This is a genomic window from Methylobacterium sp. 275MFSha3.1, from assembly GCF_900108435.1.
Lineage (GTDB): Bacteria > Pseudomonadota > Alphaproteobacteria > Rhizobiales > Beijerinckiaceae > Methylobacterium.
In genome coordinates, this window is the sequence record NZ_FNWP01000007.1 from 1 (window position 1) to 221,467 (window position 221,467).

General features: G+C 71.7%; 213 protein-coding genes, 1 tRNA gene and 1 other RNA gene (1 of these 215 cut by a window edge). 113 read left to right on the forward strand and 102 right to left on the reverse strand.

All coding sequences use genetic code 11. From position 1 onward, the window contains the following. On the reverse strand, positions 1-240 hold a 240-nt coding region (locus tag BLW78_RS09445), incomplete at its 3' end, for a transposase (RefSeq protein WP_139307691.1). 173 nt (positions 241-413) lie between these two features. Between BLW78_RS09445 and BLW78_RS09450 the strand changes: the two genes are divergently transcribed. After that, complete coding sequence (locus BLW78_RS09450; protein WP_091678910.1) at positions 414-1,622, forward strand: MFS transporter; 1,209 nt, start codon at positions 414-416, stop codon at positions 1,620-1,622. A 16-nt stretch (positions 1,623-1,638) separates the two neighbouring features. Next, on the forward strand, positions 1,639-2,415 hold the full coding sequence (locus tag BLW78_RS09455) for a class I SAM-dependent methyltransferase (protein WP_091678913.1): 777 nt from the start codon (positions 1,639-1,641) through the stop codon (positions 2,413-2,415). Between the two features lie 4 nt (positions 2,416-2,419). On the opposite strand, the gene BLW78_RS09460 is transcribed toward BLW78_RS09455, so the two are convergent. Further along, entirely contained in the window at positions 2,420-3,760 is a 1,341-nt protein-coding gene (locus tag BLW78_RS09460; RefSeq protein ID WP_091678915.1) for a glutamate--tRNA ligase, read from the reverse strand. Between the two features lie 147 nt (positions 3,761-3,907). Between BLW78_RS09460 and BLW78_RS09465 the strand changes: the two genes are divergently transcribed. Further along, positions 3,908-5,185, forward strand: a complete 1,278-nt coding sequence (locus tag BLW78_RS09465) for an NAD(P)/FAD-dependent oxidoreductase (protein WP_091678918.1) — start codon at positions 3,908-3,910, stop codon at positions 5,183-5,185. Positions 5,186-5,197: 12 nt separating this feature from the next. Here BLW78_RS09465 and BLW78_RS09470 read toward each other — a convergent pair whose 3' ends face one another. Next, positions 5,198-5,668 (reverse strand): hypothetical protein, encoded by a 471-nt coding sequence (locus tag BLW78_RS09470; RefSeq protein WP_091678920.1) that lies wholly within the window; start codon positions 5,666-5,668, stop codon positions 5,198-5,200. Continuing rightward, positions 5,665-6,075, reverse strand: coding sequence for a hypothetical protein (locus tag BLW78_RS09475; protein ID WP_020092918.1), 411 nt, complete (start codon positions 6,073-6,075; stop codon positions 5,665-5,667). Before BLW78_RS09475 ends, BLW78_RS09470 begins: the two co-directional genes overlap by 4 nt. Positions 6,076-6,312: 237 nt before the next feature. Between BLW78_RS09475 and BLW78_RS09480 the strand changes: the two genes are divergently transcribed. The 3 genes from BLW78_RS09480 to BLW78_RS09490 are packed head-to-tail and all read left to right on the forward strand — an operon-like array spanning position 6,313 to position 9,264. Beyond that, positions 6,313-6,924, forward strand: coding sequence for a TadE/TadG family type IV pilus assembly protein (locus BLW78_RS09480; protein ID WP_056531937.1), 612 nt, complete (start codon positions 6,313-6,315; stop codon positions 6,922-6,924). Beyond that, positions 6,903-7,568, forward strand: coding sequence for a TadE/TadG family type IV pilus assembly protein (locus tag BLW78_RS09485; RefSeq protein ID WP_020092920.1), 666 nt, complete (start codon positions 6,903-6,905; stop codon positions 7,566-7,568). Before BLW78_RS09480 ends, BLW78_RS09485 begins: the two co-directional genes overlap by 22 nt. Further along, complete coding sequence (locus tag BLW78_RS09490) at positions 7,540-9,264, forward strand: pilus assembly protein TadG-related protein (RefSeq protein ID WP_091678923.1); 1,725 nt, start codon at positions 7,540-7,542, stop codon at positions 9,262-9,264. Before BLW78_RS09485 ends, BLW78_RS09490 begins: the two co-directional genes overlap by 29 nt. A 47-nt stretch (positions 9,265-9,311) precedes the next feature. Here the strand turns inward: BLW78_RS09490 and dksA are convergent, their stop codons facing one another. The 4 genes from dksA to BLW78_RS09510 all read right to left on the reverse strand — a co-directional run bounded on the left by dksA (position 9,312) and on the right by BLW78_RS09510 (position 13,672). Then, positions 9,312-9,731, reverse strand: coding sequence for an RNA polymerase-binding protein DksA (dksA, locus tag BLW78_RS09495; protein WP_012322444.1), 420 nt, complete (start codon positions 9,729-9,731; stop codon positions 9,312-9,314). Positions 9,732-9,913: 182 nt separating this feature from the next. Continuing rightward, positions 9,914-10,921, reverse strand: coding sequence for a hypothetical protein (locus tag BLW78_RS09500; RefSeq protein WP_091678926.1), 1,008 nt, complete (start codon positions 10,919-10,921; stop codon positions 9,914-9,916). 2 nt (positions 10,922-10,923) lie between these two features. After that, the gene (locus BLW78_RS09505; RefSeq protein WP_091678929.1) at positions 10,924-12,297 is read right to left on the reverse strand and encodes an MBOAT family O-acyltransferase; all 1,374 of its coding nucleotides are present in this window, start codon (positions 12,295-12,297) and stop codon (positions 10,924-10,926) included. A 127-nt stretch (positions 12,298-12,424) separates the two neighbouring features. Then, a complete protein-coding gene (locus BLW78_RS09510) occupies positions 12,425-13,672 on the reverse strand; it encodes an Hsp70 family protein (RefSeq protein ID WP_091678931.1) in 1,248 nt (415 codons plus the stop codon). A 244-nt stretch (positions 13,673-13,916) separates the two neighbouring features. Here BLW78_RS09510 and BLW78_RS09515 point away from each other — a divergent pair, with 244 nt between their 5' ends. Then, complete coding sequence (locus BLW78_RS09515; RefSeq protein ID WP_091678934.1) at positions 13,917-15,413, forward strand: helicase HerA domain-containing protein; 1,497 nt, start codon at positions 13,917-13,919, stop codon at positions 15,411-15,413. Between the two features lie 75 nt (positions 15,414-15,488). Here the strand turns inward: BLW78_RS09515 and BLW78_RS09520 are convergent, their stop codons facing one another. Then, entirely contained in the window at positions 15,489-15,917 is a 429-nt protein-coding gene (locus BLW78_RS09520; RefSeq protein ID WP_020092926.1) for a flagellar assembly protein FliX, read from the reverse strand. A 240-nt stretch (positions 15,918-16,157) separates the two neighbouring features. On the opposite strand from BLW78_RS09520, the gene BLW78_RS09525 reads away from it, so the two are divergent. Genes BLW78_RS09525 through BLW78_RS09535 form a run of 3 tightly spaced genes read left to right on the forward strand, consistent with a single transcriptional unit; the run spans position 16,158 to position 18,139 of the window. Next, the gene (locus tag BLW78_RS09525) at positions 16,158-17,294 is read left to right on the forward strand and encodes a flagellar basal body P-ring protein FlgI (protein WP_091678937.1); all 1,137 of its coding nucleotides are present in this window, start codon (positions 16,158-16,160) and stop codon (positions 17,292-17,294) included. A 25-nt stretch (positions 17,295-17,319) separates the two neighbouring features. Continuing rightward, on the forward strand, positions 17,320-17,679 hold the full coding sequence (locus BLW78_RS09530) for a rod-binding protein (RefSeq protein WP_020092928.1): 360 nt from the start codon (positions 17,320-17,322) through the stop codon (positions 17,677-17,679). Continuing rightward, positions 17,666-18,139 carry a hypothetical protein gene (locus BLW78_RS09535; protein ID WP_020092929.1) on the forward strand — a complete coding sequence of 158 codons (474 nt, stop codon included), beginning with the start codon at positions 17,666-17,668 and terminating at the stop codon, positions 18,137-18,139. The genes BLW78_RS09530 and BLW78_RS09535 overlap by 14 nt, the downstream gene beginning before the upstream one ends. On the opposite strand, the gene BLW78_RS09540 is transcribed toward BLW78_RS09535, so the two are convergent. From BLW78_RS09540 to BLW78_RS09560, 5 genes are all read right to left on the reverse strand, one after another. Then, complete coding sequence (locus BLW78_RS09540) at positions 18,136-18,471, reverse strand: porin family protein (protein WP_091678940.1); 336 nt, start codon at positions 18,469-18,471, stop codon at positions 18,136-18,138. The two genes, BLW78_RS09535 and BLW78_RS09540, sit on opposite strands and share 4 nt — an antisense overlap. Before the next feature lies 1 nt (position 18,472). Further along, positions 18,473-18,733 carry a hypothetical protein gene (locus BLW78_RS09545; protein ID WP_091678943.1) on the reverse strand — a complete coding sequence of 87 codons (261 nt, stop codon included), beginning with the start codon at positions 18,731-18,733 and terminating at the stop codon, positions 18,473-18,475. A 147-nt stretch (positions 18,734-18,880) separates the two neighbouring features. Beyond that, positions 18,881-20,488: a flagellin gene (locus BLW78_RS09550; protein ID WP_091678945.1), complete on the reverse strand. Its 1,608-nt coding sequence runs from the start codon at positions 20,486-20,488 to the stop codon at positions 18,881-18,883. Positions 20,489-20,490: 2 nt separating this feature from the next. Next, positions 20,491-22,374, reverse strand: a complete 1,884-nt coding sequence (gene flgK / locus BLW78_RS09555) for a flagellar hook-associated protein FlgK (protein ID WP_091678948.1) — start codon at positions 22,372-22,374, stop codon at positions 20,491-20,493. A 34-nt stretch (positions 22,375-22,408) separates the two neighbouring features. Continuing rightward, positions 22,409-23,794 (reverse strand): flagellar hook protein FlgE, encoded by a 1,386-nt coding sequence (locus BLW78_RS09560; RefSeq protein WP_091678950.1) that lies wholly within the window; start codon positions 23,792-23,794, stop codon positions 22,409-22,411. A 310-nt stretch (positions 23,795-24,104) separates the two neighbouring features. On the opposite strand from BLW78_RS09560, the gene BLW78_RS09565 reads away from it, so the two are divergent. Both BLW78_RS09565 and BLW78_RS09570 read left to right on the forward strand, forming a co-directional pair. Next, positions 24,105-24,572 (forward strand): BLUF domain-containing protein, encoded by a 468-nt coding sequence (locus tag BLW78_RS09565; protein WP_020092935.1) that lies wholly within the window; start codon positions 24,105-24,107, stop codon positions 24,570-24,572. 7 nt (positions 24,573-24,579) lie between these two features. Beyond that, positions 24,580-25,038, forward strand: a complete 459-nt coding sequence (locus BLW78_RS09570; protein WP_020092936.1) for a response regulator — start codon at positions 24,580-24,582, stop codon at positions 25,036-25,038. Between the two features lie 51 nt (positions 25,039-25,089). Here the strand turns inward: BLW78_RS09570 and BLW78_RS09575 are convergent, their stop codons facing one another. Next, positions 25,090-26,703: a peptide chain release factor 3 gene (locus BLW78_RS09575; RefSeq protein ID WP_056531911.1), complete on the reverse strand. Its 1,614-nt coding sequence runs from the start codon at positions 26,701-26,703 to the stop codon at positions 25,090-25,092. Positions 26,704-26,888: 185 nt separating this feature from the next. On the opposite strand from BLW78_RS09575, the gene BLW78_RS09580 reads away from it, so the two are divergent. Together BLW78_RS09580 and BLW78_RS09585 are read left to right on the forward strand one after the other, a co-directional pair. Continuing rightward, positions 26,889-28,418: a DUF1800 domain-containing protein gene (locus BLW78_RS09580; RefSeq protein WP_091678953.1), complete on the forward strand. Its 1,530-nt coding sequence runs from the start codon at positions 26,889-26,891 to the stop codon at positions 28,416-28,418. After that, the gene (locus BLW78_RS09585) at positions 28,415-29,602 is read left to right on the forward strand and encodes a DUF1501 domain-containing protein (RefSeq protein WP_091678956.1); all 1,188 of its coding nucleotides are present in this window, start codon (positions 28,415-28,417) and stop codon (positions 29,600-29,602) included. The genes BLW78_RS09580 and BLW78_RS09585 overlap by 4 nt, the downstream gene beginning before the upstream one ends. Positions 29,603-29,861: 259 nt before the next feature. Here BLW78_RS09585 and BLW78_RS09590 read toward each other — a convergent pair whose 3' ends face one another. Next, on the reverse strand, positions 29,862-30,908 hold the full coding sequence (locus BLW78_RS09590; RefSeq protein WP_091678959.1) for a threonine aldolase family protein: 1,047 nt from the start codon (positions 30,906-30,908) through the stop codon (positions 29,862-29,864). A 222-nt stretch (positions 30,909-31,130) separates the two neighbouring features. On the opposite strand from BLW78_RS09590, the gene rpsU reads away from it, so the two are divergent. Beyond that, positions 31,131-31,466, forward strand: a complete 336-nt coding sequence (gene rpsU / locus BLW78_RS09595) for a 30S ribosomal protein S21 (RefSeq protein ID WP_012322424.1) — start codon at positions 31,131-31,133, stop codon at positions 31,464-31,466. 297 nt (positions 31,467-31,763) lie between these two features. On the opposite strand, the gene BLW78_RS09600 is transcribed toward rpsU, so the two are convergent. Beyond that, positions 31,764-32,156, reverse strand: coding sequence for a response regulator (locus BLW78_RS09600; RefSeq protein WP_026604893.1), 393 nt, complete (start codon positions 32,154-32,156; stop codon positions 31,764-31,766). 320 nt (positions 32,157-32,476) lie between these two features. On the opposite strand from BLW78_RS09600, the gene BLW78_RS09605 reads away from it, so the two are divergent. Continuing rightward, complete coding sequence (locus tag BLW78_RS09605) at positions 32,477-33,262, forward strand: class II glutamine amidotransferase (protein ID WP_020092942.1); 786 nt, start codon at positions 32,477-32,479, stop codon at positions 33,260-33,262. Between the two features lie 101 nt (positions 33,263-33,363). Then, positions 33,364-34,797 carry an NAD-dependent succinate-semialdehyde dehydrogenase gene (locus tag BLW78_RS09610; protein ID WP_091678962.1) on the forward strand — a complete coding sequence of 478 codons (1,434 nt, stop codon included), beginning with the start codon at positions 33,364-33,366 and terminating at the stop codon, positions 34,795-34,797. Positions 34,798-34,836: 39 nt separating this feature from the next. On the opposite strand, the gene BLW78_RS09615 is transcribed toward BLW78_RS09610, so the two are convergent. Next, positions 34,837-35,043 (reverse strand): SlyX family protein, encoded by a 207-nt coding sequence (locus BLW78_RS09615; RefSeq protein ID WP_020092944.1) that lies wholly within the window; start codon positions 35,041-35,043, stop codon positions 34,837-34,839. Between the two features lie 372 nt (positions 35,044-35,415). Here BLW78_RS09615 and BLW78_RS09620 point away from each other — a divergent pair, with 372 nt between their 5' ends. Beyond that, the gene (locus tag BLW78_RS09620) at positions 35,416-36,891 is read left to right on the forward strand and encodes a methyl-accepting chemotaxis protein (protein ID WP_091678965.1); all 1,476 of its coding nucleotides are present in this window, start codon (positions 35,416-35,418) and stop codon (positions 36,889-36,891) included. 17 nt (positions 36,892-36,908) lie between these two features. Here the strand turns inward: BLW78_RS09620 and BLW78_RS09625 are convergent, their stop codons facing one another. From BLW78_RS09625 to BLW78_RS09635, 3 genes are all read right to left on the reverse strand, one after another. Continuing rightward, positions 36,909-38,063, reverse strand: a complete 1,155-nt coding sequence (locus BLW78_RS09625) for a GGDEF domain-containing protein (protein ID WP_020092946.1) — start codon at positions 38,061-38,063, stop codon at positions 36,909-36,911. A gap of 300 nt (positions 38,064-38,363) precedes the next feature. Then, positions 38,364-42,434, reverse strand: coding sequence for a Pls/PosA family non-ribosomal peptide synthetase (locus tag BLW78_RS09630; protein ID WP_091678967.1), 4,071 nt, complete (start codon positions 42,432-42,434; stop codon positions 38,364-38,366). 111 nt (positions 42,435-42,545) lie between these two features. After that, positions 42,546-43,133, reverse strand: coding sequence for a histidine phosphatase family protein (locus BLW78_RS09635; RefSeq protein ID WP_020092948.1), 588 nt, complete (start codon positions 43,131-43,133; stop codon positions 42,546-42,548). 96 nt (positions 43,134-43,229) lie between these two features. Between BLW78_RS09635 and BLW78_RS09640 the strand changes: the two genes are divergently transcribed. Both BLW78_RS09640 and BLW78_RS09645 read left to right on the forward strand, forming a co-directional pair. Further along, complete coding sequence (locus BLW78_RS09640; protein WP_020092949.1) at positions 43,230-44,222, forward strand: polyphosphate kinase 2 family protein; 993 nt, start codon at positions 43,230-43,232, stop codon at positions 44,220-44,222. Positions 44,223-44,238: 16 nt separating this feature from the next. After that, a complete protein-coding gene (locus BLW78_RS09645) occupies positions 44,239-45,393 on the forward strand; it encodes an AAA family ATPase (RefSeq protein ID WP_020092950.1) in 1,155 nt (384 codons plus the stop codon). A gap of 55 nt (positions 45,394-45,448) precedes the next feature. Here the strand turns inward: BLW78_RS09645 and fabI are convergent, their stop codons facing one another. Continuing rightward, positions 45,449-46,273 (reverse strand): enoyl-ACP reductase FabI, encoded by an 825-nt coding sequence (fabI, locus tag BLW78_RS09650; RefSeq protein WP_091678970.1) that lies wholly within the window; start codon positions 46,271-46,273, stop codon positions 45,449-45,451. Positions 46,274-46,400: 127 nt separating this feature from the next. Continuing rightward, a complete protein-coding gene (locus BLW78_RS09655; RefSeq protein WP_056531888.1) occupies positions 46,401-47,321 on the reverse strand; it encodes a DnaJ C-terminal domain-containing protein in 921 nt (306 codons plus the stop codon). Between the two features lie 231 nt (positions 47,322-47,552). Between BLW78_RS09655 and BLW78_RS09660 the strand changes: the two genes are divergently transcribed. From BLW78_RS09660 to BLW78_RS09675, 4 genes are read left to right on the forward strand one after another with little or no spacing between them, the layout of a single operon-like run. Next, positions 47,553-47,936: a VOC family protein gene (locus BLW78_RS09660; RefSeq protein WP_091678973.1), complete on the forward strand. Its 384-nt coding sequence runs from the start codon at positions 47,553-47,555 to the stop codon at positions 47,934-47,936. Then, complete coding sequence (locus tag BLW78_RS09665) at positions 47,936-49,000, forward strand: iron ABC transporter substrate-binding protein (RefSeq protein ID WP_091678976.1); 1,065 nt, start codon at positions 47,936-47,938, stop codon at positions 48,998-49,000. The genes BLW78_RS09660 and BLW78_RS09665 overlap by 1 nt, the downstream gene beginning before the upstream one ends. After that, the gene (locus BLW78_RS09670) at positions 48,997-50,049 is read left to right on the forward strand and encodes a FecCD family ABC transporter permease (protein WP_091678978.1); all 1,053 of its coding nucleotides are present in this window, start codon (positions 48,997-48,999) and stop codon (positions 50,047-50,049) included. The genes BLW78_RS09665 and BLW78_RS09670 overlap by 4 nt, the downstream gene beginning before the upstream one ends. Continuing rightward, on the forward strand, positions 50,049-50,822 hold the full coding sequence (locus BLW78_RS09675) for an ABC transporter ATP-binding protein (protein WP_091678981.1): 774 nt from the start codon (positions 50,049-50,051) through the stop codon (positions 50,820-50,822). The genes BLW78_RS09670 and BLW78_RS09675 overlap by 1 nt, the downstream gene beginning before the upstream one ends. 28 nt (positions 50,823-50,850) lie before the next feature. Here BLW78_RS09675 and BLW78_RS09680 read toward each other — a convergent pair whose 3' ends face one another. After that, positions 50,851-51,624 (reverse strand): Crp/Fnr family transcriptional regulator, encoded by a 774-nt coding sequence (locus BLW78_RS09680; RefSeq protein WP_091678984.1) that lies wholly within the window; start codon positions 51,622-51,624, stop codon positions 50,851-50,853. 133 nt (positions 51,625-51,757) lie between these two features. Continuing rightward, a complete protein-coding gene (locus BLW78_RS09685; protein ID WP_020092958.1) occupies positions 51,758-52,642 on the reverse strand; it encodes a glycoside hydrolase family 25 protein in 885 nt (294 codons plus the stop codon). A gap of 202 nt (positions 52,643-52,844) precedes the next feature. On the opposite strand from BLW78_RS09685, the gene BLW78_RS09690 reads away from it, so the two are divergent. Further along, entirely contained in the window at positions 52,845-53,288 is a 444-nt protein-coding gene (locus BLW78_RS09690; RefSeq protein ID WP_020092959.1) for a DUF488 domain-containing protein, read from the forward strand. A gap of 6 nt (positions 53,289-53,294) precedes the next feature. Here the strand turns inward: BLW78_RS09690 and BLW78_RS09695 are convergent, their stop codons facing one another. The 4 genes from BLW78_RS09695 to BLW78_RS09710 all read right to left on the reverse strand — a co-directional run bounded on the left by BLW78_RS09695 (position 53,295) and on the right by BLW78_RS09710 (position 58,393). Further along, positions 53,295-53,681: a DUF6894 family protein gene (locus BLW78_RS09695; RefSeq protein ID WP_091678986.1), complete on the reverse strand. Its 387-nt coding sequence runs from the start codon at positions 53,679-53,681 to the stop codon at positions 53,295-53,297. 47 nt (positions 53,682-53,728) lie between these two features. Further along, entirely contained in the window at positions 53,729-53,965 is a 237-nt protein-coding gene (locus BLW78_RS09700) for a hypothetical protein (protein WP_020092961.1), read from the reverse strand. A 143-nt stretch (positions 53,966-54,108) separates the two neighbouring features. Then, positions 54,109-55,026, reverse strand: a complete 918-nt coding sequence (locus BLW78_RS09705; RefSeq protein ID WP_056531874.1) for a response regulator transcription factor — start codon at positions 55,024-55,026, stop codon at positions 54,109-54,111. Further along, positions 55,019-58,393 (reverse strand): hybrid sensor histidine kinase/response regulator, encoded by a 3,375-nt coding sequence (locus BLW78_RS09710; RefSeq protein WP_091678989.1) that lies wholly within the window; start codon positions 58,391-58,393, stop codon positions 55,019-55,021. Before BLW78_RS09710 ends, BLW78_RS09705 begins: the two co-directional genes overlap by 8 nt. Before the next feature lie 283 nt (positions 58,394-58,676). On the opposite strand from BLW78_RS09710, the gene urtA reads away from it, so the two are divergent. From urtA to BLW78_RS09760, 10 genes are all read left to right on the forward strand, one after another. Then, on the forward strand, positions 58,677-59,945 hold the full coding sequence (gene urtA, locus BLW78_RS09715) for an urea ABC transporter substrate-binding protein (RefSeq protein WP_042669481.1): 1,269 nt from the start codon (positions 58,677-58,679) through the stop codon (positions 59,943-59,945). 195 nt (positions 59,946-60,140) lie between these two features. After that, positions 60,141-61,067: an urea ABC transporter permease subunit UrtB gene (gene urtB, locus BLW78_RS09720; protein ID WP_012322399.1), complete on the forward strand. Its 927-nt coding sequence runs from the start codon at positions 60,141-60,143 to the stop codon at positions 61,065-61,067. A gap of 13 nt (positions 61,068-61,080) precedes the next feature. Continuing rightward, the gene (gene urtC, locus BLW78_RS09725) at positions 61,081-62,253 is read left to right on the forward strand and encodes an urea ABC transporter permease subunit UrtC (protein WP_020090546.1); all 1,173 of its coding nucleotides are present in this window, start codon (positions 61,081-61,083) and stop codon (positions 62,251-62,253) included. Between the two features lie 7 nt (positions 62,254-62,260). Then, positions 62,261-63,046: an urea ABC transporter ATP-binding protein UrtD gene (urtD, locus tag BLW78_RS09730; protein ID WP_020090547.1), complete on the forward strand. Its 786-nt coding sequence runs from the start codon at positions 62,261-62,263 to the stop codon at positions 63,044-63,046. Positions 63,047-63,048: 2 nt separating this feature from the next. After that, on the forward strand, positions 63,049-63,813 hold the full coding sequence (gene urtE, locus BLW78_RS09735; protein ID WP_244526884.1) for an urea ABC transporter ATP-binding subunit UrtE: 765 nt from the start codon (positions 63,049-63,051) through the stop codon (positions 63,811-63,813). 9 nt (positions 63,814-63,822) lie between these two features. After that, positions 63,823-64,842 (forward strand): alpha/beta fold hydrolase, encoded by a 1,020-nt coding sequence (locus tag BLW78_RS09740; protein ID WP_091678992.1) that lies wholly within the window; start codon positions 63,823-63,825, stop codon positions 64,840-64,842. 63 nt (positions 64,843-64,905) lie between these two features. Beyond that, on the forward strand, positions 64,906-66,135 hold the full coding sequence (gene fmdA / locus BLW78_RS09745; RefSeq protein WP_012322394.1) for a formamidase: 1,230 nt from the start codon (positions 64,906-64,908) through the stop codon (positions 66,133-66,135). A 118-nt stretch (positions 66,136-66,253) separates the two neighbouring features. Continuing rightward, complete coding sequence (locus BLW78_RS09750; protein ID WP_091678996.1) at positions 66,254-66,571, forward strand: FmdB family zinc ribbon protein; 318 nt, start codon at positions 66,254-66,256, stop codon at positions 66,569-66,571. Between the two features lie 47 nt (positions 66,572-66,618). Next, on the forward strand, positions 66,619-67,674 hold the full coding sequence (locus BLW78_RS09755; RefSeq protein WP_020090552.1) for an aliphatic amidase: 1,056 nt from the start codon (positions 66,619-66,621) through the stop codon (positions 67,672-67,674). Between the two features lie 31 nt (positions 67,675-67,705). After that, positions 67,706-68,275 (forward strand): ClpP family protease, encoded by a 570-nt coding sequence (locus BLW78_RS09760; RefSeq protein WP_020090553.1) that lies wholly within the window; start codon positions 67,706-67,708, stop codon positions 68,273-68,275. A gap of 189 nt (positions 68,276-68,464) precedes the next feature. Here BLW78_RS09760 and BLW78_RS09765 read toward each other — a convergent pair whose 3' ends face one another. Together BLW78_RS09765 and BLW78_RS09770 are read right to left on the reverse strand one after the other, a co-directional pair. Further along, the gene (locus BLW78_RS09765) at positions 68,465-70,426 is read right to left on the reverse strand and encodes a cytochrome C oxidase Cbb3 (RefSeq protein WP_091678999.1); all 1,962 of its coding nucleotides are present in this window, start codon (positions 70,424-70,426) and stop codon (positions 68,465-68,467) included. 133 nt (positions 70,427-70,559) lie between these two features. Next, on the reverse strand, positions 70,560-71,312 hold the full coding sequence (locus BLW78_RS09770) for an SDR family NAD(P)-dependent oxidoreductase (protein WP_091679002.1): 753 nt from the start codon (positions 71,310-71,312) through the stop codon (positions 70,560-70,562). 111 nt (positions 71,313-71,423) lie between these two features. Here BLW78_RS09770 and BLW78_RS09775 point away from each other — a divergent pair, with 111 nt between their 5' ends. Beyond that, a complete protein-coding gene (locus tag BLW78_RS09775; protein ID WP_091679005.1) occupies positions 71,424-72,317 on the forward strand; it encodes a LysR substrate-binding domain-containing protein in 894 nt (297 codons plus the stop codon). A gap of 10 nt (positions 72,318-72,327) precedes the next feature. Here BLW78_RS09775 and BLW78_RS09780 read toward each other — a convergent pair whose 3' ends face one another. Both BLW78_RS09780 and BLW78_RS09785 read right to left on the reverse strand, forming a co-directional pair. Next, positions 72,328-73,269, reverse strand: a complete 942-nt coding sequence (locus BLW78_RS09780) for a 2-hydroxyacid dehydrogenase (RefSeq protein ID WP_091679008.1) — start codon at positions 73,267-73,269, stop codon at positions 72,328-72,330. Positions 73,270-73,373: 104 nt separating this feature from the next. Beyond that, complete coding sequence (locus BLW78_RS09785; RefSeq protein ID WP_244526885.1) at positions 73,374-73,661, reverse strand: hypothetical protein; 288 nt, start codon at positions 73,659-73,661, stop codon at positions 73,374-73,376. Between the two features lie 160 nt (positions 73,662-73,821). On the opposite strand from BLW78_RS09785, the gene BLW78_RS09790 reads away from it, so the two are divergent. Then, entirely contained in the window at positions 73,822-75,294 is a 1,473-nt protein-coding gene (locus tag BLW78_RS09790) for an MFS transporter (protein ID WP_091679010.1), read from the forward strand. Between the two features lie 85 nt (positions 75,295-75,379). On the opposite strand, the gene BLW78_RS09795 is transcribed toward BLW78_RS09790, so the two are convergent. The 3 genes from BLW78_RS09795 to otsB all read right to left on the reverse strand — a co-directional run bounded on the left by BLW78_RS09795 (position 75,380) and on the right by otsB (position 77,675). Further along, positions 75,380-76,381: a glucokinase gene (locus BLW78_RS09795; protein WP_056531852.1), complete on the reverse strand. Its 1,002-nt coding sequence runs from the start codon at positions 76,379-76,381 to the stop codon at positions 75,380-75,382. A gap of 117 nt (positions 76,382-76,498) precedes the next feature. Beyond that, positions 76,499-76,903, reverse strand: a complete 405-nt coding sequence (locus BLW78_RS09800; RefSeq protein ID WP_091679013.1) for a DUF4260 domain-containing protein — start codon at positions 76,901-76,903, stop codon at positions 76,499-76,501. A gap of 28 nt (positions 76,904-76,931) precedes the next feature. Further along, on the reverse strand, positions 76,932-77,675 hold the full coding sequence (otsB, locus tag BLW78_RS09805) for a trehalose-phosphatase (RefSeq protein ID WP_091679015.1): 744 nt from the start codon (positions 77,673-77,675) through the stop codon (positions 76,932-76,934). 114 nt (positions 77,676-77,789) lie between these two features. Here otsB and BLW78_RS09810 point away from each other — a divergent pair, with 114 nt between their 5' ends. Then, complete coding sequence (locus BLW78_RS09810) at positions 77,790-78,299, forward strand: DUF427 domain-containing protein (protein WP_091679018.1); 510 nt, start codon at positions 77,790-77,792, stop codon at positions 78,297-78,299. A gap of 52 nt (positions 78,300-78,351) precedes the next feature. Further along, positions 78,352-79,575 carry a serine hydrolase domain-containing protein gene (locus tag BLW78_RS09815; protein WP_091679021.1) on the forward strand — a complete coding sequence of 408 codons (1,224 nt, stop codon included), beginning with the start codon at positions 78,352-78,354 and terminating at the stop codon, positions 79,573-79,575. Between the two features lie 28 nt (positions 79,576-79,603). Here the strand turns inward: BLW78_RS09815 and BLW78_RS09820 are convergent, their stop codons facing one another. The 5 genes from BLW78_RS09820 to BLW78_RS09840 all read right to left on the reverse strand — a co-directional run bounded on the left by BLW78_RS09820 (position 79,604) and on the right by BLW78_RS09840 (position 83,131). Further along, positions 79,604-80,215 carry a DUF2147 domain-containing protein gene (locus tag BLW78_RS09820; protein ID WP_020090565.1) on the reverse strand — a complete coding sequence of 204 codons (612 nt, stop codon included), beginning with the start codon at positions 80,213-80,215 and terminating at the stop codon, positions 79,604-79,606. Positions 80,216-80,452: 237 nt separating this feature from the next. Beyond that, a complete protein-coding gene (locus BLW78_RS09825) occupies positions 80,453-80,983 on the reverse strand; it encodes a GNAT family N-acetyltransferase (RefSeq protein WP_020090566.1) in 531 nt (176 codons plus the stop codon). Between the two features lie 141 nt (positions 80,984-81,124). Then, a complete protein-coding gene (locus BLW78_RS09830; RefSeq protein WP_020090567.1) occupies positions 81,125-81,334 on the reverse strand; it encodes a hypothetical protein in 210 nt (69 codons plus the stop codon). A gap of 394 nt (positions 81,335-81,728) precedes the next feature. Beyond that, positions 81,729-81,929 (reverse strand): hypothetical protein, encoded by a 201-nt coding sequence (locus BLW78_RS09835; RefSeq protein WP_012322375.1) that lies wholly within the window; start codon positions 81,927-81,929, stop codon positions 81,729-81,731. A gap of 98 nt (positions 81,930-82,027) precedes the next feature. After that, positions 82,028-83,131 carry a helix-turn-helix transcriptional regulator gene (locus BLW78_RS09840; RefSeq protein ID WP_091679024.1) on the reverse strand — a complete coding sequence of 368 codons (1,104 nt, stop codon included), beginning with the start codon at positions 83,129-83,131 and terminating at the stop codon, positions 82,028-82,030. Positions 83,132-83,589: 458 nt separating this feature from the next. Here BLW78_RS09840 and BLW78_RS09845 point away from each other — a divergent pair, with 458 nt between their 5' ends. The 5 genes from BLW78_RS09845 to BLW78_RS09865 are packed head-to-tail and all read left to right on the forward strand — an operon-like array spanning position 83,590 to position 89,444. Then, complete coding sequence (locus BLW78_RS09845; protein ID WP_091679028.1) at positions 83,590-84,744, forward strand: polysaccharide biosynthesis/export family protein; 1,155 nt, start codon at positions 83,590-83,592, stop codon at positions 84,742-84,744. After that, positions 84,741-86,273, forward strand: coding sequence for a GumC family protein (locus BLW78_RS09850; protein WP_091679030.1), 1,533 nt, complete (start codon positions 84,741-84,743; stop codon positions 86,271-86,273). The genes BLW78_RS09845 and BLW78_RS09850 overlap by 4 nt, the downstream gene beginning before the upstream one ends. Further along, the gene (locus tag BLW78_RS09855) at positions 86,270-86,911 is read left to right on the forward strand and encodes a CpsD/CapB family tyrosine-protein kinase (protein ID WP_091679033.1); all 642 of its coding nucleotides are present in this window, start codon (positions 86,270-86,272) and stop codon (positions 86,909-86,911) included. Before BLW78_RS09850 ends, BLW78_RS09855 begins: the two co-directional genes overlap by 4 nt. Next, the gene (locus BLW78_RS09860) at positions 86,908-88,506 is read left to right on the forward strand and encodes an O-antigen ligase family protein (protein ID WP_091679036.1); all 1,599 of its coding nucleotides are present in this window, start codon (positions 86,908-86,910) and stop codon (positions 88,504-88,506) included. The genes BLW78_RS09855 and BLW78_RS09860 overlap by 4 nt, the downstream gene beginning before the upstream one ends. Continuing rightward, positions 88,503-89,444, forward strand: coding sequence for a glycosyltransferase family 2 protein (locus BLW78_RS09865; protein WP_056531833.1), 942 nt, complete (start codon positions 88,503-88,505; stop codon positions 89,442-89,444). Before BLW78_RS09860 ends, BLW78_RS09865 begins: the two co-directional genes overlap by 4 nt. Positions 89,445-89,448: 4 nt before the next feature. On the opposite strand, the gene BLW78_RS09870 is transcribed toward BLW78_RS09865, so the two are convergent. Further along, entirely contained in the window at positions 89,449-90,186 is a 738-nt protein-coding gene (locus tag BLW78_RS09870; RefSeq protein WP_020090574.1) for a class I SAM-dependent methyltransferase, read from the reverse strand. Positions 90,187-90,225: 39 nt separating this feature from the next. Here BLW78_RS09870 and BLW78_RS09875 point away from each other — a divergent pair, with 39 nt between their 5' ends. Beyond that, a complete protein-coding gene (locus BLW78_RS09875; RefSeq protein WP_244526887.1) occupies positions 90,226-91,401 on the forward strand; it encodes a DUF1972 domain-containing protein in 1,176 nt (391 codons plus the stop codon). Positions 91,402-91,429: 28 nt separating this feature from the next. Here the strand turns inward: BLW78_RS09875 and BLW78_RS09880 are convergent, their stop codons facing one another. Continuing rightward, positions 91,430-92,020 (reverse strand): serine acetyltransferase, encoded by a 591-nt coding sequence (locus BLW78_RS09880; protein WP_091679039.1) that lies wholly within the window; start codon positions 92,018-92,020, stop codon positions 91,430-91,432. A gap of 8 nt (positions 92,021-92,028) precedes the next feature. Next, entirely contained in the window at positions 92,029-92,550 is a 522-nt protein-coding gene (locus BLW78_RS09885) for a serine acetyltransferase (protein ID WP_244526888.1), read from the reverse strand. A gap of 209 nt (positions 92,551-92,759) precedes the next feature. Here BLW78_RS09885 and BLW78_RS09890 point away from each other — a divergent pair, with 209 nt between their 5' ends. Genes BLW78_RS09890 through BLW78_RS09905 form a run of 4 tightly spaced genes read left to right on the forward strand, consistent with a single transcriptional unit; the run spans position 92,760 to position 97,681 of the window. After that, positions 92,760-94,238, forward strand: a complete 1,479-nt coding sequence (locus BLW78_RS09890) for a lipopolysaccharide biosynthesis protein (protein ID WP_091679043.1) — start codon at positions 92,760-92,762, stop codon at positions 94,236-94,238. Beyond that, on the forward strand, positions 94,235-95,176 hold the full coding sequence (locus tag BLW78_RS09895; protein ID WP_026604531.1) for a glycosyltransferase family 2 protein: 942 nt from the start codon (positions 94,235-94,237) through the stop codon (positions 95,174-95,176). The genes BLW78_RS09890 and BLW78_RS09895 overlap by 4 nt, the downstream gene beginning before the upstream one ends. Next, a complete protein-coding gene (locus BLW78_RS09900) occupies positions 95,173-96,552 on the forward strand; it encodes a right-handed parallel beta-helix repeat-containing protein (RefSeq protein WP_091679046.1) in 1,380 nt (459 codons plus the stop codon). Before BLW78_RS09895 ends, BLW78_RS09900 begins: the two co-directional genes overlap by 4 nt. Position 96,553: 1 nt before the next feature. Continuing rightward, positions 96,554-97,681 (forward strand): glycosyltransferase family 4 protein, encoded by a 1,128-nt coding sequence (locus BLW78_RS09905; RefSeq protein ID WP_020090581.1) that lies wholly within the window; start codon positions 96,554-96,556, stop codon positions 97,679-97,681. A gap of 63 nt (positions 97,682-97,744) precedes the next feature. On the opposite strand, the gene BLW78_RS09910 is transcribed toward BLW78_RS09905, so the two are convergent. Beyond that, on the reverse strand, positions 97,745-99,058 hold the full coding sequence (locus BLW78_RS09910; RefSeq protein ID WP_091679049.1) for an MFS transporter: 1,314 nt from the start codon (positions 99,056-99,058) through the stop codon (positions 97,745-97,747). A 179-nt stretch (positions 99,059-99,237) separates the two neighbouring features. Here BLW78_RS09910 and BLW78_RS09915 point away from each other — a divergent pair, with 179 nt between their 5' ends. After that, positions 99,238-100,389, forward strand: coding sequence for a dimethylmenaquinone methyltransferase (locus BLW78_RS09915; RefSeq protein WP_091679052.1), 1,152 nt, complete (start codon positions 99,238-99,240; stop codon positions 100,387-100,389). A 9-nt stretch (positions 100,390-100,398) separates the two neighbouring features. On the opposite strand, the gene lptB is transcribed toward BLW78_RS09915, so the two are convergent. The 9 genes from lptB to BLW78_RS09960 form a co-directional block, all read right to left on the reverse strand. Beyond that, entirely contained in the window at positions 100,399-101,196 is a 798-nt protein-coding gene (gene lptB / locus BLW78_RS09920; protein ID WP_234082960.1) for an LPS export ABC transporter ATP-binding protein, read from the reverse strand. Between the two features lie 62 nt (positions 101,197-101,258). Then, positions 101,259-101,930, reverse strand: coding sequence for an LptA/OstA family protein (locus BLW78_RS09925; protein WP_056531813.1), 672 nt, complete (start codon positions 101,928-101,930; stop codon positions 101,259-101,261). Then, on the reverse strand, positions 101,927-102,646 hold the full coding sequence (lptC, locus tag BLW78_RS09930) for an LPS export ABC transporter periplasmic protein LptC (protein ID WP_042671243.1): 720 nt from the start codon (positions 102,644-102,646) through the stop codon (positions 101,927-101,929). Before lptC ends, BLW78_RS09925 begins: the two co-directional genes overlap by 4 nt. A 229-nt stretch (positions 102,647-102,875) precedes the next feature. After that, positions 102,876-104,708, reverse strand: coding sequence for a molecular chaperone HtpG (htpG, locus tag BLW78_RS09935; protein ID WP_091679058.1), 1,833 nt, complete (start codon positions 104,706-104,708; stop codon positions 102,876-102,878). A gap of 131 nt (positions 104,709-104,839) precedes the next feature. Continuing rightward, complete coding sequence (locus BLW78_RS09940; RefSeq protein WP_244526911.1) at positions 104,840-106,723, reverse strand: potassium transporter Kup; 1,884 nt, start codon at positions 106,721-106,723, stop codon at positions 104,840-104,842. A gap of 279 nt (positions 106,724-107,002) precedes the next feature. Further along, positions 107,003-107,875 (reverse strand): carboxylating nicotinate-nucleotide diphosphorylase, encoded by an 873-nt coding sequence (gene nadC / locus BLW78_RS09945; RefSeq protein WP_091679065.1) that lies wholly within the window; start codon positions 107,873-107,875, stop codon positions 107,003-107,005. Then, positions 107,872-109,386: an L-aspartate oxidase gene (locus BLW78_RS09950; RefSeq protein WP_091679068.1), complete on the reverse strand. Its 1,515-nt coding sequence runs from the start codon at positions 109,384-109,386 to the stop codon at positions 107,872-107,874. The genes nadC and BLW78_RS09950 overlap by 4 nt, the downstream gene beginning before the upstream one ends. Next, entirely contained in the window at positions 109,383-110,399 is a 1,017-nt protein-coding gene (gene nadA / locus BLW78_RS09955; protein WP_091679341.1) for a quinolinate synthase NadA, read from the reverse strand. Before nadA ends, BLW78_RS09950 begins: the two co-directional genes overlap by 4 nt. A 138-nt stretch (positions 110,400-110,537) precedes the next feature. Further along, positions 110,538-111,362 (reverse strand): aldo/keto reductase, encoded by an 825-nt coding sequence (locus BLW78_RS09960; protein WP_091679071.1) that lies wholly within the window; start codon positions 111,360-111,362, stop codon positions 110,538-110,540. A 260-nt stretch (positions 111,363-111,622) separates the two neighbouring features. On the opposite strand from BLW78_RS09960, the gene paoA reads away from it, so the two are divergent. From paoA to BLW78_RS09980, 4 genes are all read left to right on the forward strand, one after another. Then, positions 111,623-112,279 (forward strand): aldehyde dehydrogenase iron-sulfur subunit PaoA, encoded by a 657-nt coding sequence (gene paoA, locus BLW78_RS09965; protein WP_091679074.1) that lies wholly within the window; start codon positions 111,623-111,625, stop codon positions 112,277-112,279. Between the two features lie 10 nt (positions 112,280-112,289). Further along, complete coding sequence (locus tag BLW78_RS09970) at positions 112,290-113,264, forward strand: FAD binding domain-containing protein (RefSeq protein ID WP_091679077.1); 975 nt, start codon at positions 112,290-112,292, stop codon at positions 113,262-113,264. A gap of 21 nt (positions 113,265-113,285) precedes the next feature. Next, a complete protein-coding gene (locus BLW78_RS09975; protein ID WP_091679080.1) occupies positions 113,286-115,508 on the forward strand; it encodes a xanthine dehydrogenase family protein molybdopterin-binding subunit in 2,223 nt (740 codons plus the stop codon). A 108-nt stretch (positions 115,509-115,616) separates the two neighbouring features. Continuing rightward, entirely contained in the window at positions 115,617-117,158 is a 1,542-nt protein-coding gene (locus tag BLW78_RS09980; protein WP_091679083.1) for an acetate--CoA ligase, read from the forward strand. Positions 117,159-117,173: 15 nt separating this feature from the next. Here the strand turns inward: BLW78_RS09980 and mgtE are convergent, their stop codons facing one another. Then, entirely contained in the window at positions 117,174-118,544 is a 1,371-nt protein-coding gene (mgtE, locus tag BLW78_RS09985) for a magnesium transporter (protein ID WP_091679085.1), read from the reverse strand. 435 nt (positions 118,545-118,979) lie between these two features. On the opposite strand from mgtE, the gene pqqA (BLW78_RS09990) reads away from it, so the two are divergent. The 3 genes from pqqA (BLW78_RS09990) to BLW78_RS10000 all read left to right on the forward strand — a co-directional run bounded on the left by pqqA (BLW78_RS09990) (position 118,980) and on the right by BLW78_RS10000 (position 120,352). After that, positions 118,980-119,069 carry a pyrroloquinoline quinone precursor peptide PqqA gene (gene pqqA, locus BLW78_RS09990; RefSeq protein ID WP_007559223.1) on the forward strand — a complete coding sequence of 30 codons (90 nt, stop codon included), beginning with the start codon at positions 118,980-118,982 and terminating at the stop codon, positions 119,067-119,069. Positions 119,070-119,149: 80 nt separating this feature from the next. Continuing rightward, complete coding sequence (gene pqqA, locus BLW78_RS09995) at positions 119,150-119,239, forward strand: pyrroloquinoline quinone precursor peptide PqqA (protein ID WP_020090597.1); 90 nt, start codon at positions 119,150-119,152, stop codon at positions 119,237-119,239. A 159-nt stretch (positions 119,240-119,398) separates the two neighbouring features. Then, complete coding sequence (locus BLW78_RS10000; RefSeq protein WP_020090598.1) at positions 119,399-120,352, forward strand: class I SAM-dependent methyltransferase; 954 nt, start codon at positions 119,399-119,401, stop codon at positions 120,350-120,352. Positions 120,353-120,356: 4 nt separating this feature from the next. On the opposite strand, the gene BLW78_RS10005 is transcribed toward BLW78_RS10000, so the two are convergent. Then, positions 120,357-121,604: a NupC/NupG family nucleoside CNT transporter gene (locus BLW78_RS10005; protein WP_091679088.1), complete on the reverse strand. Its 1,248-nt coding sequence runs from the start codon at positions 121,602-121,604 to the stop codon at positions 120,357-120,359. Positions 121,605-121,661: 57 nt separating this feature from the next. After that, positions 121,662-122,351 carry a TetR/AcrR family transcriptional regulator gene (locus BLW78_RS10010; protein WP_244526890.1) on the reverse strand — a complete coding sequence of 230 codons (690 nt, stop codon included), beginning with the start codon at positions 122,349-122,351 and terminating at the stop codon, positions 121,662-121,664. Positions 122,352-122,425: 74 nt separating this feature from the next. On the opposite strand from BLW78_RS10010, the gene BLW78_RS10015 reads away from it, so the two are divergent. From BLW78_RS10015 to BLW78_RS10025, 3 genes are read left to right on the forward strand one after another with little or no spacing between them, the layout of a single operon-like run. After that, on the forward strand, positions 122,426-123,271 hold the full coding sequence (locus BLW78_RS10015; RefSeq protein ID WP_091679090.1) for an SDR family NAD(P)-dependent oxidoreductase: 846 nt from the start codon (positions 122,426-122,428) through the stop codon (positions 123,269-123,271). Position 123,272: 1 nt separating this feature from the next. Continuing rightward, positions 123,273-124,175, forward strand: a complete 903-nt coding sequence (locus BLW78_RS10020; protein WP_091679093.1) for an alpha/beta hydrolase — start codon at positions 123,273-123,275, stop codon at positions 124,173-124,175. After that, entirely contained in the window at positions 124,172-125,638 is a 1,467-nt protein-coding gene (locus BLW78_RS10025; protein WP_091679096.1) for a flavin-containing monooxygenase, read from the forward strand. The genes BLW78_RS10020 and BLW78_RS10025 overlap by 4 nt, the downstream gene beginning before the upstream one ends. A 68-nt stretch (positions 125,639-125,706) precedes the next feature. Here the strand turns inward: BLW78_RS10025 and BLW78_RS10030 are convergent, their stop codons facing one another. Continuing rightward, on the reverse strand, positions 125,707-126,360 hold the full coding sequence (locus BLW78_RS10030; protein ID WP_056531789.1) for a protein-L-isoaspartate O-methyltransferase family protein: 654 nt from the start codon (positions 126,358-126,360) through the stop codon (positions 125,707-125,709). Positions 126,361-126,677: 317 nt separating this feature from the next. Here BLW78_RS10030 and BLW78_RS10035 point away from each other — a divergent pair, with 317 nt between their 5' ends. Beyond that, entirely contained in the window at positions 126,678-127,952 is a 1,275-nt protein-coding gene (locus tag BLW78_RS10035) for a PQQ-dependent sugar dehydrogenase (RefSeq protein WP_170855136.1), read from the forward strand. Beyond that, complete coding sequence (locus tag BLW78_RS10040) at positions 127,952-128,542, forward strand: c-type cytochrome (RefSeq protein WP_091679098.1); 591 nt, start codon at positions 127,952-127,954, stop codon at positions 128,540-128,542. The genes BLW78_RS10035 and BLW78_RS10040 overlap by 1 nt, the downstream gene beginning before the upstream one ends. A 145-nt stretch (positions 128,543-128,687) precedes the next feature. On the opposite strand, the gene BLW78_RS10045 is transcribed toward BLW78_RS10040, so the two are convergent. After that, complete coding sequence (locus BLW78_RS10045; RefSeq protein ID WP_042671271.1) at positions 128,688-129,458, reverse strand: MOSC domain-containing protein; 771 nt, start codon at positions 129,456-129,458, stop codon at positions 128,688-128,690. Positions 129,459-129,656: 198 nt separating this feature from the next. Between BLW78_RS10045 and clpB the strand changes: the two genes are divergently transcribed. The 4 genes from clpB to BLW78_RS10065 all read left to right on the forward strand — a co-directional run bounded on the left by clpB (position 129,657) and on the right by BLW78_RS10065 (position 135,915). Continuing rightward, positions 129,657-132,281, forward strand: a complete 2,625-nt coding sequence (gene clpB / locus BLW78_RS10050) for an ATP-dependent chaperone ClpB (protein ID WP_091679101.1) — start codon at positions 129,657-129,659, stop codon at positions 132,279-132,281. A 182-nt stretch (positions 132,282-132,463) separates the two neighbouring features. Beyond that, a complete protein-coding gene (locus BLW78_RS10055; RefSeq protein ID WP_091679103.1) occupies positions 132,464-132,910 on the forward strand; it encodes a hypothetical protein in 447 nt (148 codons plus the stop codon). A 334-nt stretch (positions 132,911-133,244) separates the two neighbouring features. Further along, on the forward strand, positions 133,245-133,706 hold the full coding sequence (locus BLW78_RS10060) for a hypothetical protein (protein ID WP_091679106.1): 462 nt from the start codon (positions 133,245-133,247) through the stop codon (positions 133,704-133,706). 259 nt (positions 133,707-133,965) lie between these two features. Next, complete coding sequence (locus BLW78_RS10065) at positions 133,966-135,915, forward strand: DUF4139 domain-containing protein (RefSeq protein WP_244526892.1); 1,950 nt, start codon at positions 133,966-133,968, stop codon at positions 135,913-135,915. Positions 135,916-136,009: 94 nt separating this feature from the next. Here the strand turns inward: BLW78_RS10065 and BLW78_RS10070 are convergent, their stop codons facing one another. From BLW78_RS10070 to BLW78_RS10085, 4 genes are all read right to left on the reverse strand, one after another. After that, complete coding sequence (locus tag BLW78_RS10070) at positions 136,010-136,906, reverse strand: inositol monophosphatase family protein (protein ID WP_091679111.1); 897 nt, start codon at positions 136,904-136,906, stop codon at positions 136,010-136,012. Beyond that, complete coding sequence (locus tag BLW78_RS10075; RefSeq protein ID WP_082558041.1) at positions 136,903-137,478, reverse strand: NUDIX domain-containing protein; 576 nt, start codon at positions 137,476-137,478, stop codon at positions 136,903-136,905. Before BLW78_RS10075 ends, BLW78_RS10070 begins: the two co-directional genes overlap by 4 nt. Positions 137,479-137,485: 7 nt before the next feature. Then, positions 137,486-138,193, reverse strand: coding sequence for a glutathione S-transferase N-terminal domain-containing protein (locus BLW78_RS10080; protein WP_091679113.1), 708 nt, complete (start codon positions 138,191-138,193; stop codon positions 137,486-137,488). 115 nt (positions 138,194-138,308) lie between these two features. Next, on the reverse strand, positions 138,309-139,247 hold the full coding sequence (locus BLW78_RS10085) for an SMP-30/gluconolactonase/LRE family protein (RefSeq protein ID WP_056531771.1): 939 nt from the start codon (positions 139,245-139,247) through the stop codon (positions 138,309-138,311). Between the two features lie 358 nt (positions 139,248-139,605). Here BLW78_RS10085 and BLW78_RS10090 point away from each other — a divergent pair. Then, positions 139,606-139,682 (forward strand) — tRNA-Pro (locus BLW78_RS10090). A gap of 25 nt (positions 139,683-139,707) precedes the next feature. Next, a complete protein-coding gene (locus BLW78_RS10095; RefSeq protein WP_020090615.1) occupies positions 139,708-140,019 on the forward strand; it encodes an ETC complex I subunit in 312 nt (103 codons plus the stop codon). A gap of 16 nt (positions 140,020-140,035) precedes the next feature. Here the strand turns inward: BLW78_RS10095 and BLW78_RS10100 are convergent, their stop codons facing one another. Together BLW78_RS10100 and BLW78_RS10105 are read right to left on the reverse strand one after the other, a co-directional pair. Further along, entirely contained in the window at positions 140,036-140,494 is a 459-nt protein-coding gene (locus tag BLW78_RS10100) for a nucleoside deaminase (protein ID WP_091679118.1), read from the reverse strand. 93 nt (positions 140,495-140,587) lie between these two features. Further along, entirely contained in the window at positions 140,588-141,655 is a 1,068-nt protein-coding gene (locus BLW78_RS10105) for a spore photoproduct lyase family protein (RefSeq protein WP_020090617.1), read from the reverse strand. Positions 141,656-141,961: 306 nt separating this feature from the next. Here BLW78_RS10105 and BLW78_RS10110 point away from each other — a divergent pair, with 306 nt between their 5' ends. After that, positions 141,962-143,875, forward strand: coding sequence for a putative bifunctional diguanylate cyclase/phosphodiesterase (locus BLW78_RS10110; RefSeq protein WP_175556273.1), 1,914 nt, complete (start codon positions 141,962-141,964; stop codon positions 143,873-143,875). A gap of 21 nt (positions 143,876-143,896) precedes the next feature. On the opposite strand, the gene BLW78_RS10115 is transcribed toward BLW78_RS10110, so the two are convergent. Beyond that, on the reverse strand, positions 143,897-144,121 hold the full coding sequence (locus BLW78_RS10115) for a hypothetical protein (protein WP_020090619.1): 225 nt from the start codon (positions 144,119-144,121) through the stop codon (positions 143,897-143,899). A 279-nt stretch (positions 144,122-144,400) separates the two neighbouring features. On the opposite strand from BLW78_RS10115, the gene BLW78_RS10120 reads away from it, so the two are divergent. From BLW78_RS10120 to BLW78_RS10135, 4 genes are all read left to right on the forward strand, one after another. Further along, entirely contained in the window at positions 144,401-145,159 is a 759-nt protein-coding gene (locus BLW78_RS10120; protein WP_244526893.1) for a collagen-like domain-containing protein, read from the forward strand. Positions 145,160-145,570: 411 nt separating this feature from the next. Beyond that, positions 145,571-147,184: a TolC family outer membrane protein gene (locus tag BLW78_RS10125; RefSeq protein WP_091679122.1), complete on the forward strand. Its 1,614-nt coding sequence runs from the start codon at positions 145,571-145,573 to the stop codon at positions 147,182-147,184. Between the two features lie 197 nt (positions 147,185-147,381). Next, positions 147,382-147,933, forward strand: coding sequence for a PopZ family protein (locus BLW78_RS10130; RefSeq protein WP_020090622.1), 552 nt, complete (start codon positions 147,382-147,384; stop codon positions 147,931-147,933). A 113-nt stretch (positions 147,934-148,046) separates the two neighbouring features. Beyond that, positions 148,047-150,764 (forward strand): valine--tRNA ligase, encoded by a 2,718-nt coding sequence (locus BLW78_RS10135; protein ID WP_091679124.1) that lies wholly within the window; start codon positions 148,047-148,049, stop codon positions 150,762-150,764. Positions 150,765-150,834: 70 nt separating this feature from the next. On the opposite strand, the gene BLW78_RS10140 is transcribed toward BLW78_RS10135, so the two are convergent. Continuing rightward, the gene (locus BLW78_RS10140; RefSeq protein WP_091679126.1) at positions 150,835-151,200 is read right to left on the reverse strand and encodes a hypothetical protein; all 366 of its coding nucleotides are present in this window, start codon (positions 151,198-151,200) and stop codon (positions 150,835-150,837) included. Between the two features lie 325 nt (positions 151,201-151,525). On the opposite strand from BLW78_RS10140, the gene BLW78_RS10145 reads away from it, so the two are divergent. Further along, positions 151,526-153,052, forward strand: a complete 1,527-nt coding sequence (locus BLW78_RS10145; RefSeq protein ID WP_056531752.1) for a Do family serine endopeptidase — start codon at positions 151,526-151,528, stop codon at positions 153,050-153,052. A 122-nt stretch (positions 153,053-153,174) separates the two neighbouring features. On the opposite strand, the gene BLW78_RS10150 is transcribed toward BLW78_RS10145, so the two are convergent. From BLW78_RS10150 to hpnA, 6 genes are all read right to left on the reverse strand, one after another. Beyond that, entirely contained in the window at positions 153,175-153,873 is a 699-nt protein-coding gene (locus BLW78_RS10150; protein ID WP_091679129.1) for a phosphorylase, read from the reverse strand. A gap of 233 nt (positions 153,874-154,106) precedes the next feature. Next, the gene (shc, locus tag BLW78_RS10155) at positions 154,107-156,104 is read right to left on the reverse strand and encodes a squalene--hopene cyclase (protein WP_091679131.1); all 1,998 of its coding nucleotides are present in this window, start codon (positions 156,102-156,104) and stop codon (positions 154,107-154,109) included. A gap of 42 nt (positions 156,105-156,146) precedes the next feature. Further along, complete coding sequence (hpnE, locus tag BLW78_RS10160; protein ID WP_091679133.1) at positions 156,147-157,448, reverse strand: hydroxysqualene dehydroxylase HpnE; 1,302 nt, start codon at positions 157,446-157,448, stop codon at positions 156,147-156,149. Further along, positions 157,448-158,299 carry a presqualene diphosphate synthase HpnD gene (gene hpnD, locus BLW78_RS10165; RefSeq protein WP_056531746.1) on the reverse strand — a complete coding sequence of 284 codons (852 nt, stop codon included), beginning with the start codon at positions 158,297-158,299 and terminating at the stop codon, positions 157,448-157,450. Before hpnD ends, hpnE begins: the two co-directional genes overlap by 1 nt. Continuing rightward, positions 158,296-159,192: a squalene synthase HpnC gene (gene hpnC / locus BLW78_RS10170; protein ID WP_056531744.1), complete on the reverse strand. Its 897-nt coding sequence runs from the start codon at positions 159,190-159,192 to the stop codon at positions 158,296-158,298. The genes hpnD and hpnC overlap by 4 nt, the downstream gene beginning before the upstream one ends. Beyond that, positions 159,189-160,217 (reverse strand): hopanoid-associated sugar epimerase, encoded by a 1,029-nt coding sequence (gene hpnA, locus BLW78_RS10175; RefSeq protein ID WP_026604540.1) that lies wholly within the window; start codon positions 160,215-160,217, stop codon positions 159,189-159,191. The genes hpnC and hpnA overlap by 4 nt, the downstream gene beginning before the upstream one ends. A gap of 518 nt (positions 160,218-160,735) precedes the next feature. Here hpnA and rpsF point away from each other — a divergent pair. From rpsF to BLW78_RS10225, 10 genes are all read left to right on the forward strand, one after another. After that, the gene (gene rpsF, locus BLW78_RS10180; protein WP_020090632.1) at positions 160,736-161,197 is read left to right on the forward strand and encodes a 30S ribosomal protein S6; all 462 of its coding nucleotides are present in this window, start codon (positions 160,736-160,738) and stop codon (positions 161,195-161,197) included. A 3-nt stretch (positions 161,198-161,200) separates the two neighbouring features. Then, entirely contained in the window at positions 161,201-161,452 is a 252-nt protein-coding gene (gene rpsR, locus BLW78_RS10185; protein ID WP_007561044.1) for a 30S ribosomal protein S18, read from the forward strand. A gap of 128 nt (positions 161,453-161,580) precedes the next feature. Continuing rightward, on the forward strand, positions 161,581-162,630 hold the full coding sequence (locus BLW78_RS10190; protein ID WP_020090633.1) for a DUF2232 domain-containing protein: 1,050 nt from the start codon (positions 161,581-161,583) through the stop codon (positions 162,628-162,630). A 41-nt stretch (positions 162,631-162,671) separates the two neighbouring features. Beyond that, entirely contained in the window at positions 162,672-163,244 is a 573-nt protein-coding gene (rplI, locus tag BLW78_RS10195; RefSeq protein WP_020090634.1) for a 50S ribosomal protein L9, read from the forward strand. 312 nt (positions 163,245-163,556) lie between these two features. Next, the gene (locus BLW78_RS10200; RefSeq protein ID WP_020090635.1) at positions 163,557-165,044 is read left to right on the forward strand and encodes a replicative DNA helicase; all 1,488 of its coding nucleotides are present in this window, start codon (positions 163,557-163,559) and stop codon (positions 165,042-165,044) included. Positions 165,045-165,270: 226 nt separating this feature from the next. Then, positions 165,271-165,720: a cupin domain-containing protein gene (locus BLW78_RS10205; RefSeq protein ID WP_020090636.1), complete on the forward strand. Its 450-nt coding sequence runs from the start codon at positions 165,271-165,273 to the stop codon at positions 165,718-165,720. A gap of 10 nt (positions 165,721-165,730) precedes the next feature. Continuing rightward, positions 165,731-166,633: an SMP-30/gluconolactonase/LRE family protein gene (locus tag BLW78_RS10210; protein WP_091679136.1), complete on the forward strand. Its 903-nt coding sequence runs from the start codon at positions 165,731-165,733 to the stop codon at positions 166,631-166,633. After that, the gene (locus tag BLW78_RS10215) at positions 166,630-167,544 is read left to right on the forward strand and encodes a VOC family protein (RefSeq protein WP_091679138.1); all 915 of its coding nucleotides are present in this window, start codon (positions 166,630-166,632) and stop codon (positions 167,542-167,544) included. The genes BLW78_RS10210 and BLW78_RS10215 overlap by 4 nt, the downstream gene beginning before the upstream one ends. A gap of 81 nt (positions 167,545-167,625) precedes the next feature. Next, positions 167,626-168,528 (forward strand): prolipoprotein diacylglyceryl transferase, encoded by a 903-nt coding sequence (gene lgt, locus BLW78_RS10220; protein ID WP_056531735.1) that lies wholly within the window; start codon positions 167,626-167,628, stop codon positions 168,526-168,528. Next, the gene (locus BLW78_RS10225) at positions 168,525-169,595 is read left to right on the forward strand and encodes a class I SAM-dependent methyltransferase (RefSeq protein ID WP_091679141.1); all 1,071 of its coding nucleotides are present in this window, start codon (positions 168,525-168,527) and stop codon (positions 169,593-169,595) included. The genes lgt and BLW78_RS10225 overlap by 4 nt, the downstream gene beginning before the upstream one ends. Before the next feature lie 41 nt (positions 169,596-169,636). Here BLW78_RS10225 and BLW78_RS10230 read toward each other — a convergent pair whose 3' ends face one another. Continuing rightward, complete coding sequence (locus tag BLW78_RS10230) at positions 169,637-169,828, reverse strand: hypothetical protein (RefSeq protein ID WP_012322302.1); 192 nt, start codon at positions 169,826-169,828, stop codon at positions 169,637-169,639. A 144-nt stretch (positions 169,829-169,972) separates the two neighbouring features. On the opposite strand from BLW78_RS10230, the gene pgeF reads away from it, so the two are divergent. The 3 genes from pgeF to BLW78_RS10245 all read left to right on the forward strand — a co-directional run bounded on the left by pgeF (position 169,973) and on the right by BLW78_RS10245 (position 172,805). Beyond that, a complete protein-coding gene (gene pgeF, locus BLW78_RS10235) occupies positions 169,973-170,740 on the forward strand; it encodes a peptidoglycan editing factor PgeF (protein WP_091679144.1) in 768 nt (255 codons plus the stop codon). A gap of 266 nt (positions 170,741-171,006) precedes the next feature. After that, positions 171,007-171,846, forward strand: coding sequence for an outer membrane protein (locus tag BLW78_RS10240; RefSeq protein WP_091679147.1), 840 nt, complete (start codon positions 171,007-171,009; stop codon positions 171,844-171,846). A 197-nt stretch (positions 171,847-172,043) separates the two neighbouring features. Further along, positions 172,044-172,805, forward strand: coding sequence for a DUF2076 domain-containing protein (locus BLW78_RS10245; protein WP_091679149.1), 762 nt, complete (start codon positions 172,044-172,046; stop codon positions 172,803-172,805). 100 nt (positions 172,806-172,905) lie between these two features. Here the strand turns inward: BLW78_RS10245 and BLW78_RS10250 are convergent, their stop codons facing one another. Next, positions 172,906-173,706: a L,D-transpeptidase gene (locus BLW78_RS10250; RefSeq protein ID WP_026604541.1), complete on the reverse strand. Its 801-nt coding sequence runs from the start codon at positions 173,704-173,706 to the stop codon at positions 172,906-172,908. Positions 173,707-173,978: 272 nt separating this feature from the next. Here BLW78_RS10250 and BLW78_RS10255 point away from each other — a divergent pair, with 272 nt between their 5' ends. The 5 genes from BLW78_RS10255 (at position 173,979) to BLW78_RS10275 (ending at position 178,262) form a co-directional block, all read left to right on the forward strand. Continuing rightward, positions 173,979-174,695, forward strand: coding sequence for a protein phosphatase CheZ (locus BLW78_RS10255; protein ID WP_020090645.1), 717 nt, complete (start codon positions 173,979-173,981; stop codon positions 174,693-174,695). A 74-nt stretch (positions 174,696-174,769) separates the two neighbouring features. After that, a complete protein-coding gene (gene uvrC / locus BLW78_RS10260; protein WP_091679151.1) occupies positions 174,770-176,836 on the forward strand; it encodes an excinuclease ABC subunit UvrC in 2,067 nt (688 codons plus the stop codon). A gap of 73 nt (positions 176,837-176,909) precedes the next feature. After that, the gene (pgsA, locus tag BLW78_RS10265; RefSeq protein ID WP_020090647.1) at positions 176,910-177,509 is read left to right on the forward strand and encodes a CDP-diacylglycerol--glycerol-3-phosphate 3-phosphatidyltransferase; all 600 of its coding nucleotides are present in this window, start codon (positions 176,910-176,912) and stop codon (positions 177,507-177,509) included. Positions 177,510-177,563: 54 nt separating this feature from the next. Beyond that, positions 177,564-177,815, forward strand: coding sequence for a molybdopterin converting factor subunit 1 (gene moaD, locus BLW78_RS10270; protein ID WP_091679154.1), 252 nt, complete (start codon positions 177,564-177,566; stop codon positions 177,813-177,815). A 216-nt stretch (positions 177,816-178,031) separates the two neighbouring features. Next, positions 178,032-178,262, forward strand: a complete 231-nt coding sequence (locus BLW78_RS10275; RefSeq protein ID WP_020090649.1) for a hypothetical protein — start codon at positions 178,032-178,034, stop codon at positions 178,260-178,262. An 87-nt stretch (positions 178,263-178,349) separates the two neighbouring features. On the opposite strand, the gene BLW78_RS10280 is transcribed toward BLW78_RS10275, so the two are convergent. Continuing rightward, the gene (locus tag BLW78_RS10280) at positions 178,350-179,126 is read right to left on the reverse strand and encodes a D-xylose 1-dehydrogenase (RefSeq protein ID WP_091679156.1); all 777 of its coding nucleotides are present in this window, start codon (positions 179,124-179,126) and stop codon (positions 178,350-178,352) included. A gap of 150 nt (positions 179,127-179,276) precedes the next feature. Between BLW78_RS10280 and BLW78_RS10285 the strand changes: the two genes are divergently transcribed. Then, on the forward strand, positions 179,277-179,690 hold the full coding sequence (locus BLW78_RS10285) for a flagellar biosynthesis repressor FlbT (protein ID WP_056531717.1): 414 nt from the start codon (positions 179,277-179,279) through the stop codon (positions 179,688-179,690). A 13-nt stretch (positions 179,691-179,703) separates the two neighbouring features. Here BLW78_RS10285 and flaF read toward each other — a convergent pair whose 3' ends face one another. Further along, positions 179,704-180,075: a flagellar biosynthesis regulator FlaF gene (flaF, locus tag BLW78_RS10290; protein WP_091679159.1), complete on the reverse strand. Its 372-nt coding sequence runs from the start codon at positions 180,073-180,075 to the stop codon at positions 179,704-179,706. Between the two features lie 168 nt (positions 180,076-180,243). Between flaF and BLW78_RS10295 the strand changes: the two genes are divergently transcribed. Then, entirely contained in the window at positions 180,244-180,486 is a 243-nt protein-coding gene (locus BLW78_RS10295) for a hypothetical protein (protein WP_020090653.1), read from the forward strand. Here BLW78_RS10295 and BLW78_RS31335 read toward each other — a convergent pair whose 3' ends face one another. From BLW78_RS31335 to BLW78_RS10305, 3 genes are all read right to left on the reverse strand, one after another. After that, complete coding sequence (locus tag BLW78_RS31335; RefSeq protein WP_020090654.1) at positions 180,487-180,624, reverse strand: hypothetical protein; 138 nt, start codon at positions 180,622-180,624, stop codon at positions 180,487-180,489. An 88-nt stretch (positions 180,625-180,712) separates the two neighbouring features. Further along, on the reverse strand, positions 180,713-181,036 hold the full coding sequence (locus tag BLW78_RS10300) for a hypothetical protein (RefSeq protein WP_012322287.1): 324 nt from the start codon (positions 181,034-181,036) through the stop codon (positions 180,713-180,715). A gap of 129 nt (positions 181,037-181,165) precedes the next feature. After that, on the reverse strand, positions 181,166-181,675 hold the full coding sequence (locus BLW78_RS10305) for a metallophosphoesterase (RefSeq protein WP_091679162.1): 510 nt from the start codon (positions 181,673-181,675) through the stop codon (positions 181,166-181,168). Between the two features lie 196 nt (positions 181,676-181,871). On the opposite strand from BLW78_RS10305, the gene BLW78_RS10310 reads away from it, so the two are divergent. The 6 genes from BLW78_RS10310 (at position 181,872) to BLW78_RS10335 (ending at position 189,570) form a co-directional block, all read left to right on the forward strand. Further along, positions 181,872-182,591, forward strand: a complete 720-nt coding sequence (locus BLW78_RS10310; protein ID WP_091679164.1) for a cytochrome c biogenesis CcdA family protein — start codon at positions 181,872-181,874, stop codon at positions 182,589-182,591. A gap of 73 nt (positions 182,592-182,664) precedes the next feature. Then, positions 182,665-183,711, forward strand: a complete 1,047-nt coding sequence (selD, locus tag BLW78_RS10315; RefSeq protein ID WP_020090658.1) for a selenide, water dikinase SelD — start codon at positions 182,665-182,667, stop codon at positions 183,709-183,711. 86 nt (positions 183,712-183,797) lie between these two features. After that, entirely contained in the window at positions 183,798-185,774 is a 1,977-nt protein-coding gene (locus BLW78_RS10320; protein ID WP_244526894.1) for a glycosyltransferase, read from the forward strand. Beyond that, on the forward strand, positions 185,771-186,958 hold the full coding sequence (locus BLW78_RS10325) for a glycosyltransferase (protein WP_244526896.1): 1,188 nt from the start codon (positions 185,771-185,773) through the stop codon (positions 186,956-186,958). Before BLW78_RS10320 ends, BLW78_RS10325 begins: the two co-directional genes overlap by 4 nt. A gap of 280 nt (positions 186,959-187,238) precedes the next feature. After that, complete coding sequence (locus BLW78_RS10330) at positions 187,239-188,714, forward strand: GumC family protein (protein WP_091679167.1); 1,476 nt, start codon at positions 187,239-187,241, stop codon at positions 188,712-188,714. Further along, entirely contained in the window at positions 188,707-189,570 is an 864-nt protein-coding gene (locus BLW78_RS10335) for a WecB/TagA/CpsF family glycosyltransferase (protein WP_091679169.1), read from the forward strand. The genes BLW78_RS10330 and BLW78_RS10335 overlap by 8 nt, the downstream gene beginning before the upstream one ends. A 2-nt stretch (positions 189,571-189,572) precedes the next feature. Here the strand turns inward: BLW78_RS10335 and BLW78_RS10340 are convergent, their stop codons facing one another. From BLW78_RS10340 to BLW78_RS10360, 5 genes are all read right to left on the reverse strand, one after another. Next, positions 189,573-190,148 (reverse strand): NUDIX domain-containing protein, encoded by a 576-nt coding sequence (locus tag BLW78_RS10340; RefSeq protein ID WP_026604542.1) that lies wholly within the window; start codon positions 190,146-190,148, stop codon positions 189,573-189,575. A gap of 37 nt (positions 190,149-190,185) precedes the next feature. Then, positions 190,186-190,455: a sulfurtransferase TusA family protein gene (locus BLW78_RS10345; protein ID WP_020090664.1), complete on the reverse strand. Its 270-nt coding sequence runs from the start codon at positions 190,453-190,455 to the stop codon at positions 190,186-190,188. A gap of 77 nt (positions 190,456-190,532) precedes the next feature. Continuing rightward, positions 190,533-190,874: a hypothetical protein gene (locus tag BLW78_RS10350; RefSeq protein WP_091679172.1), complete on the reverse strand. Its 342-nt coding sequence runs from the start codon at positions 190,872-190,874 to the stop codon at positions 190,533-190,535. Positions 190,875-190,972: 98 nt separating this feature from the next. Then, positions 190,973-192,340 (reverse strand): glutamate--cysteine ligase, encoded by a 1,368-nt coding sequence (locus BLW78_RS10355; protein ID WP_091679175.1) that lies wholly within the window; start codon positions 192,338-192,340, stop codon positions 190,973-190,975. A 293-nt stretch (positions 192,341-192,633) separates the two neighbouring features. After that, entirely contained in the window at positions 192,634-193,386 is a 753-nt protein-coding gene (locus BLW78_RS10360; protein ID WP_056531698.1) for a 16S rRNA (uracil(1498)-N(3))-methyltransferase, read from the reverse strand. A gap of 221 nt (positions 193,387-193,607) precedes the next feature. On the opposite strand from BLW78_RS10360, the gene BLW78_RS10365 reads away from it, so the two are divergent. Together BLW78_RS10365 and ubiA are read left to right on the forward strand one after the other, a co-directional pair. After that, positions 193,608-194,087, forward strand: coding sequence for a hypothetical protein (locus tag BLW78_RS10365; protein ID WP_020090668.1), 480 nt, complete (start codon positions 193,608-193,610; stop codon positions 194,085-194,087). Positions 194,088-194,175: 88 nt separating this feature from the next. Beyond that, positions 194,176-195,123: a 4-hydroxybenzoate octaprenyltransferase gene (ubiA, locus tag BLW78_RS10370; RefSeq protein ID WP_020090669.1), complete on the forward strand. Its 948-nt coding sequence runs from the start codon at positions 194,176-194,178 to the stop codon at positions 195,121-195,123. Between the two features lie 15 nt (positions 195,124-195,138). Here the strand turns inward: ubiA and BLW78_RS10375 are convergent, their stop codons facing one another. Beyond that, the gene (locus BLW78_RS10375; RefSeq protein WP_020090670.1) at positions 195,139-195,594 is read right to left on the reverse strand and encodes a DUF6101 family protein; all 456 of its coding nucleotides are present in this window, start codon (positions 195,592-195,594) and stop codon (positions 195,139-195,141) included. A 420-nt stretch (positions 195,595-196,014) separates the two neighbouring features. Between BLW78_RS10375 and BLW78_RS10380 the strand changes: the two genes are divergently transcribed. Continuing rightward, positions 196,015-196,830 (forward strand): inositol monophosphatase family protein, encoded by an 816-nt coding sequence (locus BLW78_RS10380; RefSeq protein ID WP_056531692.1) that lies wholly within the window; start codon positions 196,015-196,017, stop codon positions 196,828-196,830. Between the two features lie 33 nt (positions 196,831-196,863). Here BLW78_RS10380 and BLW78_RS10385 read toward each other — a convergent pair whose 3' ends face one another. Both BLW78_RS10385 and BLW78_RS10390 read right to left on the reverse strand, forming a co-directional pair. Further along, positions 196,864-197,100 carry an AsnC family transcriptional regulator gene (locus tag BLW78_RS10385; protein ID WP_091679178.1) on the reverse strand — a complete coding sequence of 79 codons (237 nt, stop codon included), beginning with the start codon at positions 197,098-197,100 and terminating at the stop codon, positions 196,864-196,866. Between the two features lie 216 nt (positions 197,101-197,316). Further along, positions 197,317-197,526: a cold-shock protein gene (locus BLW78_RS10390; RefSeq protein ID WP_012322269.1), complete on the reverse strand. Its 210-nt coding sequence runs from the start codon at positions 197,524-197,526 to the stop codon at positions 197,317-197,319. A 317-nt stretch (positions 197,527-197,843) separates the two neighbouring features. Here BLW78_RS10390 and BLW78_RS10395 point away from each other — a divergent pair, with 317 nt between their 5' ends. After that, a complete protein-coding gene (locus BLW78_RS10395) occupies positions 197,844-198,233 on the forward strand; it encodes a hypothetical protein (RefSeq protein WP_020090673.1) in 390 nt (129 codons plus the stop codon). Positions 198,234-198,263: 30 nt separating this feature from the next. On the opposite strand, the gene BLW78_RS10400 is transcribed toward BLW78_RS10395, so the two are convergent. Further along, positions 198,264-198,467 carry a hypothetical protein gene (locus BLW78_RS10400; RefSeq protein WP_012322267.1) on the reverse strand — a complete coding sequence of 68 codons (204 nt, stop codon included), beginning with the start codon at positions 198,465-198,467 and terminating at the stop codon, positions 198,264-198,266. Between the two features lie 167 nt (positions 198,468-198,634). Between BLW78_RS10400 and BLW78_RS10405 the strand changes: the two genes are divergently transcribed. Further along, entirely contained in the window at positions 198,635-199,213 is a 579-nt protein-coding gene (locus BLW78_RS10405; RefSeq protein WP_091679180.1) for a type 1 glutamine amidotransferase domain-containing protein, read from the forward strand. Positions 199,214-199,246: 33 nt separating this feature from the next. Here the strand turns inward: BLW78_RS10405 and BLW78_RS10410 are convergent, their stop codons facing one another. Both BLW78_RS10410 and BLW78_RS10415 read right to left on the reverse strand, forming a co-directional pair. Next, a complete protein-coding gene (locus BLW78_RS10410; protein ID WP_091679183.1) occupies positions 199,247-200,911 on the reverse strand; it encodes a calcineurin-like phosphoesterase C-terminal domain-containing protein in 1,665 nt (554 codons plus the stop codon). Between the two features lie 215 nt (positions 200,912-201,126). Next, entirely contained in the window at positions 201,127-202,425 is a 1,299-nt protein-coding gene (locus tag BLW78_RS10415; RefSeq protein WP_020090677.1) for a L,D-transpeptidase family protein, read from the reverse strand. A gap of 229 nt (positions 202,426-202,654) precedes the next feature. Here BLW78_RS10415 and BLW78_RS10420 point away from each other — a divergent pair, with 229 nt between their 5' ends. The 5 genes from BLW78_RS10420 (at position 202,655) to BLW78_RS10440 (ending at position 207,416) form a co-directional block, all read left to right on the forward strand. Then, complete coding sequence (locus tag BLW78_RS10420; protein WP_020090678.1) at positions 202,655-203,032, forward strand: hypothetical protein; 378 nt, start codon at positions 202,655-202,657, stop codon at positions 203,030-203,032. 42 nt (positions 203,033-203,074) lie between these two features. Then, positions 203,075-204,049, forward strand: a complete 975-nt coding sequence (locus BLW78_RS10425) for a copper chaperone PCu(A)C domain-containing protein (protein WP_091679186.1) — start codon at positions 203,075-203,077, stop codon at positions 204,047-204,049. A gap of 145 nt (positions 204,050-204,194) precedes the next feature. Beyond that, positions 204,195-204,527, forward strand: a complete 333-nt coding sequence (locus tag BLW78_RS10430) for a hypothetical protein (protein WP_244526898.1) — start codon at positions 204,195-204,197, stop codon at positions 204,525-204,527. A gap of 43 nt (positions 204,528-204,570) precedes the next feature. Continuing rightward, on the forward strand, positions 204,571-206,706 hold the full coding sequence (locus BLW78_RS10435) for a TonB-dependent receptor family protein (protein WP_091679189.1): 2,136 nt from the start codon (positions 204,571-204,573) through the stop codon (positions 206,704-206,706). Positions 206,707-206,885: 179 nt separating this feature from the next. Next, positions 206,886-207,416 (forward strand): protease adaptor protein RcdA, encoded by a 531-nt coding sequence (locus BLW78_RS10440; RefSeq protein ID WP_020090682.1) that lies wholly within the window; start codon positions 206,886-206,888, stop codon positions 207,414-207,416. Positions 207,417-207,479: 63 nt separating this feature from the next. Here the strand turns inward: BLW78_RS10440 and BLW78_RS10445 are convergent, their stop codons facing one another. Then, positions 207,480-208,262, reverse strand: coding sequence for a MetQ/NlpA family ABC transporter substrate-binding protein (locus BLW78_RS10445; protein ID WP_091679192.1), 783 nt, complete (start codon positions 208,260-208,262; stop codon positions 207,480-207,482). Positions 208,263-208,617: 355 nt separating this feature from the next. Beyond that, the gene (gene rpmE / locus BLW78_RS10450; protein ID WP_012322259.1) at positions 208,618-208,866 is read right to left on the reverse strand and encodes a 50S ribosomal protein L31; all 249 of its coding nucleotides are present in this window, start codon (positions 208,864-208,866) and stop codon (positions 208,618-208,620) included. 240 nt (positions 208,867-209,106) lie between these two features. Between rpmE and BLW78_RS10455 the strand changes: the two genes are divergently transcribed. Further along, entirely contained in the window at positions 209,107-210,951 is a 1,845-nt protein-coding gene (locus BLW78_RS10455) for an ABC transporter transmembrane domain-containing protein (RefSeq protein WP_020090684.1), read from the forward strand. Between the two features lie 72 nt (positions 210,952-211,023). On the opposite strand, the gene BLW78_RS32015 is transcribed toward BLW78_RS10455, so the two are convergent. From BLW78_RS32015 to BLW78_RS10490, 7 genes are all read right to left on the reverse strand, one after another. Continuing rightward, positions 211,024-211,470, reverse strand: a complete 447-nt coding sequence (locus tag BLW78_RS32015) for a methyl-accepting chemotaxis protein (RefSeq protein ID WP_091679194.1) — start codon at positions 211,468-211,470, stop codon at positions 211,024-211,026. 279 nt (positions 211,471-211,749) lie between these two features. Continuing rightward, the gene (locus tag BLW78_RS10465; RefSeq protein WP_020090686.1) at positions 211,750-212,763 is read right to left on the reverse strand and encodes a peptidoglycan -binding protein; all 1,014 of its coding nucleotides are present in this window, start codon (positions 212,761-212,763) and stop codon (positions 211,750-211,752) included. Then, entirely contained in the window at positions 212,763-213,752 is a 990-nt protein-coding gene (locus tag BLW78_RS10470) for a MotA/TolQ/ExbB proton channel family protein (RefSeq protein ID WP_091679197.1), read from the reverse strand. Before BLW78_RS10470 ends, BLW78_RS10465 begins: the two co-directional genes overlap by 1 nt. Positions 213,753-213,959: 207 nt before the next feature. Beyond that, positions 213,960-214,778, reverse strand: coding sequence for a TIGR00282 family metallophosphoesterase (locus BLW78_RS10475; RefSeq protein WP_012322254.1), 819 nt, complete (start codon positions 214,776-214,778; stop codon positions 213,960-213,962). A 3-nt stretch (positions 214,779-214,781) separates the two neighbouring features. After that, complete coding sequence (locus BLW78_RS10480) at positions 214,782-215,399, reverse strand: 5-formyltetrahydrofolate cyclo-ligase (RefSeq protein ID WP_091679200.1); 618 nt, start codon at positions 215,397-215,399, stop codon at positions 214,782-214,784. Next, a non-coding RNA gene (ssrS, locus tag BLW78_RS10485) (6S RNA) lies at positions 215,389-215,545 on the reverse strand. Before ssrS ends, BLW78_RS10480 begins: the two co-directional genes overlap by 11 nt. A gap of 69 nt (positions 215,546-215,614) precedes the next feature. Next, entirely contained in the window at positions 215,615-215,869 is a 255-nt protein-coding gene (locus BLW78_RS10490) for a hypothetical protein (protein ID WP_091679202.1), read from the reverse strand. Between the two features lie 434 nt (positions 215,870-216,303). Here BLW78_RS10490 and BLW78_RS10495 point away from each other — a divergent pair, with 434 nt between their 5' ends. After that, the gene (locus BLW78_RS10495; protein ID WP_091679205.1) at positions 216,304-218,409 is read left to right on the forward strand and encodes a GumC family protein; all 2,106 of its coding nucleotides are present in this window, start codon (positions 216,304-216,306) and stop codon (positions 218,407-218,409) included. Then, positions 218,406-219,704 carry a VpsF family polysaccharide biosynthesis protein gene (locus BLW78_RS10500; RefSeq protein WP_091679208.1) on the forward strand — a complete coding sequence of 433 codons (1,299 nt, stop codon included), beginning with the start codon at positions 218,406-218,408 and terminating at the stop codon, positions 219,702-219,704. Before BLW78_RS10495 ends, BLW78_RS10500 begins: the two co-directional genes overlap by 4 nt. A 35-nt stretch (positions 219,705-219,739) precedes the next feature. Here the strand turns inward: BLW78_RS10500 and BLW78_RS10505 are convergent, their stop codons facing one another. Together BLW78_RS10505 and BLW78_RS10510 are read right to left on the reverse strand one after the other, a co-directional pair. Further along, positions 219,740-220,984, reverse strand: coding sequence for a glycoside hydrolase family 5 protein (locus BLW78_RS10505; RefSeq protein ID WP_091679210.1), 1,245 nt, complete (start codon positions 220,982-220,984; stop codon positions 219,740-219,742). Continuing rightward, positions 220,978-221,467, reverse strand: partial view of a DUF1972 domain-containing protein gene (locus BLW78_RS10510; protein WP_091679213.1) — the 3' portion only. The gene runs 695 nt beyond the window's last position; the window shows 490 of its 1,185 coding nt (coding positions 696-1,185); its start codon lies off the right edge, out of view; its stop codon occupies positions 220,978-220,980. Before BLW78_RS10510 ends, BLW78_RS10505 begins: the two co-directional genes overlap by 7 nt.

The following is a 221,467-nucleotide window of genomic DNA, read 5'->3' on the forward strand; positions in this document are numbered from 1 at the left end:
CTTGGCGAACAGCCGCTGCCAGATCCCGCGCTGAGACCATCTGTTGTAGCGGTTGTAGACCGTCGTGTGCGGACCGTAAGCGGAGGGCGTGTCCTGCCAGCGGCAGCCGACCTTCAGCACATGCAGAATGCCGCTGATCACTCGCCTGTCGTCGACCCGGGGCTTGCCCGGTTGGCCGTGCGGCAGGTGCGGCTCGATCCGCCCCCAGGCTTCATCGGAGAGCCAGAACAACCGTGCCATCGCGAACCTCCTGCGCTGGAAACCCCAATCTCAGGACGAAAACACGAGCAACAGCAGTTGGTTGTATGAGTTCCCTACCTAGGGCGGCCGCCGCGCGGGCCTGTCCTGCGCGGCAGTTGACCGTGCGGCCACAGCGCCTCACCACCGGTTGAGGACAGCGGCGCGGGACGGTCATGAACAGCGAGGCGGAGGACGGGCTCATCCGGTCGGGCACACCGGTCTTCCGCCGCACGGCTCTGGCCCTGGCGGCGGCCGGCTTCTCGACCTTCGCGGTGCTCTACGCGGTCCAGCCGCTCCTGCCGATCTACGCGGAGGATTTCGGCGTGTCGCCGGCTGCGAGCAGCCTCGCCCTGTCGTTGCCCTGCGGGCTGCTGGCGGTGGCGCTGCTCGTCGTCAGCCCGCTCTCGGAGATCTGGGGGCGCAAGCCGGTGATGCTGGCCTCGCTGGTCGCCTCGGCGCTGCTCACGGTCGTGGCCGCCCTGGTCCCCGGCTGGTACGGCTTCCTGGCGCTGCGCGCGCTCACCGGGCTAACGGCCAGCGGACTCCCGGCCGTCGCCATGGCCTATCTCGCCGAGGAGATGGACGCCAAGGCTATCGGCCTGTCGATGGGCCTGCTCGTCGGCGGCAACGCGCTGGGCGGCATGTCGGGCCGCCTGATCAGCGGCGTGATGGCGGATTTCGTGAGCTGGCGCGCCGGGCTCGCGGTGATCGGCGGCCTCGCGCTCGCCGCCGCGCTGGCGTTCTGGCGCTGGCTGCCGCCCTCGCGCCGCTTCGTGCCGCGCCGGCTGGCCTGGGCGGAAGTCCCGGGCAGCTTCGCCCACCATTTCCGCGACGCCGGCCTGCCCTGGCTCTTCGCCGAGGCGTTCCTGCTGATGGGCGGCTTCGTCTGCATCTACAATTACATCGGCTTCCGCCTGCTGGACCCGCCCTACGCGCTGAGCCAGGCGGTGATCGGGATGATCTTCTCGGTCTACCTCGCCGGTATGGTCAGCAGCCCTGTCACCGGCGAGTTGGCGAGCCGCTTCGGCCGCCGCCGTGTCCTCTGGGTCGCCACCGCCGTCGGCCTGGCCGGCATCGTGATGACGCTCTCGGACCGCCTGCTGCTGATCCTGGCCGGCATCGTAGTGACGACGGTAGGCTTCTTCGGCGCCCACGCGGTCGCGAGCAGCTGGGTCGGGCGGCGGGCGCTGCGCGACAGGGCCCAGGCCTCGGCGATCTATCTCGGCCTCTACTATCTGGGCTCGTCGGTCCTCGGGACCGCGGGCGGCTGGTTCTTCGCCCATTCCGGGTGGAACGGCGTGGTGCTGTTCGTGGGCGGGCTGTACGGTCTGGCGCTGATGATCGCCCTGCGGCTGGCCCGCCTGAAGCCGCTCGCGACCTGATCCGGGAGATCCGCCGATGAACGCCCGCAGCCACGCCCGACACGTCGTCGACCAGTTCGGCGCGCAGGCCTCCGCCTACGTGACCAGCGCCGTGCACGCCGCCGGCGCCGATCTCGACCGGATCGGCGAGCGGGTCCGCGCGCGACCGGGCCTGCGGGTGCTCGACCTCGGCTGCGGCGGCGGCCACGTCGCCTTCGCGGCGGCCGCCGCTGGCGCCGCCGTCACGGCCTACGACCTGTCGGCCGACATGCTGGCGGCCGTATCAGCCGAGGCGGCCCGGCGGGGGCTCGACCGGATCGAGACCCGGCAGGGCGGCGCCGAGGCCCTGCCCTTCCCCGACGCGAGCTTCGACGCCGTCCTGACCCGCTACAGCGCCCACCACTGGCGCGACGTGCCGGCGGCCCTGGCGGAGGCGCGACGAGTGCTGCGGGCGGACGGGTTCCTCATCGTCAGCGACATCGTCGCGCCCGAGGATCCGCTGCTCGACACGCACCTGCAGGCGCTGGAGCTGCTGCGCGACCCCTCGCACGTGCGCGACTACCGGGTCTCGGAATGGCGGGCCCTGCTGGAGGCGGCCGGATTCGCGCCCGGCGACGCGACGCCGAGCCGGCCGCGCATGGAGTTCGCGAGCTGGATCGCCCGGATGCGGACGCCGGAGACCCACGTCGCGGCGATCCGGGCGCTGCAGGTCACCGCGCCGGCGGAGGTCGCGGCGCATTTCGCCATCGAGGCCGACGGCAGCTTCCTGCTCGACGCCGCGCTGATCGAGGCGCGCCCGAAGCCCGGCCGCTGATCGCTCAGGCGGCCGCGCCGGAGAGCCGGCGCGCCGCCCGCTCCCGCCCGATCAGCGGCAGCAGGCCGGCGAGGTCCGGCCCGTGCTCCAGACCGGTGAGGGCGAGTCGGAGCGGCATGAACAGGCCGCGGCCCTTGGCCCCGGTGCGGGTCCGGATCTCGGTCGTCCACGCCTTCCAGGTCTCCGGGCCGAACGGCTCGGGCGGTAGGGTCTCGCGGGCGGCCGCGATCACGGCGGGCTCGGTGAGCACCGGCTCGACGGGACCGGCCACGACCCGCCACCAGTCGGCCGCCTCCGCGACGCGCCCGAGATTGGCCCGCACCGCGACCCAGAACGCCTCTGCCCGATCCTCCGGGATCCCGAGAGCCGCGAGGCGCGCGGCCGCCTCCGCGTACGGCATGGCGTGGACCAAGCGGGCGTTGAGGCCGTCGAGCTCCGCCGGGTCGAACCGGGCCGGCGCCCGCGAGATCTCGCCGAGATCGACGAGGCCCGCGAGGGTGTCGAGGTCGGGCACCGCCCGCACCGATTCGGCCGAGCCGGTGAGCACCGCCAGCGAGCGCACCGCCGCGGGCTCGTAACCGGCCTCGCGCAGGCCGCGCAGCGACAGGTGGCCGAGGCGCTTCGACAGCCCCTCCCCGTCGGCCGTCGTCAGCAGGTTGTGGTGGCCGAAGACCGGGACGGGCGCGCCCAGGGCCTCGAAGATCTGCACCTGCACGCCGGTGTTGGTGACGTGGTCCTCGCCGCGGATGACGTGGGTGATCCCGAGATCGGCGTCGTCCACCACCGACGGCAGCGTGTAGAGGTAGCTGCCGTCGGCGCGGATCAGCACCGGGTCCGACAGGGACGCGCAGTCGACATGGGCCGGCCCGCGGACGAGGTCGTCCCAGCCGACGGTCCGCGCCTCGAGCAGGAACCGCCAGTGCGGCCGGCGGCCCTCGGCCTCCAGCGCCGCCCGCTCCTCGGCGGTCAGCTGCAGCGCCGCCCGGTCGTAGATCGGCGGCTGGCCGCGGCCGAGCTGACGCCTGCGGCGGCGCTCCAGCTCCTCCGGCGTCTCGTAGCAGGGGTAGAGCCTTCCCGCTGCGCGCAGGCGGTCGGCGGCGGCGTCGTGCTGCGCCGTGCGGTCGCTCTGCCGGGCGAACAGGTCGGGCACGATGCCGAGCCACGCGAGATCCTCGCCGATCGCCTGGGCGAAGGCCTCCGTGGAGCGCTCCGCGTCGGTGTCGTCGAGGCGCAGCAGGAAGCGGCCGCCGGTCCGGCGGGCGAACAGGGCGTTGAGCAGGGCCGGCCGGGCGTTGCCGATATGGAGATACCCGGTCGGCGAGGGTGCGAAGCGGACGAGAGTCATGGCCCGCTCTCTAGCCGATCTGCGCGGGAATGTGCGCGGGACTTCGCGATCACACCGGCCGGATGCGCCGCCCCGCGGCGCCCGCTACCCAGGACGCGGGAAACCCGGCAGAAGGGCGCGCGTGGTGCGGTGCAGGATGTGAGCGGCATGGCGACGGACGAGACGGCCGACATCGTGGTGGTCGGCGGCGGGATGGTCGGCCTCGCCAGCGCCATCGCGCTGAGGGACCGCGGGCTCGACGTGGTGCTGCTGGATCCCGGCGAGGCGCGGGCCCGGACCTCCTACGGCAATGCCGGCGTAGTCAGCCGCGGCTCGATCCTGCCGATGTCGAGCCCGGCCCTGTGGGGCAAGCTCCCGGCCTACCTGCGCAACGCCGATCGCGGCCTGCGACTGCACTACGGGCATCTCTCGCGGATCGTGCCCTACACGGCGCACTTCCTCGCCGCCGCGCGCGCCTCGCGCTGGCGCCGCGCCGCGGAGGCGCTGCTGCCGCTGACCAGCGCCGCCTATCCGGCCCACGAGCGGCTGGCGGCCCGGGCCGGGACCGGCGACCGGCTACAGCGGACGGGTTGGATCAAGGCCTACCGCACCGAAGCGGCCTTCGCGTCCGCCGCCCTCGAGCGCGAGATCCTGGCCGGGCACGGGGTCGCCTTCGACATCCTCGACACCGCGGCGCTGCGCGCGCTCGAGCCGGCGCTGGTGCGGCCCTACGCGCGGGCCATGCTGCTCACCGAGACGGGGTCGGTCCGCGAGCCCGGCCGGCTCATCGAGGCGTGCGAGGCCCTGTTCACCAGTCTCGGCGGCCGCCGCCTGCGGGGCAGCGTCGCCCGGCTGGAGCCCCAGGCGGACGGCTGGCGCGTCGATCACGACGGCGGCGCGGTGCGGGGCCGACAGGTGGTCCTCGCGGCCGGCGCCGCGTCCGGGGCGATCGCCCGGACCCTGGGCTACCGTTTCGCCGTTGCGGCCGAACGCGGCTACCACCGCCACTACGCCCTGCATCCGGACAGCCCGCCGCTGACCCGGCCGATCCTCGACACGGGCGCGGGCTCGATCCTGTCGCCGATGGGCGAGCACCGGGTCCGGGTCCTGTCCGGTGTCGAGCTCAACGCGCGCGCCGCCGCGCCCGACCACACCCAGATCGATGCGGCGTCCCGGGAGGCGGCCTCCACCCTTCGGCTCGGCGGCCCGCTGGACAACGCGCCGTGGCTCGGCTCCCGGCCGTCGACCCCCGACGGGATGCCGGTGATCGGCCGCGCCCCCCGGCACGACGGCCTGCTCTTCGCCTTCGGCCACGGCCATATCGGCCTGTCCACCGGCCCGATCACCGGCGAGATCGTCGCCGACCTCGCCACCGGCCGGGAACCGGCCGTGCCGGTCGCGGCCTTCGCGCCGGAGCGGCTCCTGCGCTGGCCGCGGCTGCTCTGAGAGCCGCCTCCCTCAGCGCCAGTCGTAGGGGTTGTAGGGCTCGAGCGCGGCCTCGACCTTCCGCAGGACGTCCGGCTGGCGCTGGAGATCGGTCTCCCGGGCGAGTGCCCGGAGGAAGGCCTGCGGGCCGTGCTCCAGGTCGCGCGTCAGCCCATTGTAGCGGTCGGCCGGCTCGACATGGGCGGGATTGACCGCGACGCGGTAAGCGAGGCCGCAGGTCGGCGGGTCGATCCCCAGGCGATAGCAGATCCGCACCCGGGCGAAGGGGACGTCCGGGCGGTAATCGACCCGGTAGCCGCCGAGACGGAAGGCGCCGCCGGTCGCGCGCTCGGCATAGGCCAGCGTCCGCGCCACCGTGGTGAAGCCGGCGGTGCGCCGGTCGCGCACGAGGTCGATCGCCGCCCGTTCCGTCGGCACGAAGGATTGCGCGCAGGCGGGGCCGGACACCAGCGCGACCAGGAGAGCGGGGACGGCGAGTCTCATGGCTTCTTCATGCAGACCGCGACGGGCTGGGCATCCTTGGCGGCCTTGGCGGTCATGTCGAGGCAGCCGACCGTGGACACGCCGTCCGTGACGGTCACCGACGGCACAACCGCCATGCCTCGGCAATAAGCGCCAATCAATTCCTCGTCACGGCGGCACGCCACGTCGAGGCGCACCTGGCTGTTCAGGGACGGTCCCGGCGGACCGGCCGGTCCGGCCGGGCCCGGGTCGCCCGCGGGGCCGCGGGCGCCGGTGGCGCCGTTCACCCCCGCCGGCCCGGCCGGCCCCGCCGGTCCCCGATCACCCTTCGCCCCTGGAGGTCCGGCCGGTCCGGGCTTCGGGGCATCGCAGGCGGCGAGCGCGAGCGCCACCGCGCCGACCACGAGCGCGATCAGGGGGGATCTCATGGGGTTCTCCGGCAGGCCTGCGCGCGGGGAACTGGCGCGCGCAGGCGGTGCGTCAACAGCGCGTCGGCGACACGCCGGCGCTATTACAACCAAAAGTAGCGGCCGTTTGATAACCCTGGTCTAGTCGATCGGATTAAGAGTTTCGCAAAAGCTTGGCGTCACATCGGATGAGATGGCTACTTCCGACTGATCTGCTCGCATATGAACAGCCGAGGACTTGTAGGAACGCAGGTCAGAGTGACGCCAGGTTGCCTCCTCGCGCGCCTCGGGCGCGACACCGGGGGCGCGGCCGCGGTGGAGTTCGCCCTGGTGGCCCTGCCCTTCCTGGCGCTGTGCGGCGCGATCATCCAGATCGTGTTCCAGATGTGGGCGACGCAGAATTTCGATCGCGCGCTCCAGAACGCGGTCCGGACGATCTTCACCGGCCAGTTCCAGCTCGACACCGCGGGCCAGACCAATCCGGCGACCGTGCTCGCGACCTTGAAGGCGCGGATGTGCGGATCGCCCGTCAGCCCCGTGCCCACCGTGTTCAACTGCCAGAACGTCAAGATCGACGTCGCGACCTCGAGCAGCTTCGCGAGCGCGACCGCGAACAAGCCGATCGACACCGCCACGGGCACGTGGAGCACGAGTTTCGGCTCCAACTACAAATGCGCTTCGCCCGGCACGATCGTGATCGTCACCGCGGCGGTGCCGTTCCCGACCTTCTTCAACCTGATGGGCCTCAACACGAAGCAGTTCACCAGCGGCTCCGCGGAGGGATCGAGCCTGCTGACCTCCACGGCGGTGTTCCGCACCGAGCCCTACCAGATCGTCGGAGCGAGCCCGTGCCCGTCCTCACCGTCCTGACCCGGCGGGCGGCACGGCTCCGGCACGACAGGCGCGGCGGCGCGGCCGTCGAGTTCGCCGTCATCCTGCCGATCCTGCTCGCGATCTGGGCGGGCATGACCGAGGTGACGCACGCCATCGACGAGTGGCGCAAGCTGACGCAGCTCGGCCGCACCGTGGCGGACCTGACGGCGCAGGGCGACACACAGAACCCGATCAGCACCACCGTGATGAACGACATCCTCGCCTCCGCCACGGCGGTGATGCGCCCGTTCGACACGTCGAAGGTCAAGATCGTGGTCAGCGCGATGGGCACCGACGCGAAGGACCCGAGCGGTCCCCCTGTGGTCTGCTCCAGCGTCGCCAACACCAACGGGACCGCGCGGAGCCCGGGCCCCGCGCCCAGCCTGACCGTGCCGGACGGCTATCGGATGCCGGGCATGCGCTACGTGCTGGCTGAGGTCAGCATCAGCTACACGCCGATGATCGGGAGCGCGCTGGTCAAGCTCGCCAAGGGCGTGAGCAACACGATCACGTTCACCAGCAGCGCGCCGTGGCCGACCCGCGGCGGCCAGGCCTACGGCACCAGCACCTACACGGAAGTCGTCCTGCCGGACGACAAACAATCGAACTGCGATGGCACGAAGATCGTTCGCAAAACCTGACGGCCGCCCCGAGCGGCGCCGCGACATCCTGCGCGACCGCGGCGGCAACGTCGCCCTGCTGTTCGCGTTCCTGAGCGTGCCGATGGTGATGGTCGGCGGCGCGGCGATCGATTACGGCTTCGCCACGCGGCTGGAGACGAAGCTCCAGGCCGCGGCCGACGCCACGGCGCTGCTGCTCTGCCAGACGCCGCTGACGACGTCCGAAACCGAACTCAACGCCCTGGCGCAGACGACGATGACCGGTGCCATGGGGGCGGCGAGCCTCGTGGTCGACCGGCTGGCCATCACCAGCAGCCCGCGCAAGATCACGCTGACCGCTCACAAGCAGTCGACGACCTTCTTCGGCGGCCTGACCGGGACCCAGCGCATCAACCCGGGCGCCGTCTCGCAATGCGCCACGCCGCTGCCGAAGACTTTCGAGATCGCGCTCGTGCTCGACAACACGGGCTCGATGGCCGCCTCGAGCGGGGGACAGTCGAAGCTCCAGGCCGTCCAGACGGCCGCGACCGACTTCGTCAACTACGTCTACACCAGCCCGGCCTTCTCCAGCGCCAGCAAGATCTCTATCGTGCCGTTCGCCGCGTCTGTGGCTGTCAATCCAGCCACCTATCGTTACGCGACCTGGATCGATCAAGCTGCGCAATCCAGCTATCACTGGCTCAACGTCAACGGCCTTCAGGGCACGGGCATCACCAATCGCTTCGACATCTTCTCGAAGTTGCAGGCGGCCAACTCCGGCTGGGCCTGGGCGGGATGCCTCGAAACACTGCCCTATCCCCTGAACGTTCAAGACGGCGCACCGACCGCGAGCAACAAGGATTCTTATTATCTCCCGCTCTTCGCCCCAGACGAGCCGGGTGACGGCTCGTCGGAATATAGCGAATACTCGACCAAAAACTCATCGAGTATCAGCTTCAACAGCTATATCGACGATTATACGAACAGTCCCGATTGCCCCAAGCCGACCCGGGACACGTCATTCTCGACGGCCGAGGGGCGTGCATGCAAGTATCTCAGCCCCCGCGATCCGTCGCCCACCTCGCGAAACCGCTACACGGGTATTCCCAACGGGCCGAATTTCGGCTGCACGACCCAGCCGCTTCAGCGACTGACCAGTGATACCACCACGCTCAAGAACCTGATTAACCTGATGGTAGCCTCAGGCTCGACCAATATTCATGAAGGTTTCATGTGGGGATGGCGCACGCTTTCCCCGAACAGCGTGTTCGCAGACGGCGCGCGCTACTCCTCGAACAGCGCCAATTCCGACCTCAGCACGATCAACAAGATCATGATCCTCATGACAGACGGGGAAAATACCTGGCCCGTAAATTCGAACCCGTCCTACAATAAATCCATGTACTTTCCCTTCGGCTATTTTACGAACGCCGATGGATCGAACCCGAATTCGCGGCTTCCGCCCAGCAATCAAAATATTTCGAATGCCCGCACAGCGCGGGATGCGCTCGACAAACTGACAGCCCTCGCGTGCAGCAACGCGAAGACAAATAATATATCGATCTACACGATCGGCTTCAGCGTCCCGGCGGATCCGATCGACTCGGCCGGCCAGACGCTGCTGCGGAACTGCGCCTCGTCACCGGACCAGTTCTACCTCGCCAACTCGTCCGATGACCTGATCAAGGCCTTCAAGTCGATCCAGGCCAGCATCGGCGCGCTGCGGCTGACTCAGTAGGCGCCGCGCCGGCGCTGCGCGGGATCCGGCGCGCGGCCCGGACCCGGTCAGTCGTCGCGGTAGACGCGCTCGCGGCGCTCGTGCCGCTCCTGCGCCTCGAGGGACAGGGTGGCGATCGGGCGCGCGTCGAGGCGGCGCAGGGAGATCGGCTCGCCGGTCTCCTCGCAGAACCCGTAGGATCCGTCCTCGATTCGGGCCAGCGCCGCGTCGATCTTGCCGGTGAGCTTGCGCTGGCGGTCCCGCGCCCGCAGCTCGATCGCCCGGTCCGTCTCGGAGGACGCGCGGTCGGCGAGGTCGGGGTGGTTCTCGTTCTCGCTCTGCAGAGCCACCAGCGTATCCTGCGCCTCGCGCAGGATGTCGTTCTTCCAGCTCAGCAGCTTGCGCCGAAAATATTCGCGCTGCCGGTCGTTCATGAAGGGCTCGTCGTCGGACGGGACGTAGCCGTCCTCCAGCTGCACCTTCGCCATGCGTCACCCTCGCTGGATGGTAAACCGCCCACCAGGGGATGGCCGGTGTGCGGCGATAACGTGAGGTGCCGTATAGTCGAGGTGCCTCATCGCCACAACGCACACGGATGCAGGGGCTGTAACTGGCTGTCACTGCATCGCCGCGTGCGGCAAACAGGCCACGGTACAGATGTTTTACGCTGTCATCTGGTCCGCAACCGTACGATCGCCTCGGCGATCTCGGTCTTCAGGCTCCGGGCGATCGGCAGCCTGTAATGGGTCTGGTCGAAGAACTGGTCGGGATCGGCCGCCGCGGGGCGGCCGTCGCGCCAGTCGACCACCGTGCTGAGCGCGTGGGTCGCCAGCACCGTGCGCACCTCGGCCCGGCAGGCCGCCTCGGCCCGCGCCCGAGGGCTGCCGGGCGGCGGCTCGCCGCGGGCGTAGACCGGCGGGAACACCACCACGACCGGCGTCTCCGCCGGGATCCGGGTCAGCTCGGCGCGCAGGCGCGCCGCGATCGGGAACGGCCCGCCGTGCCGCGGCTCCTGCTCGGGCCCGACCGGCTTCTCCAGCGCCGCCTTCTTGGCGGGATCGACGCCGAAGCCCTGGCTCAGGTAGTTGCGCTCGTAATCCCACCAGCCGTCGGCCGCGGCGGTCTTGCGGCGCGGGTTCAGGAGCCAGCCGATGCGGTTGACCGTCTCCTGCGCGGCCGAGAAGCGGATCAGCCCGCGCAGGTAGGCGGGCCAGTCGCCCACGAGCCAGTAGGGAAAGCCGTGCTCGCTCGGGAAGGACGGGTCGTCCGCGCACCAGAACGCGTCGGCCGAGAGCACGATCGCGGCGGGGCGGGCGTGGTGCTGCAGGTACCATCCCAGCAAGGCGAACTGCTCGGACGGGCCGGTGGCCGGCACCGAGAGCTGGAGGAACGGGATGCCGGTGAGCCGGGTCAGTGCCGCCGGCTCGATGAGTTGGATGTGCGAGTTGCCGATCACCACGCCCGCATAGGCCGGATCGCGGCCGCGGACGGCCGAGGCCGTGCGGGGCCCCTGCGGCCGCACGGCCCCCCGGGACAGCAGCGTCGAGCGGCCGGTATCGTAGGGGTCGACCAGCACCGCGAGGGCCAGGTAGCCCGCGAAGAGGCCGACCATCGACAAGGCCAGGGTGCGGGCGAAGCCGCGCCAGTCCCTGTCGGTCGTGGGGGGTGCGGGCGCCATCCTCAGAACTGGAAGTAGATGAACTCGTAGTTCGCATCGTCGCCGATCTTCAGCAGGACGAGCACGAACAGCAGCGCGAAGCCGAAGGCGAGGAGCCGGCGCGGCGGCAGCCGGTGCACCGCGTTCCAGGCGGTGGGCCCGACCGTCGCGACCAGGGCGGCGATGGCGATGGTGCGCCACTTGAAGCCGGAGCCCTTCGGCGCGAGCCCGAAGAGTCCTTTGAAGATCGCGAGGGCCGCTTCGAAGCTCGTCGCGCGGAACAGAACCCAGGTCAGCACGACGAACAGGCTGGTGAGCACCCAGCCCAGCGGCGCGGGGATCGCGATCCGGGCCCGGCGCGCCAGGACACCGGCCCCGAGGCCGATCCCGTGCAGCGCCCCCCAGGCGAGGAAGGTCAGGCCGGCCCCGTGCCAGAGGCCGCCGAGCGTCATCGTGGCGACGAGCGCCCCGACCTGCCGCGGCAGCCCGCGGCGGTTCCCGCCCATCGGGATGTAGAGGTAGTCGCGCAGGAAGCGCGACAGGGTCATGTGCCAGCGCCGCCAGAAGTCGCGGAGCGACGTGGCGCGGTACGGCGCGTCGAAGTTCTGCGGCAGGACGAGGCCGAACAGCAGCGCGATACCCAGCGCCATGTCGGTGTAGCCGGAGAAGTCGAAGTAGATCTGGAAGGTGAAGCCGAGCGTCGCCTGCCACGCCTCGACCACCGTGACGGCCTTGCCGGCAGCGGCGGCTTGGAACACCGGGTTCACGTATTCCGCGAGCGGATCGCCGAGGAACACCTTCTTGGCGAGGCCGACGGTCAGCAGCATCAGCCCGCGGGCGAAGCGCTCGGCGGCGTCGGGCCGCGCGTAGGGCGCCTCGTCGAACTGGTGCATGATCTCGCTCCAGCGCACGAGCGGGCCGGCGAGAACCTGCGGGAAGAACGCGATGTAGAGGGCGTATTTCACGAGCCCGAAGCCCGGCGCCCGGCCGGCCCGCAGGTCGGCGAGATACATGATGTGGTGGAAGGTGAAGAACGAGATGCCGAGCGGCAGGGCGAGGCCGAGCCGCCGCGCCTCCAGGCCGGGGATCAGGTTGGCGAGGTCGGCCGCGAAGTCGAGGTACTTCAACACGCCGAGCAGCGCGAGGTTGGCGGCGATCGCCGTCGGGATCAGCCAGCGGCCGGGCCACCGGCGGTAGGCGCGCGCCACGCACCAGTTCGCCAGGATCGAGCCGGCCAGCAGCGGCACGAACCGGACGTCCCACCAGCCATAGAACACGAAGGACAGGGCGACGAGGAGCGGCAGCCGCCACGCGGGGGCGGCGCGCGCCACCAGCCCGTGCAGGATCAGCGCGGCCGGCAGGAAGGCGAGGAGGAAGACGAAGGAGTTGAACAGCATCGGGCGAGGCGGCGCGGAGGAGCCCGGATGGGCCGCCGTTGTCTCCGAGCGGGAGGGATCGCCTTGTCGAGGATCAAGGCCAGCCCGTCAATCGTCGCAGAGGCTGCGCGCCCGGCCGGGCGCGGCCTCACGCTCCGCGGCTGGCCGCCTCGATGGTCAGGCCCAGCCCCACCGAGCCGAACGTGTCGCCCTCCACCACCCGGGCGGCCGGCAGCGCGGCCGTCAGCGCGGCGCGCAGGTGCGGCAGGCCGGTGGAGCCGCCGGTGAGGAACAGGGCGTCGACCCGGTCGGCCGTCAGTTCCGCCTGCGCGAGGCAGCGCGCGATCCGGGCCGCGACGGCGCGGGCGAGGTCCCCCGTCTGGGCGGACAGGGTCGCGCGATCCACCGAGACCGCGAGCCCGGGCTCCAGGAGGCCGAGGTCGAGGAGGGTCGCGTCCTGTGCGGACGCCGCGATCTTGGCGCTCTCCACCGCCCCGGCCAGGGCGTGACCGCGCTCGCCCTCCACCGCCTCGCGCAGCCGCGCGAGCAGGTCGGGCCGGGCGCCGTCGCGGATGACCTCATCGATCTCGCGCAGGGTCTTCTGATTGTAGAGGCGGTTGATCGCCGACCACGTGGCGAGGTCGTGGTAGTAGGCGTTCGGCACCGCGAGGTCGGCGCGGCGCATCGGGCTTCCGAGGCCCAGGAGCGGCATCACCGTGCCGAGGCTGAGCTGTCGGTCGAAATCGGTGCCGCCGATGCGCACGCCGTCGTTGGCCAGGATGTCGCCGGCCCGGTCCGGCCGCCCCCGCCGCTCCGGCGCGAGGCGCACGATGGAGAAGTCCGAGGTGCCGCCGCCGATGTCGGCGACGAGGGCGATCTCCTCCGCGCGGACCTGGCGCTCGTAGTCGAGCGCCGCGGCGATCGGCTCGTACTGGAACGAGACCTCCCGGAAGCCGACGTCGCGGGCGATGTCGCGCAGCGTGTCCTCCGCGCGGCGATCCGCCTCCGGGTCGCCGTCGACGAAGTGGACCGGGCGGCCGTGGACCACCGTGTCGAGGCTCTGGCCGCTGGCGGCCTCCGCCCGCGCCTTCACGGCGGTGAGGTAGTGGGCGATGACGTCGCGCAGGCGCAGCCGCTGGCGGCCGACCGGGGTCGCCTCATCCATGAGCGGCGTGCCGAGCACGGATTTCAGCCCGCGCATCAGCCGGCCGGACCGGCCCTCGACATAGGCCGCCGTGGCGGCCCGGCCGATGATCGGCTCCCGTCCGAGCTCGAAGAAGATCGCGCTCGGGATTGTCCGGTGCGCGCCCTCCAGGGGCAGCAGCGTCGGGCCGTCCGGGCCGATATGCCCGAGCGTGGTGTTCGACGTGCCGAAATCGAGGCCGCAGGCCGCCATCGTGTCGTGGATCCGAGACTGAAGAGAAGGGCCGTGGGCCTACAGGGCCGCCATGCCGGGGTCCAGGGCGGAAGAGCGGGGCCCGGGGCTCCCGGACGGGGGTTGACGGCCCGATCGCGCACCGGCGGCGGAGCCACGCCTCGGACCGACGCCCGCATCCGGCCCACACGCGGCCCATATGCGGGAAGCGTGGACAGTGCCGCGGCGGCACACCCGGACCCGCCGGGCCGTGCTATGAGGCCCCATGCGTTCCGACATCGATCTCGGCCTGACCGGCGAGCGCCCCGCGCTCCTCGACCTCACCGAACTGCTCGCCACGCGGCTCCTGGTTCAGGGCAATTCCGGGTCCGGCAAATCGCACCTGCTGCGGCGGCTGCTCGAGCAGAGCGCTGGCCTCGTGCAGCAGGCGATCATCGATCCGGAGGGCGACTTCGCCAGCCTCGCCGACCGCTACGGCCACGTCGTGGTGGAGGCCGACGGCGACGACGTCGCCCTGCAGCGGATCGCCGCCCGCGTGCGGACCCACCGGGTCTCGGTGGTGCTGTCGCTGGAGAATCTCGACGCCGACGGCCAGATGCGGGCCGCCGCCGCCTTCCTGGGCGGCCTGTTCGACGCCGACCGCGACCATTGGTACCCGATGCTGGTGGCCGTGGACGAGGCGCAGCTCTTCGCGCCCGCGGCCGCCGGCGAGGTCTCGGACGAGGCCAGGCGCCTGTCGCTCGGCGCGATGACCAACCTCATGTGCCGCGGTCGCAAGCGCGGGCTCGCCGGCATCATCGCCACGCAGCGCCTCGCCAAGCTCGCCAAGAACGTCGCGGCCGAGGCCTCGAACTTCCTGATGGGCCGGACCTTCCTCGACATCGACATGGCACGCGCCGCCGACCTCCTCGGGCTGGAGCGCCGGCAGGCCGAAACGTTCCGCGACCTGCCGCGCGGGCATTTCGTGGCCCTGGGACCGGCCCTGTCCCGGCGCCCGCTCACCATCGCGGTCGGGCCGACCCAGACTGTGAGCCGGAGTTCCTCGCCGGTCCTCGTGCCCCTGCCCGACGCCCTGGAGGATGCCCGCGCGCTGATCCTCACGGCGAGCCCCGCCGAGACCGTCGCGCCGCTGGCGCCGCGGCCGAAGCCGCGCGCCGCGCCGGCGCCAGACGTGCTCGTCCAGCTCGCCAATTACCGTCCGCCGGCTCCGGCGGAGGAGCCGGAGGAGGAACCCATGGACCCGGAGGCCCGCGAGGCGGCGCTCGCCGAGGTGCTGGCCTCCGTGCTGGCGGATGCCGACGCCGCCGCCTGCACTCCCGCCACGCTCTACCAGGACTTCACGGTCCGCTGCCGGATCCGGCGCCTGCGCGGCGACACGATGGGTCTGCCCGAGTTCAAGCGGCGCCTCGCCGTCGCGCGGGCCGAGGCCGGCGGCGCGGTCGCGGACAATTCCGGCTGGGAGCAGGCCCAGGCGATCGCGGCCGGCCTGCCGGACGACCTCGCCGGCCTGTTCCTCGTGGTCGCTCGGGCCGCCATCGAGGGCGCCCCCTGCCCCACCGACACCGTGCTGGCCGAGGCCTACGGCACCAGCTCGGGCGGCCGGGCGCGGCGGATGCTGGCCTATCTCGAGGAGCGCGGCGCCATCGTCACCCGCAAGGACCTGCGCGGCGCACCGATCATCGCGGTGCCGGATCTCGGCGTCGAGACCGGACCGGGCGAGCCGCAGATGTTGCCGACGGGTCCGAAGCGGCGGGCGGTGTAGCGGGCGGGGTAGCGGGATCGGGCGCTCGCCGGGCGCGGTACCGGGATGCGCCCGGGGTCAGGTGCGGAAGCCCGGTCAGACGCGCCGGGCCATCTCCAGCTTGGCGAGTTCCACCGCGGCGCGCAGTTCGATCTCGGCCATCAGGCCGTCGAGCCGGGGATCCCCCGAGAGGCCGGCACGCTCGTTCAGGCGGCCGGCGATGGCGCGCAGATCCTGCGGCGCGACGCGGCCGCCGAGCAGTGCCGCCTTCAGCCGGTCGAGGCCGTCGAGGAGGTCCTGGCCGCGCTGGGCGGAGCGCCGGCGCCGCTCCTGGGGCGTGTCGGCCTCGGCCTGGAGAAGCAGGACCGCGTCGAGCCCGGCGAGCGTCGCGGCGGCGGCCGGCGCGCCGGCAGACGTCGTCGACGACGGGGCCGCGCCGAGGCTGAAGGCTGCGCCGCCCTCGGGCTTCCGGGCGGACGCGACACCGCCGGCGCTCTGGATCGGCTGGCGAGTCTCGACACGCATGATCCGGTTCGCGTTGCTCCAAGCGCCCCCGCGCAGAACCGGAAATTCGGCCGCCAGGGTTAAGCGCGGGTAAACAAGCCGGCAGAAGCTGCCGGGTCGGCAGGTTCGGTGCCGGCACCGCCAGGCGCAGGGCCAGACCTGGCACGGGAAAAAATTGTTTTCTTCAATGGCTTGCATAGATCGGGCGGCTGGCACGACCCTGGCAGGATGGGGGCAGGTTTGTCACGGTCGAAACACGGCATGCGCCCGCGTCACGCGTTCAGTCCTCTCCAGTCTCTCTCGGTCGCCCTCGCGGGCGCCCTGCTTCTCGCCGCGCTGTCCGTGCCGGCGCTCGCCCTGTCGCGCGTCAAGGATCTCGCCTCCATCGAGGGCGTTCGCCAGAACCAGCTCGTCGGCTACGGCATCGTGGTCGGCCTCAACGGAACCGGCGACACGCTGAACAACATCCCATTCACCAAGCAGTCGCTCCAGGCCATGCTGGAGCGCCTCGGCGTCAACACCCGCGGCGCCACGATGCGCACGCAGAACCTCGCCGCCGTGATGGTGACCGCGAGCCTGCCGCCCTTCGCCGCGCAGGGCACCCGGATCGACGTGACGGTCTCGTCGCTGGGCGACGCCAAGTCCCTCCAGGGCGGCACCCTGCTGGTGACGCCGCTGCTCGGCGCCGACGGCGAGGTCTACGCCCTGGCGCAGGGCTCGGTGGCGATCGCCGGCTTCGCCGCCGAGGGCGATGCCGCGAAGATCACCCGGGGCGTGCCGACCAACGGCCGGATTTCCAACGGCGCCAATATCGAGCGCGAGATCGCCTTCAAGCTGAACGACGCCCGCTCGCTGCGTCTGTCGCTGCGCAACCCGGATTTCACCACCTCGAAGCGGATCGCCGCGGCGATCAACGACTTCATGGGCGCCGACACCGCCGAGCCCACCGACCCGGCCACCGTCACGATCCAGATCCCGTCCCGCTACAATGGCAACATGATCCGCCTCATCACCGAGGTGGAGCAGCTGAAGGTGGAGCCCGACCAGACTGCCCGGGTCGTGGTCGACGAGCGCTCCGGCATCATCGTCATGGGCCGGGACGTGCGCGTGTCGACGGTGGCCATCGCCCAGGGCAACCTCACCGTCACCATCACCGAGCAGCCGCAGGTCAGCCAGCCGGCGCCGTTCTCCGACGGACGCACCGTCGTGGTGCCGCGCACGGGGGTGAAGGTCGATACCGGGGACGGAAACAAGCTCGCCCTGGTGAAGGAGGGTGTCAGCCTGCGCGAGTTGGTCGACGGTCTCAACGCCCTGGGCGTCGGCCCGCGGGATCTCATCTCGATCCTCCAGGCGATCAAGGCCGCGGGCGCGCTCCAGGCCGATATCGAGCTGATGTGACCGAACGGACGCGAAGGGACGATCCATGCTGCAACTCGCCAGTCTCGCGGCCAGCGCCGCCGCCAGCGTCGGAACCTCGGTGGCCGGGAGCGCCGTCGACGGGATCATCAAGACCGCCAACAAGGCCAAGGCCTTGAAGACGGCGACCGAGTTCGAATCGATGTTCCTGGAGAACAGCCTCGACCGGCTGACCCAGTCGGAGGGCACCGACGGGCCGCTCGGCGAGAACGGGACCGGCGGCGGTGTCTACCGCTCGATGCTGACCAAGGAATACGCGAAGCAGATCGTGAAGAGCGGCGGAGTCGGCATCGCCGATTCGGTTTTCCGTGAGATCATGAAGATGCAGGGCGCGGCGAGCGAGGGAGCGATCCATGCAAAGGGCTGAACCGCTGCGCGTCGGGGACCGGATCACCGCCGAGGCCCTGGTGGCGGGCGTGCTCGGCAACATGGCCGCGCTGGAAGCCGTGCTCGCCGAAGAGGCGGCCTACGTCCGGGAAGGGCGACTGCAGGAGGGCGTCGCCGCGGCCGAGCCGAAGGCCGCGCTGGCCGCAGCCTACATGCAGGGTCTCGAGGTCGCGAAGGCGAACGCCGTCGCACTGAAGCGCTTCCATCCCGACGGGGTCGAGGCCCTGCGCACCGCCCATCGGCGGTTCACCGCGGCCGTGGAGGCGAACCAGACGGTGCTCGCCAGCGCCAAGACCGTCTCGGAAGGGCTGATCAAGACCCTGGCGGAGGAGATCGGCCGGGCACAGCTCCCCTCCGGCTACGGGCGGCAGACGCCAGCGCCGTCCCCGTACGGCCGCGGCGTGCGCAGCGGGCCGCTGGTCCTCTCGCGCAACCTCTAGGGCCCGCCCGGACGGCGGCCGGCGCCGATCCGGACGTAGGTCCGCACCTCGCCGAGATCGGTGTCGACGCGGTTGTCGACCGCGATGCGGCCGGCGACAACTGGCGCTGCCGCGACGCCGCTCCCCGCGGCCAGATCCGCCCCCGCGACGACGCGGCCCGAGACGCGAAGGCAGCTGCCGCTCCCCGGCAGCCGCGCGAAGCCCTGGCCCTTGGACGGGCACGGCACCGGCCCCGGGATCACGGGCAGATCCCGCAGGTCGAGGGCCTCGGCCGGGCCAGCGCCGGCCACGATCGCCGCGAGGGCAGCGCAGACCGGGATCCGGCCGCGCATCTCAGGCGGCCTGGCGGGCGAGATCTCGGTGGAGCAGGTCGATGTAGTGCTCGACCTCGCCGACGAACCCGTCGAGGTCGGGCTCGTGGATGCGCAGGCGGGCGAGGTCGCGCAGCAGGATGTCGAGGGCGATGGCGCGCTCTTCGGGATGCGCGTAGCCCGCGACGTAGGTGTCGACGGCCTGCTCGACCAGGACGATCGCGCCGCTACGCGGGACGGCTCCCAGGCGGAGGACGAGTTCGATGGGTCCGGACAGCGCCATGCCGACCTCTCCTCAATCGAATGACGGCGCGTGGGCGCGACCACACGCTGCGCTTCATTCCCGGAAAGCGGCAAGACTATGGTGAACCCGACACGTCGCGAGATTTTTCGAGCGTCAGGCGCGCGTTGACCGGTCTCGGCGATCAGCTCAGCTGATGTAGTTCACGAGGGAGAGCTTCGAGAGCGTCGCGGTCACCTGATAGCTGGCCTGGAGCCGGTTCTGCACGTCGAGCAGCTTGGTGATGACCTCCTCGGGGGAGATCTGCTCGATCCCGTCCAGGGTGTTCTGGACGGTGTTCTGGAGCGCCTTGTTGGTCGTGCCGGCATTCGAGAGCCGCGTCGACGCGACGGTGAGCTGCGTGACCGTGTCCTGGACGCTGGGGGTCTGGTTGGCGGACGAGAGCAGGCTGCCGGCCTTCGTCGCCACCGTCTGGTAGGTGTTGTAGGTGTTGGCGTCGTTCGTGGTGGGCAGGCCGAAGGCCATGGTCGCCAGGCCGGCGAGCACGTTCTGGACCGCGGGATCGTTGGCGCGGGCGCCCGTCCCGACGCTCCCGGTCGCGCTCACCTGGACCGACTGCGTGTCGATCGCCGAGGTCGGCTGTGGCACTGCCGGCGGCGCGGGCTGCGTGTAGGTGTTCTCGCCCTGGTACCACAGCACCGTGTCCTGGGGCGTGGCCGCCCTGTAGCCGACCGGGGTGGTGCCATCGTACAGGATGCGCTGCGGCATGACGCCCGACCCCGACGGGCCGCCTTCCGCCGCGCCGGAGAAGAAGTTCGACGCGGTCGCCGCGGTGGCGTTCACCGCCAGCGTGCTGTTGGCCGCACCGGTGAGCGCGTTGCTCAGCGTCGCCGACAAGTTGGCCATCGTCTGGGCGGGCGTCGAGCCGATGGCGAAGTTGGTGATCGATTTCGGGTCCGCGCTCGTCGCGGCCGTGAGCGTGATCGTCGTGGAGGTGCCGTCGGCCATCTTCAGCGCGAACGACACGGTATCGCCGGCGCTCGGCTGCGTCGTCATGCTGAGGCTGAAGCCGCCCGGGCTCGTAGCCGTGCCCGCCGTGTAGGTCGCGCCGATCGCCGAGCCGGTCGTGGTCGGCGCGCCCGCCAGGGTGAAGCCGAATTGCCCTCGGGTCAGGTTGTTCGACTCTTCGGTGACCTGCACGCTCGTGGCCGGGCTGGCCAGAGTCTGCGTCAGGCGGCCGTTGCCCCCCGCGCCGAGCTCGGCGGTGACCCGCTGAGAGATCAGGGTCGAGAGGCCGTCGAGCGTGTTGCCGCTCGCGTCGGTCGTGCCGTTGAGGATCTTGCTCGAATCGACCACCGGCTGGGTCGTGGTGTCGGTGCCGCCGAACAGGTAGTTGCCCGCCGCCGATTCGTTGAGCGTGTCGAGCGCCGTCTGCAAGTTGGCCAGCGCCGTCGACCGGCCGGAGACCGAGTTCGCCGCCACGCTCTGCAGGCCATTCTGGAGCATCGTCCCGGTGGAGGTGCCGAGGGTCGCAACCTGCGTCAGGCTTGTGACCGCGAGGTCGGTCCGGGTCTGCGCGGCGGTGATTCCGGCGGCGTAGCCGGAGAGCGCGCTCAGGGTGGCCTGCGCGGACAGAGCCGTCGACCGCCCGGAGCCGAGGCCGCCATAGGTCTGCGAGACCTGACCGCTCGAGAGCTGGTTGGTCAGGTCGTTGAGCTGGCTCTTCAGCGCCTGGAGCTGCGAGGCGTTGCGGTTGGTGATGTAGGAGCCGGCCGCGAAGGGCGTGATCGTCGTCATGATCAGATCTGCAGCAGCTGGTTGAGCATGTCGCGGGCCGCGGTGAGCACCCGGGCGTTGGCGCCGTACGCGGTCTGCAGGGCGATCAGGTTCGACATCTCCTGGTCGATGTTGACGCCCGCCCCGGCGGAGAACCGGCTCTGCGCGGTGGAGAGCGCCGTCTGTTGGGTGGCGTCGAGGGCCGCGGCGTTCGACGCGTTGGCCCCCTGCGTGGACACGATGTCCTGCGCGAAGCCGGTCACGGTGGCGCTGTAGGGGGCCGAGACGCCGCCGATGCCGCTCGACGACGAGAAGGTCTGCTGGTTCGCGGTGAGCGCCGTGAACAGCTTCTGGGCGCGCGCGCCGGACGCGCTCGGATCCGTGGCGCTCGTCGCCGTCAGCGCGGCGGTGTTGCCCGCCAGCGCGCCGTTGACCGTGATGCGCTGGGCGAAACCGGTGAGCTGCGAGCCGCCGTCGAACGTGCCGGTGTAGAGCTTGTTGCCCGTACCGTCGACGAACATCGCGATCGACGGGTTGCCGGTGTTCAGGTCCGACGCCGAGACGGCCGTGACGCTGGCGCTCGCCGCGCCGGCGACCTTGCCGGCCGCCCCCAGCGTCAGCGTCGCGCTGGTGGCGGTCGAGGAGACCGGACTCGCCGACAGTGTCGGCAGCTTGTAGGTGCTGCCGGAGGCGTTGAACGTGGCGAAGGCGGACTGGATCGCCGCCGCGTAGGTGCCGGGCCCGCCGCTGGCATTGAAGGTCAGCGTGAGGCCGCTGGCATCCGTGGTCTGCGCGGCGGGCACGACCGCGCCGCTGGAGGTCGCGGACGCCACCAGCGTCACGTTGCGCACGGCCCCGGTGTTGTCGGTGACCGGGAAGGTGATCGTGTTCCCGGGCTGCATCGTCGAGACGCTGATCTGCGTGTCGGTCCCGCTGTACGTCCCGGTGGTCGCGGTATTCGTGAGCGCCTTCGAGAGGCCGGCCGCGAGATCGTCGAGCTGCCGCTGCGCCTGCGGCAGGGTCTGGTCGCGCATCTCGATCTCGGCGGCGAGGCTGCCGGACCGCAGCACGCCGGGGGCGCCGAGGTCGATCTTGCCGCCGCCCGGCAGCGTCGCGGTGATGGTTCCGACCGTCCGCTGGGCGGGGTCGGTCGAGTAGCTCGCGGTGGGGCTGAGCACGCCGCGTCCGTCGAAGGTCAGGGTCGCGGCGTTCCCGCGGTCGACCAGCGTCACCCCCGACTGGGTCATGACCGAGACCGTGCCGTCGCGCTGCTGGACCGTCTGCACGTCCATGTAGCTCGACAGGCTGTTGATCGCCTGGTCGCGCTGGTCCTGAAGATCGGTCAGCGAGGTGCTGTCAGTGGTGTTCTGGATCTTGCCGTTGAGCGTCGCGATGTTGGACAGGATGGTGCTCGCCGCGCTCGTGTCGGTGCCGAGCTGCGACTCGAGGCCGGTGCGCAGATTCTGCACCGTTCCGGCGGCGCTGTTGATGAGGCTCGCGACGGCCGCGGCATTGCCCAGCACCGTCGTGCGAGCGGCCGCCGAGGTCGGGTTCGCGGCGAGTTCCTGGAGCGATTGGGTGAAGGTGTTCAGCGTCCCGTCGAGGGAGGTGGAGCTGCCGGGCACGCCGTAGAGGGCGTCGAGCTGGGCGGCGATGCCGGACTTGGTGCCCGTGTAGGCGGCGCCCGAGGTCTCCAGCCGGAGCTGGTTCAGCGCCGCGGCGTCGAAGCTGCGGGTGATCGTGCCGGCGGCCACGCCGGAATTGTTCGTCCCGGTGGCGACCGTCGAGAGCGTGCGCTTGACGTAGCCCGCCGTCCCGGCATTGGCGACGTTCTGCGAGACGATGTTGATCGCCGCCTGGGTGGCGGCGAGGCCTGCGCTCGAGGTGGAGATCGCATTCAGCGACATGTCACGGCCTCCGAGGCTCGAATCGCACCCTCACTCAGCGGATCACGTTGAGCAGATCAGACATCATCGTCTGGGCCGTCGACATGACGCGCGTGTTCGCAGAGTAAGCCTGCTGGGTTACGATCATCTTAGAGAATTCGGTCGCAATGTCGGTGTTCGATTGCTCGTTGCTCGCGCCCGAGATCGTGCTGCCGTTGAGGCCCGCGAGCGGAGGCCCCGAATCGACCGTCTGGAGATAGTTCCCGTTCGTATCGGCCTTCAGGCCGTCGGCATTGGCGAACTGGACGACGCCGACCGAGGCGAGAGCCACGACCGAACCGTTGGAGAAGGTGCCGTTGACCTTGCCGTCCGGACCGACGGCCACGCTTGTGAGCGTCCCGGAGCTGTTGCCGTTCTGCGTCAGCGCGTTGGTCGTCGCCGCACCGGTCGTGTCGGCATACTGCGTCAGGCCTGAGGCGCTGAGATTCATGTTGAGGCTGGGGAATATGTAGTCACCCATGGTGATCGGCCCCAGCGGGATCGGGTTCGTCGAGGGCGAGGTGAGCTTCCCGGTGGAATCGAAGGTGAAGGCCGTGCCCACGTTGTTCCAGTCGGACGTCGTGAGCGCGCTCGGGTTGGTGGAGTAGTACAGGTTCCACACGGCCGGCTGAGCCGGCGTGGTCGTCGCGTCCTGGACCTTGGCCCAGCGGGTCGTCAGCGTGAGCGGCGCGCCGGTCGACGTGTAGACCGGCAGCGACGGGCCGGCGATGCTGTTGCTCATGAAGGTCGAGACGGCACCGGTCTGGGTCGAATCGACCTTGACGCCGGTCTGCCCCGATCCGGAGGTCACGACGGCCGCGGTATTCTGATTGTAGAGATCGGATCCCGACGTCGCCGAGGCCGACGTGCTCGGCGTCGAGGGCAGGTTGGCGGCGTAGGTGATCGTCGTGGTGGCCTGCGCCGGCAGCGCCGAGTTGCCGATCTTGATCGGACCGATGCTGGTCGTCTGACCGGTGATCGGATCGAGGTTGGATCCAGTCAGGTATCCGCCGGCGCCGTTGACCAGATAGCCGTCCTTGTCCTGGGCGAAATCGCCCCGGCGCGTGTACAGGCTCGTGCCGCCGAACGATGTGGCGCCGTTCGCGTCTCCGGTCTTCTGCACGACGGTGAAGAAGCCCTGGCCGTTGATGGCCATGTTGGTGGGCACGCTCGACGAGACCACGTTGCCGGCCAGGGTGTTGGTGAGCTGCGATTGGGGCAGCACCGAACCCGCGACCTCGCGGCCCGGCGTCTTCTCGGACATCAGGTCGACGAAGCTGGTGTCGATGCGCTTGTAGCCAGTCGTCTGCGAGTTCGCGATGTTCCCGGAGATGTTGCTGATGGCGTAGGACTGCGCCTGGAGTCCGGAGACCGAGGTCTGCAGGGCGGTGAAAAGATCCATGGCGAACGATCCCGATGCGCGCCGCACTGGCCCGCAGGCCGGTCCGGCCGCAACCGGCGTGCCATGGCTAAGTCCTTGAGAATCCTGGACCGGATTGTCGACGACCCGGCAGTGTTGACCGGTCATGGCCGCGCGCCCGGCAGATCCTGCCGGGTCGGTCCCGCGGGCGCGGAGATCCGGACCGGAAGTCCCATCCGCCGCGTTTACGCGGTGTTATTCGACACGCGCGAAGATGCCGCCGGGCCGGGGCCACGCGCGGTGCGTCCTGTCTGGAAGCGCTGAACGGGTACGGATTGCGGATCTCGGGATCATGCGGGCGAAACGGACAAGCCTCGTCCACATCATCTACTTCTCGCGTCTCAACCTGTCGTCGGACGCGGCGAAGAGGTCCGAGCAGATCAGCGATATCGGTCGCATCGCTCAGAAGAAGAACGAGTTCGCGGTGATCACGAGCTTTCTGGTCATCGAGGGGAACTTCGCCTGCCAGGTCATCGAGGGCGAGCGCACATCCGTGCACGAGACCTTCGACCGGGTGAGTGCCGACAGCCGGCACCGCGAGGTCCAGATCAGCGAGTGGCGGGAGATCACCAAGCGCGAGTTCGTCCACTCGTTCAAGAGCGCGCAGCGCACGGCCGGGAACGACACGCTGTTCGCCAAGGCCAACCTGCTCCCGATGCTCCAGCGCGGAACGCCGAAGGCGTCCGCGATACACGGGCTGTGCCTGTCGCTGCAGTCCGACGCGATGTCCCGTCAGGGCATCGACCACCTCTTCATCTGAGCCGCCGATGTCCGAGAGCGATACGCCCCCGATTCTCATCGTCGACGATCAGGAGAAGCTCCTGCGGCTGATCGTGATGCTGATGACCCGCATCGGCTTCCCGGACGTCGAGGGCGTCACCAACGCGCCCGAGGCGCTGGAGCGGATGCGGCAGCGCCGCTACGCCCTGGTGATCTCCGATCTCGACATGGAGCCCATGGACGGGCTCACCCTGCTGCGCGAGATCCGCGCCGACGACGCGCTGATGAACACGCCCTTCATGCTCACCGAGTCGTCCTTCGACTTCGAGGACATCAACCTCGCCCACCAGGCGGGCGCGGACGCCTTCATCCTCAAGCCGTTCGACATGGCGGTGCTGAAGACCAAGCTGAAGCAGGTCCTCAACCGCAAGCCGCGCAAGCGCGAGGCGCCGATCGCGTCCGAATCGACCCTGAGCGTCGAATTCCCGATGCTCGGCAAGTTCTGACGCCGCGCACCCCTCGCGGGCCCGGCGACGCGGAGGCGCCGCCGAAGCGCGTCACGCCGCCCGCTTCTGGTAATCCTTCACGTCGGTGAAGCGCACGGCCGGGTAGCGCTCCTCCTCGTAGCGGAGCGAGAAGGCCGTGGTCGCCATGAAGACCGGGGCGCCGTCGAGGTCCTTGGCCATGGCCGAGCCGTGCGAGTCGATGAACTTGTCGAGCTCGGCCTCCGAATCGGACGACACCCAGCGGCAGACCGAGAATCGCGAGGTCTCGTAATCCACCGGCAGGCCGTACTCGGCCTGGAGCCGCTCCTTCAGCACGTCGAGCTGCAGCGCGCCGACCACGCCGACGATCGCCTGGCTGCCGTCCTGCGGCACGAACACCTGGACGACGCCCTCCTCGCCCATCTGCTGGAGCGCCTCGCGCAGCTTCTTGGCCTTCATGGCGTCGGTGAGCTTGATCCGGCGCAGGATCTCCGGCGCGAAGCTCGGGACACCCCGGAACACGATATCCTCGCCCTCGGTGAGCGTGTCGCCGATCCGCAGCGTGCCGTGGTTCGGGATGCCGACCACGTCGCCGGCATAGGCCTCGTCGGCGATGGCACGGTCCTGGGCGAAGAAGAATTGCGGCGCCGAGAGCGAGATCGGCTTGCCGGTGCGCACCAGCCGGGCCTTCATGCCTCGGTTGAGCTTGCCCGAGCAGACCCGCATGAACGCGATCCGGTCCCGGTGATTCGGGTCCATGTTCGCCTGGATCTTGAACACGAAGCCGGTCATCCGCGGCTCGGTCGGCTCGACGAGGCGCTTGTCGGCGTCCTGGCCCCGCGGCGGCGGCGCCACCTTGGCGAGACCGTCGATCAGGTCCCGCACGCCGAAATTGCGCAGCGCCGAGCCGAAGAAGACCGGCGTCAGGTGCCCCTCGCGGAACGCGTCGAGGTCGAACGGCTTCAGGCCGCCCTCGGCGAGTTCGACCTCCTCGCGCCACGCGTCGGCGGCGCCGTCCTCGGTGAGCAATTCGTCGAACAGCTTGTCGCCGGGACCCGAGACCGGGACCATCCCCGCATCCTCGGCGGCGTCGAGGCGGCGGACACGGTTGCCGCCGAGCTCGTAAGTACCGGAGAAGTTGCGGCCGGTGCCGATCGGCCACGTGACCGGGGCGACGTCGAGGGCCAGCGTCTTCTCGATCTCGTCCAGAAGCTCGAACGGGTCGCGCGCCTCGCGGTCGAGCTTGTTGACGAACGTGACGATCGGGATGTCGCGCAGGCGGCAGACCTCGAACAGCTTGCGCGTGCGCGCCTCGATGCCCTTCGCGGCGTCGATCACCATGACGGCCGAATCGACCGCCGTCAGCGTCCGGTAGGTGTCCTCCGAGAAGTCCTCGTGGCCTGGCGTGTCGAGGAGGTTGAAGACGCAGTCGCCGTACTCGAAGGTCATCACCGAGGTGACCACCGAGATGCCGCGCTCCTTCTCGATGCCCATCCAGTCGGAGCGGGTCGAGACCCGGTTGCGCTTGGCCTTCACCTCGCCGGCGAGCTGGATCGCGCCCCCGAACAGCAGCAGCTTCTCGGTGAGCGTGGTCTTGCCCGCGTCGGGGTGGGAGATGATCGCGAAGGTGCGCCGCCGCGACACCGGATCGGCCGGCCTCGCCTCGGTCTTGGTCTGCATCAGCATGGAGCGAACGCCCTGGGTCGGCGGAACGTGGTGGTGCGCGGCGCGGCACTCGCGCGGTCTCGGGATCGTGTAGCGGCAAGCCCCGATATTGGCAAAGACGGCGGCAGAATGGGGCCTCCTTTCAGGCACCGTACAGGGGCGCGACACCACGCTTCCCCGGTCGATCCACGCTTCGCGAGGCCCCGATGTCGCGCGCCGCAGCACGCTGCTGTCTGGTCACCGCTCTGCTGTTCGCCTCCGCGGGCCCCGGGCCCCGCGCGGCCGAGGCGCCGCAGCGCGCCGCAGCGGCCGACGCCGCCTTCCTCGATGCCCTGACCTGGGGCGCCACGCCCTCGGCCTTCGCGCAGCTCACCGCGGAGGGGCGGACGCGCTGGCTACACGATCAGCTTCACCCGCCCGCCGAAATGCGCCTGCCCCCCGACGCCCAGGCGCAGGTCGACGCGCTGACCCCGCCGGGCAGCCTGTTCGAGCGAGCCCAGGCCCTGGACGCGCAGGCCAAGGCGGCGAAGGACATCGCCGATCCCGAGGCCAGGAAGGTTGCTCAGCAGGCTTTCCAGGCGACGCTCAACACGGCCGCGCGGAACGCCGCCTCCGTCTGGGTGCTGCGGGCGCTCTACAGCCCCGACCAGCTGCGCGAGCGCCTGACGTGGTTCTGGTTCAACCGGCTCAACGTCCACCAGGGAAAGTCGACGCTGCGCGCCGCCGTGGGCGACTACGTCGAGACGGCGATCCGCCCGCACGTGCTCGGGCGCTTCCGCGACCTGCTGATGGCGAGCCTGCGCCACCCGGCGATGCTGCGCTACCTCGACAACGACGCCAACGCCGCCGGCCGCCCGAACGAGAACTACGCCCGGGAGATCATGGAGCTGCACACGATGGGTGTCGGCTCCGGCTACACGCAGGGCGACGTCGAGGCGCTGGCCAGGATCCTGAGCGGGGTCGGCATCGACCTGAAGCCCGAGAACCCGAAGCTCCGCCCCGAGCGCGCCGCCGACTTCCGCCGGGACGGCCTGTTCGCGTTCAACCCGAACCGGCACGATTACGGCGACAAGGTCTTCCTCGGCACGCGCATCCGGGGGCGCGGCTGGCCCGAGGTCGAGGAGGCGGTCGACCTGATCGCTCGCAACCCCGCCACAGCGACCAACGTCTCACGGGCGCTGGCGACCTACTTCCTCGGGCAGGCACCCGACGATGCCCTCGTCGCCCGGCTCGCCGCCGTCTTCACGCGGACCGACGGCGACATCGCCGCGGTGATGGAGGCGCTGGTGCGCGAGCCGGCCTTTACGGCCGAGCGCGGCGGCGCCTTCAAGGACCCGGTGCGCTACGTCTTCTCGGCCCTGCGCATGGCCTACGACACGCGCGTGATCCGCAACGCCGGCCCGGTGCTCGGCTGGCTGAACCGCCTCGGCGAGGGCCTGTTCAACCGCTCGACGCCGGACGGCTACCCCCTCGACGCGGCCGCCTGGAGCGGGCCCGGGCAGCTCGCGACGCGGTTCGAGATCGCCCGGCAGATCGGGTCAGGCTCGGCCGGCCTGTTCAAGCCGGCGCTGCCCGATCAGGCCGAGGAGCCGGCCTTTCCGGTGCTCGCCAACGGGCTCTATTTCTCGGCGCTGTCCGGCACCCTGTCGGCGGCGACGCGCGCGGCCCTCGCCCAGGCGGTCTCGCCGCAGGACTGGAACACCCTCTACCTCGCCTCGCCGGAGTTCATGCGATGAACCGTCGCGACCTGATCCGCGCCTCGGCGGCGCTCGGCCTGTCCACGGTGGCCGGCCGCGTCTGGGCCGCCCCGAAGGCCGACGCGCGCCTCCTCGTGGTGTTCCTGCGCGGCGCCTACGACGCCGCCAACGTGGTGATCCCGACCGGCAGCGATTTCTATTACCGGTCGCGGCCGAACCTCGCGATCCCGAAGCCCGACGCGTCGGACCCGAAGGCGGCGCTGGCGCTCGACGCCGACTGGAGCCTGCACCCGGCTTTGCGCGACACGCTCCTGCCGCTCTACGCCAAGGGTCAGGCCGCCTTCGTGCCGTTCGCCGGCACCGACGACCTGACCCGGAGCCATTTCGAGACCCAGGACACGATCGAGATGGGCCAGACGGTCGGCGCGGCCCGCGACTACAATTCCGGCTTCATGGCCCGGCTCGCCGCGGAGCTGACCCGGGTCCGGCCGATCGCCTTCACCGACCAGATGCCGCTCATCTTCCGGGGCGGCGAGACGGTGCCCAACATCGCCATCAACGGGGTCGGCAAGCCCGGCATCGACGACCGGCAGGCCCGCCTCATCGCGGCGATGTACAGCGACACCAAGCTGGCCGCCGCCGTGACCGAGGGGTTCCGGGTGCGCGACGCGGTCTACCACACGATCTCCGATCATGCCGGGCAGGCCGACCGCGGGGCGGTCTCGCCCAAGGGCTTCGAGCTGTCGGCCCGGCGGATCGGCCGCCTGATGCGCGAGAACTTCAACCTCGGCTTCGTCGATGTCGGCGGCTGGGACACGCACGTGAACCAGGGCGCGAGCACCGGCTACCTCGCCGACCGGCTCGGCGAGCTGGGGCGCGGACTCTCGGGCTTCGTCGAGGAGATCGGGCCGGGCTGGTCCGACACGGTGGTGGTAGTGCTGTCGGAGTTCGGGCGCACCTTCCGGGAGAACGGGAGCCGCGGCACCGATCACGGCCACGGCAGCGTCTACTGGATCCTCGGCGGCGGCGTCCGGGGCGGCCGGATCGCGGGACCGCAGGTGCGGGCCGACGAGGCGCACCTGTTCCAGAACCGGGACTATCCGGTGCTCACCGACTATCGCGGCCTGCTGGGCGGCCTGTTCCGGCGGCTCTACGGGCTCGACCAAGCGAGCCTGCGGCGGATCTTCCCCAGCGCGGACCCGGCGGATCTCGCGCTGCTGTAGGGAGCGGGCCGTCGCAGCGTCGCGCCGTCCCAGCACTCGCGAGCCCGGGCTCTCAGCCCCTCCGTCATCGCGAGCGCAGCGAAGCGACCCAGGGCCGTACGAGTTCGGCAGGCGTCGCGCGACGCCGGGTCGCTTCGCTGCGCTCGCAAGGACGACCAAGCGCATGTCGTGCCGACGTATCGATGCTCCTCAGCGGATCCCGACATCAGCGCGCGAAACACCTTCGACGGGTTGGCTCCGCGCCTCTCTGTCCGCGCGCTCAGGCCGCGGCGGCCGCGAGGGCGCGCAGGTCGCCGACCAGCTCGTCGACCCGCTCCGTCCGGGCATCCCAGGCGAACATGAAGCGCGCCCCGCCGCCGATGAAGGTGTAGAACCGCCAGCCCCGGGCGCGCAGGCCCTCCATCGTGGCCGCCGGCATCGTCAGGAAGACCGCGTTCGCCTCGACGGGAAACAGAGCCCGCACCCCCGGCAGCCCGCCGACCGCCTCGGCGAAGCGGCGAGCGCAGGCGTTGCCGTGGGCCGCGTTCCGCAGCCACGCGCCGCTCTCCAGCATGCCGACCCAGGGGGCCGCGAGAAAGCGCATCTTCGAGGCGAGCTGGCCGGCCTGCTTGCAGCGGTAGCCGAAATCCTCCGCGAGCTTGGCGTCGAAGAACACCACCGCCTCGCCGGCATGCATGCCGTTCTTGGTGCCGCCGAAGCACAGGACGTCGATGCCCGAGCGCCACGTCATGTCGGCGGGGCTGCACCCGAGGCTCGCGCAGGCATTGGCGAAGCGCGACCCGTCCATGTGCAGGGCGAGGCCCAGCTCGCGGCAGGTCGCCGACAGGGCCCGCAGCTCGGCGAGGCTGTAGACCTGCCCGGTCTCGGTGGGCTGCGTGATCGTCACCACGCGCGGCCGCGGGAAGTGGATGTCGCTGCGGTTCTGCGCCAGCCCGCGGATCGCCTCCGGCGTCAGCTTGCCGCCCTCGGTCCGGACGGTCAGCAGCTTCGAGCCGTTCGAGAAGAATTCCGGCGCGCCGCACTCGTCGGTCTCGACATGGGCCGAGTCGGCGCAGATCACGCTGTGGTAGGACTGGCACAGCGCGGCCAGCGCCAGCGCGTTGGCGGCCGTGCCGTTGAAGGCGAAGAACACCTCGCACGGGGTCTCGAACAGGTCCCGGAAGGCGTCGGCCGCCCGGGCGGTCCAGGCGTCCTCGCCGTAGGCCGGGGCGTGGCCGCGATTGGCCGCCTCCATCGCAGCCCAGGCCTCCGGGCAGATGCCGGAATAGTTGTCGCTGGCGAATTGCTGCGAGTCGTCGTGTCTCATCCGCGCAACCTAGCACGGCGCAGGCGCGGATGGATCGCGCGGACAGGTTGGAACTGGTGCGCGCTTGGTGTAATAGCCCCGTCAAGGCGTGAGCTCCACGCCGATTCGGAAACCGACGTTCCCGTCCCTCCCGGGTTCAAACCGGGCGAGGGACGTTGCCGGTTTCCAGATCGGCGGCGGGCCGCGTGAACCCAGAACTTCAGGTCCAGAGGATCAAGTCCGTTGCAGGTACTCGTTCGCGACAACAACGTCGATCAAGCGCTCCGCGTCCTCAAGAAGAAGATGCAGCGCGAGGGCATCTTCCGCGAGATGAAGCAGCGCAAGGCTTATGAGAAGCCGTCCGTGCGCAAGGCTCGCGAGAAGGCCGAGGCCGTCCGCCGCGCCCGCAAGCAGGCCCGCAAGACCGCGATCCGCGAGGGCCTGATCGCCGCGCCGAAGCCGAAGCCCCGCTTCCCCGCCGGCGGCCGTCGTCCCGGCTTCCCGTCGCCGTCCGCCGCGCAGGGCCAGGGCGGCAACGCCGCCGGTCAGACCCCGGTCAGCCCGGCTCCCGCCGCCTGAGCGACACTACGTCAGTCATGAGAGAGCCCGGCCTGCGCGCGCAGGCCGGGCTTTTTCTTTGCGTCGCGTCCGGATGAAGGCGCCCGGGCACGCGAGCCGCACGTGGCGCGGGTCCCCTTTCCACCCGAGTCGAGCTTGCCCCGAGTCGGGCTTCTCAGGACGGATCTCGGGCAGGCCCAAGATCCGTCGGGAGAGGAGGAAGGTCGCGCCTGTAGCGCCGAGCCGGGGCTCGGCGCTCGCGATGACGTGAAGAGCTTCGAGCGCCGGGCGCTCAGGCCGCCAGCTCAGGCCGCCAGCTCAGGCCGCCTTGGCGGCCATGGTGGCGTGCTCGGCCTGGACCAGCACGTCGAGGGCCCGCCAGGGCTTCTGCATGTAGACTGCCTGATCGGGGAGCCGCGCGTCCCGGCTCGCGCCCGAGGTGACGACCACGCGCACGTCCGGCCACCGCCGCTTGACCGCCTGCGCCAGCGACACGCCGTCCATGGCGCCCGGCAGGCGCACGTCCGCGAAGAGCAGCGCCACGGTCACGTCGGACCGCTCCAGCACCGAGAGGGCCGCCTCGGCGCTCTCGCAGGCGATCACGCCGAGATCGGTCTCCTCGAGCACCGCCGTCGCGAGATCGCGCACAGCCGCATCGTCCTCCACGACGAGCGCCACGGGGGCGGAACTATCGGGCGTTGCGCGATCCATCAAAGTCTCCTGCTGCCGGTGCCTTGCCCCGCGTCGGGTGGCCGCCTGTACGGCGAGCTTCTGATTCCCCGATTCGGCCATGCTGATCCTTCATGAGGCGGCTCACAAGAGTCGCGTCGCTCCGGAGGCGAATGCCTGCCCTGCGGACAGGCGGCGCCATTTTCATGCGGAACGCACGAAAATGGCGCAGTTTCCGGGCGGTTAAGAAACTGTTCACCGGAGTGGACCGACTGTTAACGTCCTGCGGCGGAACGTCTCCACCCGCGCGGGGCGTTTCGCCGGATCGAACGCGGCCCAGAGCTGAAGGATCATCGTCCGACATGTGCCGTTTCCTCGCCTACAGCGGTGAGCCGGTCTTCCTCTCCGACCTCGTCTGCGCGCCGACCCACTCGCTGGTGCACCAGTCGCTGCACGCCGACGAGGGGAAGACCGAGACCAACGGCGACGGTTTCGGCATCGGCTGGTACGCCGAGCGGCCCGAGCCGGGTGTCTACCGCGACATCTCCCCGGCGTGGTCGGACGAGAACCTCGTGAACCTCTGCGGGCAGGTGCGGGCGCGGACGTTCTTCGCGCACGTGCGCGCCTCGACCGGGACGGCCACCGCCCGGGCCAACTGCCACCCCTTCGTGTTCGGCCGCCACCTGTTCATGCACAACGGCCAGATCGGCGGCTACCACCGGATCAAGCGGCGCCTCGAGGCGCTGATCCCGGATTCCTACTACGACCATCGCCGCGGCAGCACCGACTCGGAGGCGATCTTCCTCCTGGCGCTCGCCAACGGCCTTGAGGCGGACCCCGTCGGCGCGATGGCGCGGACGCTGAAGACCGTCCGCGAGTTGATGGAGTCGGCGAATGTCTGCGAGCCGCTGCGCTTCACCGCGCTGCTCACGGACGGCGAGACGCTGACCGCCTATCGCTGGGCCTGCGACGGCCGGCCGCCGAGCCTGTACTACCGCGAGGGGCCGGGCGGCATCGTGGTGGTGTCGGAGCCGATCGACGGCTGCCGCGAGGGCTGGCGGGTGGTCCCGAAGGGCGCGACCCTGCGCGCCCGCCACGGGACCGCGACGCTCGTCGAGGCGCCGGAGCCCGCCCGCGCCGCCGCCTGAATACAGACGGCCCCAGCCATGCCGCCGCGGGGATTGCCGGGGCGCGCCACATCGCCACATTCCGCCTGCGGCCGACGGTGCGGCCGAGCGGGAATCGACCGATGTATCCGGATACCGAGCTTCACATCGCCGGGCGCTGGCGCGCGGGTGCCGACCGGGACACCCTGGGCGTCCTGAACCCCGCCACGGGCGAGACGATCGGCCAGTGCGCGGTCGCCACCACGGCGGATCTCGACGAGGCCCTGGCGGCCGCCGCCCGCGCCTTCCCGGCCTGGCGCAAAGTCGCGCCCTTCGAGCGCGCCAAGGTGATGCGCAAGGCGGCCGACCTGCTGCGCGCCCGGGTCGACGAGATCGCCCGGATCATGACGCTGGAGCAGGGCAAGCCGCTCGCCGAGTCGCGGGTCGAGACCCTGGCGGCGGCCGACATCATCGACTGGTTCGCCGAGGAGGGTAAGCGCGCCTACGGCCGCGTCATCCCGGGCCGCGCCGACGGCGTGCTGCAGGCTGTGGTCCGCGAGGCGGTCGGGCCGGTGGCCTGCTTCACGCCCTGGAACTTCCCGATCAATCAGGCGGTCCGCAAGATCTCGGCGGCGCTCTGCACCGGCTGCACGGTGATCCTGAAGGGCCCGGAGGACACGCCGGCGAGTTGCGCCGCCCTGGTCCGCGCCTTCCTGGATGCGGGCATCCCGGGCGACGCGCTCTCGCTGGTCTACGGCGATCCCGAAGCCATCTCGGCCTACCTGATCCCGCACCCGGTCATCCGGAAGATCTCGTTCACCGGCTCGACCGTGGTCGGCAAGAAGCTCGCGGCGCTCGCGGGCGAGCACATGAAGCGCGCCACGATGGAACTCGGCGGCCACGCCCCCGCGATCGTGTTCGGCGACGCCGACGTGGAGAAGGCGGTGGCCGTCCTGGCCCCGTCGAAGTTTCGCAATGCCGGCCAGGTCTGCGTCTCGCCGACCCGCTTCCTCGTGCACGATTCGGTCTTCGATCGCTTCGTCGAGGGCTTCACCACCTTCGCCAAGTCGGTGAAGGTCGGCGACGGGCTCGATCCTGAGACCAAGATGGGACCGCTGGTCCACGGGCGGCGCCTCGACGCCGTCACGGCGCTGGCAGCGGACGCCGAGTCGAGCGGCGCGACGCTGCGCGCCGGCGGCAAGCGCATCGGCAACCAGGGCAACTTCTTCGAGCCGACGGTCTTCACCGAGGTGCCGCTGACCGCGCGGATCATGAACGAGGAGCCCTTCGGCCCTCTGGCGATGATCAACCGGTTCTCTGACGACGAGGAGGCGCTCACCGAGGCCAACCGCCTGCCCTACGGGCTCGCGGCCTACGCCTACACCCGCTCCGCCGAGCGCGCGGCGCGGGTGTCGAATGCGGTCGAGAGCGGCATGATCTCGATCAACCACCATGGCCTCGCCCTGCCCGAGACGCCGTTCGGCGGCGTCAAGGATTCGGGCTACGGCAGCGAGGGCGGCCCGGAGGCCCTCGACGCCTACTTGGTCACCAAGTTCGTCACGCAGGCGAATTTCTGACGCACCGGCCGGCGCGCCGCGGCGCGCCGGCCCCTCCCCTCAGTAATGCGGCGGCGGCGGTTCCGGCCCGCGCGGCGCCGCGCGGGCGGCCGCCTCCTCCACCTGCTCCCGCAGCGCGTCGAGCTGCCGGACGAGCCGGTCGATCACCCGCCACTGCTCGGTCACGGTCCGGTTCAGATCCTCGATCGTCGCATCCTGCTCGGTCAGGCGCATCTCCAGGCGATCGATCCGTGTCGCCTCGTCCATGTCGGGTCTCCAGGCAGTGCCGTGTCGCGAGCTGTCCCCGCCCCGATCGTCTCGGACCGCCGGCGCTCGACGCTCCTCCTAACGCAGGCCGAGCGCCGAACAACCCGACGGACCGCCTCCAGCCATGACCAGTCGAGAACGTCCATCAGTCGATGTATAGCCTCGAAGACCGATAATTGCGCAAAATTTATTTATATCTCGCGTGTCTTTGCCGTCTGAATAAATGCATTTTGCGTTGATAGACTGCGCTCCTACAACTTTCTCGCGCTCTCATCGAGCCTGTTTCATGACGAGAGCACGCCATTGACGGTTTTTTAAGCGCGTCTCCTCATGATCGTCCGAACTTTACAGATCAGGCGGGCACGGGCTCCGATGGCGATGTTTGGTTCACGCGACGACGCCCTCCTCGCGTCGATCGACCGGACGATGGCGCGGGTGGAATTCGACCTCGACGGCACCGTCACCGACGCGAACGCCGTATTCCTCGACCTCGTCGGTTACACGCTCGACGAAGTCCGGGGCCAGCATCACAGAATGTTCGTGCCTGAGGCCGACAGGTCCGGTCCGAACTACAGCGCCTTCTGGGACCGGCTGCGCGCCGGTCAGCACGAGGCGCGTGCCTTTCCGCGGGTGACGAAAGCCGGCCAGACCGTGTGGATCCAGGGCTCCTACAACCCGATCCTCGACCGCCGCGGCAAGCCCACCAAGGTCGTCAAGCTCGCCACCGACATCACCGCGGAACGCGCCCGCAACGCGCTCCACGCCGGTCAGGTCGAAGCGCTCAACCGTTCGCAGGCGGTGATCTGCTTCGCCCTCGACGGGACGATCACGGACGCGAACAGCAACTTCCTGTCCACGATGGGCTACACGCTGGAGGAGATCCGCGGGCGGCATCACCGCATGTTCATGGCGCCGGCGGAGGCGGCCAGCCCGGACTACACGGCGTTCTGGGCCGCGCTCGGCAACGGCCAGTACCAGGCGGGCGAGTTCCGGCGGATCGGGAAGGACGGCCGCACCGTCTGGATCTTCGGCGCCTACAACCCGATCCTCGACGCCGACGGCAAACCCAGCGCGGTGGTGAAGTTCGCTACCGACGTGACCCGGCAGGTCGAAGACCGCCAGCGCCGGGCCGAGGGGCAGCGCGCGATCGACGCCGACATCGCGGCGATCCGCGATTCGATGAGCCGGGTGGTCCGGCAGGCGGACGAGACCGCGGAGGCCTCGAGCCGGACAAGCCGCAACGTCGATGCGGTCGCTGCGGGTTCGGAGGAGTTCGCCGCCTCGATCGAGGAACTCAGCCGTCACGCGATGCAGGCGAAATCCTCCGTCGATCTGGTCGTTTCCCGCGCCGAGGAGGCGGGGGCGATCGTCGTGGGGCTGACCGGCGCCGCGGACCGGATCGGGGCGGCGGTGAGCCTGATCCGGTCCATCGCCGACCAGACGAACCTACTGGCGCTGAACGCCACGATCGAGGCGGCCCGGGCCGGAGCGGCCGGCAAGGGCTTCGCGGTCGTCGCCGCCGAGGTGAAGGCGCTCGCCGAGCAGACCGCCAAGGCCACCGGCGAGATCGGAACCCAGATCGCCGCCGTGCAGGCCGAGACCTCCCGGGCCGTCTCGGCGATCGACGGGATCGGCGCCACGATCGAGCAACTCAGCGCGATCTCGCTCAGCGTCTCGTCGGCCGTGACCGAGCAGGCCGCGGTGACCCGCGACATGACCGAGAACATGCAGTCGGCGGCGCAGGGCGTCGCGGCGATCCACACCGCCATGGCGGAGATCGCCTCCTCGGCGAGCGTCGTCGACGCCTCGGTGCGCAAGGTCTCGGAGGCGGCACGCGCCCTCGCGTGAGCCGGCCCGGCAGGGCCTCAGGCCGCGCGGGTGGCGACCGGATCGGCCACGGAGATCCGGTCCCGTCCGCCATTCTTGGCGGCGTAGAGAGCGGCGTCGGCCCGCTGCATCAGCAGGTCGAACGCGATGCCGGGGCGCGCCTGCGCGATCCCGATACTGACGCTGACGCGCAGGGCCGGAAGCTCGGGAACCGCGAGTTGCGCGAAGGTCTGGCGCAGCTCCTCGGCTCGGGCCAGGGCCTCGGCGGGCGAGACGTCCGGCAGGAGGCACGCGAACTCCTCACCGCCGAGGCGGCCCAGCAGGGCCTCCCGCGGCAGCAGGGTCGACGCCATGGTGCAGAAGCCGATGAGCACCGCGTCGCCGACCCCGTGGCCGAAGCGGTCGTTGACGGCCTTGAACCGGTCGAGGTCGAACAGCAGCAGGGCGGCGTCGCCGTGCCGCGCCATCGCGTCCGCGGCGGCCCTGGCGAAGGCCCGGCGGTTGCGCACGCCCGTCAGCGCGTCGGTGGAGGCAGCGATGCGCTGCTCGCGCTCCGCCCGCTCCTTGACCAGCGCCATGAAGGTGAAGGCCGAGGCGATCGAGAACATCAGGGTGACGAAGCACAGGATCGCCACCCAGTGCGACGCGAGCGGGCTGAGACCCGGCTGCGGGGGCGCCACCAGCGTCGCGGGGATCCGCACGATGTAGAAGCTGCCGTGCAGTCCCAGGATGGTGGCGGCGGCGATCCGGGAGGCGAGCCGCTCGGCGCGACCGCGCCAGATCTCCGCGGCCGCGGCGCAGCAATAGAGCGCCGCGGTCCCCGAGGCGTAGATGATGCGGGCCTCGATCGACGCGTAGAAGGTCGGGATCAGGCACAGGACGCACCAGCCGAGGGCGCCGGCCATGGCGATGCCCACCCGCGGCTCCCGATGCTCGAAGGAGCGGACGCCGCTCCAGATGAGGCCGTAGGCGGCGAGCACCACGGCATTGGCCAAGCCCACCGAGATCAGGTCGGGGATCTGGTTGCGCAGCGCGAGGCCGGCCGATCCGGCCGCGCCCACGAGATGCGCCGCGCCCCAGTAGGCGAGCACCCGGGATTCGGGCGCCTGCCGCCACGAGGCCATGAAGAGCGTGCCGACCAGGAAGGTCGTCGCCGCGCTGACGACCAGCAGGGTGGCGGGATCGAGCTGCACGGACGCCTGTCTATCCTCGATCCGGACGTTAGCCGCCCCCGCCCCCGCGTCGCGCCGCACTATGGCCGAGCAACGATACGAGCCGGCAGAGTATATCGCTCTATCTTGCCGGAAGCCACTGTAAGCTAGATTAGAACGACCAACCGGGACGAGGGTGCTAGTACACCGGCATATTCGTCCCGGAGCCTGCCGGGTCTCTCGTGCTGAGTGCCGCAGAGTCGCCGACTCTGACCTCGGCGCGGGCCCGCCCCCGCACGGTCCCGGGACGCCGGGGCCGGAACGCGCGGTGCGACCCGCCCGTCAGGAGCGGTGGATCACCGGGACCGCGGGCGCGCCCTCCCACTCGGTGTTGGCGGGGATCGACTCGCCCTTCATGACGATGGTGAGCGGGCGCAGCCGGGCGAAATCGCCCACCTTGGTGTCGTAGAGCACGGTCGAGAACGCACCCACCGAGACGCCGCGCCCGACGACGACGCGGCCGATCTTCATGATCCGGTCCTCGTAGAGGTGCGTCTGCAGTGCCGAGACGCGGTTGATGGTGGCGTAGTCGCCGATGGTGACGCAGTCGAATTCGGTGATGTCGGTGGTGAGCATGCAGACGCCCTTGCCGACCTTCACGCCGAACAGCCGGAGCACCCAGGGCAGGAAGGGCGTGCCCTGGAGGTGCTCGAGCAGTACCTTGCCGGCGAGTCCCCAGTAGGCCACCGCGATCGCCTCGGTGCGCATCGCCCACCACGACCACATCGGCTGCATGCCGGGCTTGTAGACGCCCATCAGCAGCCACTTCATCGCGATGACCGCCGAGGACTGGATCAGCGCGATGGCGACGCTCGCACCGACGAAGCTGTAAGCCAGACCCCACCAGTCCTGCTCCAGGATGGCCGGGTAGAAGTACCAGTCGATCGCCGTGATCGCGAGGGTGATGTAGAGCATCGGCGAGAACGAGGTCGCGAAGGCCTCGAAGACGCCGCGCCGGATCTTCGGCCACGCGCCGGGCTCGTAGGTCTGGGCGGTCGAGCCAAGATCGACCTTCTGGCGGGCCGGCAGCCGGATCGGCGGCGAGCCGAACCACGTCTCGCCGGGGTTCATCGCGGCGTTCTCGGGCGGCTTCGACTTGATGCCGATGAGAACGTCGTCGGGGATGACGGCGCCGGGCGGCACAACGGCGTCGTTGCCGACGAAGACCCGGGCGCCGGTGCGCACCGGCTCCAGGTGCATCCAGCCGCGCCGGATCTCCTCCTCGCCGTACACCACCTCGTCGGCGATGAAGTTCTTCGCGCCGACCTCGGCGAGGTCGTAGCGGCCCGCGAGGTTGGTCGAGATCTCGGCGCCGTGGCCCATATTGGCGCCCATCAGCCGGTACCAGGCCCGCATGTAGACGGTCGCGAACAGCGACGAGAGCGTCTCCAGGGTGACCTCGACGGCGAGCGCCAGCGACCATTTCCGCAGGTAGAATAGCGAGTGGACCGAGTAGGTGCCGGAGCGGGTCCGCGGCAGCACCACCCAGCGGATGCCGGCGATCAGCAGCACCGTGCCGGCGGTCATCAGCATGGCGGTCGGCCAGGTGAGGATCGGCAGGTACCAGTGATAGTCGATGTCGGTGATGTCGGAGAGCGAGTCCGAGATCTGGTCGAAGATGAAGAAGGCCGGGAAGATCGGCAGCAGACCCACCGCGGGGATCGCGCCGAGCAGCACCACGTAGGCCGCCATGAACGCCGCGCGGCGCGCGAAGGAGGCCTCGGCGGGCGCGGGCAGTTCCGCGGGGTCGGCCATCCCGACCTTGCGGCCGGGCGAACCGTCCCACCGCTCGGCCGCGCCCACCCGCGAGCCCGTGGGGATCGTGGTGAGGTCGGCGATCTCCGCCTGCGGCCCGATCACCGCGTCGTGGCTGATCACGCAGGAGGTGCCGACCGCCGCGTCCGCGCCGATCTCGACCCTGCCGATGACCAGCTCGTTGCCGACGATCTCCGCGTTGGCGATGACGAGGCGGCCGCCCAGGGACGCGCCGTCCCCGATGGTCAGGAGGTCGGCCGCGCCGATCTCGATGTCGGAGATGAGCGTGTCGCGTCCGACCTTCGCACCCATCAGCCGGAGGTAGACGGCGATCGCGGGCGAGCCCTGGAGCCACTTCACGTGGACGAGGGGCGCCAGCCGCTGCGCGAGCCACCAGCGATAATAGTAGGTGCCCCAGAGCGGGTACCGGCCCGGCTTGGTCCGGCCGAGGATCAGCCACTTGCCGGCGACCGCCGCGACCGCGGTCACGCCGTTGATCGCCACGTAGACGAGGAGCAGCACGCCGAGTTCGGCGAAGAAGCTCAGGCCTCCGCCGGTGAGCAGCAGGTAGGTCACGAACATGCCGAGCCACTGCGCGGTGGCCAGCGCGATCACGAAGGGCAGCGCGACCAGCTGCCCGAGGCCGCACAGCGCCCGGCGCAGCAGCGGCGGCGGCGCGAAGCTCAGGTCGCGGGTCGCGGCCCCGGCGCCCATGCCGCCCGTGCGGGCGATGAGCGCGTCGGCCATCGCCCGCACGGTGCGCAGGGCGTAGACGTCCGGCAGCGTGATCCCGGCCAGCGGTGGATTCTCGCGCACCGCCGAGACGAAGCGCGCGGCGAGCAGCGAGTGGCCGCCGAGATCGGCGAAGAAGTCGCCCTCGAGGGCGATCGGCTGGTTGCCGAAGATCTGCTTGGCCGCGGCGACCAGGGCCGCCTCGGTCTCGTTGGCGGGCGGCTCCTGCTCGCCGTCGGCGGCGACCACCGTGAGCGGGGCGACCTTGAGCGCCTTGCGGTCGACCTTGCCGGACGTGAGCCGGGGCAAAGTCTCAGCCACCTCGAAATGGCCGGGCACCATGTAGGGCGGCATCTGCCCGGCGAGGGTCCGGCGGAGGGCGGCAGCGTCGATGGACCGGCCGCGCTCCGGGATCAGGAAGGCGACGAGGCGGTCGACGCCGTCGTCGTTCCGCAGCACGACGGCGGCCTGGTTGACGTCGGGCGCCGCCCGGATCCGGGACTCGATCTCGCCGAGTTCCACGCGGAAGCCGCGGATCTTCACCTGGTCGTCGATCCGGCCGTGGAACACGATCCGGCCGGCGGCGTCGAGGGAGACCGCGTCGCCCGAGCGGTAGAGCACCGGGTCGGTCCCGTCCGACGCGAACGGGTTGGCGATGAACTTCTCCGCCGTCAGCTCGGGACGGGCGAGGTAGCCCCGCGCCACGCCGGGACCGCCGATCAGCAGCTCGCCCTGCTGGTCTCGGCCGAGCAGGGTCAGATCCTCGCCGGCGACGTAGACGGAGTAGTTCGGGATCGGGCCGCCGATGGTCACCGGCTCGCCGGGCCGCATCTCGGCCGCGGTCGCCACCACGGTGGCCTCCGTCGGGCCGTAGGTGTTGAACAGCTGGCGGCCGCCGGTCGCCCAGCGGGCGATCAGCGGCTCGGGCAGCGCCTCGCCGCCGAGCAGGACGAGGCGCACCCGCGGCAGGTCGCCGGAGATCATCGCCAGGAGCGTCGGGACGGTGTCGAGCACCGTGATCCCCTCGGCCTCCAGGATGCCGGGGAGCGATTCCAGGTCGCCCATCATGGCGGGGCTCGCCACGAACAGGGTCGCGCCCACGAGATACGGCACCCAGATCTCCTCCATCGAGAGATCGAAGGCCACCGAGGCGCCCTGGAAGACCACGTCGTCGGCGCGCATCCCGTAGAGGGCGTTCCCGGACCGCAGGAAGTGGCAGATGTTGGCGTGGCTGATGACGATGCCCTTGGGCACGCCGGTCGAGCCCGAGGTGTAGATGAGGTAGGCGGGGTGCTCGGGTGTCAGCCCGGCCGCGCGCGGATCGGGCAGCGGCGCGCCGGCGGGCGTCCCGGTGTCGAGATCGGCGGGCGTCAGGGCCGGGGCGGCGTCGGGCGCCGCCCCGGCGAGCGCCGGGGAGACCAGCAGCGCCTTCGCGCCCGCGTCGGCGAGGCACACGCCCACCCGGTCCGCCGGCGCCTCGGCGTCGAAGGGCAGCCAGGCCGCGCCCGCCATCGTGATGCCGATCTGCGCCACGAGGAGGTCCGGGCCACGGGCCATCCAGAGGCCGACGATGTCACCCGGCCCGATGCCGCGATGGGCGAGGCCGGCGGCGATCCGGCCGGCCCGGGCGGCGACCTCCGCGTAGGTCAGGTGCGGGTGGACGCCCCCGGCGCCGACGCCGGCGCCGTCGACCAGGCAGGGATGATCGGGCCGGGTCTCGGCCGCGTGCAGGAAGATCTCGGCCAGGACCTCGTCGCGGATGAGGTCGGGCCGGTGGTCGCCGCGCAGGATCGCCGCCGCGGCTCCGAGAGGCGCGGGCTCCCCGGCCGTCGGTCCGGGCCGGGTCTTCTCGGCGACGTCGCTCATCCGCTGCTCCGCTGGCCGCCCGCTCGGGCCGGCGCCTGTCCTGGCCGCCGCCCTATAGCCTGCCGATCATGCCGTTATCGAGGCGGCTTTGCACTGCGCCGGCGCACGGGATCAAGCCCAGCGCCAGCCACCGGGCTCGAGGATCAGGACCTCGCCCTGGCGGATGCCCAGGCGGGGCGCCGCGTAGACGTCGAGGTGGCCGAGGGCGACCAGCGCGGCCCGCGCGACGCCGCCATGGGCGACGATGACCGTGTCCCGCTCCAGCCCCGCGATCATCGGCCCGACGCGCTCGACGAGGCCGGCATAGCTCTCCGCGCCGAGGCCGGGCGGGCGGTAGTGCCAGCGGTCCCGGTCGCGGCCGGCGGCCCCGGCCGGGTCGCGGCGGCGGATCTCCGCCCAGGTGGAGCCTTCCCAGCTGCCGAAACCGATCTCCCGCAGGCGCGGGTCGACGCGGTACGCCTCGGGCGGCAGGCCGAGGGCGCCCCGCAGGATCTCCATGGTGCGCCGGGTGCGCTTGAGCGGGCTCGCGACGAAATCGGCCTCTGCCAGGGCCGGCCCCGCCGCGGCGGCGAGGCGCTCTGCCACGGCCGCGGCCTGTGCCTCCCCCTGGGCATTGAGGTCGGTGTCGCGCCCGCCCTGGAGGCGCCCCTCGGCGTTCCAGGCGGTCTGGCCGTGCCGGATGAAGTAGATCGTACCCAACCGTCTCAACCCCGTCCTGCACAGGCGTCCGGAACAGCCTGGACTACCGGCCGTTCTCGCCGGCGGTCGGCAATATCCGGAACTAGGTCCTGCCCCATGTCCAAGAAGCACGGCAAGCATCATCGCGGCCACAAACGCGGTGACGGCATGACAGGTGAGGCCGATCTGCATGGCGCCACCGTGGATCACCGCCCGTCGACGGCCCGCTGGGCCGGCAGCGTCGACAGCGTGGCCGAATCCGTCCCGGCGGCGCTCGGCCGGCACGGGCCGGTACCGATCCGCCCGGCGCCCGGCATCGTGGCGGTCGAACCGGGGGCGCCCTTCGATCTCGGCACGGTCGATCCCGACGACGTCGGCGGTCTCGACAAGGACTGGGCGAAGGACGCCCTCGCCCAGGAGCGGGCGCGCATCGTCGCCCTCCAGGAGCGCCTCTACGCGGAGCGCGCCAGGAGCCTCCTGCTGGTGTTCCAGGCGATCGACACGGGCGGCAAGGACGGCACGATCCGGTCGGTGCTCAAGGGGGTGAACCCCCAGGGCTGCGCGGTGGCCTCGTTCAAGGTGCCCTCGAGCGAGGAGCTCGATCACGACTTCCTGTGGCGCTACCACGCCCGGGTGCCGGGGCGCGGCATGATCGGTGTGTTCAACCGCAGCCACTACGAGGACGTGCTCGTCGTGCGGGTGAAAGGCCTCGTGCCGGATGCGGTCTGGCAGAGCCGCTACGGCCGGATCAACGATTTCGAGCGCCTGCTCACCGAGTCGGGCACGACGGTCGTGAAGTTCTTCCTGCACATCTCCAAGGCGGAGCAGAAGCGGCGCCTGGAGGCCCGGATCGCCGACCCCGAGAAGCACTGGAAGTTCGACCCGGCCGACCTGGTCGAGCGGAAATCCTGGGACGCCTACCAGCAGGCCTTCGCGGACGCCCTCGGCCGCTGCTCGACGCCCGAGGCGCCCTGGCTGGTAGTGCCGGCCAACCACAAGTGGTTCCGCAACTACGTGATTGCCCGGACCGTGGCGGATACGCTGGAGGCCATGGACCCGCGATTCCCCGAGGCCGCCAAAGGCATCGCGGATCTGACGGTCCCCGACTGACGCGGGAGAATCCGAGATGCTGGTGGTTCGAGAGGTCGCGATCTCGGGCTACCGCTCGCTGCGGCGGATCGGCTTCCCGGTCGACGCGCTGTCGGTCTTCGTCGGCGGCAACGGCACTGGCAAGACCAACCTCTACCGGTCTTTGGAGTTGCTGCAGGCCGCCGCCCGGGGCACCCTCACCCGCGACCTCGCCGCCGAGGGCGGCATGGACTCCGCCCTCTGGGCCGGCCGCCGGCGGCAGGGCGAGGCGGCGCGGATCCGCCTGTCGGCCACCCTGCGCCACGACACGATCGGGCAGGAATTCGTCTACGCCGTCGAGATCGGGCTGGTGCAGCAGGTCGGCGGGACGACCTTCGGCGCCGCCTTCCGGAAGGAGCCGCAGGTCAAGGCCGAGCGCCTGACGGTCCGCACCCGCGGCCGCGCGGCCGTGATCCTCGATCGCGACGGGCGGAGCGGCTTCGTCCGGGACGCGGAGGGCCGCAAGCGCACCCTCGGCGGTGACCTGCTGCCGACCGAGACCGCCCTCGGCAGCCTCCTCGACGCCACCGGCCATCCCGAGATCGCCGTGGTCCGCCTCGCCCTGGCGGGGTGGCGCTTCCACCACGATTTCCGGACGGATGCCGAGTCGCCCCTGCGCCGGCCCTGCCTCGCGGTGACGACGCCGACCCTCGCGTCCGACGGCGCGGACCTCGCCGCCGTCTTCGCCACGCTGGCGCATATCCGGGAGGACACGACCGAGATCGACGAGGCCGTCGACGGCGCCTTCCCGGGCGCGGCGCTCGTGCTGCCGGAGCCGGGCCGTCACGCGCGCTTCGGCCTGCGCTTCCCCGACTTCCCGGGCCGGACCTTCGATCCGCCGGAACTGTCGGACGGCACCCTACGCTACCTCGCCCTGGCCGGCGCGCTGCTCGGCTACCGGCTGCCGCCGTTCATCGCGCTGAACGAGCCCGAGACCAGCCTGCATCCCGATCTCATGGATCCGCTGGCGCGGCTGATCGCGCGGGCCGCGGAGCGCACGCAGGTCTGGCTCGTCACGCACTCGGAGCGGCTTGCGGCCGGCATCGCGGAGCACGGGAAGGTCCGGCCGCGCACCGTCATCAAGCGCGACGGCGAGACCTGGATCGACGGGCTCACGCTCTCGGGAGAGTTCGACGAGGCGGAGGACGCGTGAGCCACGCCGGGCCGCTCACGCCTCAGGTCCGGGCCGCCGCGACGACCGACCCGTCTCAGTCCTTGTCGAGGGTGAGATCCGGCGCCTCGGGATTCTTCATGCCGACGACGTGGTAGCCGGCATCCACGTGGAGGATCTCGCCGGTCATGCCGGCCGCCATGTCGGAAACGAGGTAGGACGCGGTCTCGCCGACTTCCCCGATCGTCACGGTCCGGCGCAGGGGCGCGTTGTACTCGTTCCACTTCAGGATGTAGCGGAAATCGCCGATCCCGGAGGCCGCGAGGGTCTTGATCGGGCCGGCCGAGATGGCGTTGACCCGGATGTTCTTCGGGCCGAGATCGGCCGCGAGGTAGCGCACCGACGCCTCCAGGGCCGCCTTGGCGACGCCCATCACGTTGTAGTGGGGCATCCACTTCTCGGCGCCGTAATAGGTCAGCGTCACCAGCGAGCCGCCCGGGCGCATGATCTTCTCGGCGCGCTGGGCCACGGCGGTGAACGAGTAGCAGGAGACCAGGAGCGACTTGGTGAAATTGTCCTCGGAGGTCTCGATGTAGCGGCCGGTCAGTTCGTCCTTGTCGGAGAAGGCGACGCAGTGGACGACGAAGTCGATGCCGTCCGGGAAGACCCTGGCGGCCTCCGCGAAGACCGCGTCGATCGTGGCCGCCTCGGTGACGTCGCAGTGCCCGATCACGTGGGCGTCGAGTTCCTTGGCCAGGGGCTCGACGCGCTTGCGCAGGGCGTCGCCCTGGTAGGTGAACGCCAGGTCGGCCCCGTGGGCGCGGGCGCTGCGGGCGATGCCCCAGGCGATCGAGCGGTTGTTGGCGACCCCGAGGACGATGCCCCGCTTGCCCGCCAGAAGGCCCTGCCCGTGTTCCGCCATGATCGATCCCGAAGCCGCGCGACCCCTCTCGGGGCCGGGGGGCCTCCTTAGCGGAGGCGGCCCGGCGACGGAAGTCCGGGACGCCGCCGAGCACCTTCATGCGCGCCCCGGTGGCTACGCCGGCGCGTCAGGCCGCGTTGGCCGCCCGGCGGCCGCGGGCGAATTCGGTCAGTGCTGCGTCCTCGCCCTCCGGCAGGACGATCGCCGTCGTGGCGAACAGGTCGCCGCGGGTGCCGTCCTTCTTCGGAAGCCCCTTGCCGCGCAGGCGGAAGGTGCGGCCGGAACTCGTCATCGCCGGGATCTTCATCTCGACGGCGCCGGTGAGCGTCGGCACGCGGATCGTGCCGCCGAGCACGGCATCCTCCAGCGGAACGTCGACGCTGGTGCGCAGGTCGGCCCCCTCGACGGTGAAGCGCGGGTGCGGCCGGATCCGGATGGTGAGGAGGGCGTCGCCCGGCTCGGCCCGGAGGCCGCCGCTCTGGCCGAGGCCGCGAAGCCGGATGGTCTGGCCGTCGACCACGCCGCGGGGAATCACGACGTCGACCTCGCGGCCCGTGGGCAGGGCGAGGCGCAGCTTCTCCTCGCTGGCGACCTGCTCCAGCGTCACCAGCAGCTCCGCGGCGACGTCCTCGCCCCTGGCCGCTTGACGCTGGCCGCCCGGACCGGCCCCGCCGGCGCGGAACGCCTCCCCGAAGATGTGCGAGAAGATGTCCTCGCCCATCCCGCCACCGCCGCCGCGCTGCGCGCGCGCCATGTTCTCGAAATCGAAATTGCCCCCGCGCCCGCCGCCGAAGCCGCCGAACCCCTCGAAGCCGGTCGCGCGCGGCTTGCCCTCGGCGTCGATCTCGCCGCGGTCGAACTGCTTGCGCTTCTCGGAATCGCCCAGGATCTCGTAGGCCGAATTCGCCTCGGCGAACCGGTCCTTGGCCTTGGCGTCGTTCTTGTTGCGATCGGGGTGGAAGTCCTTGGCGAGCTTGCGATAGGCCTTCTTGATCTCGGCCTCGCTCGCCCCCTTGGCCACGCCCAGCACGTCGTAGGGATTGCGCATGGATCTCTTGGCTGTGCGGTTGGCTGTGCGATGTGGGTTCGCAACCGGGATGTGGGATGGATGTTGCATCCCTGCAACGGTTCTGGCGGCGAAAGTCTGCGGGTTCGGGCCGAACGTCAAGCGGCCGATCTCGCCGCGGCTCCGCGCCGGCCCTATCGTCGGACACGGCGCAAAACGGCGCCTCCGGGCCGGGGGCCGCGCCCGTCTGGATCACCTGAAACCGGAGAGCCGATGCACTACGCCTGCGACCACCTCCACCTGCGCAGCCGCGACGCCGTCGCGGCCGCCTCCTTCTACGTCGACACCTTCGGGGCCCGGGAGGTGAAGCGCGTCGGCGCGGACCCGGTGCAGCGCGTCGTGCTCGACCTCGGCGGCCTCGCCGTCTTCATCGAGCAGGCCCCGGACGAGATCGCGCCGGCGACCGCCACGCCCTGCCTCGGGATCGAGCATTTCGGGCTGCGCGTCGCCGACATCGAGGCCGCGATGGCCGATCTCACCGCCCGGGGCGTGCCCGTGCGGACCGGCATCACGGAGCGCGGCCCCGGCCTGCGGATCGCCTTCGTAGAGGGCCCCGACGGGGCGCTGATCGAGATCCTGGAGCGGAAATCCGCCTGATGGCGCCGCGACCCACCCGCCGCCGCGCCCTCACCGCGGCGCTGATCCTGCTGCTGGCGGCGTCCGGCGGGACGGCGGCACGCCCGTTCACGGACGCGGCCGGCCGCACGGTCGAACTCCCCGAACGGGTCGGGCGGGTGCTCGCCGCGGGACCGCCGGCCGCGGTGCTCCTCTACACGCTGGCGCCCGACCTCATGGCCGGCTGGGTGAGCGCCCCGCATCCCGAGGCGCTGCCCTTCCTCGCGCCCCGGACCCGGGCCCTCCCTGCCTACGGCCGCCTGACCGGGCGCGGCGGCACGGCGAACGTCGAGGCGGTGCTGGCCGCCAAGCCGGATCTGATCGTGGATTCGGGCAGCCTCGGGCTGACCTACGCGTCGCTCGCCGACCGGGTCCAGGCGCAGACCGGGATCCCCTACATCCTGCTCGACGGCAGCTTCGCGAAGACCCCGGAGGCGTATCGGCAGCTCGGCGCGGCCCTGGGCCGTCAGTCCGACGCGGACGCCCTGGCGGCGGAGGCCCAGAGCCTCGCCGACACGGTGGACCGCGCCGTCGCGACGGTCCCGGAGGACAAGCGGCCCCGGGTCTACTACGCGCGCGGGCCGCGCGGGCTGGAGACGGGGTTCGCCGGCTCGATTAACACCGAGCTGGTCGAGGCCGCCGGCGGCCGCAACGTCGCGCAGGACGGGGGCGGCCGCCTCGGCAACGTCTCGCCCGAGCAGGTGCTCGCCTGGAACCCCGACGTGATCGTCACCCTCGACCCGGCCTTCGCGGCCGGGCTGCGCGCCGACCCGCTGTGGCGGGACGTCCGGGCCGTGCAGACCGGGCGGGTCTACGTGGCGCCGCTCCAGCCTTTCCCGTGGTTCGACGCCCCGCCGGGGGTCAACCGGCTGATCGGCTTGCGCTGGCTGGCGGCCCGGCTTCATCCGGACCTGTTCCCGCAGCCGATGCCCGAGGTGGTGCGCGCCTTCTACGGCCGCTTCTACCATGTCGACCTCGATGCCGGTCAGGCCGACGCCCTCCTCGGCCCGACGCCGCCGGGCGGCCCCCCGGGCCCGGCGCGGTGAGTCGCGTCCCGGCCGCCGCCGAGACGATCCGGGCGCGCAGCCGCCTCCGCCTGCCCGCGGCGCTGCTGGCCGGGCTCGCCCTGCTGACGCTGACCGCCGTGGCGCTGGCGGTCGGCAAGTACCCGGTCGCGCCCGCCGACCTCGCCGCGATCCTCGGCCACCGCTTGCTCGGGCTGCCCCTCCGGGTTCCGGCGACGGCGGAGACGGTCGTGATGCAGGTGCGCCTGCCCCGGGTGATCGCCGCGCTGGTCGTCGGCGCGGCCCTGTCGGCCGCGGGGGCGACCTACCAGGGCCTGTTCCGCAACCCGCTGGTCTCGCCCGACATCCTCGGCGTCTCGGCCGGCGCCGGCCTCGGCGCAGTGCTCGGGATCTATCTCGGCCTGCCGGTGGCGCCGATCCAGGCCCTGGCCTTCCTGGGCGGGCTCGGCGCCGTCGCGGCGGTCTACGGCGTCGGCCTCGCCGTGCGGCGGCACGACCCGGTCCTGACGCTGGTCCTCGCCGGCGTCGCGGTCGGCGCGGTGCTCGGGGCGGGCATCTCGCTCCTCAAGGTGCTGGCCGATCCCTATAATCAGCTGCCGGCGATCACCTTCTGGCTCCTCGGCAGCCTGTCCTCGGTCACCCTCGGCGACGTCGCCGCCACCCTGCCGATGCTGCTTCTCGGCCTCGTGCCGCTGGTGCTGCTGCGCTGGCGCATGAACCTGATGAGCCTCGGCGACGCGGAGGCGCGGGCCCTCGGCGTGGAGACGCGGGTGCTGCGCCCCGTCCTGATCGCCGGCGCGACCCTGATCACGGCGGCGGCCGTGGCGATGACCGGGGTCATCGGCTGGATCGGGCTGATCGTGCCGCACGTCGCCCGGCTGCTGGTCGGGCCGGATTACCGTCGCCTGCTGCCCGCCTCGCTCGTCCTCGGGGCGGGCTACCTCGTGCTGGTCGACCTGATCGCCCGCAATCTCGGCACCGTCGAGGTGCCCCTCGGCATCCTGACGGCCCTGGTCGGGGCGCCGTTCTTCCTCTGGCTGCTGGCGTCCGGGCGCCGGGGCTTCAGCTGATGCTGCTCCGGGTCCGGGACCTCGCCTTCGGCTACGGCAGCCGGATCGTCGGCCACGACGTGTCGTTCGACCTCGCCGCCGGCGAGGTGCTGTGCCTCGTCGGGCCGAACGGCGGTGGCAAGACCACGCTGTTCCAGACGCTGCTCGGCCTGCTGCCCGCCCGCGCCGGGCGGGTGATCCTCGACGGCACCGACCTGTCGCGCCTGTCGCGGAAAGCCGTCGCCCGCACCATCGCCGCCGTGCCGCAGGCGCACGCGGCGTACTTCCCGTTCACGGTGCGCGAGGTCGTCGTGATGGGCCGGGCGAGCCGTCTCGGCCCGTTCGCCGCCCCTGGGCCGTCGGACGTCGCGGCCGCCGAGCGGGCGCTGGCCGCACTCGGGATCGGGCATCTCGCCGATCAGGTCTACACCGAGATCAGCGGCGGCGAGCGCCAGCTCGCGCTGATCGCGCGGGCGCTCAGCGGCGAGCCGCGGCTCCTCGTCATGGACGAGCCGACCGCGAGCCTCGATTTCGGCAATCAGGCCCGCGTCCTCGGGCAGGTCCGCCGCCTCGCCCAGGCCGGCATCGCCGTGCTGTTCTCGACGCACGATCCCGGGCACGCCCTGCTCTGCGCCGACCGCCTCATCGCCCTGCACGCGGGCCGCCTCGTCGCCGACGGGCCCGCCGCCGCGACGGTCACGCCGGAGCTGCTGCGCCTGATCTACGGGATCGACGTGGTGGTGGCGCCGGTGCCGGGCCTCGCGGCGCCGGTCTGCGTGCCGGTCGTTGCCTGACGTGGTCGACGGATCGCGGGCCGGTCCCTCACCCGGCGCGCGACAGCGTCTCGACCGGCTCGGTCCGGCGGGGCTCCTCGGCCCGGAAAACCGCGCCGAGCACCGCCTCGCACTGCATCCGCACGCGGGCGTGGCACTCGCAGGCGGCGTTCGAGACCGCCCGGCGGTCGAGGATCGTGATGCGCCCGCGGCCGACCCGGATGAGGCTCTGCTCCTGCAGCACCCGCAGGATCCGCGTGAGGTAGGTCCGCTGGACCCCCAGCATGGAGGCCAGGACCTCGTGCGTGATCGGGAGGGTGTCGCCGCCCGTCCGGTCCTGCAGCGACAGCAGCCAGCGCAGGCAGCGCTGCTCGATCGGGTGCAGGGCGTTGCAGGCCGCGATCTGGAACAGCTGAGCCAGGAAGCAGTCGGCGTAGCGCGCGAACAGGTCGCGGAGCGTCGATGACTCGAGCTCGGCCTGCCGGAGCCGCGCCGCGTCGAGGCGCAATGCCGCGCCGCCGATCTGCGCCAGCCCGCTGACCGCGGGCGGCAGCCGCCCCGCGCCGATGATCCCGCCGATCGCGCCCTCGTGCCCGACGCTCGCGATCTCGGCCGTCCGGCCGTCCCGCGTGGCGACGATCAGCGCCACGACGGTCTGGTCGCGGGGGAAGATGACGTGGCTCGCCGCGGCGCCCGCCGCCAGCGCCGTACCCCCCTTGGCGAAGGTCACCGGCTCCAGGTGGGGGGCGATCAGGGCGCGATCCGAACCCGGCAGCGCGTCGAGGAGCAGGTTGCCGGTGGAGGCGGCAGAGTCGATCGGCATGGGGACGGAGAGGTGCGGGAGGAGAGTCTCCCGTCAGGATCCTCTCGGGCTCGCCCGCCGGTGCGCGGGCTCGTCAGCCATACCCCGCGCTCTACGTCCTTGAACTAACCTAGGTTTCGCCGACGCCTTTCATCTACTTGTCCGTGCAGAGCCCCTGCTCGGAGAGCCGCTTGTGCTCGCGCGGGTCGCAGTCGGTCGTCAGGAACGAGGCCCATTCGGACGGGGTGCCGTAGAAGGCGTTGCGGTCGACGTCGCCGCGCACGCCCGGAACCCGGCCCGTGGACGTGAACTGCCACAGCATCCACTTGCGGTTGACGAAGCGCTGCTCCGGCTCGGCCGCGGTGGAGCGCAGCCAGTGCGGGTAATCGGGGAGCTCGCCCTCCAGGACGTCCTTGTGGAACGTGATGTCGGTGTAGATGATCGGGCGCTTGCCGGTGTAGCGCTCCATCTCCTCCAGCATCTCGGTGACCATCGCCAGGGCCTGGGCCTTGGGCAGCTTCTTCGGGCAGGTCTGCGAGTGGCCGTTCCACTCGACGTCGAGGACCGGCGGCAGGGCGGTGGGGTCGTTGGGGACGTTCTTCTTGAACCAGTCCATCTGCTCCCGGGCGGAGCGGCACCAGAACACGAAGTGGTAGGCCCCGCGCGGCACGCCGGCCCGGGCCGCGCCGTCCCAGTTGGTCCGGAAGCGCTCGTCGACGTGGTCGCCGCCCTCGGTGGCCTTGATGAAGGCGAACTGGGTGCCGGCGGCGCGGACCGAGGCCCAGTCGACGTTGCCCTGCCACTTCGAGATATCGATGCCCTGGATCGGGTGAAGCTTGGCCTTGGCCACGCCCGGATGGGGCTTGGCGTCGCCCTTCGTCGGATAGAAGTCGTTGTTCGACGCGCAGGCGGCGAGGCCGGCCAGGATCGCGGCGGCGGCGAAGCGCCCGGCGAGACGCCGGGCCGGCTTGAGGCGACTGATCAGGCCCCGAGCGAGATCTTCGATCGGTGACCGCGAAGGCGTGTAGATCCGCGACATCAGTGTTTAGCCCGCCACCGAAGATGCGCCACAGACAGGCGTATTCGATGGCCCTGGCGCGGTTAACGGAGCTTTGCGATCATTGCGGCGGAATTCCGGGACGCGTTGCATCCCCGCGACATACGGCGTCGATCCCCGGCTGGTTCACAGGGCCGCATACGGCTAAGTCGCGGTCCCGCAACGCGAGTCCGGACGGGGCACCGTGAGTAAGCAACTCTTTACCATAGGCTACGAAGGCCTCGACTCGGAGCGCCTCGTCGGCGTCCTGCGCTCGGCCGGGGTCGCGGTGCTGGCGGATGTCCGGGCGGTGGCGAACTCGCGCAAGCGCGGCTTCTCGAAGGGCGCGCTCGGCACCTCCCTGCGCGAGGCCGGGCTCGGCTACGCGCATCTGCGCAGCCTCGGCACCCCGAAATCCGGCCGGCAGGCGGCGCGGGCCGGGGACGCGGCGCTGATGCGCCGGATCTACTGCGAGGAAGTGCTGGACACCGCTGCCGGGATCGCGGCGCTCGACGAACTCGCCGCGCTCGCCGAGGCGTCGCCGATCTGCCTGCTCTGCTTCGAGCGCGATCCGGCCGGCTGCCACCGGCGCGTGCTGGCCGAGCGCCTCGCGCCGCGGGGCTTCGTGGTCAGCGATCTCTACGGCTGAAGCGTCTCAGCGCCCGGGCAGCGGTCGCGGCTGCGGCTGCGCGCGCATGCCCAGCGCGCCGGCGAGGCGCCGGACCGGGCCGAGGGCGGCCGTCAGTCCCCGCGGCGCGGCCCCGCGGGGCGCGCGCGGCCGGCGCCGGTCGGCGTCGGGCACCGGCTCGACCGGCAGGTACAGCGTGTCGAAGAAGGACATCTCGAGCAGCACGGCACCGTCGTCGCCGGTGATCACCATCGCGGCCTCCATGAGGCGCGGGTCGCCGCCGTGCTGACGCATCAGCCCCTGCACGATCGTGCGCGCGGTCGACCGGGCGGCCTCGACATCCTCGACCCACTGGGCCGCCGAGGCCGGGAGCGAGGCGTTGCCGAGGCGGATGGTGAAGTGCGCGCGGACCATGGAGCGCTCCTGGGAGGGGACCGGCGGGACGCCGCCGGCAACGGGTGTCAGGCGGCCTGGGCGTCGTCGACCGCTTCGGCGACGCTCGCGCCGTCGGCCTCGGATCTCTCGGCCGCGGATTTCGGATCGAAGGCGTCCGCGAGCAGGCCGAGGCGCCGCGCCATGTCCCGCACCTCGTTGAGGGCGATCGACTTCTGGCCTTCCTTCACCGCCCGCGTGATGTCGCTGACCTGGGTGGTGGCGATCCGCTTCAGTTCGTCGGCGAGCTGCTGGCTGGTCATCATCGCATCCGGACTCGGCTTGTCGGGCTGAGCCGGGACCGTGGGGCGGCGGGGCTTACCAAGGCGTTTCGCCGGGGATCGACGCCTGTGGACAAGCTTGGGGATCCGCGGCCGGCGCAACTCTGCCGACCGGCTTCCGCGCGGGCTCAATCCTGCAGGTGCCGCGCCGCGATGATCGAGGCGGCCGTGCGGTTCTCCACGCCGAGCTTCGCGTAGATGCTCTCGAGGTGCTTCGTCACGGTCCGGTGGCTGAGCCCGAGGATCTCGCCGATGTCGCGGCTCGACTTGCCCCGGGACAGCCAGAGGAGGACCTCCGCCTCGCGCCCGGTGACCGGCAGGCGCACCCGCAGCCGCTCGACCCCCGCCGACAGCGCGTCGCGCGACAGGCGGAGCAGGATCTCGTCCGGGGTGCGGCCGATGAAGCTCAGGGCGTAGGCGACGCCGTCGCGATCGGTCAGCGCGAGGGGCTGGGCGGCGCCGGCGAGGCAACCGCGCAGCCACTCGCGGGCGCCGGCGGGCAGCGCGGGGGCGCCGGAGGGTACCGCGCCGAGCCCGGCGAGCAGGCGTCCGGCCTGCGGGGTCGACCACAGGATCGTGCCGTCCTCGGCGACCGCGAACAGGGTCCGCCCGGCCGTGTCGAGGGCGGTCCGGGCGCTCTGCGCGGCGCGGGCGCTCGCGAGATGCACGCGGATCCGGGCCAGGATCTCGTCGGGGGCGATGGGCTTCGTGACGTAGTCGATCCCGCCGGCGGAGAGCCCCTTCACGATGTGCTCGGTCTCGCTCAGCCCGGTCATGAAGATCACCGGCACGCCGGCGAGCTGCGGCTTGGCCTTGAGCCGCCGGCAGGTCTCGAACCCGTCGAGGCCCGGCATCACCGCGTCGAGGAGGATCACGTCGGGGGTGATCTCGTCCACCAGGGTCAGGGCGAGGTCGCCGCCGACCGCGACCAGCACGGTGGCGCCGGACCGCTCGATCGCCTCGGTGAGGAAGCTCAGCGTGTCGGGCGAATCGTCGATCACTAGGACGATGTCCCGGTGCGGCTGGACCTTCGGCGCCTCAGTCATGGCGGGCGAGTTCCTGCAGGACCGCGAGGTAGCGGCGAAGGTCGTATCCCTCGACGAGCCCGCGCATCCGGGTGACGAAAGCGGGCGGCACCGTCGCGTCCTGCTCCATCTGGGTCAGCTTGGCCTCTATGGCGCGGATATGCCCGATCCGGCCGAGGCGCAGGAGCTCGCCGACATGCTCGGGCCCCGGCCCCGGGACGTCCGCCGCGGCCGCGGCCGCCCCGGACCGCCCCGGCGCGGCGCCCTCGGTCCATTCGAGGTGCAGGAGCTTGCCGATTCGCTCCATCACGTCGCGCAGGTCGAAGGGCTTGGCGAAGATCGCGTCGTGCGGGGCGTCGTCACCCCGGGTCGGGCTGATCTCGTGGACGTTGGCGGACATCATGGCGATCGGGCCGGTATGCCCGGCCTGCCGCAGGGCCGCCGCCGCCGCCCAGCCGCTCATCCCGGGCATCGCGATGTCGAGGAGGACGAGGTCGACGCCGCCTTGCGCGACCGTCGCGAGGCACTCGGATCCGGAGCCGGCCTCCCGCACGGAGATGCCCTGCGGCTCCAGGATCGCCCGCATCAGCGCGCGGTGAGCGCTGTCGTCGTCGGCGACCAGAACGGTGCGGCGCGCGCCCGCGTAGGCCCGCTCCGGGGGTGCGGCCGGCGCGGCCGGGGCGATCGGCGCGGGCTGGGCCACGGAGGCCAGCATCAGGCGCAGCCGCGCCTGCGTGCCGCCGCCGGGGGCGGCGGTCACGGTGATCTCGCCGCCCAGGAGCTGCGCCAGCAGGTTGGCGATGGTGAGCCCGAGCCCGGTCCCCGGCGTGCTGCGGGCGGCCGGGGTCGAGCCGCGCTCGAACGGCTCGAAGATCCGCGCGAGGTCCGCCTCCGGGATGCCCGGCCCGGTATCGCGGATCGTGAACACCGCGATCTGGCTCCGGTAGCTAAGGTCCAGCGAGACGGTGCCGGCTTCCGTGAACTTGATGGCGTTCGACAGGAGATTGAGCAGCACCTGTCGCAGGCGCTTCTCGTCGGTGGCGACTACCGCCGGCAGGATCTCGGGCCTTGAGAACCGGAACTCCAGTCCGGCCTCCCGCGCCTGGAGGCGGACCATGTCGACCAGCTGGTCGAGGAAGTCGGTCAGCCGGACCTCGTCGCGGTGGATCTGGAGGCGCCCGGCCTCCATGCGCGAGATGTCGAGGAGGCCGTCGATCAGGCCCGACAGGTGCTGGGCGCTGCGCCGGATCACCCGCAGGCCGTTGACGCGGTGCGCCGGGATCGCGGGGTCGGATTCGAGGAGCTGGGCGTAGCCGAGCACCGTTGAGAGCGGCGTGCGCAGCTCGTGGCTGATCCCGACCACGTAGCGGCTCTTGGCCTGGTTGGCGGCCTCGGCCCGCTCCTTGGCCTCCTGCAGCTTGGCGTCGGTGATCTTATGGGCGGCGATCTCGGCCTGGTAGAGCGCGGTCTGGCGCATCGTCTCGGCCTGGGCGACGCGCCGGCTCTCCTGGGCGAGCACGAACAGCCACGCCACGACGCCGAGGATCACCACCAGGGTGAAGAACACGCTGGTCAGCGCCGTGCGCAGGAACTCGCGATTCTCCGGGTGGGCGATCGTCGCGCCCGCGTGCACGATGCCGAGGATCAGGCCGATCACCGCGCAGAGCGTCAGCATCACCGCGAGGTAGCGGCCCAGTGGCGCGCCGATCCAGGCAGCGGTGCGGCCCGGCAGGATCCGCGCGACGGCGGCCTGCGCCTGCACCTCCAGGCGCCCGTGGGGCTTGCACAGGTCGCCGCAGCGGGCGTCGAGCGAGCAGCAGAGGGAGCAGATCGGGGCGTCGTAGGCCGGGCAATGGGCCATGTCCTCGCCCTCGAAGGGCAATTCGCAGACCCGGCAGACCACCTCGGCCGCGCCCCAATCCCGCTTCGGGACCCGCGCCAGGTACCAGCGCCCCGCCGTCGCCCAGGCGATCGCCGGCGCGGCGCAGAACGCGATCGCCAGGGTCAGCAATGGCGCGAAGGGCTGCAGGGTCGCGCCGAGCCAGCCGACATAGGCCGCGCCCCCGGCCGCGAGGGATAGCGCCATGGCGCCGGTGCCGACGGGGTTCACCGCGTAGAGATGGGCGCGCTTGAACTCGATGCCCGGGGGCGAGAGGCCGAGCGGCTTGTTGACCGCGAGGTCGGCGGCGAGCGCGCCGACCCAGGCCGAGACCACGGAGGCGTAGAGTGGCAGGGTGCTCTCGATGGTCTTGTCGATGCCGAGCTCCATCAGGAGCACCGCGATGGCGACGTTGAACACGAGCCAGACCACCCGTCCCGGATGGCTGTGGGTCAGGCGCGAGAAGAAGTTCGACCACGCGATCGAGCCGGCATAGGCGTTGGTCAGGTTGATCTTGAGCTGCGACACGAGGACGAACAGCCCGGTGAGCAGCAGCGCCGCCCGGCTCCCCTCCCCCGTCAGGTAGCCGAAGGCCACCGCGTACATGCGGGTCGGCTCGGCGGCGTGCTCGGCGGGGACGCCGTGCCCCAGCGCCAGGACCGCCAGCGCGGCGCCGAGCAGGATCTTCAGCATCCCGGGCAGGATCCAGCCGGCGCCGCCCGAGAGGACGGCGAGCCACCAGCGGCGGTCGCGCGGGCCCCGCGGCTCCGGCACGAAGCGCAGGAAGTCGACTTGCTCGCCGACCTGGGCGAGCAGCGCCAGCAGGACCCCGGTGGCGAGACCGAAGCGCGCGAGGTCGAAGCCGCCCCCGGCGCCGTCGAGGCCCGGGTAGCCGGCGAGCGCCCGCAGCGGCCCCGCGCCCTGCGCCGCCACGAAGATCAGCGGCAGCAGGCTCAACCCGATCCAGATCGGCTGCGTCCAGATCTGGAACCGGCTGATCAGCCGGATCCCGTAGACGACGAGGGGGATCACCGCCCCGGCGCAGAGCAGGTAGCCGACGCCGAGCGGCAGCCCGAAGCAGAGCTGCAGCGCCAGAGCCATGATCGCCGCCTCGATGGCGAAGAACAGGAAGGTGAAGCTCGCGTAGATCAGCGATGTGACGGTCGAGCCGAGATAGCCGAAGCCGGCGCCCCGGGTGAGCAGGTCCATGTCGACGCCGTAGCGGGCGGCGTAGACCGTGATCGGCGCCGCCGTGGCGAAGATGATCAGGCCGACGACCAGCACGGCCGCCACCGTGTTGGGAAATCCCGCTGTGAGCGCCAGCGTCCCGCCGATCGCCTCCAGCGCGAGGAACGAGATCGAGCCGAGGGCCGTCTGCGCCACCTCGAGGCTCGACCAGCGCCGCGCCTTCTTGGCGGTGAAGCGGAGGGCGTAATCCTCCAGCGTCTCGTCGGCGACGAAGCGGTTGTAGTCCCGGCGGATGGGGATGATGCGCTGCGGACCGCTCATCGGGCCCCGGCCGGGACGATCAGCCCGTCGTGCCCGGGCAGCGTCGCCCACGGGCGGCCGCGCGACGCGCGCGCGCGCGAAAGACCGGGCACCGGAGCGGTGCTCCCACTATTCGCGCTCTCAGCCACCCCGACCTCAAAGTATTCCGCCGCGATGGTGCGGCGCATGCAAGACCACGGCCATACGCAAAATCGCGTATAGGCCGCACTGCAACCCAGGACCTAGCCTGCGCTCGTCGATCCGGGCCGCCTCTCAAGGCCCGGACGCGAACAGGGTCAGGCACATGGCAGACGACACCGAGACCGGCGCCGATCACGGCTTGCGCTCCCCGCTGCGGCGCAGGCTGCTCATGGGATTGGCCGGCGCCCCGGCGCTGGCGCTGTTGCCGCGCACCGCCTGGGCGGCGCCGCCGACCGCGGCGGTCAACACCACGGGCCTCGCGGTGACCGACAGCGAGGTGACGGTCGGCATTCTGCACTCGGTCACCGGCACGATGGCGATCTCGGAGACGGGCGCGCAGGAAGCGGAGAAGCTCGCGATCCAGCAGATCAACGACGCCGGCGGCGTGCTCGGCCGCAAGATCAAGATCATCCAGGAGGACGGCGCCTCCGACTGGCCGACCTTCGCCGAGAAGGCCAAGAAGCTCCTCGTCAACGACCACTGCGCCGCCGTGATGGGCTGCTGGACCTCGGCCTCGCGCAAGGCGGTGCTGCCGGTCTTCGAGCAGTACAACGGCCTGCTGTACTATCCGACCTTCTACGAGGGCCTGGAGCAGTCGAAGAACGTCTTCTACACCGGCCAGGAGGCCACGCAGCAGATCCTCGCCGGCCTCGACTGGGTCCACAAGGAGAAGGGCGGCGACAGCTTCTACTTCATCGGCTCCGACTACATCTGGCCGCGCACCTCCAACAAGATCGCCCGCAAGCACGTGGAGAACGTGCTCAAGGGCAAGGTCGTCGGCGAGGAGTACTTCCCCCTCGGCCACACGCAGTTCAACTCGGTCATCAACAAGATCAAGCTCACCAAGCCCAAGGTGATCTTCGCCGACGTGGTCGGCGGCTCGAACGTGGCGTTCTACAAGCAGCTCAAGGCGGCGGGCATCGACCTGTCGAAGCAGGTGCTGATGACGATCTCGGTCACCGAGGACGAGATCGACGGCATCGGCGGCGAGAACATCGCCGGGGCCTACGCCTGCATGAAGTACTTCGAGTCGATCCAGAACGAGAACAACAAGGCGTTCGTGGCCGCGTTCAAGAAGATGTGGGGCGAGAAGACGGTCATCGGCGACGTGACGCAGGCGGCCTATCTCGGCCCGTTCCTGTGGAAGATGGCCTGCGAGAAGGCCGGCTCGTTCGACGTCGACAAGGTGGTGGCGGCCTCGCCCGGGATCGAGTTCAAGGGCGCGCCGGAAGGCTACGTGAAGATCGACGAGAACCACCATCTCTGGTCGAAGACCCGGGTCGGCCGGGCCAAGCCCGACGGCCAGTTCGAGATCGTCTACACCAGCCCCGAGCTGATCAAGCCCGATCCCTTCCCGAAGGGCTACCAGTAGTCACATTGTTCGGAGGGGCGAATTCGCCCCTCCCCAGCGTCATCGCGAGCGCAGCGAAGCGACCCAGGGCAGCGGGACTTCCCGGCACGAAGCGCGTCCCTGGATTGCTTCGCTCCGCTCGCAAAGACGGCCCGGTTCGCCCGGAGGCCGTGACGAGTCGGCAGAAGACGCACTCCTTTTGCGGAAGACCAAGTCATGCTCGGCGACTACTCCCTCGGCGACCTCGGCGCGATCTTCGCCATGCAGGGCTTCGCCGGCCTGATCCTGTTCTCCGTCTACCTGCTGATGGCGCTGGGACTCGCGATCATCTTCGGCCAGATGGGCGTGATCAACATGGCCCACGGGGAGTTCATGATCCTCGGCGCCTACGTCACCTATCTCTGCTCGACCTTCTTCCAGACCTACCTGCCGGCGCTCTTCCCGATCTACTTCTTCATCGCGATGGGCTTGGCGTTCCTCGCCTCCGGGGCTCTGGGCATGCTGGTGGAATGGGGCCTGATCCGGTTCCTCTACAAGCGCCCGCTCGACACGCTGCTCGCCACCTGGGGCCTTTCGCTGATCCTCCAGCAGGCCTACCGGTCGATCTTCGGCGCCCGCGAGGTCGGCGTCGAATTGCCGTCCTGGCTGATCGGCTCGGTGCAGGTCACCGACACGATCGAGATCCCGATCAACGGCCTGTTCGTCATGGCCGTCACCATCCTGATCACCGTCAGCGTCGCGCTGCTGATCTTCCGGTCGCGCTTCGGCCAGCAGGTCCGCGCCGTGATGTCGAACCGCGCCATGGCGGGGGCGGTCGGCATCGATACCGAGAAGGTCGATCGCTACACGTTCGGCCTCGGCTGCGGCATCGCGGGCATCGCCGGCTCGGCCTTCACGATGATCGGCTCGACCGGGCCGACCTCGGGCCAGCTCTACATCGTCGACACCTTCCTGATCGTCGTGTTCGGCGGGGCCGCGAGCCTGCTCGGCACCATCGCGTCGGCCTTCTCGATCTCCCAGACGCAGTCGACCCTGGAGTTCTTCCTCTCCGGCTCGATGGCCAAGGTCATCACCCTGCTCGCGGTGGTCGGCATCCTGATGTTGAGGCCGCAGGGCCTCTTCACCCTCAAGGTCCGGCGCTGAGGATGTTTTCCCGATGACGAACCCGGTCCAGACTCTCACCAAATCCGTCACCGTCAACGACAACCCGTTCATGAAGCCGGTGGAGTGGCTGAGCCTGCTCCTCCTGGCCGGGGTGATCCTGGTCGTCCTGCCGCTGGTGCTCGACAGCTTCCGCCTCAACCTCGTCGGCAAGTACCTCACCTACGCCTTCGTCGCCCTCGGGCTGGTGATCTGCTGGGGCTACGCGGGTATCCTCTCCCTCGGCCAGGGCGTCTTTTTCGGATTGGGCGGCTACTGCATGGCGATGTACTTGAAGCTGGAAGCTTCGAGCATCGAGAATACGAAAATCCAGTCGACTCCCGGCATCCCGGACTTCATGGACTGGAACCAGATCACCGCCCTCCCCTGGTTCTGGCAGCCGTTCAAGAGCCTGCCGCTGACGCTGATCCTGGCGGTCGCCGTCCCGGTCCTGTTCGCGATGCTGATCTCCTTCGCGATGTTCAAGCGCCGGGTCGGCGGCACCTACTTCGCCATCATCACCCAGGCGATTGCCGCGATCCTGACCATCCTGATCGTCGGCCAGCAGGGCTATACCGGCGGCATCAACGGCATCACCGACCTGCGCACCCTCCACGGCTGGGACATCCGCACCGACTCGGCGAAGTTCATCCTGTACTTCGTCAACGGCGGCCTGCTGATCGCCTGCATCCTGGCGGCGCAGTACGTGAAGAAGTCGAAGCTCGGCCGCATCCTCGTTGCCATGCGCGACAAGGAGGACCGGGTCCGGTTCTCCGGCTACTCGGTGGCGGGGTTCAAGGTCTTCGCCTTCTGCTTCGCCGCCGGACTGGCGGCGATCGGCGGCGCGATGTTCACCCTCCAGGTCGGGTTCATGTCGCCCTCCTTCGTGGGCATCGTTCCCTCGATCGAGATGGTGATCTACGCCGCGGTCGGCGGGCGCCTGTCGCTGTTCGGCGCGGTCTGGGGCACGCTGCTCGTCAACTGGGCCAAGACCAGCTTCTCCGAGAGTTTTCCGGATCTCTGGCTGTTCGGCCTCGGCGCCCTGTTCATCGCGGTGGTGCTGGCTTTCCCGAACGGCCTCGCCGGCATCTGGCGCGAGCATATCGAGCCTCGCCTCACCCGCCGGGTGAAGGGGCTGCGCGCCCCGCCGCCCGCCATCGTCCCGCCCCACGGCACTCCGGCCGAGTGAGCAAGCCATGAACGCCGCGATCCTCTCCTCCCCCGTGGTCGGCGCCGAGGCCGCCCCGCCCGACTACCTCCTCGCCGTCGAGGCGCTCACGGTCTCGTTCGACGGGTTCAAGGCGGTGAACGACGTGTCGTTCTATGTCGATCCCGACGAGATCCGGGTGATCATCGGGCCGAACGGCGCCGGCAAGACCACCGTCCTCGACCTGATCTGCGGCCGCACCCGGGCAAGCGCCGGCTCGATCAAGTACAAGGGCCAGGAACTGACCAAGCTCTCCGAGAGCGCGATCGTGCAGGCCGGCGTCGGCCGCAAGTTCCAGACGCCGTCGATCTACGACGACCTGACGGTGTTCGAGAACCTGGAGATCTCGTTCCCCCGCGGCCGCTCGGTGTTCGGCGCGCTGACGTTCAAGCGGGACGCGGAGGTCCGCGACCGCATCCACGCCATCGCCGAGACGATCTTCCTGAAGGACCAGCTGAAGGAGCGGGCCGAATTCCTGAGCCACGGCCAGAAGCAGTGGCTGGAGATCGGCATGCTGCTGATCCAGGACCCGGAGCTGCTGATGCTCGACGAGCCGGTGGCCGGGATGAGCGTCGGCGAGCGGATCAAGACCGCCGAGCTTCTCAACCAGATCATCAAGGGCCGCTCGGTGCTGGTGATCGAGCACGACATGAAGTTCGTCGAGGACATCGCTCACCGGGTGACCGTCCTGCACCAGGGCAAGGTGCTCTCCGAAGGTTCGATGGAGCGGGTCAAGAACGACCCGAAGGTCATCGAAGTGTACCTGGGACATTGACGATGGCGTCGCTCCAGACTGCGCACATCCCTGGCGTCCAGGCGCCCCCGCTGGCCGCGGCCCCGTCCGCGACGCCGGCCCTCGCCGTCGAGGACCTGCACGCCGCCTACGGCCAGAGCGAGGTCCTGCACGGGCTGACCTTCTCGGTGGCGCCCGGCGAGATCGTCGCCGTGATGGGCCGCAACGGCATGGGCAAGACCACGCTGATGAAGACCCTGATGGGCCTCGTGCCGGTCAGGGCCGGCTCGATCCAGGTCGAGGGCGCGGACGTCGCCGGGCTCAAGAGCCACGCCCGGGTCGCCAAGGGCCTTGCCTACGTGCCGCAGGGCCGCATGATCTTCTCGACTATGACGGTGCAGGAGAACATCGAGACCGGCCTGACAGTCACCGGCACCCGGAAGGTGCCGCAGGACCTCTACGACATGTTCCCGGTCCTGCTGGAGATGAAGGGACGGCGCGGCGGCAACCTCTCGGGCGGGCAGCAGCAGCAGCTCGCCATCGCCCGGGCGCTGGCAAGCCGGCCGAAGGTCCTGCTCCTCGACGAGCCGACCGAGGGCATCCAGCCCTCGATCATCCGCGAGATGGGGCGGACGCTGAAGAAGATCCGCGATCAGCGCGGCCTCTCCATCGTCGTGTCCGAGCAGGTCCTGAGCTTCGCACTCGACGTCGCCGACCGGGTGATCGTGCTGGAGAACGGATCCATCGTCCACGAGGCCCCGCGCGACGGCATCGACGAGGCGGCGGTGGCCCGGTTCCTGTCGGTTTAGGGGCGCAGCATGGCCGATCACGAGATCTTCGAGCTCGGCGACTTCGTGCTCCAGTGCGGCAAGACGCTGCGCGCGGCCAAGCTCGCCTTCAAGACCTTCGGGACGCTGAGCCCAGCCAAGGACAACGCCATCGTCTACCCGACCTGGTACTCGGGCCAGCACACCGAGAACGAATGGCTGATCGGCCCCGGCAAGGCGCTCGACCCGGACAAGTACTTCATCATCATCCCGAACATGTTCGGTAACGGGCTGTCATCCTCGCCGAGCAACACGCCCGCGCCCTGGAACGGGCCGCGCTTTCCCAACGTCACCGCCCACGACAACGTCCGTGCCCAGCACCGCCTCGTCACCGAGCATTTCGGCATCGAGAAACTCGTGCTCGTCACCGGGTGGTCGATGGGCGCGCTCCAGACCTACCACTGGGCGTCGATGTACCCCGACATGGTGCCGAGAATCCTGCCGTTTCAGGGCTCGGCGAAGTGCTCCCGGCATAATTACGTCTTCCTGGAGGGCGCCAAGGCGGCGCTCCAGGCCGACGCCGCCTGGGCGGAGGGCTGGTACACGAGCCCGCCGACCCGGGGCTTGCGCGCCTTCGGCCGGGTCTACGCGGGCTGGGGCCTGTCGCAGACCTTCTACCGCCTTGAGGCCGACATCACCCACATGGGCTACGCCTCGCTGGAGGACTTCCTGATCGGGTTCTGGGAAGGCCTGTTCTACGAGCGCGACGCCAACAACCTGCTCGCCATGCTGTGGACGTGGCAGCACGGCGACATCAGCGCCAACGACACCTTCAAGGGCGACTTCAAGGCCGCGCTCGGCGCCATCCGCGCCAAGGCGATCCTGATGCCCGCCTCGACCGATCTCTATTTCCCGCCCGAGGACAACGCCATCGAGGCGACCGCCATGCCGAACGCGGAGATGCGCGTGATCGACACGTGGTGGGGCCACTTCGCAGGCGGGCCCGGCACCAGCCCGGACGACATCAAGGTCCTCGACGACGCACTGAAAGAGCTGCTCGCGAGCGGGTGAGAGACGCGCAACAGCGCGCGGACGGGGCCTGCCCCGGTTGAGTCAGGGAGCTGGAGACACGAGATGCCCGAGACGCTGATCAAGGTCGATCTCACGCAGTCGGCCTACGACAACGACATGGTGCACAACCGCTGGCACCCCGACATCCCGATGGTCGCCTACGTGAAGCCGGGCGCGGACTTCATCGTCGAGACCTACGACTGGACCGGCGGCTTCATCAAGAACAACGATTCCGCCGACGACGTGCGCGACATCGACCTGTCGATCGTGCACTTCCTCTCGGGACCGATCGGCGTCGAGGGCGCCGAGCCCGGCGACCTGCTGGTGGTCGACCTCCTCGACATCGGCGCCAAGCCCGAGAGCCAGTGGGGCTTCAACGGCTTCTTCTCGAAGAAGAACGGCGGCGGCTTCCTCACCGAGCACTTCCCGCAGGCCCAGAAGTCGATCTGGGACTTCGAGGGCATGTTCACCAAGTCCCGCCACGTCCCGGGCGTGCGCTTCCCCGGCCTGATCCATCCCGGCCTGATCGGCTGCCTGCCCGATCCGAAGATGCTGGAGACCTGGAACACCCGCGAGAAGGCGCTCTACGACACCGATCCGGAGCGGGTGCCGGCGCTCGCCACCCTGCCCTTCGGCCCGACCGCCCATATGGGCCGCCTGAAGGGCGACGCGAAGGACGCGGCCGCCGCCACCGGCGCCCGCACGGTCCCGCCGCGCGAGCACGGCGGCAATTGCGACATCAAGGACCTGTCGCGCGGCTCGAAGATCTACTTCCCGGTCTACGTCCCCGGCGCCGGCCTCTCGATGGGCGACCTGCACTTCAGCCAGGGCGACGGCGAGATCACCTTCTGCGGCGCCATCGAGATGGCCGGCTGGGTGCATCTCAAGGTCGAGCTGATCAAGGACGGCATGGCCAAGTACGGGATCAAGAACCCGATCTTCAAGCCGTCGCCGATCACGCCGAAATACGACGATCACCTGATCTTCGAGGGCATCTCGGTCGACGAGAGCGGCGGCCAGCACTACCTCGACGTGCACATCGCCTACCGGCAGGCCTGCCTGAACGCGATCGAGTACCTGAAGAAGTTCGGCTACTCGGGCGCGCAGGCCTACTCGATCCTCGGCACGGCGCCGGTCCAGGGCCACATCTCGGGCGTCGTCGACATCCCGAACGCCTGCGCGACGCTCTGGATCCCGACCAAGATCTTCGAGTTCGACATCAACCCGGGCGCCGACGGACCGACCAAGTTCCTCGACGGCTCGATCCAGATGCCGCTCTCGCCGGATCTGTGATGGTTCGTTTCCCTGCCGGTCGCGGCTGACGCGACAGGCCTCCTCTCCCGTGCGGGAGAGGAGGCCAGCGATCCTTCGGCACCGTTCGTACCTCTCAAGTTCATTCCGGGAGCCTCCCATGCCCGTCTACGACTACGCCTGCGAGGCCTGCGGGCCCTTCACGGTGATGCGGCCGATGGCGGAGTTCCGCGAGCCGCATGCCTGCCCGGATTGCGGCGGCGCGAGCCAGCGCGCCTTCCTCACCGCGCCACGCATCGCCGGCATGGATGCGGGCCTCAGGACCGCCCACGCCACCAACGAGCGCAGCCGCCACGCGCCCAGGCGCTCCGGCAGTCACGGGGCCGGGTGCGGCTGCTGCTCACCCAAGAAAGCGAGCGCCGCTCCGGCCGCCGCCAAGAGCTTCCCGAAGGCGCGGCCCTGGATGATCAGCCACTGAGCCGCCCTCAACCGGGGGGACGATCAAGGTCAGGAGGACATCACGCCATGATGCACGGAGACATCTCGTCCAGCCAGGACAGCGTCGGCGTCGCCGTCGTGAACTACAAGATGCCGCGCCTGCACACCCGCGCTGAGGTGCTGGAGAACGCCAAGGCGATCGGCAAGATGATCGTCGGCATGAAGACCGGCCTGCCAGGCCTCGACCTCGTGATCTTCCCCGAATACTCGACCCACGGCATCATGTACGACGCCGCCGAGATGTACGAGACCGCCTCGACGGTCCCGGGCGCGGAGACCGAGGTGTTCGCCGCCGCCTGCCGGGAGGCCAAGGTCTGGGGCGTGTTCTCGCTCACCGGCGAGCGCCACGAGGAGCACCCGCACAAGGCGCCCTACAACACCCTGATCCTGATGAACGACCAGGGCGAGATCGTGCAGAAGTACCGCAAGATCATGCCCTGGACCCCGATCGAGGGCTGGTATCCGGGCGACCGCACCTACGTGTCGGACGGGCCGAAGGGGCTGAAGATCAGCCTGATCATCTGCGACGACGGCAACTATCCCGAGATCTGGCGCGACTGCGCCATGCGGGGCGCCGAGCTGATCATCCGCTGCCAGGGCTACATGTACCCGGCCAAGGAGCAGCAGGTCGTCATCTCGAAGGCGATGGCCTTCGCCAACAACACCTACGTGGCGGTGGCCAACGCGGCCGGCTTCGACGGCGTCTACACCTATTTCGGCCACTCCGCGATCATCGGCTTCGACGGCCGCACGCTCGGCGAGTGCGGCGAGGAGGAGATGGGCATCCAGTACGCCGCCCTGTCGAAGTTCCTGATCCGGGACTTCCGCGCCCACGGCCAGTCGGAGAACCACCTCTTCAAGCTGCTGCATCGCGGCTACACGGGCATGATCAACTCGAAGGAGAACCGGCACGGGATGTCGGAATGCCCCTACGACTTCTACCGGCGCTGGATCGAGGATCCCGACGGGACCCGCGACGCCGTCCGGGCCATTACCCGTCAGAGCGTCGGCACGGAGGAATGCCCGATCGAGGGCATCCCGTTCGTGGGCAAGGGCGCGGGCGCGCCCGACCCGGCGCGCTGACCAGCCGGCCGGTCGCGCGACCAGGAGGACCATGGACACGACTCCCCTCGGCCCCACCGCCTTCCGGGCCCCGGCCGTCCTGCTCTCCGGACCGGTCGACTACGACATGTACAAGGACTTCCGCCGCCAGCTCGACGCGGCGGGGGACCGCGACCTCGTCGTCGTCGAGCTGACGACGCTCGGCGGCGACCCGGAGGTCGCCCGGATGATGGGCGAGGACATCCGCTTCAACAGCGCGATGGATCCGAACCGGCGATTCGTCTTCCTCGGCAAGGCCGCGATCTACTCGGCCGGCACGACCTTCATGAGCTTCTTCGCCCGGCCCAACCGCTATCTCACCTGCGGGACGCGGCTGATGATCCACGAGCGCAAGATGAACAAGCAGCTCCAGGTCGAGGGACCGCTCACCACCTGCATCGCCTCCGTGAAGGCGACGCTCAACGAGATCCTGTGCTCGATCGAGATCCAGAACGAGGGCTTCGCCAACCTGATCCAGGGCTCTGACGTCACCCTCGACGAGGTGCTCGAGAAGGCACCGTCGAACTGGTACCTCGAGGCCGAGGAGGCCAAGCGGCGCGGCCTGATCGAGGCGGTGATCTGAGCCGCGTCTTTGCCAACGCAGTGAAGCAACCCAGGGCAGCGCGACACCGGCGCGCGCGGCGCTGCTGGATCGCTTCGCCCCGCCCGCGAGGACGATGAGATTTCACAGCGCCGGGTAACAGGGCCCGAGGCTGACCAAGACCGGGGTGAGGGTCCGCGACATGGGAGATCCGGCTCGCGGGCGGCGCGGTCAGGGCGTCGCGGCCGGCTCCGTCAGGCGATCGACCGAGAGCAGGTACGCGATCAGCGCCGTCTGCTCTTCGCGCGAGACGCCCGAGCCGGCATCCGCCCAGTAGGCGTGCCCCTTGCCGGTCACGCGGGCGATCCGCGCCGTGTCCGAGGCCGCGTTGGCGGCGATCACCTTCGCCCGGAGATCCCGGTCGACCAGGGCGCGCAGGCTGTTGGCGGGATCGGGGGCGACACCCCGGTACAGCGTGCCCGGGACGCCGAGCTGCGAGACCGGGTCGGAACCGACAGCGACGCCGGAATCGTGCAGATACGGCGCCGTCCAGGCGAGGCCCACGAGGTTCGGCACCTTGTAGCCGCCCTCCGTGCCCCCCTGCCCCCAGGCGAGCTGCACCTGGGCGAGGGCGTCGCCCGCGAGCGGCACCGGAACGATGACCGGGTCGGCCGGGGTCGGGAACGGCGTGTCGGCGGCGAACATCGCCGGCGCCGACAGGCGCGCCTCCATCTTGGCGCCCGCCCGCGCCCGGGTCGGCTCGGTGCCGATCTCGGCCTCCGGGACGACCCGGTGATTGGTGAGCGCCGGGCCGGAATGGCAGCTGCCGCAGCCGGCCTTCTCGAACACCGCGCGGCCCGCGCGGACCCGGTCGGGATCCTGCCCGGCGGCCGGCGGGTGCAGCAGGTTCTGGAAGGCCGACATGGCGTTGTTGGCGTGGTTGACCGGCTCCCCGGGCACGGACGTGAACAAGCCGTTGTCGGTGACGTAGTTGGTCGCCGGATAGGTCGGCAGTACCGCGTAGCTGTTCAGCCCCGGCGAGGCCGGGGTCGGATCGACGCTGCGCAGCACCTCCGACGGGCTCCGGCCGCCGTCCGGCCTGTAGCGGAACGCCTCCGTGGCCGACCCGCGCAGGACGATGCCGAGATACGTCTCGGGATCCATGCCGAACAGCCAGGGCGCGGCGGCGGCGAGCTGGGTCGTGTCGGAATTGGCCGCGTGGACGTTGTTGTTGAGCGAGGACAGGCCCGCGAAGGGCCCGATCGCCTCGCGCCCGCTCCAGCTATAGGGCTCGCCGTGGGCCGAGAAGCTCGACGGGATCGAGGTCGGGTTGGTGACCCGGTCGGCGGACGAGTCGAAGCTGCCCGGCGGCCAGCTCGCCACCTGCACCTTCGTGGCCGCCTCGACGGAAGCGGCGTCCGGGAGCGCCGGCCCCGTGCCGGTCGAGCCGGTATGCTGCGGATCGGCGGGGGGCTTGGCATCGGCCTCCGGCACGCTGGCGTGCATGAAGTAGGCCGAGGAGTTCTTCGCGAGCGCCATCAGCAGCCCGGCATTGAGGTCGGTGTTGGGCGCGCCCTCCACGACCCTGCCGGTGCCGGGATCGACCGCCGCGTGGCACAGGGCGCAGGTGATCCCCATCCGAAGGTGGCCGCGGTCGTAGAAGGTCTTGATCCCGATGATGAAGGCGCCGCCCTTCGGCACGTCGAGCCCGGTCGGGACCAGCTCGCCCGCCCGGTAGACGCGGTCGCCGACGCGCACGTCCCTGGCCATGGCAACTTTGAGATCGGTGGTGCCCTGGCCACCGAGCTTGGCCACCGCCAGGGCGACCTGCGTGGGAGTCAGGCCGCCGTCGAGCATGCCCATGACGTCGGTGAGGAAGACCTCGTTGCCGAACGTCTCCTGATAGAACGCCTGCCGCCCGCGCTCGACCATGGCGGGATCGATCGCGACCGCACCGCTCTTCGGCGAGAGCGCCTTCCGTCCGGCCTCGGTGCCGCTGAGCCGGTCGGCCTCCGCGCGCGAGACGCGGCGGCCGAGGATGTCGAAGGCGGTCTGGATCGGGTAGCGGTCCGGGTTGAGCAGGTCCGCCCGGTCGGGCATCGGCGCGTAGCTGAAGCGGCCGACGCCCAGGGCGACGCCGGCCGCGACGGTCGCCAGCCCGGCGGTGATCAGGATGCGGCGCGGCCAGCCCATGAAACCCGAACGTCCTTCCCGGCGCCCGCCCGCGGAGCGCGGGACCGGAGAGCCGGGCCTTTAACCGGCGGATAAAGCCAGGGTTCACCCCGCCGGCCGGGACCGGGTGTCGCGTCCCGGTCGGCGCGGAGTATCAGATCTGGACCTGCCCGCCGTCGGCGAACAGCTCGACGCCGTTGACGAAGCTCGCCGCGTCCGAGGCGAGGAACAGCACCGCCTGGGCGATCTCCTCGGGCCGGCCGACGCGGCCGGCCGGGATCTGGCCCGCGAGATAGTCCTTGGTGGCCGCCGCCTGATCGCCGCCGCCGAAGAGCTCGTCGAGGCCGGCGGTCTCGGTCACGCCCGGGCTGATCGTGTTCACCCGGATGCGCCGGTCCTTCAGGTCGAGGATCCAGTTCCGGGCGAAGTTGCGCACGGCCGCCTTGGTGGCCGAGTAGACGCTGAAGGCCGGCGTGCCCGAACTTCCGGTGGTCGATCCGGTGAGCACGATCGCGGCCCCGTCCCGCAGGAGCGGCAGCGCCTTCTGCACGGTGAAGAGCACGCCCTTCACGTTGGTGTCGAAGATGCTCTGATAATGCGCCTCGGTGATCGCGCCGAGCGGCGCGAAGCTGCCGCCGCCGGCATTGGCGAAGACCACGTCGATCTGCGCGTGCTTCTGCTGGACCGCGTCGTACAGGCGGTCGATGTCGGCGAGGTTCGCCATGTCGCCGCGCACGCCCGTGATCCGGCCGCCGATCCGCCTGACCGCCGCGTCGAGCGCCTCCTGGCGGCGACCGGTGATGAACACCGAGGCCCCCTCGTCCACGAAGGCCTGGGCGGTCGCGAGGCCGATGCCGCTGGTGCCGCCGGTCACCACCACCACCTTGTCCTGAAACCTGCCGGTCATCGTCGTTCTCCGCTGTTCGGCGCCGCGCGCGCCGCTGGTCGGAGAGATGCCGCCGGAACGATGGTGCGGGTAGTCGGCGATTGTGGCATCCAGCGTTCCACAGGAGGAACGATGGTCCGCGCCGATCTCAACGACTACGTCTACTTCGCCGAAGTCGTCGCGCACGGCGGCTTCGCCGCGGCCGGCCGGGCGCTGCACCAGCCGAAGTCGAAGCTGAGCCGCCGCATCGCGGCCCTGGAGGCGCGCCTGGGCGCCCGCCTGATCGAGCGGTCGAGCCGGCGCTTCCGCGTGACCGAGGTCGGCCAGGGCTTCTACGAGCGCTGCCGGGCGATGATGCTCGAGGCGGAGCGGGCCGAGGCGCTGGTCGCGGAGGCGCAGACCGAGCCGCACGGGCGGATCCGCATGAGCTGTCCCACGGGCCTCACCGACATCGTCGCGGTGCGCGTCCGCGGCTTCCTCGTCCGATACCCGAAGGTGCGGCTGCAGCTGGTCGTGACCGATCGGCCCGTCGACCTGATCGAGGAGCGGATCGACGTGGCGCTGCGGGTCCGACGGGACCTGACGAGCGACGCGTCGCTGACCATGCGCACGCTCGGAACCTCGCGGTGGATCCTGGTCGCCGCGCCGCGGATCGCGCGCGGCCTCGGCCCCGACATCGCCGCGCTCGGCGCAGTCCCGACCCTCGGCACACGCGACGATCCCGGCGAGGCGGAGTGGCGGCTGGAGCACCGGGACGGCACGATCTTCACCCTGCGCCACGAGCCGCGCCTGACCTGCGGCGACTTCGCCGCGCTGTGCGACGCGGCGGCCGACGGCCTCGGGGTCGCGTTCCTGCCCGACCACGCCTGCACCGATGCCGTCGCGGCCGGCCGGCTCGTGCCCGTCTACCCGGACTGGCAGGGTCAGCCCGGGATCGTGCACATCGTCTTCACGACCCGGCGCGGGCTGCCGCCGGCCGTGCGGGTGCTGATCGACCACCTCGCGGCGACATTCCCGAAGCTGTGAGGCGCGCGTCCTAGTATCCGCGCGCCGCGTCGACGCCGTCCGGCACCTGGCCGGTCCGCCGATAGGCCCTCAGGTTGGCCGCCACCGTGGCGGCCGCCGAATCCATGTCGGTCGGCCCCGAGACGTGCGGCAGCACCGTCACGCCGGGATGCGACCACAGCGGCGACTCCGCCGGCAGGGGCTCGACCGCGAAGACGTCGAGCACGGCGTGGGCGAGGTGGCCCTTGTCCAGGGCGGCGATCAGGTCCTCGGTGACGACGATCGGTCCGCGGGCGAAGTTGATCAGCGCGGCGCCGGGCTTCAGGGCGGCGAGGCGCTCGGCGTTCACGAGGCCCCGCGTCTCCGGCGTCAGCGGCACGAGGCAGACGAGGATGTCGCACCGGCCGAGCATCGCCGGGAGGCCGTCGGCGCCGTGGAACGTCTCGAGGTCCGGCACCGCCTTGGGGCTGCGGCTCCAGCCGACGACGCGGAAGCCGGCTCCGGTGAGCCGCTCCGCCGCCGCGGTCCCGAGCGCCCCGAGGCCGAGCAGGCCGACCGTGGTGTCGGACGGCTTGCGGTAGGCGTGCGGGCGCCAGACCCGGTCCCTCTGCTGGCGGGCGTAGGCCGGCATGTCGCGCTGGAGATAGTAGGTCCAGGCCAGCACGGCCTCGGCCATGGTGCGGGCCATCTCGCGGTCGACGAGGCGGACGATCGGCAGCGGCCGGTCGAAGGCGCCGACGAGCTTCTCGACCCCGGCCCAGAGGCTCTGCACCCAGACGAGCCCCGGCAGCGCCGCGACCTCGGCCGGATCGGGGTTGGCCACGACGGCGACCCGCGCGGCCGCCCGGGCCGCGTCGTCCATCGACCGGAACGGGATCAGGCGTTCCTCGGGCATGGCCGCCGAGAGGATCCGCAGGTACTCCGCCTCCTGATCCGGCCCCTTGCACCCGACCAGGGCGATCGCCTCCGCCATCTAAATCCTCCGCACCGTACCGCTCGGCCCGTCCACGCGCGGGCGAAGCAGGCGCTGTGCCTGACGGGATCCGGATCGTCGAGATGGGTCGGGCGCCGGCTCCGTCAGCGCGCCTCGATCAGCGCCGGGTAGACGAGGCGGACGTTGCGCCGATCCTCAGGGATCGCGGTCTCCGCCCGCTTGCGGATGCTGCCGGTCGTCGCCGCCACGACGGGCTCGGTCGGCCGCAGGCGCCAGCGCTCGGCCGCCTGGATCGCGACGCGGGGCTTGGGCCGTTCGAGGTGCCGGTCCGCGCCCTCCGTGGGGGCGGTCGCGAGCCCGCCGAGCGTCATCGCGGCCAGCAGGGCGTAGCGGGGCCAGGATCGGCAGGGACGGGCGGGACTGGAAGGCATGGGAGGGGCACCGCGTGGACCTCCCTGTTCTGCGCCGCGCACGTGAAGACGAAATCGAACCGAATCGATTTCCAACCCGTTCCCAACACCTGCCTACAGTCGCGGTAAATGCCCGCTGTCCAGGTACGGTTAAACAGGTGAAGCGGGAGGACACGCGGACATGGCGAGCAAGGTCGAGGGGGGATCCGGGACGCCGGAGCGCGCGGAGATCGGCCGCGTGATCGACACCGACATCTCCGCGCGCCTGGACCGGCTGCCCTGGGGCCGCTTCCACGTCCTCGTGATCGTGGCGCTCGGCATCACCTGGGTGCTGGACGGCCTCGAGGTGACGCTCGCCGGCTCCCTGGTGGGCGCGCTGCGCCAGCCGCCGATGTCGTTCTCGGAGTTCGACGTCGGGCTCGCCGCCTCCTGCTATCTCGTGGGCGCCGTGACCGGCGCGATCGGCTTCGGCTGGCTCACCGACCGGATCGGCCGGAAGAAGCTGTTCTTCATCACGCTGGCCCTCTACCTCGTCGCCACGGCGGCCACCGGCCTGTCGTGGAACATCTGGAGCTTCTGCTTCTTCCGCTTCCTCACGGGCGCGGGGATCGGCGGCGAGTACACGGCGATCAACTCGACCATCCAGGAGCTGGTCCCGGCCCGGGTCCGCGGCTGGACCAACCTCGTCATCAACGGCTCGTTCTGGATCGGCGCGGCGCTCGGCTCGTTCATGTCGATCGTGCTCCTGAAGCCCGAGGTGATCGACCCGGCCTGGGGCTGGCGCGTCGCCTTCTTCACCGGCGGCGCCATCGGCCTCGTGATCCTGCTCCTGCGCACCTGGATCCCCGAGAGCCCGCGCTGGCTCGCGACCCACGGCTACGCGGCCGAGGCCGACCGCGTCGTCACCGGCATCGAGAAGCGCTTCACCGACGAGGGCGTGACCCTGCCGCCTGTGGACGAGAGCAAGCGCATGAAGGTCCGCACCCGCGACCACACCCCGCTCTCCGAGGTGTTCAAGGCGCTGTTCGTGACGAGCCGCAAGGAGACGATGGTCGGCCTCGCGCTGATGATCGCGCAGGCCTTCTTCTACAACGCGCTGTTCTTCACCTACGCGCTGGTGCTGGAGCGCTTCTATCAGGTGCCCGGCAACCATGTCGGCTGGTACCTGCTGCCCTTCGCGCTCGGCTCGTTCCTCGGCCCGCTGCTGCTCGGGCGGCTGTTCGACACGATCGGCCGGCGCAAGATGATCGCCTTCACGTACGGCATCTCGGCGCTGCTGCTCGCCGGCGTCGGCCTGCTGTTCCGCCTCGACATCCTCGGGCCGGTCGGCCAGACCGCGGCCTGGATGGTGGTGTTCTTCTTCGCCTCGGCGGCGGCGAGCTCGGCCTATCTCACGGTCTCCGAGACGTTCCCGCTGGAGATCCGGGCGCTCGCCATCGCGGCCTTCTACGCGGTCGGCACCGGCATCGGCGGCGTCTCGGGCCCGCTCCTGTTCGGCACGCTGGTCGAGACCGGCTCGCGCGACTGGGTGCTGTTCGGCTACGGCCTCGGCGCGGTGCTGATGCTCATCGCGGCGGTCGTCGGAGGCATCTGGGGCACCGCCGCGGAGGGCAAGTCCCTGGAGGAGGTCTCGAAGCCGCTGGCGGCGGCCTGAGGGCGGGCCGGGCGCGACAGCGGGACGCGCGCGGAGCGGAGACGGCCGGCCTCGCTCCGCGCGCGGCCGACGCCGCCGCGGGCGCTCACGCCCCCTTCCGCCACACCTGCCCGTGGTAGACGAACTTGGCGCCCTCGTTCGCCAGGGCCGCCAGGCCCCGGAAAGCGGGGTCGTGGACGGTGATCACGCTGGTCGGGATCTGGCGCATCATGGCGGCGAAGGGCGCCTTCTTCTCGAAGGCGTCGCGGAAGCCGCTCTCCTCCAGCACCTTGAGGATCCGGGGCGCGATGCCTCCGCCGATATAGACCCCGCTTGTCGCCAGGAAGGTCAGAGCGAGGTCGCCGCAGACGCGTCCGAGCACCCGGCCGAACAGCGCGAGCGTCTCCGCGGCGTGCGGATCGGTGGCGTTCAGACCGGCCTCGGTGACCGCGGCCGGCTCGATCTTCTCGTGCGGCTGCCCGGTCCGGACATGGGCGACGGCCGCGTGGAGCCGCGACAGGCCCGGTCCCGACAGCACCGTCTCCACGGTGATCCGGTCCTCGACCCGCTCCAGCGCGTGCCAGACCTTCTCCTCGAAGGCGTCGGCCGGGCCGATATCGGTGTGGCCGACCTCGGTGGAGACAATGGCGAGATGCGCCGCATAGGGGACCAGCGCGGCCGCGCCGAACCCGGTGCCGGGGCCCAGCACCACGCGGGCGCCGCCGGGCACGGGGGGACAGGGGCCGACCGGCGTGAGGTCGTGGGGCTCGATATCGGCGGCGCCGGCCGCCACCGGCACGTAGTCGTTGACCACCGTCGCGGAGGAAAGCCCGAAATCCTCGGCGATGCGCTGGCCCGCGATCTTCCAGTGCGCGTTCGTCAGCTGGATCTCCGGCCCGTCGACCCGGCCGGCGATCGCCAGGATCGCCGAGCGCGGTGCCGGGCCGCCACCCTTGGCGAGCGACGCCTTGATGGCGCTCGACGGATCGGGATGGTCGGCGGTCGCCTCGTGCGCGAGGAGGCGGGGCTGGTCGCCGGACGTCTCGATCAGACCGAACCGCGCGTTCGTCCCGCCGATGTCGCCGACCAGAACCGGAAACTCGAACATCGCAACTTGCCCCTGCTCTCTGGCCCGCCGCGACGGGACTCGCGTCCAGCACGGCTCCGGCGATTCATCGGCCGCGCGACCCCGCGCGGGCAAGTCCGAATCGGCGGCATCCGCCGCTCAGGATTGCGCGATCGTCTTGTCACGCGCCCGGCCGATCACGCCGAGATGGGTATCGCCGAAGCCGCTGCCGTATTTGAGACCGTAACCGAGGGTGCGGTCGAGGCCGATATGGGCCAGCCAGATGAGGACCGGCCCGACGGCCTCGGGGCGGCCTGAAGCGATCGCCAGGGACAGGCCGACGAGCGGCAGCGCGAGCGTGTGGGCCGCGTTGTAGAGCACGGCGCCGACCACGGGACCGGCCGCGTAGCCCAGCATGCTCAGGTCGGGGACGAAGAGCAGCGCCGCGAAGAGCCACCACGACGGCCCGAGCCAGCCATAGGCGAGCAGGGCGGCGACGAGGATGCAGCCCCCCTCCAGCCGCAGCAGCAGGCGCGGCCAGCCCGTGACGGAACGCCCCGACATCGCGATCTCCCCTGAACGGCGCGGCGCGTCAGGCCGGCGGCAGCGCGTCCGGGTCGATCGCGCCCCCGGCAGCCCAGTTGCTGAGCAGGGTACGGACGGCGGCGGGGTCGGGCAGGCGCCGCCGGGCGACGGTCTCGCCGTCACCGACGCGCACCGCGACGCCGCCATCCTCGTTGATCGACGCGAAGGCGATCTCGTCGGTGCGGTCGTCGCCGAAGAAGACGGGGACCCGTCCGGCGTAGGGCGCCTGCGCCATGAAGGCGCGGATCGCGTGGGCCTTGGTGGCCTGCGCGGGGACGATCTCACCGACCGCCTTGCCGAGCTGCAGGCGGTACTCGGCGCCGAGCGCCTCCGCCGCGCCCTTCACCAGCGTCTCGGCCCGCAGGGCATCGTCCGGGTTCGCGAGCCGCCAGTGGACCGCCACCGAGGCGCCCTTGTCCTCGATCAGGACCTGCGCGAGCGCGGCGGTCTCGGCCTGCAGGCGCGCGACCTGCCGGCGCAGATCCGGATGGTCCTCCGCGCGGCCGCCCGTGAGCGCGCCGGCGACCCGGCGCTCGACGCCGTGGAGACCGGCCGCATCCAACCGGGACGGCGCCAGGAAGCCGTCGATCACCGTGACCGGCCGGCCGGTGACGATGGCGAGGGCGCCGTCGAGTCGCGCCCGGAGCCGCTCCAGATCCTCCACGAGGCCGGGCTCGACCCGCACGGCGTCCGGACGCGGCGCGATCTCGGCGAGCGTGCCGTCGAAGTCGAGGAAGAGGGCGATGTCCATCGCGGGGGATCCCGGGCTCGAGTGTCGGCGACGGGCTAGCACGGGCGCGCCGGACGACAAACGCCGGCAGCACTGCCCTATCTGGATCCGAAGCGGCACAGCACGAGGTTCTCCATGCGCGGATCGCCCTTCCGGCCCGTCCCCGATCCGGTCAGACCCGGCGAGGAGAGCGTCTGGGACTATCCGCGGCCGCCCCGGCTCGAATCCGTCCCGGACCGGCTGCGGGTCGTGCTCGGCGGCCGCGTCATCGCCGAGACGGGCTCCGGGTTCCGGGTGCTCGAGACCTCGCACCCGCCGACCTACTACCTGCCGCCCGCCGACATCGCGGACGGGACGCTCGTGAACCGGCGGCGCGGCGGGATCTGCGAGTGGAAGGGACAGGCGGTCCTGTTCGACGTGCGCGGCGGCGACCGTCTCGTGCCCGGGGCGGCCTGGGCCTACCCGGATCCGACCCCGGATTTCCGCGCGATCGCCGGCTACGTCGCGTTCTACGCCGGCCCCATGGACGCCTGCTTCGTCGGGGCGGACCCGGTGACCCCGCAACCGGGAAACTTCTACGGTGGCTGGATCACGCCCGGCATCGTCGGCCCGTTCAAGGGCGGTCCCGGAACGATGGGCTGGTGATTTCGTCCCCCGCCGCTTCTACGTTCGCGGAAAGCCACCACGAGGAGACCGCATGACCGCGCTGACCGAGACCGATCCGACCGGCGCCGGGTTCAGCCCGGAGGGGCTCGCCCGGATCGCGCCGTGGATGGACCGCCTCGTCGGCGACGGCCGGCTGGCCGGACTGTCGGTCACCGTGGCGCGGCGCGGGCGCATCGCCTTCGCGCGCGCCTGCGGGCAGGCCGACCTCGCCCGGGCAACGCCGTTCACCCTCGACACGGTCACCCGGATCTACTCGATGACCAAGCCGCTGACCTCGGTGGCGGTGATGCAGCTCTACGAGCAGGGCCTGTTCCAGCTCGACGATCCGATCTCCCGGGTCCTGCCCGAGTTCGCCGAGATGCGCGTCGCCGTGGGCGGCAACCGGGCGAAGCTCGAGACCGAGCCGGCCCGCCGGGCGATCACCGTGCGGGACCTGCTGACCCACACGGCCGGGCTGACCTACGGCTTCATGGAGGCGACCCTGGTCGACGCGCAGTACCGCGAGCAGGGCGTCGACTTCCTGGCGCGCGAGGGCTCCCTCGCCGAGATGACCGCGCGGGTCGCGAAGCTGCCGCTCCTCGCCCAGCCGGGCAGCGCCTGGAACTACAGCGTCGCCACCGACGTGCTCGGCCAGTACGTGGCCGCGCTGACCGGCCGCCCGTTCGCCGACCATCTCCGCGACGCGGTGATCGGGCCCCTCGGCATGGTCGATACCGACTTCCACGTGCGACCCGAGCTGATGCCGCGCTTCTGCGCCACCTACGCGTACGACCGCGCGCGGCAGCTGCGCCTGTTCGACGATTCCGTGGACACGGCCTTCGCGCGCCCGCCCGCCATCGCGTCGGGCGGCGGCGGCCTCGTCTCGACGGCGGCGGACTATCAGCGCTTCTGCCGGATGATCCTCAACCGGGGCACCCTCGACGGCGCGCGCCTGCTGGGCCGCAAGACGGTCGACCTGATGCTGGCGAACCACCTGCCGGGCGACCTGGCCGCGATGGGCACGCCGCGCTTCGCCGAGACCTCCTACACCGGCATCGGCTTCGGCCTGGGCTTCTCGGTGATGCTCGACCCCGCCCGGGCCCAGATCCTCGGCACGCCCGGCGAGGTCGCCTGGGGCGGCCTCGCCTCGACGGCGTTCTGGATCGACCCGGCCGAGGACCTGTCGGTGGTGCTCATGACGCAGCTCGTCCCGTCCTCGGCCCTGCCGATCCGGCGCGAGCTGCGCGTCCTGACCTACGCGGCCCTGGCCGAGTGAGGGCCGGCCACGCGCGGGTCCGCGCCGGTCACTCCTCCTTGGGCGCCTCGGCGGCCGGCTTCTGAGCCGGCTTCGCGCCGGCCTTGGCGGTCGGCTTCGGGGCGGCGGTGGCGTATTCGGGATCGCTGCGCGGACCGTTCGCACCGTTGGTCGGGCCGGGGAGCTGGCCCGGCGCGAGATCGGTCACCTTGGTCCAGGTCTGCGACTTGCACAGGAACGCGATCAGGCAGCCGCGCACCGTCAGCTCGCCGGCCGTCTCGGTCCAGATGGTGACGTCGTAGGACTTGCCGTCCTCGGAATTGTAGATCTTGCCCTCGTAATGGGCGTCGGCATTCGGCTTTAGGCCCAGGATCAGCTGGTGTCCGAGGGACGGCCGGGCCTGCTTCTTGGGATCGGGGTTCTTGAAGTCGATCCGCGGCTCGCCCTTGTCGTTTAGCGGGACCTTCAGCCAGACCACGTATCCGCACAGCCGGTCACCCGCGGTCCCGCACTTCTCGAGGCGCACGCGCGCGCGGCCGTCCTCGGTGAGATAGGTGCCGCTGGGATCGGTCGGCGTCTTGGCCTGGGCCGTGCCCGCCAGCGCCGAGAGCGCCAGGATCGCGAGCGGCGCAACCCGGCGACCGATCGATGTAAACCGCATACCCGAACTCCCATCCCTCGCGAGTCGTGATGGAGCCTTGACCGCCCGTCCTCGCGTGTGCCGCTTCCGCGCAGGAAGGATCGCTCCCTCCGCGTCATCGCGCCCGCGCCGAGAACCGGACGGCGTGCGCGTCATGCCCGCCCTCTCCCGCGCGAAGTTGTCCGCATCATGACAACTCAGCCGGGACTCTGGACGGGAATCGACCCGGCGATACTGGGATCGGTGCGCGTTGGACGGTCAGATCCGGGTCGGCGGAAGGCTGCGGCCGGGTCCGAGGCTGCGCTGCATGAGCGTCACGTCGAGCCAGCGCCCGTGCTTGTGGCCGACTCCCGCGAGCGTCCCGACGGGCGTGAAGCCGAGGCTCGCGTGCAGCGCGATCGAGGCGGGTGAGCCGCTCTCGGCGATGATGGCGACCAGGGTCCGGCAGTCGATCTGCTCGCTCGCCGCGATCAGGGCGGCGAGCAGGCGCCGGCCGACCCCGCCGCCGCGGGCCGTCCGGGCGACGTAAATCGAATCCTCGAGGGTCGAGCGATAGGCGGCGCGCTGGTGATAGGGGCCGGCATAGGCGTAGCCCGCGACCGCGCCGTCCCGTTCGGCCACGAGGTAGGGAAAGCCGCCCGCGCGCAGCACCTCGAAGCGGCGCGTCATCTCGGCCAGCGTCGGCGGCTCCGTCTCGAAGCTGGCCGTGCTGGAGGCGACGGCGTCGCCGTAGATCGCCGCGATGGCGGGAAGGTCGGCCTCCGTGGCCGGGCGTATCACGTCTGTCACGGCCGCAGGTTACGCGAGGCGGCGCGGCTCCGGCAATCTGCCCGCACGAGCCGGGCGCGGCTCGATCCCGCGGAGGGTGGCGGAGCCTCGGCGGGACCGGCGCCTCGGCGCAGATCCCGCACGGCTCGAGGATGCGATGACTTACTCGGCGGCGGACATCTCGGCCGTGAAGTGGCCGCACCAGTCCTTCGAGGCCACGACCGGCCAGAGGCCCTTCGACTCGGGGGCCGGCTGGCTGACCGGCGGATTGAAGCGGCAGAGGCCCTCGTCACCCTGCGCCTGGGCACCGTTGAGCTTGTGATCGTCGAAGAAGCGGCAGCTTTCGCAAGCGGCGTTCGCGGAACCGGCCATCGGGTCTCTCCATCGGGTATCTCGGAGGGAGGGGACCGCCTCGGCGGCGCGCCCTCCACAGTTCTTAATTAGAATAGCTCGAAAGTAAGGTCAACGGCCGGCTTGCGCGGGGCTTGCGGGCAGGCGGCCGAGCGCGACGCGGTGCGAAAGGGTGGAGCGAGGGCGACTGGAGACGTGGACGCGCGGGCGGTCCGGGTCGGCGGGCGCCGCGCCGACGGTCCCGTCATCTGGGTGAGAAGGTCAGGTGCCGCGCGAACCGATCTCGCTGGCGCCATGGCCCAGAACGCAGCGAAGCCGGATTCCGCTGGGAATCCGGCTTCGGGGAAGCGGCGATGACTTGGTCATCACCCTCTGGTCGATCCGATCGCCGTCAAAGTAGACGGCGTCGGAACGGTCAGCCCTGCTTGGCCTTCTTGTTGGCGTTGTGGTGACCGATCGCGCAGCCCGCGGCCGCGCCCATCTTGCCGTGTCCGGCCATGTGCCCGGCGACGCCGCCGACCACGGCGCCCTTGAGGCAGCCCTTCGCCTGGGCGGGCGCGCCGGCCAGCAGGCCCGCGACGGCCAGGGCGGAAACGAGTGCGATCCGATTCGTCATCGAGACATCTCCTGTCGTTCCTGCGGCAACCGGCGGCCGGCCCCACCCGTTCCGGCGCCGACGCGACAGGGCCGCGCGCCTCTCGGAACCGTGACCCCTCAGCGCGCGAGCCCGGCCACGAGCCGCACGAGATCCGACTGGCGCGTCGCTCCGGTCTTGGCGAAGATCGCCTTCAGCTGCGAGCGCGCGGTCGCCGCGGTGATCGCGAATCGCGAAGCGGCTTCGGCCAGCGAGATCCCGCTCGACAGCGCCCGGGCGAGGCGCGCCTCCGCCGGGGTCAGCCGATAGGCCGCCTGGAGGACCGCGGTCGCGGGCGCGGCCGGGGCCCCGGGCACGCTCCCGAGGAGCAGCGTGCTCGCCCCGGCGAACAGGCCGCGGCTCGGCCCGACCAGCGGCACGACGTGGATCACGAGCGGCGGCCCGTCCCGTCGCGCCGCGACGACCGCCGAGATCGGCGGGCGGCCGGAGGGCCGCGCCAGGGCTTCGAGCTGCCGCGCCGCCTCCGGATCCTCCGCGGTGAGGCGGCCGCCCGCGAGCTTCAGGTCGCGCCCGAGGAGGGCGCCGAACGCGTCGTTCCAGCGGAGCGCCCGTCCGTCGGCGTCGAGGATCAGGGCGGCGCGGTCGATCAGCTCGAAGGCCTGCGTCAGCCCGGCGAGCCGGGCCCGCTCGACCATCGACGTCAGCAGGCCCGCGCGCTGCAGGAGCGGCGACAGGGTCGCGAGGCGCCGCTGCTCGTGCAGCTCGTACGGTCCCTGCTCCACGGTCCGCTGCAGGGAGAGGCACCACAGGCGTCCCTTCACGGAGAAGCCGATCCCGGCGAACCAGCGCAGGCCGCGGGAGGCCAGCAGGTCCTGGTAGAAGGGCAGGCGCGCGATCTCCTCCGGCGTGGTGAAGTCCTGATCGACCGCGATCCCGCGCGTCCGCATGAGCGGGATGCCGCGGAGGCGATGGTCGTCGCGGTGCCAGCCCTCGTCGAAGTAGCGGCGCGAGGCGTCGGCGAGGGAGGCGGTGCAGAGCGATTCGAGGCCGGTCCGGTCGGAGCGCAGCAGCAGGGCGCCCTCGCTGCCGGACGCCCGCACGACGCGCTCGGCCAAGTCAGGCCAGCGCGCGGGATCGATCACGGCCTCCTCGAGGTCCTCCCGGAAGCCGGACTCCAGGTCGTCGTGCAGGCGGGCGAAGAGATCCGGCCTCACGCCCGACATGTGGCGTGCCTCCGCCGCGCCGGATACTGGCGCCCCGCGCCGGCTCGCCGAACTCTCGTCCTCGCTCGGTACGGCTCCATACCGTCGAACTATAGATCACGTTCTTAAATCCGGGCAAGCATCCCTCTGATTACAGGTTTAGATCGGCGGGAGCGTGCGCGGGACTTGTCGGGAGACGGCACCGCCGCGGCGGGATCCGCGCGTCGACCCGCCGACGGTGGGAACGACGGCGCCCCGGCCGCGCACACGCGTTCGGCCTGCGCCGGAACCCGCCCCCCTCTACGCGGCGGGCGAGGCTCAGCACTTTGCCACGGCTTGCCAGACACAACTTCTGATAGAGTTGCTGAGAGCCGGGTTCAAGCCTCGTTAACCAAGCTTGGCGATTGTATCGCGGTGCGCGGTTCGATCACGAGTTGTGATGAGACGAGCGCACTCGAGCAGGATGCGGCTGAAGGTCGATGGCGTTTACCCTGTCTGCGTTCCTCGGTGTCGCGCGACGGCGTCCCGGCCGGCCATCCGGTGCCGCGGCGGTCGCGCTCGCGCTCGTCGCCTGCGCGCCGCTGCTCGCCGGCTGCAGTTCCGGGCGCCCGCAGAGCGCGGCGCGCTCCGGCCTCGACGTGGCTCAGACCGGCTCGGTCACCGAGGGCCTCCCGGCCGCGCTGGTCGCGGCCGCCCAGGAGGAGGTCGGGCGGACCATGCGCCTCGGGCTGGCGAACTACCGGCTGAACGTCGGCGACAACCTGGAAGTCTCGTTCCTGATCGATTCCAGCGTCGTCCAGCCGACCTACCGCCTGAACCCGAACGACGAGTTCGACGTCGATTTCCGCACGCACCCGGAATACAACCGTACGGTGATCGTCCGGCCGGACGGCCGGATCTCGCTGCCGGGCAAGAACGGCATCAAGGTCGCGGGCCTGTCGCCGGAGGCGGCCGCCGCGCTGATCAAGAGCACCTACGACGACGTGCTGATCGATCCGGTCGTCACCCTGATGCTGCGCCGGTTCCGCACCGTCACCGACGATTTCCGCGACCTCACCCAGCGGGCCGACATGGGCCGCGTGAAGGTCCTGGCGATCGAGCCGGACGGCAAGATCAACCTGCCGATGGTGCCCCCGGTGCAGGCGGCGGGCCGGACCGTCCACGAGGTCATGGGCAGCCTGAACGCCGCCTACAAGCACCAGCTGGCCTCGGTGACGACCAGCGTCCGGCTCGCGAGCCTCGTCCCGGCCAACACCATGGTGTTCGGCGAGGTCCGCGCGCCGGGTCCCGTCACCCTGCAGGGGCCGCGGACGCTGGCGCAGGTCCTGGGCTCGGCCGGCGGCGTCCTGCCGACCGCGGCCGGCGAGGCCGTGCGGATCATCCGCTTCGACGCCGAGGCGGCCGGCAGCGTGCGCATCGTCGACATCGGCCAGCCGGGCTTGGCGGACTCGATCGTGGTGCCGCCCAACGCCACCGTCTACGTGCCGCCCTCGCTCCTGGCCAAGACCGCCCGCGCGGTGGACCTGGTGGTGCGCCAGATCCTGCTCTTCAACGGGACCGGCTTCGGCGTGAACTACATCACCGGCCCGTCCGCCAGCACCTCCACCAGCGCCACCGTGAGGTCCGGCACGTGAGGCAGAGCGACCTGACCGCCGCCGACGCGGTCGAGGGCCCGGCCTTCGACCTCCGCGACGCCCTCGCGGCCCTGTTCCGGCACATCCGGCCGGCGCTGCTGATCCTGGTCGCGGCGATCCTCGGCGCCGGGATCTACCTCCTGCTGACGCCGGCCGAGTACACGGCCGACGCCAAGCTGATCATCCGTCTCGGCCGCGAGAAGGCGGGCGCCCCGCTCCAGGGCGGCGCGAACCAGAACTACATGTTCTCGGAGCGCGCGCAGAACGTGAACAACGAGATCGAGATCCTGCGCGATCCCAGCATCGTGCGCGACGAGTTCGCGACGCTGAAGGCGATCACCCCGGCCGGCGACCTCGGGCCGCCCCCGGCGGACTGGACCGACTGGCTGATCTACCAGGGCCGTCAGGCCGTGCGGAGCGCGAAGGCGGTCAAGACCTGGGTCGTCGATACGGTGCGGATCCCGTTCGAGGCGGTGGGCCTGCTGCGCCACCTGACCCCGGACGAGAAGCTCTACGAGGCGTACCTCGCGGCGTTCAAGGTCGTCTTCGTGAAGGAGACGGACGTGATCCTCACGGGCTTCACCTGGACGGACCCGCACTTCGCCGCCCAGGCGCTGAACCGGCTGCTCGACGCCTACAAGCGCCGCCACGTGGAGGTCTACGCCGACGAGACTCCCGCCTCGTTCTACCAGAGCAAGCTGGAGCGCGCCCGGGCCGACCTCGCCGCCATCGACGCGCAGCTCTCGACCTACCTCAAGGGCAACAACACCGCGAGCTTCGAGATCGAGCAGCAGAACGACCTCGGCACCCTGGCCGACCTCGCCAAGCAGAAATCGGCGGCGCAGATCGAGCGCGAGGTGGTCGAGACCCGGCTCAAGCGCACCCGCGAGGCCGGACCCGACCGCTGGCAGCCGACGCCGCCCGACGCGGACCCGACGGTCACGGCCTTCGACCAGCGCTGGGCGGACCTGCGGACGAAGCGCGCCGAGTTGGCGGTGCGGTTCCGGCCGACCGCCCCCGAGTTCGTGAGCCTCGATCGGGACCTCGCGGCCCTGGCCCGACAGAAATATCAGGCGCTCCTCGCCGCCGACACGGCGAAGCTCGCCATCCTCGCCGAGAAGATCCAGAGCATCACGGGGATTGAGCAGACCCGCCGCCGGGCGGCCATCGGCCAGAGCGACGCGGCGCTGGCCTACGGCCGGCTGACCCAGCAGAAGGGCCTGCTCACCGACGAGATCACCGAGACCCAGAAGCGGATCGACGCTCTGAAGACCGGCACGGGTCTCGACGCGCAGGCCGTCACCTCCTCGGCCCTCGTGGCGCGCGCCGTGCCGCCGCGGTTGCCCTCCGGCCCGAACCGGCCGCTGATCCTCGGGCTCGCGGCCGGTCTCGGCCTGCTCGCCGCCCTGGCCTACGTCGCCCTCGCGGAGATCCTGGCCCAGACCTACCGCAGCGCGTCGGAGGTCGCCCGCTCGCTGCGGGTGCCGGTGCTGGCCGCGGTGCCGCTGCAGACGGGAGCCGCCGCATGATCGCCGCCGCCATCGCGCCGAAGATCGATCCGGCGATCCTGGAGCCGGCCCTCGTCCAGCTCACCCGGCACGAGACGCGCGTGTGCCGGGTCGGCCTCACCGCGGTCCAGCCCGGCGAGGGCGTGAGCACCCTCGCGCGTGAACTCGCCGGCGCCTACGCCCGGCGGGGCCGCAGCGCCGTGCTGATCGAGGCGAACTGGTCCCGCCCGTCGCTGGCGGAGGCCTACGGCCTGACCGGCCAGCCGGGCTTCGCCGACATCGTCGCCGGCACGGTCGCCCCGAGCCGCGGCGTCCACCCGGTCGCCGACCACCTCAGCGTCGTGCCCGCGGGCAGCCCGTCGGCCATCCGCCAGGCGACCCTGGACGACGGCCGCGTGGAGGATTTCCTGGCGCTCGTCGACGACCGCTTCGAGCTCGCGATCGTGGATTGCGAGCCGATCACCGAGATCGGCGACGCCGCCGCGCTCTCCCCCTTCGTGGACGGCTTCATCGTGGTGATCGGCGCCGAGCGCACCCGTCGGGCCGTGGCGCAGCGCGCCCTGGCCGACCTCAAGGCCGCCGGCGGGGCGCCGCTCGGCGTCGTCCTGAACCGCACGCGGCGGCCGATCCCGCGATGGCTCTACCGGTGGCTCGGATGAGCGCGGCGCCCGTCCGCGCGCTGCGGGTCCTGCCGCTCGCCGGGATCGGCTTCGCGGCCGCGGCCGGGGCGATCGCCCTGAGCGCGGCACCGCTCAAATTCGCCGTCGTCGGCCTCGCGGCGGCCTTCGGCGGGGTCGGCGCCCTGATCGTCGGGCGGCTCTATCGACTCACGCCGCTCCTGCTCGTCGCCCTCGCGGTCGGGCTGACGGTCAAGCTCGACGTCAGCTTCCTCCAGCATTTCGAAGCCGTCGGGCAGTACCTGCCGAGCATCGGCGGCGGCGCCGGCCTGACGGTGAGCGTCGCCCTGCTGGTGGCCGTGGCGCTGATCGTCGCAAAGCTCACCGGACTCGGGGAGGACGCCCCAGGCCTGCAGCTCGACCGGCCCCTCGTGCTGACGCAGCTCGGCTTCCTGATCGCGGGGCTGCTCTCGCTCTCCAACGCCACCGACCCGGCCTATCTCTGGTTCGACACGTGGCGCTTCGCCGGCCTCCTCCTGGTCTCGGTCGCGGTCTCGAACCTGTCCGAATCCGACATCCGGACCCTGGCACTGGCGATCTGCGCCCTCTGCCTCGTCCAGACCGCGGTGGCAGGCCTGCAATACGTCTCGGGCTCGGAACTCGGCCTGTCGGTGCTGGGCGAGGAACAGATCGTCGAGGAGAACATCAACTTCTCGGCCCAGCGCCGCGCCGGCGGACTGAAGGTCCACCCGAACATCCTCGGCTACTATTACGAGTTCGTCTGGCCGCTCGCCCTGGCGCTGGCCCTGTCGCGCGGCCCGCTGCTCCTGCGCCTCGCGGGGGCGGCGGGCGCCGCCTCGGCCCTGGTCGGCGTGGTCCTGACCCTGTCGCGCGCGTCCTGGCTGACCTTCCCGGTCTCGGCCGCCCTCCTGATCCTGCTGGTCTACCGCGACCGCCTGTTCTCCCGGACGAGCCTGATCGTCCTCGGCCTGCTGGCGGTCGTCGGCGCCGTCGCGGCGCTCTACGCCGGCCCGCTGATCTGGGAGCGGCTCACCGCCGACGACGGCGGCTCGGCCGCCCAGCGCGGCCCGCTGAACGCCGCGGCCCTCGCCCTGTTCGAGCAGTTCCCGATCTTCGGCGTCGGCCTGAACAACTTCGGCAACCAGTTCGCGGTCCTCGACAGGACCGGCCTGTCCCGGCTCGCCGGATTGTTCGACCGGTCGAACCACGTGGTGCACAACCTGCACATCCTGATCCTCGCCGAGGTCGGGGTCGTCGGCTACGCGGCCTTCGCGCTGGTCTTCGGCATCGGCATCGCCCGGGGCTTCCGCGCCGCCCGCCGCGCGCCGGTGGGCGATCCGCTCGCGGCGATCGCGGCCGCCTGCGCGGTCGGCCTGATCGCGCACCTGCTGCACGGGCTGGTCGATCCGGGCTTCCGCCTGAATCTCGGCATCGCCGAGCTGCTCTACACCGGCCTCGGGCTGATCGCCGGGGTGCGGGCGGCGCAGCGGCGCAGGGCCGTCGCAGCATCCCGGGCGGTCGCGTCGACGGGCCCGATCAGCGCAGCGCTACCGGAGCGGATCCCCGTGCCGTCCGGGCGTCGCCCCTCCCTCGCAGCGTACGGAGACCGTCCGTGAGCGCCGTCAGCCTCAGCGTCCTGATCGTCACCTACAATGCCGGCCGGGACATCGAGACCTGCCTGGACCTGCTGGCGGCGAGCCGGGTGAGACGCCCCTACGAGGTGATCCTGGTCGACAACGCCTCCACCGACGGGACGCCGGAGCGCGTCGCGCGGGCGTTTCCCTGGGTGCGGGTCATCGCCGAGCCGACCAATCACGGCTTCGCGGGCGGCAACGCGCGCGCGCTGGAGCACGCGCGCGGCACCGCGATCCTGCTCCTCAACCCCGACGCGTTCCTGCACGACCCGGACGCGCTCTCGGGCCTCCTGGACCATCTCGACGCGCATCCGGATGTCGGGGCGGTCGGCCCGCGCCTGACCTTCCCGGACGGCACGCATCAGGTCGGTGACGCCGGCTACGAGCCGCGCCCGCTCTCGATCCTGGTGCACGCCGCCGGCCTGTCGGGCCGCCTCGGGCTGCGCGGCCTCTACCTCGCGAGCCGCCAGGCCAGGGGGGCGCGGGCCCTCGACGTCGACTGGATCTGCGGGGCCTGCCTGCTCCTGCGCCGCTCGGCGATCGCCGCGATCGGCGGCCTGGAGAGCCCGATGTTCCTCTACGGCGAGGACGTGGACTGGGGCTGCCGCCTGCGCGATGCCGGCCTGCGCGTCGCCTACCGCCCGGACATCGCCGTCACCCACCTCCAGGGCGGCTCGGGAAGCGCCCGCTCGGCCCGCTGGCTCGACGGGCTGGCGGCCATCTACAGCCTGCGCAATGCCGGGCGGCTCCTGTCGTCGCCCGCCTTCTTCTCCGGCCCGCTCCGGCTCGGCTTCACCCTGCGGGCCGTGGCCTACGGTGTCGCGGCCCGGCTGCGCCGGCAGCCGGACCTCGCCCGCAAGGCCGAGGACATGCGCAGGTTCTCCGGGCACCTGCGCAGTCTTCGTCTCCGACCGCGATGAACCGTCACGGCCGTTTGCGGATGAACACCATGTGGTAGCCCTTGAAGGGACCCGGCGTGAGCCGGAACAGCAGCTCCCAGAACTTGCCCAGGACGATGTTCTCGCCATGATAGAACGGCTGCCCGTCGAAACTGTAGGTGAAGTGCTCGAACCGGTCAGTTGGGAAAAGCCGCTTCCGCGCCGCCTCCGTGTTCATCGTGTAGAGCGGAACGAACGAGTCGATCTCGACCCGCCGCGGCTCGACGAGGCGCAGCACCCGGGCATGCAGCCGCTTCGGCACGAGCCGCGCCCCGATCCCGACATAGCCCCAGCGGTTCGGCGTCCAGGCGCAGAGCCAGCCGCCCGGCGCGAGCACCCGGCCGAGCTCCGCCGCGGTGACCTCGGGGTGCTCGATATGCTCGAGGACCGAGAAGGCCGAGATCAGGTCGAAGCTCCCGTCCGGAAATGGCAGCACCCCGTCGTGACCGATCAGCCGGACCTCGTCGGCCGACCGGTTGCCGAGGACCGCCTCGTCGACGTCGCAGGCGACGACCTGGGCGCAGCGCCCCCGGAAGTCGCCGAGGTGCCGCCGCAGTGGGACCGGGTCATCGCTCCACTTGCCGCGCCCCGCGCCGAACTCCATGACCCGCATGTCGGAGCGGAGCAGCGCGTTGACGCGCACGATGTACTCCATCCGGTGGTCGTGCCGGGAATAGCCCCCGGCCCCCATCTCCCGGAACAGACGCTGTTCGACCGTGACCATGCCTCAGGCTCCTCTGAACGTGCTGCGCCGACGGCGCATATGAAATCCGGGGGATCGGGCGGGCGCCCGACGGTGGCGATCCTCGGCACCCGCGGGGTGCCGGCGGCGCACGGGGGGTTCGAGACGCTGGCGGAGCGCCTCGCGCTGGAGCTCGTGGCGCGCGGCTGGCGGGTCGAGGTCTATTGCCAAGTGCGCGAGCCGGCGCCCCCGATGGTCTGGCGCGGGATCCTGCTGATCCCGGTCGCGGTCCGGGGCGACGGCGCCGTCTCGACGATCGTGTTCGACCTGAAATGCACCCTGCGGGCGGCCTTCCGGCCGGCCCTGCCCCTCGTGCTCGGCTACAACACCGCGGTGTTCTCGCTGCTCTACCGGCTGACCGCCAAGCGCAGCGTGATGAACATGGACGGCATCGAGTGGAAGCGCGACCGCTGGTCGAAGCCCGCTAAGGCCTGGTTCTGGCTGAACGAGCGGCTCGGCAGCCTGTTCTCGACCCACCTCGTGGCGGATCACCCGGAGATCGCCCGGCACCTCGCCCGCAGGACCTCGGCCGCCCGGATCACCACCATCGCGTACGGCGCCGACCCGGTGCTGGAGGCCTCGACCGAGCCGCTGGCGAAGTTCGGCCTGCGCCCGCGGGATTACGGCCTGCTGATCGCCCGGGTGGTGCCCGAGAACCTCGTGCTCCAGATCGTCCGGGCCTGGAGCGAGGTCCGGCCGGGCCTGCCGCTGCTCGTGCTGGGCAAGCTCGCGGAGGCCGACCCGTACCACCGCGCCGTCCGCGCGGCGGGCGGCCCGGACGTGATCTTCGCCGGCGCGATCTACGAGGCCGAGCGCGTGGCCGCGCTCCGCTTCCACGCCCGCTTCCACATCCACGGCCACACCGTGGGCGGGACCAACCCGTCGCTGGTCGAGGCGCTGGGGGTGGGCTCGCCGATCCTCGCCCACGATAACCCGTTCAACCGCTGGGTGGCGGGGCCGCAGGCGCTGTACTTCGGTGACGAGACCGAGCTGCGGCGGGGCATCCTCGGCCTGGTGCGGGCCGGGCCGCGCCGCCTCGAGGTCATGGGCGAGGCGTCCCGTCGCCGCCACGCCGAGGCGTTCACGTGGCGCGGCATCTTCGACGCCTACGAGCGCGTGCTGCGCCGCCAGCTGGCGCCCAGGCGCCAGGGCCGGGAGGCGCGGCCGGCCGTCCGCCGCGAGCACGGGCGCGCGTGAGGCGGGCACCGGCCCGGCGCGTCCGGATCTAGCGCCCACGGCCCGCCTCCGGGCCGCGCCCGCCGCTGCGGAGCTGCCGCTGGACCAGCATCGTCACGGTGCCGGCCGGGACGTCCCGGAGGCTGCAGACCCCGATCCCGATCGTCGCGCCCGCGCCGATGGCAACCGCCCCCTGCACGGCGGCGTGCGCGCCGACCACCGCGCCGTCGCCCAGACGGGGGCCGTCGGCGGGGAACGGCTGGCTCGGGAAGACCCAGTCCCGCGGCCCGACCAGGGTGCCGGGCAGGAGCGTCAGGTCGGCGCCCCCGGTGCCGCAGAAGGCGACCCGCGCCGGGTGCGGCACGAACAGGCCGGGCCCGACGCGCGAGCCCGGATGCAGGCAGGCGCCGGTCAGCCGCAGGGACAGGTCCGCCACCAGGGCGGCGCAGCGGCGCCAGCCCCGGCCGTGCAGCAGGTGCGCAGTCCGGTGGAGGATCGCCACCTGCATGGCCGGCAGCGTGAGGTGCATCGCGCGCCGCAGCCGCGAGGTCGGCTTGCCCCCCGTCGTCTGGCGCAGGACGCGGGTGAAGTCGGCCGCCAGGAGGCGCCGCAGGCCCGGCAGGGTGACGTGGTCGGTCATCGGGCCGCTCACGCCGCGCCCGCCCGGCCGGGAAGCGGCCGCCAGGGCTGCGGCATGACCTCCTCGTCGGCCTGGACGGGCTTGAGGATGGTGGTCCGCGGGCCGATCCGGGCCCGGTCACCGATCGGGACGGCGCCGAGCACGATGGCGCCGGCTTCCAGGACGACGTCGTCGCCCAGCACCGGCAGGCCGGGGCCGCCGCCGATGTCCTGGTCGGGCTCCTTCAGCAGGCCGCCGATGGAGGCCTGGATCCCGAAGGCGGCGTCGCGGCCCACGGCGCCGGCGATGACCGTCCCGTAGGGCTGCGGCAGGAACAGGCCGCCGGCGATGCGGCTGGAGGGCGGGATGTCGGCGCCCGTCCACCAGCCGTTCACCAGCCACAGCAGCCACGCCGCCATCCGCCAGCCGCGCTCGTGGGCGTAGCGGGACAGGCGGTAGAGCCAGACCGCGTGGTAGCCCCGGCGCAGGCGGGCCGGTCCGCCGCCGCGGCGGCGCCAGTGATCGCGGTCGGCGGACAGGGCAGCCCGCACTTCGGCCCACCGGAGACGCCCCGCCTCCGCGTCCACTCCGCGCGAGAGACGCAGATCTGGTCCAGCGGCTGTCTCGGACATACGCAGTCCTCCGGTTTTTCCCAACGCGACAACTCTGCAACCATAAATTGAGCTTGCGTTTGCAAGCCATACGCAGCCTGCCACGATGCAATCGTAGGTCGCAGTTTTCAGTCAGGCTTCACCGAGAGATGCTTCGCTTGGTAAACCGATTGTCGGGACGGAGGCGCGCCGGCGGGCTGCGCTACGGCGCGAACCTGCTCGGTCAGGCGGCGGGGCGCGGCGTCTACCTCGCGGCCGGCTTCGCGGCCTTCGTGATGGTCGGCCATTTCGCCGGACCGGCGGCGCTGGGCCGCTACGGCCTCGCCCTGGCGATCCTCGCGGTCGCGCTGATCGCGGCGGATTTCGGCACCACGCTGACCTTCGGGGCGCGGCTCGGCGCGGTCGGGCCGGAGATGCGGGCGGCCGAGTTCGGCCGGATGCTGTCGGCGCGCCTCGTCCTCGGTCTCGGGACCGGCGCCGCACTCCTCGGTGTCCTGCCGATGCTGCCGGACGCGATCCGGCCCGCCCTGGCGCTGGCCGCTCTCCTCATGCCGCTCGCGGCCGCCCGCTTCCTCGACGCCCTGTTCCAGGTCTGCGGGCGCCCGGGCTGGTCCGTCTGGCCGTCGCTCGCCAACGCCGCCCTGCTGGTCGGCGGGACGGCACTCGCGCTCTGGCTGCAGCTTCCGGAGGCGGCGCTCAGCCTCGTGGCGGTGGCCGCCGGCATCGCGTACGGCGCGGTCGGGCTGGCGCTGGCGCTGCGCCTCGTGCCCGCCCGCCCCGCCTCGCTGCCGCACGCGCTCGCGACGATCCGGGCCGCGGCGGGGGTGGGCGTCTCGAACGCCCTCGGCTCGCTCAACGGCCGGATCAGCCTGATGATGCTGGCCGCCTTCGCGGGCGCGGCCGAGCTCGGCCAGTTCACGGCCGGCTTCCGGTTCTTCGAGCTGGGCGCCGCGGTGGCGATCACCCTGTGCGCCCCGCTGGTGCCGGTCTTCGGGCGCGCCGTCGGGCCCCTGGTCGACGGACGGTCGCGCGCCGGCACGACCGCCCTGCGCGCGCGGGTCCGCGGCGCGCTGGTCCCGATCCTCGCCGCGTCCTGCGCCGGAGCGGTGGCGACCTGCGCCCTCGCGGAGCCCTTGGTGCGCCTCGCCTTCGGCCCGGATTTCGGCCGCGCCGTCCCGGTGCTGCGCATCGCCACCGGGATGAGCGTCCTGCTGATCGCCGCCACGATCCTGTTCGCGGGCCTCGTCCCGCTGGGCCGGACCGGCTTCGCGGTGCGCGGGAGCGCGGCGGCCTGCGCCACGAACCTCTTCGCCTGCACGCTGCTGATCCCCTGGGATCCGCTCCTCGGCGCGGGCATCGCCGCGCTGCTCGCCGAGGCCGCGATGCTCGGCGTCCTGGCCCAGGCCTTCTGGCGGGAGGCCGGACCGCCCCTCGCCCTGACCGACGTGCCGATCCTCGCCGCGCCGGCCCTCCTCACCGCCCTCGCCTGGGCCGCCGGTCCCGCCGCCCTGGCGCCCGCGGCGGTGCCCGCCGCCGCGGCCATCTCGGCCGCCCTCGCGGGGTGGCTGTGCCTGCGCCGCGCCCCGACCGATCCCCTAGACCTCCCGCTCCCGGAAGCCTCCTCATGAGCGATCGACCCGTGCTCTCGGTCATCATCCCGACCTACAACCGCGCCGACACGCTGCGCCTGTGCCTGAGGGCCTTCGACCGGCAGGAGACGGACGCGCCCTTCGAGATCGTCGTCTGCGACGACGGCTCGACCGACCACACCGGGACGGTCGTCAGCCGCGCCGTCGCCACGGCCCGGATCCCCGTGGTGCACCTGCGCCAGGAGAATGCCGGGGCGAACGCCGCCCGCAACCGCGCCATCGCGGCGGCGCGGGGTGAGCGCCTCCTGATCGTCAACGACGACACGATCCCGGTCCCGAGCCTCGTCGAGGCGCACCGGCTCGCCCACGCCCGGCGGGGCGGTCGTGAGACCGCGATCCTCGGACGGATGACGATCGACCCCGCCCTGCCCTTCTCGCCCTTCTCAGCGCTCCACCACGACGCCTCCTACGACGCGCTGGCGGGCCGCGACGCGGTCGGCTGGGACGCGTTCCTGACCTGCAACGTCAGCGTCGACCGGCGCTTCCTGGAGGAGGCGGGCGGCTTCGACCCGAAGCTGTTCTGGCACGAGGACATCGAGCTCGGCGAGCGGCTGGCCCGGCGCGGCATGCGCCTGTTCTACGCGCCCGAGGCGCTGGGCTACCACCACCACCTCCTGGACGAGGCGGCCTACCTGCGGATCGCCGAGCGCGAGGGCGCGGCGCTGGTGCTGTGGTACCGCAAGCGCCCGGACCTCGTGGCGGATCTCGGCCGGCTCGGCCTCGTCGGGCCGCCGCCGCTGGGCGCGGCGGCGCGCCACCGGGTCGCCGACCTCGCCATGCCGCAGGCGCTCCTGCCCGGCTGGCAGATGGCGGCGCGCGCGCTGACGCGGATCAGCCCCGAGGCCGGCCGCAGCGTGTGGCGGCGGCTGTTCCAGCGGCGCAAGCGCCTCGCCATCGCCCGGGCGCTCGCGGCATGAGGTGGCCCCGCACGGTCCTCGGCGCCCTGTCGGCCCTGCTCCTGCCGGTCCTGTCCGCCTGCGGGCCGGCCGATGCGCAGGTGCAGCAGAACATCCTGGTCGATCCCGCCGGCGGCGCGAAGCCCGGCTACACCACGGTGGCGCGGCTCGCCGACGTGCCCTTCGCCAGTCTCGGTCCCGGATCGAGCGTGCTGGTCCGGGGCGGCAGCTACGGCGACGTCGTGTTCGTCGGGTCCCGCGGGACCGCGGCGGCGCCCGTGACGGTGGCGGCAGAACCCGGCACGCAGCCGCGCCTGTCCAACTCCGTGGTGTTCGAGAACGCCGCCTACGTCACGGTCACGGGCCTGAGCGTCCAGGGCGCGGTGAATTCCGGCTTCATCATCCGCCGGGGATCGAGCCACGTCACGGTCGCGGGCTCGACCGTGTCCCGCTCCGGCCTGGGGATCTGGATCGGCGACGGTGCCGGGGCGGGTCACCGCATCACCGGCAACACCCTCGCCGACAACCAGACCCACGGCGTGGCCGTCGACGTGATCAACGCGCCCGCGGAGGATCCGAGCTACATCCTCGACAACACCGTGACCGGCAACGGCATCCACGGGATGGAGATCAACGGCTCCGGCTACGTCGTGGAGGGCAACCGCGTCGCGGGCAACGGCGTGGGGATGTCGGGCACCTCGGGCATCCACGTCTACGCCAAGGACGCCGCCCAGGACGCCGGCGACCGCAACATCATCCGGTACAACATCGTCACCGGCCAGAAGGAGACCACCGGCCAGGACGGCAACGGCATCCAGATCGACCAGTGGTGCGACGGCAACATCGTCGCGTTCAACGTCGCGGCCGACAACGACGGCGCCGGGATCAACCTGTTCGACGCCGGCTCCAACACGGTGGTCAACAACACGACCACCGGCAACATGCGCGATTCCGGCGGCAAGCACGTCTATCGCGGCGAGATCGTGCTGGCCTCCGACTACACCAAGCAGGTCGACCGCACGTCGAACAACCGGGTGCTCAACAACATCGCCTACGCGACCCGGCCGAACGTGGCCGCGATCGTGGTCGAGGCGACCACCACCGACAACAACAACGCGATCGGGCCGAACTTCCTCGGCAGCGCCGTCGGCGCCCCGCTCTACCGCTGGGGCACGCAGGCCACCGGCGACGGGGCGAGCCTGCCGCTCAACGGCCAGGGTGCCGACCTCACCGGCACGCCCGCCTTCCGCGATCCCGCGAACCCCATGGCCGGCGGGCTCGCCCTGACGGCGCCCCCGGCCCGCGCCGGCATCCCGCTCGGCGCCACCCGCGACATCGCCGGCCAGGCCTACGCCCCCGGCGAGGCCCCGACCTTCGGCGCCTACAGGAGCCCGTAACATGCTTCGCATCGGCATCGACGCGCACGTGCTCACCGGCAAGCCGCAGGGCAGCCGGACCTGGCTCGTGAACATCATCGGGCGCGCCGCCGCGCGCCACCCGGACGCCACCTACGTGGTGTATTCCGGCGACCCGGAGGCCTGCGCCCGCATCGTCTCGGGCGACAACATCGAGCACCAACGGCTGCCGCGCGTGCCCGCGACCGTGCGGCTGACCCTGGTCTGGCCGTGGCTGTTCCTGCGCGACCGTCTGGACACGCTGCTGACCACCTACATCGCCCCGCCGCTGGTGCCGGGCGACCGGCAGGTGGTGGTGGTCCACGACATCCTGTTCGAGACGCATCCCGAGTTCTTCCCCTGGTCGATGCGCTGGCGGAACAAGATCCTGACCCGGCTCTCGGCGCGGCGCGCCAAGCTGGTCCTGACCATCTCCGACTACAGCCGCGACTCCATCGCCAACGTCTACGGCATCGCGCGGGAGCGCATCGCCGAGGTGCGCTGCGGCTCCACGCCGCCGCAGGCGGTCACGGAGCGGACGCCGCTCGCCGACGGGCGCCCCTACCTGCTGATGGTCGGCCGGCTGGAGCCGCGGAAGAATCTCGGCCTCGTCCTCGACGCCTTCGCGCGGCTGCCGCAGGGCGCAGCCCGGCTGATCGTGGTCGGCAAGGGCGACGGCGAGCGGCCCGAGACCCTCGACCGCCTCGCCCGGACGCCGGACGCGGTGCACATCGCCGGCATCGACGACCGGGGCCTGTCCGACCTCTACGCCCGGGCCGCCGCCCTAGTCTTCCCGAGCCGCGGCGAGGGCTGGGGCATCCCGGTGCTCGACAGCCTCGCCCGGGGAACCCCCGTCATCGCCTCGAGCCTGACGGCCATCCCGGAAGCCGGCGGCAGCGCGGCGAGCTACTTCGACCCGGACGCGCCCGACCGGGTCGACCGTCTCGCGGAGCTGATGGGCGCGGCGGTCGAGGGGCGGCTGCCCTTCGACGCCTGCGCGGCGCGGGCCCACGCGGCGCGCCACGACTGGGACGGGCCGGCCGCCACCTTCGTCGACCTGATGCGCCGGAGCTTCACGGCCCGCACGCATCTGCGCGACCTGATCCTGGCCGCGCCGAACCTGCGGGGGTGAAGCGTGCGGGTGACGCGCGGGGGTGACGCGCGGGGGTGGCGCGAGAGGGCGCCGTCGGCTCGCCTAGCGCGCGGCCCCGAGCGCGCCGACGGCGGGGCTCTCCGGACCCTCGTCGGCGATGGGATCCTGGATCAGCGTCCAGTAGCCCAGGGCCGCCACCAGGGCGATCACGGCGCCGGTGATGAAGGCCATGGAGAAATGGCCCGTGCCGCCGACGATGAAGCCCGTCACGGCCGGCGCCAGGGCGCCGCCGATGTAGCCGCCGAAATTCTGCATGGCGCCGAGCGACGCCGTGCAGCTGGCCGGCGCCGCCACGGAGGCCATCGCCCAGGCCGACGACGAGCTCATGTAGACCAGGAACAGCGAGGCCGAGATGCAGGCGATCGCGAGGGTGTCGCTCGGCGTCAGCGCCGCCACCACCGTGAACGCGGCGGTCGCCACCAGGGAGCCGACCATCGGGATCTTGCGGCTGCGGATCGGGTCGACGCCGCGGCGGACGAGGACATCGACGACGCGACCGCCCAGGATCCCGCCCAGCACGCCGAAGGCGAAGGGGATCGAGCCGACGAGGCCGGTCTTCTGCAGGGTGAAGTGCCGCTCGATCTCGAGGTAGCTCGGCAGCCACGCGGTGTAGAGCCACGTCATGTAGATGCAGCCGAAATAGCCGACGATCATCCCCCAGCTGGTTCGGAACCCGAAGAGCCGCCGCCACGCGCTCCAGGTGACCGCGCGGCCGGCGTTCGGGGCATCGCCCTCCTCCAGGAAGGCCCGCTCCCCCGGCGTGAGGTCGGTCTCGCGCGGGTTGCGGAACACGAGGTAGACGATCGCCGCGAGGACGAGGCCGGCCGCGCCCATGATGACGAACATCGCCCGCCAGCCGAAGCTCACCATCAGGAAGGTCAGCAGCGGCAGGGCCAGGAAGGTCCCGAGCGAGGAGGCGCAGTTCCAGATCCCCGTGGCGGTGCCGCGCTGGCGGATGTTGAACCAGTCGCGGGAGACGCGGGCGCAGGTCGGGAAATGCGGCGCTTCGCCGATGCCGAGGACGATCCGGGCGCTCACGAACTGCCAGAACGACGTCACCGCGCCGCCGAGCATCTGGCCGAACGACCAGCAGGTCAGGCCGAGCGTCAGCGTCAGGCGCGGGCCGAGCCGGTCGGCGAGCGCCCCGGCCGGCAGCTGCGCGAAGGCGTAGGCCCAGAGGAAGGCCGAGAGCAGCAGGCCCATGTCGGGGATCGAGAGGCCGAGATCCTCGCGGATCAGCGGGTTGGCCACCGCGAGGGTGGCCCGGTCGACGTAGTTGACGACGCCCGCGGTCACCAGCAGGGCGAGCGAGATCGTCTGGATGCGGCGCACGCGCGGCGTTGCGGCCAGGGCCATCGTGTCCTCCCGGAATGACGGGCCCCTTAGGGGTCTCCGCGGCCGGCCGGTCCTTCGCGACTCGTAGCGGCCGCGGAGCATTCTGCACCGAACGCCGCCGGACGGAAGGGCCGCCGCCCCTCGCCTCGCGGCGCCGGGCGTCGTAGACGGGCCGCTCCGTCACCCTCCGAGTCCGCCCGTTGCGCCTGATCCAGATCACCCACCACGACCTCGACGGCTACGGCGCCTCGACGGTCGCCGCCGCCTGCGCCCCGGTCGAGCGCGTCGTCCACGTGCCCCGCTACAGCGATGTCGGCCCGGTCTTCGAGGACGAGATCAAGCGCCTCGGCCGCGCGGCGGAGCGCGAGATCCTGCTGATGACCGACCTCGGCCTGGAGGAGCAGACCATCGCGGGCCTGAAGAAGTTCGCCGCGATGAACCGGCGCCGCGAGGACGGGCAGAAGCACCGCCTCGTGGTCCTCGACCACCACGCCTCCTCCCTCGACCAGATGCGGCGCCTGGGCCTGGACGCGGCGCCCGACGCCGAGCGGCCGGCGCTCCACCGGATCGACCTGGGCGACCCCGAGATCGCCGTGCTGATCGAGGACGACATCTGCGCCACGCGGATGGCCTTCGAGCACCGGTCCCTGTTCGCCGCGCACGAGCCCGCGACCGACCTGTCGAGCCTGCTCACCGCGGTCGACGCCCTCGACCTCTGGCGCAAGGAGAGCCCCGCCTTCCGGGGCGGCCTCGCCCTGGACGAGCTGTTCTGGGAGGTCGTGTCGAGCTACGTGCCGGTCGGGCATCCCTGGCACGACCGGTTCGTGTCCGAGATCCTGCTCGCCGCCGCCGCCGCCCTGCGGGACGGGGCGAGCCCGGCCGAGCTGGAGCGCCGCGCCTCGGCGCTCCGCGCCGGCGTGGTCGACACCCTGCTGCGCGACGCGCCGGACGACGACCCGGCGCTGACGACGCGCATGCGGCTCGCCCGGGCGCTCGCCCGCTCGGATTCCCTGTTCCGCCCGCTCAAGGACGGCACGCTCCTGTCCTTCGCCCTCGATTCGGGCACCTTCCAGCGGGTCTCCGACTTGATCATGGACGCGGGCCGGGCCAAGCGCGTGGTCAACGTCCAGCGGATGGGCACGCTGTCGTTCCGGTCCAACGACGGCACGGCGCTCGACGGCGCCCGCCTGTTCCGCGGCGGCGGCCACCGCGACGCGGCGGGCGGCCGGCTCCAGAGCAGCTCGGCCTTCTCGATGGCGGACGCGATCGCCCAGGTGGAGCCGGTACTGAACCCGGAGAAGCCCGCGGGTTCGGACAGCCCCTTCGCGGCGCTGAAGAACTGGAAGGGCTGAGCGGCCGGCCTAGAGCCGGAAATCCTCGCCGAGATACAGCCGGCGCGCGTCCGGGTTCGCCACGATCTCCTCGGGCGTGCCCTCGGTGAGGATGCGGCCGGAATGGGCGATGTAGGCGCGGTCGATCAGGCCCAGCGTCTCGCGGACGTTGTGGTCGGTGATCAGCACGCCGATGCCGCGCTGCTTCAGGTGCTTCACGAGGTCCTGGATGTCGCCGACCGCGATCGGGTCGATACCCGCGAAGGGCTCGTCCAGCAGCATGAAGGTCGGCGACGAGGCGAGCGCCCGGGCGATCTCGCAGCGCCGCCGCTCGCCGCCCGAGAGCGCGATCGAGGGCGACTTGCGCAGGCGCGCGATGTCGAACTCCTCGAGCAGCGAGTCGAGCTTGCGCGCGCGCGCCTTGCGGTCCGGCTCGACCACCTCCAGCACCGCCCGGATGTTGTCCTCCACGGTGAGCCCGCGGAAGATCGAGGCCTCCTGCGGCAGGTAGCCGATCCCGAGCCGCGCCCGCTGGTACATGGGCAGGTGCGTGATCGGCAGGCCGTCCAGGGTGATGTGGCCGCGATCGGCCGCCACCAGCCCGGTGATCATGTAGAAGATCGTGGTCTTGCCGGCGCCGTTCGGCCCGAGCAGCCCGACGGCCTCGCCGGTGCGCACGGTGAGGCCGGCCTCGTGGACGACCGTGCGGGCGCCGTAGCTCTTGCGCAGGCCGCGCACGCTGAGGATGCCGAGACCGCCCTCCTCGGCCGCGGACCAGCCGTCGGCCTCGGCCGGCTGTTCGGCCTGCCGCGCGCGCCGGCCGAACAGCCGGCCGAGCCAGCCCGTCCGGGCCGGCTCCTGCGGGCCCGCCTGGAACGCCACGGCGCCGCTCAATCGACCTGCGCCTTCGGCCTGGGCGGCGGCTGGCTGCAGCCCTTCGCCTTGCCGTCCTTGGCGTCGGACTTCTCGCCGGGCACGAACAGGGCCGAGACGCGGCCGCCCGCCACCGGGTCCATGTTCGCGCGCCCGGTGTTCATGTCGTAGACGAGCCGCTGCCCCCGGGTGACGTTCTGGCACTGGCTCAGGACGACGTTGCCGGTCAGCACGATCCGCTTGGCGTCCTGGTCGAACACCGCGTGATCGCCCGTGGCGACCTGGTCCTTCTGCACCACCGTCACCGGCCCGGCGCAGTCGACCTTCTGGATCCCGTTCTCGGCGGGGTTCCGCGGCGCCGCGTCGGCGCCCTCGTCCCGCGCCTCAGGCTTGGCGTCGCCCTTGGCGCCCTTGCCCGGCGCGTCCTTGCCGCGCTTGTAGGTCACCGTCATGGTCGAGCAGCGGATGGTGCTGTCGCCCTGCACGGCCACGACGTTACCGGCGAAGACCGCCTTGTTCTCCCGGTCGAACACGTCGAGCCGGTCGGCGTCGATCTTGATCGGATCCTTGCCGCCGCCGCCGATATTGCCGAAGGGCGAATCCTTGCGCGCCGGCTTCTCGGCCAGCGCCGGGCCGGCGAGGACCAGCCCGGCCGCCAGGGCGGCGCAGAGGAGGCGGGCGGCGCTCATCGGGCACCGTCCGCGGCTTCGGCGTCCGAGGTCAGGATGCGGGCCTGGGGCTTCTCCCCCGGCGCGTCGCTGACGATGACCACGTGGACGTTGCCCACGAAGGAGATCCGCTTGCCGTTCTCGACGACGTCGAGGGTGTCGGCCTTCACGTTGGCCCGCGCGCTCGAGACGGTGACGGGCTCCTGCGAGCTGATGGAGCCGGTCTTGAACGCGACGGCGGCGGAGCGCAGGCGCGCCTCCTCGCCCTTGTCGGTCCAGATGCGGATGTCGTCCTTCAGGTCGAGCGCCTCGCGGGCGGTGTCGAACAGGCCCGACGTCGCCGAGAGGCGGGCGATGCCGCCCTGGTCGTCGGTGGCGATGTGGCCGCGCATCTGCTGCAGCTCGATCTGGCTCGGCTTGCGGACGTCCTGGAGGGCGGCGTCGGCCGTCACCTCGTAGCCGCGCGTGCCCTGGCGGAAGCCCGAGAGCCGCGGGTTCTCCATGCGGACCTTGGAGCCGGCCAGCGTCACCGGGCCGACTGAGACGCCCGGCAGCTGCGCCGCGAAGGGATTGAACAGGTAGCCCAGCAGCAGCGCCACCGCGCCGCCGGCGACCACCGGAATCAGCCGACGCATGGTGCGCACGCGTCCGCTGTGGCGGTACGCCCGGGCGTGGGCCCGGGTCCGCGCCGCCGCGACCGCCTGTCCGTTGCCGGCTTCAGCCTCGACCGGGTTCATGCAGCGTCCGTGAGGCGCGCCCGAGGCGCGCGAGAGGGTTCGGCTCAGACGCCTGCGGCCCCCACCGCGCCCGCGCCTTCGGCCGGGCAATGATCCCGACCGGTGGCGAAGTTATGGCTCGACCATTTCCGAATGATCAACCGAACCCACAATCATCCCGAACGGATGTGTGTGGAGACACACGCCGCGCGCGGCGTCCCGGCAGCGCGCGACGCGGGTCTCCGTAGTCCTACGCGCCCCGCGCGGCCGCGAGCGCCGCCGCCACCGTGCGGGCGAAGGCCGCCGGGTCGCGGGGGCTGTCGCCGTCCTGGATGCGGGCGAGGTCGAGGAGCGTGCCGGCGGCCTGCGGCACCTCCGATTCGGGTGCCGCGGCCAGCGCCCGAATCAGCGGGTGGCGCGGGTTGATCTCCAGGACCGGCTGCCCGGCACCGGCCCGCCCGGCCCGGCGCATGAGCCGCTGCATCTGCAGGTCGGGTCCGCCGGTGCCGGCCGAGAGGACCACGGCCGAATCGACGAGCCGGTCGGTGGTGCGCACGTCCGAGACCTCGGCGCCGAGGGCCGTCTTCACGGCGGCGACGAAGGCGTCGATGCCCTCCGGCGCCTCCGGCTGCTCGCCCTCCGGCGCGAACTTCGACAGGTCGAGGCCGCCCTTGGTGATCGAGCGGAGCGGCTTCTCGTCGAAGGTGCCGAGCTGATCGGGCCAGAAGGCGTCGACGTGGTCGGAGAGGAGCAGCACCTCGAGGCCGCGGGCCCGGAAGCCCTCCAGCTGCGGCGACGACTTGAGCGCCTCGGCGTCGTCGGCGACGAGGTAGTAGATCGCCTCCTGGCCGTCCTTCATGCGGGACACGTAGTCGGGCAGCGCGGTCCAGCCCTCGACCGCCGAGGAGCGGAAGCGCAGGAGCGGCGCGATCTCGCCCCGGCGCTCGAAATCCTCGTAGATGCCCTCCTTGAGGACGGGGCCGAAATTCTCCCAGAAGGACTGGTAGCCCTCCGCGTCCTTGGCGCGGGTGGTGAGTTCGGAGACGACGCGCCCGGTGACCGCGCGGCGGATCCGGGCGAGCGCCGGGGTCGATTGCAGCATCTCGCGGGAGACGTTCAGCGGCAGGTCCTCGGTGTCGACGACGCCCTGGACGAAGCGCAGCCACGGCGGCAGCAGCTCGGCCTCGTCGGTGATGAACATCCGCCGGACATGCAGCCGGACCTTGCTCTGGCGCTCGTTCTCGAGGGCCTGGAACGGCTTCGAGCCGGGGATGAACAGAAGCGCGGAGAACTCGAGCTGCCCCTCGGCGCGCCAGTGGAGCGTCGCCCAGGGCTTGTCGAAGTTCATGCCGATGGAGTGGTAGAATTCCTCGTACTGCTCCTCGGTGACCTCGGACTTCGCCTTGCGCCAGAGCGCGGTGCCCTGGTTGGCCGACTCGTCCTTGCCGTCGCGCACGACGGCGATCGGCACCGTGATGAAGTCGGCCCATTTCCGCACGAGATGGTCGAGGCGGTAGGGCTCGAGGTATTCGTCGGCATCCGCCTTGAGGTGCAGCACGATGTCGGTGCCGGGCTCGGCCCGCGTCGCCGGCTCCAGCGTGTAGCTGCCCTGCCCCTCCGAGGCCCAGGTCCAGGCCTCGTCGCTGCCGGCGCGGCGCGACGTGACGGTGACGCGGTCGGCGACCATGAAGGCCGAGTAGAAGCCGACGCCGAACTGGCCGATCAGGCTCGGCCGGTCCTCGGCCTTGGCGGATTCGAGCGTCTGCGAGAAGGCCCGCGTGCCGGAGCGCGCGATGGTGCCGAGGTTGGTGGCGAGATCCTCCTTGGTCATGCCGATGCCGGCGTCCGACACGGTCAGGGTCCGCGCCTCCTTGTCGGGCGCGATGCGGACCTTGGCGTCCGGCGGCAGCGCGCTCGCCGCCGAGGTCAGGGCCTCGAACCGCCGCCGGTCCATGGCGTCGGCCGCGTTGGCGACGAGTTCGCGCAGGAAGATCTCGCGGTCGGAGTAGAGCGCGTGCACGACGAGGTCGAGGAGGCGTCCCACCTCCGCCCCGAATTCGTGCCGCTCGATCGTCTCGCTCACGGGTGATGCCTCCGCTGTGGGGAAATTGCGGTGGCGATATGCTGGCGAACGGGGCCGTTTTCAATGCGAAAGAGGGCCGGCCCCGGCCTCCGACGCGCGCCTCGGGCAGCGCCCCCGCGCGCCGCGGCCGGTCAGATCTCGATCTCGGTGCCCACCTCGACGATCTGCCGGGTCGGCAGGCCGAAATGGGCGCCGGTGCGCTCGGCGTTCCGCTTCATGAAGGCGAACAGGCCTTCCCGCCACGTCGCCATGCCGGGATGGGTCGGCGACGGGATCACCACCTCGTGGCCCACGAAATACGTCATGTCCTCCAGATATTCCGGCGGCAGCAGCCCGCTCGCCACCGCGCATTGCAGCCCCTCGGGGATCGAGGCGGTCTGCATGAAGCCGTAGCGCAGCACGACGCGCTCCATGCCGGGCGTGTACTTCGAGATCGCCTTGCGGATCCCCTGCGCCACCAGCGTGACCTGCGCCCGCTCGCTCGCCGGGATCACCGGCTCCTCCTCGTAGACGACGGTGATCAGCAGGATCCGCTCGTGCAGGCAGCGGCTGCGCTCCAGCAGGCGGCCGAGCGCCATCGGGATGCCCTCGGTGGCGGCGGTCAGGAAGGCCGCGGTGCCGGGCAGCGTCACCGGCGGGTGCGAGCCGAGGCTGGAGAGGAAGGAGGCCTCGGACATGCGCATGGTCTGGCGGACGGATTCGAGGACGTGGTTGCCCTTCATCCAGGTCAGCATCAGGAAGGCGACCACGCCGGCGAGCAGCAGCGGAAACCAGCCGCCCTCGAACAGCTTCACGCTGTTGGCGGAGAAGAACACGAGGTCGATGCCGAGGAAGAAGCCGTTGACCGCGAGGACCAGGATCGGGTTGTAGCCCCAGCGGAGCGCGATCAGCGCGGCGAGGAGCGTGGTGATGCCCATGAGCGCCGAGACCGCGATGCCGTAGGCGCCGGCCAGCGCGTCGGAGGAGCCGAACACCACCACGGCCGTCAGGGTCGCCACGGCGAGCAGCCAGTTCACCGCCGGCACGTAGATCTGGCCGCGCTCGTCCTCATCGGTGTGCACCACCCGCATCATCGGCATGAAGCCGAGCTGGATCGACTGCTGGGTGAGCGAGTAGACCCCCGAGATCACCGCCTGCGAGGCGATGACGGTCGCCATCGTGGCGAGCGCCACCAGCGGGTAATGCGCCCAGTCCGGCGCGAGCCGGTAGAACGGGTTCTCGATCGCGCTCGGGTCGGCGATGATCAGCGCGCCCTGGCCGCAATAGTGGATCAGCAGCGCCGGCAGCACGAGGCCGAACCACGCGATCCGGATCGCCGGGGCGCCGAAATGGCCGAGATCGGCGTACATCGCCTCGCCGCCGGTCACCGCCAGGAAGGCCGCGCCGAGCATCAGGAAGCTGACATGCCAGCCGGCATGGATCAGGAAGTCCACCGCCCGGAACGGGTTGGCCGCCGCCAGGATCTCCGGCGCGTGCAGGATGCTCGGGACCGCGAGCAGGACCAGGACGACGAACCAGACGAGCATGACCGGTCCGAACACCCGGCCGATGGCGGCGACGCCCTTGTGCTGGACCAGGAACAGCCCGACCAGGATGGCGAGGGTGATCGGCACGACGTACGGCCCGAGCGCCGGCGCGTCGATCTTCAGGCCCTCGATCGCCGACAGCACCGAGATCGCCGGCGTGATCGCGCCGTCGCCGTAGAGCAGGGCCGCACCGACCAGCCCGACCACCAGCAGCAGCGCTTTCCACGTCCCCGGCCTGGCATGCCGCGCGCCGAGCAGCGCCAGCATGGCGACGATGCCGCCCTCGCCGCGGTTGTCGGCGCGCAGGATCAGCACCGCGTATTTCAGCGACACGATCAGGATCAGCGACCACAGGATCAGCGACACCGCGCCGGTGGCCGCCGCCGGCACCGAGGCGCCGCCGCTGGTCGCGGCCTTCACGGCCTCCTTGAACGCGTAGAGCGGGCTCGTGCCGATGTCGCCGTACACCACGCCCAGCGCGCCCAGCATCAGCGCGCCGCCGGGCCCGTGCCGGACCGCGCCGGGCTTGCGCGCCACCGGCGCCGCCGGACGATCGACCGCCGGGGCAGCCGCGGAAGGCAGGGCTTGGCTCACGGTCGGGTCCGGTCGATGGCGTCGCGGTTGGCCGAAATCTTAGCGAGTCGGTCGCGCGGCGATAGACTCGGCAGATCTCCCGAGCGACCGCGGCGAAGACTTGTCACCCGAACGTGATGACAGTCGAGCGACCGCTTCGGCCCCGCCGCGCCGGCGGCGCGCGGGGCCCGCCGGTCAGGCGGCGTCGAGCCCCAGGTCGATGATCGCCGCCGAATGGGTGATCCAGCCGCAGGAGATCAGGTCGACCCCCGAGGCCGCGACGGCCCCGACCGTCTCGCGGGTGATCCGGCCCGACGCCTCGGACAGGGCGCGCCCGTCGATCATCGCCACGGCGCGGCGGAGCAGGTCGGGCCCCATATTGTCGAGGAGCACCGCGTCGATCCCGACCGACAGGGCCTCCTCCAGCTGCTCCAGGCTGTCGACCTCGCACTCGATCTTCACCAAGTGGCCGGCCCGGGACCGGGCGCGCTCGATCGCCGGGACGATGCCGCCGGCCACCGCCACGTGGTTGTCCTTGATCAGCACCGCGTCGTCGAGGCCGAAGCGGTGATTCGAGCCGCCGCCGGCCCGGACCGCGTGCTTCTCCAGGGCGCGCAGGCCCGGCGTCGTCTTGCGGGTGCAGACGATCGAGGCCTTGCCGTGCGGGCGCGCGGCCTCGACGAGGCCGTGGGTGGCGGTGGCCACGCCCGACATCCGGCAGAGCAGGTTCAGCGCCACGCGCTCGGCCGTCAGGATCGCCCGCGCCGGCCCCTCGAGGCGCAGCACCACGTCGCCCGGCGCCACGCGGGCGCCGTCGCCGCGCTCGACCGTCACGGTGACGGCCGGGTCCACCAGCGCGAAGGCGATGGCGGCGGCGTCGGTGCCCGAGATGACGCCGTCCTGCCGGGAGGCGATCACGCCGCGCATCCGCTCGCCCGGGGGGACGATGGCGTCGGTGGTGATGTCGCCGGCCCGGCCGAGATCCTCCAGCAGGGCGGCGCGCACCACGGGCTCCACGAGGAGCCGCGGCAGGGGGAGAATCTCATCGGAGAGAACCGACTGGGTCATGGCGTCAGCGCCTCCTCGGCGGACGGGGTCGCGGCGATCGGGTCGGCCAGCGCGGCCTCGGTGTGCGCGGCCGCGGCGAGATGGGGGAAGTCGCTGCGCCAGTGGGCGCCGCGGCTCTCCCGGCGGGCGAGCGCGCCGCGGGCGATGAGCAGCGCCACGAGGGCGGCGTCGCAGGTCTCAGCCCCCGCTTCGAGGACGGCGACGGCTTCCTCGAGGCCGGCGGCGTCGCGCACGACGCCGACCCTGCGCTCCATCAGCGCGCGGATCGCCGGCAGGTCGCCGGCGGCACGGACAGACACGGCCTCGGGCACGATCGCGGCGGGCGGCGGCGCGTCGAGCCCGTCGGCGATGAAGCGCGCGTAGGCGAGGCCCTCCAGCAGGGAGTTGCTGGCGAGCCGGTTGGCGCCGTGGAGGCCCGTCGAGGAGACCTCGCCGCAGGCGTAGAGGCCCGGCACCGAGGTGGCGCCGTACGCGTCCACCTTCACGCCGCCCATGTGGTAGTGCGCCGCCGGGCGGACCGGGATCGGCTGCACGGCGGGGTCGATGCCGGCGGCGGCGCAGAGCCCCGCCACGGTCGGGAAGCGCGTCGGCATCGCGGCGCCGAGCGCGCCGCGGGCGTCGAGATAGACCGTGCGGCCCCGCTGCAGCGCCTGGAAGATGCCGCGGGCGACCACGTCGCGCGGCGCGAGGTCGCCGCCCGCGATGCCGGCCATCACGGCGGCGCCGGTCTCGTCGATGAGGCGGGCGCCCTCGCCGCGCAGGGCCTCGGTGGCGAGCGGCATCGGGTCGGCGCCGGCCGCGATGGCGGTCGGGTGGAACTGCACGAACTCCATGTCGCGCATCACCGCGCCGGCCCGGGCGGCGAGCGCCAGCCCGCGGCCGACGGCGCCCGGCGGGTTGGTGGTCGCCGCGTAGAGGGCGCCGATACCGCCGGTGGCGAGCACCACCGCGCGGGCCGGGATGCGGAACAGCGCGCCGTCGCGCTCGGCGACGATGCCGGCCACCGCCCCGCGCGTGTCCCGGAGCAGGTCGCAGGCCCGCGCCGTGACGACCTCCACGGACGGCGCCGACAGCACGGCCCGCACGAGCCCTTCGAGGACGCGGGCGCCGGTGGCGTCGCCGCCGGAGCGGACGATGCGGCGGCGGCCGTGGGCCGCCTCGAGCCCGAGGGCCAGCGCGCCGTCGTCGGTGCGGTCGAACGGGACGCCGATCCGCACGAGCCAGTCGATCAGCGCGGGGCCCTCCGCGGCGACCCGGAGCGCCACGTCGGGCTCGGTGAGCCCGGCGCCGGCGGCCTCCGTGTCGGCGGCGTGGAGCGCCGCCGCGTCGTCGGCGCCGACCGCGGCCGCGATGCCGCCCTGGGCCCAGCCGGTGGCGGTGCCGAGGCCGAGGGCCGAGGCCGTGACCAGCGTCACCGGGCGGGGCGCGAGGCACAGCGCGACGCTGAGGCCCGCGACGCCGCCGCCGACCACGACGACGCGGTCGGCGCTATTGGGGGAGATCGCGTTCATCGTGTGCGCACCTCGAGCATGCGCTCGACCGCGGCCCGGGCGCGGTCGGCGAGCGCCGGGTCGACCGTGACCTCGTGGGTCATCGTCTCGAGCGACCGCCGGATGTTGCGCAGGCTCATCCGCTTCATGTGCGGGCACATGTTGCAGGGCTTGATGAACTCGATGTCCGGGTTCTGCGCCGCGATGTTGTCCGCCATGGAGCACTCGGTGACGAGCACTACCTGCTTCGGCCGCTTCTCGACGACGAAGTCCATCATCATCGCGGTGGAGCCCGAGAAGTCCGATTCGGCCACCACGTCCGGCGGGCATTCCGGGTGCGCGATCACGGTCACCCCGGGATAGCTGTCGCGGACGTCGCGGATGTCGGCCGGGGTGAAGCGCTCGTGCACCTCGCAGTGGCCGGCCCAGGTCAGGATCTCGACCTCCGGGATCTCGGCCTGGACGTTCTGCGCGAGGAACTCGTCGGGGATCATGAGGACGCGGGGGGCGTTCAGCGACTTCACCACCGCGACGGCGTTGCCGGAGGTGCAGCACAGGTCGGACTCGGCTTTCACGGCCGCCGAGGTGTTCACGTAGGTCACGATCGGCACGCCCGGGTATTTGGCGCGCAGGCCGCGCACGTCTGCGGCGGTGATCGAATCGGCCAGCGAGCAGCCGGCGCCCATGTCGGGGATGAGCACGGTCTTGCTCGGGTTCAGGAGCTTGGCCGTCTCGGCCATGAAGTGGACGCCCGCCAGCACGATCACGTCGGCGTTCACGTTCACCGCCTCGCGGGCCAGCGCGAGGCTGTCGCCCACGATGTCGGCCACCGTGTGGAAGATCTCGGGCGCCTGGTAGTTGTGCGCCAGGATCACGGCGTTGCGCTCCCGCTTCAGGCGCAGGATCGCCTCAATGTCGGGGGCGAGCGCCGGCCACTCGATCGCGGGGACGTGCCGGCTGACGCGTGCGTACAGATCCGGAAGGGGCAGGCCCGGGATCGTCGTGCGGGAGACGGGTGCAACGGTCGCCGTCATGGCGTCCTCCATTATGCTCAGTTTGAGCATTGTGCCGTCTAACTTATGGGGGCCGGACGCGCCTGTCCAGATATGCTAGCTGTGAGCATAAATCTTTTGCGGTGCGATGTTACGCTGCGCCGCCGAAGGCTCGAGCGCTCAGCAGAAGGTCGCCGGGTCAGGTCCGATCCGGCCGTCGGCCCGGTCGAGGCCGGCGATCCGCGCCATCTCGTCCGCGCCGAGCTCGAAGTCGAACAGCGCGATATTTTCGGCGATGCGCCGCGGGGTGGCGGTCTTGGGGATCGCCACGCATCCGATCTGGATCTGCCAGCGGAGCACCACCTGGGCGGGCGTCTTCCCGTGCGCTTCCGCGATTGCGAGGATGACCGGGTCGTTCAGCTCCTTGCCCCGGCCGAGCGGGCTCCACGACTCGGTCACGATCCCGTGACGGGCGTCCTCCGCGCGCGGTTCTTTGCGCTGGAAATAGGGGTGCAGCTCGATTTGGTTGACGGCCGGGGCCACGTCGGTCTCGCCGATCAGCGTGGCGAGGTGCTCGGGCGAGAAGTTCGACACGCCGATGGACTTCGCGCGGCCCTCCTTCCGGAGCTCGATCAGCGTCTTCCAGGTCTCGACGAACAGGCGACGCTGCGGGCACGGCCAGTGGATCAGGTACAGGTCGACATACGGTAGACCGAGTTGCCGCAGGCTCTCGTCGAAGGCGCGCCTCGCCTCGTCGCGGCCCTGGCGATCGTTCCAGAGCTTCGTGGTGAGGAAGATCTCCTCGCGGGGGATCCCCGCGTCCCGGATGCCGTGCCCGACGCCCGCCTCGTTGCCGTACGCCGCGGCCGTGTCGATAAGCCGATAGCCGGCGCGGAGGGCCTGTCCGACGAGATCCGGAGCCTGGGCGTCCGAGAGCTGCCAGCAGCCGTAGCCGATCTGCGGGATGTGTCGGCCGTCGTTGAGCGGCAGGGTCGGGATAGCCATGAGGCGAGGCTCCGGTGTCGTGGTCCGATCAACCCAAACGCTCGCAGCGGGACGCGTTCCAAGGCGTCACCGTTCTCGCGAGCGCAGCGAAGCAAGGACGGAGCGATCGGGTCACGACATGGGTCCAGCGCCCGTAGCGGCGGAGCCGCGCTGAACGGGCGCAGTCTGGACAGGATCTAATCCATCCGGCCGGACGTTGGCGCACCAGATTCCAAGCTGCGCGCGGCGTCCCACGCGCGGTGCACGGGCTGGATGGCAGCATGACAGACGCGACTCCGACGAAGCCGCTCGCGCTGACGCGGCGGGCCGTGGTGGAGGGCTGTGCGGTGGCCGGCGCACTCGGTGCCCTCGGTTTCCGGCCCAGTCCCGCGATGTCCGCGGCGGCGCCGGGCGATCCGGCTCCGCAGACCATGCCGGTGCGGCTCACCATCAATGGCCAACCGCACGATCTCGTCCTCGACACCCGCACAACGCTCCTCGACGCCCTGCGCGAGCACCTCGCGCTCACCGGCACCAAGAAGGGCTGCGATCACGGCCAGTGCGGGGCCTGCACGGTCCTGGTCGACGGCCGGCGGATCAATTCCTGCCTGACGCTCGCGGCGATGCACGAGGGCGACCCGATCACCACGATCGAGGGCTTGGCGGACGGGGACAAGCTCCACCCGATGCAGGCGGCGTTCTTGGAGCATGACGGCTTCCAGTGCGGCTACTGTACGCCGGGCCAGATCTGCTCGTCGGTCGGCATGCTGAGCGAGGCCAAGGCCGGCTGGCCGAGCCACGTTACCGAGGACGTCGCGGCGACTCCGACACTCAGCGACGCCGAGATCCGCGAGCGGATGAGCGGCAACATCTGCCGCTGCAGCGCCTACCCGAACATCGTCGCGGCGATTCGCGACGCCGCCGCCACCAAACTCTGAGGAGGCGCAGATGAAGGCCTTTGCCTACGAGCGCCCCGCCACCGTGCAGGACGCCGCGAAGCTCGCGGCCGAGCGGCCGAACGCCAAGTTCATCGCTGGCGGCACCAACCTCCTTGACCTGATGAAGCTTCAGATCGAGACCCCGGCGACGCTGATCGACGTCAACCGGCTGCCGCTCGACAAGGTCGAGGCCACGCAGGACGGCGGCCTGCGCATCGGCGCCCTGGTGCGGAACGCCGACCTCGCGGCCGACACGCGGGTCCGAAAGGACTATGCCGTGCTGGCGAAGGCGCTGCTGGCCGGCGCCTCGGGGCAGTTACGCAACAAGGCGACCACCGCCGGCAACCTCCTCCAGCGGACGCGCTGCTACTACTTTTACGACACCGCTATGCCCTGCAATAAGCGTGAGCCCGGCTCGGGCTGCTCGGCGATCGGCGGCTTCAACCGGATCATGGCAGTGGTCGGCGCGAGCGAGGCCTGCATCGCCACCAACCCGTCCGACATGAACGTCGCCATGCGGGCCCTCGACGCGACCGTGGAGACCGTCAACCCGGACGGGCAGCCGCGCAGCATCCCGATCGCCGACTTCCACCGGCTGCCCGGCGACACGCCGCAGATCGAGACCGAGCTGCGCAAGGGCGAGATCATCACGGCCGTGACGCTGCCGAAGCCGGTGGCCGGCACGCACATCTATCGGAAGGTTCGCGACCGGGCGTCCTACGCCTTCGCGACCGTGTCGGTGGCCGCCGTGATCGCGGGCGCCGAGGGCGGCAAGCCTCAGGCCGCGCGGCTCGCCTTCGGTGGCCTCGCGCACAAGCCCTGGCGCGTGGCCGAGGCCGAGGCGGCGCTGGTGCAGACCGGCTCGGCCGACGCCGCCGCCGACGCGGTGCTCAAGGGCGCCCGCGGCTACGGCAGCAACGACTTCAAGATCCCGCTGACGCGCCGGACCCTTCGGGCCGTCGTGGCGCAGGCGACCCGCGCGTAGATCCCGGCAAGGACCGTTCCCATGGAGATGAACCAGCCGATCGGCCGGACGCCCCTCGACGACCGGCCCGACGGGCTCGTCGGCAAGCCGCTGAACCGGGTCGAAGGCAAGCTCAAGGTCACGGGTCACGCGCCCTACGCGTACGAGACCCGGGCCCTGAAGACCCCCGCCTACGGCTTCATCGTGCCGGCGGCGATCGCTTCCGGCACGATCCGGTCGATCGACGCGGAGGCCGCCCGCAAGGCGCCCGGCGCGATCCTGGTGATGACCCACGAGAACGTGCCCGAGCAGGGCGAGAAGAAGGAGCAGGTCTGGCCGCAGCTCCAGGGGACGGAGATCCGGTTCTACGGGCAGCCGGTCGCCTTCGTGGTCGCCGAGACCTTCGAGCAGGCGCGTGCCGCCGCGATGCTGGTCAAGGTCCGGTACGACGCGGCCAAGCCCAAGGGGCTGCTCAAGGACAGCCTGGCGGCGGCCTACGAGCCGAAGCCGGTCAATTCGCCGCCGGATTCCAAGCTCGGCGACTTCGACGCCGCCTTCGCGGCCGCACCGGTCAAGCTCGACGTAGAGTATGTCACGCCGAACCAGATCCACGCGCAGATGGAGCCGCACGCCACCATCGCGTCCTGGGAGGGCGACGGGGTCGTGCTCTACACGGCCAACCAGATGCCGAACCGGGGCCAGAAATCCCTCGGCTCGGTGCTCAAGCTCCCCCCCGAGAAGGTGCGCATCGTTAGCCCCTATATCGGCGGCGGATTCGGCGCGAAGCTGCAGGTCCAGCCGGAGGCGACGCTCGCGATCCTGGCCTCGAAGGTGATCCAGCGTCCCGTGAAGGTCGCGCTCACCCGGCAGCAGGAGTTCCACGTCGCGACCCACCGGACTGACACGATCCAGCGGATCCGCCTCGGCGCCGACCACGACGGCCGTCTCTCCGCGATAAGCCACGAATCTTGGTCCGACACCGCCGAGGGCGACGGGTTCTTCGAGACCTCGGCCAATGTCACCCGCTCCCTGTACGCCGCGCAGAACCGCGTGACGCGGCACCGGCTGGTGAACCTCAACATGCCGATCGCCTCGGCGATGCGCGCTCCCGGGGAGGCCGTAGGCCAGCTCGCCTTCGAGTGCGCCATGGACGAGCTCGCCGAGCAGCTGAAGATCGACCCGATCGAACTCCGGGTGCGCAACGAGCCGGCCGAGGATCCCGAGAAGAAGGTCCCGTTCTCGACCCGCAAGCTGGTGCCCTGCATGCGCGAGGGCGCGCGCCTGTTCGGCTGGGACAAGCGGCAGGCCGCGGGCTCCCGGCGCGAGGGCAACTGGCTCGTCGGCATGGGCATGTCGGCGGCCGCGCGCCTCAACCCGCTGATGCCGTCCGCCGCGAAGGTCCGCCTCGGGCCGGACGGCGTGCTGGTGGTGCGGATGGCGATGACCGATCCCGGTACCGGCACCTACACGATCCTCACCCAGATCGCCGGCGAGATGCTGGGGCTGCCGCCCGAGCTCGTGCGGGTCGAGATGGGCGACACCGAGTTCCCGTTCGCGGCCGGCTCCGGGGGATCCTTCGGCGCCGGCTCGGCGGGCTCGGCGCTCTACGTCGCCTGCGACAACCTCCGGCAGGCCCTGCTCAAGGCCGGCGACCTCAACCCGGACGGCGCCACCTTCCGCGACGGCGCGGTCACGTCCGGCAACCGCACAGAGTCGCTCACCGATCTCGCCAAGTCCGGGCTGGAGGCCTCCGGCGAGATCAAGCCCGGCGAGATGAAGCAGAAGTTCTCGCAGTACTCGTACGGAGCGCACTTCGCAGAGGTCGGGGTCGACGTCGATACCGGCGAGATCCGGCTCCGGCGGATGCTCGGCGTGTTCACCGGCGGGCGCATCCTCAACGCCAAGACCGCGCGCAGCCAAGCGATCGGCGGCATGACCTTCGGCGTCGGCGCGGCGCTGATGGAGGATGCCGTGGTCGATCCGCGCTACAGCTTCTTCGTCAACCACGACATGGCCGAGTACCACGTGCCGGTCCACGCCGACCTCCCGGAGATCGACGCGGTGTTCCTGCCGGAGCTCGACGACAAGGCGAACCCGCTGAAGAGCAAGGGGCTCGGTGAGCTCGGCATCTGCGGCGCCGGCGCCTCGCTCGCCAACGCAATCTACAACGCCACCGGGATCCGGGTCCGCGACTACCCGATGACCCTCGACAAGATGCTCAAGGGCTTCGAGGAGCAGGAGGGCCAGGCGCAGCGGCGGACCTGAGGGCCAGACTGCCCGGGGGCCGCGCTCGCCGGCGGGGCGACGGCCCCAGTTGACGCAGGCGCGCCCAGGCGGGACACCCGGCGAAAAGCCGCCCGCGGGGAGCGCCCGGTGTCCGACAGCCAGCACGATGACCGCCGTCCGCCGGCCCGCTTCAACGCGGCGCGGTACTGCCTCGCCGAGAACGCGCGCCTGCGTCCCGACAAGACCGCCCTGGTGATGGTCGGCGACGGCACCGCGGACCGCCTCAGCTTCGGCGAAGTCGAGCGGGCGGTGCGCGGCATCGCGGCGGGTTTCCTCGGCCTCGGCCTGAGGTCCGGCGACCGGGTGATGATCCGGATGGGCAACGAGGCCGACTACGTCCTCGTCTACTTCGGCGCCCTGGCGGCCGGCCTCGTGGCGCTGCCGTCCTCGCCGCAGCTCACCGAGAGCGAGGCGGCGTTCCTCATGGACAATTCCGGGGCCGCCGCCGTGGTGATCGGAAGCGGCTGCACGGTCGCGCCCGAGGTCCTGGGCGGGCGCCTCCTGCTCGACGCCGCCGCGGTCTCCGCCCTGAAGGCTGGCCCACCCCTGCCCGACTACGCCGACACCGCCGCCGACGACCCGGCGATGCTGATCTACACCTCCGGCACGACGAGCCGGCCGAAGGGCGTGCTGCACGCCCACCGCGCCGCCTACGGCCGCCGCCCCATGCTCGACCACTGGCTCGGTCTCACCGAATCCGACGTGATGCTCCACGCCGGCACCATGAACTGGACCTACACGCTGGGCGTCGGCCTGAGCGATCCCTGGTCGGTGGGCGCGACCGCGGTGCTCTACAACGGCCCGCGCGATCCCGGGGTCTGGCCGCGCCTGATCGCGGCGTACGGCGCGACCCTGTTCGCCGCCGTCCCGACGCTCTACCGCCAGATCCTCAAGTACGGCGACCTCGGCGCCCACGACCTGTCGAGCCTCCGCCACGGCTGCACGGCCGGCGAGCCCCTCGCGGTGGAGTTGCTGGAGGCCTGGGGTCAGGCCACCGGCAAGCCCCTCTACGAGGCGCTGGGGATGAGCGAGATCTCGACCTACATCTCCAGCGGCCCGACCATCCCGGTGCGCCCCGGCTCGCCCGGCAAGCCGCAGCCGGGCCGGCGGGTGGCGATCCTGCCCGTGGCGGGCGAGCCCGAGCCGCTCCCGGCCGGAGAGAGCGGGCTCCTCGCCGTCCACCGGACCGAGCCGGCGCTGATGCTCGGCTACTGGAACCGGCCGGAGGAAGAGGCGGAGGTCATGCGCGGCGACTGGTTCGTCGGCGGCGATCTCGCCCGCCTCGACGCCGACGGCTACCTCTGGTTCGAGGGCCGCAACAACGACCTGATGAAGGCGATGGGCTACCGGGTCTCGCCGAACGAGGTGGAGGCGGTGCTGTCGACCCACCCGTCCGTGGCGGAAGTGGGCGTCGCCGAGCTGCCGGTGCGGGCGGACGTCTCGGTCATCTGCGGCTTCGTGGTGCTGCAGGCGGGCGCCGAGCCCGACGCGGAGGCCCTGCTCGCGTGGTGCGCCGAGCGGCTCGCCGCCTATAAGCGCCCGCGGGAGATCCGCTTCCTCGACGCCCTGCCGCGGACGGCGAACGGCAAGGTCCAGAGGAAGCGGCTGGCCGAGGCGGTCACGGGATGATGCGCGGAGGCCTTCCTACAGCAGCGTCCCGCGCAGGATGAGCAGCGCCACCGAGAAGTAGATGACGAGGCCGGTGACGTCGACCAGCGTCGCCACGAAGGGCGCCGAGGCGGTGGCCGGATCGAAGCCGATCCGCTGGAGCAGGAACGGCAGCATCGAGCCTGCGAGCGATCCGAAGGTCACGATCCCGACCAGCGCCGCGCCGACCGTGGCGGCGACCAGCGGCCAGTGCGCGCCGTAATCGTAGAGGCCGAGCTTCTGCCACGCGACGATCCGGATCCCCGCGATCACGCCGAGGATCGCGCCGAGGAAGATCCCGGTCGGCAATTCGCGCAGCGCCACCCGCCACCAGTCGCGCAGGCGGATCTGGTGGAGCGCCAGCGCCCGGATCAGCAGCGAGGTCGCCTGCGAGCCGGAATTGCCGCCGGAGCTCATGATGAGCGGGATGAACAGGGTCAGGACGATCGCCTTCTCCAGCTCGCCCTCGAAGCCCTGCATGGCCGAGGCGGTGAGCATCTCCGACAGGAACAGCGCGCACAGCCAGCCGGCCCGCTTCCGGATCATCGTGAAGAAGCCGATATCCATGTAGGGCTCGGGCAGCGCCTCCATGCCGCCGAAGCGCTGCACGTCCTGCGTCTGCTTCTCGATCATCGCGTCGATCATGTCGTCGACGGTGACGATGCCGATCACGTGGCCGACCGCGTCGACGACCGGCAGCGCCAGGAGGTCGTACTTGGAGATCAGCCGGGCCGCCTCCTCGCGGCTGGCCGTGGGCGAGACCGCGAGCGGCCGGCGTCCCGGCGCAACGCTGAGCACGTTGTCGCCCGGGTCCCCCGAGATCAGGCGCCGCAGGGGCACCGCCTTGGTGAGCGCGCGGGTGCGCGGGTCGAGCACGAAGATCGCGTAGATCGTCTCCCGGGTCTTCTCGACGTGGCGGATGTGCTCCAGCGTCTGGCCCACCGTCCAGGTCCCCGGCACGGTGACGAACTCGGTGGTCATCAGCGAGCCCACGGTCTCCTCGCCGTAGGCCGACAGGCGATCGACAGCGCCGCGGGTCTCGGCGTCGAGGCGGGCACGCAGGTCGGAGCGGCCCGGCTCCTCGATCTCGCGGAACACGTCCGTGACCCGGTCGGCCGACATGCCCGACAGGTAGCCCGCGACCCGGTCCCGCGGCAGCATCTCGATGATGTCGGCGGCGCAGTCGAGTTCCGGCTGGTCCAGCACCTCGATCGCCCGCTCCAGCGGCAGGCCGAGCAGGATGGCGGCGGCGACCTCGGGTGCCTCGTCGTTCAAGGCCTCGACGATGTCGGGCGCTCGTTCGTCCGACAGGCGGGCGGCCAGCACGGAGGGATCGACGCGCGTATCGAAGGGGGCGATCTCGTTCATGGCCTCGCCTCGTGGGTTACGAGGCGACGCGGCGCCGGTCATCCTGGGTCTGGGCCGTGGCCGGCCGCCGCGTCGGTCACCCCGCGGCCGGGCCTCTCAGCGGCTCAGGCGGAACGACGGCACGGGGCCGGGCACGGCAGGCACGATCGGTCGGGCACGTCGCTTCGCGGGTCGCTGCTGGAATGGGAGCGCGACACCGTCGAGGACACCGTCGCGCGGGTGCGTCGTGCGCCCGGGCGCGGGGCCCGTCAAGCCGAAACCGCGCCCATCCGCAGCCGATGCCGAACAGGACTCCGGCGGGTGGCCGCGCGGCCACGGAACGACCCCGCGCCGCCCACGGCCAGGCTCCCTATGAGAAATATAAGTGTTGTGCTCGCTTGTATTGCGTCCAAGATATTGCCTATATGGATCGCAGCAACAGCGAGGAGAAACGCCATGGCTTGGTCTGCCCCGATCGTGTCCGAGATCTGCGTCGGCATGGAAGTCACCAGCTACGAGTCCGCCGAGATCGACACGTTCAACTAAGTCGCGCGCGGTCCGGAGCGCGGTTCGCTCCGGCCTTCGTGGCCTCTCTATCCATCGCATCAACTTACCTGGAGGAAATCATGGCTTGGTCCGCCCCCGTCGTCTCCGAGATCTGCGTCGGCATGGAAGTCACCAGCTACGAGTCCGCTGAGATCGACACCTTCCACTAAGACGTCGCTCTGACGTTTCCGGGCGCTGCTTCATCCGAAGCGGCGCCTTTTTCTTTGCGCGCTCGACACGAGCCGCGCCTCGGCTTGACGGGCCGCACCAAACCTGTGCCGCTGCGGCGCCCCGGACCAGCCGGGCCTGCGGAGCGAGCGAGGACCAGTTTGGCGGACAGCGCGCACACGGCCGATCGGTCGATCCCCCCCTGCCCGATCACCGGTGCCCCCGCTCTGCGCTGCGTCGAGCGCTTGGACGCCGGCTTCCTGACGCTCCTCTGGCACTATTCCGGCCGCGTCGATGTCGGGCCGCTGCTCCGCCCCGCCGGCACGTTCCGGCTCTGGGAATCTCCTACGGGACTGATCTTCTTCGATCCGCCGGTGGCCGGCGACGCGGCCTTCTACCGGGCGTTTTACGGCCGGATCGCCGCGCACGATAAGCTCGCCGGCCCGGAGACGGAGCGCCTGGAATTCCGCCAGGCCGCCGCGCACGTCCCGTCCGGAGCCCGGGTGCTCGATGTCGGCTGCGGCCACGGCGGGTTCCGCGCCTACGTGCCGGACGCCACCTATACCGGCCTCGATCCGAACTTCTCCGCCGAGGACCCGACCGGCGCGATCCTCGACGAGACCGTGGAGGCGCACGCGGCGCGCGTCGGGCCGGTCTACGACGTCGCCTGCGCGTTCCAGGTGATCGAGCACGTGGCGGACCCGCTGGGTTTCGCCCGGGCGCTCGCGGCCTGCGTCAAGCCGGGCGGCGTGGTCCTGATCGGCACGCCGCTCTGGCCCTCGCCCAACACCACGGTCCCGAATTTCGTCATCAACGCGCCGCCCCACCACCTGACGTGGTGGACGCCCAGAGCCCTGGAGGCGCTGGCCGGGACGCTCGGCTGCACGCCCGAGGCCGTCCACGCCATCGGCATGGACCGGCACGATTCGCTGATCCACTGGATGGCCAAGGTCAGCCCCGTCCGCTGCCGCGACCGCTTCTTCCGGCGGACATGGTCCTGGGCGGCGGCGCTCGCCTTCGCGTACGGCGTCGGCGCCGTCCTCGACCGCGTCCTGCCGGTGCCGAAGCGGACCCGCCCGAACGCGCTGCTGCTCGCGGCGCGCAAGGCGGCCTGACCCGTCACGCCACGAACAGCCCCGCGATCGCCGCGCTCGTGAGGTTCGACAGCGTCCCCGCGAGGATGGCCCGCAGGCCGTACCGGGCGACCTCCGAGCGCCGCTCCGGGACGAGGCTGGAGAAGCTCGCGAGCTGGATCGCGATCGACGCGAGATTCGCGAAGCCGCACAGGGCGAAGCAGACGATGGCCTGCGCCCGCGGCTCGAGGGTTCCGGCTTTCAGGACCGGCGACAGGTTGGCGTAGGCCAGGAACTCGTTGAAGGCGAGCTTCTGGCCGATCGCCCCGCCGACCAGGGTCGCCTGGTCCCAGGGCACACCGAGCAGCCACGCCAGCGGGGCGAGCGCCCAGCCGAGCACGCCCTCGAACGAGGCGGACGGGTAGCCGATCCAGCCGCCGAGGGTGCCGAACAGGCCGTCCGCCAGCGCGATCAGCCCGACGAAGGCGATCAGCATGGCCCCCACCGAGACCGCCACCGCGAGCCCCTTCTGAGTGCCGTCGGCCGCCGCCTCGATGATGTTGGCCGCCCGTGTCTCGCCGAACTCTACCCGGGTGGTGGCGATCCGGGTCGGCTCCGTCGAGGGCATCAGGATCTTGGCGTAGACGAGGCCCCCCGGGATCGCCATCACGGAGGCCGCGAGCAGGTAGGTCATGGGCACGCCGAGCGCCGCGTAGCCGGCCAGGATCGAGCCCGCCGTCGACGCGGCGCCGCTCGACATGACGGCGAACAGCTCGGCGCCGGTCAGCAGGGCGAGGAACGGGCGCAGGGCGACGGCGATCTCGCTCTGGCCGATGGCGATCGTGATCACCGCCGAGAACGACTCGATCGGCGAGGTGCCGAGGATCCGCCGGAGCACGGCGCCGAGCCCGCGGGCGAGCACCTGCATCACGCCGAGGTGGTAGAGCACGCCGATCAGCGCGGAGACGTAGAGGATCTGCGGCAGGACCCGCAGCGCCAGGATGAAGCCTGAGCCGCCGAACAGCTCGAACATCTTCGGCTCGACGAGGCCGCCGAACAGGAAGGCCGTGCCGCGGTCGCCGTAGGACAGCACGGTCACGACCGCGTCCGCGGCGGCGCGCAGCGCGGCCTGCCCGGCGGGCAGGAACAGGACCAGCGCGCCGAGGCCGACCTGCAAAGCCAGTCCCGTGAGGACCACGCGGGGACTGCTCGCCCGCCGGTTGGTCGAGAACAGGAACGCGACCGCGAGCAGCACGAGCAGGCTGAGGCCGGCATGGGTCAGGCGGTCGAGCATCGCGTCCTTCGGGTCCGAGCTTGGCCGGAGCGCATGGAAGGATCGGGCCAGTGGCCGTCAAGTAGGGCTCTCGGGCGCGAGATAGGGCGCGAAGAGGTCGCGGACCTGCGCGAAGCCCCAGTCCCGATCCGCTTCCGTCAGGGCGGTGCCGCCCTGGAGACGGTGGCTCATCCAGTGGCTCGACACGATCCAGGCGTTGTCGATGAGTCGCCCGAGCGCGTCCGGGGAAACGCGCAGCCGCCCCGCCCGCACGGCCGCCTCGAACACGGCGCGGGCCAGCGCCTGGGTCTCGGCCCGCAGCGCGTGCACCCGGGCGCGCAGGGCCGGCGCGATCTCCACCATGGCGATACCGTCGCGGTAGACGCAGCGGTAGCGCCACATCAGATCGAACCACGCCCTCTGGTAGGCGAGCAGCGCCTCCGGCGCCGCGGGATCGGCGGGCATCCGGCCCGCCACCGCCACGGCCTCGGTCTCGAAGGCCGCGAACAGGGCTTCGACGAGGCCGCGCTTGCGCGGGAAATGGTACTGCAGATTGCCCTCGCGGATCCCCGCCGCGGCCGCGATCTCCGCCGTCGTGACGTGGCCGAGGCCGCGGGCATTGAACAGCGCGAGGCTGACGGCGAGGATCCGGGTGCGCGTGTCGGGCGACGCGGCCGCGGGACCGGGCTCCGGGCCGACCTCCCACTCGCGCTCGACCCTCCGACCCTCGCCCCGCGACATGATCCCGTCCCCGTCTAGGGTGCCCACCCTAGACAATCCGGCCGGCCGGGCCTATCCCCCGTAGACGATCCGATCCAGATCGGCGGCACGGGGGGCGCGGTTTGGCACAGCGGTTCCAACTCGCGGGCGCGGTGGCCCTGATCACCGGGGCGGCGAGCGGCATCGGCGCGGCGCTGGCCGAGGGCCTCGCCGCGAAGGGCTGCACCCTTCTCCTGGTGGACCGAGATGAGACCGGCCTCACGGCCGTCGCCGCGAAGATCCGCGGCATCACGGTGGAGACGCGCGTCCTCGACCTCACGGATGCCGCGGGGATCCGCGCGCTGCCCGCCTGGGTCGCGGAGCGGTCCGGGCATCTCGACCTCCTCATCAACAATGCCGGCGTCGCCCTGGGCGGCCGGTTCGACGAGACGCATCTCGACGATTTCGAGTGGCTGCTCGACATCAACCTGCGCGCCGTCGTGCGGATGTGCCACGCCTTCCTGCCGATGCTCCGCGCCCGGCCGGCGGCGCAGATCGTCAACCTGTCGAGCCTGTTCGGTCTGATCGCGCCGCCGGGCCAGGTCGCCTACTGCACCAGCAAGTTCGGCGTGCGCGGCTTCTCGGAGGCGCTGCGGCACGAGTACGCCGGCACCGGCCTCGGGGTGACGGTGGTCCACCCGGGCGGCGTCGCCACCGCCATCTCCCGCAACGCCCGCGGCCGGCGGCCGCCGAGCGATCCGGAAGCTGCGAAGCGCGCGGCCGTAGAGGACGAGGAGGCGCGGGAGGCGTTCGGCAAGCTCCTGACCCTGGCGCCCGCCGACGCGGCCGCCGCCATCATCCGCGGCATCGAGACCCGGGCGCCCCGGATCGTCATCGGCAAGGACGCGAAGAACGCCGCGCTGATCCAGCGGCTGATGCCGGTGGGCTACTGGAAGACAATCGTGCGCCTGTCCGGCGGGACGCTCTGAGATGGCGAGCCTGCGCGCGTATCTCGGGGCCTACATGGTCCGCAGCCGGGTCCGCGGCCCCCTGTCCCGGGCGCGGGACGCGGCCGCGTTCCGCCGGATCTTCGAGGCACCGACCTTCCCCGACCCCAAGGGCGTCACCTACGAGCCGGGCATCGTCGGTGGCGTGAAGGGCGAGTGGGTCCGGCCGAAAGCGGGCCCCGGCCGGCGGATGCTCTACATTCACGGCGGCGGCTTCATCGCCTGCTCGCCCCGTACGCACCGTCCCGTCACCGGCGCGCTGGCGAACCGGGGCTTCACGATCTTCGCGCCCGAGTACCGCCTCGCCCCCGAGCACCCTTTCCCCGCGGCGGTCGACGACGTGACCGCCGTCTGGGCGGCGTTCAGCGCCGAGGGCGCCGCCTGCGTGGCTGGCGAGTCGGCCGGCGGCAACCTCGCCCTCGTGCTGATGGGCGAGGCCCGCGCCCGCGGCCTGCCGATGCCCTGGGCGGCGGCCCTGTTCTCGCCGGCCACGGACTTCATGTCCGAGGACGGGTCGCGGGTGACCAATGCGTGGCGCGACGCCATGTTCGACCCGCAGGCGCTCGCGGCGATCCGGCCGATGTATCTGGGCGCGGCCGATCCGGCCGATCCGCGGGTCTCGCCGCTCTACGGCGACCCGACCGGCTTCCCGCCGCTGCTGTTCCATGTCGGCGCCCGCGAGGTCCTGCGCGACGATTCCGTGCGCATGGCGGAGCGGGCCCGCAGGGCCGGCGTCGAGACGGAGCTCAAGCTGTTCCCGGTCGTGTCCCACGCCTGGCAGTTCGCCGCCAGCATGCTGCCGGAGGCGCGGACCTCCCTCGACGAGGCCGCGGCCTTCCTGACGGCGCACGCGCCGCACGCCCCGTCCGGGAGCACCCAGCGATGACCGAGCTCGCGGACGAGACCCTGGCCGTCCTGATCGTTGGCGCCGGATTCTCGGGGCTCGCGATGGCGATCCGCTGCCGGCAGGCGGGCATCGGCCCGCTGCGGGTGATCGAGAAGGCCGACGGCATCGGCGGCACGTGGCACGACAACACCTACCCGGGGGCGGCCTGCGACGTCCCCTCGCACCTCTACTCGCTGTCCTTCGCGCCGAAGGCCGACTGGAGCCGGATGTACGCGCCGCAGCCGGAGATCCTGGCCTATCTCCGGGACACCGCCGAGCGGAACGGCCTGACGCCCCTGATCCAGCTCGGGACGACTTTCACCGGCGCCACCTGGGACGCGGCGCGCGCCCTGTGGCGCGTGGAGACCGACCGGGGACCGATCACGGCGCGCGCGATCGTCGCGGGCATGGGCGGGCTCCACCATCCGGCCTACCCGGATATCCCCGGCCGCGACGCGTTCGCCGGCCCCGCCTTCCACACGGCGGCCTGGGACCACTCCGTGGCGCTGGCGGGCAAGCGAGTCGGGGTGATCGGCACCGGCGCCAGCGCGATCCAGGTGGTGCCGGAACTCGCCGCCGTCGCGTCGCACCTGACGCTGTTCCAGCGCACCCCGCCCTGGATCATGCCCAAGAACGACCACGCCATCGCGGAGCGGGCCCGGGAGCGCTACCGGCGCCTGCCGCTCAGCCGGCGGCTCGAGCGGGCGCGGCTGTTCTGGCTGCACGAAGTGCGGGCGCTGCTCGGCTTCACCAAGGTCTCGAAGCTCACCGGCCAAGCCGAGTCCCTGGCGCGGCACCATCTCGCCAAGGCGGTCCCCGACAAGGCCCTGCGGGCGAAGCTGACGCCGAGTTACCGGCTCGGCTGCAAGCGGGTGCTGATCTCCGACGAGTACTATCCCGCGCTCCAGCGTCCGAACGTCACCCTGGAGACGGACGGCATCGCCCGGATCACCGAGACCGGCGTGACCACCGAGGCCGGGCGGCATCACGACCTCGACGTGATCGTCTACGCCACGGGCTTCGACGTGGCCGCGACTTTCGCGCGGATGCACCTCGTCGGCCGCGACGGCCGGAGCCTGACCGAGGCTTGGTCCGGCGGCGTGGGCGCCTACCAGGGCATCACGGTCGCGGGATTCCCCAATTTCTTCATGCTGCTCGGGCCCAATACCGGGCTGGGCCACAACTCGGTCATCTCGATGATCGAGATCCAGGTGCAGCACGTCCTCGACTGCCTGAAGGCGCTGCGCCGCGGGAGGCAGACCATCGAGGTCCGGCCGGAGGCCCAGGCCCGGTTCGTGGACCGGATCCACAGCCGCATGGCCGACAGCATCTGGCAGGCCGGCGGTTGCCGCAGCTGGTACCTCGACGCGACCGGGCGCAACAACACCCTCTGGCCCGACTCGGTGATGGCCTATCGCCGGAGCGCCCGCCGGGCCCGGCTTGGGGATTACCGGCTCGGCTGATCGGGGCCTGCGGCGCCGTCACGGATCCGCCCGCGCCGACGGGGGCGGACGCGATCCGGCGCGCGCTGTCAGAACGCGAAGCCCGCCTCCGCCGCGAAGGCCTCGAGACCGGGCAGCGACGCGTCGAACAGCGGCCGAGCGCCGAACGCGTCGCCGGCGCGCACGAAGAGCGTGACCTTGGCGTTGCGGTGCGGACCGAACACGCAGACCAGGCGACCGTCGTCCTTGAGCTGGTTCAGCAGCGCCTGCGGCCGGACCTCGACCCGGCCGTTGATCAGGATGACGTCGAAGGGGCCCTGCTTGGGCGCACCGTCGGCGATCGGGCCTTCGATCACCTGGGCGGAGGCGCCGAGCCGGGTGCGCGCCGCCGCGGCGAGATCGGGCACCGATTCCAGCGCCGTCACCTGCGCGCCGAGTTCCGCCATGACGGCGGCGGCGTAGCCGTAGCCGGTGGCGACGTCGAGGGCGGCGACGCCCGGCCGGACCCGCAGGGCCTGGATCATCCGGGCTACGACCATCGGGGCCGGCATGCAGCGGGTCTCGCCGCCGGCCTCGCCCAGGTTCAGGGTCTGGTCGATATACGCGAAGGGCTCGCGGCCCTTCGGCACGAAGGCCTCGCGCGGCACGGTGTCGAACGCGTCGAGCACCGTGTTGTCGTTCACGTCGAAGGTCCGCAACTGGCAGTCGACCATCATCCGCCGCGCCTGCGCGTAATCGATCATCGATACGTGTCCTCGAACCGGATCGGAACGCCGCGTCGGCCGGGCTCCAGCGGACGGCCGGCAGCCCCGGCCAAGCCTAAGCTTCCCGGACGGGGGGCGTTTTCGGAGATCATTGCCCAAAACGCAAGGTGAGCCGACGCGACAGCCGAAGATGGCCCCGGAGGACGCGGCGGCGCACCGAATCCCGGCCGACGTTACGGCGGCCGCGGAGTGTCGCCTCCCTGCCGCCCGGGCCGGTCGCACTCCCCGGCGGACCGTTGAATAAAGAGTGCAGAGCGAGCGGGCGGTCCGCGAGGCCGCCGCCACCGGGAGACATCATGACGCCGATCAGCCAGCCGATCCTGACCCGCGGCCTCGCCGCCGCCCTCGCCGGACTGAGTCTCGGCCTGATGGGATCCGGCCCGGTCGCCGCGCAGGAGACGCCCGCGACCGCCGCCCCGCCCCCCAATGTCCAGGTCGATCGCGGCTCGGCCCTCTACGGCCGCCCCGAGGGCGGCGCCGCGGCCAAGCTCGCGCCGGTGGCCGGACCGCCTCTGGCGACCGCGGCCGCCAAGCTGCCGCTCGACAAGCTGAAGGTCCCGGAGGGTTTCAAGATCGAGGTCTACGCCAGCGGCCTCGCCAACGCCCGCGAGATGACCCAGGCGCCGGACGGCACGCTGTACGTGGGCACCCGGACGGTGGGGAAGGTCTACGCGGTGCTGCCGAACCCGGACGGTGACGGGAAGCGCGCGGTGAAGACCATCGCGACGGGCCTGCACCGGCCGAACGGCGTCGCGTACCACGACGGTGCCCTCTACGTGGCCGAACTCTCGAAGATCTGGCGCTACGATGACATCGCCAACCACCTCGACGGTGCGGCGAAGCCGACCCTGGTCTACGACGACCTGCCGAAGGACGAGGCCCACGGCTGGAAGTTCATCGCCATCGGCCCGGACAACAAGCTCTACGTCCCGGTCGGCGCGCCGGGCAACATCGTGATGCCGCCGGACACGCACGCGCAGATCCGGCGCATGGACCTCGACGGCAAGAACGCCGAAGTGGTCGCCCGCGGCGTGCGCAACACCGTCGGGTTCGACTGGAACCCGAAGACCAAGCAGCTCTGGTTCACCGATAACGGCCGCGACTGGGTCTCCGAGGACATCCCGAACGACGAGCTGAACGTGCTCACGGAGCCGGGCAAGCAGCATTTCGGCTATCCGTACTGCCACCAGGGCACGTTCACGGATCCGGAATACGGCTGGGGCCATGCCTGCTCGGAATTCACCGCGCCGGCGGCGCTCCTCGGCCCGCACACGGCCTCCCTCGGCCTGCGGTTCTACACCGGCACGCAGTTCCCGGAGGCTTACCGCGACGCGATGTTCGTCGCCCGGCACGGCTCGTGGAACCGCACGACCAAGCTCGGCGGCGACGTGGTCGTGGCCAAGCCCGGACCGGACGGCAAGACCGCCGCGGTTGAGCCGTTCCTGACCGGCTTCCTCCAGGACAACAAGTATGTCGGCCGGCCCGTCGACGTGCTGGTCGCCAAGGACGGATCGCTGCTCGTCTCCGACGATTACAACGGCGCGATCTACCGCGTCAGCTACGGCCGGTGATGCGCCGCCCCACCCGGGCAGCCCGCGGGCTGGTCCCCGCCCTCGGCGGGCTGCTGCTGGCGGGCGCGGCGCTCGCCGCCCCGAACGCGGCGATGCAGGAGCGCCTCGCCCCCTGCATCGGCTGCCACGGGGCCGGCACGTCGGCGACGGAGGGCGTGCCCTCGCTCGGCGGGCAGCTCCCGGACTACGTGGTCACGCAGCTCTTCCAGTTCCGGGAGAAACAGCGGGAGGCGCCGCCGATGAACGAGGTCGCTGCCGGATTCTCCGACGACGACCTGCGCGCCTACGCCGACGCGGTGGCGACGCTGCCGCCGCCCGCCTGGTCCGGGCCGCCGGCCGACGCGGCCCTGGCGGCGCGCGCGGAGGCGCTGGTCACCAAGCACCAGTGCAATTCCTGCCACGGGCCGGACCTCGCGGGCCGGGACGCGATCCCGCGGATCCGGGCGCAGCGGGAGGAGTATCTCGCCAAGGCGCTCGCCGGCTACAAGTCGAACGCCCGGCCCGGCTACGATCCCGCCATGAACGAGGTCGCGCAGGGCCTGAGCGAGGCGGACATCAAGGATCTCGCGGCCTACGTGTCGCGGCTCTGACACGACGTCCATCGGACCGCGTCCACCCATCATCACGAGCGCAGCGAAGTGACCCAGGGCGGCGCGCGGCGTGTCAGCGTGGCGCTGCCTGGCTCGCTTCGCTGCGCTCGCAACGACGGCAGCATGGGATGGGCGAGATAACGCGTCACCCCACCACGCGCAGCGCGTCGCCCCTCGCCAGCGGCCCGCCGGCGATCACCTCCGCGTAGACGCCGAGGTCGCGGTGCCCGAGGCGCGCGTCGAGGGTCCAGGGGATGTCGCAGTCGCGCACGCCACTGACCGGGTCGACGTTGGTGGCGGCGCAGCGCACGGTCCGCTTGGTGATCTTGAGCCGCAACCCGCTCGGCGCCTCGACCACCTGCCCGACCATCTCCAGCTCGGCGAAGGGTTCGAGCCCCTCGACCAGCAGATTGCCGCGGAAGCGCAGCGGGTCCACGGGCGCGCCGAGGTAGTCCTCCACCGCGGCCACGCTCGCCCGGTTGATGAGCGACACGTAGCCGGTCGGGGAGTCGGTGAACCGGTACTGCGGCGGCGCGGCGAGCACCTTCGGCTCGCCCCGGAGGCTCTCGGGGACGTAGCGCCGCATCAGCTCCGCGAGGCCCTCGCGACCCGCCTCGGTGTCGAGCCGGAAGGCCTGCGGGTCGCCGTACCCCTCCACGGTCAGCGTCGCCGTGGCATCGTCGTAGCGGGTGCGCAGGCGGGCGAGCGCCTCGTCGCGCATGAGCATCAGGTACTTGGTCTTGGGCTGGTGGCGGGGCGCAACCGCGTTGAAGCCCGACGGACCGTTCTCGATGGCGTAGAGCCGGTCGCCCGGGAAGTGGCCGCTGGTCTCGAGCTCCGCCCGCTCGACGGGTTCGGGGCTCAGGCCCTTCACCGGGTAGCGATACAGGGCGCTGACATGAATCAATGCGGTCATGCGCGGAGCGTGGCCCTGAAATGATCCGGCGCGCAAGAGCTTCGCGGCCCCTTGTGGTGCTCAATTGCAACACCACATCGGGTCTACCGGCGGCCACCACGGCGCCGGGGCCCTCGCGCGGCGGATAGCCGGAGGGCGACGTTTCGGTGGCGCCGCGCCTCTCATCGGGCGGCGGATGCCGGTACGGGAGGGTTGTGCATGAACTTCGAGAAGTACACCGAGCGCGCCCGCGGCTTCGTGCAGGCGGCTCAGAACCTCGCGATGCGCGAGGGGCATCCCCAGCTTCAGCCGGGCCACCTGCTCAAGGTGTTGCTCGACGATCCGGAAGGCCTCTGCGCCGGCCTGATCGACCGCGCGGGCGGCCAGTCGCGCGTGGCGCTCGCACAGACTGAGCAGTGGCTCGCCAAGCAGCCGAAGGTCTCCGGCAACGCGGCCGCCCCGCAGGCGACGCGCGAGCTGATGCGCCTGTTCGACACCGCCGAGAAGGCCGCCGAGAAGGCGGGCGATTCCTACGTGACGGTGGAGAGGCTGCTCCTCGCCCTCGCGGTGGAGAAGGATTCCGAGGCCGGCCGCGCGCTCCAGGCGGCGGGCGTCACCCCGGCCTCGCTCAACGCCGCGATCAACGCGCTGCGCAAGGGTCGCACCGCCGACAACGCCTCGGCTGAGAACGCCTACGACGCGCTGAAGAAGTACGCCCGCGACCTCACCGAGGCCGCCCGGGACGGCAAGCTCGACCCGGTGATCGGCCGCGACGAGGAGATCCGGCGGACTATCCAGGTCCTGTCCCGGCGCACCAAGAACAACCCGGTGCTGATCGGCGAGCCCGGCGTCGGCAAGACCGCGATCGTCGAGGGTCTGGCCCTGCGCATCGTCAACGGCGACGTGCCCGAGTCCCTGCGGGACAAGAGCCTCCTCGCCCTCGACATGGGCGCGCTGATCGCCGGCGCGAAGTATCGCGGCGAGTTCGAGGAGCGGCTGAAGGGCGTGCTCTCCGAGGTCACGGCGGCCGAGGGCGGCATCATCCTGTTCATCGACGAGATGCACACGCTGGTCGGCGCCGGGAAGGCGGACGGGGCCATGGACGCCTCCAACCTCCTGAAGCCCGCCCTCGCCCGCGGCGAGCTGCACTGCGTCGGCGCGACCACGCTCGACGAGTACCGCAAGCACGTCGAGAAGGACGCGGCGCTCGCCCGGCGCTTCCAGCCGGTCTTCGTGTCGGAGCCGACCGTGGAGGATACGGTCTCGATCCTGCGCGGCCTGAAGGAGAAGTACGAGCAGCACCACGGCGTGCGCATCCAGGATTCGGCCCTGGTCGCGGCCGCGACGCTGTCGAACCGCTACATCACCGACCGGTTCCTGCCCGACAAGGCGATCGACCTCGTGGACGAGGCCGGCTCGCGCCTGCGCATGCAGGTCGATTCGAAGCCCGAGGAGCTCGACAACATCGACCGCGAGATCGTCCGGCTGAAGATCGAGGGCGAGGCACTCAAGAAGGAGACCGACTCCGCCTCCCGCGACCGGTTGGTCCGGCTGGAGAAGGAGCTCGGCGACCTCGAGGAGCGCTCGGCGGCGATCACCGCGCGGTGGAAAGCCGAGAAGGACAAGCTCGGGACGGCGGCCGGCCTCAAGAAGAAGCTCGACGAGGCCCGCAACGACCTCGCCGCGGCCCAGCGCCAGGGCCAGTACCAGCGCGCCGGCGAGCTCGCCTACGGGGTGATCCCGGGCCTGGAGAAGCAGCTCGCCGAGATCGAGGCGAAGGCCGAGAACGGCCGCGACGCGATGATGGAGGAGGCGGTCACGCCCGCCCACGTCGCGGGCGTCGTCTCCCGCTGGACCGGCGTGCCGGTCGACAAGATGCTGGAGGGCGAGCGCGAGAAGCTGCTTGCCATGGAAGAGGCGCTCGCCAAGCGCGTCGTCGGCCAGCGCGAGGCGGTGGAGGCGGTCTCGACCGCGGTCCGGCGTGCCCGCGCGGGCCTTCAGGATCCGAACCGGCCGATCGGCTCGTTCATGTTCCTGGGCCCGACCGGCGTCGGCAAGACCGAACTGACCAAGGCGCTCGCCGGCTTCCTGTTCGACGACGACACGGCGCTCGTGCGTATCGACATGTCCGAGTACATGGAGAAGCACGCGGTCGCCCGGCTGATCGGCGCGCCTCCGGGCTACGTCGGCTACGAGGAGGGCGGCGCCCTCACCGAGGCCGTGCGGCGCCGGCCTTACCAGGTCGTGCTGTTCGACGAGGTCGAGAAGGCGCACCCGGACGTGTTCAACGTCCTGCTGCAGGTTCTCGACGACGGGCGGCTCACCGACGGCCAGGGGCGGACGGTCGACTTCCGCAACACGCTGCTGATCATGACCTCGAATCTCGGGGCCGAGTACCTGGTGAACCAGCCCGCGGGCCAGGACACCGACGCGGTCCGCGAGGAGGTGATGGGCGTGGTGCGGGGGCACTTCCGGCCGGAATTCCTGAACCGGGTCGACGAGATCATCCTGTTCCACCGCCTCGCGCGGTCGGAGATGGGTGCGATCGTCGAGATCCAGCTCGGGCGCCTTCAGAAGCTCTTGGACGATCGCAAGATCACCCTGGAGGTCGACGAGGAGGCCAAGAACTGGCTCGCCGACAAGGGCTACGACCCGGCCTACGGGGCACGGCCGCTGAAGCGGGTGATCCAGAAGAACGTCCAGGATCCGCTGGCCGAGCTGGTGCTCTCCGGCAAGGTCCACGACGGCGAGACGGTGCCGGTCCGCCTCGGGCCGATGGGCCTGATGATCGGCGACGTGACGGTCGGGGCCGAGCGCCGCCCGGTCAACGCGACGCTGAACTGATCGGCCGGACGGTCGAGGGGCGGCGCACCGGCACTCGGTGCGCCGCCCGGTCCGTCGCGCCTCTCGGACACGGGCACTCACGAGGCGGCCCCCGCGGGAGGACGAGCGCGCCGCATCGACCGTCGATGCCGCGATGAGCTAGTGCGCTGGACAGGGCGGACGGGCGCCCGAATCCTGGCGCCATGCGCCCTGCCGTCGCCGCCCTTCTCGTCGCCGTGCCGCTCGCCGCAGCGGCGGACGATCTCCCGCCGCCGGTGGCCGCGGCCATCGCCGAGGTCGAGGCCGCCTGCGGATCCGCGCCGGCGAGGATCGATCCGTTCGTCATCGACCGGCAGGACGTGAACGGTGACGGGGTGCCGGACTTCATCCTCAACGTCGGCCTCCGATGCGGCGACGAAGAAGTCTCCCAGTGCGGCCTCATGGGATGCCCGAAGATCGTCCTCGCATCCTCGAAGAACGGGTTCGTCCTGGTGCTGGACATCTACGCGCACGACCTCCGGTGTCGCGCGCTGAATGGCCGGCCGGCGGCTTCGGCGAACGACGAGGGATGGAATTGCGGCTCGGTCCGGAGGGGGCCGGGCCGCACGACCTTCCTGTGGGACGGGACGCGCTTCGCCTGCGCCGAGTAGAGGTTGTCTGGCTCTCCGGCGCCGCAGGCAGGCGGTCGCTCCCCGGGTCGACGCTCCGGGAAGCGCCGGGAGAGCACAGGACCGGTCGCCCACCCTCGCTGGATGCGCGGATGTCCGATACGGCTTCGGCGCCCTCGCCGGTGACGTCGCCCTGTCGAGCGGCGCCCTCATTCCCACTGTCGACCGTGCTCCCAGCGTCGCGGTCACCATCCGTCCGGACGGCGCGAACGCGCTGCGCGCCTGGGTCGGAGGAAGGCCCGGGGCGTAGCCTCCATCGGGGCCGCGATGAGCTAGTGCGCTGGACAGGGCGGACGGGCCTGAGGATCCTGGCCGCATGCGTCGCGCCCTCGCCGCCCTGGCTCTCGCCCTCCCGCCCGCCGTCCCGCTCACCGCCGCGGCGGACGATCTCCCGCCGCCGGTCGCGGCGGCGGCCGCGCGGGCCGAGGCGTCCTGCGGGTCCGAGCCGGTTACGCTCAAGCCGGGTTTCATCACCCGCCAGGACGTGAACGGCGACGCTGTACCGGACTTCATCCCGGATTTCGCGGCCGTCCAATGCGGCGATGACGAGTCCGCCGCGTGCGGCACCGCGGGCTGCGAGATGCAGGTCTTCGCCGCGACGACGGACGGGTTCGTGGACGCCTTCGACGCCGTCGCCCACGACCTCCGATTCCGCACGGTGGGAGGCCGCCCGGCGGTCATCGTCGATATGACCGGGGCGACGTGCGGACGATCCGGGCAGGATCCGTGCGGCGCGATCGCCGTCTGGAACGGCAGGACATTCGGCCGGACACGGTAGGGTGCATCCGCGGACCGCAGCCTTCCCCCATCGCGCCGCCGTTCCCGTCCCGCCGCATCGGCGCCGCGCCCCGGCGCGCCCCGGCGCGGACAGCACGGGAGGGGCCCCCGGCGATCGGTTCACGCCCGCGCGCGTCACGAAGCCTTTGCCGGACGGCGCCCGGTCGGCCAGGGTGGGACCGCGTGCGGCGGGCGCGCCCTGACTGGAGCCAGACGAATTGATCCGATCGCATCTGACCTTAGCCGGAGTCCTCGTGTCCATGATTGCAGCCGCATCGCCCCTGATGGCAGCGCCCGACGGCATCCGCGCGGTGACCTTGTCGAGCGGCGGCCTGGCCGAAGTGACCCTGGTCCATGCCGTCGACGGCGACGGGACGATCGGGCTCAGCGTCCGGCCCGAGCAGGTCGACGACATCCTCAAGAGCCTCGTCGTGCGCGATCCCGTCGGAACCGTCGGCGCCCTGCGCCTGGACGGGGTGGATCAGGCCGACGAGACCCTGCGGACGATGCCGTTCACCGCGGACGACCTGTCCGCGCCGACCCGCCTCGTGGGCAAGCTGCAGGGCGTCCCGATCCGGGTCCAGAGCGGCGGGCGCACGCTCGAAGGGCGGGTGCTCGGCGTCTCCGAGCGGAATGCCGGGACTGAGACCGGCGACGTCTCGATCCTGACCGTCCTGACCGCGACCGGCACGCTCGAATCCGTGCCGATCGAGGACGGCGCCTCCGTGACGATCCTCGACCCGGCCATGGCGGCCAAGATCGCCGAGGCGATCGCGGCGGCCGGGAAGACCAAGGTCGGCGACGCCCACCGGGTCGAGATCGCCGTCTCCGGGCAGGGCCAGCGCGAGGTCCGGTTGACCTACGTCGTCGCCGCGCCCGTCTGGAAGACGAGCTACCGCATCGTCGATGGCGGCGGCGGCCGCGCGAACCTGCAGGCCTGGGCCATCATCGAGAACGCCCTCGGCGCCGACTGGACGGGCGTCGACGTCACCCTCTCGTCCGGGTCGCCGGTGGCGCTCCTCCAGCGCCTGCACAAGCGCTACTGGCGCAAGAGACCGGAGGCGCCGGTGATGGTCGAGGATGTCGGCATGCCGGACCTCGACCCGGGCACGGTCGCGTCGAAGTCGGTCGCGCGCCTGCGCGCCCCGGCCCCCGCCGCCGCGCCCCTTCCGGCCCCGATGGCGCGGATGGACATTCGCGACAGCCGCATGGAGGCCGCGGAACCGAGCTACGACGCCGCGGCTGCCACCGCGGGCGCCGCCGCCAGCGAGGGGGATGTCGCGGCGAACTTCACGCTGCCGCATCCGGTCGATCTGCGCGCCGGCGGCACGCTGTCGGTGCCGTTCCTCGATACCGAGATCGAGGCCGAGCGGGTCGCCCTCTGGAAGCCAGGCCAGGGGGTTCACCCGATCGCGGCCCTCCGGATCCGCAACAGCGCCGGCGCGACCCTGCCGGCGGGCCTCATCACCCTCTACGACCGCAAGGCCGGCTACCTGGGGGACGCCCGCCTGCCCGCGACGCCCGTCGGCGAGCAGCGGCTCGCCAGCTTCGCCCTCGACCGCAAGGTCGCCGTCCAGGCGGAGACCGCGCCGAGCGACGCCCTGACCAAGATCACCGTGGTCGACGGCGTGGCGCGCGCGACGGTGATCGCCCGGGAGGTCACGACCTACACGATCAAGGGTGCGCCGGACGCCGCCCGCTCCGTGATCATCGAGCATCCCCGACGGGATGGCTGGACCCTCACCGCGTCCGCTCGCGACGGCGAGACCCCCACGGCCTATCGCCTCAAGGTCGCGGTTCCCGCCGGCGGGACGGCCGAGACCCGGGCCGTGCTCGAGCGCGTCCGGATCGACGCCTACGACCTCGTCGACGCCGACGAGGCGCTGCTCGTCCGGTGGGCCTCCCTGGCGACCGACCCGGAGCTGGGCGGCAAGCTCAAGACCCTCTCCCAGGCCCGCGCCGAGGTCGCCGCGGCGACCCGGACCGTCGAGGAGATCGGCGAGCGCGCGGCGAAGGTGCAGGCGGAGCAGGAGCGCATCCGCAGCAATCTCGGCGCCGTTCCGAAGGACAGCGAGCTGGCGCGCCGCTATCTCAGCCGCATGGGTGCCCAGGAGGACGAGCTGGCGAAGCTCGATGCCGCCCGGACCCAGGCCGAGGACGGGCTCAGGGCGTCGCAGGCGCGGATCCGGTCGCTGATCGCGGCGCTCTGAGAGCGGTCCCGGATCCCCGCGCGATCCGGGACCGCCCGATCGACGGCCATCCCGGCCCGGACGCGGCCCGGACGCGGCCCGGCAGGGCCCTGTCCTAGGCGGGGCGGATGGCCGTCGCCAGATCGGCGGCCTGCGCGCGATCCCGGCACACCAGCCAGAGGTCGTCGTGGGCCGACAGCTCGGCGTCGAACAGGTCCACGAAGTCCGCCGGCGGATCCCCGAGATCGGGCCAGTGGAACAGGCGGAAGCCCAGCGCCTCGAACAGCGGGAGGATCGGGCCCAGGTCCCACAATCGGTTGTTGCTCAGGGTCGCGTCGAGGCGCCCGGTGGCCAGGAGCGCGGCGTCCGAGATCGCCCCGCCCTCGCTCCAGGGGAACCAGCCGCGGCCGTAATCCAGGGTGTAGCGCTGCGCCGTCACCGACAGCCAGCCGACATGGCCGGTCCGGCGCTCCGGGCGCTCGAGCGGGCGCAGCGCCGTCGTCATGCAGCCGCCGCGGGTCGGGGCCCAGTAGGCGCGGCCCTCGCTCGCCGCCAGCAGGAGACCCTCCGTGGCTTCCGCCGGTACGCCCCCGGCCGGTGCGGAGCGGTCCTCGTTCCAGGCCGGCAGGCTCATGACGCACGCCCGGGGCCAGCCACCGCGGCAGGCCGCCACCATCACGCCCCAGCCCGACAGGCCGCCCGCGAAGGGCCGGGTCCCGTCGATCGGGTCGCCCACGAAGGTCCAGGCGTCGCGGGCAAGCAGCGCCCGGGCCGCCGCCTGTCCGAGATCCTCGGCGGTCTCCTCCTCGATCAGGTCGGGGCCGAACCGCGCGTGCATCAACCGGCTGACGGCGAGGTCGGCCTCGGTCAGCGCCTGGCCGAGATCCGGACCCTTGTTGCTCATCGCGAGGCCTCCCGCCCGCATGGCGAGGGCCAGCGGGGCCGCCTCCTCGGCGAAGGCGAGCATCGCCGCGAGGACATCCGGCGCGGGTGCGGTGGGCGAGAGGGTCATGCGGCGAACAGTTCGGGGCTTCGGAGCATCAGGGCCTGGACGAGAACCAGGGTCTTGAGATCGGGCAGGCGGCCGGCCCGGGCCTGTTCCGCCAGCGCGGCCAGCGGCATCTCCACGGCCACCACCTGCTCGCCCTCCGCGTGCAGGCCCCCGCCGGGGCCGACCCGGTCGGCCGCGGCGTAGGGTGCCAGGTAGAGCCAGAGGCGCTCCGAGGACACGCTCGGCATGCTGTAGGCGTGGGCGACCGGCTCCAGCCGGGTCAGCCGGACGCCCGCCTCCTCCATCGCCTCCCGGATCGCCGTCGCCTCGGGGGCGCCCCCGTCGAGGCCGCCCGCCGGGGCTTCGTCGAACTCGGCCGACTCACCCCAGAAGGCGGGCCCGACCCGCGCCTGACGGACGAGCAGCGCCACGCGCCGCTCGGGATCGTAGGGCAGCACGCAGGCCGCCTGCCCGTGGTCCTCCAGCGCCCGCCGCACGGTGCTGCCGTCCTGCAGCGTCAGCGTGGCGATGCCGAAGGTGTTCCAGCCGCGGTGGATCACCTGCAGCGGCAGGGCGGGCGGGATCTCGACCATGATCCGGTCAGCGCTTGGTGTTGGCGGCGGTCTGGCCGAACATCACCTTCTTGGCATCCTCGCTCATGGTCTTGCCGAAATCGGGATTGACCTCCGGGGCGCGGGCATAGGCCGCCTTGGTGGCGGGCCGCTCGGCGATCGCCGTGAACCAGCGCTTGAGGTTCGGGTGCTCGTCGAGGTTCTGCCCCTGCTTCTCCCACGGCACGATCCAGGGATAGCAGGCCATGTCGGCGATGGAGTAGTCCGGCCCGGCGACGAAGGCGCGGTCGGCCAGCCGCCGGTCGAGGACGCCGTAGAGCCGGTTGGTCTCGTTGACGTAGCGCTTGATCGCGTAGTCGATCTTCTCGGGCGCGTACTGCGAGAAGTGGTGGTTCTGGCCGAGCATCGGGCCGAGGCCGCCCATCTGCCAGAACAGCCATTGCAGCACCTCGGCCCGGCCGCGCGGGTCGCCCGGGATGAAGCGCCCGGTCTTCTCGGCGAGGTAGAGCAGGATCGCCCCCGACTCGAACAGCGTGACCGGCGCGCCGCCGCCCGCCGGCTCGTCGTCGACGATCGCCGGCATCCTATTGTTGGGCGCGATCTTGAGGAAATCCGGGTTGAACTGCTCACCCTTGCCAATATTGACGGGATGAATGCGGTAAGGAACGCCCGCTTCTTCGAGAAACATCGTGATCTTATGGCCGTTCGGCGTCGGCCAGTAATGGAGTTCGATCATCGGCTGGTGTCCCGCTATGCCCCCGGCGGACGGGAAGTGGGTCGGCGCGCCGCTCCGGTCAAGCATGGTGCCGGCGACGACGCCGGCGGCGCACGCAGGGCTGGGCATCCGGGCCTCACCCGCCGGCGCAGCCCTGGACGTCGACGTGGACGGCGTAGAGCGACTGGCTCGCCGCCATGAACAGGCGGTTGCGGTGCCGGCCGCCGAAGCAGAGGTTGGCGCAGCGCTCCGGCAGCCGGATGCGGCCGATCGGCCGGCCGTCGGGGTTGAACACCATGACGCCGTCCAGGGCGTCGTCGCCCATGCCCCACCCGCACCAGAGATTGCCGTCGACGTCGCAGCGCAGCCCGTCCGGCGTGCCCGGCCCGGCATCGATCAGGACCCGCCGGTCGCGGAGCGTGCGGCCGGCGACCACGTCGTAGGCGACGATCCGCCGGGTCGGCTGCCCGCGCGATTCCACGAGGTAGAGCACGCGGCCGTCGGGGGAGAAGCACAGGCCGTTGGGGCCGGCGAGGTCGGTGGCCACGGCCTCCAGCGCACCGGTGACCGGGTCGAGCCGGTAGACGTTCTGCGGCAGTTCGGGCTCGGCGCGCACGCCTTCGTAGAACCCGCCGATCCCGAAGGGTGGGTCGGTGAACCAGACCGCGCCGTCGGCCGCGGTCACCACGTCGTTGGGCGAGTTGAGCCGGCGGCCCTCGAACGCGTCCGCCAGGACGGTGATCGCGCCGTCATGCTCGGTCCGGGTGACCCGACGACCGCCGTGCTCGCAGGTGACGAGCCGCCCCTGCCGGTCGCGGGTGTTGCCGTTGGCGAAGCCCGACGGCCGCCGGTAGAGGCCGACCGCCCCACTCTCCTCGTCCCAGCGCAGGATGCGGTCGTTGGGGATGTCGCTCCAGAGCAGGTAGCGTCCGTCGCCGAACCAGACCGGCCCCTCGCACCAGCGGAAGCCGGTCGCGAGGCGCTCGACCGCCGCGTTGAACACCCGGTAGCGGGCGAAGGCGGCGTCGAGAATCTCGACCGCCGGGTCCGGGTAGCGCGGGCTCGGTGTCCACACGGGCAGGTCCCTGTCACTCGCGGCGATCGTCACCGTTCCGGCGCGGGCCGGCAAGGCCCGCCGCGCGGACGCGGGCGCAGCACCGCGGCGACGCTGCGGCGACGAGGGCCGGAAGCGCCCGGCACGGCGATCCGGGCGCACCATCCTCCACCCCCCAGTGATGGCAGGCGCCGGTTCGACAGCGGGGCGGCCCGGCCCTCGTCCCGGCCCGAACGCTACCGCGCCCCGATTTGTCTGACAAGTGGTACGCGACGGCCAGGCCGCCGCGAAGGGCCGATCCCGGAAGCGTCGGCGCGCACCGCGCCGCGCCTTGCGGGGGAACGGCGGAACCGCTACGGCATTGAGGCCGTGTGGCAGTCGGGGTGTGGCGCAGTCTGGTAGCGCACCTGGTTTGGGACCAGGGGGTCGTAGGTTCGAATCCTATCGCCCCGACCATTCGATCAGGAGCTTGTCGAGTCAGATGCCGAGCGCCCGCATCTTCCGTCCGTCTCGGGACGCCACGCAGTCGGGCCTCGCCCGGACCAAGCAGTGGATCCTGGAGTTCGACCGGACCAGCCCGCGCGAGATCGATCCGCTGATGGGGTGGAACGGGTCCTCGGACATGCTCCAGCAGGTGCGCCTGGAATTCGACACCGAGGAGGAGGCCGTGGCCTACGCGAAGCGCGAGGGAATCGCCTACCGCGTCGAGCAGCCGGCCAAGCCCGTCCAGCGCAAGGGCCTGTCCTACTCGGACAATTTCAAGTTCAACCGCACGGCGCCCTGGACCCATTGAGGCCGTCGCCGCCGCGTCAGGCCTCGCGGCGCGCCTTCCACGCCGGGTAGGGCGAATCGCCCGGCGGACGTAGCTGCGTGACGCGCATCGGCTGCGTGTCGAGGGGCTGGCAGAGCTCGGCGTAGATCGACGCGCTGCCGGCGCCGTAGGTCTCGGCCTCCTCGGCCGAGAAGGCGAAGTAGCCCTCCTTGAAGCCGGCCAGACGCATCGCGGCGTGGCACATCGGGCACGGGCGGCCGCTCGCGTACATCACGCAGTCGCCGAGGTCGCGGCGACCGAGGAGGCGGCTGGCCTCGCGCAGCGCCACCATCTCGGCATGGGCGCTGGGGTCGTTGGTCGCGTGCACGGTGTTGGCCGCGCGGACCAGCACGGTCCCCTCCCGCACGATGACCGCGCCGTAGGGCGCACCGCCCGCCTCGACATTGGCGGCGGCGAGGGCCACCGCCTCGCCGATATGGTCCTCGTGCGTCGACATGGATGGGCTCGACATGGACGGGCTCGACATGGCTGAGCTTTCCTCCGCTGGCGCGCCAACGCCGCGCGCGGCCGGAAGTTCAGCGCTCCGCGCTCAGAACGCGTAGCGCACCGTGCAGTAGGGCATCGTCTCGGCGAGCAGGGCCTTGAAGCGGGTGAGCCAGCGGCCCTTCCAGCCGGCCCGGTAGCGCAGGTTGGTGCCCCCGCCCTCCGAGACCTTCGCCTCCTGGATGTCCGGCCGCCAGAGCAGGTCCTCGGCCTTCGGGTGCCAGCCGAGATTGACCGCGTGCAGATCCGCGTTGTGGGTCAGCATGATGATCTCGCACTTGAGCTGCGCCTTGGCGGCGTCGGACAGCGTCGCGTCGATCTCGGCGAACAGCGCCCGCCAGTCGGCCTCCCAGCCCTCGTAGAGGATCACGGGCGAGAAGTTGGCGTGGACCTCGTAGCCGGCGGCCACGAACTCGTCGATGGCGGCGATCCGCTCGGCGATCGGGGCGGTGCGCACGTCCACGATCCGGGCGATCCGCGCCGGCATGAGCGAGAAGCGGACGCGCGTCTTGCCCTGCGGATCGTAGGCGAGGAGGTCGCGGTTGACGGCCTTGGTGGCGAAGGAAGCCTTGGCGTTGGGCAGGGTGCGGAACAGCGCGACCAGGGCGCGCACGCCGTCGCTGACCGCCGCGTCGACCGAGAGGTCGCCGTTCTCGCCGATATCGTAGACCCAGTGCTCCGGATCGATCGGGTCCGGCTCCGGCAGGCGCCCCTGGCGGCCGGCGTGGCGGGCGATCGCCGCGCAGGCCTGCTCGAGGTTCACGAACAGCGAGATCGGGTTGGAGAAGCCCTTGCGGCGCGGCACGTAGCAATAGGCGCAGGCCATGGCGCAGCCGTTGGAGGTCGAGGGCGCGATGAAGTGGGCGCTGCGGCCGTTGGGGCGCATGGCGAGGCCCTTCTTCACGCCGAGGACCAGCGTCGAGCGCTTGATCCGCACCCAATCCTCCACCGAGCCGGCGTTGCCGTGGAGTTCCGGGATGTTCCAGTGCGACGGCACGACGATGCGCGCGGCGTCGGGAAAGCGCGCCAGGATGTCCCGGCCCAGCGGGAAGTCGCCGACAGTGGGCTCGTGATAGATCGTCCGGATATCGAGCAGGTCGCGGGTCAGGGCCATGGACGATCCGGGGCCCGGAAGCGGCCCGCGACCCGATATGGTGCGCGGCGACGCGGCCGGAATGCCTTGCGACCCGGAGTCTCTCTTCGAGCGGCGCGCGAAAAGCTCGGGATCGGGCGCGGCGCGCGTTGATCGTTCAACGATATCTTACGATTCGGTGCCATGAGTCCCTCATCTTCGAGTGGACGTGCGATGATCGTTCGGGACCAGGAGAGATCCGAGCCGGGCTCACCCGGCTCCGGTGAATCTCTCGAGCCTGCAGATCCGAGGTGGGGCGCGCTGATCCGGCGGGATCAGCTGGAGGCCATGCGCGGGAGCGTGCTGGCGGCCATCCCGGTCAACATGCTGCTCGGCGTGGCGAGCATGCTCGTCGCCTACAGGAGCGGGCACGGCACCGTGGGGGCCATCTGGTTCGCGGCGTCGACCAGCGTCAACCTCCTGCGAATCGCCCTCTGCCGGATCCCCTGCCTCGGCCTGGCGCTGACCGCCGACATGACGCCGAGCCTCGCCGCGGCCGCCGCGCGCTCCGTCGACCGGCACCTGCGCGTCTTCACGGTCGCGGCGTTCCTCTCCGGACTGGTCTGGGCCTGTCAGCCGCTCCTGTGCGACGGCTACACGACCGCCGAGACCCTGTTCTACCTGACGATCACCTGCGGCGTGACCGCGGGGGCGGTGACGCACGGGATCGCGTACGCGCGCATCCCCCTCGCCTTCATCGCCCTTCCGCTGCTGTCCGTCGTGGCCTGCCTCGCCTATGCCGGCGACTTCGACCGGAACTGCCTCGCGGCCTGCGTGCTGCTCTACTTCCTCGCCCTGACGCACACGGCGTTCCGCAGCGAGTCCGTGTTTCGCGAGGCGAGCCGGCTCAAGAACGAGGCCCACGCCCTCGCCCGGTCCCGCGCCGAGGCCCATGCCAGCGCCAGCGCCCTCGTGGACGAGATGCGGTGGCGCGCCACGCACGACGATCTCACCGGCCTGCTGAACCGCGCGGGCTTCCTCCAGGCGACGGAGAACCGGCTCCGCACCGGGACCCTCAGCCTGCTGATGCTCGACCTCGACGGGTTCAAGTTCGTCAACGACGTCTACGGCCACAAGGCGGGCGACCGGGTGCTCGTCGAGGTGGCGCGCCGGCTGAAGGACGCGCTGCCGGAGAACGGTCTCGCGGCCCGGCTGGGCGGCGACGAGTTCGCGGTGCTGTACGATCCCGTGACGTCGGGCGTGCCCGACGACGTCATGGCGGCGAACCTCATCGCCGCGGTGTCCCAGCCGTTCGACGGCTTCGACGCGGGCCGCCTCGGGGTCAGCATCGGCGTCCACGCGAGCGCGGAGCCGAGCTTCACCGAGATGCTGAGCTGCGCCGACGAGGCGCTCTACGCCGCGAAGGCCGCCGGGCGGAACCGCTACCGGGTGTTCGATTCGGGCCTGCGCGAGGGGCTGCAGATGCGGCGGGACCTGGAGCGCGACCTGTCGCAGGCCCTGGTCGAGAACGCCCCGAAGGTCTGGTTCCAGCCGATCTACGCGGCCGATGGCCGGACCCTGGTCGGGCTGGAGGCCCTGATCCGCTGGGAGCATCCGCGGCTCGGCTGGATCGCGCCCCCGGACCTGATCGCCGCCGCCGCGATGGCCGGCCTGACCGAATCGCTGCTCCGCTACATCCTCGAGCAGGTCTGCGCGATGCTGGAGATCCTGCATCGCCGCGGCCTGAGCGGCGTGCGCGTGGCGATGAACGTCTCACCCCGGGAGATGGCGCAGGTCCCCGTGGACGAGATCGTCATCGGGCGCCTGAACCTCCTCGGCCTGCCGCCCACCATGCTGGAGATCGAGATCACCGAGGAGACGGCCCTCGACATCGGCGCGGTGCAGGGCAAGCTGCAGGCGCTGTCCCGCGCCGGCATCCGGGTCGCCCTGGACGATTTCGGCATCGGCTACTCGTCGCTCTCCTCGCTGCGCCAGCTCAAGGCGGACCGGATCAAGATCGACCGGAGCTTCGTGACCGGCCTCGGGGCGAGCGACGACAAGCGCGGGCTCGTCCTCGCCGTCCTCGGCCTCGGCCGGCTGCTCGGGCTCGACGTGGTGGCGGAAGGCGTCGAGTCGGCCGAGGACCTGAACATCCTGCAGGCGATGGGCTGCCCGTTCCTGCAGGGCTACCATCTCGGCCGCCCGATGCCGGTGGAAGATCTGGAAGCCACCCTGCTCAGCACGCGCATCGCCGCGGCCTGAGCCGGTGCCGGCGCGCGCGGCTCAGAACCGCCCGGCATCCGCCGGATCGCGGCGCATTAGCCGGCGCGCCGCCGCGCGCCACAGGCGGTCCGGAATCCCGTAGAGCCACACGAGCGCCGCGCACCCGGCGATCGCCAGCAGGAACAGCCAGGCCAGCGCCTCGAGGATGGGCCCCGGCGGCGTTCCGGACTCGGTCCGGTCGTACCAGAGCGGGTCCGTGTCCCAGGGCGGATCGTCGTTGTCCACGGCAGAACCCTCCACCGCGGGTCCGAATGCGGCCCGGGGCGCTCGCGCGGCGGTGACCGGTGAATCGGTCCGCGCCACTCCTCTGCCGGCCCGGTCCGCACACGCCTGACCGGGTCCAGCGCGGTCACGCTACAGGCCCCGCCGCGCGCCTTTCGAATACCCATTTCGGACTACGGCCTTCGACCGGCCGCGCTTTTCCACATCCAACTTTCTCCGCAATTTATTGCTTAGTTTGCGGGCTATGGCATTCTGACCGTCTAAAAGACTGCGTGACCTGCCATGAGATCTGCCAAGCGCCTGTGGCGCGAGCGCTGGGCGCTGTGTTCGATGCTGGCTCTGTCGGCCGCCTGCGGGCTGCCGGCGCGGGCGGCGGACATGCGCATCGAGGCCGCCAAGATCACCGGCGGTGATCTCTGGATCATCGGTTACGCCGACGATCCGGGGGTGGAGATCACGCTCGACGGCCAGTTCCCCCACCGGACCGACAGCCGCGGCTATTTCGAGTTTCGCGTCGTCTACCATCCGGCCACCTGCATCGCGACGCTGCGGACGCCGAAGCAGACCCGCAGCATCGTGGTCGGCGAGTGCGGCCAGCAGGGGCCGCAGGCGCCCGGGCTCCCCGGCCCGGCCGGCCCGCGCGGCGAGACGGGTCCGCGGGGCGAGGCCGGACCTCCCGGCGAGCGGGGCGCGATGGGACCGCCCGGGCCGCCCGGCCCCCAGGGGCCAGCCGGCGCGGAGGGCGTCGCCGGACCGCCGGGCCCGCCGGGCGAGCGCGGACCCATCGGCATGGCCGGCGCACCGGGGCTGATGGGTGCCATGGGCCCGCCCGGCCCGCCCGGGCCGCCTGGCGGCACCCGCGGGCAGCCGGCTTCCCCGAGCGCCGCGCCGAAACCGAACCCGTCGGCCGCGCTGGCAGGGCCGGCGCCGAAGCCGCGGCCGCCGGCGCGGGCGCGCCGCGCACCCGAGCCGGAATCCGCGCCCGAGGGACCGCTGGATCTGGAGCCCGACGCCGGCGGCGGCGGGATGGACCGCTACTAGGCGCGGACCGGTGTCGACCGCAGGGCCAGCCGCGAAACGGGCCGCCCTGCCCGGCCGGGGGCGACGCGTCGGCTCCCAAGTCTCGCGTGGCTGCACGCCGGCAATAGTCTTTGGAAGAGCGTATTTATGCGACTTAACAACTCAATTCGCTCGCGTGCCGCGCTGTCCGCGCCGGGTGTGTCACCTTAATGCCCCAACGCCGCACATTCCGCCGCCAGACCCGCACCGAGGCGAGCCAAAGCGCCCGGTTTGCGCTAAGCGTGACGGTGGGGCGGGCTTGATCGGAGACGAGCGAAACGCCGTACCTTGGCCGTTTTCGTCTCGGACTTCCGGACCGAAAGAGACCGCAAGGGCTTGTTCATCGTGACACGACGTCCACCAGCGAGTTGCCCGACGTTCCGCCTGGCCGGGATGGTGTCCGGACTCGCGATGCTGGCTGCCATGCCGGCATCGGCCGAGACTCTGGAGAGCGCTCTCGCGAAGGCCTATCAGGGCAATCCGAGCCTGAACGCCAGCCGTGCGGGCGTGCGCGCTATCGACGAGAACGTGGCGATCGCGCAGTCGGGCTACCGGCCGACCGTCAACGTCAACGCCGCGATCGGCGTCCAGTACCTTCAGACGCGCTCGTCCAGCACAGTCGCGTCGGCGGCCACCGGCGGCACGGCCGCGACCACCGCCGGATCGGCCCTCGGGACAACGGGCGGCGGCTTGGGCGGAACGGCGGGCGCCGGGACGACCGGGACCGGAACGACCACGGGGATCGGGACGACGGGGATCGGGACCGCGGGCGGCACCACCGGCATCGGAACCTCAGGTGCCGGGGCGGCGGGATCCGCGACCGGCGGCGAGGGCCTGTCCGGCGGCGCGACCTCCGACATCGCGAGCCAGGTCATCACCTCCCGGCGGACGACGCGCACCACCTACCTGCCGAGCTCCGCCAGCCTGAACGTCACGCAGACGATCTTCAACGGCTTCCAGACCGACAACACGGTCCGGCGCGCGGAGTCGCAGGTCTACAGCCAGCGCGAGAGCCTGCGCTTCACCGAGCTGTCGGTTCTGTACAGCGCCGTCCAGGCGTACATGAACGTGCTCAGCAACACGGCGACGCTGGAGCTGAACCGGAACAACGTCGAGGTTCTGGAAGAGCAGCTCCGCCAGACCCGGGACCGCTTCAACGTCGGCGAGGTGACCCGGACCGACGTCGCGCAGGCCGAGGCCCGACTGGCCGGCGCGCGATCGCAGGTCGCCCAGGCCGAATCGACCCTCCGCACGAGCATCGGCGTCTACCGGCAGAACATCGGCGTCGAGCCGCGCCAGCTCGCGCCGGGTCGGCCGCTGGACCGGTTCGTGCCGCGCAGCCTCGATCAGGCGATCGCCGTCGGCCTGCGCGAGCACCCGCAGGTCGTCTCGGCCATCCACAACGTCGACGCGAGCGAGGCCCAGGTGAAAGTCCTGGAAGGCCAGCTCGCCCCGCAGCTCAGCCTGCAGGGCTCGCTCAGCCAGCTCTACGACCAGAACGGACCGAACCAGAGCTTCTTCGTCGGCTTCGTCGGCGGCCGGCTCTCGATCCCGATCTACGAGGGCGGCCAGACCTACGCGCAGATCCGGCAGGCCAAGGAGTCGGTCGGCCAGGCCCGCATCCAGGTCGACCAGATCCGCGATCAGGTCCGCGCCCAGATCGTCGATTTCTGGGGCCGGCTCGAGGCCGCCAAGGCGCAGGTCATCGCCGCCCAGGCCCAGGTCCAGGCCAACGAGGTGGCGCTGAACGGCGTGCGCGAGGAAGCGCGCGTCGGCCAGCGCACGACCCTCGACGTGCTCAACGCGCAGCAGGAACTGCTGAACTCCCGGGTGAACCTCATCGTCGCCCAGCGTGACCGGGTCATCTTCTCCTACGGGGTGGTCCAGGCGATCGGACAGTTGACTGCGCGCTTCACGGCGCTCCCGGTCGAATACTACAGCGCCAAGGTTCACTACGATCAGGTCAAGGATCTCTGGTTCGGCCTGCGCACCCCGGACGGTCGCTGACGGCTTTTCCACGGGGAGTGTGTTGTGGGCGCGCTTGCCGTCACGAAACGGCATGGAATACTGATTGAACATCGATCCATTCGGGTCGCTTTCCAGTCTCCCATGCCCGAGTGCGCCTGCCGATGAGTGCAGCAAGCCCCAAGATCCCGGACTCGAAATTCCAGGACAAGGCTGCCGATAAGGCGCACGAGCCTTCGATGGAAGAGATCCTCGCGTCGATCCGGAGGATCATCGCCGACGATCAGGCCGCCAAGCCGGCCGAGGTCGCGGCGCCCGCTCCGGAGCCCGACGACGTGCTCGACCTCGCGGAGGTCGCCGAGCCGGTGATGCGCCCGCGCGTCGTCGAGCCGGAGCCGGAACCCGAGCCGGCCCCGGACCTGCTCGACTTCGACGCGATCGACTTCGAGGACCCGGTGACCGCCGCGCCCGAACCGGAGCCCGAGCCCGAGCCCGAGCCGGCCCCGGAGCCGCCGCCCCCACCGCCTCCGCCCCCGCAGCCCGTGCTCCAGGCCGCCCGCGCGCCCGAGCCGGAGCCCGAGGCCCTGGTCTCTCCGGCCACGGATGCCAGCGTCAGCGGCGCGTTCAACCTGCTGGCCCACACCGTGCTGACGCAGAACGCCCGGACCCTGGAGGATCTCGTCAAGGAGATGCTCCGGCCGATGCTGAAATCCTGGCTCGACGACAACCTCCCGGCCGTGGTCGAGCGCCTCGTGCGCGCCGAGATCGAGCGGGTGTCGCGCGGCCGCTGAGCCGGCGGCCTGGGTACGGCGGCCGCGGGCCGCCGTCCGCGTGTTGACGGGAGCGGCGTGACGGTCGAAAGCGGGGCCACCCCCGTTTGGACAAGCGCCGGCCCGTACCCGCGATGATGGACAAGACCTTCGAGCCCACCTCCGTCGAGGCGCGGATCTCCGCCGCCTGGGCCGAGGCGGACGCCTTCCGTGCCGGCCGGCCCGAGCGCGCCGGGGCCCCGCCGTACTGCATCGTGATCCCGCCGCCGAACGTGACGGGCTCCCTGCACATGGGCCACGCCCTCAACAACACGCTGCAGGACATCCTCTGCCGCTTCGAGCGCATGCGCGGCAAGGACGTGCTCTGGCAGCCGGGGACGGACCATGCCGGCATCGCCACCCAGATGGTGGTCGAGCGGCGGATGATGGAGCGTCAGGAGCCCGGCCGCCGCGAGATCGGCCGCGCGGCCTTCGTCGAGAAGGTCTGGGCCTGGAAGGCGGAATCCGGCGGCGCGATCGTCAACCAGCTGAAGCGGCTCGGCGCCTCGTGCGACTGGTCCCGCGAGCGCTTCACCATGGACGAGGGGCTGAGCCGGGCCGTGCTCAAGACCTTCGTCGACCTGCACCGGCAGGGCCTGATCTATCGCGACAAGCGGCTGGTGAACTGGGACCCGAAGTTCCAGACCGCGATCTCGGACCTGGAGGTCCAGCAGGTCGAGACCAGGGGCCATCTCTGGCACTTCGACTACCCGGTGGTGGACGAGGCCGGCAACGAGACCGGCGCCGTCATCACGGTGGCCACCACCCGCCCCGAGACGATGCTGGGCGACACCGGCATCGCGGTCCATCCCGAGGACGCGCGCTACACCGCGCTCGTCGGCCAGCGCGTGCGCCTGCCGCTGGTCGGGCGGCTGATCCCGATCGTGGCCGACACCTACTCGGATCCCGAGAAGGGCACGGGCGCGGTCAAGATCACGCCCGCCCACGATTTCAACGACTTCGACGTCGGCCGCCGCCACGGACTCGGCCTGATCAACGTCCTCGATCCCGAGGGCCGGATGCTGCTCGACGGCAACGCCGAGTTCCTCGACGGCGTCGCGCCCGAGCCGGAGGCCCTGGCGCTCCACGGCCTCGACCGGGCGCAGGCCCGCAAGGAGGTGGTGGCGCTGATGGAGGCGCGCGGTCGGCTGCGCGCGATCGAGCCGAACACCCACGCGGTCCCGCACGGCGACCGCTCGGGCGTGGTCATCGAGCCCTACCTGACCGACCAGTGGTACGTGAACGTCAAGCCGCTCGCGGAGCGCGCCCTCCAGGCAGTGCGCGACGGGCAGACCAAGTTCGTGCCCGAGAACTACGAGAAGATCTTCTTCCAGTGGCTCACCAACATCGAGCCGTGGTGCATCTCGCGCCAGCTCTGGTGGGGCCACCAGATCCCGGTCTGGTACGACGACGCCGGCGGCATCTTCGTCGCCGAGAGCGAGGCCGAGGCGCAGGCGGCGGCCGAGGCGCAGCACGGCCGGCCGGTCGCGCTCACCCGCGACGCGGACGTCCTCGACACGTGGTTCTCCTCGGCGCTCTGGCCGTTCTCGACGCTGGGCTGGCCCGACTCGACCCCGGAACTCGCGCGCTTCTACCCGACCAACACCCTGGTGACCGGCAAGGACATCCTGTTCTTCTGGGTCGCCCGGATGATGATGATGGGCCTGCACCTCACCGACCGGGCGCCCTTCGACACGGTCTACCTGCACACCCTGGTGCGGGACGCGTCGGGCGCGAAGATGTCGAAGTCGAAGGGGAACGTCGTCGATCCCCTGGAACTGATCGATCAGGTCGGCGCCGACGTCCTGCGCTTCACCCTCTGCGCGCTGGCCGTCCAGGGCCGCGACATCAAGCTGTCCACCGACCGGGTCCAGGGCTACCGCAACTTCGCGACCAAGCTCTGGAACGCCGCCCGCTTCGCCGAGCTGAACGGCTGCCGCCTGGACCCGGCCTTCGACCCGCGCTCCGCCACCGGCGCGATCAACCGCTGGGCGCTCACCGAGGCGGCCCGCGCGGTCGACGAGGTCGCGGGCGCCCTCGAGGCCTTCCGCTTCAACGACGCGGCGGCGGTGGCCTACCGCTTCGTCTGGAACATCTTCTGCGACTGGTATCTCGAGCTCGCCAAGCCGGTGCTCCAGGGCGAGGGCGTCGATCCGGCGATCCGGGCCGAGACGCAGGCGAGCGTGGCGTTCCTGATCGATCAGGTCGCCAAGCTGCTGCACCCGTTCATGCCGTTCCTCACGGAGGAGCTTTGGGCGATCAAGGGCGCCGACCTGCCGGAGCGCGGCCTGCTGACCCTGGCCGCCTGGCCGGACCTCGGCGGCCTCGCCGACGCGGCCGCGGAGGCCGAGGTCGGGTTCGTGGTCGATCTCGTCAGCCAGATCCGCTCGGCGCGGTCCGAGACCAATGTCCCGGCCGGCGCGCAGATCCCGCTGGTGATGGTCGGCGCCGCCCCGGAGGTGAGAGCGCGGGTTGAGGCGTGGCGCGACACGCTCCTGCGCCTCGCCCGGCTGTCAGAGATCACCTTCTCCGAGACGCCGCCGAGGAACTCGGTGCAGCTCCTGGTGCGCGGCAGCGTCGCCGCGCTGCCGCTGGAAGGCGTGGTCGACCTCGCGGCCGAGGTCGCGCGCCTGAAGAAGGAGCAGGGCAAGGCGCAGGGCGAGATCAAGAAGATCGACGCCAAGCTCGGCAACGCCGACTTCGTGGCCCGGGCGCCCGAGGAGATCATCGAGGAGAACCGGGAGCGCCGCGAGAGCGAGTCGGCGCGGCTGGCGAAGATCGAGGAAGCTCTGGTCCGGCTCAGCGGGGACTGAGCGCCCGTCCGGGAGCGCTCCGACGCGTCAGGCCCGCCCCGGGGGTGACCCGGCCCCGCAGGCTCGCCCGTCAGCGGCGGGTGCCGAGTGTGCCGGTGAACGCCCGCGGCCCGCCCCAACTGGCGGCGGACGCGTCGTTCGGGGTCCAGAAGCCGTCCTGCGACGCGCCCCGCGGATGCAGGGAATAGTCCGGTGGAACGTAGCCGCCCGACTGGTTCCAGTAGCCGGGCCGGAAGTTGGCGGCCGATTTCGCAACGCGCTCATCTCCGGGGCGGCGCGTATCGACGCTGTACGTTCTCTCGGAAACGCTGCGCGGCGCGCGACTTGCGACGACGGGCTTCGCGTCGAAGTAATCACGGTAATCCGCGTACGACTCGACCGCCAGCGCGCCGACAGTCGACCCGAAGACCATGGCGACCGCCAACAGCACCTTCATTGTCAATTCCTCTGCCTACACATTCAAATCTGGCGGCACCGAGATTGCGCCGGCCCGCCGAACTGAGCGGTATTTAAGATCGACTCCCGGAAACGGCGGTGCCGGACAGCACGAGCCTGGATCCGGCCCAACCCGCGCCGGGTCGTCGGACCTCCGGTCTCGGTCACGCGCCGCGATCGCGCTGGGGCTCCGCGAGCGCTCGGCTACCTGTCCAAACGGTAATTTGATCGCCACGCCCGGGTCAGGCGCCGCGCCTTAGACAGATCCCATCGACGGCCGCGACCGCCGGCGTCGTCCCGATCAGTCCCGAGAGGTTGAGACCCCCATGACCGAGACCCGTCCCACTGGCCGCACCTCGCGCCGCGCCCTCGCCTCCGTGGCGGCCGCAGCGCTGATCGCCGGCGGTGCCATCGGCAGCGGCTATCTGCCGGCCGCGACCCCGGCCTACGCGCAGGCTCTGCCCAAGTCGCCGATCGAGGCGCCCGAGCACCCGCCGGGCTCGTTCGCCGGCATCGTCAACAAGGTGAAGCCGGGCGTCGTCTCGGTGAAGGTGAAGCTCGACGACTCGGCAAGCAGCGACGACGACGACGGTCCGAGCCAGGGGCGCAACCTCCAGAACGTGCCGCCGCAGCTGCGCGAGTTCTTCAAGCGGTTCGGCCAGAACGGCCCCGGCGGGATGCAGCCCCAGCATCAGGGCCCGCGCGGCGCGGTCGGCTCCGGCTTCATCATCTCGGCCGACGGCTACGTGGTCACCAACAACCACGTGGTCGACCACGCCAAGACCGTGCAGGTGACCCTGGACGACGGCCGCACCCTCGACGCCAAGGTTATCGGCAAGGATTCCAAGACGGACGTCGCGCTCCTCAAGATCACCGAGGGCTCGAACTTCCCGTACGTTCAGTTCGGCAAGTCGGCCCCCCAGGTCGGCGACTGGGTGGTGGCGATCGGTAACCCGTTCGGCCTCGGCGGCACCGTGACCGCCGGCATCGTCTCGGCCCGCGGCCGCGACATCGGTGCCGGCCCCTACGACGACTTCCTGCAGATCGACGCGCCGATCAACAAGGGCAACTCGGGCGGCCCGACCTTCAACGTCAACGGCGAGGTGGTCGGCATGAACACCGCCATCGCGTCCCCGTCGGGCGGCAGCGTCGGCCTCGCCTTCGCGATCCCCGCCGAGACCGTTCAGGCGGTGGTCGACCAGCTCCGGACCGACGGCAAGGTCGCCCGCGGCTACCTGGGCGTCCAGATCCAGCCCGTGACGCAGGACATCGCCGAGGGCCTGGGCCTCGACAAGGCCAAGGGCGCCCTGGTCGACCACGCCGAGAACGGCACCCCGGCGGCCAAGGCCGGCCTGAAGGCGGGCGACGTGATCGAGAAGGTCAACGGCGACACGGTGGACAGCGCCCGCGAGCTGTCGCGCAAGATCGCCGGCCTGAAGCCGGGCGCCAAGGTCGAATTGAGCTACCTGCGCGGCGGCAAGACCGACACCGCCACGGTGACGCTGGGCACGATGCCGACCGACGGCACCAAGATGGCGAGCCGCGACGACGACTCGGGCAACGGCCAGCCGCGGCTCGGCCTGCAGCTCGCCCCGGCCGGCGATGTCGGCCTGTCGGATCAGGGCGTCGCGGTGGTCCAGGTCGATCCCGACGGGCCGGCGGCCGCCAAGGGTATCGAGGCGGGCGACGTGATCCTCGACGTCGGCGGCCAGAGCGTGGCCCGTCCGTCGGACGTGGCGACGCAGATCCGGGCGGCCGAGTCGAGCGGGCGCAAGGCCGTGCTGATGCGGGTGAAGAGCGGCAAGGGCCAGACCCGGTTCGTGGCGGTCTCGCTCAACAAGAAGGCCGGCTGAGGCCGGTTTCTCCCGGCGCGGGGTCCGCCCCGCGCCGTCTCGTGGTGACCTCCGACTCGCGCTGGCCGAACAGGCCGGCGCTTTTTCGTGGCCCCTTCACCGCGACTGAGCGTCTGGGCGTCTCAGCGCCCCGGGACCGGTATGCCCAGTCCAGGCCCGAGCCGCGTCCGGCACCGTCCCAGCGCCGCGAAGGCGGCGTTCGAGTCCCGGGCGAGGCGCATGAGGTCTCCCAGGCGTGCCCGGCCGCGCGCGAAGGCGAAGAACACCGCGGCGATGTCGGGTTCGCCGTCCGGCGTGAGCGCCGAGGCCGCGAAGGCCGGTAGGGCCTGATCGGCCGGATCGCAGATCACGCGGACGGCCGCGAAGGGCAGCCCGTGCCGGCCCGCGAAGGACGCGGCCACGTGCGATTCCATGTCGACGGCCGCGGCGCCGGTGGTGGTCCGCAGGTCGGTCTTGCCGTCGACGGCGAGAACCGCGGTGTCGACGCCCGCCAGATCCGCCGGGATCACCCGCGGCCCGACGCCGGACAGGAGGTTGAGGAGCGTGGCCGACAGGTCGAGATCGGCGGCGCGCCGCCCCTTCTCGCTGACCACTCCGGTGCCGACCACGACGTCGCCCGGCCGGAGCGAGGGATCGAGGCCGCCCGCGATGCCGAAGCTGATCACAGCGCGGCAGCCGGGCTGGCCGCGGGCCTCCAGGAGCTGGCGGAGACGGTGAGGGTTGCCGCCGGCTCCCACGGCCTCGACCCCCTCCCCCGCCGCCATGCGGCGCTCGCGGGCGAGGCCGGTGACGGCCAGGACGGGTGCGGCGGGATCGATCATGGCGCGCTCGTGGACGAGTCCGGCGAGGTCCGCAAGAAGGCGCGAGCGCCGAGGCGGGGTCCGGGCCGGATCCGGCGCGGGGGGCGGCTCGTCCGGTCCCGCGCGATCGCTGTCTGAGGATGCCACGTGTCTCGTACCGGGGCTCGCGGATCGGCTGTCGGGACGGTCGAGCGCGCCGCGATCCGGCGGAGCGGAGCCGGCCCGTCGGGCCGGCTCCAGGACGTCAGCGGACGTCACATGCCGAACTGGACGCGCCGGCTGTTGCCACGCTTGAGGTTGCGGAAGCGCGCCATCGCCCAGAGCGGGAAGAACTTCGGGTAACCATGGTACCGCAGGTAGAAGACCCGCGGGAAGCCCGTGGCGGTGTAGCGCTCCTCCTTCCAGAACCCGTCCGCGCCCTGCGTGCGGGTCAGGAAGTTGATGCCCCGGGTCACGGCCGGATCGTCGACCGCGCCGGCCGCCATCAGGGCGAGCAGCGCCCAGGCGGTCTGCGAGGCGGTGGACGAGCCGGGCTCGAAGGCCGGGTCGATCTTGTACGAGGAGGCGTCCTCACCCCAGCCGCCGTCCGGGTTCTGGATCCGGATCAGCCAGGACACGGCCTTCTGGATGCGCGGATCGGCGGAGTCGACCCCGGCGGCGTTGAGGGCGCAGAGCACCGACCACGTGCCGTAGATGAAGTTCATGCCCCAGCGGCCGTACCACGAGCCGTCCTCCTCCTGATCGTTCAGGAGGTAGTTCACGCCGCGGTCGAGGGCGCGGGAGGTCTCCCGGGTCTCGCCGAGCTGGGACAGCATCCCGACCACGCGGGCGGTCACGTCCGCGGTCGGCGGGTCGAGCAGCGCGCCGTGATCCGAGAACGGGATGTGGTTGAGGTACATGTGGTTGTTGTCGGCGTCGAACGCCGCCCAGCCACCGTCCTCGGATTGCAGACCCTCGACCCATTCCCGGGCGCGGGCGATCGCGGCCTTGTAGTCCGGCATGCCGGCGACGAGGCCGTGCTGATGCATGGCCCGGTCCATCGCCATCACCACCACGGCGGTGTCGTCGAGGTCGGGATAGTGCGCGTTGGCGTACTGGAACGCCCAGCCGCCCGGCCGGACCTTCGGCTTGCGCGCCGCCCAGTCGCCGACGATGTCGAGCACCTGCCGGGGCTTCAGCCAGTCCAGACCGGCACGGGCCTGGGCCTCGGCCTCGGGGCCGCCGGCCTCGAGCAGCGCGTGGCTCGCGAGCGCCGTGTCCCAGACCGGCGATACGCAGGGCTGGACGTAGGCCTCGTCGGCCTTCTCGACGACGAGCTTCTCGATGGCGTCGCAGGCGACGCGGACCTGCGGGTGATCGGGCCGGTAGCCCATCACCTCGTACATCAGCACCGAGTTGACCATGGCGGGGAAGATGGCGCCCAGGCCGTCCTCGCCGTTGAGGCGCTCGCTCACCCAGGCGCGCGCCATCTCCATGGCGCGCTGCCGGCTCTTGCGCGGCAGGTGGTTCTCGACCCGCTGCAGCACCCGGTCGATGAAGCCGAAGATCGGCGTCCAGGGCCACGTGGCGTGGGGCGAGCCCGGCCAGGAGCGGACGCTCTCCGGCGGGGTGACGAACAGCTCCTGCACGCTGATGCCGCGGGGATTGCGCGCCCGGGGCTTGGTCGCCTGGAGCACGAACAGCGGCACCACGGTGGTGCGGGCCCAGTAGCTGATCTTGTCGAGGTGGAACGGGAACCACTTCGGCAGGAACATCACCTCGACGGGCATCACCGGCACGGCGCGCCAAGGCACCTCGCCGTAGAGGGCCAGCATGAAGCGGGTGAACACGTTGGCGTTGGCCGCGCCGCCGCGGGACAGGATGCCCTCGCGCGCCCGGCGCATGTGCGGCGCCTCGATGTCGTCGCCGATCATCTTGAGGGCGAAATACGCCTTGACCGTGCAGCTCATGTCGAACGGCCCCTCGTGGACGAGGGCCCATCCGCCGTGCCGACCCTGCGTGCGGCGGAGGTAGTTGCCGATCTTGGCCTCCAGGTCGCCGGGGACCTGGGTGCCGCGGAAATGGTGGAACAGGATGTACTCGGACGGAATCGTCGCATCCGCCTCGAGCTCGAAGCAGATATGCCCGTCGTCGTGCGCCAGGGCGGTCAGCGCGCGCGTCGCCTGCGCCACGCCGCGCTCGACGTCCTCGAGCGAGATCCCTTGAGTCTTCGAGCGCTGCAGCGCCTCGACTTTGCTAACGGCCTCTCTCATAGTCCTCGCCTCGAACGACCGCCTCGCGGCGGACGCCATGCCTCAAGCTGCGCCGCGCACCTGGGTTCCAGCACGCGCGGCAGATCCCGCACGCAAGGAACGTGCGGCCGTCTGGCCAGAGCGGATCGCTCCCTCGATCGTCGACGGCAGGCCGGTGGCGGTCCAATCGCCTGCCAGGACGAGATTGTCGTAGGCGGTTTCGGCCTTCGGGCGCCGCGCGGCTTCCGCCGGCGTCGCCGCGAAGGTCGCACGCTTCTCCTTTACGATCTGCCAGCTGGGCAGGTCCGGTGCAAGGTTGCACAACTGTGCGATCTCGGCCCAGATCTGCCGCGCGAGGTCTTCGCGGGGCACGTCGAGGAGCCGGTCGGCACCGCTGATCGTGACCGAATACCGGTCGGGATAGGCGAAAAGCCACTCCGTGAGGCTGTTGACCACGCCGAGGACGAGCGGGCTGCCGGGCTTCGGCACCAGCGCGAAATGCGCGTTCACGATAGAGCGGAATTCCACCGGTGCGAGGAGACCGGGCAACACCTCCCGGGCGACCCACGGCGGCAGCGCCAGCACGACGCCGTCCTCCGGACCGAGGGTCTCGGCACCGTCCGAGAACACGAGCTGTCCGACGCGGCCGTCCGCGAGGTCGAGGCCGCGCAGGCGCCGGCCGAGGCGGATCTCGCAGCCGCGGCTCGTGAGGTAGCGGATCGCCGGATCCACGAAGGCGTAGGACAGCCCTTCGACGGCCACGAGCGGGCGGCAGGCCTTGCCGCCCGCCCCCAGGGTCTCGCGCAGGATCCGCGCCGCCAGCCCGACGTCGCTGTCGCGGGGCTCGGTGTTGAGGGCCGCGAGCAGCACCGGGTGCCAGAGGCGCCGGTAGAGCGTGCCCTCGCAGGCCATGTGGGCGCCGATCGTGCCGCCCGCGCCCTCCGCCTTGCCGGAGGCCGCGCGCAGGATCCCGAGGGGCGCGAGGTAGTCCCGCGCCCGGGTGCCGGGGACGCGGCGGGCCGGGCTCATGACCCACCAGGGCAGCCGCCCGGCGTTGGGCCGCAGGCGCCAGCGCTCGCCGGTCTTCAGGTCGGCGAAGTCGAACTCCGCCACGTCCGGCCCCACCAGGGCGTCGGCCGGCGCGCCGATCGTCCGGAGGAACCCGAGGGAATCGGCGTTGCCGGACAGGAGCAGGTGGTTGCCGTTGTCGATGGTCAGGCCGAGGGCCGGGTCGTAGTACGAGCGGCAGCGGCCGCCGGCCTGCTTGGCGGCCTCGTGCAGGACCACCCGGGCGCCGGATTCGGCGAGCGCGACGGAAGCGGCGAGGCCGGCGAGGCCGGCGCCGACGACGTGGACGGTGCCCATCAGATCAGGCCGTGCCGGACGACGACGCCCAGCAGCGCGAGCTTGCCGGGCTTCACCCGGGCACGGGGCATCGCCCAGCCGCGCGCGAGGACCGCCTTGAGGTAGAGGTGATAGGCGGCGGCCATCAGCCGGGCGGCCTTGGTCGCCTTGCGGGGGCTGCGCCGGATGATCTCCCAGGTCGCCTGGTAATGGTCCTCGGCCTCGCGGGCGAGGGAGATGCAGACCTCGCCGATGCGGGGGTGGCCGATCGCCTCGGCCGGCGTCGGGTCGGTGAGGCCGATCGCCCGGAGCTTCTCGCGCGGCAGGTAGAGGCGGCCGCGCTCGGCATCCTCGTCGATATCGCGCAGGATGTTGGTGAGCTGGAGCGCGCGGCCCTGGTGCCACGCCAGCCGGATGCCGTCCGCCTCCGGCATGCCGAAGATCCGCACCGACAGCCGGCCGACCGCGCTGGCGACCCGGTCGCAGTAGAGGTCGAGGGTCTCGGCGTCGGGGGCGACGATGTCCGCGACGGCGTCCATCGCCATGCCGTCGATGACCGCCTGGAAATCCTCGCGCTTCAGGCCGAATCGGCGCACGGGCTCCACGAGGTCGCGCACCCGCGGGGCCGGGCGGCCGGCGTAGAGCGCGTCGATATCGGCCCGCCAGCGGTCGAGCTCGACCTGCCGGACGGCCCGGGTGCCGCCGTCGTCGGCGACGTCGTCGACGGCGCGGCAGAAGGCGTAGACGGCGTACATCGCCTCCCGCCGCTCCTTCGGCAGCAGGCGCATCGCCGTGTAGAAGGAGGAGCCGGCGGCGGGCAGCGCCGGGGCGGCGCTCGCGTGGTCCTGGGCGGGCGTGGCGGTGGCGGTCACGAGCGGATTCCCTGAGCCGCGGCCCGGACGGTCCGGCCGCGGAAGGGCCGGCGCGCCAGGGTGGCGGCGACGCCGCCCAGCGCCGTCAGCGCGAAGGCGGCCTTGCCGTGATGGACTTTCTCCGAGAGCGGGTCGCGCTCCAGCAGGCCCCGGCTCAGCACGACGGCGAGCCGGTGGATGGCGGCGATCTCCAGAGACAGGCGCAGGTCGTCGATCAGGTCCGGCAGGACCGCGCCCTCGTCGAGGAGGTCGAGGCAGCGCTGCGCCAGTTCGCGGATCGCGGCCCGGAGCTGCGGCGGCGCCTCGGCCTCGCCGAGCATCGCCACGGTGGCGCCGTGGCGGTCGAGGCAATCCTGCGGGAGGTAGACCCGGTCGAGCGCCGCGAAGTCCTTGCCGCAATCCTGGAGGTGGTTGATCACCTGGAGCGCCGCGCAGATGGCGTCGGACGCCCGGTAGACCCGGGCCGGGTCTTCGCCGTGCACGTCGAGGACGTAGCGGCCCACCGGCATCGCCGAGTAGCGGCAGTAGTGGATCAGCTCGTCCCAGTCCGCGTAGCGGTTCTTGCGCGCGTCCATGCGGAACGCGTCGAGGAGTTCCAGGGCGTGCCGGGGCGGCAGGCCGCGGGCCGCGAGCTCGCGCTTCAGCGGCTCGGCCTCGGGATCGGACGGCCCGGCGCCGGTGAGCGCGTCGGCGAGGCGATCGAGCAGCTCGATCTTGCGTTCGGGCGACAGGGCGGCGTGATCGGCCACGTCGTCGCCGGCGCGGACGAAGTTGTAGAACGCCAGGATCGCGCCCCGGTGGCGGGGATGGATCAGGTGCGAGGCGACGGGGAAGTTCTCGTCGCGGTGCCCCTTGCCGGAGCGCGTCGCGGTGGCGGAATCGAGGGTGCTCATGCGAGGTAGCCCGCCTCCCGGAACCACGTGATCGCGTCCGACAGGCCCTCGCGGTACGGCCGGGCCGTGTAGCCGAGTTCGGCGCGCGCCTTCCTGTCCGAGAAGAACATCCGGTAGCGCGACATGCGGATCCCGTCGATCGTCGCGAAGGGCTGCCTGCCGGTGACCCGCGCGGCGAGCTGCGCGAAGAACGCCACCGGGTAGACGGCGGCCCGGGGCAGATTCACGGTCGGCGGCTTGCGCCCGACCATGCCGGCGATGTCGGCGAGCATCTGCGAGAGGAACACGTCCTCGCCGCCGAGGATGTAGCGCTCGCCGATGCGGCCCTTGCGCAGCGCCAGGAGGTGCCCCTGGGCCACGTCGTCCACGTGGGCGAGGTTGAGCCCGGTATCGACGAAGGCCGGCATCTTGCCGAGCGCCGCCTCCTGGATGATCCGGCCGGTCGGCGTCGGCTTGACGTCGCGGGGGCCGATCGGCGTCGACGGGTTGACGATCACCGCCCGCAGGCCGTCCCGGGCGACCATCTCCTCGACCACCCGCTCGGCCACGACCTTGCTGCGCTTGTAGGCGCCGATCGCGGTCTCGGGCGTCAGCGGCATGGTCTCGTCGGAGGGCGTGACGCCGTCGGCCGGCGGTTTGATCGTCGCGACGCTCGACGTGTAGACGACACGCTCCACGCCGGCCTCGAGCGCCGCGCGCATCATCAGGCGCGTGCCGTCGCGGTTGGTGCGGACGATCTCCTCCATGTCCGGCGCCCAGAGCCGGTAATCGGCTGCGGCGTGGATCAGGTAGCGCTGGCCGCGCATCGCCGCCGCCACGGCGGCCGGATCGCGCATGTCGCCCTCGGCGATCTCGACGTCGGTCCAGGTGAGGTTGCGGCGGGGGCTCGACGCGCGCACGAGGATGCGCACCGGGAAGCCGGCCCGGCGGAACACGTCGACCAGGGCTGAGCCGAGGAAGCCGCTCGCGCCGGTGATCAGCACGGGACCGACCTCGGACGGGCCGGAAGCTGGGGCCTCTGCCATCGCGGATCTGGAGGATTACCGAAAACCAGTGCGGCCGGGGATCCCCAGCCGCGCCGCGCTTGTGTCATCGAACCGCCCGAGCGGCAAGCTTGAGCGGTGCCGGACAGGGTCGCGCCGCGGCGCGGCACGCGCCCGTGGGCGTGTTCCGCACAACAGGCGGGGCCGTCCCGGCAGGGCCCGGCACGGGACGCGCGGCCCGATCCCCGCGGCCGCGGGGAGTTCGGGCCCGCCACCCAAGCCGCGACCCACGACGCGACCTTGCCACGACCTTGCCAGGTCGCGAAAAACCGACTATGCGCCGCCCCTCGCGTTCGCTCCGGCCGGGGGCTGAACGGACGGTGCCGCTCGCGGCACAGGGCTCTCCCAGATCCCGTCGTCCGGTGTCTCCGCCTTCGATCAACCGCTCGGGCCTGAAAATCGGCTCGAAGGGCTTGGCGCCGAGCGTAGCGCGAGATGAACCGGCCCGAATCAGCCGCCTTCCGGCGGCCGGGCTCCTTTTGACGATGAAAGGCCCGACAATGCCTCTCTACGAGCATGTGCTCTTGGCCCGCCAGGACGTGACGTCCCAGCAGGTCGAGACGATGATCGACACCTACAAGGGTGTGATCGAGCAGAACGGTGGCCGTCTCGAGAAGATCGAGATGTGGGGCGTGAAGTCCCTCGCCTACCGGATCAAGAAGAACCGCAAGGCGCACTTCGCCCTCCTCAACATCGACGCCCCGCCGGCCGCCATCGCCGAGATGGAGCGCCAGATGCAGATCTCCGAGGACGTGCTGCGCTTCATGACCATCCGGGTCGAGGAGCTCGATTCCGAGCCGTCCGCCATGATGCAGAAGCGCGACCGCGACGACCGCAAGGATCGCGAGCGCGGCCGTCGTCGCGATGACGAGGGCTTCGGCGGTGGCGGCTTCGGCGGCGACCGTGGTGACCGCGGCGATCGCGGTGACCGCGGCGAGCGCAGCTTCGGCGGGGAGGGCTAACCCATGGCATTCGGTGCTGGTGCGGGCGGCGGACGCCGTCCCTTCTTCCGTCGTCGCAAGACCTGCCCGTTCTCCGGCGCGAACGCGCCGAAGATCGACTACAAGGACGTCAAGCTCCTGTCCCGCTACGTGTCCGAGCGCGGCAAGATCGTGCCGTCGCGGATCACCGCGGTCTCGGCCAAGAAGCAGCGCGAGCTCGCCCAGGCGATCAAGCGCGCCCGCTTCCTCGGCCTGCTGCCCTACGTGATCAAGTAGGCCATCAGAACCCGCCGGCCCGGCATCTGCCCGGGCCGGCCCTCCCAGAGGGCGGCTCGCGCCGCCCGATCGTTGGGGCGCGTAGCCGCCTCTAACCCTGCCGTACCGGCAGCGGGACAGCGGAATTCATGGCACAGCACATCGGCATCGGTATCGGCGCGGGCCTCGTCTCCGCACTCCTGTTCGGGGTGCTGCTGAAGGCGACGCCGCTCGCGATCCTGCTCTACCTCGTGGCGCCGCTGCCGATCCTGATCGTCGGCCTGGGCTGGAGCCACAAGGCCGCGCTCGCCGCGGCCGCCGCCGGCAGCCTCGCGCTGGTCCTGGTGATCGCGCCCTTCCTGGGACTGGCCTTCGCGGCCTACATCGCCCTGCCCGCCTGGTGGCTCGCCTACCTCGCGCTCCTCGGGCGCGAGACGCCCGCCGGCCTCGAATGGTACCCGACCGGCCGCCTGCTCGGCTGGATCGCCGCCACGGCCGCCCTCGCCTTCATCGCCATCGCGGTCCTGTCGTCGCCGAACCACGCCGCCTTCGACGCGCAGCTGCGCGGGCTCGCCCAGACCCTGGTCCAGACGCGGCTGCCCTCCGCCCGCCCGTCCCCCGAGACCCCGCGCGCAGATGCCCCGCGCGCCGACGCGCCCTCGACCGGCGGCGAGGCGGGCGGCAAGGACGGGGCGGCGACGCCCGGTCCGGCCCCGCAGGCCGACGCCGACCCGGCGGACGTGACGCGGGCCGAGGTGGCGGACGCCCTCGCCCGCGTCGTGCCCGCCTTCGCGGCGAACGGCCTCGCCCTGCTGCTGGCCTTCTACCTCTGGGCGTCGGCCCGGATCGTGAAGATCTCCGGCCGCCTGCCGCGGCCCTGGCCCGACATCCCCTCCACCGCCATGCCGCGCAGCACGCTCGTGGCGGTCGCGGCGGCCGTCGGGATGTGCTTCGCGCCCGGCTATGTCGGCGTGTTCGGGGTCGCGCTGCTCGGCGCGTTCAGCGCCGCCTTCGCCCTCCAGGGGCTCGCCGCCTTCCACGACCGCTCCCGCGGCCGGCCGGGGCGCGGGCTCATGCTGTTCGGCATGTACCTGATCCTGTTCGTGACCCAGGGCATCGCCCTGGTCGCCCTGACCCTGTTCGGCCTCGCCGACACAGCCCTCGACCGCCGACGCCCCAAGGGCGATCCGGCGCCGTGAGACCCCGGCCCGCGTGGCCGAACACCTGAAGGAGAAAGACCATGGAAGTGATCCTGCTCGAGCGCGTGGCCAAGCTGGGCCAGATGGGCGAGACCGTGAATGTCCGTCCGGGCTTCGCCCGCAACTTCCTGCTCGCCCGCGGCAAGGCCCTGCGCGCGACGGAAGCCAACAAGAAGCACTTCGAGGCCCAGCGCGCCCAGCTCGAGGCTCGCAACCTCGACCGCAAGAAGGACGCCGAGGTCGTCGCCGAGAAGCTGAACGGCCAGAGCTTCGTCCTCATCCGTCAGTCCGGCGAGACCGGCGTGCTGTACGGCTCGGTCTCGACCCGCGACCTCGCCGAGGTCGTCGCGAAGGAGGGCTTCACGGTCGATCGCGGTCAGTTCACCCTGAACCAGCCGATCAAGACCCTGGGCCTTCACACGGTCCCGGTGGTGCTGCACCCCGAGGTCGAGGTGGAGATCACCGTCAACGTCGCCCGCAGCCCCGAGGAGGCCGAGCGTCAGGCCCGCGGCGAGTCGGTGACCGAGCGCGAGGCGTTCAACCTCGACGACCTCGGCCTCGAGGTCGGTCAGGCGCTGGCCGATGCCGGCGAGGGCGCCGACGACCGCGGCTGATCCCCGTTTTCAGGCTTGACCGGCCGGCCAACCGGCCGGTCAAGCCTGCGGCGGCGTGGCCGGGCAGCGAGGCCGACCCCGCCGTGTATACCGGTGAACACTGGGGATGATGGTCCCCGAGACTTGACACGTTCCAGTTTTGTTCCAGCATGGACGCCCGCCCCTCGCGAGAGTCGGCGGGCGTCCGCTTTTCCGCGCCCCGGCCCGGGAGAACCGGCCGTCGGCTAGGCTTCGGTAACCATACCGGCGCCAAGGTCGTGCGGTGTGATCCTGGCGCGCCCGCCGCGGCGCCTGATACGGAGTCGTCCGCCGATGGCCTTGCCCAATGCGCTCACGGCCAAGCTCGAAGCGGTCCAGGCCGAGTACCGCGTCGCCCCGCACAACATCGACGCGGAGCAGGCGCTGCTGGGCGCGATTCTGGTGAACAACGACGCCTATTACCGGGTGTCAGACTTCCTGCTGGCCGAGCACTTCATGGAGGATGCCCACCAGCAGATCTTCACGGTGGCGGCCTCCCTGATCAAGGCCGGCAAGCTCGCCACGCCCATCACCATGAAGACCTATCTGGGCGACGCCGATTTCGGCGGCCAGACGGTGATGCAGTACCTCGCGCGCCTCGCCGCCGACGCGACGACGGTGATCAACGCCGGCGAGTACGGCCGCACGATCTACGACCTCGCCATCCGTCGCCGGCTGATCACCATCGGCGAGGATCTGGTGAACGGCGCCTACGAGGCGCCGGTGGAGCAAGCGCCCAGGGACCAGATCGAGGAGACCGAGCGCCGGCTCTACGAGCTGGCTGAGGCCGGACGCTACGACGGCGGCTTCCAGAAATTCTCGGACGCGCTGACCGCCGCGGTCGACATGGCCGCCAAGGCCTACCAGCGCGACGGCAAGCTCTCGGGCATCGCCACGGGTCTGTCCGACCTCGACGCCAAGATGGGCGGCCTGCAGCCCTCCGATCTGATCATCCTCGCGGGCCGCCCGGCCATGGGCAAGACCTCGCTGGTGACCAACATCGCCTTCAACATCGCCAAGGCCTATCGCGGCGAGAAGCAGCCGGACGGCACGACCCGGACCGTGAACGGCGGCATCGTGGGCTTCTTCTCGCTGGAAATGTCGGCCGAGCAGCTCGCCACCCGCATCATCGCCGAGCAGTCGGGCGTGCCCTCCTACAAAATCCGCCGCGGCGACATCCGTCCGGAAGATTTCTACAAGATCACCGACGCCGCCCGGGACATGCAGACGATCCCGTTCTACATCGACCAGAGCGGCGGCATCTCGATCGCCCAGCTCGCCGCCCGGGCCCGGCGCCTGAAGCGCCAGAAGGGGCTCGACCTGCTGATTGTCGATTACCTCCAGCTGCTGTCGGGCTCCGGCAAGCGCAGCGACAACCGCGTGCAGGAGATGACCGAGATCACCACGGGCATGAAGGCGCTCGCCAAGGAGCTGGCGGTGCCGATCATCGGCCTGTCCCAGCTCTCCCGTCAGGTGGAGAACCGCGACGACAAGCGCCCGCAGCTCGCCGACCTGCGCGAATCGGGCTCGATCGAGCAGGACGCCGACGTCGTCATGTTCGTGTTCCGCGAGGAGTACTACGTCGGGAACAAGAAGCCCCGCGAAGGGACCGAGGAGTTCTTCGCCTGGGAAGCCGAGATGCAGCGCGTCCACGGCAAGGCCGAGGTGATCCTCGGCAAGCAGCGTCACGGCCCCACCGGCACCGTGGAGCTGCAGTTCGACGCGAACATCACCCGGTTCTCGAACCTCGCGCAGACGGACCGGATCCCCGAGCAGATGTGAGCGTCGCGCCGTCATCGCGAGCGCGGCGAGGCGAGCCGGGCCGGCGCGCGATCGCCGAGTGTGGCGCCGGCTGGATTGCTTCGCTGCGCTCGCAAGGACGGTGAGGAGCTTTGCTGACCGGGACTCGGAGCGATGTCCCGGTCGTTCTGGCCTTCGTCGGGAGCCGCGAACCATCGCCAAGCCCGGCCGTTGTGGGAGGGTGTGTCCCGCCGCGGCAGGAGCGACGATGAGCGAGCCGACCCCTCCGAAGATGCCGTACTGGCACGTCTACACCGATGCGGAGGGTGTGAGCCGCCAGGAGCTGTTCCACCTCGAGCGGTTCAAGTTCGAGGGGATCAACCCCGAGACCGCGCCGCAGTGGAACGACAAGATGGACCCGGCGCCGTCGGTCGTGACCTTCACGGTCCTGCCGGTCGGCTGGGTCGGTGAGTGGCACGAGAATCCGCGGCCGCAATGGATCGCCGTCCTGTCGGGCCGCTGGTTCGTCGAGACGATGGACGGCCACCGGGTCGAGATGGGCCCGGGCGAGCTGATGATGGGCGAGGACCAGAACACGAAGGCGCGCGACGGCCGGAAGGGCCACCTGTCCGGCACGGTAGGCGACGAGCCCTGCACGATGATCGTGACCGGGCTCCAGGTCGAGCCGACCGTCAATCAGCCCGGCCGCTTCAAGTAGGGGCGGTTCCATGGACGACTTCGAACTCACGCAGCCGCGCTTCAAGGCCTACATCCTGCCGAACGCGCCGCTGCAGAAGCTCGCGGACGGGTTCCGCTGGACCGAGGGCCCGGTCTGGTTCGGCGACCGCGACGAGCTCCTGTTCTCGGATCTCCCCAACAACCGGGTGATGCGCTGGTCGGAATCCGCCGGCCTGAGCGTCTACCGCGAGGCGAGCGACTTCGAGAACGGTCACGCCCGCGACCGCCAGGGGCGGATGCTGTCCTGCTCGCACCGCGGCCGGCGCATCAATCGGACCGAGCTCGACGGGCGGGTCACCGGCCTGGTCGAGCATTACCGGGGGCGACGCCTGAACTCGCCCAACGACATCGTCTGCAAGTCGGACGGGACGATCTGGTTCTCGGACCCGCCCTACGGCATCCAGACCGACTACGAGGGCGGCAAGCAGGAATCCGAGCTGCCCGCCGCCGTCTACCGCTTCGATCCGCGCGACGGCTCGCTGCGGGTGGTGGCCGACGACTTCCAGGGGCCGAACGGGCTCTGCTTCTCGCCCGACGAGCGCAGGCTCTACATCGTCGAGACCGGGCTGCAGTTCGACACCGATCCGCTCCAGCACGTGCGCGTCTTCGACGTGGCCGAGGACGGAAGCCTGTCGGGCGGCGACGTGTTCTGCCGGATCGCGCCCGGTAACGCCGACGGCATCCGGTGCGACGAGCACGGCAATGTCTGGTCGAGCGCCGGGGACGGGGTCCACTGCATCGACCCCGGCGGCGAGCTGGTCGGCAAGATTTTCGTGCCCGCGACGGTCGCCAATCTCACCTTCGGCGGACGCAACGACAGCCGCCTTTTCCTGTGCGCCTCGCAGGCGCTCTACGCGATCTACGTGAACGTGCGGGGAGCGCCGCTCCTGTGAGCGGCACCGCTCCCGAGGGCGGCGTGCGGGCCCTCACGGGGTTCGGCCGCACGGTCGCGGACCTCGCCGTCACGGAGGCCTTCTACCGGGACGGGCTCGGCTTCGCGCGGGCCGCCCCGCCGGAGCCGGTTCCCGCCGCGCAGGCGGAGGCGATGGGGCTCGCGGACCGGCGCGCCACCCAGCTGCGCATGCGCCTCGGCGGGCAGACCGTGACCTTCCTGGCGGTCGATCCGCCCGGCGCGCCCTACCCGGCCGATCCCGCGGCGACCGACCCGTTCTTCCAGCACCTCGCGATCCCGGTCCGCGACATGGAAGCCGCGGCCGCGCGACTGGCACGGCTCGCCCCGACGCCGATCAGCCGCGGCGGGCCGCAGCGCCTGCCGGCCTCCACGGGGGGTGTGATCGCCTACAAGTTCCGCGACCCCGACGGGCATCCCCTGGAGCTGATCTTCTTCCCCGACGGCCCCGCGGCCGCCCGCTGGCGCGACGCGCCGGGCCTGTTCCTGGGGATCGATCACTCGGCGATCACCGTCACCGACCTCGACGCCACCCTGGCCTTCCTGACCGGCCCCCTCGGGCTGGCGGTGACGGAGCGCGGCCTGAACCGCGGGCCGGAGCAGGCGCGCCTCGACGGAGTCGACGATCCGCAGGTCGACGTGATCGCCCTGTCGCCGCCGGACCCCGCGCCGCACGTGGAGCTCCTGCATTACCGCACGCCCGCGACCGAGCGGCGGCTCGTCGTCGAGCCCGCCGACCGGGCCGCCACCCGCTACGTGTTCACCGCAGCGGATCCGCGGGCCCTGTCGCGGCGCCTGCGCGAGAGCGGGCGAACGCCGCGGACCTCCGCCGACGGCACGGCAGCCTACTGCGCCGGCCCGGACGGACACGGCTTCTTGTTCGTGCGCGGCTGAGGCCTCCGCGCCGCGAGCGTGCTCCGGGCTTGACGCGTCGCCCCTCCGGCGTCCAATCCGGCCGCCCCGGAGGTGAGTTAGATGCCGCTCCTCGCCCTGCCCTTTCCGGCCATCGATCCGGTGGCGATCGCGATCGGGCCGATCACGATCAAATGGTACGCGCTCGCCTACATCGCCGGCCTGATCGGCGGCTGGTATTACGCACGCCGCCTCGTCATGGCCGACAGCCTCTGGGGCGTGGTGAAGCGCCCGCAGGTCGTCGACATCGACGACCTCGTCGTCTGGGTGGCGCTCGGCGTCGTGCTCGGCGGGCGGATCGGCTACGTGCTGTTCTACAATCTGCCGATGTACATCGCCGATCCGTGGGAGATCCTGGCGATCCGCAACGGCGGCATGTCGTTCCACGGCGGCTTCATCGGGGCCATCCTGGCCTTCGTGCTGTTCGCCCGCGGGAAAGGTCTCAACGCCTACACGCTCCTCGATATCGGCGCCGTGGTGGTGCCGATCGGCCTGTTCTTCGGCCGGATCGCCAATTTCGTGAACGGCGAGCTCTGGGGCCGCGTGGCGCCGGACTTCCCTTACGCGATCGTGTTCCCGAGCGGCGGCCCGCTGCCGCGCCACCCGAGCCAGCTCTACGAGGCCGCCACCGAGGGCCTGCTGCTGTTCATCGTGATGGCGGTCAGCGTCCGCCGGTTCGGCTTCCGCAAGCCCGGGCTCCTCGGCGGCATCTTCGTCCTCGGCTACGCGCTGGCCCGGACCGTCTGCGAGTTCTTCCGCGAGCCGGATCGCCAGCTCGGCTTCCTGTTCGGCGACCATCTCGGTCCGATGGGCGGCGGCGTGACCATGGGCATGCTGCTGTGCGTGCCGATGATGATCGTCGGCCTGACCTACATCGTGCTGGCCGCGACCGGCCGGACACGGCCCCGCCATCCGGTGGAAGCGCCGGCCGCCGAGGCCGCCCGCAAGGCGGCCGTCGAGGCGTGACCCCCCTCGGAACCGAGATCGCGGCGCTGATCCGGCAGAACGGGCCGATCGGCGTCGACCGCTACATGGCCCTCTGCCTCGGCCACCCGGTCCACGGCTACTACCGCACCCGTGATCCCCTGGGCGCTCAGGGCGACTTCACCACCGCGCCCGAGATCAGCCAGATGTTCGGCGAGCTGCTCGGTGCCTGGACAGCCTACGTCCGCGGCCCGATCGGGTCGCCGGATCCGCTCCTCCTGGTGGAGCTGGGGCCCGGCCGCGGCACGCTGATGGCGGACGCGCTGCGCGCGTTGCGGGCAGCGCTCCCGGGGGTGCGCGTGGCACCGCACCTCGTCGAGACGAGCCCGGTGCTGCGGGCCGCGCAGGCGCGCGCCCTCGCCGGGACCGGTGCCGCGTGGCACGACAGCGTCGAGACGCTGCCCGAGGGGCCGGCGATCATCCTGGCCAACGAGTTCTTCGACTGCCTGCCGGTGCGCCAGTTCGAGCGCCGGCCGTCGGGCTGGCACGAGCGGCAGATCGGTCTCGATCCGGCGGGCGGCCTCGCTTTCGGCCTGTCGCCGGAGCCGGTCCCGGGCCTCGCGGCGGACGGCCCGGACGGCGCGCTGATGAGCGTGCCGGCGGCCGGCCTCGCGCTGATCCGCGCGCTGGCGCGGCGGCTGTGTTCCGAAGGCGGCGCCCTGCTGACCATCGATTACGGCCATGTGCGTCCGGGCTTCGGCGACACCCTCCAGGCGCTGGCGGGACATCGCTTCGCCGACCCGCTGGCGGAGCCCGGCGAGGCGGACCTGACGCATCACGTCGATTTCGCCGCCCTCGCCCAGGCGGCGCGGGCCGAGGGCGCCGCGATCCATGGCCCCGTCGATCAGGGCGACTTCCTGGCCGCCCTCGGACTCGGGGCCCGTGCCGAGCGTCTGAAGGCACGGGCGAGCCCCGCGCAAGCCGCCGCGATCGACGCTGCGACCGCGCGCCTGACCGATCCGGCCCGGGGCGGGATGGGAAGCCTGTTCAAGGTGCTGGCGGTGAGCGGCCCGTCCGTCGGGCCGCTCCCGGGATTTCCGGGGCTCTGAGCCGCCGGGACGATGCGCGGCCCCGTCCGGGCCGGCTACTCTCAGCCGAAGGAGCCGAAGCCGGAATCGGTCTGGCTGGCGGGCCGCGGAGTCGGCGGCGCGGGCGGGTTGAGGTCGGTCGGGTCGAAGGCGGCGGGCTCTCCCGTGACGGGGTGGGCAGGCGCGCTCGGAATCCGGGGCTCTTCGGCCTCGGGCGTCTCGGGCAGGGCGTCGGTCTCGATCCCTCGTGACATCGCGATCCTTCTCAAGGCGGGGCCGGATCGGCTCCGTACTGCAATGCAGCAAGAATCTGACGGTTGAACGACATCGTCAAGGGTCCGCCCTTGCGCTATCGGGGCGCGACAGGGGCAAGCGCGAGGCCGACCGTGACCGCAGGCATGTTCATCGAGGCGCCGGAACTCTCCGCCCATGCGGGCGTGCGCCACGCCTTCTTCACCCGCGTCGGCGGGGTCTCCGAGGGCCTGTACGCGTCGCTCAATGGCGGTCTCGGCTCCCAGGACGCGCCGGAGCGCGTCGCCGAGAACCGGGCGCGGATGTGCGCGCAGCTCGGCTTGGCGCAGGACCGGCTGGTGAGCCTGTATCAGGTCCACTCGGCCGACGTGGTCACCGTCGAGGCCCCCTTCGCGGCGGAGCGGCCGAAGGCCGACGCCATGGTGACGCGCGTTCCGGGCCTAGCGCTCGGCATCGCCACCGCGGATTGCGGGCCGATCCTGTTCGCGGATCCCGAGAACGGCGTCGTCGGCGCCGCCCATGCCGGCTGGAAGGGTGCGCTCACCGGCGTGATCGGCGCGACCGTGTCGGCGATGGAGGCGCTCGGGGCGCGGCGCAGCCGCATCGTCGCCGTCCTGGGACCGACGATCGGTCAGGCCTCCTACGAGGTCGGTCCGGACTTCGTCGCGCGCTTCGGGAGCGATGCCCCCGGCATGGAGCGCTTCCTCGGCCCCGGCACGCGGCCGGGGCACGCCCAGTTCGATCTTCCGGGCTTCATCCTGGCCCGGCTCGGCGAGACCGAGATCGGCGAGGCCACCGCACTCAATCTCTGCACCTACGCCGATCCGGAGCGGTTCTACAGCTACCGGCGGACCACGCATCGCGGCGAGGCGGATTACGGCCGCCTGATCTCCGCGATCACGCTGGTGCCCTGACGAGCCAGTGCGGCCTCGGAAAGGGGCTGCGACACTTTGTCAATCCTCGGCCCGAAAAAAGCGTAGCCGTAAATGAACCTTGGCCATTCGACCGCGTTTAGGGGTCAAGGTGCCGGGGAAAACGGCGGGTTGCCACAAGGGGCCGCGAGAGCGGTCGGCGACACCGCGGAGCGCAAAGCAACCCTGGAACCGCTGGAACGCAGCCAGATCCGGTTCCGCAACCGTCCCCGCTTAGGACGGCGCGGACCACCAGTGAGGACCAGATCATGAAATCCATGCTCCGTGTGACCACGGCCCTCGCGGGCGTTGCCTTCGCGGGTTCGGCCTTCGCCGCCGACCTGCCGCGCCGCGCCGCCCCGCCGCCGGTGTTCACCCCCGTCCCGGTCTTCACCTGGACCGGCGCCTACTTCGGTATCAACGCCGGCTACGCCTTCGACGCCAGCGACCGCAACACCGGCAACACCTTCGCCGTCCCCTTCCCCTACGCCGCCCCCGGCACCGTCGCCTCCTTCCGCAACCGCAGCCAGGACGGCTTCTCCGGCGGTGGCCAGATCGGCTACAACTGGCAGATCACCCCCGGCTCCGGCCTCGTGATCGGTGTCGAGGCCGACGCCCAGTACCTCGACTTCGGCCGCAGCCGGAACAACGCCTTCATCTCCGGCGCGCTGGCCCCCGGCTACTACGTCACCGACCCGCGCGGCCTCTCCAGCCTCGACTTCTTCGGCACCGTGCGCGGCCGCCTCGGCTACGCCTTCGACCGCACCCTCGTGTACGGCACCGGCGGCTTCGCCTACGGCTCGGGCAGCGCCGACCGCTCCTTCGGCGGCTACGCCGGCAACGACAGCTTCCGCACCGGCTGGGCCGCCGGCGGCGGCATCGAGTACGCCCTGCCCACCGACTCGTTCCTGAACTTCTTCCGCTCCTCGGCCGTGACGCTCAAGGTCGAAGGCCTGTACGTCAACCTCGACCGCGGCACCCGCAACCAGGGCGCGTTCGTCATCAACGCCGCCAACAACTTCCCGGTCGTCTACAGCGGCGTCGGCCGCCGCGACGACCAGTTCGCCGTCGTCCGCGCCGGCCTGAACTACAAGTTCGGCACGTTCTAGGATCGCGTCGGCGCGGCCGCGGCCGCGCCCCCCACTCGGCATGCAGGAAGCCCGGCCGGCAGGTCGGGCTTCTCGCGTTTCGGGATAGGCGGATGAAGTTTTCGCAATCCCCCTGACAAAGCGTCGCCGCGCACCCATGTCCTAGCTGCCATGCGGCGCGTTCGGGCCCGCGGGCGAGATTCGAGGAGGACGACTCCATGAACAGCGAAGAACGCGACGTCATTTCGGGAATCTTCCAGCGGCTGGAGCAGGCGCAGACCCAGCCCCGCGACGCGGAGGCGGAGCGCTTCATCGCCGACAAGCTCCGCGCGCAGCCCTACGCGCCCTACGCGATGGCGCAGCTGATCTACGTGCAGGAAGAGGCGATCAAGAGCCTGAACCAGCAGCTGGAGCAGGCCCGCAGCCAGGCGGCCCCGGCCCAGTCCTCCGGGGGTGGCGGCTTCCTGTCGAGCATCTTCGGCGGCGGCAGCCAGCAGCGCCAGGAGCCCCAGCCGGGCTACGGCCAGCCGCGTCCGGGCGGCCAGCCCTGGGGCAACCAGGGCGGCCCGCCGCAGGGTTACCCGCAGCAGGGCTACCCGCAGCAGGGCGGCTACCCGCAGCAGCAAGGCGGCCCGTGGGGCGGCCAGCCCCAGGCGCCCGCGCGCGGCGGCGGCTTCATGGCGACGGCCCTGCCCATGGCGGCCGGCGCGGCGGGCGGCATGCTCCTCGGCAGCGCCCTGTCGAACGCCTTCGCGGGCGGCCATTCGAGCCTCGGCAGCGCCGCGGCCGCCGGTCTCGGCGGCGGGGGCGAGACCGTCGTCAACAACTACTACGGCGATGGCGGCGGCAACCAAGATCTCGGCTCGGCCCTCGACAACAGCGGCGGCGACATGGGCAGCTTCCAGGACGCCGGCTACAGTGATCCGGGCGGTGATTTCGGCGGCGACCTCGGCGGCGGCGACGACAGCGACTGGACCTGATCGTCCCTGAGACGCAGCGGAAGGCCCGGTCGCGTCATGCGCGGCCGGGCCTTTCTCGTATCCGGAAGGTCCGATCCGCGACCGGGGCCGCGTCGGCCGCTCAGAGGACCTCGACCCGCGTCCCCACCGGCACGCGCTCGTAGAGATCGATGACGTCGTCGTTCATCATGCGGATGCACCCCGACGAGACCGACTGCCCGATCGTGTTGGGCTCGTTCGTCCCGTGGATCCGGTAGAGCGACGAACCCAGGTAGAGGGCGCGGGCGCCCAGCGGGTTCTCCGGGCCGCCGGCCATGTGGCGCGGCAGGTCGGGACGGCGGGCCAGCATCTCGGCCGGCGGCGTCCAGTCCGGCCACTCCGCCTTGCGGCTGACCGTCTTCAGCCCGCTCCAGGCGAAACCGGGGCGGCCGACGCCGATCCCGTAGCGCAGGGCGCGCTGCCCGGCCTGCACCAGGTAGAGATGCTTTCCGGCGGTGTCGATCACGATCGTTCCGGGCTTCTGCCGCCCCGTGAAGGCCACTTCCTGGCGCTGGTACTCCGGCGAGACCGCGCGGCCGATCCGGCCCGGATCTCCCTGGGGCGCACCGTAGGGCTGAGGGGCGCCGGAGGCCTGGCCATAGGGCTGGCCGTAAGCCTGCCCGTACGCCTGCCCGTAACCTTGCGCCGGCTCCGGCTCGACCGGCACCAGCTCACCGGAATAGGCCGCGACGCGCTGCTGCGGCGCCGCGCGCTGCGGCCAGCCGCGCCCGGGCGCGCCGCCGGCGCTGCCGGTGACGAGATACTCGATCAGGCCGCCGCCGTAGCCGCCCTCGGCGTAGCGCGCCTGCTGCGCCCGGGCGGGGCCGCACAGCACGAACGCGGCCGCGGCCACACCCATTCCCAGACGGACTGAACGCCGCATCGTCGCATGCTCCCGAGCCGGTGCCCGTGCTCCCGGCCCGCGAACGATCCCGTCGAATTTTACCGAATCCGGTGAACGAACGTGGTGAATCGCCGGGGCGGCCCGGCCCGTCCCCGGCCCGTCGCGACCAGCGTGAATCGGCGGTTAAGCCCCGCCGGGGCCCTCGGCCCCCGGGCGAAGAGGGCCGGCGGCAAGAAGCTCGGCAGTCACAGTCCGCTAACCGTTATGGTAGACAGTCGCGGCGACGGAACCCGAACGCTCACGCCCGGACGATGACCCAGAAGCGCTATCGCATCGAAGACAGTCTCGGGCTTCCCGCGGCTCCCCCTCCCGGACCCGGGGCGTCCGCCTCGAGCGAGCGCCTGGAGGAGATCTTCAACGCCATCCAGGACTTGCGCCGCGTCACGCAGATGAGCGCGAGCGAGACCATCGAGTCGTGCCGCCGCGAGCTGCACGAGGCGCTGGCGATGCGCACCGAGCTCGACGTGATGAAGGAGGCGATCACCCGCACCAAGTCGGAGCTGGCGACGCTGCACCGGACCGAGAACACCGGCAAGGGCATGCGCCGGGCGGCCGACGAGCTCGACGCGGTGGTCGACTCGACGGAGCGCGCCACCACGCAGCTCCTCGGCGCGATCGAGGAGATCGAGAGCCACGCCGGCATGCTCAACGCCGCGACGCTGCCGCCCGGCACGAAGCAGCACGTCGACGTGATCCTCGAGCGCGTGATCACCGCCTACGAGGCCTGCAACTTCCAGGACCTGACCGGCCAGCGGATCACCAAGATCGTCAGCGTGATGAAGTTCATCGAGGAGCATCTCGACCGGCTCATCGCCACGTGGTCGGAACTCGACAGCTTCAAGGAGCTCATCACCGTCATGCCGGTGCCGACCTCCCTGGACGACGAGAGCTCGCTCCTCAACGGGCCCAAGCTCGACCACGACATCGGCCACGTCGACCAGAGCGACATCGACTCGCTGTTCGACTGATCGAGCCGACCGGGCGCGCGATTTTTGTCGCCGCCCCGGTCCCCCTGGCGGTCCGGAACGCTTAGATCTGCGGTATGAGCCGCAGAGCCCTCTCAGACCTGCCCCCCGACACCTTCGACGACGGCCGCGACGCCGAGCGGGACGAGGCCGCCGACGAGCCGGAAGCCGGCCTCCCCGACACGGAGGCGCCGGAGATCGATTTCGACTTCGAGCCGGGCGCCGTCCAGGCCGGAACCGAGGTGATCCGCCGGTTCTGGTCGACACTGCCGTCCTCGCCCGGCGTCTACCGGATGTTCGACCATCGCGGCGACGTCCTCTACGTCGGCAAGGCCAAGAACCTGAAGGCGCGGGTCGGCTCCTACGCGCGGGGCCAGGCGCACTCGAACCGCATCGCCCGGATGATCTCGCAGACGGCGGCGATGGAGTTCGTCACCACGGCGACCGAGACCGAGGCGCTCCTCCTCGAGGCCAACCTGATCAAGCAGTTGAAGCCCCGCTTCAACGTGCTGATGCGGGACGACAAGTCGTTCCCCTACATCCTGGTCACCGACGACGGCCCCGCCCCGCAGATCGTCAAGCACCGGGGCGCCCGGCGCCGGAAGGGCAATTATTACGGCCCGTTCGCCAGCGTGTGGGCGGTGAACCGGACGGTGAACGCCCTGCAGCGCGCCTTCCTGCTGCGCACCTGCACCGACAGCTACTACGAGAACCGCACCCGGCCCTGCCTGCTCTACCAGATCAAGCGCTGCTCCGGCCCCTGCACGGGTGAGATCGCCGCGGACGACTACGCGGCCATGGCCGATTCCGCCCGGGCGTTCCTCGCCGGCAAGTCGAACGCCGTGAAGGACCGGATGCGCGCCGAGATGCAGGAGGCGTCCGAGGCGATGGAGTTCGAGCGCGCCGCCCGGTTCCGCGACCGCATCGCCGCCCTGTCGGCGATCCAGGGCGTGCAGGGGGTCAACACCCAGGGCGTCGAGGAGGCGGACGTGTTCGCGCTGGACGAGCAGGCCGGCCAGTTCTGCATCGAGGTGTTCTTCTTCCGGAACTTCCAGAACTGGGGCAATCGCGCCTATTTCCCGAAGGCCGACCGGACGATGACGCCCGACGAGGTGCTGGGCTCGTTCATCGGCCAGTTCTACGACGACAAGCCTGCCCCCCGGACCGTGCTGACGAGCCACGCGATCGAGGACGCGGAGCTGGTCGCGGCGGCCCTGTCGAGCCGGGTGGAGTACCGCGTCGAGATTCACAGGCCGAGCCGCGGCGAGCGGAAGAACCTCGTCGATTACGCCCAGCGCAACGCCAAGGAGGCGCTGGCGCGGCGCCTCGCCGACACGGCCTCGCAGGGCAAGCTCCTCGCCGCCCTCGGCCAGGCCTTCGGGCTCGACGGGGCGCCCCGCCGGATCGAGGTGTACGACAACTCGCACATCATGGGCACGAACGCGGTCGGCGGCATGATCGTCGCCGGCCCGACGGGCTTCATGAAGGCGCATTACCGCACGTTCAACATCAAGTCCGAGGATCTGACCCCCGGGGACGATTACGGCATGATGCGCGAGGTGCTGCAGCGGCGCTTCAAGCGGCTCGTGAAGGAGGCGCCGCGCACGGAGCGCGAGGCGGCCGTGGCCGCCGCCGAGGGCGGCGTGCCGGAGCCGGTGCCGGCCCCGGCGGAGGAGAGCGAGGCGTTCCCGGCCTGGCCGGACCTCGTGCTGATCGACGGCGGCAAGGGCCAGCTCGACGCCGCGCGGGCGGCGCTGGATGAGGTCGGCGTGGCGGGCGTGCCGCTCGTCGGCGTCGCCAAGGGCCGCGACCGGGATGCGGGCCGGGAGACGTTTTTCGTGCCCGGCCGGCCACCCTTCAAGCTTCCGCCGCGCGACCCGACGCTCTACTTCGTGCAGCGGCTCCGCGACGAGGCGCACCGCTTCGCCATCGGCAGCCATCGGGCCAAGCGGAAGCGTGAGATGGTGAAGAATCCGTTGGACGAGATCGCCGGCATCGGTCCGAGCCGCAAGCGCGCGCTGCTGCACCACTTCGGGACCGTGAAGGCGATCGAGCGCGCCGCCTTCGAGGATCTGGCCAAGACCCCGGGCGTGAACGCCGCTACCGCGCGGGCGGTCTACGACTTCTTTCATGCCGGCGCCTGAGAACCCGGCCGCGATGGCCGCGGCGGAATCTGAGGCGTTGACGCCCGGGCCCCGCTCTGATTTCACCCCTCCGATGAACGCCGTCCTTCCCCGACGACGGTCGCCGGCCTGGACGCTCGCGAATTGCCTGACCTACGGGCGCCTCGTTGCCGTGCCGGTGATGGTCGCGCTGCTGTTCTGGCCCGAATCCCACACGGCGCGGTGGACGGCGCTGGGGGTGTTCGTCGCGGCCGCGATCACCGACTACCTCGACGGGTACGTCGCCCGCACCTACCACCAGAGCTCGGCGCTCGGCCGGATGCTCGATCCGATCGCCGACAAGCTCCTGGTCTCGGCGTGCCTGCTGATGCTGGCGGCGGACCACACCATCGTCGGCTCGAATATCTGGGCGGCCATCGTGATCCTCTGCCGCGAGGTGCTGGTCTCCGGCCTGCGCGAGTATCTGGCGGAGCTGAAGGTCGGCGTGCCGGTCAGCCGGATCGCGAAGTGGAAGACCACGGTGCAGCTCCTGGCCCTCGGCTTCCTGGTGGCCGGTCCGGCGGGCGAGACGGTGCTCCCGGGAACCGAGCCGATCGGCCTGACGCTCCTGTGGCTCGCCGCCGCGCTCACGCTCTGGACCGGGTGGGACTACATGCGGGCCGGGATCAAGCACGTCATCGACGATCCGCGCTGAGGGATCCGTCTCCGGGACGCGCGGTCCCTGCCCTGTCTCCGGTACGGTGATGCGATGAAGCTCGTCTATTTCGCCTGGGTCCGCGAGCGGATCGGCCGCTCCGAGGAGGAGCTGGCGCCGCCGCCGGAGGTCGCCACCGTCGCCGATCTCGTCGGTTGGCTCCGGGGCCGGGGCGAGGAATACGCCTACGCCTTCGAGGATCCCGGCGTCGTCCGTGCCGCGATCGACCGGGCCCACGCCAAGCTGGACGCGCCGATCGCGGGAGCCCACGAGATCGCCTTCTTCCCGCCGATGACCGGCGGCTGAGACCCGGCCGCGCCGCGCACGTAGTTCGCCGGGGTTGCAACGGGTCGGCTTCCGCAGTCATTGGCGCCGTCGCTCCGGCTGCACCTCATGCCGAACGGCGCGCGGGCCGAGCCAAGTTCTCTACGGGTTCGGCCCGCCTCAGGACGCGACACGCCGCGGAACGCCCAAGCTGGCATTGCCGTTATCCGCTACCGAAATCGGTATTGGAGTTTCAGCATGCGCATGACCTTGCTCGCGACCGCCGCCCTGTTGAGCCTCGGCGCCGCCGCGCAGGCCCAGACCACGGTGATCGAGCGCGACCGCCCGGCCGTCGTCGTCGACCGCCCGGCCTCCGAGTCGAAGTCCGTGACCGTCCACGACCACGGCGACGGCTGCGTCACCAAGACGGTGCGCAAGGAGAACGACATGGGCGACTCGAAGACCGTCAAGAAGGAGACCTGCGACTGAGGCAGGGAAGCGGGCCGGGCCGGAGCGCCGTCGACGCCTCCGCCCGGCCGATCCTTTGCCCGGCCGCTTGGTTGCCCGGCGCCGGTCCTAGCGCCAGCCCGCGTCGATGAAGTACGCGTGGGCCGTGCACATCCGGGCATCGTCCGAGGCCAGGAACAGGACCAGCGCGGCGACGTCGGCCGGCTGGATCCGACCGTCAAGGCACTGCGCGGCGACGATCTCCGCCTCGCCCTCCGGCGAGTACCATCGCTCCTGGCGGGGCGTCTGAACGTTGCCCGGCACGATCGACGCCACCCGGATGTTGTCGCGGCCGAGGTCGCGGGCGAGCGCCCGGGTCATGCCCTCGATCGCCGCCTTGGCGGTCTGGTAGAGCGGCATCTCCGTCAGCCCGAGATGCCAGCTGATCGATCCGAAATTGAGGATCACGCCACCGCCGGCGCGGCGCATGGGTGGGACCGCCGCCTGGGCCGCGAAGAACAGGTGGCGCAGGTTCACCGCCATCCGGTCGTCCCAGTAGGCGGGCGTCACGTCCGCGAGAGCGTGGCGGTCGTCGTTGCCGGCATTGTTGATCAGGACGTCGAGCCCACCGAGGGCCGTGTCGGCCTCGGCCACCAGCGCGCGGACCGCCTCGATATCGGTCAGGTCGCAGCGCCGGTAGAGCGGGGCGTGCGCGGCGCCGGGCGCGAGGCGCGCCACCACGGCGCGGGCCGCGTCGTCCGCGATATCGCAGAACAGGACGCGGGCGCCCTGCCTGACGAAGGCCTCGACCAGCCCCTCGCCGATGCCCGAGGCACCGCCGGTCACGAGGACGCGCTTGCCGGCGAGGCTGGGATACCGCGCGCGCTGATCGCCCGTCGCCGTCATCGACCCTCCTCGACGTGGCTCGCCCGGCCGGAATTTGTCCGAGTTTATCACGGTGGCCACCCGCGGCAACGGCGGCGCGGCCGTCCGACATTCGCGAAACGTTAACGGTTCGCGAATGAGATCGCCGGGTCTTCTAGAAAGGAACACCCGATGCCCCTGCGCCTGGAACTCAAGCCGTTCGAGCGGCTGATCATCAACGGCGCGCTGCTCCGCAACGGCGACCGTCGCTCGACCTTCCTGATCGAGACGCAGTGCAAGTTCTTGCGCGAGAGCGAGATCATCACGGAGAGCGAGGCCGACACGGCCTGCAAGCGTCTCCACCTGACGCTGACGGTCATCTACCTCGCCGACGACCCGACGCAGGGCATCGACCTGTTCTTCCGGCAGGCCACGGACTTGCTGGGACTCGCGCCGGCCGCCGCCGGGCAGATCGCCGCGATCGCCCAGGCGGTGGAGGCCGGCGAGTATTACCGGTCGCTCAAGCTGAGCCGCAAGCTCGTCGAGTGGGAGGCGGCCGGAGCCGAATCGCCGGCCGAGGTGCCGGACGCCGCGGCGGCTCGCTGACCGGCACGCGGCCTCAGCCGGGATTCCCCTGCAGGCCGGCGGCGATGTGATTGTTGATCGACACGAGCGTGGCGATCTTCTCCGGCGTGGGAGCGATCATCGTGTCGATGCAGCTCTGGAGCACGAACACGCCCAGGCGTCCGACGCCCTGCTTCACGTCGGCGGGGAGCGGGTTCTCCGCGGACGTCGCCTCGGAGGTCAGCAGCGTCCAGACCCGCTGGTTGAACGACAGGGCCTCGTTGATGCGCCCGGCGTCGCCGCTGGTGAGCCCCTGGCTGGCGCCGATCAGCTTCTGCGCTGCCTTGAGCAGCACGGCGGATTCGGCTTCGCGGGGCGACAGCGCGCTGTGGGAGGTCTTGGCGTAGGCGTTGGCGGCGTAGTTCATCGGCGGTCCAGCCCCGTCGTCGGGCCTGCCACTGAGGCAAGCTAGCGCGTAGCTGTCGCAGATCAGGAGTTAAAAGCGCGTGAGCGCCGCATCCGCCATGATGCCGCCGGGTTGGTTATCGACGACGCTGTGCGGCCGAAAGGAACCGGCCCCCGGACCCCAACCCCGATGTTGAATTTCGTTCTCGGAACTGTTGCCGGCGGCCTGATCGCCTGCGTGCTGACCATCGCGGCGGCACGGCAACCCGAAGTGCAGTCCCGACTGGGCCTCGTGCCGGTGGCGCCAGCGACCCTGGCGGCGGTCACGAAACCGGCCGAGCCCGATTGCGGACGGAGGACGGAGCCGACCCCGAAGATCGGCTCCCAGGAGATGCTGTTCAACCGCCAGAGATTTTGGTCGGTCGCACCGTAATCAGAACGTGCCGATCAGCATGAGCAGCATCGTCGTGGCGACGGTGGTGCTGACGAAACCGCACAGGGCGGCCGCGAAGGACGGACCGGTGCGGGTGACGGTGGGCTCGATGTCGTTCGAGAGCGTGGCGGGGGTCATCGGCGCAGAACCTTCTCGGCGACCAGCGTCGCGCGTATCGGGGTGATGCTTCAGGAACGGGATGGCCGAGGTGCGATCGCGCACCCGGTCAGTCGCAGCGGTTGATTTTCTTGGCGATCCGCAGACCCCGCAGCTCGCTGCGGAGATCGATGGCCACGACGCCCTCTCCGCATCGCTCGAACGCGTCGCGGGCATCGTCGTAGCGGTCGCCCACCTCGTCGAGCGTGTCGCAGACGCGGTCATGGTTGCCCAGGCGGGCTTCCTGACGCGCCTGGAAGCGCAGGGCGTTCGCCTCGTCGACCTTGCGCTGGGCTTCGATGCAGGACGGCAGGGCCGACGCGGCGGAAGTCAGGGCGAGGCCTGCCAGGAGGCTGGCGAGGCAGCGGGTCAGAGTGACCGACTTGGCACTCACGGGAACACTCACACACGGTTTGTGATGGCAGATCCGCGGGCGGTCCTGCCGGGCTTCTCGGAGCGGCTCAGGTCCACTCCTTCTCTGTCCGCTGAAACAGTGAAGCTGACGTGAAAGTTCCGCCCCGAATCACCGCTTCCGGCGCAGTCGGGAGGTCAGGATTGCGGAGAGTGGCACGGGGGCCGCACCCATCGGATCGACGCCGACATCGTACTGCTTCGGCATCGGCTTGAGCTTGCCGTGGCTGTGGCCGTGGAGGTTCAGCGCGCCCCGGCTCATGCCGTTCCAGGTACGGAACGCGTAGTGGCAGAGCACCACCATCCGCCCCTCGACGGCGAGTTCCGCGTAGTGCCGGACCGACGCCCAGCCGGGCGCCGTCAGCGTGTCCGGCCCGTCGTTGTTGCCGGCGATCAGGTGCTTCTCGCCGTTCAGTCCGGCGAGGATCGCGCGGATCCGGTCACCGCTCGGGCCGAGGGCGAAATCGCCGAGGTGCCAGACCGTGTCGCCGGGTGCGACCGTCGTGTTCCAGGCCGCGATCAGGCCGGCATCGTGGGCCTCGAGATCCGGGTAGGGCCGGTGGTCGAAGCGCAGCGCCCGCGGATCGCCGAAATGCGTGTCGCCCGTGAAGAAGATGGTCACCGGTCCGCTCCGCCTCGCCTCGGCGCCTTCCTGGGCGCCTTCCTCGACGCCTCGCCCGGCAACGCCGCCGGACTGTCGCCGAAAGCGGCGCGCGGCCGCGTTGTTCCCGCCGGCCCGCGTCCGCCTGGCGCGTTGACGGCCCGCGCGCCAGGGTCGAAGCCTCGTCGGGCGAGGCGCCAGCGGGAGGGCACGGGGCATGCTGGGAACGGTGGGATTCGCGTTCCTGGCCGGCCTGCTCTCGGTGCTCTCGCCCTGCGTGCTGCCGCTGATCCCCATCGTGCTCGGCACGGCGGCGGCCGAGCATCGCCTGGGTCCGGCGGCTCTGGCGGCCGGCCTCGCCATCGCCTTCACGGCCATCGGGCTGTTCGTCGCGACGATCGGCTTCACCGTCGGGCTCGACGGCGACGTGTTCCGGCGCGCCGGCGCGGTGCTCCTGGTGCTCCTGGGCGTCGTGCTGATGCTGCCGCGGCTCCAGGCCCGGGTCGCGACGGCGGCCGGCCCGGTCGGCGCCTGGGTGGAGGACCGTTTCGGCGGCGTCGGCTCCGGGGGATTGCCCAGCCAGTTCGCCGTGGGCCTGCTGCTCGGCGCGGCCTGGAGCCCCTGCGTGGGACCGACCCTGGGGGCGGCCTCGCTCATGGCGGCGCGGGGCGAGCATCTCGGGGGCGTCGCCTTGACCATGCTGGCCTTCGGGATCGGCGCCGCGGCCCCGCTGATGCTCCTGGGCCTCGTCTCCCGCGAGGCGCTGCTGCGCTGGCGCGGCGGCCTCGCTGCGGCCGGCCGGGCCGCGAAGGCCGCGCTCGGCGCCGTGATGGTCGTGCTCGGGCTGCTGGTGCTGACGGGCCTCGACAAGCGGGTCGAGGCCGCGGCCGTCGCGGCCTCGCCGGACTGGCTCAACGCGGTGACGACGCGCTACTGACTCCGCGAAGACCCGGCGAAGACCCGGCGAAGACCCCGCGAAGACCCCAGGTTATCCGGAACGGAGTTCGGCCATGAGCGATGCCCCCCGCCTGACCAGTCTCGCCCACGGCGGCGGCTGCGGCTGCAAGCTCGACCCGGCCACCCTGCGCCAGCTCCTCGCCCAGCAGCCGGCGGCGGGCCCGTTCGAGCGGCTCCTCGTCGGCAACGAGACCGCGGACGACGCGGCGGTGTGGGAGCTGGAGGACGGCACCTGCCTCATCGCCACCACAGACTTCTTCACCCCGATGGTGGACGACCCCGTCGATTTCGGCCGGATCGCCGCGACGAACGCCATCTCGGACGTCTACGCCATGGGCGGCCGGCCGCTGTTCGCGCTGGCGATCCTCGGGATGCCGCTGGGGAAGATCGACCCCGAGGTGGTCGCGCGGATCCTGCGCGGCGGCGCGGAGCAATGCGCCGCGGCCGGCATCCCGGTGGCGGGCGGCCACTCGATCGACGCGCCGGAGCCGATCTACGGTCTGGCGGTGATCGGGACCTGCCGCCGCGAGGCGGTGCGGCGCAACGCCGACGCGGTGGCCGGGGACGCCGTCCTGCTCACCAAGGCCCTCGGGGTCGGGGTGTACTCGGCGGCGATCAAGCGGGCGACCCTCGACGAGGCCGGCTACCGCGACTTCATCGCGACCACGACGCTGCTCAACCGGATCGGGACCGATCTCGCCGCCGAGCCCGCCGTGCACGCCCTGACCGACGTGACCGGATTCGGCATCCTGGGGCACGGCCTGGAGATCGCCCGCGGCGCCGGCCTCACGCTCACCCTCGAGGCCGACGCCCTTCCCCTGCTGCCGCAGGCGGAGGCGCTGGCGCGCGCGGGCGCGGTCACCGGCGCCTCGCACCGCAACTGGGCGGCGTTCGGCGAGGCCGTGGACCTGCCGGCCGACTTCCCCGAGTGGCGCCGCCATCTCCTGACCGACCCGCAGACCTCGGGCGGGCTGCTGGTGACCTGCTCGGCCGACCGGGCCGACGCGATCCTGGCGCGCATCCGGGCGGCCGGCTACCCGGCGGCGGCCCGGATCGGCCGGATCGAGGCCGGCCCGGCGCGGATCCGCGTGGCGGCCTGACGGGCCGCCCGCCACGAGAGGCAATCTTCAACCTTCCCGTCCACTCTGCCGCCCCGCACGAGACCCGAGCCGCCGCCAGAGCCGCCGTGACCGACGCCGCAGACATGTCACCGCCCGCCCACGGCGTCGCCGGCTGGCCGTTCGGGCGCAGCGCCGGCGCGCCGGCCCGTCCCGCGTCGCTCCCCGACGGGCGTCCGTGGCCGCGGATCCGCGTCGTCACGGTGGCCGGCGCGGATGCCGCGCTCGCCGAGACCGTCGCGTCGGTCCTGCGCCAGGGCTACCCGGAACTGCGGCACGACCTGCTCGACCCGGCGGCCGGCCGCGCCGCGGCGGCGCGCATCCTGTCGGTTCCCGATCCGGACCACCTGTTCTGGCTCCGCGCCGGCGACCTGCTCGTGCCCGGTGCGCTGACCGCCCTGGCGCTGGAGGCCGCGCTCACCGGCGCCGACGCGGTGGCGGGGCTGCGCGTCCTGTTCGACGACGCCGTCCGCGGCCTCGACGGCCCCGGGGCCGCGGACGGCGGGATCCTCTGGCGGCGGGACGCCCTCGCGCACGCGATCATCGACGCCGACGGGACGCTCGACGCCGCCTCCGCCTGGTCGGCGATCCCCGCCGATCGGCGGAGCCTGATCGGCCGCCCGATCCTGCTCCACAGGCTCGACGCGCCGCCGCCGCCCCCCGCCGCCGGCCTGTCGATCGTGTCGCTGACCGGGACCGGCACCCGCGGGGGCGCGGGCGTGGCCCAGCGCCGCCTCGCCGAGGCGCTGACGCTCGCGGGCCATCAGGTCGCGGAGGTGACGCTGAGCGGACGCCCGGAGGCCGCCGAGTGGCGCGACGACTTCCCGCGGGCGGAGGCCGCGGTCGCGGCGGCCGCCCCCGATCTCGTCCTCGCCGGCAACCTGCACGGCGCCACCCGCAGCCTCGACGTCGTCGGCCGCCTGGCGCGGCGCGGTCCGGTCGGCCTCGTGCTGCACGACCTCTTCCCCCTGACGGGCCGGTGCGCCCACCCCCGCGACTGCGGGCGCGCCGCGTCCGGCTGCGACGCCGCCTGCCCCGGCCCGGACGAGTACCCGGAGCTGGCGCCCGGCCGGATCGCCGGGATGCACGAGCGCAAGCGCGCGGTGCTCGCCGGCGCCGCGCCCGGATCCCCGACGCGACCCTCCGCGCCCTGGCTGCTGGCCAATTCCGACTGGACGCTGGCGCGGGCGCGCGAACTCGCCCCGCCCGGCAGCGTGATCGAGCCCGTGCGGCTGGCCTTCCCGACCGCCGTGTTCCGGCCCGGCGATCGCGCGGCGCTGCGCGGCACGCTCGGCCTGCCGGCCGACGACGTCCTGATCCTCGTCTCCTCGGTCATCGTCGACGGGCCCGACAAGGGCTTCGCCGATCTCCGGGCCGCGCTCCAGGCCGTGGCGGGCCCGGGCGTCGGCGTGGTGGCGGTCGGCCGGCTCGACGACCCGGCCCGGCTCGGCGTCGCGAACCTGTACGCGCCCGGCCTCATCGCCGACGAGGCGCTCCTGGCCGCGTGGTACGGGGCCTGCGACCTCCACGTCACCGCCAGCCGTCACGAGACCCTCGGGCAGACGCCGATCGAGGCCGGCCTGTGCGGGGTGCCGACGCTCGCCTACCGCACCTCCGGCCTGACCTCGGCCGTGATCGACGGCGTGTCGGGCCGCCTCGTACCGGTGCGGCCGGGCGCCCTCGCCGAGGCACTGGCGGCGCTGGTCGGCGACAGCGAGGCGCGCGCGCGGCTCGGCGCCTTCGCGCGCATCGCCCTGGAGAGCCGCTACAGCCCGGCCGCCTCCGCGCTGTCGCTGGACGCAGTCTTCCGGCGTCACGGGCTGCCGAGCGCGCCGACGGGCCCGCGCTTCGCCCCCGGGATGCTCGGGCACTTCCCCTTCGCGGCAAACCTGCGGGCGGGCGCGGCCGGCACCGTCCCGGCGGTCTCGCGCCCGCTCGTGCGTCGGCTGCGGCGGGCCAAGCAGATGGTCTTCGGGCGTCGGATGCCGCTCCTCGTGCGCCGGTGCCTCTACCTCGCCGGCGCGCTGCGCCGGAGCCACACGTGACGGCCCGCGGCGACAGGGCCGGCGATACGGTGGGCGGCGTGGCCGGCGACGTGGCCGACGACGTGGCCGGCGACAATGCGGGCGGCGCGCGGGCGGCGCCGACTCGGCGGCGGATCTACCTCGATCAGACCCATCTGCGCGCCCACGTGACGGGGATCGAGCGAGTCACCCTCGACCTGTTCGCCCCGGACCGGCTCGCCCCGCACGCGGTGCGGCCGGTGACCGCGGGCTCCCTGCCCGGCATGGTCGCCGCGCAGCAGCTCGGCCTGCCGGCGCGGGCGCTGATGGATCGGGACGCCCTGTTCCTGTTCCCGGGCTTCCCGCCCGGGCCGCTCTGCGCCGTCGCGGCGTCGCGCTGCCTGCTCTACGTCCACGACACCTTCCTGCTCACGCGGACGGAGGATCTGAGCCTTCGCAGCCGGCTCTACATGAGCCCCAGCTTCGCCCTGGCCCTGCGCTGGTGCCCGAACCTGTTCGTCAACAGCCGCACCACCGGGGCGGACGTGCGCGCGCTCTGCGCCCGACGCGCCCGCGTCGCCCTGCTGCGCCCCCCCGTCCGCGACGCCTTCGGGCTCGCGCACCTGCCGGGACCGGCTGCCTACGCGCCGGGCCGGCCGCTGCGCATCCTCGCCATCGGCACCATCGAGCCGCGCAAGAACTATCCGGCGACCCTCGCGCTGACGGCGGCGCTCATCCGTGCCGGTATCCCGGCGGAGCTCCACCTCGTCGGCCGGGTCGGCTGGGGACAGCACGCCTTCCTGGACGCACCGCCGCCGTTCCTGCACTGCCACGGGTACCTCGCCGACGCCGAGCTGCGCGCCCTCGCGGGGTCGTGCCACCTGCTGGTCTCCACCTCCAAGGCGGAGGGCCTCGGCCTGCCGCTGCTGGAGGTCCAGCACGGCGGCCTTCCGGTGGTGGCGCCGGACGACCCGGTGTTCCGGGAGGTCCTGGGGGCGTCGGCCCTGCTGATCCGGCCGGAGGAGCCCGACGCGGCCGCGGGCGCCCTCGCCGGCTGGATCCGCGACGGCGCCCTGGCCCGCGCCGCCGGAATGAGTCGGGCCAACGTGGCGCGCTGGAACGCGATCGCGGCCGAGGACGGCGCGCGCTTCCTGCGCTTCCTGGCCGGCGATCCCGCGGCTTACGATGCGCTGGAGTCAATTGTCGCACACGCGGGCACCGCCTGAGGCGACCTGCGTAGTCCCCAACAAATCGGGAACTTTTCACGCCCGATTGTCGTGACAGTCAGGACTGCATCTGTAAGCGATATCTGCCAGCTTCCTGAAGCAAGTGCCGCATCGGGGCGACACTACTGGTCCGGTATGTTGATTGCTGGGCTCCCGAAGAAGGCAGCGCCTCGGGCGGGCACCTGTTCCAGATCGGCACGGAGCTGGTCAGAAAGGGAACGGGCGACGGGGCGGGTGACGGGCGGCGGTCTCCGCCGAGGCAGGTCAGGGAGCGAGGCGTATGTTCGACTTCTCGACGCGGATGAGCGGCGAACGGCCCGTGCGGATGGTGCTGCCGCAGGTCGCGCCGCCGACGGACGGCCGCGTGATCCTGCGGCGGCTGTGGCGCGGCAGCGGCTTCATCGTGCTGGGCGGCCTGTTCATGGTCGCCGTCGCGGTGGCGCTCCTCGGCCTGATCCCGCCCCGCTACACGTCGAGCATCCAGATCCTGGTGGATCCGAGCGACCTGCGCGTCGTCGAGAACGACGTGAACGCGCGCCAGCCCCAGGCCGACAGCGGCGTGTCGATCGCCGAGAGCCAGGTGCGGGTGATCCAGTCCGACAGCGTCCTGCGCCGGGTGATCGCCAAGCTCCACCTCGACCAGGACGACGAGTTCGTGCTGCCGGACGGCAACAACCCGACCCTCACCTGGATCAAGGGCGCGCTGGGCATGCTGCCCCCGCCGGCGAGCCGCGACCCGGTCTTCACAGCCCTCGACACGCTGCAGAATCGGCTCACTGTCCGGCGGGCCGAGCGGACCTTCGTGATCGACGTCTCCGTTCAGTCGCGCGATCCCGAGAAGGCCGCCCGCATCGCCAACGCCGTCGGCGACGCCTACTTCGCCGAGGAGGCCGCGGCCCGGACCGAGACCGCGCGGCGCGCCTCCGATGCCCTGGCGGGGCGGCTCAACAGCCTCAAGCGCGACGTCGAGCAGGCCGAGAGCGCCGTGGTGCGCTACCGCGAGGATCACAAGCTCGTGGCCGCCAGCGGCCGCCTGCTCACCGACCAGCAGCTCGGCGACCTGAACCAGCAGCTCGTCACCGCCTCGATCAAGACCGCTGAGGCCAAGTCGCGCCTGGAGCAGGCGCGCCGCATGCGCTCGTCGGATCCCAGCACCGCCCTGCCGGAGATGCTGCAGAGCCTGGAGATGCAGGCCCTGCGGCAGCAATACGCCACCCTGTCCCGCAACACCGCGGAGCTCGCCACCCGCCTCGGCGAGCGCCACCCGGCCATGGCCGAGCAGTACGCGCAGCAGCGCGACCTGCAGCGCCTGATCCAGCGCGAGAAGGAGCGGATCATCGAGACGACCCAGAAGGATTACGACCGCGCCGCCGCCAGCGAGGCGGCGATCCGGGCCAATCTCGACCGGGTGAAGAACGAGACCGCGTCCAGCGACCGGGCCTATGTCGGCCTGCGCGAGCTGGAGCGGACCCTCGACGCCCGCCGCGGCATCTACGAGGCCTATCTGAAGCGGGCCCGCGAGGCGAGCGAGCAGGAGAGGCTCAACACCACTAACGTCCGGATCATCTCGGCCGCGGTGCCGGCGCGCCAGCGGACCTTCCCGCCCTCGCCCAAGATCGTCCTGCCGGTGGCGCTCGTCCTCGGCCTGCTGCTCGGCGGCGGCATCGCCCTGATGCTGGGCGCCGACAGCGATCGTCGCCGCAAACTGCGCGCCGCCACCCGGCCGGCCGCGAGCTTCCGGGCCGCCGATGCGTGACATCGGCGAGATCAGCCTCTACCTGAGCGCTATGGATCCGGTCCTCGGGGAGGCACACACGGTGAGCGCCCCGACCTCCGCGGCGGCCGGGTCGCCGCAGACCGGCGCGACCGTCGAACTCTTCGGCTACCGGTTCCACACCGGTCCCGCCGCGGCCCTCGTGGCCGACGTCGCGGCGCGGCGAGACGGCCGCCCGCGCATGATCGTGACCGCGAACGTCGATCACATCGTCCAGCTCAGCGAGAACGCGCCGTTCCGCGAGGCCTACGCGCGCGCCGCCGCCCGGACCCTCGACGGGATGCCGCTGGTCTGGCTGGCCCGGAAGGCGTGCGCCCAGCCCGTGCACCGGATCACCGGCCACGATCTCCTGGGCTGCGTCCTGGCCGATCCGCCGGCCTTCGCGGAGCGGGTCTTCTTCGTCTCCGCGCGCCAGGACGCGGCGGACGCGTTGGCGACCCGGCTGCAGGCGGCGGGCCTTCCGCCCGGCGCCGTGGCGAGCGCCGTGCCGCCCTTCGGCTTCGAGCACGACGCGGCCTACAGCCGCGCCCTGGCGGAGCGGATCCGCGCCCACGGGACGACGCTCCTGGTGATGGGCGTCGGCGCGCCCAAATCCGAGATCTGGGTGGATCGCCACGGCCAGACGCTGGGCGAGCCGGTGGTCTTCTGCGTCGGCGACGCCCTCAACGTCGCGGCCGGGTTCCTGCCGCGCGCCCCGCGGCTGATGCAGCGCCTCGGGCTCGAGTGGATCTACCGGTTCCTGCAGGCGCCGCGCCGGCTGTTCCGGCGCTACTTCATCAAGTCGTGGCGCTTCATCGGCCTTGCCGCGCGGGACCAGTTCCGGCGGCGCGCCGGCTGACCTCAGCGCCGCTCCGCGAACAGGTCCGGACGCCGCAATTGCAGCGCGAAGAGCAGGGTCAGCGACTTCATGTCGGTGATCGCCCCGCGGCGGCCCATGGCGGCCAGTTCGGGCAGCGGGATCTCGTGGACCGCCACGGCCTCGCCCTCGGCGGCGAGACCGCCGCCGGTGCCGGTCCGGTCGGCCTCGCCGTAGGCGGCGAGGAACAGGTCCATCCTCTCCGTGGAGATCCCCGGCATCGACCAAGCGCTGGCGACGAAGTCGAGGGCGCTGAGGCGCAGGCCCGTCTCCTCCATCGCCTCGCGCCGCGCCTCGTCCTCGGAGGCGCCCTCGTCGAGGAGGCCGGCCGGCACCTCGATGTGGCTCGGCGGCCCGCCCGAGTAGAGGACCGGCGCCCGGAACTGCGAGACGAGCGTGGCGACTCGCCGCTCCGGATCGTAGGGGAGCACCGCGACCGCCCGGCCGTGATCCTCCATCTCCCGGGTGATGCGGCTCCCGTCCTCCTGCATCACCTCGGCGACGAGGTAGCGCGCCCAGCCGTCATGTACGAGGCGCACGCCCCCGATCCGTGGTGCCATTCCGATCTCGCCCCGCTCCTGGAGCCCGACGGATCGTTCAGGAATGCGGCGGCCTTGCGGACACGGTGATGCGGAAGCGCAGGCGCCCCGCGGGCGGCCCCTCCAGGCGCTCGGCGGCGTCGAGGCGGGCGCCCTCCTCGCGCACGAGGTTGGGGATGTCGAGGGCGGCCAAGGGGTCGGTGCAGGTCACCACCAGCGTCCGGCCGGCGGCGAGGCCGCGCAGCGCCTTCCGGGTGCGCAGGACCGGGAGCGGGCATTTCAGGCCGCTCAGGTCGAGGTCGACGCAGTCCGGATCCTCGTCCCGCACGCCGGAAGCTCCCGAACCGGCGCGGATGCCGGCCCAGCGGTCTTAGGCACCGCGGCGGCCCGGCGCCAGCGGCGTCCTCACCACACGTGATAGCCGAAGGCCGGTCCGGAATAGCTGTCCGGCGCCGTCCAGACATAGCGGGGACCGTTGTAGCCGTACTCGAAGCCGCGGCTCGGGACCGGCGCGTAGGCGTAACCGTAGCCGAACGGCGCGGGATAGCCGTACTCGCCGTAATAGCTGTATTGCGGCCGCCCCCGCGCGGCCACGGTGCCGGCGATCCGGCCGCCGGCCCCGGCGTGCCAGCGGCTCGGCGTCGGACCTGAGCCCTGGAATGGCGCCAGGTCGGCGGCCTGCCCCGTACCGAGGCTCGCCGGCACGGACGCCAGCCCGGCGAGGATTGCGACGACGATGCGGGTCATGATGCAGCCTCTCCCAGAGCGCTACGCCCTGTCGGAACGTTCTATTAGCACGTTCCAACGGCGATTCGCGCGGGCCGCGGGAGCCACTCAGCCGGGTGCTAGAAGACGCATTCCGTGAAGGCCGGACGCACGCAGGCGCCCCAGCGCCCCTCGTAGTCGGCGAGGAGATCCTCGGCCCGCGTCCGCCCGGCCGCAACGACGGCCTCGAGCGGCTGCAGGTAGATCACCTCGTCCCGGCCCTCGGCGTCGCGGCGGCCCCGGGCCCGGAGGCCCGCGCGGGCGATCGCCAGGGCCTCGGCGGCGACGGCCCCGAGCGTGGTGTTGGCCACCGGCGTCGCGAGCCCCAGCCGCGGCGCCGTGGCGCGGGCGGCCTCGCGGTTGGCGAGGCTCCACCCCTTCACGAGGTCGAGGGCCGCGTCGAGGGCCGCGTCGTCGTAGAGGAGACCGGTCCAGAAGGCGGCCTGAGCGGCGATCATGCCGGGGCCGCCGACATCGGCGCCGCGCATCTCCAGGAAGCGCTTGAGCCGCACCTCCGGGAAGGCCGTGGAGGCGTGGTTGGCCCAGTCCGAGACCGTGGCGAACTCGCCCGGCAGCTGGGGGAGCTTGCCGGCCATCAGGTCGCGGAACGAGGCGCCCGACACGTCGTGGTAGGTGTCGCCCCGCTTGACGAAGTACATCGGCATGTCGAGCAGCCAGTCGACGTAGGCCTCGTAGCCGAACCCCGCGTCGAAGGCGAAGGGCAGCATCCCGGTCCGATGGGCATCCGTGTCGCGCCAGATCTCGGACCGGCGCGACAGGAAGCCGTTCGGCCGGCCGTCGGTGAAGGGCGAGTTGGCGAAGAGCGCGGTCGCGACCGGCTGCAGCGCCAGGGACGCGCGCATCTTGCGCACCATGTCGGCCTCGGAGGCGAAATCGAGATTCACCTGCACGGTGGCGGTGCGCAGCATCATGTCGAGACCGAGGGACCCGACCGTCGGCATGTAGCCGGCCATGATCCGGTAGCGGCTCTTGGGCATGACCGGGGTCTCGTCCCGGCGCCATTTCGGGCTCATGCCCAGCGTCAGGAAGCCGATGCCCAGGGGATCGGCCACCCGCTTCGTGGCGGCGAGGTGCGTGGCGAGTTCCGCCGCCGTGGCGTGCACGTCGGGGAGCGCCGCGCCGGACAGCTCGAACTGGCCGCCGGGCTCGATCGAGATCGCGCCGCCCGCCTCCGCCGACAGGCCGATGATGTTGCCGAGATCGAGGATCGGCTCCCAGCCGGTCTCACGGGCGAGTCCGTCCAGGAGCGCCCGGATGCCGCGGTCCCCCTCGTAGGGGACCGGCGCCCGGGTCTCCCGATAGAACGGGATCTTCTCGTGCTCGGTGCCGATCGCGAAGCGCGCGCGCGGCTTCTCGCCCGCCGCGAACCATTCGATCAGTTCGGCGCGCGTGGTGAGCGGCGTGGTGTCGTTGCTGTCGCGCGCCATGCGCTGCCTGCCCGTGCGTCTGACGTGTGCCTGGGAACGGGCGCGCCGGACTGCTCCGACGGATCCACCCGGTACAAACCCGCTCTCGCGAGCGGGATCCGGGCGGACACCCGCCCCCGACCCCGATGAGCACGCGGCGCAGGCGGCGTCCGATCCGGGACATAATCGAGCCGCCGTGAACCCACAACGCGGCGGTCTCGACCGGCGCGCCGCTTCACGTCTGATCCGGGGAAACAATCGACCGGCGCGGTCCTTCCATGTGCGCGGGCACACATGGATCGGGGCGGCGCGCGTCAGCGCGCGTCGCCGAGCACCGCCTGCACCAGCGTCAGCACGGCGACGGCGGCGGTGTCGGCCCGCAGGATGCGCGGCCCCAGGGAGAGCGCCACGGTGTTCGGCCGCGCCCGGATCAGCGCCCGCTCCTCCTCGGAGAAGCCGCCTTCGGGACCGACCAGCACGGCGAGCGGAGGGGGGGCCAGCGGGTCGCCGGCCGCCCGCAGGGCCGCCACCGGGTCGCGCACGGGCGCGTCCTCGTCGCAGAACACGAGGAGCCGCCCGGGCGCGAGGCCCGCGAGTGCGGCCGGCAGGCGCTCGGGCTCCGGACAATCGGGAATCGCCAGGATCCCGCACTGCTCGGCGGCCTCGACCGCGTTGGCCCGCAGCCGGTCCATGTTCACGCGATCGCCCTGCGTGAACCGGGTGATGACCGGTCGGATCGTCCCGGCCCCCATCTCCACCGCCTTCTGCGCGAGATAGTCGAGGCGCGCGCTCTTCAGCGGGGCGAACAGGTAATGAAGGTCGGCGCCCGCGGGCTGCGGACGCGTCTGCGCGGCGACGTGCAGGTCGGCGCCCTTGCGCCCGGTCTGGACCAGATGGGCGCGCCACTCGCCGTGGCGGCCGTTGAAGACCAGGACCGGATCGTCCGGCCCCCGGCGCAGCACGTTGAGCAGGTAGTTCGCCTGAGCCCGGTCGAGGGGCAGAATCACCCCCGCCGCGAGATCGGCCGCGACGTGGAGGCGCGGAGCGGTGAAGTCATAGGCCGGCATGGCGGCGTGGTCGCGCGGGCCGGCGGGCCTGTCAACGCGGGGACCGACGACCGAAAGTGTTGCCGAATGGTTACGAGCCCCGGTTTTCGGCAGCCAGTCCACCGGTGCATGGCGCAGCCGGTTTGCCGCTCGAATGACGCCACAATCCTATGGCGAACCCAACGGAACGGAAGAGAGCCGGCCGCTCGCGGATTCGGCAGGGGCGTCGAGGGAGTCGCGGAATGGCGAAGGGGAGTCTGAAGCTGGGGGCGGCGGTGCTGGTCGGCACCGTCCTGTTCGGCACGGCGGCGTTCGCGCAGAGCGCGGCACCGGAATGCGGTGCCATCCAGAAGACCCTGGCCGAGCGCAAGGCTCTGGTCGGCCGCGCCAATGCGGCGTCGCAGTCCAAGAAGAAGATGACCCCGCAGGAGGCCTGCGCCCTGTTCGGGAAGCTCCAGTCCAACGGCGCGGAGGGCATCAAGTGGATCGCCGCCAACAAGGAATGGTGCTCGATCCCCGATTCCTTCGCCGAGGGCTTCAAGGCCGACCACGTGAAGGTCAGCGGCATCCGCACCAAGATCTGCAGCGTCGCCGCCCAGGCGACCAAGATGGAGGCGCAGGCCCGCGCCCAGGCGCAGGCCCAGGCGGGCGGCGGCGGCGGCGGGCTGCTCGGCGGCCCGGGCTTGACCGGAAGCTTCAAGCTGCCGCAGGGCGCTCTCTGAGATCGTCTGAGAGGATCGCGGATCCGGCGCGGGTCCCCCCTCGGCAGCGGCGGGGGACTCACGTGCGGGACGACCGGAGATCCGACCGATGAACGGCACGGTGTTTGACGACGGGCGGCCGGCCGACGCGGTCTCCGGGCACTGGGTCGACCGGCGGGCGCCCCGGCCCTGGCGCCCGTACCTGCGCCTGGCCCGGATCGACCGGCCGATCGGCTGGTGGCTCCTGCTCCTGCCCTGCTGGTGGTCGGCCGCCCTGGCGGCGATCGCCGCGGACCAGGCCTTTCCCGACCCCTGGCACTGCCTGCTCTTCCTGATCGGCGCCGTGGCGATGCGCGGGGCGGGCTCGACCTACAACGACATCGCCGACCGCGACCTCGACGCGCAGGTCGAGCGCACGCGCCTGCGCCCCCTGCCCTCCGGGCAGGTGCGGCCGCGCCACGCCGCCCTGTTCCTGGTGATCCAGGCCCTGATCGGGCTGGCCGTCCTGCTGCAGTTCAACGCGGAGGCGGTGATCATCGGTCTCTGCTCGCTGCTGCCGGTGGCGATCTACCCGTTCATGAAACGGGTCATGCCGCTGCCGCAGGCGATCCTGGGACTGGCCTTCGCCTGGGGGGCTCTGATGGGCTGGGCCGCGGTGTTCGCCCGCCTCGATCCGCCGGCGCTCCTGCTCTACGCGGGCGCCCTGTGCTGGGTGATCGGCTACGACACGATCTACGCGGTGCAGGATATCGAGGACGACGAGATCGCGGGGATCCGCTCCTCGGCCCGCCTGTTCGGCCGGCACGTGCGGCTCGCCGTCGGGCTCTGCTACGCGCTGGCCGCCCTGTTCGTGGTGCTGGCCGCGCGCGGGGCCGGAGCGGGGCTCGTCGGGTATCTGGGGGTCGCCGCCTTCGCCGGGCACCTCGCCTGGCAGGTCCTGTCGCTGCGCGAGCGCGACGGGCGCGGGGCTCTCACGCTGTTCCGGTCGAACCGGGATGCGGGCCTGATCCTGTTCGTCGGCCTCACCGCCGACGCGCTGCTGCGCAACTTGTTCTAAGGGCCGTCGGCGCCCTCAGGTGCGGGCGATGATCTCGTTCTCGCCGCGGAAGATCTGCGGGCGCGCGGGGAGCCGGCCGGTCTTGCGGCGGGCCAGGAAGCGCGGGCGACGGCGGCCGAGACCGGCGTGGCGGCGACGGATGCGGACCTGACCGAGAATCAGCCGGCCGATCTGCTGGGAGACCGGGACGAGGAGGCCGTCCTCCCGGACGATCATCCGCACGAGGCCCGCCCGAGCCGCGATGTCGCGCCACAACGCGACCACGTCGTCCTCCTCGAAGCTGCCGAGGCGCTGCAGCACGTCGCCTTCTTCGTCGACGAGGATCAGGCTGAACCGGTCGGCGCCCACGATCTCGGCGTCCTCGGTGGCGTAGGCGAGCGCGATCCCGACGGCCCGGCGCGCGCCGGGGGTGCGGCCGATCACCGGCAGCGGCGAAGCGACGAAGCGGGGCGCGGTGTCGGCACCGTGCATCGGGTGTCCTGCGTGGCTTTTGTCCGTGGCCGGGGAAGTGTTCATCGGTCCGAGTCCCTGGAGCAAGTGGCGACCCCTGTCGGGCCGTCCGTTATGCCAAGCAAAATCGCACCCGAACTCCTCCGCACCGCTTAAGAGCCGTCGTTAAGCGAATCTGGACAGCGCTGTCATTTGCGGAATGCTCAATGCTTCCTTGAATGCTCAACGTTTCCTTGCGCAGATCGGTCGTTATCGATCGATCAACCAGCATCCTTGTGGCGCTGCGGGCGCCGCCGTACAACGGGGCGACCGGGCGCGCGATCCTCCGCGCCGGGTCTTCTCAGCCCGACCGGGTGAGCCCAAGCGGGCCCGGACGTCCGCCCGCCGGACGGGCGGGCCGGCGGGGCCCTCGCGGGCCGCACGGATTCCACGCGGAGCGCGATGCCAGAGCCTCTCACCGACGATGCCGTATCCGCCCTGATGCCGGAGCTGCGCGCCGTGATGCGCGAGGCCGCCGACATCGCGCGGCCGTTCTTCAGGCTCGGCGGGCAGACTTCGGCCCGCATCTGGTCGAAGGCCGGCGGCTCGCCGGTGACCGAGGCGGACGTCGCGGTCGATGCCTTCCTGAAGGTGCGTCTGAGCGCCCTCGTGCCGCGGGCGGCATGGCTGTCGGAGGAGACCGCCGACGACCCGGCGCGCCTCGGCCACGACCTCGTGTGGATCGTCGATCCGATCGACGGGACGCGGGCGTTCCTGTCGGGCCATCCGGACTGGTCGATCGCGGTGGCGCTCCTGTCGGGCGGCGAGCCGCTGATCGGCTTCGTCCACGCGCCGGTGGGCGACGCGGATTACGAGGCCGTGCGCGGGCGCGGCGCGACGCGGAACGGCGAACCGATCCGCGTCGATACCAGGCAGAGCCTGCCCGGCGCCCGCGTCACCGGCCCGAAGCCGATGCTCGACCGCCTGGCCCGGGGCGCCGGAGCGGACCCGGATTTCGAAGTGATCGCGCGGATCCCGTCCCTCGCCCTGAGGCTCGCCCGCGTGGCGGACGGGACGGTCGATATCGGGATGATTTCCGGGAATGCCCGCGACTGGGACTTGGCCGCCGCCGACCTCGTTCTGCGCGAGGCGGGCGGCGTGGTCTGCGATTTCTCCGGGGCTGCGACGCCGTACAATCGCGCTGACCCGGTGCACGGCGAGTTGCTTGCCGCGCCGGTGGGTCTGCGCGACCCGGTGCTCGCCGCCTGGGACCGCTGAGGCCGAGGCCCCGCGTGTCCGCGGCGAGCGGCCTCAGGCCGTCGCGGTCTCGCGGATCTTCACCGCGGCGGGCGCGAGCCCGAGACGCTCGGCGAGATGCCAGTGCAGTTCACGCGGGGAGTGGTAGTTGTAGGACCGGTCGATCAGGTCGCTGAGATCGGCCCCGGTCTGGTCCGCGGTCTTGGCCCGCGCTAGCTTGCCGACCCGGAAGGTCGGGGCATCGGTGACGGGGGAACGGACGCCGCGGCGCCGTGTGTACTCGAATAACATCACTGTCTTTTCTTTTCTGGACCGGACGTTGGCTGCGCCCGGCGTCGTTTCTGGGATATTGCCTCCGACGCGACCGGAACCCTGGCAGTCTCGCCCGGGCAGGCAGCGTCGGAAGGGGGAACCGCGTCTGGCGGCCGCTTCATGCGCCACCCGCAATCCTCAGTTGCACACTTCGGCGCACTGAGGGCGCGGGAGGCGCCTCGGAACCCGCGACGGTCAGGCCGCCTGCAGGTTGCCGGCGGCGTCCTTGCCGCTGCGCTTGTCCGTCAGGATCTCGTAAGCGATCCGCTGGCCTTCGATCAGGTTGCGCATCCCGGCGCGCTCGACGGCCGAGATGTGGACGAACACGTCCTTGCCGCCATCGTCGGGCTGGATGAAACCGTAGCCCTTGGTCTCATTGAACCACTTCACAGTGCCGGTATTCACGTAGTGTACCTCGTTCGTCCATAGGCCATCCGCGCGGCACGAGAGCCGCGTGATGCACCACGGTCTTTCTGGATTTGGCCAGTGCGGCGGGGCGCGAGTCGCTGAACCTTGAACAGCGTCAGCCTCGGTGGATAAGCCCCCCGAGGACGTATTTAGGCGCAGGCTGCGGCCGCAACAAGGCATGGGCGGCGTATCATCTGCGTCGCAGGCCGGGATCGGGAGGGGGCCGAGCGGCACCGCCCCCTGTGATTCCGGGCATTCACGATGCATATACGGAATGCGCTCAAGCAGTTAAGGCGCGTGGCTCTGGACGATACATGGCAGGCATCTCGGTCTCGCTGGACGGTGCGAACATCCAGCTCTCCTTCCAGAAGGACGATCAGGCGACGGCGGTGGTGATGGATGCCCGCGCCGCCCGGGCGCTGGTGCGCGCCGTCGGGCAACTCCTCACGGCGATCGACGATACGGACGAGCCCGACATGGCCGACGAGATGGGCGACGAGGAGGTCGCCATGCTCGACGTGACGTCGTCGGCCATCGAGGTCGGTACCGACGACGAGGGCCAGGCGGTGGTCGCCCTGCAGGCCGGCGCTCTGCCGCCGTTCCAGCTCCGCCTGACGGACGAAGAGGCCCGCCACGTCGTGACGAGCCTCTCCGAGATCCTCAATGCCCCGCGCGACGTGCGGACCTCGCACGGCGGTCACTGACGGCCGGGCGCTCGGCCGTCGCGGGCGCCGTCACATGCGCGTCCCGGGATCCGTCGGCGTGCCGGGGAAGATGTCCGGCTCGGAGCCCGGACCGCCGGGTTCGCCGATCCCCGGATCGTTCACCGGATAGGGCGTGCGCGGGCCGGTCGGGCCGATATCGGGCTCCTCTTCGGGCGTCGGCGGGGGCGGCGGCAGGTCGCCGGGCGTGGGCTCGGGAAGGCCGGGATTGGCCATGACGCGACTCCTGATGGTTGGGATGGGGACCAACGGGCCGCCTTCCCCGGGGGTTCCGATCACCGGTCCGGGGTCCGCTCCCGGACGCGGCCGGGCGGCGGAGGGCCGCGGGAACGGGCGGCACGAGCCTCCGTTAGCCGGGCAGATCCCCGAACCGGAGACCCGCCATGCCCGACATCCGCCACGCCAAGATCCTGATCCTCGCCACCGACGGTTTCGAGGAGAGCGAATTGACCGTCCCGCAGGCCAAGCTGGCCGAGGCCGGCGCCGCGGTGACCGTCGCCGCCCCGCAGTCGCGCCAGAGCAAGGGCACGATCCGCGGCTGGGACAAGACCGACTGGGGCCGGGAGGTCGCGGTCGACACCGACCTAGAGCAGGTCGACCCGGCATCCTACGACGCCCTCGTCCTCCCGGGCGGCCAGATCAACCCGGACAAGCTCCGGCTCGAGCCCCAGGCCCTCGCCCTGATCAGGAGCTTCCTGACGTCCGGCAAGGTGGTGGCCGCGATCTGCCACGCCCCGTGGCTGCTGATCGAGACCGGCGCGGCCAAGGGCCGCGACCTGACCTCGTTCAGCTCGATCCGGACCGACGTGATCAATGCCGGCGGCCGCTGGCACGACAAGGACGTCGTGACCGACCACGGCATCGTCACGAGCCGCAATCCGGGCGACCTCGACGCGTTCTGCGCGAAGATCGTCGAGGAGATCCAAAAGGGCGGCCACGGCGCCCGCCAGTTGGCGGCGTGACCCACGCGGGCGCCGGACGACCGGCGCCCGTGCTCAGCCGCGGCCACGCTCGCCGGTGACTTCCAGCACCGTGCAGCCGCGGATCGGGCGGCCGTACTCGTCCGCGCCCTCCACGGTCACCCGGTGGGCGCCGGGGGCGAGGTCGTCCGGGAGCCGCGCCGTCCAGATATGGGTCGAGGGCACCGCCTTCACCCAGCTCTTCTTCGTCTCCGGGTAGCGCTCGTAGAGCTCGGTGACGAACGGGTCGGGGCGGCGGGTGCGCGCCATCGGCCGGGGCGGTGCGTCCCCGACCCGGAACGCGAGGCGCGTGCGCGGGCCGCCGTCGAACACGTTCACCACCAGGGTCGTGTCGGCGAGCGCGTCCTGCGGCACCGGCGGCCGCAGCCCCTGCACCGGCCGGGTCCAGCGCACCACCTCGGGCGCGCCGGCCCGCAGCTCGCTCTCGAACAGGATCCGCATGGTCTCGTCCGGCTGCCCCTGCGCGGCGACGTAGCGCGTCGTGTAGTCGGCGCCGCGGATCGACAGGACGTGGAACCCGTTCGGCGTGCCGTCGCGGCTGTCGGCCGAGGGGATGCCCGTGCGGGTGTCGGGACCGCTCCACCACGAGCCCGAGACAGCGGTGAGCACGTGATGGTGGTGCCCGTCGGCGAGGTAGTGGTGCTCGGTCGTGTGGGTGTGGCCGGCGAGGCTCAGCACCTTGCGGCCGGCGAGCAGGTCGACGAGCGCGGCGCGGTCCGTGGTGTGGGTGCGGGGCTCTTCGGGGCCGGTCTCGGTGTGCAGGGGGATGTGCATGGCCAGCACGATCAGGTCGTCCCGCGGGATTTCGGCCAGGAGGTTGCGCAGGAAGGCCAGGCCGCGGTCGCCGATCCGGCCTCGGTAGGTGTTGGCGCCCACCGGCACCGGCGGCCCGAGCCACTCGACGTTGTCGAGCATCACGAACCACGCCCGGCCGTGCCGGAACGCGTAGGTCGGCGCGCCGAACACCCGCTTCCAGGTCTCGCGGCTGTAGCGCGCGTCCGGCGCCTGCATGTTGAGGTCGTGGTTGCCCGGCAGGCTGTACCAGGGCAGGCCGATCCGCCCGACGATCCGGTTGGACCTGCCGTAGAGCGAGAGATCGTCGAACAGCACGTCGCCTGTGGTCAGGCCGAAGGCGGCCGGGATCGCCATGGCGCGGGCGACCGCAGTGTCGCGCACGTGGTCGAGTTCGAACCGGCTCTCGGGCTGGGGATCGGTGAACAGCACGACGTCGAAGTCGTCCGGCTCGTCCGCCCGGGTCAGGGTGAAGTCGATCGAGGCCGGGAGCGGCCCGGTGGGCGCGAGGCCGCGGTAGCGCAGGCCCAGCTCGGCGGGCGTGCCCCCGGGCTGGTGGATGTAGGAGTGGCGCGGCACGTTGTCGGCGTCGCGCGGCAGGGCGTAGCCCGGCGGCTTGATGACGAAGACCGCGCCGTCGCCCGGCATCGGCAGGCGGTATCGGCCCCGCTCGTCGGTCCGCGCGATCTCGCGACCGTTGGACACCAGCACGCCCGGCAGCGGGACCGGCTCCCCGCCGGCCGCGTCGCGCGCGGAGACGATCCCGGTGGCCTCGGTGGCCTCGGAGGGCTCCTGCGCGCCGGCCCGGCCCGCGACGAGGCCGAGGGCGGCGGCGCCCGCCATGGTGCTCCGGCGGGTCAGGCCTCCGGGCTGGGTGTCGCGCGACATCGATGGCTCCTGCACGGCTTCGCGGCGCGGCGTCCCGCGGGAGGCCGGCAACCGGCATCCGGGACGCTGCCTCCGCGGCCAATCAAACGCGTTTGACCTCCGGATGACAGGCGCGGCCCCGAACGCGCGAGGCCCGCGCCTCGGCAGAGGTGCGGGCCTCGGATCGGGTTCGACGGGCGGGCGTCGCCGGGAGCGGCCGGCGCCCGCGTGTCCGACTACTCCTCGTCGCCGGGCTCGAAGGTCTGCGGCATCGGCTCGGCGCTGGCGACCGGGGTCGGCGCGCCGATGGTCGAGGGCACGTTCACGCCGTCACGCTTGTAGATGTCGTCACGGAACTGGACGATGCCGTCCGGGGTCGACCAGGCGGTGATGTAGGTCCAGTAGACCGGCACCGGCTGGGAGATGTTGGCGTCGATGCGCTTGCCGCTCTCGATCGCCTCCTCGACCTTCTGACGGTCCCAGCCGGGCGTGTCCTTCAGCAGCCACGTGATGTACTCGCGCACGTTCTGAACGCGCACGCAGCCCGAGGAGATGAAGCGGAAATCGTCGCCGAACACGCCCTTGGTGTTCGTGTCGTGCATGAACACGCCGTAGGGATTCGGGATGTTGATGCGGACGATGCCCATCGAGTTGAAGTCGGCGCCCGAATCCTGCCGGTAGGTGTAGCGGGTGCCCTCGTCCGAGAACCAGTTCACCGACTTCGGCGAGACCTCGGACCCGTTCGACAGGATCCGGATCTTGTTGTCCGTGAGGTAGTTCGGATCCTTCTGCATCTTCGGGATCAGGTCCTTCTTCACGATGGAAGCCGGGACCGTCCAGGTCGGGTTGAAATTGATCTGCGTCGCCTTGGTGTTCATGATCGGCGACTGGCGGTCGATCTTGCCCACGCCGGCGGCGTGGAGTGTGACGACCTGACCGTTCTCGACCGTCTCGACGAGCGCGGCCGGGATGTTGGTGATCACGAAGCGCCGGCCGAGATCGCCCGAGTAGGAGCGCAGGCGCACGACGTTGATCTCGAGCTGGCGCAGGCGCACGTCGGCGGGCACGTTCATGGCCTGCTGGGTCGCCATCGTCATCGCGCCGGTCTGGCTGAGGCCGTGCCGGGCCTGGAACCGCTTCACGCCCGCGGCGACGTACGAATCGTACACGCCCGAGCCGCCCGCGGCCGGATCGAGGTCACCGGTGACGATCAGGCGCTGGCGGATGGCCGCCACGGCCGGGCCGCGCGAGCCGATCCGCAGGTGGTCGGCGCCGGACACCTGCCGCCAGCCACCGCGGGCGACGATGTCCTTGTAGCGCTCCACCATCTGCTCGGTGGACGTCACGGTCTGGGGCGAGAGGATCGGCACCGTCTCGCGCTGCACCTGCATGCCGGCGGGTGAGGCGTAGTCCTGCGCCCACTCGGCCTGGGCATAGTTGCCCTGATCGCGGGCTTGGGCGCCGCCGATGCCGAGCGCGCCGAGGGCGGCGACGCCGAGGATCGCGGGGAACCGGTTTTGTGCCTTCTTGCGCATCGGTCGCTGGCTCTGGTCCGGGGTTCGTCAGGTCGTGACGGGAGCGGATTGTCTCGGGCGCCACGGTGTCGGGATGGCGTTAAGACTCCCTATCGAAGGGGCCGGAATGTGGCATCGCCGTGCGCCAGCGCACGCGGCGTCCGTCTGCGGCACCCTGGCAACAGCCATCGTCGCGCCGGTGTGGCAGGGATGCCATAGCGGTCCGGTTCGGACGGCGCGCGGGAGCAGCATGGATTCGGGCGAGGCCCTTTCGGATCGACGTGTCGGGCCGGCCCTGCGGGCCGTCGTCGCCCTGCTGGCGCTCTACGCCCTGCTGCTCCAGGCCTTTCTCGGCGGCCTGATGCCGGTGCCGGCGGCGACCGACGGCCTCTGCGCGCAGCATGCCGACGCGTCCGCTTCTCCGGGCGCGCCCGTCCCCCACGACCACGGCGATTGCTGCACGGCGGCCCAGGCCACCGGCCCGGCGCTCCCGCCGCGCCCCCCGTCCGTCGGCTTCCGATGGGTCGCGACCGCGGACCTGCGGCCGGCCTGGCCCCTCAACCGGAGCGTCGGCGCCCGCGCGCCGCCCGGCACCATCGCGTCCCCGAGGGGGCCGCCGACCGCCTGAGCGATCACCACCTCTCGGATCCCTCAGGACGGATGTACTCCCATGAAGACCCTTGTCTCGGCCGCCCTCGGCCTCGGGCTGCTCGCCTCCGCGGCGCAGGCCCACGCGGTGCTGGAACGCAAGCAGGCAGCCCCCGGCGCCTCGTATCGCGGCGTCGTCCAGATCATGCACGGCTGCAACGGCAAGCCGACGACGCGCGTGAGCGTCACCATCCCGGAGGGCCTGATCGGCGCCAAGCCGATGCCGAAACCCGGCTGGACCCTCGCGACGACGCGCGGACCCTACGCCAAGACCTACGCGACCCATCACGGCACGGCCGCGGAGGGCGTGACGTCGATCACGTGGAGCGGCGGCTCCCTTCCGGACGATCAGGTTGACGAGTTCACCTTCCTGGCGCAGGTCGCCGGCACGTTCGAGCCCGGCGCGACCGTCTACGTCCCGGTCCAGCAGGATTGCGCGGAGGGCAGCTATTCCTGGTCGGAGATCCCCAAGGCCGGTCAGGACGCCCACGACCTGAAGACGGCCGCGCCGTCCTTCCGGATCGTCCAGGTCGCTCAGGCGGGCGGCGCGCCGGCCGCGGGGACGGCCGCGGCCGCGACGACCGTGAAGGCCGGTGACCTGACGATCGAGACGCCGTGGCTGCGCGCCACGCCGAACGGCGCCAAGGTCGCCGGCGGGTACGTGCGCATCACCAACACGGGGAGCGCCCCGGACACGCTCACGGGTGCCACGGTGCCGTTCGCCAAGAGCAGCGACATCCACTCCATGTCGATGGAGGGCGGCGTCATGAAGATGGCGCCGGTCACGAACGGCCTGACCATCAAGCCCGGCGAGACCGTGGAGCTGAAGCCCGGCGGCTATCACCTCATGTTCGAGGACCTGACCGGCGCGCCGAAGGCGGGCGAGACCGTCGCGGGGACGCTCACCTTCCAGCGGGCCGGCGCCGTGCCGGTGACCTTCACGGTGGCGCCGATCGGCGCGGGCGCGCCGGGCGGCCAGCACCAGCACCAGCACTAGCCGCCCGGGACCGAGCTTCGGCCGCCGGGCGACAGCCGTGACGCGAGCAGATCCACGAGGCCGGGCCGCCGCGGCGCCCGGCCGTCGCGGCCGCGCGGACCCTCGGGTCGCCCCCGCGCGGCCGGCGCGCGCGCTCGCCCGGATCGTGGCGCTCCTCGCCCTCTACGCCCTGGCGCTCCAGGGCGTCCTCGGCGGCCTGGCCTCCGCCGCCGCGGGGCCGGACCACGTCCTCTGCCTCGCCGACGGCGGCCCGACCGATCCGGCACCGGCCGGCAAACAGCTGCCGGCCCCTCACCGCGGGGATTGCTGCGTCGCCTGCCACGCGGCCGGGCCCGCCACCCTGCCCGCGCCGTCGACCGTCGCCGCCGTGCCGGTGGCCCGACCCGCCGCGGCCGCCGCCGCCCGGCCGCGGCGCGTCGCCCTCCCGCGGGCGCCCCCGCGTCCCGGCCTCGGAGCCCGCGCCCCGCCCGTCGTCTGACCGATCGCCCCGCCTTCCCGATCGCCAGACACGGATCCACACCATGCCCCGCCAGTTCCGGGCCGGCCGACGCGCCGCGCTCCTGCTGTTCACCTGCGCGACGCCGGCCGCGGCCCAGGCACCGTCCGCCGCCTCGGTCACCCTGTCCGAACTCAGCGTCGTCGGCGCCGCCGCGACGGACGCGCCGTCGGACGAGACCCGCGGCTCGCTCTCGGTGCCGAGCGTCGACCGCCAGAGGGCCGCCCTCGCGGGGACCGTCGGCTCCGTGGCCTTCGTCGACGCCGCGGCGCTCCAGGACCGCTACACCAACACGCTCCGCGACGTGCTCAAGGACGTGCCCGGCGTCTACGTGCAGGAGCGCTACGGGCAGGAGCTGCGCCTGTCGGTCCGCGGCTCGGGCATCGCCCGCGCCTTCCACCTGCGCGGGCTGGAGCTGCTGCAGGACGGGATCCCGCTCAACCTCGCGGACGGGAGCGGCGACTTCTATCAGGTCGACCCGCTCGCCCTGCGCTCGGTGGAGGTCTACAAGGGCGGCAACGCCCTGACCTTCGGGGCGACGACGCTCGGCGGCGCGGTCAACACCGTCACGCCCACGGCCTACACCGCGCTGGCGCCCAACATCCTGCGGGTCGACGGCGGCAGCTTCGGCACGATCCGCGAGCAGGCGCAGATGTCCCGCATCGACGGGCCGCTCGACGGGCTGGTCAACGCGACGCTGACCAATTCCGACGGGTTCCGCGCCCACGAGGCCCAGGCCACGAAGAACTTCAACGCCAATATCGGCTACCGGATCGCGCCCGACATCGAGACCCGCTTCTATCTCGGCACCTACCTCACCGATCAGAAGCTGCCGGGCACCCTAACCCTCGGCCAGAGCCTCTCGACCCCGACGCTGGCCAACCCCACGGCGATCACCGGCAACCAGTCCCGCAAGGTCGAGACGGAGCGGATCGCGAACCGCACCTCGTTCCTGCTCGACGTGGGCAAGCTCGACGTCGATACCTGGGCGATCCACAAGAGCCTGTACCACCCGATCTTCCAGGCGATCGACCAGGACGGCTGGACCTACGGGATCAGCCCGCACTGGGCCGGGACCTTCGATCTCGGCGGCTTCCGCGACGACGTCGTGCTGGGCCTGCGCGCCTTCGCGGGCCAGAACTCCGCGCTGCAATTCGTCAACGTCCGCGGGCAGCGGGGCGCGCAGACGCTCAACGCCCTGCAGAGCGCCTCGAGCCTCGAGGCCTACGGCGAGAACCGCTTCTGGTTCCTGCCGGACGTGGCGCTGATGACCGGCGCGAAGGCGTTCTCGTCGAACCGGACCTTCAGCGACAAGGGCGGCCTGCCGGGCAACCCGAACCCGCGCTTCGCCGACGTGACCTACGCGGGCGTCAATCCGAAGGTCGGCCTGCTGTGGCAGCCGCGGCCCGACATCCAGATCTTCGGCGACGTCGTCCGGTCCCGGGACGTGCCGGACTTCTCCGACCTCGTGCAGCAGAACCTCCTGAGCACGACCTTCGTGCCCCTGCGGGCGCAGCGCGCCTGGACCTACGAGGCCGGCGCCCGCGGCCGCGTCGACCGCCTCGCCTTCGACGTGACGCTCTACCGCTCGGACCTGCGCGACGAGCTGATCAACTTCGCGACCAATCCCGGCCTCAACATCCCGGCCGCCACCTTCAACACCCCCCGCTCCGTCCACCAGGGCGTCGAGGCGGCGCTCACCCTGGACCTCGCCCGCGACCTCGCGGCGGCGGGCGACGGGCTCAGCGTGACCCAGATCTGGACCCACAACGACTTCCGGTTCGTCGGCGACCCGGTCTTCGGCAACAACCGCATCGCCGGGATCCCGGCCGACGTGCTGCGCACCGTCCTGAGCTACCGGCACCCGCGCGGCTTCCACGTCGCGCCGTCGCTCGACTGGGTGCCGCAGGGCGCCTTCGCCGATCACGCCAACACCCTGCGGGTGCCCGGCTACGCCCTGCTCGGCGTCGAGGCCGGCCTCGATCTCGCCGACGGCGTCGCCCTGTTCGTGGATGCCCGCAACCTCACGAACGCCCGCTACGTCTCGGACATCGCCGTGGTGGCCAACGCCGCCGCGACGGCGGGCGGCCCGGCCGCGCTGGCCGCCTTCTATCCCGGGAGCGGCCGCAGCGTCTTCGGCGGTATCCGCGCCTCGTTCTGAGCGCGGGTGCCGCCATCCGCGGCACTTCTCCAGATCCCGGGCGGCGGGTTAAGGTTAAAAAAACATGAACCCTGCTGTCCGGGCCAATCGGCGCTAGGATTGCGGCGTCGTCCGAAAGCCACGGACGGAGCGTCCCGGATCGGAACGAGCCGGGCCGTCGGACGGCACAGGAGAGGCAGATGAACGGCTTCGATGTCACGTTCCGGGACGATCAGGACTGGGTCGATTTCGGCAGGTCCTACGTCAACTCGGAAGCCTTCAAGGCGCTGTTCCGCGACGGGATGACCCTGGTCGAGGAGACGGCCGCCTATCTCGACGGCGAGGGCCGCGACGAGTCGCGCCTCGTGTCCCGGGACGCGACGCTCAGCTACGCGGCCGAGAGCATGCGCCTGACCACGCTGCTGATGCAGATCGCCTCGTGGCTCCTGGTGCAGCGCGCCGTCGCCGAGGGCGAGATGACCCCGGCCGAGGCCCTCCTGGAGAAACACCGGGTCAAGCTCGGCACGGCCGAGCCGCCGAAGCAGCAGGATTTCAACCTGCTGCCGATGCGCCTGCAGCAGCTGATCCTCCGGGCCCGGCGCCTGCACAGCCGCATCCTGCACCTCGACGCGCTGATCGCCGAGGACCGGCCGACGCCCCAGCCGGTGGAGAGCCCCGTCGCCGCGCAGCAGGGCCTGCTGCGGATGGCCTTCCGCATGAGCGAGGGCTGAGCGGGGGCCGGGCGACGCTCCGGAGAGCGCCGCCGCGCGAGGCCGGCGTTCCGTCCCCGACGCTCAGAACGCCGGGAACTGGCCCGGGAACTGTTCCTTCAGGATCTGCCGGATCGCGTCGTTCTGGAACGCGTGGACCAGCTTCGGCACCCAGGGCTTGCCCGTGTCCGCCTCGCGGACCACGATGACGTTGTTGTAGGGGTTGTCGACCTTGGACTCGATCGCGATGGAGTCCTTGCCGGGGATCAGGCCGGCATCGACGGCGTAGTTGGTGTTGATCACCGCGGCGTCGAGATCCTCGAGGCTGCGGGGCAGCTGCGCGGCGTCGACCTCCTGGAACTTCAGGCGCCTCGGATTGTCGACGACGTCGAAGACCGTCGGCAGCAGGCCGACCCCGTCCTTCAGGCGGATCAGCTTCTCGGCCTGCAGCAGCAGGAGCGCCCGACCGCCGTTCGACGGGTCGTTCGGGATGCCGATCTGCGCGCCGTCCTTCAGGTCGCCGACGGCCTTGACCCGCTTGGAGTACAGTCCGATCGGCGTCACGATCGTCTCGCCGACGGGGACGATCTTGTAGCCGCGCGCCTTGACCTGGTTGGCGAGAAACGGCTTGTGCTGGAAGGCGTTGGCGTCGAGGTCGCCGGACTGGAGAGCCTCGTTCGGCAGCAGGTAGTCGGAGAACACCACCAGGTTGATGTCGAGCCCGTCGCGGGCCGCGATCTCCTTGGCCTTCGCCCAGAGGACTTCGGCATCCCCGCCCATGATGCCGACCTTGATCTTGTCCGCGGCCATGGCCGGCGCGGCGGCCAGACCGACCAGGGCGAGGAACAGCAGCAGCAGACGTCTCATCGGATCTCGATCCTAGCAGTGCGTCCGGAGAGCCTCGGCCCCCGGACAGGCGGGCCGCCCGCGCGGCGGAGTTCCGGCGAACCGCGGGTGACCGGGGAAGGATACGACGGCCCGGCCGCGCTTTGAATGCGCCGGCGGCGGCCGGACCCGGCCGCGGAGGCCGCGGGCGCGGCCCGTCCGAGAAGAAGCGTTCCCGTCCCCGCGTCCGGACGCGCGGTTCGCGCCAAGGTCCGGGCGATCTTCGCAATCCCGTCCTGTGGATAACGCGCGCGGCCGCGCGCCGCCGCGCACGAAAACGGGCGGCCCCGCCAGGGACCGCCCGTCTCGAACAGCGTCGCCGTGACGGCTGCGGCGATCAGCGCTTGCCGAGGTTGCCGAACCGCGAGTTGAAGCGCGACACGCGGCCGCCGCGGTCGAGCATCTTCTGCTCACCGCCGGTCCAGGCCGGATGGGTCAGCGGATCGATGTCGAGATTGAGGGTGTCGCCCTCCTTCCCGTAGGTCGAACGGGTCTGGTACTCGGTACCGTCCGTCATCACGACCTTGATGAAGTGGTAATCGGGGTGCTCGGTCCCCTTGGCCTTCGCGGCCGCGTCTTTCGCCATGACCTTGGTCCCTGTCTGGCACGCCGGCGGGAAGCGCAGGAGGCGCCGCCCGGCCCGGAATGCGGAAGATGTCACCGGTTGCACCGAACCATGGGTTCGTGGCAACGGCACGTCCAAGCCGACCGTGGTGGCGGCCCGCGGCCATTGAACACACGCAATCGGATGAGCGGCGGCCTATACCGCAGCCGCTCCCCGGTCACAAGCGCCGCGGACCGGGAGAACGACAACACGTGAGGCGTGATGGCCCGTAAGACCAAGGCGGCCGCGGCCGGCCGACCCAGAGCCCCGCTGAGCGCCCTCCGGCCGCTCCTCCCCTTCGCCCTGCGCTACCGCGCGCGGATCGCCGCGGGGCTCGTCGCCCTCATCTGCGCGTCGGCCTCGACGCTGGTCGTCCCGATCGCCATGCGCCGGGTCATCGACCACGGCTTCACCGCCGACGGCTCGAACGTGATCGACGCCTATTTCCTCGCCTTGCTCGGCGTCGTCGCGGCCTTCGCGCTGTCGAGCGCGGCCCGCGTCTACACGGTGGTGACGCTGGGCGAGCGGGTCGTCGCCGACCTCCGCAGCGCCGTCTTCGCCCGGCTGACCCAGCTCGATCCGGCGTTCTTCGACCGGGCGCAGTCCGGCGAGATCGTCTCGCGGCTCACCGCGGACGCGACGCAGATCAAGTCGGCCTTCGGCGTCTCGGTCTCGATCCTGCTGCGCAACCTGTTCCTGTTCGTGGGCGCCACCGCCATGATGGTGGTGACGAGCCCGCGCCTGTCGGTGATGGTGCTGGCCGCGATCCCGATCATCGTCTTCCCGCTGATCGTGTCGGGCCGCGGCGTGCGCCGGCGCTCCCGGGCGGCCCAGGACCGGCTCGCCGAGGCCTCGGCCTACGCCGCCGAGGCGGTCGGGGCGGTGCGGACGATGCAGGCCTTCGGCCGCTCCGACTCGACGGCGGCCCGGTTCGCGGCGGCCTCCGAGGAGGCCTACGGCGCCGCCCAGGCCTCGATCCGGGCCCGCGCGCTGCTCACCGGCGTCGCGATCTTCCTGATCTCGGCCTCGGTGGTCGGGGTGATGTGGTACGGCGCCCAGGGCGTCCTGAACCACACCATGACGGGCGGCGAGCTCTCGCAGTTCGTGCTCTACGCCGTGTTCGGCGCCGGCGCCCTCGGGCAGCTCTCCGAGGTCTACGGCGACCTCGCCATGTCGGCCGGCGCGGCCGAGCGGCTCACCGAGATCCTCGCCGCCGAGCCGGCGATCCGCGCGCCGTCCCCGGCCCTGCCGCTGCCCGAGCCGGCGCGGGGCGCGGTGGCCTTCGAGGACGTGCGCTTCGCCTACCCCACCCGCCCGGAACACGCCGCCCTCGGCGGGCTGAGCTTCGCGGCCGCGCCCGGCGAGCGCATCGCCATCGTGGGGCCCTCCGGGGCTGGGAAGTCGACGGTGTTCCAGCTGCTGCTGCGCTTCTACGACCCGCAGGGCGGCCGGATCCTGGTCGACGGCGCCGACATCGCCCAGGTCGATCCCGAGCGCCTGCGCGCCCGCATCGCCCTGGTGCCCCAGGACCCCGTCGTGTTCTCCGGCACCGTCACCGAGAACATCCGCTACGGCCGCCCGGAGGCCGGCGAGGCGGAGGTCCGGCGCGCGGCCGAACTCGCCAACGCGCACGGCTTCGTCTCGGCCCTGCCGCAGGGCTACGCGACCCAGGTGGGCGAGCGCGGCGTGACCCTCTCGGGCGGCCAGCGGCAGCGCATCGCCATCGCCCGGGCGATCCTCAAGGACGCGCCGATCCTGCTCCTCGACGAGGCCACCTCGGCCCTGGACGCCGAGTCCGAGCGCGCCGTCCAGGCCGCCCTCGCCACGCTGATGCAGGGCCGGACCACGCTGGTGATCGCCCACCGGCTCGCCACGATCCGCGCCGCGGACCGCATCCTGGTCCTCGACGACGGCCGCATCGTCGAGACCGGAACCCACGAGAGCCTGCTGGCTCAGGGCGCGCTCTACGCCCAGCTCGCGAACCTGCAGTTCACCGACGCGCTGGACGAGACGGCGCGGGGCAAGGAGCCCCGCAGCCGGGGCGAGCGCCTGCCGGTCGCCGAGTAGCCGGGTCGCGCCCGGAGCCGCCCGGGGCGGCGCCCGTCCGCGCGACGGATCGCCGGTGCGGGGTGCGCGGCCTCAGTGCGCGGACGCGGCCTGGCGCTGCCCCCGGGTCGCGGTATCCTGCGCCCGCTCCGCCGCGGCCTGGATCTGGCCGACCTGGGCCACGATCGTGTCGGTCGCCCGCGCCATCTGCCCGGCCAGGTCCCTGACCTCCGCGGCCGCGGCCGCGAATCCCCGGCCCTCTCCGCCGTCGCGGGCCGCCTCGATCGCGGCCCGGAGCGCCATCAGGCTGGTCTGACCGGCGATGCCGGCCAGGAGGCCGGTCGCCGCGTCGGCCGCCGCCGCGGCGGACGCGGCGTCGTCCGCGGCCCGCACGCCCGCGCGCAGGTCCGTCAGCCCGTCCTCGAAGACCCGCACGGCCGCGGCGATCGCGCTGGCTTCGTCCCGCAGGGCGACGTGCGGCCGGGGGTGATCGTCGGCTCCGGGCCGAACCGCGTTCAGGGACAGGCTGAGCTTCGACATCGATACGGTCTCCCTGGATCGGCCGCACCATGGGACGTCAAGGATAACGATGCGTTAATCCAGCAGAGCTGCGGCGCGCACAGGAGAAATCGGCGCCCGCCGGAACAATTACCGCCTATCTCTTCCGGCTTCTGGTGTTCGAAGCTCTCGTAAGACGATCGGATGCTGGCTTGATCGGCACATGCACCTGGGAACGCGGAGCGAGATCGCCGCAAAACTGGTCACCGGACGCGGGCCGCGCGCCGACACCCCCTGCGGCGCCGCGGTGGTCCGACAGCGCTAGCGCTCGGTGAGCTTCATCTCGATCCGGCGGTTGCGGGCGTAGGCTTCCTCGGTCGCCCCGGCTTCGAGGGGCTGGAACTCGCCGAAGGCGCCCGCCAAGAGGTGCTGCGGCGGGATCCCCTTGCCGGCGAGGAACTGCACCACCGCGATGGCGCGCGCCGCCGAGAGCGACCAGTTCGACGGGAACTGCGACGTGCTGATCGGGCGCGCGTCGGTGTGTCCGTCGACTCGCAGCACCCAGGGCAGATCCGCCGGGATCTGCTTGGCGAGTTCCGAGACCGCGCCGGCTATGCGGTCGAGCTCCGGCCCGGCCTCGGGCTTGAGGGTCGCGGAGCCGGCCGGGAACAGCACCTCGGATTGCAGCACGAAGCGGTCGCCGACCACGCGGATGTCGGGCCGGTTGCCGAGGATCTGCCGCAGGCGGCCGAAGAAGTCGGACCGGTAGCGGGCCAGCTCCTGGACCTTCTGCGCGAGGGCGACGTTCAGCCGGCTGCCCAGCTCGGCGATCCGGGCCTGGGATTCCTTGTCGCGGCTCTCGGAGGCCGCGAGGGCGTCCTCCAGGGCGGCGAGCTGGCGGCGCATGGCGCTGATCTGCTCGTTGAGCAGGTCGATCTGGGACTGCGCCCGCCGGGTCGCGCCGCGCTCGGTCTCCAGCTGCTTGTCGAGGGTGCCCGCCGCGCCCTGGCTGACCGTCGCGGCCTCGGCCTGCACCTTGGCCCGGTCGCGCTCGGCCTCGACGCCGGCGAGCGTCGTGCGGAGATTGCGGGCCTCCTCCTCCTGGTTGCGGCGGTTCGTCCGCTCCAGGGCGAGGAGGTCGGTGAGGTCGGCGATCTGGCGGTTGAGCCTGGCCAGGGTCTCGTCCCGTCCGGTCAGCTCCTGCGACAGGAAGAACTGCCCGACCACGAAGACCGTGAGCAGGAAGACCACCGACAGCAGCAGCGTGGCCAGCGCGTCGACGTAGCCGGGCCAGACGTTGAGCGTCCGCCGGGTCCGGGTCGCCGTGGAGGCCACTAGACGCGCTCCCGGCCCAGCCGGTCCAGCACCTGCTTCAGCTCGCGCTCGCGGCTCGCCTGCGCCTCGACCCAGTCGCGGATCATCTGCTGCTCCGCGCGCATGTGCTGGACGAGGCCCTGGATGCCCTCGGCGAGGTTGGTCATCGCCTGGGTCGCCGCGCGGCTGCCGCCGCCCTCGGCCACCAGGGCGCTCAGGCGGTCGACCGCCTCCTTCAGCTCCTGCGTGCCGACGGCCGGCCGCGCCGCGGTCGCTGCCGCCGCGACCGGCGCCGACTCCGGAGCTGCCGCGCCGGACATCAGCCAGTCCTGCAGCTCGTTGTGGAACCGGGCATGGGCCTGGCCCGCCTGCAGCTCCAGGAAGCCGGTGATCAGCGACGAGGCGAGGCCGAACAGCGAGGCCGAGAAGGCCAGACCGATGCCGGAGAGCGGCACCGCGAGGCCCGATTTCAGCTCGTCGAACATCACGCCGGCATCGCCGCCGCCGCGCATGCCCTTGATGACGCCGCCGACCGCCGACAGCGTGTCGATGAGGCCCCAGAAGGTGCCGAGCAGGCCGAGCAGGATCAGGATGCCGGAGATGTAGCGCAGGATCTCGCGGCCCTCGTCGAGGCGCACCGCGATCGTGTCGAGGTAGCCGGTCGTCCCCGGCAGGGTGGCTCCGCCGGCCCGCGCGGCGATCATCGGCGCCATCGGCGCCAGCAGGGCGGGCGGCTTCTTGACCTGCGCGCCGCCCGCGACGGCGTTGACGTAGGCGGTCTCGCGGAACAGCCGGACGACCTGCCCGAAGGCGATCAGGACGGCGATCAGCAGCACACCGAGGATGAGCCCGTTGAGCCCGGGATTGGCCAGGAAGGCCGGTGTGATCTGCCGGAACAGAATGAAGGCCAGGAAGCCTACAAGGATCAGGAAGATGACCATCCGCCCGAGATAGATCCCGGGCTGTGCCAGCGGCCCATTCTTGTCGTCGCCGGTTTCTCGGGCGGCCATCGATCGTTCTAGCCTGATCTCACCACGCGGCAGCCGGCCATCGGCGCCCCTCGGGGGGCACTGTGGGGGTAGGCCCGCACGCGATCAAGTCTCGGGAAGGTCATCGCGGAGCTATGCCCAGGCCGATCGAGACCAGTCCCGCACAAAAGGCTTAGCGGCCCGCGACCGCCTTACGCCAAACCGGCATCCACCGGGCCGGACAGGGCGCTAATCCCAGAAATGCGGCGCGGTCTCCTCGAGATTCGGCCCAAGGCGGAGGGCCGCGACCCGCGTGGCGAGGCCGCGCGCGTCCGTCTCCACCGCGATGCCGCACAGGGTGCCCTCGCCGACGGCGACCTCCCAGCGGGAACCGGGCGTCTTCTGGATCATGCGGCGGATCGGCTCGTCCTTCTGCATGCCGATCACCGAATCGTAATCGCCGCACATGCCCGCATCCGACATGTAGGCCGTGCCGCCGGGCAGGATCCGGTGATCCGCCGTGGGCGTGTGCGTGTGCGTCCCGACGACGAGGCTCGCCCGGCCGTCGAGGTAGTGGCCGAAGGCCTGCTTCTCGCTCGTCGCCTCGGCGTGGACGTCGACGATCACCGCGTCCGCCGCCGCGCCGAGGGGGCAGGCGGTGAGCTCGCGCTCCACCGCCGCGAAGGGGTCGTCCATCGCGTCGAGGAAGACCCGGCCCATCACGTTGACCACGAGGACGCGGGCGCCGCCCTGGGTCTCCACGACCGTGGCGCCGCGTCCCGGCGTGCCGGGCGGATAGTTCGCCGGCCGCACCAGGCGCGGCTGGCGGGCGATGAACACCATCGCCTCGCGCTGGTCGAAACTGTGGTTGCCGAGGGTGACCGCGTCGGCGCCGGCCTGGATCAGCTCGTCGCAGATCGTCTCGGAGATGCCGAAGCCGCCGGCCGCGTTCTCGCCGTTGACCACCACGCAGTCGAGGCGCCAGCGCTCCCGGAGCCGCGGCAGGTGCTCGCACACCACGGTGCGGCCCGAACGCCCGACGACGTCGCCGAGGAAGAGCAGGCGCATGGGTCAGGCGGTCCTGTCGCAGCGGATCACGCCGGCTTCGGTGATCACGTACTGGAGGGGGCGGTCGTGCGGCTCGGCCGGCACCCGCGCCACCTCCTGGGCGGCGAAGCCGATGCCGACGGTCAGGACGGGGTTCGTCCGGGACAGGCGCGCGATCGCGCCGTCATAGTAGCCGCGGCCGTACCCGATGCGCTGCCCGGTCCGGTCGAAGGCCGCGAGCGGCACGATCAGCGCGTCGGGCTCCACCGGCGGCAGCGACGGGTCGGGCTCGCTGAGGCCGAACCGGCCGGCGACGAGGGCGTCGCCGGCGCGCCATTCCCGGAACACCAGGCCGTCCGGCGTGACGTGCGGCAGGGCCACGGCCTGCCCGCGGGCGCGCAGGTCCTCGGCGGCGGGCCGGGGATCGACCTCGCTGCGGATCGGCCAGAAGGCGCCCACGAGACGGGCCTGGGCGAGCTCGGGCAGCGCGAGGAGCGCGTCCCCGATCGCCGTCGAGGCCGCCTGCCGGGCCGCGGGATCGAGGGCGTCGCGGGCGGCGAGGGCCGCGGCGCGGAGTTCCGCCTTGCGGGCGGCGTCCGGAGCCTCGGTGCCGGTTCTGGGAGAGGTCGAGTGCGGAGCCACGTGAGCCGTTGGAGGATCGATCCCGGGAAACCTACAGCGTAGGTGGGCGCCGTGTTGGCCAAGTCCAGGGACGAGGCCAGGGACAGCTCCCGAGGGAGTCGATAAGGCCCCGGGGATAGTGCTCCTGACGAACTCTGCAGCCCCGCTCCCGTCATGTAGCGGTCCCGGCGCGTTCCCGCCAGGGCCGGGCGCCGCAAAATCCGCGGGCCGATCCGTCAGGCCGGCCCGCCCGGCCCGTCCTTCGTCCCGGCGGCCCGCGCCCGGGCCACCGCCAGGATCGCGTTGCGGCCCTCCTGGTCGGCGATCGACTGCCACAGGCCGATCAGCTCGCTGAGCTCGGCCAGCGGGCGCGGCGCCGGCGCCCCGAAGAAGGCGGCGATCGGGACGCCGGTCGCGGCCGCGATCCGACGCAGGCGGGCGCTGGCGTCGCGCCGGCCGCCGCCCCGGTCCTCGACGCCGATCGCTTCCATGGCAGAGCACCTGAATTAGAGTACAGATCGCAGCTTGAAGCGATTGTTGCGTCTCGGAAGAGCCAATACAATTTATCCGATCGGGGAATAGAGCAGCCCGAAGGCGTTATCCACGCCGATGTCTGAACGCATGGCTCGGGGTCGGCGGGCGCTGCGGCAGCGCGGCGTGCGGGACATCCGGACGGTCCCTCGGCGGCCCGCCGCGATGCGACGCCGCGTCCGCGTCGCCGACACGCTGCAGCAACACCGGGACCGCGATGAACGAGGCGTGCGCGGGAGCGCGCCGCGCGGATTTGATTTACCACGCTCCCAGTCATCCGGGCCGCTCCGGCGCGGATCGCGGTCCCGATCCATTGTCAGGAGGCTGCGCGACTCTTGCAGTGGGGAAGGCACCCGCGAGGGACCGACCAGGTTTGAGACGACGGTGACCGATCGTGGCACAGATCGACCATAACATCGCTGTCGCGACGTGGCTCACCCCCGTGCAGCCGGCCCATCCCGAGCGTCCGGGCCCGAACCGCCCCGACACCACCGCCGAGCTGGGCGACCTGTGGCGGATCCTGTGGCGGCGCAAGCGGCTGGTCTTCGGGACGGCGCTGCTCCTCGGCCTGCTCGCCCTCGCCTACGCGCTGATCACGCCCTCCCTCTACACCGCCACCGCGCAGATCCTGATCGATCCCCGCGACCGCCAGGTCGTCTCGAACGACGTCAACCCCGCCGGGCTGTCGCCGGACGGCGGCATCGCCCAGGTCGAGAGCCAGGTGAAGGTGATCGAGTCGGACGCCGTGCTGGGCCGGGCGGTCGATCAGGTCGGGCTCGCGACCGCGCCGGGCTTCGGCGCGCCGCAGGACGGCGTCGTCACGCGGGTCCTCGGCGAGCTCCGCGCGCTGGTGGCCGGGCCGAGGGCGGAGCGGCCGGTCGACGCCCGCGGCCGGGCGCTGGACCAGCTGCGGCGGCGGCTCGCGGTCAAGCGCGCCGACAAGGTCTTCGTCATCGATCTCGTGGTCACCACGACGGACCCCGACCTCTCGGCGCGGATCGTCAACGCCATCGCGAGCGCCTACCTGACGGACCAGACCGACGCCCGCTCGGACGCCGCCAAGCGCGCCGCGGGCGAGCTGCGCGGCCGCCTCGACGAGCTGCGCAACGCGGTCAACGTCGCCGACAAGAAGCTCGAGGATTACAAGGCGCGCAACGGCCTGATCGCGTCGAGCGGCCGGCTCGTCAACGAGCAGCAGCTCACCGACCTGAACGCGCGGCTGGTCGCCGCGCGCGCGCGGACCGCCGACGCCAAAGCGCGGCTCCAGGGGATCCGGGAGGCGCGCGGGCAGGCGATCGGGTCCGGGGCGATGCCGGAGGCGGTCCAGTCCTCGGTGATCGAGCGCCTGCGCGGGCAGTACGCGGAGCTCGCCGCCAAGGAGGCGGACCTGCGCACCAATCTCGGCGAGCGCCACCCGTTCATCGCCGCGGTGCGCGCCCAGATGCAGGACGTCCGCCGGCTGATCGACGCCGAGCTGAACCGCATCGCGGGCGCCGCGGAGACCGAGGCCCAGCGCGCCCAGGCCAACGAGCGGACCCTCGCGGCGGAGCTGGAGCGCCTGCAGCGGCAGTCGGCGGTGAACGCCCAGTCGTCGGTGCAGCAGCGCGAACTGGAGCGCGAGGTCGACGCGGCGCGCTCGGTCTACAACGCCTTCCTGGTGCGCGCCCGGGAGATCAAGGAGCAGACCAGCATCGACAGCTCGAACGCCCGGATCATCACCGCGGCGCGGCCGCCGCAGGATCCGAGCTGGCCGCCGCGGCTGATCCTGGTCGCCGCCGCCCTCGCGGGCGGCCTCGGCCTCGGCGCCGGCCTCGCGCTGACGCGGGAATATCTGGCGCCGACCGTGCTCTCACCGCGGCAGCTGGAGCGGCTGTCGAACGCCCCGGTGGTGGCCGTGCTGCCCGGCCTGCGGCCGCGGGGCGCGAGCGCGAGCGCCGCGAGCCTCACCCTCGACCACCTGGCCGCGACCTCCGGCGCGAGCGGCCACGCGCTGGCGCTGCTCGTCACCTCGGGCGAATCCGACGAGGCCGAGCGCCAGGCGGTGATCGGGCTGCTCGCCGCGGTCGCCGTCGCGCGCGGCGACCGCGTCCTGCGCGTCGACGCCGACCTGCGGGCGGACGGCTCCGGCACCGGCGGCCTCCTCGACGTGCTCCGCGGCGAGCAGAGCCTCAACGCCGTGACCCGGACGGACCCGGCCTCCGGCGCCCGCCGGGTCGGGCTCGGCGACACCGAGAAGCCCCTGCGCGATGCCCTGACCCCCACCAATGTCGAGCGCTTCATCGCGGGCGTGAAGGGACGCTTCGACCTCGTGCTCGTCGACGGCGGCGTGCTGACCGAGAACCTGCGGCTCGGTCCCCTGGCGGCCGCCGCCGACCGGCTGCTGCTCGTCGCCTGCAACGGCGCGACGCGCCAGCGCGACCTGATCGACCTCGTCGACACGTCGGAGGCGCTGGGCCGGCCGATCTCCGGCTCCCTGCTCCTGACCCGGCGCAAGGCATGAGGACCCTCCGGCAGACCGGCTTCGCGCGCCGCCACGATCCGGCGGCGCGCACGGGCCCGGTTTTGCGCGCTCTCCTGCGGGCGGAATCGGTGGCCCTGTCGGTCTGGGCCCTGCTCCTCGTCGGGGTCTCGGGCGGCCTCCTGTGGGTGCTCGGCCTCAATTACGAGGGGATCACCGGCTCGGCCGCCTCGAAGATCCACCCCGCCACCTACCTGGCGGTCGTCCTGATCGGCTGGACCCTGATGCGCGCGGGCAATCCGGTGATCCCGGTGGCCGGGGCGCTGAACCGGCGGCCGGCCAGCGTGCTCCTGGCCGCCTGCGGCGTGCTGCTGCTCGCGCTGATCGCGGCCCGGGGCGGCGCGGGCCTCGCCGGCTCCATCGACACCTTCGTGCTCGCCGGCCTCGTCCCGATCCTCCTGATGGATCGGGACGCCGAAACGCTCGGGCGGCTGGAGGCGATCTTCCACCTCGTGATGCTCGCCAACGCCCTGCTCGGCCTGTTCGAGCTCGCGAGCGGCCAGCGCTTCTTCCCCTACCGGTTCGACGGCGTGGCGTTCGAGTCCGACACCCGCTCGGCGGCCCTCCAGGGCCACCCGCTGGCCAACGCGACCATGACGGCGTGCTACATCCTGGCGCTGGCGAAGGGCGGCGGCCGCCTGGCGCCGATGCCGCGCGCCGCCATGATCGTCCTCCAGCTCGTCGCCCTGGTCACGTTCGGGGGCCGCTCGGCCACCGTCACCACGCTGATCCTCGGGGGCGCCGTCGGGCTCGTGGCCCTGAACCGCACCCTGCGCACCGGCCGCGTCCCGCTGGCGGCGGCGGCCTGCGCGTGCTTCGCCCTGACCCTGCTGCCCGTTCTGGTCGCCGTCCTGGCCGCGGCCGGGTTCTTCGACACCCTGCTGGACCGGTTCGTCTCGGACGGCGGCAGCGCGCAGGCCCGAGTCGACATGCTCACGGTGTTCGACGCGATCCCGTTCCGGCAGCTCCTGCTCGCCCCCGACTTCCTGCAGGTGAACACGCTGCGCCGGATCTACGGCCTGGAATGGGGCATCGAGAACTCGATCATCTCGGCCGTGCTCTACCACGGCATCCTGGTCACGGGGGTGCTGGTGATCGCGGTGGGGCTCTACCTCGCCGAGATCGCGCGGGATTGCCGGCGCGGCGTCTGGCTCCCGATCCTGGCCTTCGTGATTCTCGTGAACACGTTCGAGGGTCTCGCCGGCAAGACGACCCTGCTCGCCAAGTTCGCCCTGATGCTCATCGTCCTGTTCCCGCCCCTTCCGCGCCGCGGCTGAGTGGGCGCAGTGCCGCGGATCGGTCGGGGACCGCTTCAGGGCCGGGCCCGCAGCCCGAGCGCCGCGATCAGGGCGGGATCGGCGACGTGCGCGTCGTCCATGAGGCCGAGGCCGTCGAACAGGTTCCAGAACGACCACGCGAACCCGTTCGCCTCCGCCGCCAGCCGCACGTCCCGGATGTAGGCGGCCCGGTCCGGCGCCCGGGACGCCGTGAAACGGGCGTCGGTGCGCAGGGCGCCGAACTCGCCCATCAGCACCTGCCCGCGCGGGATCCCGTAGAGGTCCGCCCAGGTCGCGACCGGCGCCATCGCGTCGGCGATGTAGGCCGGGCCGGGCGCGGCCTCGAAATACGCGTGCAGTTTCGCCTCGATCACCGCGCGGTCGCGCGCCTTCTCGGCCTGCGGCACCGTGCGGTCCGTCTCCATGCGCGCCCGCACCGCCGCGAGGGTCTCGCGCAGCGTGCCGCGGCTCCCGGGCCAGGGCACGGCGGTGAGCCAGCGGTAGAACGGCTCCTCGGTGAGCCAGGTCGCCCCCTGGTGGGAGAACAGGTACGGCTCGTAGAAGTGGAAGGTGTAGAGGAGCGGCGCGAACCGCGCGAGCGCGGCCGGATCCAGAGCCGTCAGGCCGGCGACGAGGCTGCCGCAGGAGCCGGTCGCCACCAGGGTGAGCGCCGGCGCGGCCGCGCGGGCCGCGGCCAGGAGCCCGTCCTGCACCCGGTTCCAGGCGCCGCCGCCGCAGGCCTGCGGCGGCTCGTTCACCGGCTCCAGGACCACGCGGTCCGTGCCCTTCCGCGCGCACAGGCGCGCGAGGTCTCCGACGAGGTCGCGATAGGCCGCGAAGAGCGGCGCCCGGTCCGAGCCGTAGAACGCGTCGGGCGTGTAGTGGTGGGTCGCGGCGTTCGCCTGGACATTGACCAGGACGCGCAGCCCGGCCGCCAGCGCCGCGTCGACGGCCTCCGACAAAATGCCGAGGAGTTCGGCGCGCCGCGGCCCCGTGAAGGCCACGAACGGCCCGGGATCGAGGGGCAGGCGCACGAAGTCGAAGCCGAACCCGGCGATCCGGGCGAGGTCGTCGCGGGTCGGCACCGGCCGGCCGGCCTGGAAGGGCGGCCACGCGTAGTCGGTCCGCGGGGGCGGGTACTCGGTGGTCAGCGAGAACCAGGGCCAGAGGGCGATGCCCCGGCGCAGGGCGACCGGCGCGGGACTACCCTGGACGGGCCGGACACCCGCACCCGCCGCGAGGGCGCCGGCGAGCACCGACCGCCGGCTGGGGCCTACCATCGGGGATCGGCCGTGGTGCTGATCGGCGCGCCCGCGGTGTCACGCCCCGCGCGGTCCGCGGCCGGCGGGTAGCCGCCGACACTGCGCAGCGCGTCCTCGTAGGCGGCCAGCACGGCATCCCAGCGGAACTGCTCGGCGCGCGCCCGCGCCGCCGCGCGGGCCGCCGCGACCGCGGCCCCGTCGGAGAGCACGCGCTCGATCGCCGCGGCACAGCTGTCCGGATCCGAGAAGTAGAACTGACCGTCGCCAGCCGTGCCCCGGTTGAACGGATTGTCGTGGGCGACCACGGCGTTGCCCGCCCAGAGCGCCTCGACCAGCGACGGGTTAGTGCCGCCGACGGTGTGGCCGTGGAGATAGGCCCGCGCGTGGACCCGCAGGGCCTGGACCTGCTCGGGCTCGTAGATGGCGCCGGGAAACAGCACCTCCGGCGAGGCGGCTGCCTCCACGGCGCGATGGTACGGATTGCCGACCCTCAGCGTGCCG

Coding starts and splice junctions, on each gene's coding strand:
- BLW78_RS10440 (WP_020090682.1), top strand. CDS start 206,886: ATGAACGGCTTCGATGTCACGTTCCGGGACGATCAGGACTGGGTCGAT.
- selD (WP_020090658.1), top strand. CDS start 182,665: ATGAGCGATGCCCCCCGCCTGACCAGTCTCGCCCACGGCGGCGGCTGC.
- BLW78_RS09840 (WP_091679024.1), bottom strand. CDS start 83,131: ATGTCGGGCGTGAGGCCGGATCTCTTCGCCCGCCTGCACGACGACCTG.
- BLW78_RS10380 (WP_056531692.1), top strand. CDS start 196,015: ATGCCAGAGCCTCTCACCGACGATGCCGTATCCGCCCTGATGCCGGAG.
- BLW78_RS10070 (WP_091679111.1), bottom strand. CDS start 136,906: ATGACCCTCTCGCCCACCGCACCCGCGCCGGATGTCCTCGCGGCGATG.
- BLW78_RS09525 (WP_091678937.1), top strand. CDS start 16,158: ATGCGCCCGCGTCACGCGTTCAGTCCTCTCCAGTCTCTCTCGGTCGCC.
- paoA (WP_091679074.1), top strand. CDS start 111,623: ATGACAGACGCGACTCCGACGAAGCCGCTCGCGCTGACGCGGCGGGCC.
- BLW78_RS10105 (WP_020090617.1), bottom strand. CDS start 141,655: ATGGCCCTGACCCGCGACCTGCTCGATATCCGGACGATCTATCACGAG.
- mgtE (WP_091679085.1), bottom strand. CDS start 118,544: ATGAACGAGATCGCCCCCTTCGATACGCGCGTCGATCCCTCCGTGCTG.
- BLW78_RS09785 (WP_244526885.1), bottom strand. CDS start 73,661: ATGCCTTCCAGTCCCGCCCGTCCCTGCCGATCCTGGCCCCGCTACGCC.
- BLW78_RS09450 (WP_091678910.1), top strand. CDS start 414: ATGAACAGCGAGGCGGAGGACGGGCTCATCCGGTCGGGCACACCGGTC.
- BLW78_RS09845 (WP_091679028.1), top strand. CDS start 83,590: ATGGCGTTTACCCTGTCTGCGTTCCTCGGTGTCGCGCGACGGCGTCCC.
- BLW78_RS09800 (WP_091679013.1), bottom strand. CDS start 76,903: ATGTCGGGGCGTTCCGTCACGGGCTGGCCGCGCCTGCTGCTGCGGCTG.
- BLW78_RS09540 (WP_091678940.1), bottom strand. CDS start 18,471: ATGCGCGGCCGGATCCCGGTCTGCGCTGCCCTCGCGGCGATCGTGGCC.
- BLW78_RS09815 (WP_091679021.1), top strand. CDS start 78,352: ATGACCGCGCTGACCGAGACCGATCCGACCGGCGCCGGGTTCAGCCCG.
- hpnA (WP_026604540.1), bottom strand. CDS start 160,217: ATGGCAGAGGCCCCAGCTTCCGGCCCGTCCGAGGTCGGTCCCGTGCTG.
- BLW78_RS09910 (WP_091679049.1), bottom strand. CDS start 99,058: ATGGCCCTGGCCGCAACGCCGCGCGTGCGCCGCATCCAGACGATCTCG.
- fmdA (WP_012322394.1), top strand. CDS start 64,906: ATGCCCGAGACGCTGATCAAGGTCGATCTCACGCAGTCGGCCTACGAC.
- BLW78_RS09510 (WP_091678931.1), bottom strand. CDS start 13,672: ATGGCGGCCTGCGGCCTCGATTTCGGCACGTCGAACACCACGCTCGGG.
- BLW78_RS10395 (WP_020090673.1), top strand. CDS start 197,844: ATGGCAGGCATCTCGGTCTCGCTGGACGGTGCGAACATCCAGCTCTCC.
- lgt (WP_056531735.1), top strand. CDS start 167,626: ATGCCGCTCCTCGCCCTGCCCTTTCCGGCCATCGATCCGGTGGCGATC.
- BLW78_RS10275 (WP_020090649.1), top strand. CDS start 178,032: ATGCGCATGACCTTGCTCGCGACCGCCGCCCTGTTGAGCCTCGGCGCC.
- BLW78_RS10125 (WP_091679122.1), top strand. CDS start 145,571: ATGGTGTCCGGACTCGCGATGCTGGCTGCCATGCCGGCATCGGCCGAG.
- BLW78_RS09700 (WP_020092961.1), bottom strand. CDS start 53,965: ATGATGACCAGCCAGCAGCTCGCCGACGAACTGAAGCGGATCGCCACC.
- BLW78_RS10420 (WP_020090678.1), top strand. CDS start 202,655: ATGGATTCGGGCGAGGCCCTTTCGGATCGACGTGTCGGGCCGGCCCTG.
- otsB (WP_091679015.1), bottom strand. CDS start 77,675: ATGGACATCGCCCTCTTCCTCGACTTCGACGGCACGCTCGCCGAGATC.
- BLW78_RS09970 (WP_091679077.1), top strand. CDS start 112,290: ATGAAGGCCTTTGCCTACGAGCGCCCCGCCACCGTGCAGGACGCCGCG.
- BLW78_RS09875 (WP_244526887.1), top strand. CDS start 90,226: ATGAAATCCGGGGGATCGGGCGGGCGCCCGACGGTGGCGATCCTCGGC.
- BLW78_RS09550 (WP_091678945.1), bottom strand. CDS start 20,488: ATGACGACGATCACGCCCTTCGCGGCCGGCTCCTACATCACCAACCGC.
- BLW78_RS09530 (WP_020092928.1), top strand. CDS start 17,320: ATGCTGCAACTCGCCAGTCTCGCGGCCAGCGCCGCCGCCAGCGTCGGA.
- BLW78_RS10455 (WP_020090684.1), top strand. CDS start 209,107: ATGGCCCGTAAGACCAAGGCGGCCGCGGCCGGCCGACCCAGAGCCCCG.
- BLW78_RS10135 (WP_091679124.1), top strand. CDS start 148,047: ATGATGGACAAGACCTTCGAGCCCACCTCCGTCGAGGCGCGGATCTCC.
- BLW78_RS10205 (WP_020090636.1), top strand. CDS start 165,271: ATGAGCGAGCCGACCCCTCCGAAGATGCCGTACTGGCACGTCTACACC.
- BLW78_RS31335 (WP_020090654.1), bottom strand. CDS start 180,624: ATGACCCCCGCCACGCTCTCGAACGACATCGAGCCCACCGTCACCCGC.
- BLW78_RS09760 (WP_020090553.1), top strand. CDS start 67,706: ATGGACACGACTCCCCTCGGCCCCACCGCCTTCCGGGCCCCGGCCGTC.
- BLW78_RS10230 (WP_012322302.1), bottom strand. CDS start 169,828: ATGTCACGAGGGATCGAGACCGACGCCCTGCCCGAGACGCCCGAGGCC.
- BLW78_RS09905 (WP_020090581.1), top strand. CDS start 96,554: ATGCTTCGCATCGGCATCGACGCGCACGTGCTCACCGGCAAGCCGCAG.
- BLW78_RS10445 (WP_091679192.1), bottom strand. CDS start 208,262: ATGAGACGTCTGCTGCTGCTGTTCCTCGCCCTGGTCGGTCTGGCCGCC.
- BLW78_RS10030 (WP_056531789.1), bottom strand. CDS start 126,360: ATGATCGATTACGCGCAGGCGCGGCGGATGATGGTCGACTGCCAGTTG.
- BLW78_RS09610 (WP_091678962.1), top strand. CDS start 33,364: ATGTATCCGGATACCGAGCTTCACATCGCCGGGCGCTGGCGCGCGGGT.
- BLW78_RS10250 (WP_026604541.1), bottom strand. CDS start 173,706: ATGCGGCGTTCAGTCCGTCTGGGAATGGGTGTGGCCGCGGCCGCGTTC.
- BLW78_RS10285 (WP_056531717.1), top strand. CDS start 179,277: ATGCCCCTGCGCCTGGAACTCAAGCCGTTCGAGCGGCTGATCATCAAC.
- BLW78_RS09710 (WP_091678989.1), bottom strand. CDS start 58,393: ATGAGCGGTCCGCAGCGCATCATCCCCATCCGCCGGGACTACAACCGC.
- BLW78_RS10255 (WP_020090645.1), top strand. CDS start 173,979: ATGACCCAGAAGCGCTATCGCATCGAAGACAGTCTCGGGCTTCCCGCG.
- BLW78_RS09460 (WP_091678915.1), bottom strand. CDS start 3,760: ATGACTCTCGTCCGCTTCGCACCCTCGCCGACCGGGTATCTCCATATC.
- fabI (WP_091678970.1), bottom strand. CDS start 46,273: ATGGCGGAACACGGGCAGGGCCTTCTGGCGGGCAAGCGGGGCATCGTC.
- BLW78_RS10330 (WP_091679167.1), top strand. CDS start 187,239: ATGTTCGACTTCTCGACGCGGATGAGCGGCGAACGGCCCGTGCGGATG.
- BLW78_RS10020 (WP_091679093.1), top strand. CDS start 123,273: ATGGCGAGCCTGCGCGCGTATCTCGGGGCCTACATGGTCCGCAGCCGG.
- BLW78_RS09575 (WP_056531911.1), bottom strand. CDS start 26,703: ATGCTGATGCAGACCAAGACCGAGGCGAGGCCGGCCGATCCGGTGTCG.
- BLW78_RS09490 (WP_091678923.1), top strand. CDS start 7,540: ATGGCACGAAGATCGTTCGCAAAACCTGACGGCCGCCCCGAGCGGCGC.
- BLW78_RS10060 (WP_091679106.1), top strand. CDS start 133,245: ATGCGTCGCGCCCTCGCCGCCCTGGCTCTCGCCCTCCCGCCCGCCGTC.
- BLW78_RS09660 (WP_091678973.1), top strand. CDS start 47,553: ATGCACTACGCCTGCGACCACCTCCACCTGCGCAGCCGCGACGCCGTC.
- BLW78_RS10130 (WP_020090622.1), top strand. CDS start 147,382: ATGGAAGAGATCCTCGCGTCGATCCGGAGGATCATCGCCGACGATCAG.
- BLW78_RS09950 (WP_091679068.1), bottom strand. CDS start 109,386: ATGAACGCGATCTCCCCCAATAGCGCCGACCGCGTCGTCGTGGTCGGC.
- uvrC (WP_091679151.1), top strand. CDS start 174,770: ATGAGCCGCAGAGCCCTCTCAGACCTGCCCCCCGACACCTTCGACGAC.
- BLW78_RS09940 (WP_244526911.1), bottom strand. CDS start 106,723: ATGCTGGGCGCGCTGGGCGTGGTGTACGGCGACATCGGCACGAGCCCG.
- BLW78_RS09680 (WP_091678984.1), bottom strand. CDS start 51,624: ATGCCGATCGACTCTGCCGCCTCCACCGGCAACCTGCTCCTCGACGCG.
- BLW78_RS10310 (WP_091679164.1), top strand. CDS start 181,872: ATGCTGGGAACGGTGGGATTCGCGTTCCTGGCCGGCCTGCTCTCGGTG.
- BLW78_RS09630 (WP_091678967.1), bottom strand. CDS start 42,434: ATGAGCGACGTCGCCGAGAAGACCCGGCCCGGACCGACGGCCGGGGAG.
- BLW78_RS09835 (WP_012322375.1), bottom strand. CDS start 81,929: ATGACGAATCGGATCGCACTCGTTTCCGCCCTGGCCGTCGCGGGCCTG.
- BLW78_RS09475 (WP_020092918.1), bottom strand. CDS start 6,075: ATGAGATCCCCCCTGATCGCGCTCGTGGTCGGCGCGGTGGCGCTCGCG.
- BLW78_RS09665 (WP_091678976.1), top strand. CDS start 47,936: ATGGCGCCGCGACCCACCCGCCGCCGCGCCCTCACCGCGGCGCTGATC.
- hpnE (WP_091679133.1), bottom strand. CDS start 157,448: ATGGGCACCGTCCACGTCGTCGGCGCCGGCCTCGCCGGCCTCGCCGCT.
- BLW78_RS09500 (WP_091678926.1), bottom strand. CDS start 10,921: ATGGCGCCCGCACCCCCCACGACCGACAGGGACTGGCGCGGCTTCGCC.
- BLW78_RS10365 (WP_020090668.1), top strand. CDS start 193,608: ATGGCGAAGGGGAGTCTGAAGCTGGGGGCGGCGGTGCTGGTCGGCACC.
- rpsF (WP_020090632.1), top strand. CDS start 160,736: ATGCCTCTCTACGAGCATGTGCTCTTGGCCCGCCAGGACGTGACGTCC.
- BLW78_RS10400 (WP_012322267.1), bottom strand. CDS start 198,467: ATGGCCAATCCCGGCCTTCCCGAGCCCACGCCCGGCGACCTGCCGCCG.
- BLW78_RS09770 (WP_091679002.1), bottom strand. CDS start 71,312: ATGACCGGCAGGTTTCAGGACAAGGTGGTGGTGGTGACCGGCGGCACC.
- BLW78_RS09755 (WP_020090552.1), top strand. CDS start 66,619: ATGATGCACGGAGACATCTCGTCCAGCCAGGACAGCGTCGGCGTCGCC.
- BLW78_RS09765 (WP_091678999.1), bottom strand. CDS start 70,426: ATGGGCTGGCCGCGCCGCATCCTGATCACCGCCGGGCTGGCGACCGTC.
- BLW78_RS09615 (WP_020092944.1), bottom strand. CDS start 35,043: ATGGACGAGGCGACACGGATCGATCGCCTGGAGATGCGCCTGACCGAG.
- BLW78_RS09695 (WP_091678986.1), bottom strand. CDS start 53,681: ATGGTCCGCGCGCACTTCACCATCCGCCTCGGCAACGCCTCGCTCCCG.
- BLW78_RS09580 (WP_091678953.1), top strand. CDS start 26,889: ATGTCGCGCGCCGCAGCACGCTGCTGTCTGGTCACCGCTCTGCTGTTC.
- rpsR (WP_007561044.1), top strand. CDS start 161,201: ATGGCATTCGGTGCTGGTGCGGGCGGCGGACGCCGTCCCTTCTTCCGT.
- pgsA (WP_020090647.1), top strand. CDS start 176,910: ATGAACGCCGTCCTTCCCCGACGACGGTCGCCGGCCTGGACGCTCGCG.
- BLW78_RS09895 (WP_026604531.1), top strand. CDS start 94,235: ATGAGCGATCGACCCGTGCTCTCGGTCATCATCCCGACCTACAACCGC.
- urtC (WP_020090546.1), top strand. CDS start 61,081: ATGACGAACCCGGTCCAGACTCTCACCAAATCCGTCACCGTCAACGAC.
- BLW78_RS10360 (WP_056531698.1), bottom strand. CDS start 193,386: ATGCCGGCCTATGACTTCACCGCTCCGCGCCTCCACGTCGCGGCCGAT.
- BLW78_RS09590 (WP_091678959.1), bottom strand. CDS start 30,908: ATGAGACACGACGACTCGCAGCAATTCGCCAGCGACAACTATTCCGGC.
- shc (WP_091679131.1), bottom strand. CDS start 156,104: ATGAGAGAGGCCGTTAGCAAAGTCGAGGCGCTGCAGCGCTCGAAGACT.
- BLW78_RS10100 (WP_091679118.1), bottom strand. CDS start 140,494: ATGTCGACGCACGAGGACCATATCGGCGAGGCGGTGGCCCTCGCCGCC.
- BLW78_RS09455 (WP_091678913.1), top strand. CDS start 1,639: ATGAACGCCCGCAGCCACGCCCGACACGTCGTCGACCAGTTCGGCGCG.
- BLW78_RS09900 (WP_091679046.1), top strand. CDS start 95,173: ATGAGGTGGCCCCGCACGGTCCTCGGCGCCCTGTCGGCCCTGCTCCTG.
- BLW78_RS10210 (WP_091679136.1), top strand. CDS start 165,731: ATGGACGACTTCGAACTCACGCAGCCGCGCTTCAAGGCCTACATCCTG.
- BLW78_RS09705 (WP_056531874.1), bottom strand. CDS start 55,026: ATGACTGAGGCGCCGAAGGTCCAGCCGCACCGGGACATCGTCCTAGTG.
- BLW78_RS09585 (WP_091678956.1), top strand. CDS start 28,415: ATGAACCGTCGCGACCTGATCCGCGCCTCGGCGGCGCTCGGCCTGTCC.
- BLW78_RS09645 (WP_020092950.1), top strand. CDS start 44,239: ATGCTGGTGGTTCGAGAGGTCGCGATCTCGGGCTACCGCTCGCTGCGG.
- BLW78_RS10475 (WP_012322254.1), bottom strand. CDS start 214,778: ATGCGCCTGCTCTTCCTCGGCGACGTCGTCGGGCGTTCGGGCCGCACC.
- BLW78_RS10150 (WP_091679129.1), bottom strand. CDS start 153,873: ATGATCGATCCCGCCGCACCCGTCCTGGCCGTCACCGGCCTCGCCCGC.
- BLW78_RS09820 (WP_020090565.1), bottom strand. CDS start 80,215: ATGCGGTTTACATCGATCGGTCGCCGGGTTGCGCCGCTCGCGATCCTG.
- BLW78_RS10425 (WP_091679186.1), top strand. CDS start 203,075: ATGAAGACCCTTGTCTCGGCCGCCCTCGGCCTCGGGCTGCTCGCCTCC.
- BLW78_RS10470 (WP_091679197.1), bottom strand. CDS start 213,752: ATGGCCGCCCGAGAAACCGGCGACGACAAGAATGGGCCGCTGGCACAG.
- BLW78_RS10405 (WP_091679180.1), top strand. CDS start 198,635: ATGCCCGACATCCGCCACGCCAAGATCCTGATCCTCGCCACCGACGGT.
- BLW78_RS09640 (WP_020092949.1), top strand. CDS start 43,230: ATGTCCAAGAAGCACGGCAAGCATCATCGCGGCCACAAACGCGGTGAC.
- BLW78_RS09975 (WP_091679080.1), top strand. CDS start 113,286: ATGGAGATGAACCAGCCGATCGGCCGGACGCCCCTCGACGACCGGCCC.
- BLW78_RS10490 (WP_091679202.1), bottom strand. CDS start 215,869: ATGGAAGCGATCGGCGTCGAGGACCGGGGCGGCGGCCGGCGCGACGCC.
- BLW78_RS10045 (WP_042671271.1), bottom strand. CDS start 129,458: ATGACCGCATTGATTCATGTCAGCGCCCTGTATCGCTACCCGGTGAAG.
- BLW78_RS09775 (WP_091679005.1), top strand. CDS start 71,424: ATGGTCCGCGCCGATCTCAACGACTACGTCTACTTCGCCGAAGTCGTC.
- BLW78_RS09675 (WP_091678981.1), top strand. CDS start 50,049: ATGCTGCTCCGGGTCCGGGACCTCGCCTTCGGCTACGGCAGCCGGATC.
- BLW78_RS10375 (WP_020090670.1), bottom strand. CDS start 195,594: ATGCACGGTGCCGACACCGCGCCCCGCTTCGTCGCTTCGCCGCTGCCG.
- BLW78_RS09810 (WP_091679018.1), top strand. CDS start 77,790: ATGCGCGGATCGCCCTTCCGGCCCGTCCCCGATCCGGTCAGACCCGGC.
- rplI (WP_020090634.1), top strand. CDS start 162,672: ATGGAAGTGATCCTGCTCGAGCGCGTGGCCAAGCTGGGCCAGATGGGC.
- BLW78_RS09795 (WP_056531852.1), bottom strand. CDS start 76,381: ATGTTCGAGTTTCCGGTTCTGGTCGGCGACATCGGCGGGACGAACGCG.
- BLW78_RS09855 (WP_091679033.1), top strand. CDS start 86,270: ATGATCGCCGCCGCCATCGCGCCGAAGATCGATCCGGCGATCCTGGAG.
- BLW78_RS10055 (WP_091679103.1), top strand. CDS start 132,464: ATGCGCCCTGCCGTCGCCGCCCTTCTCGTCGCCGTGCCGCTCGCCGCA.
- BLW78_RS09470 (WP_091678920.1), bottom strand. CDS start 5,668: ATGAGACTCGCCGTCCCCGCTCTCCTGGTCGCGCTGGTGTCCGGCCCC.
- BLW78_RS10435 (WP_091679189.1), top strand. CDS start 204,571: ATGCCCCGCCAGTTCCGGGCCGGCCGACGCGCCGCGCTCCTGCTGTTC.
- BLW78_RS09620 (WP_091678965.1), top strand. CDS start 35,416: ATGGCGATGTTTGGTTCACGCGACGACGCCCTCCTCGCGTCGATCGAC.
- urtD (WP_020090547.1), top strand. CDS start 62,261: ATGAACGCCGCGATCCTCTCCTCCCCCGTGGTCGGCGCCGAGGCCGCC.
- BLW78_RS09880 (WP_091679039.1), bottom strand. CDS start 92,020: ATGACCGACCACGTCACCCTGCCGGGCCTGCGGCGCCTCCTGGCGGCC.
- BLW78_RS10385 (WP_091679178.1), bottom strand. CDS start 197,100: ATGTTATTCGAGTACACACGGCGCCGCGGCGTCCGTTCCCCCGTCACC.
- BLW78_RS10140 (WP_091679126.1), bottom strand. CDS start 151,200: ATGAAGGTGCTGTTGGCGGTCGCCATGGTCTTCGGGTCGACTGTCGGC.
- BLW78_RS10190 (WP_020090633.1), top strand. CDS start 161,581: ATGGCACAGCACATCGGCATCGGTATCGGCGCGGGCCTCGTCTCCGCA.
- BLW78_RS10280 (WP_091679156.1), bottom strand. CDS start 179,126: ATGACGGCGACGGGCGATCAGCGCGCGCGGTATCCCAGCCTCGCCGGC.
- BLW78_RS10120 (WP_244526893.1), top strand. CDS start 144,401: ATGAGATCTGCCAAGCGCCTGTGGCGCGAGCGCTGGGCGCTGTGTTCG.
- BLW78_RS10415 (WP_020090677.1), bottom strand. CDS start 202,425: ATGCGCAAGAAGGCACAAAACCGGTTCCCCGCGATCCTCGGCGTCGCC.
- BLW78_RS10200 (WP_020090635.1), top strand. CDS start 163,557: ATGGCCTTGCCCAATGCGCTCACGGCCAAGCTCGAAGCGGTCCAGGCC.
- BLW78_RS09600 (WP_026604893.1), bottom strand. CDS start 32,156: ATGGATCGCGCAACGCCCGATAGTTCCGCCCCCGTGGCGCTCGTCGTG.
- hpnC (WP_056531744.1), bottom strand. CDS start 159,192: ATGAGCACCCTCGATTCCGCCACCGCGACGCGCTCCGGCAAGGGGCAC.
- BLW78_RS10095 (WP_020090615.1), top strand. CDS start 139,708: ATGCCGAGCGCCCGCATCTTCCGTCCGTCTCGGGACGCCACGCAGTCG.
- BLW78_RS10355 (WP_091679175.1), bottom strand. CDS start 192,340: ATGGCGCGCGACAGCAACGACACCACGCCGCTCACCACGCGCGCCGAA.
- flaF (WP_091679159.1), bottom strand. CDS start 180,075: ATGAACTACGCCGCCAACGCCTACGCCAAGACCTCCCACAGCGCGCTG.
- nadC (WP_091679065.1), bottom strand. CDS start 107,875: ATGACCCAGTCGGTTCTCTCCGATGAGATTCTCCCCCTGCCGCGGCTC.
- BLW78_RS10025 (WP_091679096.1), top strand. CDS start 124,172: ATGACCGAGCTCGCGGACGAGACCCTGGCCGTCCTGATCGTTGGCGCC.
- BLW78_RS10075 (WP_082558041.1), bottom strand. CDS start 137,478: ATGGTCGAGATCCCGCCCGCCCTGCCGCTGCAGGTGATCCACCGCGGC.
- urtE (WP_244526884.1), top strand. CDS start 63,049: ATGGCGTCGCTCCAGACTGCGCACATCCCTGGCGTCCAGGCGCCCCCG.
- BLW78_RS09520 (WP_020092926.1), bottom strand. CDS start 15,917: ATGCGTGTCGAGACTCGCCAGCCGATCCAGAGCGCCGGCGGTGTCGCG.
- BLW78_RS09685 (WP_020092958.1), bottom strand. CDS start 52,642: ATGTCGCGGATCTACACGCCTTCGCGGTCACCGATCGAAGATCTCGCT.
- BLW78_RS10245 (WP_091679149.1), top strand. CDS start 172,044: ATGAACAGCGAAGAACGCGACGTCATTTCGGGAATCTTCCAGCGGCTG.
- BLW78_RS09515 (WP_091678934.1), top strand. CDS start 13,917: ATGCGTTCCGACATCGATCTCGGCCTGACCGGCGAGCGCCCCGCGCTC.
- BLW78_RS09790 (WP_091679010.1), top strand. CDS start 73,822: ATGGCGAGCAAGGTCGAGGGGGGATCCGGGACGCCGGAGCGCGCGGAG.
- BLW78_RS09960 (WP_091679071.1), bottom strand. CDS start 111,362: ATGGCTATCCCGACCCTGCCGCTCAACGACGGCCGACACATCCCGCAG.
- pqqA (WP_020090597.1), top strand. CDS start 119,150: ATGGCTTGGTCCGCCCCCGTCGTCTCCGAGATCTGCGTCGGCATGGAA.
- BLW78_RS09740 (WP_091678992.1), top strand. CDS start 63,823: ATGGCCGATCACGAGATCTTCGAGCTCGGCGACTTCGTGCTCCAGTGC.
- BLW78_RS09565 (WP_020092935.1), top strand. CDS start 24,105: ATGCGGGCGAAACGGACAAGCCTCGTCCACATCATCTACTTCTCGCGT.
- BLW78_RS09890 (WP_091679043.1), top strand. CDS start 92,760: ATGCTTCGCTTGGTAAACCGATTGTCGGGACGGAGGCGCGCCGGCGGG.
- BLW78_RS09570 (WP_020092936.1), top strand. CDS start 24,580: ATGTCCGAGAGCGATACGCCCCCGATTCTCATCGTCGACGATCAGGAG.
- BLW78_RS09545 (WP_091678943.1), bottom strand. CDS start 18,733: ATGGCGCTGTCCGGACCCATCGAACTCGTCCTCCGCCTGGGAGCCGTC.
- BLW78_RS09560 (WP_091678950.1), bottom strand. CDS start 23,794: ATGGATCTTTTCACCGCCCTGCAGACCTCGGTCTCCGGACTCCAGGCG.
- urtB (WP_012322399.1), top strand. CDS start 60,141: ATGCTCGGCGACTACTCCCTCGGCGACCTCGGCGCGATCTTCGCCATG.
- BLW78_RS09465 (WP_091678918.1), top strand. CDS start 3,908: ATGGCGACGGACGAGACGGCCGACATCGTGGTGGTCGGCGGCGGGATG.
- BLW78_RS10410 (WP_091679183.1), bottom strand. CDS start 200,911: ATGTCGCGCGACACCCAGCCCGGAGGCCTGACCCGCCGGAGCACCATG.
- BLW78_RS09505 (WP_091678929.1), bottom strand. CDS start 12,297: ATGCTGTTCAACTCCTTCGTCTTCCTCCTCGCCTTCCTGCCGGCCGCG.
- BLW78_RS10350 (WP_091679172.1), bottom strand. CDS start 190,874: ATGACCCGCATCGTCGTCGCAATCCTCGCCGGGCTGGCGTCCGTGCCG.
- ubiA (WP_020090669.1), top strand. CDS start 194,176: ATGAACGGCACGGTGTTTGACGACGGGCGGCCGGCCGACGCGGTCTCC.
- BLW78_RS09605 (WP_020092942.1), top strand. CDS start 32,477: ATGTGCCGTTTCCTCGCCTACAGCGGTGAGCCGGTCTTCCTCTCCGAC.
- BLW78_RS32015 (WP_091679194.1), bottom strand. CDS start 211,470: ATGTCGAAGCTCAGCCTGTCCCTGAACGCGGTTCGGCCCGGAGCCGAC.
- BLW78_RS10065 (WP_244526892.1), top strand. CDS start 133,966: ATGATTGCAGCCGCATCGCCCCTGATGGCAGCGCCCGACGGCATCCGC.
- BLW78_RS10335 (WP_091679169.1), top strand. CDS start 188,707: ATGCGTGACATCGGCGAGATCAGCCTCTACCTGAGCGCTATGGATCCG.
- BLW78_RS10505 (WP_091679210.1), bottom strand. CDS start 220,984: ATGGTAGGCCCCAGCCGGCGGTCGGTGCTCGCCGGCGCCCTCGCGGCG.
- BLW78_RS09870 (WP_020090574.1), bottom strand. CDS start 90,186: ATGGTCACGGTCGAACAGCGTCTGTTCCGGGAGATGGGGGCCGGGGGC.
- moaD (WP_091679154.1), top strand. CDS start 177,564: ATGAAGCTCGTCTATTTCGCCTGGGTCCGCGAGCGGATCGGCCGCTCC.
- dksA (WP_012322444.1), bottom strand. CDS start 9,731: ATGGCGAAGGTGCAGCTGGAGGACGGCTACGTCCCGTCCGACGACGAG.
- BLW78_RS09750 (WP_091678996.1), top strand. CDS start 66,254: ATGCCCGTCTACGACTACGCCTGCGAGGCCTGCGGGCCCTTCACGGTG.
- lptC (WP_042671243.1), bottom strand. CDS start 102,646: ATGAACCCGGTCGAGGCTGAAGCCGGCAACGGACAGGCGGTCGCGGCG.
- BLW78_RS09860 (WP_091679036.1), top strand. CDS start 86,908: ATGAGCGCGGCGCCCGTCCGCGCGCTGCGGGTCCTGCCGCTCGCCGGG.
- BLW78_RS10295 (WP_020090653.1), top strand. CDS start 180,244: ATGTTGAATTTCGTTCTCGGAACTGTTGCCGGCGGCCTGATCGCCTGC.
- clpB (WP_091679101.1), top strand. CDS start 129,657: ATGAACTTCGAGAAGTACACCGAGCGCGCCCGCGGCTTCGTGCAGGCG.
- pqqA (WP_007559223.1), top strand. CDS start 118,980: ATGGCTTGGTCTGCCCCGATCGTGTCCGAGATCTGCGTCGGCATGGAA.
- BLW78_RS09780 (WP_091679008.1), bottom strand. CDS start 73,269: ATGGCGGAGGCGATCGCCCTGGTCGGGTGCAAGGGGCCGGATCAGGAG.
- pgeF (WP_091679144.1), top strand. CDS start 169,973: ATGTTCATCGAGGCGCCGGAACTCTCCGCCCATGCGGGCGTGCGCCAC.
- BLW78_RS09830 (WP_020090567.1), bottom strand. CDS start 81,334: ATGGCCGGTTCCGCGAACGCCGCTTGCGAAAGCTGCCGCTTCTTCGAC.
- BLW78_RS10500 (WP_091679208.1), top strand. CDS start 218,406: ATGAGGACCCTCCGGCAGACCGGCTTCGCGCGCCGCCACGATCCGGCG.
- urtA (WP_042669481.1), top strand. CDS start 58,677: ATGGCAGACGACACCGAGACCGGCGCCGATCACGGCTTGCGCTCCCCG.
- BLW78_RS10340 (WP_026604542.1), bottom strand. CDS start 190,148: ATGGCACCACGGATCGGGGGCGTGCGCCTCGTACATGACGGCTGGGCG.
- nadA (WP_091679341.1), bottom strand. CDS start 110,399: ATGACGGCGACCGTTGCACCCGTCTCCCGCACGACGATCCCGGGCCTG.
- BLW78_RS10110 (WP_175556273.1), top strand. CDS start 141,962: ATGCGCGGGAGCGTGCTGGCGGCCATCCCGGTCAACATGCTGCTCGGC.
- BLW78_RS10240 (WP_091679147.1), top strand. CDS start 171,007: ATGAAATCCATGCTCCGTGTGACCACGGCCCTCGCGGGCGTTGCCTTC.
- BLW78_RS10080 (WP_091679113.1), bottom strand. CDS start 138,193: ATGATCGAACTCCATTACTGGCCGACGCCGAACGGCCATAAGATCACG.
- BLW78_RS10040 (WP_091679098.1), top strand. CDS start 127,952: ATGCGCCGCCCCACCCGGGCAGCCCGCGGGCTGGTCCCCGCCCTCGGC.
- BLW78_RS09535 (WP_020092929.1), top strand. CDS start 17,666: ATGCAAAGGGCTGAACCGCTGCGCGTCGGGGACCGGATCACCGCCGAG.
- BLW78_RS09925 (WP_056531813.1), bottom strand. CDS start 101,930: ATGAGCGCCGCCCGCCTCCTCTGCGCCGCCCTGGCGGCCGGGCTGGTC.
- BLW78_RS10145 (WP_056531752.1), top strand. CDS start 151,526: ATGACCGAGACCCGTCCCACTGGCCGCACCTCGCGCCGCGCCCTCGCC.
- BLW78_RS10005 (WP_091679088.1), bottom strand. CDS start 121,604: ATGCTCGACCGCCTGACCCATGCCGGCCTCAGCCTGCTCGTGCTGCTC.
- rpmE (WP_012322259.1), bottom strand. CDS start 208,866: ATGGCGAAAGACGCGGCCGCGAAGGCCAAGGGGACCGAGCACCCCGAT.
- BLW78_RS10035 (WP_170855136.1), top strand. CDS start 126,678: ATGACGCCGATCAGCCAGCCGATCCTGACCCGCGGCCTCGCCGCCGCC.
- BLW78_RS09655 (WP_056531888.1), bottom strand. CDS start 47,321: ATGCGCAATCCCTACGACGTGCTGGGCGTGGCCAAGGGGGCGAGCGAG.
- flgK (WP_091678948.1), bottom strand. CDS start 22,374: ATGTCGCTGAATGCGATCTCCACCTCGAGCGCAGGCCTCGCCGCCACC.